221 protein-coding genes, 1 pseudogene and 1 riboswitch (2 of these 223 only partly in view) are annotated in these 226,471 nt (G+C 59.9%); of the genes and pseudogenes, 121 read left to right on the top strand and 101 right to left on the bottom strand.

The genetic code is table 11. The features are described from left to right. From ACJ8QI_RS11215 to umuC, 5 genes are all read left to right on the top strand, one after another. Positions 1-1,632 carry the 3' portion of a TonB-dependent hemoglobin/transferrin/lactoferrin family receptor gene (locus ACJ8QI_RS11215; RefSeq protein WP_442532489.1) on the top strand. 906 nt of this gene lie to the left of the window's left edge, so the window shows 1,632 of its 2,538 coding nt (coding positions 907-2,538); its start codon lies off the left edge, out of view; its stop codon occupies positions 1,630-1,632. A gap of 167 nt (positions 1,633-1,799) precedes the next feature. Further along, positions 1,800-2,312 (top strand): sigma-70 family RNA polymerase sigma factor, encoded by a 513-nt coding sequence (locus ACJ8QI_RS11210; protein ID WP_047571520.1) that lies wholly within the window; start codon positions 1,800-1,802, stop codon positions 2,310-2,312. A gap of 17 nt (positions 2,313-2,329) precedes the next feature. Beyond that, the gene (locus tag ACJ8QI_RS11205; protein WP_442532488.1) at positions 2,330-3,247 is read left to right on the top strand and encodes a FecR domain-containing protein; all 918 of its coding nucleotides are present in this window, start codon (positions 2,330-2,332) and stop codon (positions 3,245-3,247) included. Positions 3,248-3,497: 250 nt separating this feature from the next. Beyond that, complete coding sequence (locus tag ACJ8QI_RS11200) at positions 3,498-4,229, top strand: energy transducer TonB (RefSeq protein WP_442532487.1); 732 nt, start codon at positions 3,498-3,500, stop codon at positions 4,227-4,229. A gap of 180 nt (positions 4,230-4,409) precedes the next feature. Continuing rightward, entirely contained in the window at positions 4,410-5,696 is a 1,287-nt protein-coding gene (gene umuC, locus ACJ8QI_RS11195) for a translesion error-prone DNA polymerase V subunit UmuC (RefSeq protein WP_197657863.1), read from the top strand. 8 nt (positions 5,697-5,704) lie between these two features. Here umuC and ACJ8QI_RS11190 read toward each other — a convergent pair whose 3' ends face one another. From ACJ8QI_RS11190 to ACJ8QI_RS11175, 4 genes are all read right to left on the bottom strand, one after another. Beyond that, positions 5,705-6,121 carry an RbsD/FucU domain-containing protein gene (locus ACJ8QI_RS11190; RefSeq protein WP_060439695.1) on the bottom strand — a complete coding sequence of 139 codons (417 nt, stop codon included), beginning with the start codon at positions 6,119-6,121 and terminating at the stop codon, positions 5,705-5,707. A gap of 49 nt (positions 6,122-6,170) precedes the next feature. Further along, complete coding sequence (locus ACJ8QI_RS11185; protein WP_049201283.1) at positions 6,171-6,932, bottom strand: SDR family NAD(P)-dependent oxidoreductase; 762 nt, start codon at positions 6,930-6,932, stop codon at positions 6,171-6,173. A 21-nt stretch (positions 6,933-6,953) separates the two neighbouring features. Further along, on the bottom strand, positions 6,954-8,189 hold the full coding sequence (locus ACJ8QI_RS11180; protein WP_180547390.1) for an MFS transporter: 1,236 nt from the start codon (positions 8,187-8,189) through the stop codon (positions 6,954-6,956). A 270-nt stretch (positions 8,190-8,459) separates the two neighbouring features. Next, complete coding sequence (locus ACJ8QI_RS11175; RefSeq protein WP_060420687.1) at positions 8,460-9,497, bottom strand: LacI family DNA-binding transcriptional regulator; 1,038 nt, start codon at positions 9,495-9,497, stop codon at positions 8,460-8,462. Positions 9,498-9,792: 295 nt separating this feature from the next. Here ACJ8QI_RS11175 and kynA point away from each other — a divergent pair, with 295 nt between their 5' ends. Together kynA and sbmC are read left to right on the top strand one after the other, a co-directional pair. Next, complete coding sequence (gene kynA, locus ACJ8QI_RS11170) at positions 9,793-10,635, top strand: tryptophan 2,3-dioxygenase (RefSeq protein WP_197833631.1); 843 nt, start codon at positions 9,793-9,795, stop codon at positions 10,633-10,635. Between the two features lie 23 nt (positions 10,636-10,658). Then, on the top strand, positions 10,659-11,126 hold the full coding sequence (gene sbmC / locus ACJ8QI_RS11165) for a DNA gyrase inhibitor SbmC (protein ID WP_089196003.1): 468 nt from the start codon (positions 10,659-10,661) through the stop codon (positions 11,124-11,126). A 148-nt stretch (positions 11,127-11,274) separates the two neighbouring features. On the opposite strand, the gene ACJ8QI_RS11160 is transcribed toward sbmC, so the two are convergent. The 38 genes from ACJ8QI_RS11160 to ACJ8QI_RS10975 all read right to left on the bottom strand — a co-directional run bounded on the left by ACJ8QI_RS11160 (position 11,275) and on the right by ACJ8QI_RS10975 (position 56,124). After that, positions 11,275-11,676 carry a hypothetical protein gene (locus ACJ8QI_RS11160; RefSeq protein ID WP_442532486.1) on the bottom strand — a complete coding sequence of 134 codons (402 nt, stop codon included), beginning with the start codon at positions 11,674-11,676 and terminating at the stop codon, positions 11,275-11,277. Between the two features lie 175 nt (positions 11,677-11,851). After that, entirely contained in the window at positions 11,852-12,340 is a 489-nt protein-coding gene (locus tag ACJ8QI_RS11155; RefSeq protein WP_442532485.1) for a hypothetical protein, read from the bottom strand. A gap of 1 nt (position 12,341) precedes the next feature. Continuing rightward, complete coding sequence (locus ACJ8QI_RS11150; protein ID WP_442532484.1) at positions 12,342-16,601, bottom strand: RHS repeat-associated core domain-containing protein; 4,260 nt, start codon at positions 16,599-16,601, stop codon at positions 12,342-12,344. Between the two features lie 71 nt (positions 16,602-16,672). Next, complete coding sequence (locus tag ACJ8QI_RS11145) at positions 16,673-17,119, bottom strand: DcrB-related protein (protein ID WP_107226401.1); 447 nt, start codon at positions 17,117-17,119, stop codon at positions 16,673-16,675. A gap of 55 nt (positions 17,120-17,174) precedes the next feature. After that, a complete protein-coding gene (locus tag ACJ8QI_RS11140) occupies positions 17,175-19,103 on the bottom strand; it encodes a type VI secretion system Vgr family protein (RefSeq protein ID WP_442532483.1) in 1,929 nt (642 codons plus the stop codon). 143 nt (positions 19,104-19,246) lie between these two features. Then, the gene (locus ACJ8QI_RS11135; protein ID WP_442532482.1) at positions 19,247-20,692 is read right to left on the bottom strand and encodes a serine/threonine protein kinase; all 1,446 of its coding nucleotides are present in this window, start codon (positions 20,690-20,692) and stop codon (positions 19,247-19,249) included. A gap of 49 nt (positions 20,693-20,741) precedes the next feature. Continuing rightward, positions 20,742-23,396, bottom strand: a complete 2,655-nt coding sequence (gene tssH / locus ACJ8QI_RS11130) for a type VI secretion system ATPase TssH (protein WP_442532481.1) — start codon at positions 23,394-23,396, stop codon at positions 20,742-20,744. 56 nt (positions 23,397-23,452) lie between these two features. Then, positions 23,453-24,523 (bottom strand): type VI secretion system baseplate subunit TssG, encoded by a 1,071-nt coding sequence (gene tssG / locus ACJ8QI_RS11125; RefSeq protein ID WP_442532480.1) that lies wholly within the window; start codon positions 24,521-24,523, stop codon positions 23,453-23,455. Beyond that, on the bottom strand, positions 24,520-26,406 hold the full coding sequence (gene tssF / locus ACJ8QI_RS11120) for a type VI secretion system baseplate subunit TssF (RefSeq protein WP_442532479.1): 1,887 nt from the start codon (positions 26,404-26,406) through the stop codon (positions 24,520-24,522). Before tssF ends, tssG begins: the two co-directional genes overlap by 4 nt. A gap of 4 nt (positions 26,407-26,410) precedes the next feature. Continuing rightward, a complete protein-coding gene (locus tag ACJ8QI_RS11115; RefSeq protein ID WP_038876749.1) occupies positions 26,411-26,986 on the bottom strand; it encodes a type VI secretion system baseplate subunit TssE in 576 nt (191 codons plus the stop codon). A gap of 2 nt (positions 26,987-26,988) precedes the next feature. Then, on the bottom strand, positions 26,989-27,810 hold the full coding sequence (locus ACJ8QI_RS11110) for a type VI secretion system accessory protein TagJ (protein ID WP_442532478.1): 822 nt from the start codon (positions 27,808-27,810) through the stop codon (positions 26,989-26,991). 15 nt (positions 27,811-27,825) lie between these two features. Beyond that, complete coding sequence (locus ACJ8QI_RS11105) at positions 27,826-28,812, bottom strand: type VI secretion system-associated protein (RefSeq protein ID WP_141959555.1); 987 nt, start codon at positions 28,810-28,812, stop codon at positions 27,826-27,828. Positions 28,813-28,840: 28 nt separating this feature from the next. After that, positions 28,841-29,614: a PP2C family protein-serine/threonine phosphatase gene (locus ACJ8QI_RS11100; protein WP_015378289.1), complete on the bottom strand. Its 774-nt coding sequence runs from the start codon at positions 29,612-29,614 to the stop codon at positions 28,841-28,843. After that, positions 29,614-31,350, bottom strand: coding sequence for a type VI secretion system-associated FHA domain protein TagH (tagH, locus tag ACJ8QI_RS11095; protein ID WP_442532477.1), 1,737 nt, complete (start codon positions 31,348-31,350; stop codon positions 29,614-29,616). Before tagH ends, ACJ8QI_RS11100 begins: the two co-directional genes overlap by 1 nt. A 243-nt stretch (positions 31,351-31,593) precedes the next feature. Further along, positions 31,594-31,941: a T6SS amidase immunity protein Tai4 family protein gene (locus ACJ8QI_RS11090; RefSeq protein WP_207188331.1), complete on the bottom strand. Its 348-nt coding sequence runs from the start codon at positions 31,939-31,941 to the stop codon at positions 31,594-31,596. Positions 31,942-31,959: 18 nt separating this feature from the next. Further along, a complete protein-coding gene (locus ACJ8QI_RS11085; protein ID WP_442532476.1) occupies positions 31,960-32,418 on the bottom strand; it encodes a T6SS amidase immunity protein Tai4 family protein in 459 nt (152 codons plus the stop codon). 159 nt (positions 32,419-32,577) lie between these two features. Continuing rightward, on the bottom strand, positions 32,578-32,937 hold the full coding sequence (locus ACJ8QI_RS11080) for a T6SS amidase immunity protein Tai4 family protein (RefSeq protein WP_336842467.1): 360 nt from the start codon (positions 32,935-32,937) through the stop codon (positions 32,578-32,580). Then, positions 32,934-33,419 (bottom strand): type VI secretion system amidase effector protein Tae4, encoded by a 486-nt coding sequence (locus ACJ8QI_RS11075; protein WP_072265414.1) that lies wholly within the window; start codon positions 33,417-33,419, stop codon positions 32,934-32,936. Before ACJ8QI_RS11075 ends, ACJ8QI_RS11080 begins: the two co-directional genes overlap by 4 nt. Before the next feature lie 60 nt (positions 33,420-33,479). Continuing rightward, positions 33,480-33,962 (bottom strand): Hcp family type VI secretion system effector, encoded by a 483-nt coding sequence (locus ACJ8QI_RS11070; protein WP_038876771.1) that lies wholly within the window; start codon positions 33,960-33,962, stop codon positions 33,480-33,482. A 195-nt stretch (positions 33,963-34,157) separates the two neighbouring features. Further along, positions 34,158-34,598, bottom strand: a complete 441-nt coding sequence (locus ACJ8QI_RS11065) for a T6SS amidase immunity protein Tai4 family protein (RefSeq protein ID WP_442532475.1) — start codon at positions 34,596-34,598, stop codon at positions 34,158-34,160. Next, complete coding sequence (locus ACJ8QI_RS11060; RefSeq protein WP_072271003.1) at positions 34,595-35,101, bottom strand: type VI secretion system amidase effector protein Tae4; 507 nt, start codon at positions 35,099-35,101, stop codon at positions 34,595-34,597. Before ACJ8QI_RS11060 ends, ACJ8QI_RS11065 begins: the two co-directional genes overlap by 4 nt. Before the next feature lie 56 nt (positions 35,102-35,157). Beyond that, a complete protein-coding gene (gene tssC, locus ACJ8QI_RS11055) occupies positions 35,158-36,663 on the bottom strand; it encodes a type VI secretion system contractile sheath large subunit (RefSeq protein WP_019452990.1) in 1,506 nt (501 codons plus the stop codon). 3 nt (positions 36,664-36,666) lie between these two features. After that, positions 36,667-37,203, bottom strand: a complete 537-nt coding sequence (gene tssB, locus ACJ8QI_RS11050) for a type VI secretion system contractile sheath small subunit (protein ID WP_047730442.1) — start codon at positions 37,201-37,203, stop codon at positions 36,667-36,669. 121 nt (positions 37,204-37,324) lie between these two features. After that, entirely contained in the window at positions 37,325-38,356 is a 1,032-nt protein-coding gene (gene tssA / locus ACJ8QI_RS11045; RefSeq protein ID WP_442532474.1) for a type VI secretion system protein TssA, read from the bottom strand. A gap of 23 nt (positions 38,357-38,379) precedes the next feature. After that, positions 38,380-39,099, bottom strand: coding sequence for a type VI secretion system-associated protein TagF (gene tagF / locus ACJ8QI_RS11040; protein WP_038876781.1), 720 nt, complete (start codon positions 39,097-39,099; stop codon positions 38,380-38,382). An 18-nt stretch (positions 39,100-39,117) separates the two neighbouring features. Beyond that, complete coding sequence (gene tssM, locus ACJ8QI_RS11035) at positions 39,118-42,753, bottom strand: type VI secretion system membrane subunit TssM (RefSeq protein ID WP_442532473.1); 3,636 nt, start codon at positions 42,751-42,753, stop codon at positions 39,118-39,120. Next, positions 42,753-43,955 carry a DotU family type VI secretion system protein gene (locus ACJ8QI_RS11030; protein ID WP_080480317.1) on the bottom strand — a complete coding sequence of 401 codons (1,203 nt, stop codon included), beginning with the start codon at positions 43,953-43,955 and terminating at the stop codon, positions 42,753-42,755. Before ACJ8QI_RS11030 ends, tssM begins: the two co-directional genes overlap by 1 nt. 21 nt (positions 43,956-43,976) lie before the next feature. Beyond that, positions 43,977-45,323: a type VI secretion system baseplate subunit TssK gene (gene tssK / locus ACJ8QI_RS11025; RefSeq protein WP_442532472.1), complete on the bottom strand. Its 1,347-nt coding sequence runs from the start codon at positions 45,321-45,323 to the stop codon at positions 43,977-43,979. A 40-nt stretch (positions 45,324-45,363) separates the two neighbouring features. Then, positions 45,364-45,894 carry a type VI secretion system lipoprotein TssJ gene (gene tssJ / locus ACJ8QI_RS11020; protein WP_084827635.1) on the bottom strand — a complete coding sequence of 177 codons (531 nt, stop codon included), beginning with the start codon at positions 45,892-45,894 and terminating at the stop codon, positions 45,364-45,366. Between the two features lie 29 nt (positions 45,895-45,923). Continuing rightward, positions 45,924-46,424 (bottom strand): type VI secretion system accessory protein TagV, encoded by a 501-nt coding sequence (tagV, locus tag ACJ8QI_RS11015; RefSeq protein ID WP_019452982.1) that lies wholly within the window; start codon positions 46,422-46,424, stop codon positions 45,924-45,926. A gap of 47 nt (positions 46,425-46,471) precedes the next feature. Then, a complete protein-coding gene (locus tag ACJ8QI_RS11010) occupies positions 46,472-46,864 on the bottom strand; it encodes a DUF4150 domain-containing protein (protein WP_004934933.1) in 393 nt (130 codons plus the stop codon). Positions 46,865-46,880: 16 nt separating this feature from the next. After that, positions 46,881-47,516: a DUF3540 domain-containing protein gene (locus ACJ8QI_RS11005; RefSeq protein ID WP_060420752.1), complete on the bottom strand. Its 636-nt coding sequence runs from the start codon at positions 47,514-47,516 to the stop codon at positions 46,881-46,883. Positions 47,517-47,546: 30 nt separating this feature from the next. Beyond that, positions 47,547-48,614, bottom strand: coding sequence for a pentapeptide repeat-containing protein (locus ACJ8QI_RS11000; RefSeq protein WP_197785813.1), 1,068 nt, complete (start codon positions 48,612-48,614; stop codon positions 47,547-47,549). Next, positions 48,611-51,163, bottom strand: coding sequence for a DUF2169 family type VI secretion system accessory protein (locus ACJ8QI_RS10995; RefSeq protein WP_442532471.1), 2,553 nt, complete (start codon positions 51,161-51,163; stop codon positions 48,611-48,613). Before ACJ8QI_RS10995 ends, ACJ8QI_RS11000 begins: the two co-directional genes overlap by 4 nt. Positions 51,164-51,336: 173 nt before the next feature. Continuing rightward, positions 51,337-51,837 carry a hypothetical protein gene (locus tag ACJ8QI_RS10990; protein ID WP_141959535.1) on the bottom strand — a complete coding sequence of 167 codons (501 nt, stop codon included), beginning with the start codon at positions 51,835-51,837 and terminating at the stop codon, positions 51,337-51,339. 102 nt (positions 51,838-51,939) lie between these two features. After that, positions 51,940-52,329, bottom strand: coding sequence for a DUF3592 domain-containing protein (locus tag ACJ8QI_RS10985; RefSeq protein ID WP_442532470.1), 390 nt, complete (start codon positions 52,327-52,329; stop codon positions 51,940-51,942). A 10-nt stretch (positions 52,330-52,339) separates the two neighbouring features. Further along, positions 52,340-54,679, bottom strand: coding sequence for a type VI secretion system Vgr family protein (locus tag ACJ8QI_RS10980; RefSeq protein ID WP_442532469.1), 2,340 nt, complete (start codon positions 54,677-54,679; stop codon positions 52,340-52,342). 512 nt (positions 54,680-55,191) lie between these two features. Continuing rightward, the gene (locus ACJ8QI_RS10975) at positions 55,192-56,124 is read right to left on the bottom strand and encodes a LysR family transcriptional regulator (RefSeq protein ID WP_442532468.1); all 933 of its coding nucleotides are present in this window, start codon (positions 56,122-56,124) and stop codon (positions 55,192-55,194) included. A 97-nt stretch (positions 56,125-56,221) separates the two neighbouring features. Here ACJ8QI_RS10975 and pcp point away from each other — a divergent pair, with 97 nt between their 5' ends. Then, entirely contained in the window at positions 56,222-56,869 is a 648-nt protein-coding gene (gene pcp, locus ACJ8QI_RS10970; RefSeq protein WP_442532467.1) for a pyroglutamyl-peptidase I, read from the top strand. A gap of 34 nt (positions 56,870-56,903) precedes the next feature. On the opposite strand, the gene ACJ8QI_RS10965 is transcribed toward pcp, so the two are convergent. From ACJ8QI_RS10965 to ydgT, 3 genes are all read right to left on the bottom strand, one after another. Next, entirely contained in the window at positions 56,904-57,935 is a 1,032-nt protein-coding gene (locus ACJ8QI_RS10965) for an NADP-dependent oxidoreductase (protein ID WP_060420772.1), read from the bottom strand. A gap of 85 nt (positions 57,936-58,020) precedes the next feature. Continuing rightward, positions 58,021-58,440 (bottom strand): universal stress protein UspC, encoded by a 420-nt coding sequence (gene uspC, locus ACJ8QI_RS10960; RefSeq protein WP_060420775.1) that lies wholly within the window; start codon positions 58,438-58,440, stop codon positions 58,021-58,023. A 197-nt stretch (positions 58,441-58,637) separates the two neighbouring features. Continuing rightward, positions 58,638-58,853, bottom strand: a complete 216-nt coding sequence (gene ydgT / locus ACJ8QI_RS10955) for a transcription modulator YdgT (protein ID WP_038876804.1) — start codon at positions 58,851-58,853, stop codon at positions 58,638-58,640. Positions 58,854-60,201: 1,348 nt separating this feature from the next. On the opposite strand from ydgT, the gene flhD reads away from it, so the two are divergent. From flhD to ACJ8QI_RS10870, 17 genes are all read left to right on the top strand, one after another. After that, positions 60,202-60,552 (top strand): flagellar transcriptional regulator FlhD, encoded by a 351-nt coding sequence (gene flhD, locus ACJ8QI_RS10950; protein WP_033643537.1) that lies wholly within the window; start codon positions 60,202-60,204, stop codon positions 60,550-60,552. Continuing rightward, entirely contained in the window at positions 60,552-61,136 is a 585-nt protein-coding gene (gene flhC / locus ACJ8QI_RS10945; RefSeq protein WP_019452971.1) for a flagellar transcriptional regulator FlhC, read from the top strand. The genes flhD and flhC overlap by 1 nt, the downstream gene beginning before the upstream one ends. Before the next feature lie 145 nt (positions 61,137-61,281). Continuing rightward, entirely contained in the window at positions 61,282-62,172 is an 891-nt protein-coding gene (gene motA / locus ACJ8QI_RS10940) for a flagellar motor stator protein MotA (RefSeq protein WP_015378266.1), read from the top strand. Continuing rightward, on the top strand, positions 62,169-63,248 hold the full coding sequence (motB, locus tag ACJ8QI_RS10935; protein WP_201965500.1) for a flagellar motor protein MotB: 1,080 nt from the start codon (positions 62,169-62,171) through the stop codon (positions 63,246-63,248). The genes motA and motB overlap by 4 nt, the downstream gene beginning before the upstream one ends. Further along, complete coding sequence (gene cheA / locus ACJ8QI_RS10930; protein WP_187322522.1) at positions 63,245-65,266, top strand: chemotaxis protein CheA; 2,022 nt, start codon at positions 63,245-63,247, stop codon at positions 65,264-65,266. Before motB ends, cheA begins: the two co-directional genes overlap by 4 nt. A gap of 32 nt (positions 65,267-65,298) precedes the next feature. Next, positions 65,299-65,799 carry a chemotaxis protein CheW gene (cheW, locus tag ACJ8QI_RS10925; RefSeq protein ID WP_025303271.1) on the top strand — a complete coding sequence of 167 codons (501 nt, stop codon included), beginning with the start codon at positions 65,299-65,301 and terminating at the stop codon, positions 65,797-65,799. 195 nt (positions 65,800-65,994) lie between these two features. Further along, on the top strand, positions 65,995-67,665 hold the full coding sequence (gene tsr / locus ACJ8QI_RS10920) for a methyl-accepting chemotaxis protein (protein ID WP_342119669.1): 1,671 nt from the start codon (positions 65,995-65,997) through the stop codon (positions 67,663-67,665). Positions 67,666-67,741: 76 nt separating this feature from the next. Then, positions 67,742-69,358: a methyl-accepting chemotaxis protein gene (locus ACJ8QI_RS10915; RefSeq protein WP_047730456.1), complete on the top strand. Its 1,617-nt coding sequence runs from the start codon at positions 67,742-67,744 to the stop codon at positions 69,356-69,358. Between the two features lie 37 nt (positions 69,359-69,395). Further along, a complete protein-coding gene (cheR, locus tag ACJ8QI_RS10910; protein WP_025159837.1) occupies positions 69,396-70,268 on the top strand; it encodes a protein-glutamate O-methyltransferase CheR in 873 nt (290 codons plus the stop codon). Next, positions 70,268-71,317, top strand: a complete 1,050-nt coding sequence (locus ACJ8QI_RS10905) for a protein-glutamate methylesterase/protein-glutamine glutaminase (protein ID WP_015378262.1) — start codon at positions 70,268-70,270, stop codon at positions 71,315-71,317. The genes cheR and ACJ8QI_RS10905 overlap by 1 nt, the downstream gene beginning before the upstream one ends. A gap of 102 nt (positions 71,318-71,419) precedes the next feature. After that, positions 71,420-71,809: a chemotaxis response regulator CheY gene (gene cheY / locus ACJ8QI_RS10900; RefSeq protein WP_060420785.1), complete on the top strand. Its 390-nt coding sequence runs from the start codon at positions 71,420-71,422 to the stop codon at positions 71,807-71,809. Between the two features lie 10 nt (positions 71,810-71,819). Further along, complete coding sequence (gene cheZ / locus ACJ8QI_RS10895; protein ID WP_004934858.1) at positions 71,820-72,464, top strand: protein phosphatase CheZ; 645 nt, start codon at positions 71,820-71,822, stop codon at positions 72,462-72,464. Positions 72,465-72,589: 125 nt separating this feature from the next. Continuing rightward, positions 72,590-72,823: a type II toxin-antitoxin system VapB family antitoxin gene (vapB, locus tag ACJ8QI_RS10890; protein ID WP_041035628.1), complete on the top strand. Its 234-nt coding sequence runs from the start codon at positions 72,590-72,592 to the stop codon at positions 72,821-72,823. After that, positions 72,823-73,221 (top strand): type II toxin-antitoxin system tRNA(fMet)-specific endonuclease VapC, encoded by a 399-nt coding sequence (gene vapC, locus ACJ8QI_RS10885; protein ID WP_033640020.1) that lies wholly within the window; start codon positions 72,823-72,825, stop codon positions 73,219-73,221. The genes vapB and vapC overlap by 1 nt, the downstream gene beginning before the upstream one ends. A gap of 126 nt (positions 73,222-73,347) precedes the next feature. Further along, the gene (gene flhB, locus ACJ8QI_RS10880; RefSeq protein ID WP_047730459.1) at positions 73,348-74,499 is read left to right on the top strand and encodes a flagellar biosynthesis protein FlhB; all 1,152 of its coding nucleotides are present in this window, start codon (positions 73,348-73,350) and stop codon (positions 74,497-74,499) included. Beyond that, positions 74,492-76,570 carry a flagellar biosynthesis protein FlhA gene (gene flhA, locus ACJ8QI_RS10875; RefSeq protein WP_038876828.1) on the top strand — a complete coding sequence of 693 codons (2,079 nt, stop codon included), beginning with the start codon at positions 74,492-74,494 and terminating at the stop codon, positions 76,568-76,570. Before flhB ends, flhA begins: the two co-directional genes overlap by 8 nt. After that, positions 76,570-76,974: a flagellar protein FlhE gene (locus ACJ8QI_RS10870; protein ID WP_060420791.1), complete on the top strand. Its 405-nt coding sequence runs from the start codon at positions 76,570-76,572 to the stop codon at positions 76,972-76,974. Before flhA ends, ACJ8QI_RS10870 begins: the two co-directional genes overlap by 1 nt. A 2-nt stretch (positions 76,975-76,976) precedes the next feature. Here ACJ8QI_RS10870 and ACJ8QI_RS10865 read toward each other — a convergent pair whose 3' ends face one another. From ACJ8QI_RS10865 to flgA, 5 genes are all read right to left on the bottom strand, one after another. After that, on the bottom strand, positions 76,977-77,279 hold the full coding sequence (locus tag ACJ8QI_RS10865) for a helix-turn-helix domain-containing protein (RefSeq protein WP_038876832.1): 303 nt from the start codon (positions 77,277-77,279) through the stop codon (positions 76,977-76,979). Continuing rightward, positions 77,276-77,647, bottom strand: a complete 372-nt coding sequence (locus ACJ8QI_RS10860) for a type II toxin-antitoxin system RelE/ParE family toxin (RefSeq protein ID WP_442532466.1) — start codon at positions 77,645-77,647, stop codon at positions 77,276-77,278. The genes ACJ8QI_RS10865 and ACJ8QI_RS10860 overlap by 4 nt, the downstream gene beginning before the upstream one ends. A 229-nt stretch (positions 77,648-77,876) precedes the next feature. Continuing rightward, entirely contained in the window at positions 77,877-78,311 is a 435-nt protein-coding gene (locus ACJ8QI_RS10855; protein WP_033634998.1) for a flagella synthesis protein FlgN, read from the bottom strand. A gap of 40 nt (positions 78,312-78,351) precedes the next feature. Next, complete coding sequence (flgM, locus tag ACJ8QI_RS10850; protein ID WP_019452957.1) at positions 78,352-78,663, bottom strand: flagellar biosynthesis anti-sigma factor FlgM; 312 nt, start codon at positions 78,661-78,663, stop codon at positions 78,352-78,354. A 129-nt stretch (positions 78,664-78,792) separates the two neighbouring features. After that, on the bottom strand, positions 78,793-79,446 hold the full coding sequence (gene flgA / locus ACJ8QI_RS10845) for a flagellar basal body P-ring formation chaperone FlgA (RefSeq protein WP_060420907.1): 654 nt from the start codon (positions 79,444-79,446) through the stop codon (positions 78,793-78,795). A 160-nt stretch (positions 79,447-79,606) separates the two neighbouring features. On the opposite strand from flgA, the gene flgB reads away from it, so the two are divergent. The 9 genes from flgB to flgJ all read left to right on the top strand — a co-directional run bounded on the left by flgB (position 79,607) and on the right by flgJ (position 86,897). Then, positions 79,607-80,020 (top strand): flagellar basal body rod protein FlgB, encoded by a 414-nt coding sequence (gene flgB / locus ACJ8QI_RS10840; protein ID WP_033634995.1) that lies wholly within the window; start codon positions 79,607-79,609, stop codon positions 80,018-80,020. 5 nt (positions 80,021-80,025) lie between these two features. Further along, entirely contained in the window at positions 80,026-80,430 is a 405-nt protein-coding gene (flgC, locus tag ACJ8QI_RS10835; RefSeq protein ID WP_004934826.1) for a flagellar basal body rod protein FlgC, read from the top strand. A 12-nt stretch (positions 80,431-80,442) separates the two neighbouring features. Then, complete coding sequence (gene flgD / locus ACJ8QI_RS10830; RefSeq protein ID WP_016927297.1) at positions 80,443-81,120, top strand: flagellar hook assembly protein FlgD; 678 nt, start codon at positions 80,443-80,445, stop codon at positions 81,118-81,120. 54 nt (positions 81,121-81,174) lie between these two features. Continuing rightward, on the top strand, positions 81,175-82,398 hold the full coding sequence (gene flgE / locus ACJ8QI_RS10825; protein ID WP_004934822.1) for a flagellar hook protein FlgE: 1,224 nt from the start codon (positions 81,175-81,177) through the stop codon (positions 82,396-82,398). Between the two features lie 12 nt (positions 82,399-82,410). Next, positions 82,411-83,256 carry a flagellar basal body rod protein FlgF gene (locus ACJ8QI_RS10820; RefSeq protein WP_442532465.1) on the top strand — a complete coding sequence of 282 codons (846 nt, stop codon included), beginning with the start codon at positions 82,411-82,413 and terminating at the stop codon, positions 83,254-83,256. A gap of 18 nt (positions 83,257-83,274) precedes the next feature. After that, positions 83,275-84,057 (top strand): flagellar basal-body rod protein FlgG, encoded by a 783-nt coding sequence (gene flgG, locus ACJ8QI_RS10815; protein ID WP_060439715.1) that lies wholly within the window; start codon positions 83,275-83,277, stop codon positions 84,055-84,057. Between the two features lie 83 nt (positions 84,058-84,140). Then, a complete protein-coding gene (gene flgH / locus ACJ8QI_RS10810; RefSeq protein WP_004934817.1) occupies positions 84,141-84,842 on the top strand; it encodes a flagellar basal body L-ring protein FlgH in 702 nt (233 codons plus the stop codon). Positions 84,843-84,852: 10 nt separating this feature from the next. After that, on the top strand, positions 84,853-85,953 hold the full coding sequence (locus tag ACJ8QI_RS10805; protein WP_004934816.1) for a flagellar basal body P-ring protein FlgI: 1,101 nt from the start codon (positions 84,853-84,855) through the stop codon (positions 85,951-85,953). Further along, complete coding sequence (gene flgJ, locus ACJ8QI_RS10800) at positions 85,953-86,897, top strand: flagellar assembly peptidoglycan hydrolase FlgJ (protein ID WP_049200258.1); 945 nt, start codon at positions 85,953-85,955, stop codon at positions 86,895-86,897. Before ACJ8QI_RS10805 ends, flgJ begins: the two co-directional genes overlap by 1 nt. A 7-nt stretch (positions 86,898-86,904) precedes the next feature. On the opposite strand, the gene ACJ8QI_RS10795 is transcribed toward flgJ, so the two are convergent. After that, positions 86,905-87,189 (bottom strand): hypothetical protein, encoded by a 285-nt coding sequence (locus ACJ8QI_RS10795; protein WP_442532464.1) that lies wholly within the window; start codon positions 87,187-87,189, stop codon positions 86,905-86,907. Here ACJ8QI_RS10795 and flgK point away from each other — a divergent pair. Both flgK and flgL read left to right on the top strand, forming a co-directional pair. Beyond that, positions 87,182-88,831 carry a flagellar hook-associated protein FlgK gene (gene flgK / locus ACJ8QI_RS10790; protein ID WP_060425883.1) on the top strand — a complete coding sequence of 550 codons (1,650 nt, stop codon included), beginning with the start codon at positions 87,182-87,184 and terminating at the stop codon, positions 88,829-88,831. The two genes, ACJ8QI_RS10795 and flgK, sit on opposite strands and share 8 nt — an antisense overlap. A gap of 59 nt (positions 88,832-88,890) precedes the next feature. Beyond that, positions 88,891-89,850 carry a flagellar hook-associated protein FlgL gene (gene flgL / locus ACJ8QI_RS10785; RefSeq protein ID WP_060420803.1) on the top strand — a complete coding sequence of 320 codons (960 nt, stop codon included), beginning with the start codon at positions 88,891-88,893 and terminating at the stop codon, positions 89,848-89,850. Between the two features lie 272 nt (positions 89,851-90,122). Here the strand turns inward: flgL and sra are convergent, their stop codons facing one another. The 14 genes from sra to fliF all read right to left on the bottom strand — a co-directional run bounded on the left by sra (position 90,123) and on the right by fliF (position 101,374). Beyond that, positions 90,123-90,257 carry a stationary-phase-induced ribosome-associated protein gene (gene sra / locus ACJ8QI_RS10780; RefSeq protein ID WP_087763075.1) on the bottom strand — a complete coding sequence of 45 codons (135 nt, stop codon included), beginning with the start codon at positions 90,255-90,257 and terminating at the stop codon, positions 90,123-90,125. 358 nt (positions 90,258-90,615) lie between these two features. After that, a complete protein-coding gene (fliR, locus tag ACJ8QI_RS10775; protein WP_033632754.1) occupies positions 90,616-91,398 on the bottom strand; it encodes a flagellar biosynthetic protein FliR in 783 nt (260 codons plus the stop codon). 2 nt (positions 91,399-91,400) lie between these two features. Beyond that, on the bottom strand, positions 91,401-91,670 hold the full coding sequence (gene fliQ / locus ACJ8QI_RS10770; protein WP_004934803.1) for a flagellar biosynthesis protein FliQ: 270 nt from the start codon (positions 91,668-91,670) through the stop codon (positions 91,401-91,403). A gap of 21 nt (positions 91,671-91,691) precedes the next feature. Further along, entirely contained in the window at positions 91,692-92,453 is a 762-nt protein-coding gene (fliP, locus tag ACJ8QI_RS10765; RefSeq protein WP_060420806.1) for a flagellar type III secretion system pore protein FliP, read from the bottom strand. After that, positions 92,450-92,854, bottom strand: coding sequence for a flagellar biosynthetic protein FliO (gene fliO, locus ACJ8QI_RS10760; protein WP_442532463.1), 405 nt, complete (start codon positions 92,852-92,854; stop codon positions 92,450-92,452). The genes fliP and fliO overlap by 4 nt, the downstream gene beginning before the upstream one ends. Beyond that, a complete protein-coding gene (gene fliN, locus ACJ8QI_RS10755) occupies positions 92,854-93,270 on the bottom strand; it encodes a flagellar motor switch protein FliN (RefSeq protein WP_038876868.1) in 417 nt (138 codons plus the stop codon). Before fliN ends, fliO begins: the two co-directional genes overlap by 1 nt. Next, complete coding sequence (fliM, locus tag ACJ8QI_RS10750) at positions 93,263-94,267, bottom strand: flagellar motor switch protein FliM (protein WP_025303254.1); 1,005 nt, start codon at positions 94,265-94,267, stop codon at positions 93,263-93,265. The genes fliN and fliM overlap by 8 nt, the downstream gene beginning before the upstream one ends. Before the next feature lie 5 nt (positions 94,268-94,272). Continuing rightward, positions 94,273-94,758 (bottom strand): flagellar basal body-associated protein FliL, encoded by a 486-nt coding sequence (gene fliL, locus ACJ8QI_RS10745; RefSeq protein ID WP_004934797.1) that lies wholly within the window; start codon positions 94,756-94,758, stop codon positions 94,273-94,275. 165 nt (positions 94,759-94,923) lie between these two features. Then, positions 94,924-96,156, bottom strand: a complete 1,233-nt coding sequence (locus ACJ8QI_RS10740; protein ID WP_060420811.1) for a flagellar hook-length control protein FliK — start codon at positions 96,154-96,156, stop codon at positions 94,924-94,926. Continuing rightward, positions 96,153-96,599, bottom strand: a complete 447-nt coding sequence (fliJ, locus tag ACJ8QI_RS10735) for a flagellar export protein FliJ (RefSeq protein WP_033647768.1) — start codon at positions 96,597-96,599, stop codon at positions 96,153-96,155. The genes ACJ8QI_RS10740 and fliJ overlap by 4 nt, the downstream gene beginning before the upstream one ends. Positions 96,600-96,620: 21 nt before the next feature. Further along, positions 96,621-97,982 carry a flagellar protein export ATPase FliI gene (gene fliI / locus ACJ8QI_RS10730; RefSeq protein ID WP_004934781.1) on the bottom strand — a complete coding sequence of 454 codons (1,362 nt, stop codon included), beginning with the start codon at positions 97,980-97,982 and terminating at the stop codon, positions 96,621-96,623. Beyond that, a complete protein-coding gene (gene fliH, locus ACJ8QI_RS10725; protein ID WP_038876881.1) occupies positions 97,982-98,686 on the bottom strand; it encodes a flagellar assembly protein FliH in 705 nt (234 codons plus the stop codon). The genes fliI and fliH overlap by 1 nt, the downstream gene beginning before the upstream one ends. Further along, positions 98,679-99,671, bottom strand: coding sequence for a flagellar motor switch protein FliG (gene fliG / locus ACJ8QI_RS10720; RefSeq protein ID WP_060420814.1), 993 nt, complete (start codon positions 99,669-99,671; stop codon positions 98,679-98,681). Before fliG ends, fliH begins: the two co-directional genes overlap by 8 nt. Further along, complete coding sequence (gene fliF / locus ACJ8QI_RS10715; protein WP_149571144.1) at positions 99,668-101,374, bottom strand: flagellar basal-body MS-ring/collar protein FliF; 1,707 nt, start codon at positions 101,372-101,374, stop codon at positions 99,668-99,670. The genes fliG and fliF overlap by 4 nt, the downstream gene beginning before the upstream one ends. Positions 101,375-101,688: 314 nt before the next feature. On the opposite strand from fliF, the gene fliE reads away from it, so the two are divergent. Further along, complete coding sequence (gene fliE, locus ACJ8QI_RS10710) at positions 101,689-102,003, top strand: flagellar hook-basal body complex protein FliE (protein WP_025159836.1); 315 nt, start codon at positions 101,689-101,691, stop codon at positions 102,001-102,003. Between the two features lie 117 nt (positions 102,004-102,120). Here the strand turns inward: fliE and ACJ8QI_RS10705 are convergent, their stop codons facing one another. Further along, positions 102,121-102,720 (bottom strand): FMN-dependent NADH-azoreductase, encoded by a 600-nt coding sequence (locus ACJ8QI_RS10705; RefSeq protein WP_442532462.1) that lies wholly within the window; start codon positions 102,718-102,720, stop codon positions 102,121-102,123. Between the two features lie 129 nt (positions 102,721-102,849). On the opposite strand from ACJ8QI_RS10705, the gene ACJ8QI_RS10700 reads away from it, so the two are divergent. After that, positions 102,850-103,779 carry a LysR substrate-binding domain-containing protein gene (locus ACJ8QI_RS10700; protein ID WP_442532461.1) on the top strand — a complete coding sequence of 310 codons (930 nt, stop codon included), beginning with the start codon at positions 102,850-102,852 and terminating at the stop codon, positions 103,777-103,779. Between the two features lie 478 nt (positions 103,780-104,257). On the opposite strand, the gene ACJ8QI_RS10695 is transcribed toward ACJ8QI_RS10700, so the two are convergent. From ACJ8QI_RS10695 to fliD, 4 genes are all read right to left on the bottom strand, one after another. Beyond that, positions 104,258-105,118, bottom strand: coding sequence for a helix-turn-helix transcriptional regulator (locus tag ACJ8QI_RS10695; protein WP_442532460.1), 861 nt, complete (start codon positions 105,116-105,118; stop codon positions 104,258-104,260). Positions 105,119-105,426: 308 nt separating this feature from the next. Then, entirely contained in the window at positions 105,427-105,795 is a 369-nt protein-coding gene (gene fliT, locus ACJ8QI_RS10690; RefSeq protein WP_038876898.1) for a flagella biosynthesis regulatory protein FliT, read from the bottom strand. Next, positions 105,795-106,205 (bottom strand): flagellar export chaperone FliS, encoded by a 411-nt coding sequence (fliS, locus tag ACJ8QI_RS10685; protein ID WP_038876901.1) that lies wholly within the window; start codon positions 106,203-106,205, stop codon positions 105,795-105,797. The genes fliT and fliS overlap by 1 nt, the downstream gene beginning before the upstream one ends. A gap of 32 nt (positions 106,206-106,237) precedes the next feature. Next, positions 106,238-107,653, bottom strand: coding sequence for a flagellar filament capping protein FliD (fliD, locus tag ACJ8QI_RS10680; protein WP_442532459.1), 1,416 nt, complete (start codon positions 107,651-107,653; stop codon positions 106,238-106,240). Between fliD and ACJ8QI_RS10675 the strand changes: the two genes are divergently transcribed. The 8 genes from ACJ8QI_RS10675 (at position 107,647) to tcyN (ending at position 114,125) form a co-directional block, all read left to right on the top strand. Then, entirely contained in the window at positions 107,647-107,817 is a 171-nt protein-coding gene (locus tag ACJ8QI_RS10675) for a hypothetical protein (RefSeq protein ID WP_225528669.1), read from the top strand. The genes fliD and ACJ8QI_RS10675 overlap by 7 nt on opposite strands. Positions 107,818-107,934: 117 nt before the next feature. Further along, on the top strand, positions 107,935-109,203 hold the full coding sequence (locus tag ACJ8QI_RS10670) for a FliC/FljB family flagellin (RefSeq protein ID WP_343180763.1): 1,269 nt from the start codon (positions 107,935-107,937) through the stop codon (positions 109,201-109,203). 182 nt (positions 109,204-109,385) lie between these two features. Beyond that, the gene (locus ACJ8QI_RS10665; RefSeq protein WP_004934752.1) at positions 109,386-110,108 is read left to right on the top strand and encodes an RNA polymerase sigma factor FliA; all 723 of its coding nucleotides are present in this window, start codon (positions 109,386-109,388) and stop codon (positions 110,106-110,108) included. A 55-nt stretch (positions 110,109-110,163) separates the two neighbouring features. Continuing rightward, positions 110,164-110,673 carry a flagella biosynthesis regulatory protein FliZ gene (fliZ, locus tag ACJ8QI_RS10660; protein ID WP_025303240.1) on the top strand — a complete coding sequence of 170 codons (510 nt, stop codon included), beginning with the start codon at positions 110,164-110,166 and terminating at the stop codon, positions 110,671-110,673. Between the two features lie 125 nt (positions 110,674-110,798). Next, complete coding sequence (locus ACJ8QI_RS10655) at positions 110,799-111,791, top strand: D-cysteine desulfhydrase (RefSeq protein WP_025303239.1); 993 nt, start codon at positions 110,799-110,801, stop codon at positions 111,789-111,791. A 115-nt stretch (positions 111,792-111,906) separates the two neighbouring features. Continuing rightward, on the top strand, positions 111,907-112,707 hold the full coding sequence (tcyJ, locus tag ACJ8QI_RS10650; protein WP_049197982.1) for a cystine ABC transporter substrate-binding protein: 801 nt from the start codon (positions 111,907-111,909) through the stop codon (positions 112,705-112,707). Then, positions 112,707-113,369, top strand: coding sequence for a cystine ABC transporter permease (gene tcyL / locus ACJ8QI_RS10645; protein ID WP_025303237.1), 663 nt, complete (start codon positions 112,707-112,709; stop codon positions 113,367-113,369). The genes tcyJ and tcyL overlap by 1 nt, the downstream gene beginning before the upstream one ends. Before the next feature lie 3 nt (positions 113,370-113,372). Then, positions 113,373-114,125 (top strand): L-cystine ABC transporter ATP-binding protein TcyN, encoded by a 753-nt coding sequence (tcyN, locus tag ACJ8QI_RS10640; protein ID WP_060424097.1) that lies wholly within the window; start codon positions 113,373-113,375, stop codon positions 114,123-114,125. 29 nt (positions 114,126-114,154) lie between these two features. Here tcyN and ACJ8QI_RS10635 read toward each other — a convergent pair. Both ACJ8QI_RS10635 and putA read right to left on the bottom strand, forming a co-directional pair. After that, positions 114,155-114,250 (bottom strand): annotated as a pseudogene (locus ACJ8QI_RS10635) (type II toxin-antitoxin system HicB family antitoxin); the annotation flags it as partial. A gap of 211 nt (positions 114,251-114,461) precedes the next feature. Continuing rightward, positions 114,462-118,433: a trifunctional transcriptional regulator/proline dehydrogenase/L-glutamate gamma-semialdehyde dehydrogenase gene (gene putA, locus ACJ8QI_RS10630; RefSeq protein ID WP_055312424.1), complete on the bottom strand. Its 3,972-nt coding sequence runs from the start codon at positions 118,431-118,433 to the stop codon at positions 114,462-114,464. A gap of 577 nt (positions 118,434-119,010) precedes the next feature. Here putA and putP point away from each other — a divergent pair. From putP to lpxO, 6 genes are all read left to right on the top strand, one after another. Then, positions 119,011-120,495: a sodium/proline symporter PutP gene (putP, locus tag ACJ8QI_RS10625; RefSeq protein ID WP_442532458.1), complete on the top strand. Its 1,485-nt coding sequence runs from the start codon at positions 119,011-119,013 to the stop codon at positions 120,493-120,495. 244 nt (positions 120,496-120,739) lie between these two features. Next, a complete protein-coding gene (gene efeU / locus ACJ8QI_RS10620) occupies positions 120,740-121,585 on the top strand; it encodes an iron uptake transporter permease EfeU (protein WP_060423658.1) in 846 nt (281 codons plus the stop codon). Positions 121,586-121,605: 20 nt separating this feature from the next. Then, positions 121,606-122,742 carry an iron uptake system protein EfeO gene (gene efeO, locus ACJ8QI_RS10615; RefSeq protein WP_442532457.1) on the top strand — a complete coding sequence of 379 codons (1,137 nt, stop codon included), beginning with the start codon at positions 121,606-121,608 and terminating at the stop codon, positions 122,740-122,742. 11 nt (positions 122,743-122,753) lie between these two features. After that, on the top strand, positions 122,754-124,052 hold the full coding sequence (gene efeB / locus ACJ8QI_RS10610) for an iron uptake transporter deferrochelatase/peroxidase subunit (protein ID WP_047730480.1): 1,299 nt from the start codon (positions 122,754-122,756) through the stop codon (positions 124,050-124,052). 718 nt (positions 124,053-124,770) lie between these two features. Next, positions 124,771-125,559 carry a phosphate starvation-inducible protein PhoH gene (phoH, locus tag ACJ8QI_RS10605; protein ID WP_015378226.1) on the top strand — a complete coding sequence of 263 codons (789 nt, stop codon included), beginning with the start codon at positions 124,771-124,773 and terminating at the stop codon, positions 125,557-125,559. 234 nt (positions 125,560-125,793) lie between these two features. After that, positions 125,794-126,696 carry a lipid A hydroxylase LpxO gene (gene lpxO, locus ACJ8QI_RS10600; RefSeq protein ID WP_025303230.1) on the top strand — a complete coding sequence of 301 codons (903 nt, stop codon included), beginning with the start codon at positions 125,794-125,796 and terminating at the stop codon, positions 126,694-126,696. Positions 126,697-126,732: 36 nt separating this feature from the next. Here the strand turns inward: lpxO and chaA are convergent, their stop codons facing one another. Further along, positions 126,733-127,836, bottom strand: a complete 1,104-nt coding sequence (chaA, locus tag ACJ8QI_RS10595) for a sodium-potassium/proton antiporter ChaA (RefSeq protein WP_060424093.1) — start codon at positions 127,834-127,836, stop codon at positions 126,733-126,735. A 294-nt stretch (positions 127,837-128,130) separates the two neighbouring features. Next, a complete protein-coding gene (locus tag ACJ8QI_RS10590) occupies positions 128,131-128,949 on the bottom strand; it encodes a siderophore-interacting protein (protein ID WP_442532456.1) in 819 nt (272 codons plus the stop codon). 130 nt (positions 128,950-129,079) lie between these two features. On the opposite strand from ACJ8QI_RS10590, the gene chaB reads away from it, so the two are divergent. The 3 genes from chaB to cbl all read left to right on the top strand — a co-directional run bounded on the left by chaB (position 129,080) and on the right by cbl (position 131,508). Then, positions 129,080-129,307: a putative cation transport regulator ChaB gene (chaB, locus tag ACJ8QI_RS10585; RefSeq protein ID WP_049202016.1), complete on the top strand. Its 228-nt coding sequence runs from the start codon at positions 129,080-129,082 to the stop codon at positions 129,305-129,307. A gap of 249 nt (positions 129,308-129,556) precedes the next feature. Continuing rightward, a complete protein-coding gene (locus ACJ8QI_RS10580) occupies positions 129,557-130,252 on the top strand; it encodes a gamma-glutamylcyclotransferase (RefSeq protein WP_049202018.1) in 696 nt (231 codons plus the stop codon). 302 nt (positions 130,253-130,554) lie between these two features. Next, positions 130,555-131,508, top strand: a complete 954-nt coding sequence (gene cbl, locus ACJ8QI_RS10575; protein WP_033634950.1) for an HTH-type transcriptional regulator Cbl — start codon at positions 130,555-130,557, stop codon at positions 131,506-131,508. 42 nt (positions 131,509-131,550) lie between these two features. Here the strand turns inward: cbl and ACJ8QI_RS10570 are convergent, their stop codons facing one another. Together ACJ8QI_RS10570 and ACJ8QI_RS10565 are read right to left on the bottom strand one after the other, a co-directional pair. Further along, a complete protein-coding gene (locus tag ACJ8QI_RS10570) occupies positions 131,551-131,742 on the bottom strand; it encodes a hypothetical protein (protein WP_033634949.1) in 192 nt (63 codons plus the stop codon). After that, positions 131,732-132,379 carry a hypothetical protein gene (locus ACJ8QI_RS10565; RefSeq protein ID WP_142110070.1) on the bottom strand — a complete coding sequence of 216 codons (648 nt, stop codon included), beginning with the start codon at positions 132,377-132,379 and terminating at the stop codon, positions 131,732-131,734. The genes ACJ8QI_RS10570 and ACJ8QI_RS10565 overlap by 11 nt, the downstream gene beginning before the upstream one ends. Positions 132,380-132,658: 279 nt before the next feature. Here ACJ8QI_RS10565 and ACJ8QI_RS10560 point away from each other — a divergent pair, with 279 nt between their 5' ends. The 7 genes from ACJ8QI_RS10560 (at position 132,659) to ACJ8QI_RS10530 (ending at position 141,196) form a co-directional block, all read left to right on the top strand. Further along, the gene (locus ACJ8QI_RS10560; protein ID WP_049271726.1) at positions 132,659-134,227 is read left to right on the top strand and encodes an ABC transporter substrate-binding protein; all 1,569 of its coding nucleotides are present in this window, start codon (positions 132,659-132,661) and stop codon (positions 134,225-134,227) included. Further along, positions 134,227-135,282, top strand: a complete 1,056-nt coding sequence (locus ACJ8QI_RS10555; RefSeq protein WP_060439732.1) for an ABC transporter permease — start codon at positions 134,227-134,229, stop codon at positions 135,280-135,282. The genes ACJ8QI_RS10560 and ACJ8QI_RS10555 overlap by 1 nt, the downstream gene beginning before the upstream one ends. Further along, a complete protein-coding gene (locus tag ACJ8QI_RS10550) occupies positions 135,279-136,148 on the top strand; it encodes an ABC transporter permease (protein ID WP_070914673.1) in 870 nt (289 codons plus the stop codon). Before ACJ8QI_RS10555 ends, ACJ8QI_RS10550 begins: the two co-directional genes overlap by 4 nt. After that, positions 136,138-136,980 (top strand): ABC transporter ATP-binding protein, encoded by an 843-nt coding sequence (locus tag ACJ8QI_RS10545; RefSeq protein WP_442532455.1) that lies wholly within the window; start codon positions 136,138-136,140, stop codon positions 136,978-136,980. The genes ACJ8QI_RS10550 and ACJ8QI_RS10545 overlap by 11 nt, the downstream gene beginning before the upstream one ends. Continuing rightward, positions 136,977-137,648, top strand: a complete 672-nt coding sequence (locus ACJ8QI_RS10540) for an ABC transporter ATP-binding protein (protein WP_084827663.1) — start codon at positions 136,977-136,979, stop codon at positions 137,646-137,648. Before ACJ8QI_RS10545 ends, ACJ8QI_RS10540 begins: the two co-directional genes overlap by 4 nt. Positions 137,649-137,780: 132 nt before the next feature. Beyond that, complete coding sequence (locus tag ACJ8QI_RS10535; RefSeq protein ID WP_141959509.1) at positions 137,781-139,355, top strand: ABC transporter substrate-binding protein; 1,575 nt, start codon at positions 137,781-137,783, stop codon at positions 139,353-139,355. A gap of 230 nt (positions 139,356-139,585) precedes the next feature. Then, on the top strand, positions 139,586-141,196 hold the full coding sequence (locus tag ACJ8QI_RS10530) for a hypothetical protein (protein WP_442532454.1): 1,611 nt from the start codon (positions 139,586-139,588) through the stop codon (positions 141,194-141,196). On the opposite strand, the gene ACJ8QI_RS10525 is transcribed toward ACJ8QI_RS10530, so the two are convergent. Beyond that, a complete protein-coding gene (locus tag ACJ8QI_RS10525; RefSeq protein WP_442532453.1) occupies positions 141,193-141,861 on the bottom strand; it encodes a prepilin peptidase in 669 nt (222 codons plus the stop codon). The genes ACJ8QI_RS10530 and ACJ8QI_RS10525 overlap by 4 nt on opposite strands. Positions 141,862-142,286: 425 nt before the next feature. Between ACJ8QI_RS10525 and ACJ8QI_RS10520 the strand changes: the two genes are divergently transcribed. Beyond that, on the top strand, positions 142,287-143,798 hold the full coding sequence (locus ACJ8QI_RS10520; RefSeq protein WP_060424074.1) for a YchO/YchP family invasin: 1,512 nt from the start codon (positions 142,287-142,289) through the stop codon (positions 143,796-143,798). Here ACJ8QI_RS10520 and narL read toward each other — a convergent pair. Together narL and narX are read right to left on the bottom strand one after the other, a co-directional pair. After that, the gene (gene narL / locus ACJ8QI_RS10515) at positions 143,795-144,445 is read right to left on the bottom strand and encodes a two-component system response regulator NarL (RefSeq protein ID WP_004934684.1); all 651 of its coding nucleotides are present in this window, start codon (positions 144,443-144,445) and stop codon (positions 143,795-143,797) included. The two genes, ACJ8QI_RS10520 and narL, sit on opposite strands and share 4 nt — an antisense overlap. A gap of 10 nt (positions 144,446-144,455) precedes the next feature. Continuing rightward, complete coding sequence (gene narX, locus ACJ8QI_RS10510; protein ID WP_047730492.1) at positions 144,456-146,240, bottom strand: nitrate/nitrite two-component system sensor histidine kinase NarX; 1,785 nt, start codon at positions 146,238-146,240, stop codon at positions 144,456-144,458. Positions 146,241-146,591: 351 nt separating this feature from the next. Here narX and ACJ8QI_RS10505 point away from each other — a divergent pair, with 351 nt between their 5' ends. The 27 genes from ACJ8QI_RS10505 (at position 146,592) to ACJ8QI_RS10375 (ending at position 179,166) form a co-directional block, all read left to right on the top strand. Then, positions 146,592-147,986 (top strand): NarK family nitrate/nitrite MFS transporter, encoded by a 1,395-nt coding sequence (locus ACJ8QI_RS10505; RefSeq protein ID WP_060424071.1) that lies wholly within the window; start codon positions 146,592-146,594, stop codon positions 147,984-147,986. A gap of 773 nt (positions 147,987-148,759) precedes the next feature. After that, on the top strand, positions 148,760-149,659 hold the full coding sequence (locus ACJ8QI_RS10500; protein WP_442532452.1) for a transcriptional regulator: 900 nt from the start codon (positions 148,760-148,762) through the stop codon (positions 149,657-149,659). Positions 149,660-149,840: 181 nt separating this feature from the next. After that, entirely contained in the window at positions 149,841-150,803 is a 963-nt protein-coding gene (locus tag ACJ8QI_RS10495; protein WP_060424066.1) for an NAD-dependent epimerase/dehydratase family protein, read from the top strand. 174 nt (positions 150,804-150,977) lie between these two features. Next, positions 150,978-152,027 carry a UDP-N-acetylglucosamine--undecaprenyl-phosphate N-acetylglucosaminephosphotransferase gene (wecA, locus tag ACJ8QI_RS10490; RefSeq protein WP_060424063.1) on the top strand — a complete coding sequence of 350 codons (1,050 nt, stop codon included), beginning with the start codon at positions 150,978-150,980 and terminating at the stop codon, positions 152,025-152,027. A 45-nt stretch (positions 152,028-152,072) separates the two neighbouring features. Further along, positions 152,073-153,206 carry a polysaccharide export protein gene (locus ACJ8QI_RS10485; protein WP_060424060.1) on the top strand — a complete coding sequence of 378 codons (1,134 nt, stop codon included), beginning with the start codon at positions 152,073-152,075 and terminating at the stop codon, positions 153,204-153,206. Between the two features lie 27 nt (positions 153,207-153,233). Next, complete coding sequence (locus ACJ8QI_RS10480; protein ID WP_442532451.1) at positions 153,234-155,414, top strand: polysaccharide biosynthesis tyrosine autokinase; 2,181 nt, start codon at positions 153,234-153,236, stop codon at positions 155,412-155,414. 4 nt (positions 155,415-155,418) lie between these two features. Further along, the gene (locus ACJ8QI_RS10475; protein WP_038876976.1) at positions 155,419-156,717 is read left to right on the top strand and encodes a flippase; all 1,299 of its coding nucleotides are present in this window, start codon (positions 155,419-155,421) and stop codon (positions 156,715-156,717) included. Next, positions 156,698-157,546 carry an ATP-grasp fold amidoligase family protein gene (locus tag ACJ8QI_RS10470; RefSeq protein WP_060440674.1) on the top strand — a complete coding sequence of 283 codons (849 nt, stop codon included), beginning with the start codon at positions 156,698-156,700 and terminating at the stop codon, positions 157,544-157,546. Before ACJ8QI_RS10475 ends, ACJ8QI_RS10470 begins: the two co-directional genes overlap by 20 nt. A gap of 6 nt (positions 157,547-157,552) precedes the next feature. Next, positions 157,553-158,707 carry a hypothetical protein gene (locus tag ACJ8QI_RS10465; RefSeq protein WP_070914682.1) on the top strand — a complete coding sequence of 385 codons (1,155 nt, stop codon included), beginning with the start codon at positions 157,553-157,555 and terminating at the stop codon, positions 158,705-158,707. A 3-nt stretch (positions 158,708-158,710) separates the two neighbouring features. Continuing rightward, positions 158,711-159,616, top strand: a complete 906-nt coding sequence (locus tag ACJ8QI_RS10460) for a glycosyltransferase family 2 protein (RefSeq protein WP_038876980.1) — start codon at positions 158,711-158,713, stop codon at positions 159,614-159,616. Between the two features lies 1 nt (position 159,617). Further along, complete coding sequence (locus tag ACJ8QI_RS10455) at positions 159,618-160,673, top strand: glycosyltransferase family 4 protein (protein WP_070914683.1); 1,056 nt, start codon at positions 159,618-159,620, stop codon at positions 160,671-160,673. 7 nt (positions 160,674-160,680) lie between these two features. After that, positions 160,681-161,424 (top strand): glycosyltransferase family 2 protein, encoded by a 744-nt coding sequence (locus tag ACJ8QI_RS10450; RefSeq protein WP_060424048.1) that lies wholly within the window; start codon positions 160,681-160,683, stop codon positions 161,422-161,424. An 11-nt stretch (positions 161,425-161,435) separates the two neighbouring features. Further along, a complete protein-coding gene (locus ACJ8QI_RS10445; protein ID WP_442532695.1) occupies positions 161,436-163,295 on the top strand; it encodes a carbohydrate binding domain-containing protein in 1,860 nt (619 codons plus the stop codon). Between the two features lie 292 nt (positions 163,296-163,587). Then, positions 163,588-167,349 (top strand): nitrate reductase subunit alpha, encoded by a 3,762-nt coding sequence (locus ACJ8QI_RS10440; RefSeq protein ID WP_107226356.1) that lies wholly within the window; start codon positions 163,588-163,590, stop codon positions 167,347-167,349. Further along, positions 167,346-168,890, top strand: a complete 1,545-nt coding sequence (gene narH, locus ACJ8QI_RS10435) for a nitrate reductase subunit beta (protein WP_033634924.1) — start codon at positions 167,346-167,348, stop codon at positions 168,888-168,890. Before ACJ8QI_RS10440 ends, narH begins: the two co-directional genes overlap by 4 nt. After that, positions 168,887-169,609, top strand: a complete 723-nt coding sequence (gene narJ, locus ACJ8QI_RS10430; protein WP_442532450.1) for a nitrate reductase molybdenum cofactor assembly chaperone — start codon at positions 168,887-168,889, stop codon at positions 169,607-169,609. Before narH ends, narJ begins: the two co-directional genes overlap by 4 nt. Before the next feature lie 2 nt (positions 169,610-169,611). Next, positions 169,612-170,289 carry a respiratory nitrate reductase subunit gamma gene (narI, locus tag ACJ8QI_RS10425; protein ID WP_025303199.1) on the top strand — a complete coding sequence of 226 codons (678 nt, stop codon included), beginning with the start codon at positions 169,612-169,614 and terminating at the stop codon, positions 170,287-170,289. Between the two features lie 273 nt (positions 170,290-170,562). Beyond that, complete coding sequence (locus tag ACJ8QI_RS10420; RefSeq protein ID WP_074026772.1) at positions 170,563-171,570, top strand: 3-oxoacyl-[acyl-carrier-protein] synthase III C-terminal domain-containing protein; 1,008 nt, start codon at positions 170,563-170,565, stop codon at positions 171,568-171,570. Then, a complete protein-coding gene (locus ACJ8QI_RS10415) occupies positions 171,567-172,583 on the top strand; it encodes an NAD-dependent epimerase/dehydratase family protein (RefSeq protein ID WP_060439745.1) in 1,017 nt (338 codons plus the stop codon). Before ACJ8QI_RS10420 ends, ACJ8QI_RS10415 begins: the two co-directional genes overlap by 4 nt. Beyond that, positions 172,576-173,382, top strand: a complete 807-nt coding sequence (locus tag ACJ8QI_RS10410) for an MBL fold metallo-hydrolase (RefSeq protein WP_060439746.1) — start codon at positions 172,576-172,578, stop codon at positions 173,380-173,382. The genes ACJ8QI_RS10415 and ACJ8QI_RS10410 overlap by 8 nt, the downstream gene beginning before the upstream one ends. After that, on the top strand, positions 173,379-174,665 hold the full coding sequence (locus tag ACJ8QI_RS10405) for a F390 synthetase-related protein (RefSeq protein WP_442532449.1): 1,287 nt from the start codon (positions 173,379-173,381) through the stop codon (positions 174,663-174,665). Before ACJ8QI_RS10410 ends, ACJ8QI_RS10405 begins: the two co-directional genes overlap by 4 nt. Continuing rightward, positions 174,662-175,279, top strand: a complete 618-nt coding sequence (locus ACJ8QI_RS10400) for a phosphatase PAP2 family protein (RefSeq protein WP_084827675.1) — start codon at positions 174,662-174,664, stop codon at positions 175,277-175,279. Before ACJ8QI_RS10405 ends, ACJ8QI_RS10400 begins: the two co-directional genes overlap by 4 nt. Further along, a complete protein-coding gene (locus ACJ8QI_RS10395) occupies positions 175,276-176,415 on the top strand; it encodes a sterol desaturase family protein (protein WP_336850338.1) in 1,140 nt (379 codons plus the stop codon). The genes ACJ8QI_RS10400 and ACJ8QI_RS10395 overlap by 4 nt, the downstream gene beginning before the upstream one ends. Continuing rightward, positions 176,408-177,490 (top strand): fatty acid desaturase family protein, encoded by a 1,083-nt coding sequence (locus tag ACJ8QI_RS10390; protein WP_442532448.1) that lies wholly within the window; start codon positions 176,408-176,410, stop codon positions 177,488-177,490. Before ACJ8QI_RS10395 ends, ACJ8QI_RS10390 begins: the two co-directional genes overlap by 8 nt. Beyond that, positions 177,487-178,572 carry an acyl-CoA desaturase gene (locus ACJ8QI_RS10385; RefSeq protein ID WP_049234792.1) on the top strand — a complete coding sequence of 362 codons (1,086 nt, stop codon included), beginning with the start codon at positions 177,487-177,489 and terminating at the stop codon, positions 178,570-178,572. The genes ACJ8QI_RS10390 and ACJ8QI_RS10385 overlap by 4 nt, the downstream gene beginning before the upstream one ends. Before the next feature lie 106 nt (positions 178,573-178,678). Further along, positions 178,679-178,903, top strand: a complete 225-nt coding sequence (locus ACJ8QI_RS10380; protein WP_004934623.1) for a hypothetical protein — start codon at positions 178,679-178,681, stop codon at positions 178,901-178,903. After that, positions 178,900-179,166 (top strand): hypothetical protein, encoded by a 267-nt coding sequence (locus ACJ8QI_RS10375; RefSeq protein WP_442532447.1) that lies wholly within the window; start codon positions 178,900-178,902, stop codon positions 179,164-179,166. Before ACJ8QI_RS10380 ends, ACJ8QI_RS10375 begins: the two co-directional genes overlap by 4 nt. 9 nt (positions 179,167-179,175) lie before the next feature. On the opposite strand, the gene ACJ8QI_RS10370 is transcribed toward ACJ8QI_RS10375, so the two are convergent. Genes ACJ8QI_RS10370 through ACJ8QI_RS10360 form a run of 3 tightly spaced genes read right to left on the bottom strand, consistent with a single transcriptional unit; the run spans position 179,176 to position 181,753 of the window. Then, positions 179,176-179,328 carry a DUF2474 domain-containing protein gene (locus ACJ8QI_RS10370; protein ID WP_071605360.1) on the bottom strand — a complete coding sequence of 51 codons (153 nt, stop codon included), beginning with the start codon at positions 179,326-179,328 and terminating at the stop codon, positions 179,176-179,178. Between the two features lie 14 nt (positions 179,329-179,342). Beyond that, on the bottom strand, positions 179,343-180,350 hold the full coding sequence (gene cydB, locus ACJ8QI_RS10365; protein WP_442532446.1) for a cytochrome d ubiquinol oxidase subunit II: 1,008 nt from the start codon (positions 180,348-180,350) through the stop codon (positions 179,343-179,345). 2 nt (positions 180,351-180,352) lie between these two features. Beyond that, complete coding sequence (locus tag ACJ8QI_RS10360) at positions 180,353-181,753, bottom strand: cytochrome ubiquinol oxidase subunit I (protein ID WP_004934615.1); 1,401 nt, start codon at positions 181,751-181,753, stop codon at positions 180,353-180,355. Between the two features lie 144 nt (positions 181,754-181,897). On the opposite strand from ACJ8QI_RS10360, the gene ACJ8QI_RS10355 reads away from it, so the two are divergent. From ACJ8QI_RS10355 to ACJ8QI_RS10330, 6 genes are all read left to right on the top strand, one after another. Then, positions 181,898-183,316, top strand: coding sequence for an aminotransferase-like domain-containing protein (locus tag ACJ8QI_RS10355; protein ID WP_060424120.1), 1,419 nt, complete (start codon positions 181,898-181,900; stop codon positions 183,314-183,316). A gap of 187 nt (positions 183,317-183,503) precedes the next feature. Next, positions 183,504-185,159 carry an ABC transporter substrate-binding protein gene (locus ACJ8QI_RS10350; protein ID WP_442532694.1) on the top strand — a complete coding sequence of 552 codons (1,656 nt, stop codon included), beginning with the start codon at positions 183,504-183,506 and terminating at the stop codon, positions 185,157-185,159. Positions 185,160-185,207: 48 nt separating this feature from the next. Then, on the top strand, positions 185,208-186,164 hold the full coding sequence (locus ACJ8QI_RS10345) for an ABC transporter permease (RefSeq protein WP_048234726.1): 957 nt from the start codon (positions 185,208-185,210) through the stop codon (positions 186,162-186,164). A 4-nt stretch (positions 186,165-186,168) separates the two neighbouring features. Continuing rightward, complete coding sequence (opp4C, locus tag ACJ8QI_RS10340) at positions 186,169-187,119, top strand: oligopeptide ABC transporter permease (protein WP_060424016.1); 951 nt, start codon at positions 186,169-186,171, stop codon at positions 187,117-187,119. After that, positions 187,116-188,102 (top strand): ABC transporter ATP-binding protein, encoded by a 987-nt coding sequence (locus tag ACJ8QI_RS10335; protein ID WP_442532445.1) that lies wholly within the window; start codon positions 187,116-187,118, stop codon positions 188,100-188,102. The genes opp4C and ACJ8QI_RS10335 overlap by 4 nt, the downstream gene beginning before the upstream one ends. Beyond that, on the top strand, positions 188,092-189,060 hold the full coding sequence (locus tag ACJ8QI_RS10330) for an ABC transporter ATP-binding protein (RefSeq protein ID WP_060424011.1): 969 nt from the start codon (positions 188,092-188,094) through the stop codon (positions 189,058-189,060). Before ACJ8QI_RS10335 ends, ACJ8QI_RS10330 begins: the two co-directional genes overlap by 11 nt. Positions 189,061-189,062: 2 nt before the next feature. Here the strand turns inward: ACJ8QI_RS10330 and ACJ8QI_RS10325 are convergent, their stop codons facing one another. Next, the gene (locus ACJ8QI_RS10325) at positions 189,063-190,037 is read right to left on the bottom strand and encodes an alpha/beta hydrolase (protein ID WP_442532444.1); all 975 of its coding nucleotides are present in this window, start codon (positions 190,035-190,037) and stop codon (positions 189,063-189,065) included. Between the two features lie 665 nt (positions 190,038-190,702). Between ACJ8QI_RS10325 and ACJ8QI_RS10320 the strand changes: the two genes are divergently transcribed. From ACJ8QI_RS10320 to ompC, 6 genes are all read left to right on the top strand, one after another. Next, a complete protein-coding gene (locus ACJ8QI_RS10320; protein ID WP_070914693.1) occupies positions 190,703-191,917 on the top strand; it encodes an aspartate aminotransferase family protein in 1,215 nt (404 codons plus the stop codon). A gap of 52 nt (positions 191,918-191,969) precedes the next feature. Next, entirely contained in the window at positions 191,970-193,004 is a 1,035-nt protein-coding gene (astA, locus tag ACJ8QI_RS10315; protein WP_038877029.1) for an arginine N-succinyltransferase, read from the top strand. Then, positions 193,004-194,476 carry a succinylglutamate-semialdehyde dehydrogenase gene (gene astD, locus ACJ8QI_RS10310; RefSeq protein WP_442532693.1) on the top strand — a complete coding sequence of 491 codons (1,473 nt, stop codon included), beginning with the start codon at positions 193,004-193,006 and terminating at the stop codon, positions 194,474-194,476. The genes astA and astD overlap by 1 nt, the downstream gene beginning before the upstream one ends. A gap of 52 nt (positions 194,477-194,528) precedes the next feature. Next, entirely contained in the window at positions 194,529-195,869 is a 1,341-nt protein-coding gene (astB, locus tag ACJ8QI_RS10305) for an N-succinylarginine dihydrolase (protein WP_442532443.1), read from the top strand. Between the two features lie 10 nt (positions 195,870-195,879). Further along, on the top strand, positions 195,880-196,863 hold the full coding sequence (astE, locus tag ACJ8QI_RS10300; protein ID WP_060424002.1) for a succinylglutamate desuccinylase: 984 nt from the start codon (positions 195,880-195,882) through the stop codon (positions 196,861-196,863). A gap of 568 nt (positions 196,864-197,431) precedes the next feature. Continuing rightward, positions 197,432-198,514 (top strand): porin OmpC, encoded by a 1,083-nt coding sequence (ompC, locus tag ACJ8QI_RS10295; RefSeq protein WP_084827681.1) that lies wholly within the window; start codon positions 197,432-197,434, stop codon positions 198,512-198,514. Positions 198,515-198,593: 79 nt separating this feature from the next. On the opposite strand, the gene ACJ8QI_RS10290 is transcribed toward ompC, so the two are convergent. Together ACJ8QI_RS10290 and ACJ8QI_RS10285 are read right to left on the bottom strand one after the other, a co-directional pair. Beyond that, the gene (locus tag ACJ8QI_RS10290; RefSeq protein ID WP_060423997.1) at positions 198,594-198,818 is read right to left on the bottom strand and encodes a biofilm development regulator YmgB/AriR family protein; all 225 of its coding nucleotides are present in this window, start codon (positions 198,816-198,818) and stop codon (positions 198,594-198,596) included. A gap of 121 nt (positions 198,819-198,939) precedes the next feature. Beyond that, positions 198,940-199,131, bottom strand: coding sequence for a YebW family protein (locus tag ACJ8QI_RS10285; RefSeq protein WP_038877040.1), 192 nt, complete (start codon positions 199,129-199,131; stop codon positions 198,940-198,942). 228 nt (positions 199,132-199,359) lie between these two features. Here ACJ8QI_RS10285 and lysM point away from each other — a divergent pair, with 228 nt between their 5' ends. The 5 genes from lysM to ACJ8QI_RS10260 all read left to right on the top strand — a co-directional run bounded on the left by lysM (position 199,360) and on the right by ACJ8QI_RS10260 (position 202,243). After that, complete coding sequence (lysM, locus tag ACJ8QI_RS10280; protein ID WP_016927389.1) at positions 199,360-199,806, top strand: peptidoglycan-binding protein LysM; 447 nt, start codon at positions 199,360-199,362, stop codon at positions 199,804-199,806. A gap of 263 nt (positions 199,807-200,069) precedes the next feature. Then, a complete protein-coding gene (locus ACJ8QI_RS10275; protein WP_016927390.1) occupies positions 200,070-200,225 on the top strand; it encodes a hypothetical protein in 156 nt (51 codons plus the stop codon). A 23-nt stretch (positions 200,226-200,248) separates the two neighbouring features. Continuing rightward, on the top strand, positions 200,249-200,413 hold the full coding sequence (locus ACJ8QI_RS10270) for a hypothetical protein (protein WP_164491940.1): 165 nt from the start codon (positions 200,249-200,251) through the stop codon (positions 200,411-200,413). Between the two features lie 107 nt (positions 200,414-200,520). Further along, on the top strand, positions 200,521-201,462 hold the full coding sequence (locus ACJ8QI_RS10265) for a pirin family protein (protein ID WP_084827682.1): 942 nt from the start codon (positions 200,521-200,523) through the stop codon (positions 201,460-201,462). Between the two features lie 433 nt (positions 201,463-201,895). Continuing rightward, positions 201,896-202,243 carry a DUF1304 domain-containing protein gene (locus tag ACJ8QI_RS10260; RefSeq protein ID WP_204275720.1) on the top strand — a complete coding sequence of 116 codons (348 nt, stop codon included), beginning with the start codon at positions 201,896-201,898 and terminating at the stop codon, positions 202,241-202,243. 21 nt (positions 202,244-202,264) lie between these two features. On the opposite strand, the gene ACJ8QI_RS10255 is transcribed toward ACJ8QI_RS10260, so the two are convergent. After that, a complete protein-coding gene (locus ACJ8QI_RS10255; RefSeq protein ID WP_004927697.1) occupies positions 202,265-202,651 on the bottom strand; it encodes a helix-turn-helix domain-containing protein in 387 nt (128 codons plus the stop codon). Positions 202,652-203,097: 446 nt separating this feature from the next. Beyond that, the gene (locus ACJ8QI_RS10250; protein ID WP_004927694.1) at positions 203,098-203,310 is read right to left on the bottom strand and encodes a YccJ family protein; all 213 of its coding nucleotides are present in this window, start codon (positions 203,308-203,310) and stop codon (positions 203,098-203,100) included. A 183-nt stretch (positions 203,311-203,493) separates the two neighbouring features. Here ACJ8QI_RS10250 and ACJ8QI_RS10245 point away from each other — a divergent pair, with 183 nt between their 5' ends. After that, positions 203,494-203,733 (top strand): DUF2766 family protein, encoded by a 240-nt coding sequence (locus ACJ8QI_RS10245; protein WP_025303170.1) that lies wholly within the window; start codon positions 203,494-203,496, stop codon positions 203,731-203,733. Positions 203,734-203,773: 40 nt separating this feature from the next. Here the strand turns inward: ACJ8QI_RS10245 and ACJ8QI_RS10240 are convergent, their stop codons facing one another. Next, a complete protein-coding gene (locus ACJ8QI_RS10240; RefSeq protein ID WP_038877047.1) occupies positions 203,774-204,007 on the bottom strand; it encodes a YobH family protein in 234 nt (77 codons plus the stop codon). A gap of 161 nt (positions 204,008-204,168) precedes the next feature. Between ACJ8QI_RS10240 and ACJ8QI_RS10235 the strand changes: the two genes are divergently transcribed. Further along, a complete protein-coding gene (locus tag ACJ8QI_RS10235; RefSeq protein ID WP_004927688.1) occupies positions 204,169-204,327 on the top strand; it encodes a PhoP/PhoQ regulator MgrB in 159 nt (52 codons plus the stop codon). Positions 204,328-204,408: 81 nt separating this feature from the next. Further along, positions 204,409-204,687 (top strand): YebO family protein, encoded by a 279-nt coding sequence (locus ACJ8QI_RS10230; RefSeq protein WP_060423990.1) that lies wholly within the window; start codon positions 204,409-204,411, stop codon positions 204,685-204,687. A gap of 39 nt (positions 204,688-204,726) precedes the next feature. On the opposite strand, the gene fos is transcribed toward ACJ8QI_RS10230, so the two are convergent. After that, positions 204,727-205,134 (bottom strand): fosfomycin resistance glutathione transferase, encoded by a 408-nt coding sequence (gene fos, locus ACJ8QI_RS10225; RefSeq protein WP_038877053.1) that lies wholly within the window; start codon positions 205,132-205,134, stop codon positions 204,727-204,729. 170 nt (positions 205,135-205,304) lie between these two features. Here fos and ACJ8QI_RS10220 point away from each other — a divergent pair, with 170 nt between their 5' ends. The 3 genes from ACJ8QI_RS10220 (at position 205,305) to ACJ8QI_RS10210 (ending at position 207,455) form a co-directional block, all read left to right on the top strand. After that, on the top strand, positions 205,305-205,607 hold the full coding sequence (locus ACJ8QI_RS10220; protein WP_038877055.1) for a phage protein NinX family protein: 303 nt from the start codon (positions 205,305-205,307) through the stop codon (positions 205,605-205,607). A gap of 74 nt (positions 205,608-205,681) precedes the next feature. Continuing rightward, positions 205,682-205,918, top strand: coding sequence for a DUF4060 family protein (locus tag ACJ8QI_RS10215; protein ID WP_004927680.1), 237 nt, complete (start codon positions 205,682-205,684; stop codon positions 205,916-205,918). Between the two features lie 175 nt (positions 205,919-206,093). Continuing rightward, positions 206,094-207,455, top strand: coding sequence for an amino acid permease (locus ACJ8QI_RS10210; protein ID WP_038877059.1), 1,362 nt, complete (start codon positions 206,094-206,096; stop codon positions 207,453-207,455). A gap of 47 nt (positions 207,456-207,502) precedes the next feature. On the opposite strand, the gene ACJ8QI_RS10205 is transcribed toward ACJ8QI_RS10210, so the two are convergent. Further along, entirely contained in the window at positions 207,503-207,793 is a 291-nt protein-coding gene (locus ACJ8QI_RS10205; protein ID WP_044031054.1) for a hypothetical protein, read from the bottom strand. Positions 207,794-208,015: 222 nt separating this feature from the next. Between ACJ8QI_RS10205 and ACJ8QI_RS10200 the strand changes: the two genes are divergently transcribed. From ACJ8QI_RS10200 to cspE, 4 genes are all read left to right on the top strand, one after another. Beyond that, positions 208,016-209,050 carry an MBL fold metallo-hydrolase gene (locus tag ACJ8QI_RS10200; RefSeq protein ID WP_197795093.1) on the top strand — a complete coding sequence of 345 codons (1,035 nt, stop codon included), beginning with the start codon at positions 208,016-208,018 and terminating at the stop codon, positions 209,048-209,050. A 446-nt stretch (positions 209,051-209,496) separates the two neighbouring features. After that, positions 209,497-209,664, top strand: coding sequence for a hypothetical protein (locus ACJ8QI_RS10195; RefSeq protein ID WP_154618193.1), 168 nt, complete (start codon positions 209,497-209,499; stop codon positions 209,662-209,664). A 68-nt stretch (positions 209,665-209,732) separates the two neighbouring features. Then, positions 209,733-209,849 (top strand): DUF2627 domain-containing protein, encoded by a 117-nt coding sequence (locus tag ACJ8QI_RS10190; protein WP_002211058.1) that lies wholly within the window; start codon positions 209,733-209,735, stop codon positions 209,847-209,849. Positions 209,850-209,890: 41 nt separating this feature from the next. Continuing rightward, positions 209,891-210,100 carry a transcription antiterminator/RNA stability regulator CspE gene (gene cspE / locus ACJ8QI_RS10185; protein WP_002221949.1) on the top strand — a complete coding sequence of 70 codons (210 nt, stop codon included), beginning with the start codon at positions 209,891-209,893 and terminating at the stop codon, positions 210,098-210,100. A gap of 52 nt (positions 210,101-210,152) precedes the next feature. Here cspE and ACJ8QI_RS10180 read toward each other — a convergent pair whose 3' ends face one another. Continuing rightward, positions 210,153-210,869 carry a polyphenol oxidase family protein gene (locus ACJ8QI_RS10180; RefSeq protein ID WP_060439762.1) on the bottom strand — a complete coding sequence of 239 codons (717 nt, stop codon included), beginning with the start codon at positions 210,867-210,869 and terminating at the stop codon, positions 210,153-210,155. A gap of 162 nt (positions 210,870-211,031) precedes the next feature. Here ACJ8QI_RS10180 and rlmA point away from each other — a divergent pair, with 162 nt between their 5' ends. Then, positions 211,032-211,850: a 23S rRNA (guanine(745)-N(1))-methyltransferase gene (gene rlmA, locus ACJ8QI_RS10175; protein ID WP_084827685.1), complete on the top strand. Its 819-nt coding sequence runs from the start codon at positions 211,032-211,034 to the stop codon at positions 211,848-211,850. 64 nt (positions 211,851-211,914) lie between these two features. Here rlmA and mntP read toward each other — a convergent pair whose 3' ends face one another. The 5 genes from mntP to manX all read right to left on the bottom strand — a co-directional run bounded on the left by mntP (position 211,915) and on the right by manX (position 216,084). Beyond that, a complete protein-coding gene (gene mntP / locus ACJ8QI_RS10170; RefSeq protein ID WP_004927615.1) occupies positions 211,915-212,484 on the bottom strand; it encodes a manganese efflux pump MntP in 570 nt (189 codons plus the stop codon). 11 nt (positions 212,485-212,495) lie between these two features. Then, a riboswitch (yybP-ykoY riboswitch) is annotated at positions 212,496-212,679 on the bottom strand. Positions 212,680-212,897: 218 nt separating this feature from the next. Continuing rightward, positions 212,898-213,356: a DUF986 family protein gene (locus ACJ8QI_RS10165; RefSeq protein ID WP_100395669.1), complete on the bottom strand. Its 459-nt coding sequence runs from the start codon at positions 213,354-213,356 to the stop codon at positions 212,898-212,900. A gap of 54 nt (positions 213,357-213,410) precedes the next feature. Beyond that, complete coding sequence (locus tag ACJ8QI_RS10160; RefSeq protein ID WP_033634889.1) at positions 213,411-214,253, bottom strand: PTS mannose transporter subunit IID; 843 nt, start codon at positions 214,251-214,253, stop codon at positions 213,411-213,413. Positions 214,254-214,268: 15 nt separating this feature from the next. Further along, positions 214,269-215,069 (bottom strand): PTS mannose/fructose/sorbose transporter subunit IIC, encoded by an 801-nt coding sequence (locus ACJ8QI_RS10155; protein WP_033634888.1) that lies wholly within the window; start codon positions 215,067-215,069, stop codon positions 214,269-214,271. A 55-nt stretch (positions 215,070-215,124) separates the two neighbouring features. Further along, positions 215,125-216,084, bottom strand: coding sequence for a PTS mannose transporter subunit IIAB (gene manX / locus ACJ8QI_RS10150; protein WP_107226339.1), 960 nt, complete (start codon positions 216,082-216,084; stop codon positions 215,125-215,127). 562 nt (positions 216,085-216,646) lie between these two features. Between manX and ACJ8QI_RS10145 the strand changes: the two genes are divergently transcribed. Then, positions 216,647-218,191 carry a TerC family protein gene (locus ACJ8QI_RS10145; RefSeq protein ID WP_049195011.1) on the top strand — a complete coding sequence of 515 codons (1,545 nt, stop codon included), beginning with the start codon at positions 216,647-216,649 and terminating at the stop codon, positions 218,189-218,191. Positions 218,192-218,207: 16 nt separating this feature from the next. Here ACJ8QI_RS10145 and ACJ8QI_RS10140 read toward each other — a convergent pair whose 3' ends face one another. The 4 genes from ACJ8QI_RS10140 to pabB all read right to left on the bottom strand — a co-directional run bounded on the left by ACJ8QI_RS10140 (position 218,208) and on the right by pabB (position 223,822). Next, positions 218,208-219,794, bottom strand: a complete 1,587-nt coding sequence (locus ACJ8QI_RS10140; RefSeq protein ID WP_442532442.1) for an EAL domain-containing protein — start codon at positions 219,792-219,794, stop codon at positions 218,208-218,210. Between the two features lie 268 nt (positions 219,795-220,062). After that, positions 220,063-221,427 (bottom strand): L-serine ammonia-lyase, encoded by a 1,365-nt coding sequence (gene sdaA, locus ACJ8QI_RS10135; RefSeq protein WP_442532441.1) that lies wholly within the window; start codon positions 221,425-221,427, stop codon positions 220,063-220,065. A 446-nt stretch (positions 221,428-221,873) separates the two neighbouring features. Beyond that, entirely contained in the window at positions 221,874-222,452 is a 579-nt protein-coding gene (locus ACJ8QI_RS10130) for a CoA pyrophosphatase (protein WP_060439766.1), read from the bottom strand. Next, positions 222,449-223,822, bottom strand: a complete 1,374-nt coding sequence (gene pabB, locus ACJ8QI_RS10125) for an aminodeoxychorismate synthase component 1 (protein WP_442532440.1) — start codon at positions 223,820-223,822, stop codon at positions 222,449-222,451. Before pabB ends, ACJ8QI_RS10130 begins: the two co-directional genes overlap by 4 nt. Before the next feature lie 529 nt (positions 223,823-224,351). On the opposite strand from pabB, the gene ACJ8QI_RS10120 reads away from it, so the two are divergent. Next, entirely contained in the window at positions 224,352-225,353 is a 1,002-nt protein-coding gene (locus tag ACJ8QI_RS10120; protein WP_060439767.1) for a glycosyltransferase, read from the top strand. 70 nt (positions 225,354-225,423) lie between these two features. Continuing rightward, positions 225,424-225,669, top strand: a complete 246-nt coding sequence (locus ACJ8QI_RS10115; RefSeq protein ID WP_049202444.1) for a YoaH family protein — start codon at positions 225,424-225,426, stop codon at positions 225,667-225,669. Positions 225,670-225,703: 34 nt separating this feature from the next. On the opposite strand, the gene purT is transcribed toward ACJ8QI_RS10115, so the two are convergent. Next, positions 225,704-226,471, bottom strand: partial view of a formate-dependent phosphoribosylglycinamide formyltransferase gene (purT, locus tag ACJ8QI_RS10110; protein WP_442532439.1) — the 3' portion only. Its footprint extends 411 nt past the window's final position; only the last 768 of its 1,179 coding nucleotides appear in the window; its start codon lies beyond the right edge, outside the window; its stop codon occupies positions 225,704-225,706.

Below are 226,471 nucleotides of genomic sequence, written 5' to 3'. Positions count from 1 at the left end.
GGTTTGATCTACATGAGCAAGCGTGACGGCGGCAACCTGAAGCGGCCGGATGGCACGCGCTTTGCCTATTCCGCCAACGATCAGGCTTCCTACCTGTTAAAAACCAATATTTATCTGAGCGAGGCGCAAACGCTGACGCTGTCGGCGATGCGCTCCGATTCCGATGGCTGGCAGCCTTTCGCCGCCAAGCGGGATGATATCGCCGCGCCCAGCCAGGCGGATATCGATAAATATGGCCGGGAAGAAGCGTGGCGCCGCATTCTGGTGTATCGCGACCAGACAGACACCAATTACTCGGTGAAATGGAATCTGGCGCCGGAAGCGCAGCCGTTGCTGAATCTGACGCTGTCTTACGCCTATTCGAAGACAGAGCAGCATGACAAGCGGCCGGATTCCGCTTCAAAGTTCAGCTATCTCGGTACGTTGGGCAATGAAAGCTGGGTGAACTATACCGATCGGCAGTTTGACGTCAGCAATGAAAGCCGTTTCGCCAGCGGGCCGCTGGAACACAAGCTGTTGCTCGGCGCGCGTTGGCATAAACATCAGCGGGATACCCTGATGTATTACCCCTCGCAGGTGAAAAACGCCAGTTACAACTACGGCTATTTCCAGCCGTATTACATGCCGGCGGGCGAACAGGAAACCCGCAGCGTTTATCTGCAGGATGCGGTCAGCTTCGGCAGCCTGACCGTGACGCCGGGCGTGCGTTACGATCACGTGACCAACACCGGGCAACCGAACCGAGCTCCGCGCTATAACGACAGCGATCCGCTCGTGGGCCATGATTACAGCAGCGTGACCTATACCGGCTGGTCGCCGCATTTGGGCGTGATGTGGAAAGCGACGTCGAATCTGTCCCTGTTTGCCGACGTCAGCCGCACCTGGCGCGCTCCGGTGATCGACGAACAGTACGAAGTGCAATACGCCGCTTCCAGCGTGCCCGGCACCAGCCGCGGCCTGCAGGTGGAACGCATGACGGGCGTTCGTCTCGGCGCGGTGCTGGACTTCAACGATGTGTTGATGGCGCGGGACAGTCTGCAGATCCGCACTACGCTGTTCCGCAATCGCGGCAAGGACGAGATTTTCTATCGTCGCGGCGTAGTGTGCGACGCCGCACGGCACGGTGGCCAATGTGGGCAACCGTTGTCGAACTATCGCAACTTGCCGGGCTATACCATTGAGGGCGTGGAGCTCGAATCGTTTTATGACAGCGAAAGCCTGTTCGGCAGCCTGTCGTTCTCCTCGATTCGCGGCAAACGCGACGCTTCACCACGCGATCCGTGGGGCAGCGAAACCTGGATTGCCGAAATTCCACCCGTTACGGCACACGTGATGCTGGGCATGAAAGTGCCGCAGTGGGACATGGCCTTCGGCTGGACCGGCGATTTTGTGCGTAAACAGGATCGTTCACCGGCCGACGGCGATCCGATGGCCGTTGTCTGGGCGCTGCCGAAAACCTCGGGTTATGCATTGCACGGCCTGTTCGCCTCGTGGCAGCCCAGCGGTTTGCAGGGCTTCGAAGCTCGCGTCGCAGTGGACAACCTGTTCAACCGCGATTATTACCCTTACCTGGGCGAATCGGTGTCCGGCGTAGGGCGTAACATCAAGTTTAGCGTTAGTCAACGTTTCTGAATATCCTGCTGACAGGGGCCATTTCGGCCCCTTTTCACGTTTTCTCTCCCGTATTTCCCTACTTTTTCGCCGTTTATAAATCATCAGCAATCGCTTGACACAGAAGTTACATTTTTAAAATAATAATAATTATCATTTTCAATCTCATTATCAATTGGTGTCACCGAATGGCGAGGAAAGAGGCCGCGGCAGCCAACGGGTTTGCTCAACAGCTTTACCTTGAGCACCACAGTTGGCTATGCCATTGGCTGAGACAGAAGGTCGGGTGCGCGCATCACGCCGAAGACCTGGCGCAGGATACGTTCATCAGTATTTTACTGAGCCCGCAGTTGCTTGCCATTCGGCAACCACGCCCCTTCCTGGCGACCGTGGCGCGCCGGCTGGTGGCGAATTATTACCGGCGTAAAACAATCGAAGAGAGCTATCTGCAGGCCTTGAGCGAGCTGCCGGCGATCGAGGCACCCTCGCCGGAAGTCCGTCAACAAACCCTCGAAATGCTCGAACAGTTGGATCAGGCGTTGGACGGATTGCCGGCGCACGTCCGTGAGGCCTTCCTGTTGGCGCACCTGCAGGGCATGCGCTATTGCGACATCGCTGAACGTTTGCGGGTGTCGAGCAGCTCGGTGAAACAATATCTGCAGCGTGCCAATTTGCACTGTTTCTTTGCATTGGCGGCGTAACGGCAAGTGCGGAGCCCATGATGGAATCGGATATCGATCGGCAGAGCGCGCGTGAGGCCGCCGCCTGGTTAACCCAGCTGATGTCGGAAGAGGCAAGCGACGCGGATAGGGAAAACTGGCGGCGTTGGTATCAGGCGAAACCGGAAAATGAACGCGCCTGGCGGCATATCGCCGCGTTTTCATCCCGTTTTTCTCTGCTTAACGGGGCGGCGGCGCAGCGTAGTCTGTCGCAGTTGCCAAACCCACAGCGCCGTCGGTTGCTGAGAAGCCTGGCGGCCATCGGCGTGGTGGGGACGGTTGGCATCGGTTCTGGCGCGCTGCCATGGCGCCCCTGGCTGGCGGATTACCGCACGGCGGTGGGGGAGCAGCAAACCGTCGCGTTGGCGGATGGCGCACAGTTGATGCTGAACACGCAAACGGCGGTCAACGTCAGCCGTCAGCAGGCCGCATTGCTGGAAGGCGAAATGATGGTGAATCTGCCGCCGGAAAGCGGCGCGTTGACGGTGAGGCTGCCGCAGGGCGAGATCGTGGCGCAGGCTGCTCGCTTCAGCGTTCGCCTGTGGGAAACCTACAGTGATATCGCCGTTTATCTTGGCCGAGTCACGATCCTGTCGCCGGCGCATCGGAACGCGGTGCTCAACGCCGGTCAGGGCGGCAGATTCAGCCGGCAAGGCATTGGCGAACCGTATCGCGTGACGCAAGAGCCCGGTTGGCGGCAAGGCATGCTGTTGGCCGACAACATGCGGCTGGACGACTTCCTGATGGAGCTGGGGCGTTATCGTCAGGGTGTTATTCGCTGCCGGCCGGAGGTCGCCGGCCTGCGGCTCTCCGGCGCGTTTCCGCTGGCTGACCCCGAGCGAGTCATTGCGGCTCTGCCCGGTGCGCTGCCGGTTAGGGTAAATATGCTGTCAAAATACTTCATCACCGTATCCTAAAGTTTTTAACTCTGCTATTTGTATTTTTCCTTCTGGATTGGCCTGTTTTTTTCTCGTTTCCTGCCCGGTACCGCGTGCCTAAACGACTTTTCTGACATGCCCCGACCGTCGTGACCGTTGCGTACGTTGGTCGGTTTCACGCTTAACCTGAGTATCGTTTTCCATGTTGAATCACAACGTATTACCTGCCGATTTATCTTTACCGCCTACAGGCGGGCGATTGCGCTGGGCTACCGCCAATGTGTTGGCGTTGGGTCTGCATGGTGCGTTGTTGCTTGGCCTTGGTTATCACCTGGCGCCACCGTTGCTGCCCGCGGCGCAACCGATGGTGTTGATGATGGTTGCCGAGCAGGCGGAATCGACCCCCAACGCAGAGCCGATGCCGACCGGCGTGCGCCAGGTGCAGGCGGTGGCGCAACGGCAGGCCAATCGGGAACCGGAGGCGGCGATGCCTCCGCTGATTCATGCGCCGCGTGCGACGGAGCGGCAGAGCAAGGCTAAAGGACAACGGAACGATCCCATCAGACCGAAAACGGAACCGCCGCGCCCAAGGCAGGAGGAACAGGAAAAAATAGCGTCTGCAAGCTCAATAGCATCAAGCACCAGCGCGCCGCCGTCTCTGGATGGAAAGCGTGTTGCCGCGCCGCAAACCAGCGTGGCGTCGCAGCCGAGTCAGGATGCCTCGGTCTGGAGCGGCCTGCTGTTGGCGCATTTGAGCCGTTTCAAACGCTACCCGGCTCTGGCGGTACGCCAGCAGCGCCAGGGTATTGTTCAGGTTGCCGTGACGTTGGATCGACAGGGGAACGTGCTGGGTGTGAAGCTATTGCGATCGAGTGGAGTGGCTTCGCTCGACCGGGAGGCGCTTCAGTTGCCGCAGCGCGCTTCTCCACTGCCCGCACCTGGCAACGAGATCGCTGCGGGGCAGGCGGAATTCAGCGTGACCATTCCGATTCGTTTCGATCTGCGTGAAGTTCGTCGTTAATGAAAAACTCGGCTCCAGGTAAACGGAGGCTGAGTTAAAAGCCAAAGCGCATCAAACGGATAGCAGCGATGGGGTGGTTTCTACTTGATCGTCGCCAGAAAAATACAAATACTGTATATATGAACAGTTATTTGGTGCCATTATGAATAACACCCCACTGACGATGAAAGGTCGGCAACCATGTTCGCCCTGGTAGACGTCAACAGCTTCTATGCCTCCTGCGAGACCATCTTTCGGCCCGATCTGCGCGGGCGGCCGGTGATCGTGCTGTCCAACAACGACGGCTGCGTGATCGCCCGCAGCGCCGAGGCGAAGGCGCTGGGCGTGCCGATGGGCGCGCCTTATTTCAAAATCAAAGAGGAGATGCGCCGCCGCAACGTCGCGGTGTTCTCCTCCAACTACGCGCTGTACGCCGACATGTCCCGCCGGGTGATGGACACGCTGGAAGAGATGGCGCCGGCGGTGGAGATCTACTCGCTGGACGAAGCCTTTCTGCGGCTGGACGGCGTGGCGCATTGCGAAGCGCTGGAGCCGTTCGGCCAGCGGGTGCGCGATCGCATCCGGCGCGAGCTGCATTTGACGGTCGGGGTCGGCATTGCGCCGAGCAAAACGCTGGCCAAGCTGGCCAACTTCGCCGCCAAGAAATGGCGCGGTACTGGCGGCGTGGTGGATTTATCCGATCCGGCGCGCCAGCGCAGGCTGCTGGCGTTGATCCCGGTGGAAGAGGTGTGGGGCGTGGGGCGCCGCCTGACTCGCCAGCTGCAGGCGATGGGCATTCACACCGCGCTGCAGCTGGCGGACTGCGATACCCGGCTGGCGCGTAAAACCTTCAGCGTGGTGCTGGAGCGCACGATACGCGAGCTGCGCGGCGAATCGTGCCTGCAGTGGGAAGATGAGGCGGCCGCCAAAGAGCAGATCATCTGCTCCCGCTCGTTCGGCCAGCGGCTGACGCATTACCCGCACATGCGCGAGGCGATCTGCAGCTACGCCGAACGCGCCGCCGAAAAGCTGCGGCAGGAAAAGCGCTACTGTCGCAACGTGTCGGTGTTTATCAAAACCAGCCCGCATTCGGCGGGCGAGGGGTATTACAGCAATATGGGCACCGCCCGGCTGCAAACGCCGAGCAACGACAGCCGCGACATCATCGCCATGGCGGTGCGTGCGCTGGAAAGCATCTGGCAGGAAGGGCGACGTTACCTGAAGGGCGGCGTGGTGCTGGGGGACTTCAGCGCCGCCGCCATGGCGCAGATCGATCTGTTCGACGACTGCCCGCCGCGCCGCAACAGCGAGCGGCTGATGGCGACCCTCGATCGCCTGAATCAGGAGGGGCGTGGGCGCGTGTGGTTCGCCGGGCAGGGGATCGTCAAGCCGTGGCAAATGAAGCGCGACATGCTGTCGCCGGCCTACACCACTCGCTTGGCGGACATTCCGGTGGTGCGGTTGGGGACGTTTTCAGACGAAAAATAATTCGCGTGTCACACTACCGGCGCCACCGTCAGCAGCAGGTTGGCGAAGCGGCGCTGTTCGCCGGAGGCGATCACCAGCAGTGTCCGATCCGATTTGACTGCGGCGTAGAACGCCTCGCGCGGCAGGTGCTCTACCGGGCAATGCGCCGGCAGCAGCTGCCGGTATTCGGCTTCGATGGTATTGGTGAAGTCTGGCGGGCAGGCCATCAGCGTGGCGCTTTCCACGTTGATGCAGGCCAGCAGTTTTTCCAGGATTGGCGGGGCGGCGAGTGTGCCGGGCGCCAGGTTCAGATAGACCACGGTGGCGTCTTTCGGCGCGTGGGTCACGCAGGCGTAGTTGCCGTCGGCGATCAGCACCTGAGTTTTATGCCCGCATTGCGCCAGCGCGGCGAGCAGCGGCGGGTGGGTGATGGCGGATTTGATCATAAAGCGATTCCTGAATGAGAGGGCGGCAGCCGTGCCGCCCGCGGTTGAACTACATGCGGTAGATGCCGCCGTTGATGTCGAGGGTGGCGCCGGAGATGAAGCCGTCGTATTCCGCTGCCAGGAAGGCGATGGCACGCGCCACGTCGTCCGGCGTGCCTGCGCGGCCCAGCGGAATGGCGCGAACGGTTTCCTCCGCCGATGCTTGGGTGGTGTGGCGATTATGGAAACGGGTGCCGAGGATCAGGCCGGGCGCCACCGCGTTCACCCGGATGCCGTATTCACCCAGCTCCGCTGCCAGCGAGCGTGTCCAGGTGAGCACCGCACCCTTGGTGGCGGAATAGACCAGCGAGCCGGAGTGCCCGCCGGCGCGGCCGGCCTGCGAGGCCAGGTTGACGATGCTGGCGCCGTTTGCCGCCTTCAGGAACGGCAGTGCGCTCTGGGTCACGTTCAGCATGGTGGTCATGTTCACGTCGATCACGGTTTGCCAGAAGGCGCGGTCGATCTCGCCCAGCCATTTGCGCCCGACGATGCCGCCGACGTTATTGACCAGAATGTCGATGCCACCGAGAAACTCGGCGCCGGCCGAGACGCAGCGCAGCGTTTCGTCGGTATCGATGAGATCGGCGTAGCCGTAAGCGGCCTTTTGCCCCAATGAATGGGCCAGCGCCACCAGCGCTTTGGGGCCGCTTTCGTCGCTGTGATAGTGAAAATAGATGTCGCAACCGGCCTTGATCAGCCGCTCTGCGGTGGCGCGGCCGATGCCCTGTTCCGCCCCAGTGATAAAGACCTTTTTGCCCGCAAGATCGCCCATGATTGACTCCTTATTGGTTCGTTAAGCATTGATGACGCCTTCACGCTGTTTCGCGCAGTAGAAAATGCAGATCAACCCGGTGGCCAGCAGGCACGAGGCCAGGAAAAACAGCCCCGGCGCGCTACTGCCGGTCAGATCGTTCAATACGCCCACCGCATAGGGCGCGACGAAGCCGCCGATATTGCCGATGCAGCTGACCACCGCCAGCCCGGCGGCCGCGGCCGCGCCGGTGGAAATGTTGGCGGGCATGGATAAAAACGGTGGTACGGCGGTGTAGATGCCGATGGCGGCGATGCACAGGAACGACAGCGCGACGAGCGGATCGTATTTAAAAAATGTCACCGCCCCCATCAGGCCGATAGCGGCGACCACCATGCTGAGGCCGGCGAACACGCCAAGCTTTTTGGTTTTGCTGGCCCACAGGCTCCACGGGTACACCAGCAGCGCGGCCAGGCCGTAGGGAATGAGCGCCAGCAGGCTGACGCGGAAGATATCGCTGCCGGAAAGGGCGGTAATGATCGACGGCAGCCAGGTGCCGAAGCCATAAATGCCGCACACCATGCCGAAGTTGAGCAGCGCGTAGAGCAGGTATTTCTTGTTTTTAATCCCTTTCAGGAAGTCGCCCAGCGTGATTTTAGAGCCGGATTTGGAGCGGCCGGCGTTGCTCATCAGCCAGGCCTTTTCCTCCACGTTCAGATAGCCGACGTCCTTGGGCGAGTTCTTGATCAGGAACGGGATCAGCAGGCCGATGACGATCGGCGGCAGCCCTTCGAGGATAAACAGCAGCTGCCAGGGAGCGAACCCGAACCAATCATGCTGAATATTGAGAATAAAGCCGGAAATCGGCGAGCCGACGGCGTTGGACAGCGGCTGGACGATGATGAACATGCCGAGAATTTTGGTGCGGTATTTTTCCGGGAAGAACACCGTGAAGTAATACACCACCGAGGGAAAGAATCCGGCTTCGCACACGCCCAGCATAAAACGGCAGATATATAGCTCCAGCGGCGTGCGTACGAAGCCGAGCAGGGTCGCGAAGATACCCCAGGAAATTAATATTCTGGTGAACCAGATGCGCGGGCCGAATTTAATGGTGCCGGCGTTGCTGGGTATTTCAAACAGAAAATACCCGATAAAGAAAATCCCGGAGGCGAAGCCGAAGGCCGAGGCGGTCAGGCCCAGGTTATCTTCCAGCGCTTTGGCGGCGTAGGCCATGTTATTGCGATCGAGAAAGGCCAGGAAATACAATAAAATCATGAGGGGGACAATATGTAGCGTCAATTTCCTGATAGCGCTGCGTTCAATATCCTGCGGCTTGCTTATTTTCATTTTGATATTTCCAATGTGGCTAATCGGAATAATAGAGGCCCGGCCCATAACCCTGAGCTGAACGTTAAATAACGGCACGACGCTGATTCATTGAGGCGCGGGCATCCCTTAAGCGCGACGGCCTTTTCCTTTGTTTTTGGCTGACACCGATCCGGACGATGCCGCTACGCATCGCCTGGGAAGACGCTGTTATTTCAGTTAGCCGGCGGCTTTGACCGAGCGCCGGCTGATGACCGTCGGCGGGAAGAGAAACTCGCCGGGCGGTTGCGCATCATTGTTGATGCGGCCGATCAGGCGCTCGACCATCAGCTGCGCCATCTCCGCCAGCGGCGGCCTGACGGACGTCAGCCCCGGTTCGGCCAGGCCGGCCAGCGCGATATTATCGATGCCGATCACCGAGATGTCTGCGGGTACCTGGACGCCGGCGGCGCGCACCCCCACCATCAGCCCGATGCCCAGCGCATCGTTAATCGCCACGATACCGTCCGGGCGCGGCGTCAGCGCGAGCACGCGCGGCGCCAGCGTCAGCCCCAATTCAAACATTTCCGTGTCGCCGTAGGCGCTGTTGGCTTTGCCTTCGATCACCCGTTGGCGTTCGCTCAGGCTGTGCCCCAGCGCACTTAGAAAACCGTCGATTTTGTGGCTGCGCCCGACGGTGAGCGTCGCTTCGGTGGCGAACACGATGTGTCGGCAACCGCGTTCGAGCAGGTGCTGCGCGGCCAGGCGCCCGGCGGCGACATTGTCCATCGATACGCTGTCGAACAGCGGGGTATCGATGGCTGCCCGTTCGGGAAACGGATTGTCGTAGCTGACGATCTTCATGCCCCGCTCGGCGGCCCGGACAAAATGAGTCTGGCGAATGTCGCTCGCCGCCACGATGATGCCGCGCACGCCATGCAGGAACATATCGTCGATAAACGCGGCCTCTTCCTGTTCCTGGCGGTAGGCGTTGCCGAGCAAGACGCGGTAGCGGTGAGCCCGCGCCGCACCGTCGATCGCATGCGCCAGCGCCGAAAAGCTCGGGTTGACGATCGACGGCAGCAGCAGGCCGATGATCTTGGCCTGCGGTGCGGGCACCGCCGCCGCCCGGGCCGGGCGGTATCCCAGGGTCGCCATCGCTTGTTCGATGCGCTCACGGGTCTGCGCGCTCATCTGGTGGCTGCGGTTATTCAGCAGGTTCGACACGCTGCTGATGGACACGCCGGCCAACCGTGCGACATCACGAATATTTGCCATTTGCCGATACCTTGCTGCCTGCCGTTAGCCTGCAATCTATAAGGGAAGCCGGCCGCAGGCAAGCCACAACCGGGGCACCGCGCGCATGGGATCGCGCATTTGTGAGAATCGTCAGGCGGCAGCCGTGTTGTTTACTAAACAACAAGGGGGAGGGGGCAATGTGTTAACGCAGATGAGTGAGATCTGCGAAGCACCTCTCGTTTATCGCCCTTCGGGGCGGCGGGTTCTGTACTATTGTTTTCTCTTTGCGGCACGTTCCAGGCCGATGGGGCGCTGGGCGCAACGGAGAGAACAGATGAACAAACGGGAATTAGAAAGCGCGATTGTCACCGATTTTTCCAAACGCATGAGCTATGGCGACTACCTGTGCCTGGACTCGCTGCTGGACTGCCAGCACCCGCTCTCCAACCCGCCGCATCATGACGAAATGCTGTTCGTGATACAGCACCAAACCTCCGAACTGTGGATGAAGCTGATGCTGCACGAGCTGCAGGCAGCGCTGCGGCTGGTGCAGCAGGACAAACTCAGCCACTGTTTCAAAATCCTCGCGCGCGTCAAACAGATCCAGCGGCTGCTGTTCGAACAGTGGGCGGTGCTGGAAACGCTGACGCCGTCGGAGTACGTCGAGTTTCGCGACGTGCTGGGCAGCTCATCGGGCTTCCAGTCGCACCAATACCGGTCGATCGAGTTCCTGCTCGGCAACAAGAATGCGGCGATGCTGGCGGTGTTTAGCAGCGATGCGGAAAAGCACGCTGCGCTGAAGGCGATCCTCGAAGCGCCGAGCCTGTACGACGAATACTTGCTGTACCTGGCACGTCACGGCCTGCCGATCCCGCAGGAGTGCCTCGAGCGCGACTGGACGCAGCCCTACCAGCGTAACCCGGATCTGCTGCCGGCGTTTAAAGTGATCTACGACAACCCGCAAACCTACTGGGAAGCCTATGAAATGGCGGAGAAGCTGGTGGATATCGAGGAGAGTTTCCATCTGTGGCGTTTCCGCCATATGAAAACGGTGGAGCGGATCATTGGCTTTAAGTCAGGTACCGGCGGTTCCAGCGGCGTCAGCTTCCTGAAAAAGGCGTTGGATCTGACCTTTTTCCCCGAGCTGCTGGACGTGCGCACCGAAATCGGCGCCTGAGATAATGAGAGAGGATAAGGGCGATGAGCGTGAGGATTATCGATAAGGCGGCGGAGAAGGTGGTGGGAGTGAGAGTCGTGGGGCCGTATCCGCAGACCATCCCGCAGGGCTCGCAGCAACTGCTGGCATGGCGGAAACGCCACGGCGTGCCGTTTGGCAAATGGCTGGTGCTGTATTGGGACGATCCGGCGGAAGTGGCGCCGGAAAAGCTGCGTGCCGACGTAGTGATAAGCGTGGCGGACGATTTCGCGCTGCCGGCGGGCAGCGAGGGCGTGACCGTGCAGACGCTGCCCGCAGGGCAGTATGCGGTCTACCACGTGCGCATCAGCGATGGCGACTTCGAGCGGGTGTGGGGCGAGTTCTATCAGAAGCTGCTGCCGGCCAGCGGCTACCAGCCGGTTGAGGGGGTGAGCTACGAACACTATCTCAACGACTGCGAAGCCGACGGCTATTTCGACCTCGATATTTACCAGACGGTGAAGAAGTGGTGAGACGGCGCGGTAGCGTATCAAAAGGCTCTTTGGGAGCCTTTTGATGGGGTATTTAAAGACTCATTTAAAAGAGGGGAATTCATAAGAATAATTATTCCACGCCTATATCATAGAATGTATATTTAAGGTTTTTATAAACCTATTGTTTTCAGCAAGCGCCCCTAATAGAGCGCCAGTTAAAAATGAAACCCAGCAACTTTATCTTATATCTTGCTGGTTGTGATTCACCCGTCGCCGTGATTATTGTTATTCTGTTTTTGTGCATTTCCGACTCTATTTTCTGAATATAGATATCCAGATTTTCATTTTTATATGAAGGTATTGGGTCATATGGGTACTCTATGACTTTTATCCCGCTTATTTTTTCTGCGATCGCCTTCCTGATGTCTTCATCTATATCCCATATGGGGACCGCACAGCTGTTATCATAAAGTACTTTTTCGTTAGAGTTAGGGATGGATACTTCTTTTTTAAATAAACGAAACTGCTCTTCGTTACCATCAAACAGTTGCCTGTTTGATGGGGTAATGACAATTTTCTCTTTGTTCATAATATTTAAATAGATCTAATGAATAAATGATTCATGTCTTTATTGATTGTTAGTGTGTGAAGTGAAGATGTAATTATTTGCGATATTCGAGGGGGGGTGAAAAATCACACACACTCTGCATTATGGAATGAGTGTGTGAATTTTTATATAGTATTGTGGATGAGTTTCCTCTTTTTTAATAAATTATGTTATTCCTTTTGCAATATTTTCGCCATTCATCCTCAGTATGAAATGCACTGCGATAGTTGCACGCTATTGTTCCCGTTAAATTATGTGGGTCATAAGCGGCGTCAATATGCCCCCATGAACCACTAACTGGAAGTTGTATATGAGTTTTTTCATAAAACCATGTTCGAAGATTTTTGGTAATAGCACCTTCTACTTTTTTTTGTATTCCCATCATGAGTTTTTCAGGCGCAAAACGCCAACTGCAAAGCACTGCATCTGTAATGAAGGCCCCGGAGAAGTCGGCAATTATATATATATCGCCGGTTTTTTCTTTTTTTGTACTGATTATTGTTCTGTATGATGTAGTCCTACCATCTGATTTTTCTGGCCAACCCTCCCACAATCTGGAGCCTTTTATTAGCATTTCTCGGGTTGTCGCTGTACCTAGCGTTATTCCCGCAAGTTCTAGTGTTCCGTCATAAGTATCTAGTTGCATTTTACAATCCAATTTCAAAAGGCTTATCAATTGGCTCAAGAACAGTTTTATAGTTAGAAAGGAAAAATTGAGTTCCTCCGCCTTCGCCGAATCTCGTTGGGTCTTGAGATATCGCTTTACCTGTTCCTGCAATCGTTTCTCTTTTTACTCTATATGCTTGTATTTTAGATCTATAACCAAATTTTTCATGTGGAAGCACCTGCAAACTTTCCCATAGCTTGGCTCTACTGCCACCTGCAGCATCTAGCGTCGCCTTGTTGAAGTAAAAACCAGATTGCCCTGGAGCGCCGCCATAAACAATGTCACCTTCTTTCAACATGATATTTGACCAAGAGTCTCGTCCTTTGTAGATACCTCGACCTTGCCATTGTCGACCAAAAGCTGCCTGATTATGATCGTTGGCTTTGGTTGCTGCGCATCGTGGCTTCCATCCCCAAGGATCCACCCAACCCAGCGGATTCGGCGCGTATTGGTACAGGTTGATCCCGCCGGCCAAACCTATCGGATCGTGCTGGGTAAATCTGCCGATATCCGGATCGTAATAGCGGAACAAATTGTAGTGCAATCCCGTTTCCCGATCCAGGTATTGCCCCTGCAGGCGCAGGTTTTGGGAGTAATCCAGATCTTGCTGATTTTCCTCATACTTTATGCGGCCCCAGGCGCTGCTGTGGCTCTGCCAGCGCAGCGTTCCGTCGCTGTCGGTCAGGCTTTCCGGTTCGCCGTTCGGCGCCGTGTGGAAGTAAAATACCTGGGCCGGCGCGTGGCCGTCGATGCGCGCCAAAGGTTCATAGCTGCCCTGATCGGCATAGACATAGGTGAGGGGCATGCCGTCGCGAGTTTCCTGCAGCAGCCGGAAACCTTCCCACAAAAACGTGGTGGTTTGGCATTTGCCGGCCGGTTGGCGCAGATCCTGACTTTGCTGCCACACCCGCTTTTGCGTGCGCCGCCCGAGCGGATCATAGTGGAAATGCACATGCTGCTGGGCTTCGCTGCGATGCTGGCTGTAGCGCACCACCTCGCAGAGGCGATGATCGGCGTCGTAGAGATATTGCCAACGGTAGTGGCCTTTGCGTTTTTCCACCGTGCGGCCAAAGACATCGTACCGGTAATCAATTCCCTGATAATGCAGTACGCGGTTGTGCCGCTGGCGGAATTGCCCCTCATCCAGCAGGTTGGATGCCGGATCGTACCGGTAGCGCTCGGTATCCGGCAGCGTGCCGTCCCGGCTCAGCAATCGACCGGTGGCATCGTACTGATAACGCTGGTAGGAGAACGGGTTGGCGTTGTGTTCTTCGCGCGTCAGGTTGTTTTGATAGTCGTAAGACCACTGGCGCGAGCTGCTGGCCGGCGCCGGGCGCTGGCGGTTGTCATTGAAGATCTCCCGCCGGTCTTTGCGCCCCAGCCGATCATAATGCACTCGGCTGGTCAGGCGACCCTGCGTACGGCTCAGTTCGCGGTGCAGATTGTCGCGCTCGAACTCGCTGAGGGTGATATCGTCCAGCGCCAGCTGCAGCAGGTGGCCGCTGCCGTAGTACAGTGCGCGCAGCGTGCGTCCGTCGGGCAAGGTGGTTTGCGTGCGGTTACCCATCGGATCGTAATCATAGCGTAGCGTACCGTTGGCACCTTGCTCACGGGTCACCCGCCCCAGCAAGTCATAATCAAAACTGACCTCGTTCTGAGCCGCTGTCGGCTCGTCATGCCAAGCGTTGCCGCGGTAGCTGGCGGCATGCAGCAGTTGGCCGAGCGGACTGTAGCGGTAGCGGGTTTCTCCATCGGGCGTCTGTTTGCTCACCAGTTGGCCGGCGCCGTCATGGCTGAAATAGTGCGAGAAGGCGGCGGAGGTATTGGCGGCGAAGCGGCGCTCGACGACCCGGCGGCATTCGTCGTAACGATAGCGGGTGCTGACGCCGTCCAACCCGATTTCTTCCTGCAACAGGTTGCAGGCCGTCCAATGGAACAGGTAGCTTTCCGCATTCTCGTTGCACAGCGCCGTTAATCGGCCGCGGGCGTCGTAGTGGCGCACCACTTCGCCATCGAGCGGATTGCGCGTGGCCAGCAGGCGGCCGGCTGCGTCATAGCGATAATGCGTCAGGCGCCCATCGGCCCCCTGATAGCGATCCAGCTGGCCCTGCGCGTTCCAGCTCAGCGTCTCCTGCCAGCCCTCGGCGCGCTGCAGCTGTGTCAGGCGGCCGGCGGCATCGTAGCGGTAATGAACGCGTTCGCCGGCGGCGTCGGTCACCTCGCGGAGCCAGCCTTGAGCCGTATATTTGTAGAGGGTTTGTTTGCCGGAGCAATCGCGGGCGCGCAATAATTGCCCGTGCTCATCATAAGCGAAATGGCTGATGCCGCCGTTGGCGTCGACGGCTTGCACCACCTGACCATAGCCATCGCGCAGGTAGCGCTGGCTATGGCCGAGCGCACCGATCTCGGCAATCAAGGCACGGCGCTCGTCGTAGTAGAAATGCTGCGTGGCGCCGTTGGGCTCCTTGACGCTGATCGGCAGCGCGCGCTGTGGTAGCCAACCGGTGAGGCGGATATGGCCGAGCGGATCTTCTTCCTCGACCAGATTGCCGACTTCATCGTAGCGGAAATGCCAGCCGTGGCCGAGCGGATCGCGCGTGGCGATCAGCATGTCCTCGTCATTCCATTGGTAATGCCAGACCTCACCACGCTCGTCGGTATATTCGACGATCAGCCGTTGGGCGTTCCAGCGGTGCTGGTGCCGCAAGCCGTCGTACTCGGTGACCGTCGTTAACCCGGCGGCCAAATCGTAGTCGATTGTACAGCCGCCGCCGGCGTTGTCGCGGTGTTCCACCACGCGCCAGTCGTCGAACATCGCCCATCGATACTCGAAGCTGGGCCCACCGGCCTGTTGGTGGCGGGTCAACAGATGTTGGGCGTTATAGTGAAATTCACGCGTGACCAAGCCGCCGGCGTCGATCACCTGATGCAGATTGCCGCCGTCGTCATAACGGTAGCGCACGCGTGGTTCGTCGTTATGCCGCAAGGCGGTGACGCGATCGTCAAAGCGCGGATCGCCGTATTCCAGCCGCAATGTCATGGCGCCGGCGCTGTCGACGATGCGGCTCAGGCGCTGTCGTTCGTCGTAGTTCAGCAGCAGCGCGTTATCGTACTCATCGCTCAACGACACCAGCCGCAGGCGGGAAGGGTTCTGCGGCAGCGGCACGAACAGCCGCCAGACGCTGCCGTCGGTGTCGGCGATCAGCAGCTGTCCCTCTTCACCGCGGCGGAACATCAGCCCTTCACCGGCGCTGAAGCTCGGCTGGTTCACCTCAGGCAGCGGGAAGCGTAGCTCACGACCGGTTTCATCATGCAGGCAACACTCAACGCCGCCGTCCCGGTCGCCAAGATCGACCCAGGTTTCAAAAGGCGTGCGCCAGCCGTGGCCAAACAGTCCCTGATAGTCATTGCGGCTGTTGTAATTGCGCTGCCAGACCAGCGGAAAGCGTGCCGGCAGCAACAGGTCCAGATCTTCTTCGCCGTTCAACACCTTGGCGCCGGTGGCGGCATGCACCGGGTTAAAGGCGGCGTGGATCGCTTCACCGAGGGCGTTAACGCCCGCCGCCGCCAGCCCGCCGCCGATCATGCAAGGCAGGTTCTTAACCAGTTTGGCCGGATTACCGAGCAGCAGCGGCAGTACGGTCAACGCTAAACCGATACCCGGCAGCTTGCCGCTCTTGATGTCGCGTACCACCACCGCTCCGCCGCCGATCTGCACATTTTTGGAGGCGTCGGTCGAGACTTTCGCCTCGCAGGTTGAACGGTCATTACTGCGTACGGCCGGTTGGCCGTTGATAAATACTTTACTGGAGCCTTCCGCCAGGTATTGCGGAAGCGGATGTTTGTCACAGCTGATTTTATCTTCTTCCAGCGGTTGGCTGGGCTGGCTGGGGCCGGCGACGCTGGGCTGCCACAGCTGCGAGAGGATATTACCGCCGGTGGCCAGCAGCTCGGCGCCATAATCCCAGAAGCTTTGTGGCGGCTGTGGCGCCGGTAACGCTTTGATCTCTGCGGGCGTGAGTAAGCGACCGGCGGCGCGTGCCGCCGGTTTGGCGTTGGTGAAGACATTGGGGGAACCCGTGAGAATGACGCCGGAGACGGAAGGCGGGAAGAGCCAGTTGGCCACGGCGTCGCAGCCGTTGCTGATATGTTCCCCGACGCCGGTCAGGCTGGTGGCAAAACCGACGATCAGCCCGGCGCCAACGCAACCGGAGGCCGCCGTCGCCGCTGCGCCGAGCACCGCCACCCCTGCCAATGCCCGCCAACGCGCTGGTGTGGATCAGTTCGTCATCCTTTCTTGCTGCTCAGATCTCAGCCATGGCTATTGTTCACTGTGTTCAAGACCAGCGACGCTTTCACCTGCTGCCAGTGAGCGTCATCCTCGGGGGTGAAGGGGCGCATGGCGGCATAGGTGACGATCAGTAACGTCTGGCTCTCGTCCGGCTGCACCGCCAACTGATGCTGATGATGGTGGTGTCCGGCGCGGATAAAGAGACTGGTGACTTCAATCGCCTTGAGATGGCCCTGCGGCCCGGCGCTGATGCGCCGGCGCGGCGACTGTTGCAAATCGCTGATCTGTGGCAGCAGTGCTTGCCACTGCTTCTCGAATTCGTCCTCCAGCGTGGCACCTTGCGGAATGATGCCGCGGGTGATGACCAGCGAGGCGCCGGTTTGCGGGTTTTTGAGAATATTGACCGTGCAGTCCTGCCAGGCGATGGCGGGGAGGGTGAAATAGCCTTCCTGGAAAAGGTAATCCATGGATGTCCTTGCAAGTAATCAGGGGGAAAGGGCGCGGCGCAGGGCCGCGTCGGCATCAGGATTTCGGGAACAGCTGATCGACGGCGCTCTGGATCGCCGCCTGATGGCCGCCGCCCGGTGCGGCGGTGCGCGCGGCGCCGCCGGGCTGGTTGAGATCCAGCTGGCCGCCGGTATTGATCTCTCCGTCCTCTTTCACCGTGATATTGAAGCTGGTGCCGGTGATGTTGATTTGGCCGTTCGCCAGCAGCTCGATCACGCTTTCGCCGCATTCCAGCCGCAGCGATTCGCCGGAGCCGAGGGTAAAGGCGTTAACCACGGCGTCGCTGCGGGTTTTGCCGGTCAGCGCGGAGGCATCGCCTTTGACGCCGGTGGCCTGATTGAGCACCACCCGTTTGATCTGGTTGCCGCCCACCAGGTGGGTGTGGTCGTTATCGATGGTGTGGCTCTCATCGTTTTTGACCTGGGTGTCCATGTTGCGTTCCGCCTGGATCCACACCTGTTCGGCGCCGGCCTTGTCTTCGAAGCGCAGGGCGTTGGCGTTGTCGGCGGTGCCGTCCTTGGTGCGGCTCATAAAGCCCATCTGGGTGGCGGCGGCCGGCAGCGCCCACGGCGGCATGCTGGCTTCGTTATAAACGCGCCCGGTAACGATCGGCCGATCCGGATCGCCGTTGATAAAGTCCACCACCACTTCGTCGTTGACGCGCGGGATCTGCACGCCGCCGTAGCCCTGACCGGCCCAGGCGCTGGAGACGCGCACCCAGCAAGAGCTGCCGTCGTCCTTCGGCCCGAAGCGGTCCCAGTGGAATTTCACCTTGATGCGGCCGTATTTGTCGGTCCAAATCGATTCGCCGGCCGGGCCGACCACCCGGGCGGTCTGCGGCCCGTGGGTTTTCGGCCAGGTGGCCTGCTGCGGCGGGTGCCAGGGCACGTCCGCCGGCAGCACGACGAAGTCGATACGGTGTTCGCTGCTTTGATCGTCGCCGCTGGCATAGCGGTTCTCTTTCAGATGGTAGTTGGCCTGCAGCGTCAGGTACTCGCGGTTGTCGTCGGAGTGCGGGGCGTTATACAGCGTAAAGGTGCTGCCGGGAGCGATGCCCAGCGCGGTGGCGGTGCCCCGGATCTGCTGATGTTCGGCCTGCCAGGCTTCCTGGCGCACGCGGGCGTAGAACTCCCCCTGCTGATGCTCGGTGTAGCGGCCCGGCCAGTCGTAGACGTCAATCTGCCCCGGCGTCGGCGAGACCGGGTTTTGCCGCGCCTGGAACAGCCAGGCGTTCGGCTTGCGGAAATCGTAGTCGTCCAGGCTGTAGATGCCCGGCGTGACGCGATCGGACAACGTCCACTGGCTGATGCCTTCCTCGCTGGTGCTGCCACCGGACGGCGTCAGGTGATAGGGGATCATCTCGTAGCCGGGATAGGGCTGGTGGTGGTGGGGCGCATCCCCGAGCACCAGCGTGTGTTTGCCCATCTCGTGTTTGAAATAGTAATAGATGCCCTCCAGCTCCATCAGGCGGCTGATGAAGTTGAAGCTGCTTTCGTTGTACTGCACGCAGTAGCCCCACAGGCGATAGTCGCCGGTCAGCTGATCTTCCAGCTGCACGTTGTGCTCCGCCAACAGGGTCTTGACGATCTGCGGCACCGTCTGTTCCTGGAAGATGCGGAAGTTGCGGTCCTTGGTCATCGGCCACAGATCCGGCTGCACGTGCAGGCTATACACCGCGTAGCGGGTGCCGCCGATCTCTTCGCTGCTGACGGCGATGGCGGTGATCTTGCCGTTCAGGTAGCGCGGGGCGCTGAGAAAGCCCTGAGTCGGGATCTCCAGCGTCAGCGGTTGGCCGAGCAGCGCTTTGCGATCGAGCCGCGCGTCGGTGCTCAGCAATTCAATAGAGAAGTCGAAAGGGGTGGAAAGCGCTTCGATGCCGTCCAGTGAGCGGAACAGCAGCTGCTCCTGGCCCAGCGGCGTGTGCGCAATAATGCGATCCAACATGAGAACGTCCTCTGTGATTGACGTCGTGTTCTGCTTACCCCAGCGTTGCAGCGGCCTTGCCGCGCGGCCAATGAGGGTGGGCAGCGGTGCGTCAGTCTCATGAAATAGGGGAAACCCCGCCGCGGCGGGGCTTCAGAACGGAATTAACCGGCGGTGGCCGGATTGACCAGCCAGGTGCCGGCGGTGTCGATGCTGAGTTGCTGCCGGCGGAGCCGATCGTTGTGGCGGATCTCCAGCTGATAACGGCCCGGCGCCAGATTCAGGCTGGCGAAGCCGTTTTCACCCGGCGTTACCTGCTGCGGCCTGCCGTCGAGGCTGACCTGTTCGCCCGGCTGCAGTTTGAAGTACACCAGCGCCACCGGCTGCGGTGGCGGCGCCGCCTTTTCAGGTTCCACCGGCGCAGATGGCGCGGTTTGCGGCGCGCTCGGCTGCTCCGTCAGGGTTTTCTGCGCCGGTGACGCCTCGGTATTTTGCGCTACGGCCTGGGTATCGTCCTTGCCGCCGCTCAGCCAGGCGACGGTGCCGATCACCAGCAGTGCCGCGACGCCGGCGCCGGCCATCATCGGCCGCGAGAATTGGGTGCTGCGCGCGGTAACGGCGCCGGCGGCTGCGGCTGCAGCGGCCGGGTTGGCGGCCACCAGCAGGTTCTCCGGCGCGGCGGCCGGCGTGCTGATGATTTCGTTTTCATCGGCGATCGGCAGATGCAACAGCTCGGCCATTTCATCGATGGTCTGCGGGCGGTCTTCCGGCTTCAGCGCCAGCGCGCGGTCGACGGTGCGCAACAGCTCCGGCGAGTAACCGGCGGGGCGACGCTCGGCCAGCGGCTGATAGCTGTCTTCGATGCTGCGCACCACGCTGACCGGCGGCGGCGAACCGACGATCAGCGTGTGCAGCACGGCGCCCAGCGCGTAGATATCGGTCCAGGGTCCCTGTTCGCCGTCGCTGTTCTCGGTGTATTGCTCGATCGGTGCGAAGCCCGGCTTCAGCATGATCTCCGTTTCGTCCGACAGGTTGCCGATCTCTTTGCGCGCCGACCCGAAGTCCAGCAGCACCGGCAGCTGGCTCTCCTGAATTTGGATGTTATCCAGCGAGATGTCGCGGTGCAGGTAACCTTCCTGATGGATGGTGTTGATGGCGCTGAACAGCGGCGGCAGCAGCCGACGGATCCACGCCTCGTCGATTTTCTCCGGCTGCTGCGCCTGCAGGTTCTTCAGCGTGGTGCCGCTGTAGAACTGGGTGCCCATGTAGGCGGTGCCGTTCTCTTCCCAGAAGCGCAGCACGTGCAGCAGGCCGGGGTGCGAGAAGCGGGCCAGCAGGCGCGCCTCCTGAATAAAGCTGTTTAACCCGGCCTGGAAGGTTTTGCCGAAGCGCTCGCCGCGCAGCCCGATGCTGAGATCGTCGTTGCGTTTCGCCAGCGAGGTCGGCATGTACTCTTTGATGGCGATGGTGCGTTCCAGTTGGTGATCGTAGGCGCGGTAGACGATGCCGAAGCCGCCTTCGCCGATCGCTTCCTGGATCTCGAATTCGTTGAATCGATAGCCGCTCGGCAGGCTGTTCGAATTCGGTTTGGTTATCCCGGTTCCCGACATAGTGATGACTCTCTGTGTTCAAAGGGCCGCCGTCTCGGCGGCCGCGGCGTTATGCCTGAAATTGACAAATGAATTCGTGGTTCTGCAGCGCGATATGCAGCTGGCGATAGCGCTGGTCGTTGGCGCTGCCGGTCAGCAGGGTGTGGCTGATCTGCGGCAGCAGGGTGTTGGTCAGGATGGCGTCGACCATGCGGCCGCCGGACTCCACCTCGGTGCAGCGGCTGACGATCTGCTCGATGACCGCGTCGTCGAAGGTGCAGACGATGTCGTGATTCTCCGCCAGGCGACGCTGGATGCGCCCCAGCTGCAGGCGCACGATGTTGCCCAGCGTGGCGTCGGTCAGCGGGTAATACGGCACCACCAGCAGGCGGCCGAGCAAGGCGGCCGGGAACATCGACAGCAGCGGCTGGCGCAGCGCGCCGCTCAGCGCTTCCGGCTCCGGCAGCAGCTCCGGATCGCTGCACAGCCCGGCGATCAGCTCGGTGCCGACGTTGGAGGTCAGGATGATGATGGTGTTGCGGAAATCGATATGGCGGCCTTCGCCGTCCTCCATCCAGCCCTTGTCGAACACCTGGAAGAAGATTTCATGCACGTCCGGGTGCGCCTTCTCGATTTCGTCCAACAGCACCACGCTGTATGGGCGGCGGCGCACCGCCTCGGTCAGCACGCCGCCTTCGCCGTAGCCGACATAGCCGGGGGGCGCGCCTTTCAGCGTCGAAACGGTGTGCGACTCCTGGAATTCGCTCATGTTGATGGTGATGACGTTCTGCTCGCCGCCGTACAGGGTTTCCGCCAGCGCCAGCGCGGTTTCGGTCTTGCCGACGCCGGACGGCCCGGCCAGCAGGAACACCCCGACCGGCTTGTTCGGATCGTCCAGCCGCGCCCGCGAAGTGCGCACCCGGCGGGCGATCAGATCCAGCGCATGGCGTTGGCCGATCACGCGCTGGTTCAGGGTGTCGGAGAGTTGCAGCACCGCCTCAATCTCGTTTTTCACCATGCGGCCCAGCGGGATGCCGGTCCAGTCGGCCACTACTGCCGCCACGATGTTGGCGTCGACGGCGGCGAAGATCAGCGGCGCCTCGCCCTGCAGCGCGCTCAGCTGCTGCTGCAGTTCGCCCAGCTGGGCGCGCAGCGCGTCGGCGTCAGGGCGTGCCTGCGTCTCTTCTTCAGTAGACTCTTCTTCCTGCCGGTGCAGCTGGGCGCGCAGTGTGATGATCTCTTGGATCAGCGCCAGCTCCTGCTGCCAGCGGTCGGTCAACTGTTCCAACTCTTGGCGCAGCGCGGTCAGCTGGGTTTCAATCTCCTGCGGGCGCAGGGGATCGCCGATGCCCACCTTGGCCTCGCGACGGGCGATATCCAACTCTATCTGCAGCGCATCGATGCGGTGGCGGCAGTCTTCGACCTGGGCAGGCTCGGCATGTTGGCTGACCGCCACGCGCGCGCAGGCGGTATCCAGCAGCGCCACCGCTTTGTCCGGCAGCTGGCGGGCAGGAATATAGCGATGCGACAGCCGCACTGCAGCGTCCACCGCTTCATCCAGCAGCAGCACGCGGTGGTGTTGCTCCAGCGGGCTGACGGTGCTGCGCAGCATCAGCAGCGCTTTGTCTTCGCTCGGCTCCTGTACCTGGACCACCTGGAAACGTCGGGTGAGCGCCGGGTCTTTCTCGATGTATTTCTTGTATTCCGACCAGGTGGTGGCGCCGATAGTGCGCAGCTGGCCGCGTGCCAGCGCCGGTTTCAGCAGGTTGGCGGCGTCGCCGGTGCCCTGGGCGCCGCCGGCGCCGATCAGGGTATGAATTTCGTCGATAAACAGAATGATCGGCGTCGGGCTGGACTGCACTTCGTCGATCACCGCCTGCAGCCGTTTTTCAAACTCGCCTTTGACGCCGGCGCCGGCCTGCAGCATGCCGATGTCCAGCAGGCACAGCTTCACGTCGCGCAGCTGCGGCGGCACGTCGCCGGCCACGATGCGCAGCGCCAGGCCTTCCACCACCGCGGTTTTCCCGACGCCGGCCTCGCCGGTCAGCAGCGGGTTGTTCTGGCGGCGGCGCATCAGGATATCGATGATTTGCCGGATCTCTTCGTCGCGGCCGGCCACCGGATCGATCTCGCCGTTGCGCGCTTTGGCGGTCAGGTCCTGAGCATACTGCGCCAGCACGCTTTCACCGCTGCGCGGCGCGCCGGATACGTTCTCGGCGCTGCTTTCCGCCGGCGCATCCTGGGCGTTTTCCGCCGAGTGAGCGGTGATGGCGGCGAACTGTTCCATCAACAGATCGGCGTTGATGCGCTCGAACTGCGGGGAAATGGCCTTCAGCAGATGGCGCAGGCTGTAGGTTTTCAGGATGCCGAGCAGCAGGTGGCCGCCGCGAATGCGCGCCGCGCCGAATTTCAATGAGCCATAGACCCAGGCGCGTTCTACCGCGCTGTCGATGTGCTCGGACAGATCGGAGATGGCGCTGGCGCCGCGCGGCAGGCGGTCGAGCGCCTCGACGATGTCGCGCGCTAGCTGCGCCTCGTCCAGCGCGAAGTGGCGGACGATCTGCTGCAGATCGCCGTCCGGCGATTGCATCAGCTGATGCAGCCAGTGCGCCAGTTCGACGTAGGGGTTACCGCGCAGCTTGCAAAACGCCGTCGCACTTTCCAGAGAGGTGAATAACAGGCTATCCAGTTTGCCAAATAATACCGAGCGGCTGATTTCAGACATGGTTTTCCTCAGGTCTCAGAGTGGCCTGGCGCCGCAGGGCGCCGGCCGAAATAGGGTCAGAACGGATTTTCCAGCGGTTCAGGGCTGAAGATCAGATCGTCGAGATCGCGTTGCCGCCGATCGTCGGCCAGCCAGCTGCTCAGGCCCAATCGCTGCGCGCCGCCGAGCTGGAGGCCGTGTGCCTGTTCCTTCGCCAGGATCAGACGGACTTCCCAGACGAACTCGATGCCCAGGTATTGGCGCACCCAGTCGCGCAGCTGCCGGCACAGGTCGGCGCCGGGCAGGAAGCGGTCATAGTCCCACTGCGGCATCGGCCCCAGCTCGATGCGGAATTTGTGCTGAATATCGCGCACCGCGATGCCGAGAAAGGCCGACTCGCCGAGCCGCGGCGCACCGCGCCCGGCCTTGAGCCGCGCCTGTTCGCGCGGTTCCACCCGCAGCCAGTGCGGCACGTTTTCGACGATGCGCACCGGCACCTTGAAATACTGCTGCAATATTTTGCTCAGGCCCTCCGGATCGCGGCTGTGGCGAATCAGATGACCGGCCATAAAATGCTTGGCGTGGGCGTTGAGGCTGTCGCGTTCCTGTTGCGCCGGCTGGCCGATGCCGATCAGGCTCGACAGGTATTCGTCGAAGCGCCGGTTGTCCGGGCGATCCAGCGATACCGTCGGCTGCGCGTCGGCCCAGGCGCGGTAAAACAGCAGCGTCAGCCGGTGATGGAACAGGTTGGTGAACGCCAGCAGGGTGGTGTCCTGATGGTGGTACACCCGTTCGCGTACGTATTCGGTCAGGTGCAGCGGCAGCGGCCCGTTGGGGCCGAACAGGCCGAAGCTGAAGATCGAAACGTCGTGCAGCGGGCTGTTGGCGCGTGGCGCTACCTGCGCCAGCGTGGAGGGCGCGAACGACAGCGACGGCTCCTGGCCCAGGCGCAGCATCTCGTGGCGCGGCAGCGGCGCTCGCCCCAGCAGATAGGGTTGGCCGCCCTGGGCGTCGATGCGTCGCAGTAGTTGAAACAGATCGTGCTTGTAAGGCGCACTGCGCAGCCGCGGCCAGAAGTCGTCCGGCAGCCGATACAGCGCATTGATCTGCGGCGGCGCCAGTTCGGTGGCGATCATCTCCGCGCTCATATCAGCGTCCTTTTGCCCATGCGCGCCTGCCAGTGGGCGATTTCGCCGCGCTGCTGGCTGGAGAGCGTCATCTCGGTGAAGGTGTTCATCGCCACCAGGCGCGAGAACAGGCGCTCCAGCACGCTGCCGAGCAGGTAAGGGCTGTTGCCGGAGAACGCCTGCTCATCGACCGTCAGATCGATGGCGATACCGCGTGCGAACACGATCGGGCCCGGCTCCGGCACACGCCGATAGACCGGCCGCAGGTTGCAGTGGCGCACGCCCTGGATCTGTTTGGCGATCGCCGGTTCGCTCAGGTTACCGTACAGCCCCATCAGCTGGCGCAGGCTGGCGGCGCCCTGTTCCGGATCGCCGTCCATCATGCTGAGGTAGTTCAGCTGCAGCTGGCTGATCAGCCGCCAGGTGATCATGCCTTCGGCCAGCGCCGGGCGCGGCGGAGTGGGGCCTTTGCGCAGCGAGACCTGCTTGATCGGGATCGAGTCGGGCATCACGAAGTTGCCCTGATCCTGTTGCAGCAGCATCAACGGCAGGTCGCGGCTGGTGCACAGCACGTCGGCGGTGAGGTATTTCAGATCGCTGTGCCACGGCGATTGCCGCTCGTCCACCAGCGACACGAACACTTCCGAACCGGCATAGCCGGTGCGGGTGCCGTAGCGGCGGGCGTGCTCCGACAGCGTGCGCTGTTCGCGCCGCAGCGAGAAGTAGGCGCCATAGTTGCCGTCGTCCGCGCTCAGGGTGCTGTAAAACGGCCGAAACTCTTGCTCGTAGCGTTTTTCGCTGGCGCTGCCGCCGAGCCGCTGCACCGAGAATACTTCGTAATCCAGCGGCCGGATATTGTCGACCACCAGATGGTATTCGTGGTTTTTTTCGTTGATCGCGATGCGTTCGGCGACCTTCGGAAACAGGTTGATCACCGGCGTGCAGTGCAGCGCCAAATGGGCGGCATCGACCACCCGTTCCAGCGCGGCGTCGTGCCGATCCAGCAGCACCACGATCTCGAACTGACGCAGCGCCTTTTTCCCTTCGCGCACGCTTTGCAGCAGCGGGCGCAGGCCGTTGACGCTGAAGAACTGGAAGCGCGCCGGGAAGGCGAAGTACTCCTGCAGCAGCCGGTAGCCTTCGAAGTTGCGCAGGTCGTTGGGCAGCAGCGCCTGATCGGCGGCGAAGCCCTCCTGCCGCAGCCCGTCCAGCGCCAGCGCGCGCCGCTGCGGCTGCGCCTCCACCGTTTGGCAGACAAGCCCGACGCTGTGCTGCATCAGCAGTTCCAGCAGCTGCTGCGCCTGCATGTCCGGCCCGGCCAGGTAAAACATCAGCTGATCAAGCCGCAGGTTGTTGAGCGTCACGCTTTCGTAGCACTCGAGACGAATGCGCAGCGCGCTGACGCAGCCGCTGTGCTGCAGCCCCAGCGAGGCCAGCGGGATATCGGCCGGAATGCCGCCCAGCTCGATGCCGGCGATGCGCACCGGCTGCAGCGTGACGTCATGGGCGGTGGTGTAGCTGCAGGTGATGCCGCTTTTCTTCAGCGTCTGGCTGTCCATCATGGTGCCGCGCGGCACCACGAAGCCGTTGCTGATGTCGCCTTTGCTGCTGTCCGGCTGCAGCTCGGCGATCGCCATCGACGGCGTCGGCGACAGGTAATTGGGGTAGATGATCTCCAGCAAGCGCTGAGAAAAGCGCGGGAACTCGGCGTCCATTTTCAGCTGCACGCGCGAGGTGAGGAAGGCGAAGCCCTCCATCAGGCGCTCGATATAGGGATCCGCCACCTCGATGCCGCGCATGCCGAGACGGCCCGCGACCTTCGGGTACTGTTCGGCGAACTCGGCGCCCATCTCACGCAGATAGGCCAGCTCGCGGTTGTAATAGTCTAAAAGTTTACTGTCCATCGCCTTACCCTATGTCTTTCAGATCGAAGTGGCCGTTTTCCAGATCCACGTCGGTACGGAACAGAAACTCCAGCGGATAGGGCACGCACCACAGGCGGCCCTTGATTTCGATCGACAGCACGTTGTGCAGCTCCAGCGAGCCGGTGTCCGAGATGCAGCGCACCTGCAGCCCCTCGGGCAAAATGCGCGGTTCGAAATGGAGAATGGACTCGGTCAGCGCGCGCTGAATGTCGAGCCATTCGATATCCGACATGCGCTTGCCCGCCAGCGAGGCGATGCCGTAATTCAGGGTGGAGCGCCGCACCTGCGGAAAGTCGCCCAGATCCAGATTGGACTCGCTGTTGACGCAGTTGAACAGCCACTGCAGATCGCGCAGCACCCGGCGGCGCAGCTCGCTGTGCGACACCAGGTTGCGCACCTGGGCTTCCTGCTTTTTCTGCGGTTCGTCATCGGTCAGCATGTCGAGCAGCACCGGCTGCATTTTGTCGCGCGACGTCAGGCGCTCGCTGTCCTGACGATAGCGATAGCCCTGGCGGCGCAGATCGCCGCCGTCGTAGTGGGGGGGGCGCTTATCGTTCATGTTCAGGCGCTCGCGTCGAAGCTCAGCTGCCGCAGGCTGTGCAGCGGGAATTCGTCGCTTTCGCTGAGCCAGGTCTTCAGGCCCTGCCCCGCATAGTGGGTGCCGTCGCCCAGCGGTTGCCATTCGGTGCGTTTGCCGAGCAGCAGCGCGTCGTCGCTGCCTTCGGCCAGCGGATAACGGGTGGGCAGTTGGCACACCTGTTCGCGGCCGTCGGTGAGGCGCACCAGCGCATGGCTCCACACCAGATCGATGGCGCTCTGCGGCGCCTGGAACTGGATCGCGGCGATGTCGGCAAACGGCAGCCAGTAGTAAACGCCGTTCAGCGCCAGCTCGCACACCGGCCCGAGGCGGCCGTCACCGTCGGTCAGCCAGTCGAAACTCAGCTGCCGTTCTTGGTCGCCTTCGGCCAGCGTTAACCGCCCGGCGCCGGCCGGGGCGGCCTCCAGCGCTTCGTCACGCAGCGCCTGGGCCTGTTCGGCCGCGCCTTGCGCATCCTGATGCAGCGCCTGCACCATCAGTTTCAGCCAGGGCTGATCCCGCAGCAGCAGCGCCGGCGCGGCCGTGCCGGCGAACACCGCCTGGCGTTGCAGCTCGGCGTTGACCGACTGCATCAGCAGCAGCGTGGTCGGTTGGGCGATCGGTTTCAGCGCCTGCCAGGATTTCAGCTGCGCGTTGGCGCGCGTCCAGTTACCGCTCAGGCACAGCAGTTGCACCAGCGCGGCGCGCAGATCGGCATCCGCCGGTTTTCCCTTGATCTCGTTTTCGACGGCGGTGATGGCCGCGCCGATCGACTGGCCTTGCAGCATGCTTGCTAATGATTTCACAGGCTTTCCTTATAATCAGTGAGTGGCGCCGTTAACCGACAGGTAGCTGCCGCTGGCGGGATCGACCCGGTCTGCGGCCAGCTTTTCCACCAGCTTGAAGGTCAGCGGAGCGGGGGCGCTCAGCAGCGGTTGCCAGGCGGTTTGCGCCTGCTGCAGGCGCTGTTTGACCTTGTTCTCGTCGGCGGCATCGACGCGCGGCATTTCAACGATCGCTTCGCCGTTGAACGCCCAGGCGTGCAGCTTCGGTTCGAAGCTCAGCAGCAGGAAGCTGCCCGGCGCCTGCGGGTTACCGCCCAGAACCAGCCGTTGGGCGTTGGCGCTGACGACGGTCAGCGCGCGATCGCCGCCGTTGATCTGCGCCAGCGGATAGCCCTGCAGGAACCACAACGTCGGCGAGAGGGTTTGGCCGCCCTGTTGCAGCGTGACCGCGCCGCTGCCCTGCAGCCAGCCGTCCTCGCCGCAGCGTAGCGCGTCGCCGGCGGGAATGAACAGCGCGCCGCCGTTGGCGTCGTCATGCCAGAAGGTGCGGAAGTGGCAGCCCTGCGGCAGGTTGAAACGCTGAGGCGGCGCGGTGTCCGCCTGCGGAGAGGTCACGGCTACCGCCGCAGGGATCGCCGGCTGCGGCGGGGTTTCCGGCTGCTCGACGGCCTCCTGTTTGACCACCGGTTTCCAGCCGCGCGCTTTGGCGGCTTCGCCGCTGGCCAGCTTTTCACCGCGCTTGTCGGTCAGCGTCCAGGGCAGGTGGCCGGCTTTCGGGCACTGTTTTTCCAACAGATTGCCGACGCGCGGCAGAAAGTCGTTCAGCACCGCCGGATCTTGGCTTTGCGCCGAGACGATGCGCAGCGGGATGCTCTTGCCGCACCAGCTTTCGGGATTGCTGTTTTTGACGTCATCGATAAACACTTCCAGCTTCTGGCTGGGGGAGTAAACCAGGCGATAGTTCATCGCCTGCGCGGTCGGTACCGCCATCAGGGCGACGAGCCCCGGCATCCAATATTTCATAGTGAACCTTGCTGTGAATGTGCGCTGCTCAGTCGCGGCTCAGAAACCGTTCCGCATCCGCCAGCGAATGCAGCAGGGTGGTTTCCTGCGGTGAGCCAATCCAGACGGCGATAGCGCTGTAGTTATCGCTGTTATTGTTTTTCTTCCATGCCTGCTGCATCAGGGCGATCCACTCGCTGGGGGAGTTGACCATGTGCAGCGACTGTTCCAGTTCGGCCTGGCTGAAGCTGTGCCAGAAGCCGTCGGTGCACAGCAGGAAAACGTCGCCGTCTTCCAGCTGCAGCACGTCGCTGTAGGTGGCGTCGCGCTCTTCGTTCAGCCCCAGCGCGAAATACAGCAGGTTGCTGTTGATGCCGTTGGTCTGATAGCCGGCGTCCTGCATCTGCTGGATCAGGCTGTGGTCGGTGGTGACGGCATGCAGGTAGCCGCGGCGGAATAGGTACAGGCGACTGTCGCCGGCGTGCGCCCAGTAGGCCAGCTGGTAATCGCGATCGATAAACAGGCTGACCAGCGTGGTGCCCATCTTGCTGTATTCGTCCGACTGCCGCTGCTGCTGGTGGATGGCGGCGTTGGCGCGCGTAATGTGCTGGCGAATACTTTGGGCGTTCAGGTGCTTTTCGCCGTCGAAATTTTGCAAAATAGTGTCGCGCGCCAGTTTGGCGGCGATATCGCCGCCCGGAAAGCCGGCGATGCCGTCGCACACCACGAAGCAGGCGGCGCGGTTGCCGAGCACCTCGCCGGTCTGATCCTGGTTGGAGGCGCGGCCGCCCTGGTTGGAGGTAGAGGCTATGGTGATATTCATTACGCGTCCGGTTTGGTCTGTGAGTCTTTGTATTGATTCACTTCAACGTCATAGGCGTGCAGGAAGGCTTCGCCGAACAGGGTGTGGAAATCGTCCTCGATTTCGCCGGAGGTTTGCTGATAGTTCTTCACGAAGTAGTCCCACAGCGCAGCCTTGCGGTTAGCGGGCAGCGACAGACGCGGCGCCACGCCTTCCTTGCGCGCTTCCTCTTCGAGGCGCTCCGGGTTGAACGACTGCAGCATGGCGGCGATGATGGCGCGGATGCCGGCGATCATCCCCAACTGGTGCGCCTGCAGGTCGATCAGCGCGTCGCGCACCGCCTGCTCCGGCGGCATAAAGCCCGGCATCTGGCTGCCGAACATCTGCATCAGCACCGTTTTGCCCGAAGGCAGTAGCTTGAACGGGTTGTTGGCCTCGTCGAGGATCATGGTCATCTCGGCCTTCACGCCGCGCTTGAGGATCGAGCGGGATGAAAGCAGGGCGACGGTGCCCTGCGAGAACAGGCTCAGCAGGCGGCCGGCCTGGCGGATCTGCCGTTCGTCGAAGTGCGGCTGCGGCTGCAGATCGTCGAGGCCGATGCCTTGCAACAGCGCCGTCAGCAGCGGCCCCTCTAAGGTGTCGCCATTCGGCGCGGCGGCGTGCTGCCGTTGAGCGGACTGGTAGGCGACCGGATCGATGCCCAGGCGGTTGCCCTGGCGCGGGCGCGGCGGCTGCGCAGGCGGTTCCTGCTGGTTGAACTGCGGCACGGGTTGGGGCTGTGGCTCAGGCGTCTGCACGGGTGGTGGCGTCGGCTCTGGGCGTGGCGCTTGCGGTTGTGCGGCGATCGGAGGCGGAGACGGCGGCGCGGGCGGCTGTACCGGCTCATCCGGCTGAGCCAGCGGCACGGCGCCGCCCATCAGCAGCCCCAGCGGATCGTTGCTGTTTAGCGTCTCGGACGACGCGGGAGCGGATGAACCGCCGAACAGCGCCAGCGGATCCAGCTCTTGCTCCGGTTGCTGCGCATTCTGAGCCGGGGTTGCCGGCCGCGCTGGCGCAGCCTGTTCCGCCAGCAGCGCGCTGGGGGTGGTATCGGCCAGGATGTGTTCGCGCTCAAAGGTGGTGTCGGTGTTGAACAGCGCCGCCGGATCGGTTTGCTGCTGCTGCAGCTGGCGCAGATCGACATCGCCCGCCAGCTGTGCCAGCGGATCGGCCGGGTTCAGCTCGCGAGCGGGGGTATCCAGCAGCGGGTGGTTGCCAGGATTGGCGACCGGCGGCGGCGTGACGGCGGCCGGCACATTCGGGGTAAATTCTTCCACCAGGCTGTCCCAGATTTCGTTGGGGATTGGCGCGGCGGATTTTTCTTTGGCGGCGGCTGTTGGGGCCGCAGCAGCGGCAACGGCGGCGGCCTTGGCCACCGGTTGAGCCTGTGGCGCGGCGTGCTGTTGCAGCGCGCTGACTTCAATCTGGTAATCGTCGATGCCGAGCATGTCGCCGTCCTGCAGTTCAACCTGGCGGCCACGTTCCAGCGGAATGTCGTTCAGCAGCACGCGGGTAACGTTGCCGCGGTTGGTGATGCGGCATTCGCCGTCAGCGGAAATATGCACGATCGCCTGCAGGCGGGAAATGGCGCGCTCTTCGTCCGGCAGCACCAGGTTGTTGTCCACGCTGCGGCCGATGGTGCCGCCCGGCGGCAGAAAATCGCAACTGCTCTGCGGCGGAACCTGGCCGCTTTTATTTTTTACAATGGAAAATCGCATAAGGCATTCCTGCTGATTAGGAGGTAGTGCAATAATTAATGATTCGATCTTTGGCTTGCCAAAATTGGCGGATATTTTGGCAAGCCGTTAAGTTGTTTCTTAACTCGTTCACTAAGGCTTGTTGTAGTCTTAATTTTACGAAATGCTTTTGTTATTAATTGAAAGAATTATGGAATAAGAAGGTGAAATGAAATTCCGTTGAACATCTCAAGGGTAACGGCTCTCTCATAACTAATTCTGATATCAGTTGTCGTCTTTCCCTTGGTACTTCTTGATGATGGCTTGCAACGCTTGGCTATGTACAAGATCGATGCACTTTGCCATCGTCATCGGCTCCCCAGACATGCTGTCATAGTGCTTTGCCAGAAATTCTTTTGCCAGCGCCCTGACAGCGGTATGCGCTTCCAGAGAATAATCGCCGAACTCCATGTAACCCCTGGCGGTGGCGGCGGCATCGTTTTTGACTTCTTTTGCTGAGTACCCCTCGGCGATACAAACGCTAAGCGCGTAGTTTTTGAGGTATTCGGCAGGGGAGTAGTCAATTTTTGTTGCTGCATTAGCGTTCAACGTTACGGCTATGGCCACAGCCAGTAAGATTCTTTTCACTGGTTATTTCCGAGACGGTTTTTCATTCACTCTAACCGGATTGTCTTTCACCCAATTATCATTAGGGCTCTGTACATAGTCTTTCGCGAGTTTGTCAAGATCTTCACTATGGTACATATCCATGCACTTCATTAAGTCTAAGCGGCTTTTTCCGTCCTTAGCATTGTAATTCTTTTGCAAGTACTGCTTTGTCAGTGCAATTATAGGGGATTCTTCATCACGAATTGCATAGTATGACCAAGCATCGACTCCCTTCGATGAGGCAATTGCATCTTTGCTGGCTTCTGGTGATGTCTTATAAGCGACGGAAATGCAGTAGGTTAGAGCAATATCCTTGTAGTTTTGCAAATAGCTTCTGTATGCCGCTTGCGGCGGCCACTTTTCAATCGACTCTTCTTGATTTTTCTGCGCTATAGCGCAAGTGGCATATAGACAAAAAAAGGAGATAAGGATTCTTTTCATCTCAACACTCCAAAATCCGTATGGTTTGTGCAGAGTAATAGATAACCAGCGCATGAGTATCTCAATGCTTGATGGCTAATACCCAGTGAAAATAATTAATAAAACTCTAATTTGCTTAAGTTGATGATTTTATAAAATTGCAACCTACAATATTAATTATTAATTAGAGTAACGTTTGAAGATGGCTTTAGCCTCACTGGAACTCTGAAGCGAAAGGCAATCTAAAGTGTGATAACTTCCTTTAACTGAGCCTTGACTATTTTTATTTGCGTACTGTTCAGCCAGTTTTTCGCCTTGTTCGAATGCATCCATGGGGAGTTTACTGAATTCTAAATAGGCGGAAGCGGAACGGAAAGCATCTTGCTTGGTTTTTTCTGAGTCAGTAGACTTCCCAATACAGCGGCTAACCAGCCAATTTTCATAAATTTCGCTTTGAGGTAAGTTTTCTATTTTTATATCTTCCGCCAGCAGCATAGGAGAAACGAGAAGAAGAGCAAGGGCTATGTGGATAGTCTTCATTTTAATATCCAAAGTGATGCGACTTCAGGAACAAAAGATCCATTCTCAGGATCCCCCATGAAATGACAAGAGTCAGAGCAAATGTCACCGTTCCATAATGTGACATGTCCTCTGGCATTTCGCCAGCCATTTCCTTGTATAACCATTATCCCTTTTTTACCTGAAAATTTAACTGGTGTAGGGGATTTCACAGTGATATCAGGCTTGCCGAAGTTCTTTTCTAAAAAAAGAATCATATCGTTAACACGATAAAGATACCATTTTTTATCTTTACCAGACACAGTCGCATAACCGGAGTTAGAGGGAATTGGTATGCCTGTATAGTTGAGTACATAACTCATTCGAATAGGACAAGCATTTTCAAAAATACCGTTCTCAATATTGCTTTCTACTTTTCCACCAATCAATGCACCCACTTTTTTTACATTGATATTGACTTCAGAAAAACGAATCCATGCGGGCCCAAATAGAGGTTTTTTCATCCTGACTCTCCATTGTATCCATGTTATGAACCCCCGGCCGTAACCGGGGGGGCATGCAGATTAAGCTTCGCGGTTTTCTTTGATGTTCCAACCTGCGCTGCTTTCGGCGCCTTTGCCGCCTTTGTCGCTCTGCTCCCAGTATTGCTGTTTCACTTTCGCCGCCTGGAAGGAGTAGGTGACGCCCACGGTATCTTCGCCGCCTGCACCGGTGTACTGTACGGCGGTGACCAGCACGTCTTCCAGGGTGATTTTTGCGTATTCAACCTGGCTACCACCCGCCTTACAAACCGACAGCTCAATCTTGGTCAGGTGTTTGCCGCTTGAGCAGTGTTTCAGCAAGGCCGGGGTTGACTTGTCGATCAGCGCGTTGACGTGCAGATCGTTGAAGCATACTTTGCCGGCGCCACCGCCGCCGCCAACGCCCATATTGCCCGGTTGAGAAGCGCCCCAGGAGAAAGAAGTAATGTCGGTCCAGCCTTTGTGATTCGAATCTTTGGATTCGCCGCTGGCACCTTCAACTTTCAGGAACATATCAATAGCCATAGTTTCTTCACTCTTTATTAAGGGTTAACAGTAGTATTAACGTTACGTTGAAAAACTCAGGTAATAGCAGCAGGAATTGCAAGTGTGGTAATGCATTACCAATTTATATCCTTGTGCCATGCACCTTCTTAAATACCGAAAACTATCGGTACGGGTTACCGAGCCACTATTAAGTGCTAATGGCTCAATGCTTAATTATTTCGCGTTATCTTGATTCCACGTGCGATCTGGATTGCCTGCAATGAGCTGTCGGGAAAGCTTGTCCAATTCAGAACTATGGTACAACCGCAGACAGTTCAAGGTGACGCCTTGACTCTTGTCTTTAGTTTCACTGTGAAACTCATTGATTCTGGATTTATATTTTCCGATGAGAACATTGATTTTCTCATCACCTGATTCGATATCGAATGGCATCCATTCTCTCATCGCATTCGCCGTTCTGGCTGCATCAAGAGAGAATGCCTTATCCGAATCGGAGACCTGTGCCAGGCAGCGTGACAATGCCAGTTCTTTTACGACCTGGTGATAAGGCATCTGTTTGATAAATTCCACCGGATCTTGAATGTCCTTGGCGAGCGATGACTGTGAGAGTCCCAACAAGGTAGTTGCCAATCCGATTGTGATTAACTTGTTCATGGCAACTCCCAAAAATTGGCTCGCGGAGTAGAGTAATTGGTTCCGGGTTCATTGAAATAGCAATGATCTGAACAACTGGTTCCGTTCCAGAAAGTGGCGTGTCCGCCCGCATTTCCCCAACCTGATACTTCAAAAAGTATTAATCCTTTTTTGTTGGCCAGTTGTGTAACCGGTAATTGAGGGTAATTAACAATCAAGTCGGGTTTTCCCCACGTTTTAGTCAGGTAGGGAATCAAATCCCGCACGCGGAAAAAGTACCATTTTTTATCTGCGCCTGAGACGGTTAACTGACCTATTCTGGGAACCGGATGGCCTGTGTAATTGAGTACGTAACTCATTCTTACGGCACAGCTGTTTTCCCAGCCACCTGATTCGGCGGGTATTTCAAAGTTTCGTTTTACAGCACCGCCAATCGTATTTTTAACTTTTCCCAGAGGATCGTTTGGGTCGTAAATATTCTTAGCCGCAGTCCAGGCAGCCAGAAAACGGGGCCTTGTTCCCATTATTTACCTCCATGCTTATTTATCAGGCCGCACTCTCGCGGCCTGACTTCAGTCCATCAGGACGCGTCGTTTTGCTTCAGCGAAGGCAGCTTCGACACCAGGCGCAGGGAGACGGTCAGGCCTTCCAGCTGGTAGTGCGGGCGCAGGAAGAACTTGGCGCTGTAATAGCCCGGGTTGTCTTCGATCTCTTCCACCTGCACTTCCGCCGCGGCCAGCGGTTTGCGCGACTTGGTTTCCTGCGAGGAGTTGGCCGGATCGCCGTCCACGTAGTTCATGATCCAGTCGTTCAGCCAGCGTTCCATGTCGTCGCGCTCGCGGAAGGAGCCAATTTTGTCGCGCACGATGCACTTCAGGTAGTGCGCGAAGCGGCAGCAGGCGAACAGGTACGGCAGGCGCGCGGAAAGCTGGGCGTTGGCGGAGGCGTCGGCATCGTAGTATTCCGCCGGCTTCTGCAGCGACTGCGCGCCGATAAAGGCGGCGAAGTCGGAGTTTTTGCGGTGCACCAGCGGCATAAAGCCGTTTTTGGCCAGCTCGGCTTCGCGGCGATCGCTGATGGCGATCTCGGTCGGGCACTTCATGTCCACGCCGCCGTCGTCGCTCGGGAAGGTGTGGCACGGCAGGTTTTCCACCGCGCCGCCGGATTCCACCCCGCGAATGGCGGTGCACCAGCCGAACTCTTTGAACGAACGGTTGATGTTGGCGGCCATGGCGTAGGCGGCGTTGGTCCAGGTGTAATTGCCGTGGGTCGCGCCGTCGGTTTCTTCTTCAAAGTCAAACTCGTCCACCGGGTTGGTGCGGATGCCGTAGGGCAGGCGCGCCAGGAAACGCGGCATCACCAGGCCCAGGTAGCGCGCGTCTTCCGACTCGCGCAGGCTGCGCCAGGCGGCGTACTCGGTGTTCTGGAAAATCTTGGTCAGATCGCGCGGGTTGGACAGCTCCTGCCAGGACTCCATCTGCATCACGCTCGGCGCGGTGCCGGCGATGAACGGGCAATGCGAGGCGGCGCCGATCTTGGCCATTTCGCCCAGCAGCTCCACGTCCTGCGGGCTGTGATCGAAGTAGTAGTCGCCCACCAGGCAGCCGAACGGCTCGCCGCCGAACTGGCCATACTCTTCTTCGTAGACTTTCTTGAAGATCGGGCTCTGGTCCCAACCCACGCCTTTATAGCGCTTCAGCGTGCGGCCCAGCTCCTGTTTGGAAATGCTCATAAAGCGGATCTTCAGCATCTCGTCGGTTTCGGAGTTGTTGACCAGATAATGCAGGCCGTGCCAGGCGCCTTCCAGCTTCTGGAAGTCGTCGTGGTGAATGATCTGATTGATCTGCTGCGACAGCTTTTCGTCGATTTCCGCGATCAGCGCCTGGATGGTGCGGTAGGCGTCGGAAGAAACGGTGACGGTGTTTTCCAGCGCCTGTTGCGCCAGGGTTTTCACCGCGTTCTCGACCGCTTCTTTGGCCTGATCGGTCTTCGGCCGGAACTCTTTGTTAAGCAGCGCGCTGAATTCATCGCTGGAAAAAGTCTCGGTGGTCTGCAACGCATTTTGTTGCTGAGGCGAGTTGCTCATCGATTAATCCTCACGCTCGTTGTTGTCGTCGTTAACCGCCGGCTTCGGCGCGTCGGTCAGGGATTGCAGCAGCGCCGGGTTTTGCAGGATCTTGGAGATCAGCTCTTCGGCGCCGTTCTTACCGTCCATATAAGACAGCAGGTTGGAAAGCTGGGTGCGGGCGTCCAGCAGATTGCCCAGCGAGTCGACCTTGCGGGCGATAGCGGCAGGGGAGAAGTCTTCCATGCTTTCGAAGGTCAGATCGATGTTCAGCTTGCCTTCGCCGGTCAGGGTGTTATCGACCTGATAAGCGACGCGCGGCTTCAGCGATTTCATGCGCTCGTCGAAGTTGTCGACGTCGATCTCCATGAACTTGCGTTCTTCCACACTGGCTTGCGGATCGACCGCTTTCCCCACCAGATCAGCCATCACGCCCATCACGAACGGCAGCTGGATTTTGCGCTCTGCGCCATAAATTTCGACATCGTATTCAATCTGTACGCGCGGCGCGCGGTTGCGGGCGATGAATTTCTGCCCGCTGCGGGATTTCGAGTTTGACATGATTTACTCCATCTAATGGCGATTGGGAACGCGCCTCGTCCGGCTGGGAGAGTCAGGTTCTGATTCGGGTCTGCGCCGGGGCAGACGGTATCGGATGCGTCAAGAGAACAAAAGTCGGCGGCTAGCTGTTCTCCTCGTGGTCGGGGCGACCGAGAATGGTCTCCAGTTGGTTAAGCCCATCGGGCGCCAAATCGCGGACGATTTGCATAAAGTCCAACGTAATCAGCCGCTGGACCCGATCGATCATCAGCGGCGCCGGGTGGCTCGGCTCATGAAGACGAAAATAGTTTTTCACCTTGTCCAGCATCAGCTGGGCGTCGTCGCGCGACTGGATCTGCGCGCTGCGCCAGTTGAGCGGTGCCGTGGCGTTTTGCATCGCAGCCGGTTGTTGCTGGGCGGCGGTTTCCGGCGGGGCGTCGGGTTCGGCGGCGGCCGGGGCATCACTCTGGCCGGCGAGCGCCACCAGAGAAAATACCTTGGTCAGCGCGCCCATTTCCGGCAGGGCGCTTTCCCCCAGATGGCGGGTCACTTCACTGCGAATGGCGCCCAGGGTGTGGGCGATGTGCGTCACCAGTGCGCCTTCGGGGCGGCCCTGCTGCGCCAGCTCATCCTGCAACCGTGCGCGGCCGCCGGGAAAGTTGGGGCACTCTTGCTTGCTGCCGTCGAGCAGGGCGCCGGCATCGCGCAACGAGATTTCACCGGCGGCGCTTTTCAGCAGCGGTGCGGTGCGCACGCTGGCGGCCAGCGCGGCTTTGTCGCCGAGGTCGGCCAACGCATTGATGCGAAACAGCGGGTCGGCTTCGCCGTCGAACGCCAATGCCGGTTGCAGAGCATCCCAGTAACGGAGTATCGACTGGTGGATCAGCGTCAGCCCGTCGGCGTAGCCCGGCAACCCGCGCAGTTGGGTCCAGGCGCGGGTGAGATACAGCATGACGCGCAGGTCTTTGGTGCGAGCCAGCAGCGAGGTCGCGAGGCGTTCGACCTGCACCCAATCCGGCGCTTCTTCCGGAATGATGGTGCTGCCGAACTGCTGTTCGGCCTTGCCGGTGGCGGCGCGCGCCATTGCCAGAAAGTCGGCGTCGTATTCCAGGTTGTCGCCGCAGGGATTGTCCGCGTCAACCGGGGCCAGCAGGGTATCGGTGTCGATAGCCATAGAATTTCCTTCAACGAACGATGTTAATCAAACATTTGCGGGTACTGGCCGCCGCGGCCGGGGCGTGCCCAGCCGTTGGGCTCGAACAGCAGTGAAAACAGCTGCACGGTGAGGTTGCCGCTGTGCACGTGGGTGTAGAGCGGGTGTCCGTCGGCCTGATTGGTCCACCAGAAGCTGGTGTACTGCGCCGGGTCGAAACAGTCGGCGGCCTGTTGCCAGCCGAGACCCGGCACGTCCGGATGCTGAAAACCGATAATCGACAATATCTCGGAATCCGCTTCCGCCGGCGGGCTGGGCAGCGCCGGGATTGCCTGCAGCGTGCGGTCGATCTGTTCGGCGGAGAAGCCGTTGCGCACGCCGTTCAGCAGGGTATGGCCGAGCTGCTGGTACCAGCTCGCCGCCATGTTCAGCTGTTGCGGGCGCCATTCTTGCAGGCTGAACAGGCGCAGCGCGCAGATCGGGTAGCGCCGCCCGACGCGATCGCGCGCCGGCAACAGGCAGCCCATCTGCACGTACGGGCTGCCGAGCGTGGCGGGGATCACGAAGTTCCACACCGGTGCGTTGCTGAATGGGTGGCCGTTTGGCCCCTGCGCATCGCGCTGCAAATTCACCAGCCCGTTATGGAACCAGTGGGCCCAGTTGTTGACCACCGGATCGGGCAGGCGGCGCTGCAGAAAATCGCCGGCGGAAGGAAGTTTGCCGTACCAGCCGAGGCTCGTCGGGGCGCTTGAATCAGTGCTCATGGTCATGTCCTTTCGGGGCTACGGGCACGAGAAGGCCGGCAGTTGGAACGGATTGCGGATGCTGTTGGGCGTGAACTCCAGCGTGACGCGATGGCCGTCGAGATTGAACGTCGCCTGGCGGCCGAGGCCCCCGGTGCCCGAGGATTGCGCCATGTCCACCAGGCGGTTCAGCGCCCATGGCCCGCTGGTCACCAGGCTGGCGGTGGTGCCGTTGGCCAGCGCCAGCTGCAAATGCACCTGGTTGGTATTGCGGGTGCCCGGCCAGCTGACCACCAGCGGTACCTGAGGGCCATGGCTATATTTGAACAGCTGGCCGTCGATATCCAGCGTCAGGTTGAGGATGTCGTTATCCATCCGCACCGGCCGCACGGTCACGCGGTACGAGGGCGTCGCGGTACCGTTGGCGAAGAAGGCGTCGCGGATGCGCTGCGCCTGCTGGAACGAACGCAGGATGCCTTCGCCGCCGGGCAGCGTCTTGCCGTCCACGCCGGGAGTAAAGCGCCAGTTGGCGCGGGTGGTGTCGACCTTGCCCTGCAGATTGTCGCGGAAGAAACTGTCCATCAGCCCGCTGTTCGGCGCGAACATGCGCGCCAGATCGTCCGGCGTCACGTCCTGGCGCGCCCGGGCCACCAGCGGATAACGGCCGGCGATCGCCTGGCGGCAGAAGCTGCCGACCTCGAAGCTGATGCGCTTTTTCACGTTCTCCATCTCTTTACGCTGGGTGTCGCTGCTGGCGCCGATCGCCAGCGACAGCAGCATCTGTTTGAACGGCACCGGCAAGCGGCCGGATTCGGCCTGCAGACGCGGGATGATGTCGCTCGGCGGCGCCGACATGCCGCTGTTGGCCGCGCCCTGTACCGCCGTCAGATAGCTGTATAGCTCATCGACCTGCTTCAGCACGCTGTCGAAAGGGATCGCCTTATTGCCTTCGCCCTGGCTTTGCGCCAGCTCCAGCAGCGGCGCGAAGTGCGCCATCACCAGCTGTTCCGGCTGGGCCGACACATCGCCGTCGGCGTTGGCCGGCCGGTTGGTGAACAGCGCTTCCAGCGTGCGGTTGGCGTTTTGATTCAGCCTGTCTTCGGTTTTGGCCAGCAGCGAACGGGAATCGGCGTCGCTTTTCTCGTCGCGCAGGGTGACGTTTTTGCTGACGTTGACCAGCAGGTTACGCATCGGCGACGGGTTGCCGGAGAGTAGCCGCGCGCTGCTGATGCGCTGGGTCAGGTTGCCGATGTTGGCCAGCTGGATATCTCCCAGCAGCGCATCCCAGGCGCTGATGAAGTCCTGCATGTACAGCTGGCGGATGGTCTTGGTCAAATCGGCGCTCTTCTGCTCCGGCGCCTGGCTATTCAACACCCAGACGTCTTCCTTGCGCAGCGTGTCGGTCACCGGGTCGATGTTGTCGCTGAACGCTTTCCAGTACCCTTGTGAGGTGAACAGGCCCGGTACGCCGTCGGTCACCGGTTTGCCGCTTTTGCGGCTGAACGCCAGCTCGGTTTGCGGGCCGGCCAAATCGACCAGGCTGACCGGCTTGATGTCGGTCTGTTTCAGCAGCAGACGTTTGAGGCGGCCATAGACGCGCTGCGACAGCGGCGCCCGATTGATGGCGGCCTGCGCCTGCGCCACCAGCGGTTCGTCTTTGGCGTAAGGCGAGGCCTGGATCTGCGTATCCAGCAGCTGGCTCAGGTGCCATTCGATCTGCTGCAGCTGTTTCTGCGTGCTGCCCTGCGGCAGGTTGCGCTGCAGGTTGAGCATCACCCAGGCGCGCAGGAATTTGCCGTCGTACTGCTTTGGCAGATACAGCATCTGATAGGCCTTCAGCGCTTCGTAGCTGAAGTCCGCATCGCCGTGGTTGTCGTTGCGCAGCGTGGTGGCGATCTGTTGCGCCACCTGCGGCAGCAGCAGTTCTTTCAGCGCTTTTTGGTACAGCGCATTGCCGGCGTCGCCCACCTGATCGCCGCGGAACAGCCCCATGCGGTAGGTGAACGGCGGATCGTCCAGCGAAAAGTTCTGGCTGTCCGGCAGGTGCAGCAGGCTATTGAGGAACGGCAGCAGCGAGAACATGTCGCCGTTACCCAACTGCGTCAGGTTTTGCCCCTGGCGTTCGACGCCGGGCACCTTGGCGGCCACTTCCGCCAGATAGGCCTTGTTGTTGCCGTAGCTGGTGAACCAGAGCATCGCCAGCACCGCCAGGATCACCGCCAGCGCGATGTAACCCGCCCAGTGCAGGGCGCGATTGCGGTATTCCCACCAGCGGTTGCTGCCCGCCAGCCCGGATTCCTGGAAGACCACCGATTCCAGCGTCTCTTTCAGGAAGAAGCTTTGGCCTTTGGCCGCCGGGATCGGCGCTTCCTGGCCCACGCAGTCCCAGGCCGCGTTGGCCTGCGCCCCTGAGTTTGCCGTCGGCAGCTGCAGGTAGCGGTTCAGCTCGCCCATCACCCGGTCGAACGGCAGGCCTTCCTGCGTGCCGCTGGTGAAATAGATGCCGCGCGGGGTAAAGCGGGTTTCAAAACTGGAGGTGGCGAACACCTGTTCCAGGTATTGACTGAGCAGCGGGCGCAGGGCAGCGAACTCCTGCGGGAACAGGTAGCTTTCGGCGCGCTGGCGCGCGTCGTGCTCCATCAGCAGCGTATCCGGCAGCGCCGCGTCCAGCCGCTGTTGCAGCAGGGCGTATTGCTGTTCGAAAGCGGCGTTCAGATTGAAGTCCGGCTGCCGCGAGCGCTCGTAAGGGAAGGTGAACCCCCAGATCTGGTCGCGCTGTGCTTTGTCGAAGCTGCCGAAGTAGGCCATAAAGCCGTTGAGCAGGTCGGTTTTGGTCACCAGCACATAGACCGGGAAGTGAATGCCCAACTGCTCGTGCAGTTCGATCAGGCGTTTGCGCAGCGCGCTGGCCTGGGCGGCACGCGCTTCGGCGCTGTCGCTCAGCAGATCGGCCACGCTGATGGTCACCATCACGCCGTTGATCGGCTGGCGGGTGCGGTATTTTTTCAGCAGCGCGACGAAGCTTTGCCACTCGCCGGCATCTTCTTCGCGCTGGCTTTCCTGCGTGGTGTAGCGGCCGGCGGTGTCGAGCAGCACGGCGTCGTTGGTAAACCACCAGTCGCAGTTGCGGGTGCCGCCCACGCCGCGCAGCGCGGCTTTGCCGAAGCGATCCGCCAGCGGGAAGTGCAGGCCGGAGTTGACCAGCGCGGTGGTTTTACCGGCGCCGGGCGCGCCGATGATCACATACCACGGCAACTGGTACAGATATTGGCGGCTGAAGCGGGTCATCCAGCGATGTTTGCCGTCGCCTTGGCCCGGTGCGAAGCGCGCCTTTTTCAGCAGCTGCGCCGCTTCGTCGAAGCGCTGAGCCAGCTGATCGTCTTGTTTGATCTCGGGCTTACCGTCTTCCGCCGGCACCGCTTCGGCGGCGCGCAGATTGCTCAGCAGGCGACTGTTGAACCAGGCGCTGTAGAGGCGCGGGATCAGGCGGCACAGGAACCAGATCAGGTAGATAACGCCGATGGCGATCTGGCGGTTGAGTTCCGGCTCCAGCGGGCGATAGTCGCCGATGGCCACCAGCGGGCCGATCATCCAGATGATGAACGCCAGCGCGGTGATGCCGACAAAGCCCCACAGCAGGCGGCTGGTGATGATGGAGAATAACGTACTGAGCATTACTTTCCGGTTCCTTGCGGCAAGCCGTTGATTTCCGCCTGGGTATTTTCCGGGGCGACCAACAGCGTAATTTCTACCCGGCGGTTCAACGCGCGGTTCACTTTGTTATCGTTCGGCGCGACGGGGTTGCTTTCGCCGCGGCCCTCGGCCTTGACCCGCTGCGGGTTGGCGAGGTGCTTTTGCAAGCGGGCGCTGACCGCTTCGGCGCGCGCCAGCGACAGCTCCCAGTTGGAGGCGAAACGGGCGCTGCGGATCGGCACGTTGTCGCTGTAGCCGGTGACCAGGATCTTGCCGCTGACGCCGTTCATGGCGGCGGCGATGCGGTCGATGACCGGAATATAGTTGGCGCGCACCGTGGTGGCGGCGGAGTCGAACAGCCCGTCGCCTTTGAGGATCACCACGCTTTGCTGCGCTTCGTCGCGCACTACCACCAGCCCTTCGGCGATCTCTTTGCGCAGGAAACTTTTCAGGCTCAGCGTCGGCGGCGCGGCCGGCGCCGGGTTACCGATCGCCACCTGCGGCAGATTGGTTTGGTAAATCGCCGCCAGCACCGGGCTGGTGTTGTCGCCCAGCCGCCAGTTGAGGGCGATGAACAGCAGCGAAGCCAGGAAGCCGGTCAACGCCACGCAGGCCCACAGCGGCACCAGCGGGCGCCACAGCTTCTGTTGCACCGGCAGATCCAGCGCATGAGGCGACAGCGGCGGGGCATAACCGCCGCGCACCGACCGGATCAGCTGCAGCAGGCGCTGCTTCATGGTTTCCAGCTGCGAGCGGCCGTTTTCCATCACCCGGTAGCGGCCTTCAAAGCCCAGCAACAGGCAATAATTGATCAGCTCCAGCAGGTTGATGTGCTCGCGCGGGCTTTGCGACAGCTTGGCCAGCAGCTGGAAAAACTTCTCGCCGCCCCAGGTTTCGTTATGGAAGGTCACCAGCAGCCCGCTGCCGGACCACACGCTGTTGCTGCCCCACGGGGTCAGCGCCGCCGCTTCATCCAGCGCGGTGCACAGGCAATAACGCGCGCCGATGATCACTTCGTACGGCAGGTTGGCGCGTTGGCCGCGGATCTCGAAGCGGCGCATTTCATCGATCAGCTGTTGGCGCAGCTGCGCCGGGTTGGCGTGCGTGGCCGACTGGCGGATCTGCGAAATGGCGTTCAGCAGTGGGTTGGCGGCGTCCACCAGCGGATTGGCCGCCGGCGACATGCTATTTTCCTGAGTCATAGGTTACCGGTCCGTATGGCTGCGAATCGCCCAAAATTCCATGTCCAGCCCCGGGAATTCGCCGGCCAGGTGCAGGGCGAAGGCGCTGGATTTTTCCATCTGTTTCCACAGGTCGCCGCCTTTTTCCAGCTCGAAGTAGGTGTAGCCGGCGTGATAGGGGATCTGGCGCGGCGCGGCGGGCATGGTGCGCAAACCGATGCCCGGCAGCTGCAGCTGCACCAAATCGCGGATGCGCGTGACCGGTGCGATCTTCATCTGCGCCGGGAAATGGGTCAGCAACACCTCGGCGGCCACGTCGGCGCGCACCGCCAGCACGAAGCCGAAATCGCGCATCATTTTGGCGTCCTGCACGGTGGCGACGTTCAGCCCGTGGGAGCGTTCGACCAGCGTCAGCTGAATGGCGTTGTCTTCCAGCACCACCGACAGCCCCTGACGCAGCAACAGCATCAGCTTGCCGAAGCACAGCGCCAGGTTGTCGTGGTCATACACCGGCAGGCGCCCTTCCGGGGTGCGCTGCGCCGAGAAGCTGGCGAGCTCGGTGGCGAACTGCAGCCAATCGGCGAACAGACGCTCCGGGTGCAGATGGTCGAGGTGGTAGGCGTGGCTCACCTGGCCAAGATGGCGGTTGATCAGCTGCAGCAGCATGAAATCGACCATTTCGGAACTGCCGCCGCGGCCCGGCTGCAGCAGGCGCTGGCTCATCTGCTGGCTGCGCTGTTGCAGCAGGCCCTGCAGATCGTTGATGAAGGTTTTCAGTACCGGGTTGCCCTGGCAGTTCAGCATCGGCGGGATCTGCGCGGTATCGAGGCGCAGGCTGTTGTCGCCGCGTTTTTCCAGCACGCGGGTCACGCCGAGCGCGGTCCATTCGGCGTTGAGTTCGCTCTCCAGCATCAGGCGCAGGCGCAGGCGGCCGAACTGCAGCGCCGCGCTGCCCACCGAGACGGCGTTGAGATCGTCGACTTCGTTCTCGTAAGCCAGATAGCGCGCCAGCGCCTCCGGACTTTCCTGAAAGATCACGTCTTCACGCCCCGCGCGATAGGTCGGCAGGGCCAGCACCACGTTTTCACCGGTCTTGTTTTCGGCGATGGCCAGCGGCGCGGGTGCCTGCTGGGCGCCGGCGAAGCGAAACGGCGTGCCGTCCGGCATGATGCCGCTGGCGGCGTTGAGCGCAATCTTGCCCTGGCGCAGCAGCGTTTGGTCCAGATCCAGGGTCAGGAACCCCCAGAAACAGCCGCTGTGGGCCTGGCCCCAGTTGCGCATATAGCCTTCGAGATAGTTTTCCGCCTGCTGGAAATGGTGAGGGCGCAAAAACATTCCCTCAGTCCAGACAACCTTATGAGCATCTTTCATCATCACACCTATAGTTACTTCGCTTCAGCACAGCGGTAGGTCAGTCGACCTTTTTTACGGGGCGCAGGCCATTCACGCCCGCGACGATATGCGCTTCCAGCTCATCCGGCGAGAATTGCCATACCTTGTAGAAATTGGTTTCGGTGGGTTCCGGCAGCGGCAGTGAAATGCGCCAGGTCTTGCCGTCCAGATTTTGATACTCGGCGATTACGCCGATGTAGCGCGCATCCAACGCGCTTTGCCCGCCGAGCTGCTTGCCGGTCTGGCCCGGCGTCAGGAAGAACTGATCGCTGTCCAGCAGGCTGTTGCCGAGCACGCTTTTGGCGTCGTTTTGCAGACTGAAGAAGTCGGCATCCATAAATTCCGCATCCGAACGCAGCAGCAGCACGCGAATTTTGATCGGCGCCGGTTGCGCGCCGGCGGCGGCGTTGACCTGGCGATCGGCATCGAACACCAGGCTGTAACGCGACGGCACGCTTTTGGCGGAAGACATGCAGCCGCCGAGCGCCAACGCGCCCAGCAGCAGAAACAGCATCCCGCACCAGCGGGAAGCGATAGGGGTCGTCATCATGGGAATCTCGTCGCCCGCAGGCGTGCTGACTACTGGAGGATCCAGGTAGCTGAACCGGCGTTTTTACACGCCTTGCTGTCGCCGCCGACTTTGACGCAGTCCTGTTTGGCGGCGCGTGCGCGGCGCGGCAGATCTTTGCGCAGCGTCGATTTGTAGCGCGCTTCCGGTACGCCGGCGTTGGCCTGGATATACCCCACCAGATCGCCACCGCGGATGGCGGAGATCGCCAGCCAGTTGTTTTCCACTTCGCCCAGCGCGTAGAACGCGGCGGCGTTGTCCAGGCTGCCGACGGCGGTGCCGGTATAATTCGGGCTGCTCATGATGCTGGCGGCGTACAGGCTGCGGTACTCCTCACCGATCGGTTTGAACTGCTTCGGCGCGCTCACCGCGGCGCGGTGCTGCAGCGTGACGCCGTTGACTTCACTGCTGACGATAGCGTCGTTATTGAGCGCCGGCGGCGGTGGCGGCGGGGTGGAACAACCGGCAAGCGTCAGGGCGGTCAACAGCGTCAGGGTAATCCGTGTTTTCACAATGTCCTCTTTTCTTGATTGAATGGCTGTGTAATAAGGCGCCGTCATCAGGGCGCAAGCAGCAACACTTTTAATTGGCTCGGCACGATGCGCATGCCGAGCGCGTTGGTGGAATTCTGCAGGCTGAGGCTGGTCAGCCGGGTGGCCGGGGTGCCTTTGAGCAATACGGTAAAGGCGCCGGTCAGGTGGCGGGAGGGCCCCATCACCGTCCCGGAAGCGACGCCGGTGGCCACGCCGGGGTTGTCGCCGTTGGTCAGCGGCGTCACCGTCGCCATGTTGTGCGCCGGGGTGCCGACGAACAGAATGTTGAACGCATTCGGGATGGCGGTCGGCGCCAGGGCGATATCCGGGTAGGGCACGGGCACCGGCGCCGGGCTTGGCGTCAGACAGACGTCGGGAAACGCCAGGTCCACGCCGATCATTTGGCTGTTGGCAAACATAAAAGGCCTCCGCAGGTTATCCGACGTGGATTTGTTCCGAATCCAGCTTGGTGATGTCTTTTGAGGTAATGAGCGTGTTGCGGGCATGAATGCGGGCGTAGTCTTCCGCCTGATAATCCAGCTGCCCGGCGCGCACGTGCTCGGTTTGGCGCACTTTACGGAACAGCGAATGGCTGATCTGGCTGACCGAATGCCACAGCGACTCGCAGCGCTTGCCGACCAGGCGGCTGATACTGACGAAGGCCGACAGTTCCTCGCCGCTGTATTTCATCTTGTCGACGTGGCAGTCGCCGCTGTTGGCCTGCAGCGTCATGGCGTCGCCGCTCAGCTTTAGCGCCTGCGCGCTGTGCAGCGACAGTGAACCGCTCGGCGTTTCAATTTGCAGATCGCCTGTGACGCAGAGCCGCGCTGCGCTTTGCGGCTCCGCACGTTCGAGAACGGCGATCGCCCACAGCTGGTGGCCGCAGCCGGCGACCAGCACGTTATCGCCGAGGGCCGGCGTCAGCAGGCAGCTCGCCGCCCGGCGGCAATGCCAGCCGCGGCCTTCGCACTCCACCACCAGGCTGCCGTCCGGCAACAGGTTGACGACCTGGCCGGCGGCCTGCTGGGGCGGTGCGATGTTGACGGCGCGAGTTGTGTTGGCAACGCTCATGGTGATCCCCTCGTGAAGTGGTCAATGCATTCAGATTCGGCTCTGGCGCTGTGCGCTCCAGGTTTCGGCGGCGTACAGTTCTTCGTCGCGCTCGAGAATTCCGCTGCGATCGCCCCAGCGCGTTTGCTGCTGGTGGGCGCGGTGCATGCGGGTGCGCATAAAGCGCGCGCGCCGGAAATCGGCGGCGCCGATGTCGGCATAACAGAAATCGGCGTAGGTCAGGTCGCTGTCGCTGAAATCACAGCGTGCCGCACGGCTGCGCTGGAACACGCATTGATACAGGCGCGCCTGGCTGAAGTTGGCGGCATCCAGCGTCGCTTCGCTGAAGATCGCCTGATCGAACTGCCCGCTGCGGCACTGCGCCTGAGTCAAATTGGCCTCCAGCCACAGCGACTGCTGCGCTTGTACGCCCGTCAGGTTGGCACGCCGCAGCGAAGCGCCCTTGAAATTGCTCTGGCGCAGCGTCGCCTGGCTGAAATCGACGTCGTCCAGTTGGTTATCGGTAAACTGGCAGGCGATGAGGCGCTGCCCGGCGTAACTTTTGCCGCGATGGTCACATTCGAAAAACGTGACACGGTCGAAATCCGCACATTCAAACCGTGTTTCACACAGGTTTAATCGAAAGAACGTGACAAGTGAGAGTCGCGTATGGCTCAAATCAGCGGCGTCGAGCGGGCTTTCGTAAAAGGTGGTGCGATCGTGCTGAGTGGCGGAAAAATTCGCGCCGGCTAATTGGCATGACATCCAGTGGCTTTGGTTGAGCGAGAGCCGGCTGAAGTCGCACTGTTCAAGCCGGCAGTCGTTGAACATCGTCAGTTCGATATGGCTCTCGCTGAAGCGGCTGGCCGACATGGCGCACTGATTGAAGGCCGTTTGCTTCAGGTTCGCCCGTACAAATTGTGCGTGTTCGAGCCGGCAATCGCTGAAGACGCTGTCGCGCAGATCGCAATCGGAGAAGTTCACGCCGTTCAGGTTCAACTCGTTGAACATGCCGCCGGCCAAATCCATACCGGCGAATGACAGACCGTGCAAATCCTCACCGGCAATCAGCTCGCCGCGTTTCACGCGCTGGCGTATCTGCTCAGGTTTTGAGGTCATACTTCCTTCCCGTTGTGGCGAGGCAATGTTTTCACCCTGGCGGTATAGGCACCGTCGAGCCGGGTCGCCTGATCCACTTGCGACTGCGACAAGTCGGCCCGGAACAGATTGGTGCCCTGCAGGTCGGCGCCTGACAGCACGCATTTTTGCAGGATCGCCGCGATGAAATTGGCGTCGCGAAGGTTGGCCAGGGATAGATCGCTGCGAATGAACAAGCTGCCGCTGCCGTTGGCCTGGCGAAAATCGGCCTCGTTCAGCCGGGTTTCTGACAGGTCGCAGTTGTCGAGGCGCGCACGGCTGAAATTCGCCCGCTGCAGCGGCATCTGGCGCAAATTGCACTGCTTTAGCGTCGCGTCGCTGAAATCCGCCTGCGGCAACAGCGTCTTTGCCGCAAAGGCGCAGGCGGTGAGGCGTGCGGCGCGGAAGCTGAGGTTTTGCGTCTCGGTATCAACCCAGGCGCAACTTTCCAGCCGCGCCTGACTGAAGTTCACCGCCAGCAGCCGGCATTTGACGAAGCTGACTTTGTCGAGCCGGGCGTGGCTGAATGTCAGCTGCTCCAGCTGCAGTTCCATCAACGTAATGTTGGCCAGCGTGGCGCGGTTGAAGTCACACTGCCCGAGCAAGGTTTCGTATCCCAGCAAATCGCGTAATGACGCCATCGTGAAATCGCAGCGTTGAAACAACGTTTGCTGAATGTTGGTTTCGTGCAGCTGCGCGCCGCCGAAATCCGTCGCTTCGCATTTCGCCAGGGCCAAAGAGGCGTGACTCAGATTGGCCTGTTGCAAGACGGCGCCGCTGAGATCGGCGCGTGCCAACATCGCCTCGCGAAGATCGCTGCCCACCAGTTGGGTTTGGCGCAGATTGGCGTTTTCCAGCAAAGCGCCGCGCAGGTTAGCCTGGCAGAGATCCATGCCGGACAGATCGGCGCCCGTGAGATCAAGGCCGCTGAGATCTTTATCGCGCAGCATGGCGGCGGTGACGCGTTGGCGAATGATCTGCGCCAGATCGCCGCTTAAACGCAACGCCGGGCTTTGCGCCTGTGCCGACATTAAATACATTTTGTGCAGCGCTCGCTCGCTTTCCCCCAGCTGCTTGTCGCTAAACGCGTCGGGATGCTGGCGCGCCTCCTGGAATAGCAGATCACGCTGCTGCTGGTAGCTTTCTGCACCGGAGGACGGCACGTGATCCCCTCCGGGGTTAAGCGGGTCGATACCCTCGGCTTGTGCCAGCTTGAGCATGTCCTGATACTGCGTCTCGGCCTGGCTTTCCAAACGCTCGACGAATTCGGCGAGTTGGTCCAGTTTCGGCGGCGCGTCTTGCGACGGCAGCGGGAACAGTTCATCGATATCCTGACCTTCACGCCGCAGGCGCTGGCGGTGCGCTTCGCGTTGCTGGTGCTCGTAGGCGGCGATATTTTCCGCCATCGGGCTTTGCAGCGTCGGCGTTTCCGTATCCAGCCAGGCACCGATGCAGGTTTCCGGCAACAACTCCTGTTCACGAAAAGCGTGCAGGGCACCCCGCTCTTTATCCAGCCGCTGGGCCAACACCTGCCGATAATGCGCGGTGGAGCGGGGCTCGCCTTCGATTTCCAGGGCCGGCATCAGCTGCATCACGTCGGCGGCATCGTCTTCATTGATGCGCGCGCTGCCCTGATAAATCAGCAGCATCTGTTCCCGATGAGGGAAGAACCAGACGGTGGTGTGGCGCATGGCGATCTCTTCGAAATGCGCTTCGCCGCCGCGCAGCCGGTTGATGAAGCAGCGTGTGCGCCACGGCGGTAAATGCCCTTGCTGCATTGGCTCCGACGGGTGCATGTTCCATATCCGGTAGGCGGCCTGGGGCGGCAGGCTGTCGCGTTGGGGAAACTGCTGATCGTCGTCCGCCATGTTGAACAGGCGCCAGTCGATGTCGTTGGCGAAGCCGGGAAAGCCGTTTTTCAACCAGTCGGCGTCGTAGTTTTTACCGATGCGGGAGAAGCGGCGCGGCCAGGTGATATCCAACGCGTCAAAGCTTGCCGGTTGCGCGCTTTGCCGAGGGGACGTAAGGCGCCCCTGCAGCGGTTCGACATTGGGTAGGCGATGGATACGGCCTTGCGGAAATGTTTCTGGAGTGGCGCCGATGCCGTGCGGATTATCGGCGAACTGGGTGCCGCCGTAAGCCCGGCGCCAGTCCAGACGCATTTCTGCAAAAGGAAGGGGAGTGGAGGGACGATCGTTGATCCAATGGCGATCGCCGAAAACCACCAGCGTTTTCTCCAGCGAATCCAGCTGGATCTTCACGGCGCAGGCGGTTTTGTCTTGTTGATGGTGGGTGTAGGCGTTGCCGGTGGCGAGAAACTCCGCACAGGCTTTCGGGATAGCCAGATCGAGCACGCCGCCGCTCAACGTGAGTTCTTCGGCAGCCAGCTGCCACAGCTCCGGTTCGGGGCGCAGGCGCGGGGAAGCCCCCATATCGGCCAAGGCCAAAACGGAAACACCCAGATGATTTTGCCCTTGCCAAGAGAAGGGGCGATGAAGCGCGCTGAGGCGCAGAGGTTTTACGACTTTCATTGTGTGTGTAAAGCTTCCTGTGGATATCAGCCGGCAGCCAGGCTGCTTGCTCAAAAACAATCCGTTTTTCGGTTTAATAGATATCAGGCTATGTCACAACAGATGAAGAAAACGATGCGGCGCTCAGCGCCGATCGTTAATGCGAGGGGAGTGCCCCGCTTCGAAATGGATGGTCAAGAGGACAGCGCGCTGTCCTTCCCGTTGATTCCGCGAACCAGCAGCACGGCGGCCACGGACAACGCGGCGGCGATCGTCTTGGCGATAAATTGGCCGGCGCTCTCCAGGTGGTAGGGCGCAAAAAAGCCGATGCCGGCGGTGCCCAGAATCAACAGCACGGCGAGCGCTGCAAAACAGCCAAGCTCTATCGCCAGCGCCAGTCTGCCGGGTGCCGCCGCACCCAGGTAACCCATCAAAAAACCGGGCAGGATCAGGAATCCGATCAGTTCTGCGGGGGCATTCACCGCAGACATCACTTGTTGGTTGTATTTCAGGATCGCCAGCATCAGCGCGACAAAAATCAGCAGCCGCACCGGTAACGCCGCTGCCCGACTGGCCGACAAAAAGATTTTGCCGATCGCGGCGAGCAAGACGCAGCCAACCAGGATGCCAAAGAAGGTAAACAGGATTTGTCCCCCGAGGCTGTCCTGCGTCGAAAAGGCAATAAACGCGCCCATCGTGACACTTCCTTATGCAAGGTGATTTAGCGAACTGATGGACGATAAGTCGCTTTCAGCACGTAGAAACCGGATCGCGCGGATTGAAAGGTTTATTTTTGCTCAAAGCCGAGAAAGCTCTTCGATCACCGCTTTTTTGGGGTTCTTCGGGTCGTACTTTATCGCGGTGAAATGACCCGGCTGATATCGCGGCAGATCCACGATGCTGATCGGACCTTTCGCCACCGCCGTATGGTTTTTTCCGTCTTGGGCGATGTACTTGATTTCGACTTCGCAGACCGGTCGGTTACCGTCCCACAGATTGGTCTGGCGAATGCTGACGATTTGTCCGGAGGCGGAAATGCCGTTTTCCATCACGCTGAGAGAAGAACCGATATGTTTGAAATAGCCCCAGATATCGACCGTGATGAATTTGAAAAATCCCACCAGGCTGAGAATAGGAGCCAATAAAATCAACCCGATAACGGTGAAAACATTTTTGGCCTTCGACATGGGAGTCCCTTTATAAAAAGATCGCCAGCGCCTTGGTGCTCAGTCGTAAGGCGCCGTTGGTGACCAGCGCGCCAAGCTGAGTGAACGTCATGGGATCATTACTGAGCTTGAAATTGGTTTTGCTGATCGACATCGGGTTATGCGAGATATCCAGCATCGTGTGTTTAAGGCTGGTCGCCGTCAACGAAAGATTGGAGCCGTAGAAGGCAAAATTGGCCCCGGTCGCCACCCATTTCCAGCCGTGGCAGTTATCTTTCCAGCTCGGCGTTTGCACCGAGACGCCGTCCGCGCTGGTGATATCGATGGTTTTCGCCTTGATGGTCAGCGTGCCGGTTATCGTCGTGTTCTGGTTGTTATTGTAGGTTTCGGTGACATCCCCGGTCACGGTAGCGGTCTGGCCGCCCGCTTCAATCGTCAGGACTTGCCCGCCGGCAGTAATGGTGGTGTGCTGGCCGCCGGCGGTGATGTTGACGGTCTGCCCCTGCTTGATGGTGCTGGTCTGTTGCCCTTCGGTAATGTCGAGGGTCTGGTTGCCTTTCACCGTCACATGTTGAGTCTGCGTGATTTCCTGCGTCTGCGCGCCGTCAAGCTTGAAGGACTGATTGCCGGTGATGTCGATTTTATCGCCGCCGTCAATGATCGTCAGGTCGCGCCCACCTTTGATGTTCACCGTCTGATGCGCGTTCAGGTTGGCGGTTTCGAGCCCATTGACGGTGGTGGTGCGTTTCGCTTTGTACAGGAACGTGGCGTCGCCGGTGACGGTGTCTTCCTGCTGGCGGCCGATGGTGGTGGTGCGGCTGCCGTCAATATTGACGTTCTTGTCGTTTTCCACCGTCATGTTCATGTTGCGTTCGGCGTGCATGTCGAAAGATTCGTTGCCGGGCGCGTCTTCCAGGAACAGGAAGCTGGCGTTGTCGGTGCCGCCGCCTTTGCTGCGGCTCATAAAGCCCATTTTGGTGGCGTCGCCGGGCAGATCCCACGGTGGCATGCTGTCTTCGTTGTAAACGCGGCCGGTGATGATCGGGCGATCCGGATCGCCGTTGATAAAGTCGACCACCACTTCCTCACCCACACGCGGGATCTGGATCCCGCCGTATTTCCAGCCGGCCCAGGCGCTGGAGACGCGCACCCAGCAGGAGCTGGTTTCATTGCCGTTGCCGTGGCGATCCCAACGGAACTTGAGTTTCACCCGGCCATATTTATCGGTCCAGATGCTTTCGCCTTCCGGGCCAACCACTTCGGCGGTTTGCGGGCCATGGGTTTTCGGCCAGGGCGTGGTGCGCGCGGGGCGCCAGTTGATGCCCGCCGGGACGACCTGAAATTCGGTACGTTGCTCGCCGGCGTCGTTATCATTGCTGGCGTAGCTGTTTTCCTGCATGAAGTAATGCGCGCTGACGACCAGGTAGGCCTGGTTGTCTTCCGTGCGCGGCGCCTGGGTCAGTTGGAAACGGTAGCCGGGGGCAATGCCCTGCGAACTGCCTTCGCCGCTCATCTGTTCATGCTGCGCTTCGAACTCCTGCTGGCGAACCTTGACGTAAAACTGGCCGTGGGCGTGATCGGTATAACGCCCGGGCCAGTCGAACACTTCGGCTTTGTCCTGCGCGAACGAGGCGGGATTCTGCCGGGCCTCCAGCAACCGCGCGCGCGGTTTGCGAAAATCGTAGTCGTCCAGGCTATACAGGCTGGGCGTAATGGCGTCCGAGACGCTCCAGCTGTTGATGCTGTCTTTATTTTCCACCAGGCCGCCTTCCGCGAGCTGATAGGGAATGCTGGCGTAGCCGGCGAGTTCCTGATGTGCCGACGGCGCATCAGCCAGCACCAGCGTATGGCCGTCTTGCTGGTGCGTGAAATAGTAATAGATGCCTTCGTGTTCCATCAGGCGGCTGATGAAGTCGAAATCGCTCTCCTGGTACTGCACGCAGTATCCCCAGATGCGGTAGTCGTAGCTCAGGCGATTATCGATTTTCACCTGATACTGCCCCAGCACCTGAGTCAGGATGTCGGGAACGGTCTTTTCCTGGTAGATGCGAAAGTCGCGGTTTTGCGTCAGATACCACAGCGTGGGGCGCAGCACGGCGCGGTAGATATAGTAACGGTTGCCGCCGGCTTCTCTTCCGGAGAGCGTCATGCGCGTGATATTGCCGTTGAGATAACGCGGCGCCAACGGATTGCCCCGCAGCTCCAGCGTGATTTTTTGTCCCAGCAGTGCTTTCAGATCGAGCCGATTGTCGGGGCTGAGCAGCTCGACGTCGAATTCGAACAGCCCGGCCAGTTTTTCCTCACCGGAAAGGCTTCGGAACAACAGCTGATGGGCGGGCAAAGGCGTGTGCGCAATGATAAGGCGATCCATACTATTCCCCGGTTTAGGCATAGCTACCGCACGAGAGTTGACGCGCGATCCCGATGGCGTATCTGTCACGAATTGAGACAGGAACTGACGAAAGATTTAACAAAGTTTACACAAAGGCACGATTTGTGCAGTCTACAATAGAGCTCTGCATTTGCAAAATAGCCTTGTGGATCAATGCTCAATTCGTTAACTTGCTCACGATCTTGATTTTTATTATCTAAAACATATAGATGCGAGCAGATCATTTTTTATCTCAAATTATTGGGAAATTGGTAATACCAAAAAGTAAATCTGTAATACTTAAACCAACGTGTTTATAAAACAACTCTTTTTTTTCGTAAAAAAAGTCACTGACTGTTTTTTATCCTTACCATTTGCCAGTTAAAGATGATCAAATATATAAATTTGTCGAATGTGAATTCGGATGATTCCTATTTGGTGGGCGAAAAAAGGCCCAGCGACGGGGCCTGAGGTGCGGGTTTGAACGGTTGAAAATGCAGCGAGTGCCGGCGTTAAGCCGGGCAGAAATCGAAGGGAATTTGGCCGATCAGTTCGCAGAGCCAGATTAAGGCCGGGTCGCGTTGCGCCTGCCGGCCGGCGATCAGTTCAATGGGAAAGGGGGCGATGGCCAACTCGTCGGGCAGCGGGAGAAAACGTACGCGTTGCGGATCGGAAAAGCGCAGAGCCACGCTGGCGGCCAGGGTGGCGATCAGATCGCTGCCGGCGACCACGGCCGGCAGAGCGACAATATGCGAAAAGGTTACGGCGACGCGCCGCTGGCCGCCGATTTCCGCCAGGCGACGGTCGACTAATCCTCTGGCAGAGCCGTCGTCGGCCGGTGCGTACAGCCCGTGCGGCAGGCTGAGATAGCGCGCCAGATCCCAGCGGCCATCCGCCAGCTGTGGGTGCGAACGGCTGGCGATGCACAGCAGATGCTCTTCAAACAACGTGCGCACATAGTGGCTTTCCGTACCGGAAAGATGCCCTCCCAGCGCGATGTCCACCTCGCCACGATCCAGCTGCCGGTAAATATTGTGACGATCCAAGCGCGAAACGCGAATATCAATGCCGGGCGCTGTCTGACGCAACCGACTGATGATGGCGGGCAACAGCAAGATATCGGCATAGTCGCCGGCCGCCAGCGTAAAGCGCCGTTGCCCGGCGGTGGCCGGATCGAAACGGGCAGGGGGTGCCAACGCCAGGTGGATCTGTTCAAGCACCTGCCGTATCTGCGGCATAAGCTGATGGGCGCGCGGCGTGGGCGCCATGCCGCCGCCGCTGCGAACAAACAGCGGATCGTTCAGCAGCGTGCGCAGCCGCGCCAAGGCATTGCTGACGGAGGGCTGGGCGCGGTTGAGGCGCCGGCCTGCGGCGGTCACGTTGCGCGTCTGATACAACGCCTCGAACACCACCAGCAAGTTGAGATCGACGTTGGCTAAATTCATTTTATGAATACTCTATATACAGATAATCCATTTCCAGAATCATACTGCGTTCTCTAGGCTGGTAGCACACGAATTTGGCCTTCAGTCAGGAGAAATGATGAACAAAGTCTTGGTTACCGGCATTGAGCCGTTCGATGGTGACGCGGTGAACCCTTCCTGGCAGGTCGCGCAGGCATTGGCCGGTGAGCAGATCGCCGGCGCGGAGATCGCGGTGCTCGAGCTGCCCTGCGTATTGGGCCAGGCCAACCTGCAGTTGATCGCTGCGATCGAGGCATTGCAGCCGCTGGCGGTGATTTGTCTGGGGCTGGCCGGGGGCCGCGCCGAGATATCGCTGGAACGGGTGGCCATCAATCTGATCGATGCCCGCATTCCCGACAATGCCGGTAAGCAGCCGATCGACGTACCGGTAGTCGTCGGCGGGCCGGTGGGCTATTTCAGTACGCTGCCCGTCAAGGCCGCGGTGCAGCAGCTGCGCCGGCAGGGGATCCCGGCGGGGGTGTCTTATACGGCAGGCAGTTATAACTGCAACCATATCTTTTACGGTCTGCGGCACTATCTGGAGACGCAGCGCGCGAAGGTCAGGGGGGGATTCGTGCATATTCCGTACAGCCACACGCTGGCGGCGGCGCATCCGGGCAAGCCGAGTATGGCGCTGGCGACGATGGTGGAAGCGGTGCGCACTATCGTGCAGGTGACGCTGACGGTAGAGGAGGATGCGCGATTCGGCGACGGTGCCGTGCATTAAAAGCAGGGCGTGGTGTACCACGCCCTGTTACCGGTTACTCGTCGGCGACGCGGATCACCAGTTTGCCGAAGTTCTTGCCCTGCAGCAGACCGATAAACGCCTGCGGCGCCTGTTCCAGCCCGTCGACGATGTCCTCGCGGAACTTGATTTTCCCCTGCTCGACCCAACTGCTCATCTGTTGCAGGAACTCATCAAAGCGAGAGCCGTAGTCGTCGAAGATGATAAAGCCTTGCATACGAATGCGTTTACGCAGGATCAGCCCCTCCAGCAGCGGCAAACGGTCCGGCCCGGCGGGTAATCCGGTGGCATTGTAATGGGCAATGATGCCGCAGACCGGAATGCGGGCTTTGGCGTTCAACAGCGGCAACACGGCGTCGAACACCGCACCGCCGACGTTTTCATAATAGATGTCGATGCCCTGCGGGCAGGCAGCGGCCAATTGCTCGGCAAAGTCGGGCGCGCGGTGATCGATGCAGGCGTCGAAACCCAATTCTTCCACCACATAGCGGCACTTTTCCGCTCCGCCGGCAACGCCGACAACGCGGCAGCCTTTCAGCTTCCCGATTTGGCCGACCACCGAACCGACTGCCCCGCTGGCGGCGGCCACCACCAGCGTTTCACCCGCCTGCGGTTGGCCGATATCGAGTAACCCCATGTAAGCGGTAAACCCTGGCATGCCCAGCACGCCCAGCAGGCGGGAAGGGTGCGGCAGGTGCGGGCCGAGGTTGCGCAGGCCGCTGCCGTCGGACAGGGCATAATCCTGCCAGCCGTCATAACCCAGCACCCAATCGCCGACGTTGAAGTCGGGATGCTGTGAGACCGCCACGCGCGAGACCGTGCCACCCACCATCACCTGACCGATCTCGACCGGCGGCGCATAAGAAGGGGCATCGCTCATGCGCCCGCGCATATAAGGATCCAGCGACAGATAAACGGTACGCAACAACAGCTGTCCCGCGCCGGGCTGCGGCACGGGGACGGTGTCGAGACGAAAGTTCGCCGCCGTCGGTTCGCCGTGGGGGCGCGAGGCCAGCAGGAAGCGGCGGTTCTGTTGAGAAGGGGACATCGAGAGCTCCTTTGCATTGCGACAAACAAGGTTCGTTAAGCCTAGTTCAGGGGCGGCAAGGCAACGTTACCGAATGTGCTTAGCCTTAGAGCGGGACGATCAGTACGTCAATATGGCTGATATTGATGAAGCGGGCGGCGGAACAGGAGACTTTGTTCATCATGCCGTCGCGGTGATTGCCGCACAGCAGCAGGTCGAACGGCCTGCTGCGGCTGGCGTATTCCAGGCTGTCACCCAGTTCGCCGTGCACGATCAGCATATCAGCAATCGGGTAACCGGCGCGTTGACGCAGCTCTTCCATAAACAGCCGGGTTTCCTCCTCCATCAGCGTGCGCAAATCGCCCAGCATCGGCCCGGCGAAATTGTTGTACATTTCCGGGTTGGCGAGGGTGCTTAACAGGGTGATGTTGCCGGCGTAGGGGCGGACGATAGAGACGGCCTTTTCCACCAGGCGGTGGCTGTCAGGCGCGACGGCGACGGTGACCAGAACGTTTTGATACCCCATATCCCACTCCTTGTTGTTTCCGCCGTGTTTCAGGCTGCCGCGTCGGTGGCCTTAGAGAACATGCTGCGCTCGGATAAAGGGTAGAACCTGATGGGCGTAATAAATGTGTTTCGCATCACGCGCGGCAATAAAAGCGGCGTTTGCCCGGTTATATAGCAATAAAAGATAAAACCGTTGCCGCACGTAATTTCGCTGAATTAAAGCACCTGCGCCCACAGCGTTTTCGGCACCTTGCCCAGATCGAACAATTTACCGGCAACCAGCTCGGCGCGACGGTGGTCGGCGGCGCGGTACATGTTGCTAATTTCTGTATCATTTTCAATGGAATAGTTCAGTTTGTCGTACACCTTTTCCAGGCTGTCCAAAGAGGAGCATTTACGGAATGTCAGCAAATATTCGAGCGTATCGGTCATGATTAAAATATAGCCTGTTAATAGTTAAAGCCGGGTGAATAACACATCAGCGGCTCACGGCGACGCCGCCGAGGCAGTGATGTACGACCTGACAAAAATCATTTCAAGTAGATAAATTGCACTGGGTAATAATGAGGCGTCGCCTGCGGCGGCGCTTCGATAAATCATAATATGCAAGTGCGTCATCAGCAATCTCATCCTGCTGATAAATGAAGAAATAGGGAAAGTCTCAGGGCGAGGCTGCGCGGATGACGGCAGAAGCGCCGCTGTTCCTGCTGCGCGCCAGTTCGCGCTGTCGCTTTTGCGGCGTTTTTTTCACCCGCCCTAAGAGGCGCAACGGCATTACGCGGTGTTTGTCATTGCCGCTTGCGTTGAGGTTTCACCTCCCTGACGCTGAAGATTGGGGGGAGTAAAACAAAACTGCGTTTTATTTTATCGCAATGAAAGGATGGAAACGGGGGCGGGTTAATAATCTATTCACCTGCGGAATAATTATAACGGCGACAGAAAAGAAATAAAAAAGCATTAAAGTTTTAGGGTGTGCTGCCGATATGCCGTTTTAGGGGTGATTTAACGTAAAAAGACCATTCTTTCGCCGTGCTGATACGGAAACATATCGTTACGTCTGTTTGCTTGTTCACTACGCCAGCGAATCATTGATAAGCCTTAATCACCTGATGTTGAAAATTAGAACAGCCTCAAGCGGGGGGCTTAAGTCAAATCTGATAGCTAATAACCTTATAGTTTACAGCGGTTATTTTTCAGCTTGGATATTTTTTAGCGGCTTAACTGGTTATTTATGCTGAGTTTGTCGGCTACATGCAGATTTTTGTTCTGTTATTTTGGTTTGGTGATGCTTTTGTTCGAATTGATCTAAAAAAGATAATTTTTTGGCTGATAAACATTGTTTTTAAGACGTTTTTTTACCTGTGTCTGTTTTGTGAGCAAAATGGTGGTCAATAAGTGTGCGTATTTGGGGGTATTTGGCTTAAATATTTTTTATTTTTGTGATTTATGTCACATTGTATTTAAAATTGCCTCTCACTTACATTGTGTGTGCTAATGGTTCGGGGGTAGAGTTGCGCTGCTTTAGGAATAATCTTATTAAATTTGTAAAAATAGTTTCATGGTGACTAAACACTATCGAAGCAGAATGCTGTACATCCATACACGTTGGTTTACGCTCGTAGCAAATACTGAACAGTGGTCGAATTTAGCGATTGGCGAAAATTATAGCAGTCGTTTTTGAGAGATTAATTTGCCAACTTTGGGAAACAACCCAGGTCACGGGCGATAAAATTTATCACCCAGCGTATGTTTTTAAACATAGTCTGTCGGGATGGGGAATATGGGTACGTCTGAATTACTTAAGCATATTTATGACATCAATTTGTCATATTTACTTTTAGCACAGCGTTTGATCAACGATGAAAAAGCGTCCGCGATGTTCCGCCTTGGTATCGATGAAACCATGGCCGACGCGTTGGCGCAGCTGACTTTACCGCAAATGGTCAAACTGGCCGAGACCAACCAGCTGGTTTGCCACTTCCGCTTTAACGATCACCAGACCATCGAACGCCTGACCAAAGAGTCGCGCGTCGACGATCTGCAACAAATCCATACCGGCATTTTGCTATCAAGCCATTTACTGCAAGAGCTATCGAGTAAAGACGCTAGCCCGACGAAGAAAAGAGCCTGATGATGGTTGAGAAAAGTATTGTTCAAGAAGCCAAGGACATTCAGCTCGCCATGGAGCTGATTTCACTGGGAGCCCGTTTGCAGATGCTGGAGAGCGAAACCCAGCTCAGCCGCGGGCGCTTGATTAAACTTTATAAGGAGTTGCGCGGTAGCCCGCCGCCAAAAGGGATGTTGCCGTTCTCAACCGACTGGTTTATGACCTGGGAACAGAATATTCACTCGTCGATGTTTTACAACGCCTACCTGTTTCTGATGAAAAGCGGGCAGTGCAGCGGGGTCGAAGCGGTGATTAAAGCCTATCGCCTCTATCTGGAGCAGTGCCCCCAGCAGGCCGGCGATGCGCCGCTGCTGGCGCTGACCCGTGCCTGGACGCTGGTGCGTTTCGTCGACAGCGGCATGCTGCAGCTTTCCGCCTGCAGCTGCTGTGGCGGCGCATTTATCACCCACGCGCACCAGCCGCTGAACGGTTTCATCTGCAGTTTATGCCAACCCCCATCCCGCGCCGTAAAAAGACGTAAACTTTCGCCGCAACTGGCCGATATTATTCCTCAACTGCTGGACGAGCAGGTCAAACGCGCCATTTGAGCCGCCACATTGCCGGCTCTCGGCAATGAATACCGACGTGTGATACGCAGGGGCGGCATGCCGCCCCCAGACACGCAGCCTGGTCTGTCGCGCCAGGGCGCGTTTGCCCCACCTTCCATCCACATTGTTAATTTAAGGAATGCGTGTGCTAGTTATTTTGGGTTATCTCGTGGTATTGGGTGCGGTGTTTGGCGGCTACCTGATCGTGGGCGGTCATCTCGGTGCGTTATATCAACCGGCGGAGTTTCTGATTATCGGCGGGGCGGGGGTCGGCGCTTTCATCGTCGGCAACAACGGCAAGGCGATCAAGGCTACGCTGCGCGCGCTGCCGCGGCTGATGCGCCGTTCCAAATACAACAAAGATCTGTACATGGATCTGATGGCGCTGTTGTTCCGCCTGCTGGCCAAATCGCGTCAGCAAGGCATGCTGTCGCTCGAGTTCGACATCGATAATCCACAAGAAAGTGAAATTTTCTCTAATTATCCGCGCATCCTTGCCGATAACACCCTGGTGGAGTTCATTACCGACTATTTACGGCTGATGGTGAGCGGCAATATGAATGCGTTCGAGATCGAAGCGCTGATGGACGAAGAGATCGAAACCTACGAACAGGAAAGTGAAGTGCCCGCCGGCAGCCTGGCGATGGTGGGCGACTCCTTGCCGGCGTTCGGTATCGTCGCGGCGGTGATGGGGGTGGTGCACGCCCTGGCTTCGGCCGATCGGCCGGCAGCGGAACTGGGCGCGCTGATCGCTAACGCCATGGTCGGTACTTTCCTCGGCATTTTGCTGGCCTACGGCTTTATCTCGCCGCTGGCCACGTTGCTGCGCCAGAAGAGCGCCGAAAACGTCAAGATGATGCAGTGCATCAAGGTCACGCTGCTGTCAAGCCTGAACGGTTACGCGCCGCAGATCGCCGTCGAGTTTGGCCGTAAAACGCTGTACACCACCGAACGTCCTTCTTTCGTTGAGCTGGAAGAACACGTGCGCCGCGTGAAAGCGCCGGCGCAGCAGGCGACGGAAGAAGAAGAAGCATGAAACAGAATCATCCGGTCGTTCTGGTCAGAAAGCGCAAGTCGCATCATGCCGCCCATCACGGCGGCTCCTGGAAGATCGCTTATGCCGACTTTATGACGGCGATGATGGCGTTCTTCCTGGTGATGTGGCTGCTGGCGATCGCCAGCCCGCAGGAGCTGACGCAGATCGCCGAATATTTCCGCACGCCGCTCAAGGTCGCCCTGACCAGCGGCGACAAGAGCAGTTCCGAAAGCAGCCCGATCCCGGGCGGCGGCGACGATCCTACCCAGCAGCACGGCCTGGTGAGAAAGCAGGTCGACTCGCCGGACTCGCGCGCCGAAGAGCTGCGCCTGAACAAGCTGCGCGAAAAGCTGGACGAATTGATTGAGTCCGACCCGCGCCTGAAGGCGCTGCGACCGCATCTGTTGATCAACATGATGGACGAAGGGCTGCGCATCCAGATTATCGATAGTCAGAACCGGCCGATGTTCAAAACCGGCAGCGCGCAGGTCGAGAGCTACATGCGCGATATTCTGCGGGCGATAGCGCCGATCCTTAACGACCTGCCGAACAAGATCAGCCTGTCCGGCCACACTGATGATATCCCTTACGCCACCGGCGAGCGCGGCTACAGCAACTGGGAACTGTCGGCCGATCGCGCCAACGCCTCCCGGCGCGAGCTGATCGCCGGCGGCCTGGCGGAAGGCAAGGTGCTGCGGGTGGTGGGCATGGCGGCCACCATGAGCTTGAAACAGCACGGTGCCGATGACGCGATTAACCGTCGCATCACCGTGCTGGTGCTGAATAAGCAAACGCAAGAAGGCATCGAACACGAAAATGCCGAAAGCAACGCGATGGATATCGCCCAGCCGGATAGCCTGAAGCAGCTGGCGCCATCGGCGACTGCGCCGGCCAGCCAAACGCCGGAACCCCAGGCGGTAACGCCGACCGATCAAGCGACGCCGCCGCCGGCGGCAGACCCTGTCGCTCAATCGCAGACATCCCCGGCGATAGCCCCGGCCGGCCAAGCGCCGGAACAACCGGCGGCCGCACCCGCACCGACTAACCGCGACTCACAGCCAGAGGTGACCCCGTGAGCATGGACATTAGCGATTTTTATCAGACCTTCTTTGATGAGGCGGACGAGTTGCTGGCCGACATGGAGCAACACCTGCTGGAGCTGGATCCGCTGGCCCCCGATATCGAGCCGTTGAACGCCATTTTCCGCGCGGCGCACTCGATCAAGGGCGGTGCGGCGACCTTTGGCTTTTCGGTGCTGCAGGAAACGACCCACCTGCTGGAGAACCTGCTGGACGGTGCAAGACGCCAGGAAATGAGCCTGAGCACCGAGATTATCAACCTGTTTCTGGAAACCAAAGACATTATGCAGGAGCAACTGGACGCCTATAAAACCTCGCAACAGCCTGATGCCGAAAGCTTTGAATACATTTGCCAGGCGCTGCGCCAGCTGGCGTTGGAGGCGCAACAGCAGCAGGAGGCGCCTGCGGCTCAACCGGCCGTTCAGCAGCCTGTCGTGAAGCCGGTGGCTGCGCCGGCGGCGATCGAAGGCGGCATGCGCATCAGCCTGAACGGGCTGAAAGCCAGTGAAATCCCCTTGATGTTGGAAGAGCTGGGCAACCTCGGCGAGGTTAAAGACCCTCATCAGACGGAACACAGTCTGGACGTGACGTTGCTCACCTCCGCCAGCGAAGACGACATCAGCGCCGTGCTGTGCTTCGTGCTGGAGCCGGAACAAATCAGCTTCTCGACGCCGACGCAGAGCGAACCGGCCGTTGCAGAAGCGAGCTTACCGGCAGCGGTCGCCGCGCCGGAACCTGCACCTGCGCCGGTCGCGAACGCCGCGCCGCCTGCCGCCAAACCGGCCGCCGCTCCGGCGGAAGCGCCGAAAGCGCGCGCCAAGGCGAGCGAGTCCACCAGCATTCGCGTGGCGGTGGAAAAGGTGGATCAGCTGATCAACCTGGTGGGCGAGCTGGTGATCACCCAGTCGATGCTGGCGCAGCGCTCCGGCACGCTCGATCCGGTGAACCACGGCGACCTGCTGAACAGCATGAGTCAGCTGGAGCGTAACGCGCGCGATCTGCAGGAGTCGGTGATGTCGATCCGCATGATGCCGATGGAATATGTCTTCAGCCGCTATCCGCGCCTGGTGCGCGATCTGGCCGGCAAGCTGAACAAGCAGGTAGAGCTGACGCTGCAGGGCAGTTCCACCGAACTGGACAAGAGCCTGATCGAACGCATTATCGATCCGTTGACGCACCTGGTGCGCAACAGCCTCGATCACGGTATCGAAGAGCCGGCCACCCGCATCGCCGCCGGCAAGTCGGCGGTGGGCAATCTGGTGCTGTCGGCCGAACACCAGGGCGGCAACATCTGCATTGAGGTTATCGATGACGGCGCGGGCCTGAACCGCGAAAAAATTCTCGCCAAGGCCGCGTCGCAAGGGCTGGCGGTGAGCGACAGCATGAGCGATGAAGAGGTCGGCATGCTGATCTTCGCACCGGGCTTCTCCACCGCCGAGCAGGTGACCGACGTTTCCGGCCGCGGCGTCGGCATGGACGTGGTGAAACGGAATATTCAGGAGATGGGCGGCCACGTCGAGATCCGTTCGCAGGCCGGTAAAGGCACCACCATCCGCATCCTGCTGCCGCTGACGCTGGCGATCCTCGACGGCATGTCGGTCAAGGTGAACGACGAAGTCTTTATCCTGCCGCTGAATGCGGTAATGGAATCGCTGCAGCCGCAGGCGGAAGATCTGCATCCGCTGGCCGGGGGCGAACGCGTGCTGCAGGTGCGCGGCGAATATCTGCCGCTGGTGGAGCTGTATCGGGTATTTGAAGTGGAAGGCGCCAAAACCGACGCCACGCAGGGCATCGTCGTTATCCTGCAAAGCGCCGGCCGCCGCTATGCGTTGCTGGTGGATCAGCTGATTGGCCAACATCAGGTGGTGGTGAAGAATCTGGAAAGCAACTACCGCAAAGTGCCGGGCATCTCCGCCGCGACCATTTTGGGCGACGGCAGCGTGGCCTTGATCGTCGATGTCTCGGCGTTGCAAACCTTGAACCGTGAAAAGCGTCTGACGGACGCCGCCGCATAATAATGAGTTTATTGATTTAAAAGGTGAATGATATGGCAGGATTGGCAGCCGTCAGCAAATTGGCTGGCGAAACGGTAGGGCAAGAGTTTCTGATTTTTACCCTGGGCAACGAGGAGTACGGCATCGATATCCTCAAGGTGCAGGAAATTCGCGGCTACGATCAGGTGACCCGTATCGCCAACACGCCGGCGTTCATCAAGGGCGTCACTAACCTGCGCGGCGTGATTGTCCCGATCATCGATCTGCGGGTGAAATTCTCGCAGCAAAGCGTGTCTTACGATGAAAACACCGTGGTGATCGTGCTGAACTTTGGCCAGCGCGTGGTGGGCATCGTGGTCGACGGCGTTTCCGACGTGCTGTCGCTGACCGCCGAGCAGATCCGCCCGGCGCCGGAGTTCGCGGTGACGCTGGCGACCGAATACCTCACCGGTCTCGGTTCGCTGGGCGAGCGCATGCTGATCCTGGTGGATATCGAAAAGCTACTGAGCAGCGAAGAGATGTCGCTGGTCGACAGCGTGGCGAAAAGCGTCTGATTCATGACCCGAGGGGGCAGGGCGCTGCCCCCTTCATCCATCACTCTTCCTGACCTGTCGCGACGCCGCCGACCGAGCCCGGAACCCCCACTAAAAATAGTTACTTTCCCGCATAAAGTTTTGCCGCACGGCGCCGATAACTCTCACATTCAACGTCATCAGAGCCTGTCTGCGCGGGCTTCAACAAGGGAAATCATGTTAAATCGTATGAAGGTGGTCACCAGCCTGTTGCTGGTGTTGGTGCTGTTTGGCGCCTTGCAGTTGATTTCGGGCGGACTCTTTTTCTCCTCGCTCAAGAATGATAAAGAGAACTTTGCCGTACTGCAGACGATTCGTCAGCAGCAGTCTGAACTGAACGAAAGCTGGGTCAACCTGCTACAGACTCGTAATACCCTGAACCGAGCGGGTATTCGTTACATGATGGATACCAACAAAATCGGCAGCGGTGCCAGTGTCACCGATCTGTTGACTTCGGCGAAGAGCATGCTGTCGGTCGCGGAACAGCATTACGCCGCCTATGAAAAAATTCCTCTCGATCCGCGTCAGGACGCGCAGTCTGCGGAAAAACTCAAGCAACAGTATGACATCTTGCACGGTGCTTTGACCGAACTGATTCAGCTGTTGGGCGAAGGCAAAATCAATGCTTTCTTCGATCAACCGACACAAAGCTATCAGGACGGCTTCGAGCAGATCTACAACACCTACCTGGCACAAAACGACAAGCTGTACCAAGGCGCGGTAGAAGACAGCAACAAGTCGTTCTCCTCGGCCATTTGGACGCTGGTGATCGTGTTGCTGGTCGTGTTGGCCGTGATCGTGCTCGTTTGGACCGGCATCCATCACATCCTGGTGCGCCCGCTGAACCGCATGATCGACCACATCAAACAGATCGCCGCCGGCGACCTGACTCAGCAGATCGTCGTCAACAGCCGCAACGAAATGGGCGTGCTGGCGGCCAGCCTGAAACACATGCAAGGCGAACTGATTGAAACCGTCAGCGGCGTACGTCAGGGCGCGGACGCCATCTACAGCGGCGCGTCAGAAATCGCCGCGGGCAACAACGATCTCTCCTCCCGTACCGAGCAACAGGCCGCTTCGCTGGAAGAGACCGCCGCCAGTATGGAACAGCTGACCGCGACGGTGAAACAGAACGCCGAAAACGCCCGTCAGGCTTCACAGCTGGCGTTGAGCGCCTCCGAAACCGCGCAGAAAGGCGGCAAGGTCGTAGCCAACGTGGTGCAGACCATGCATGACATCGCCGGCAGCTCGCAGAAAATTGCCGATATCACCGGCGTGATCGACGGTATCGCCTTCCAGACCAACATCCTGGCGTTGAACGCCGCGGTGGAAGCGGCGCGTGCCGGCGAGCAGGGCCGCGGCTTCGCGGTGGTGGCCGGTGAAGTGCGTAACCTGGCGCAGCGCAGCGCGCAGGCGGCGAAAGAGATCAAAGGCCTGATCGAAGATTCGGTCAGCCGCGTCGATATGGGCTCCGTGTTGGTCGAAAGCGCCGGTGAAACCATGGGCGACATCGTCAACGCCGTTACCCGCGTGACCGACATCATGGGCGAAATCGCCTCGGCGTCGGACGAGCAGAGCCGCGGTATCGATCAGGTTGGCCAGGCGGTAGCGGAAATGGACCGCGTGACCCAGCAGAACGCCTCGTTGGTGGAAGAATCCGCCTCGGCGGCGGCGGCGCTGGAAGAACAGGCCAGCATGCTGACCCAGTCGGTGGCGGTATTCCGCCTGAGGTCGGAAGGCCAGGAAGAGTTTAAAGCGCCTGTCACCAGCAAGGCGACGGTAACACCGGTAATCAATCATAAGAAAATGAACGCCAGCGATCTGCAGGATAACTGGGAAACGTTCTGACCGGTATCGGGCCTCTCTCGCAGAGGCCCTTTTCCCTACGTAGGCCGGTCGCCGGCCGGCTGCAAGGAGGTTCACAGTGTTTAACCGAATCCGTATCTCTACCAGCTTGTTCCTGTTGTTGATGACCTTTTGCGTTCTGCAGTTGGCCAGCAGCGGCCTGTCGTATTCCGCGTTTCGCTCCGATAACCACAATCTCGACATCATCACCCTTGGCAGCCAGCAGCGCGATTCGCTCAGCCTGAGCTGGGTGTCGCTGTTGCAGGCGCGCAATACGCTGAACCGCGCCGGCACCCGCGCGGCGCTGAAACTGCCGCAGGAGCAGGTGAACGAATTGATGAGCAGCGCCCGCAGTTCGCTGCAGAAGGCCGATCTCTATTTCAATCAGTTCATGGCGGTTGAGCGCAGCAGTGAGCAACAGAGTCAGCAGACGGCAACGACCAAGGCCAGCTACGAGCGGCTGCGCGGCGCGCTGCGCGAGCTGATCGGCTTCCTGGAGAAGGGGGAGCTGCAGGCATTTATGGATCAGCCGACGCAGAAAACCCAAGACCTGTTCGAGGCCGACTTCGTGCAGTACCTGCAGCTGGTCAACGGCGACATCAGCGAAGCCAGAGACGCCAACCAGTTCTCCTTCACGCTGGCGGGCCTGATGCTGGCGGGGGCGGTCTTGATGCTGATCGTGGTGACCGGCAGCGCCATGTGGTGGTTGCGTACCATGCTGGTGCAGCCGCTGAACCAAATCCGCAGCCACTTTGAACGCATCGCCGCCGGCGATTTGGCGACGCCGATTCAGGTGTATGGCCGCAATGAAATCAGCATGCTGTTCGCCAGCCTGCAACGCACGCAGCAGTCGCTGATCGGCACCGTCGGCGCCGTGCGCGACGGGGCGGAGTCGATTCTGATCGGCCTGCAGGAGATATCCGAAGGCAATAACGATCTCTCTTCCCGCACCGAGCAGCAGGCCGCTTCGCTGGAAGAAACCGCCGCCAGCATGGAACAGCTGACCGCCACGGTGAAACAGAACGCCGACAATGCGCGGCAGGCCTCTCAGCTGGCGCGCGACGCCTCGGCCACCGCGGCCAAGGGCGGCGAACTGGCCGGCGACGTGGTGACCACCATGCACGATATCGCCAACAGTTCGCAGAAAATCGGCGCCATCACCAGCGTGATTGACGGCATCGCTTTCCAGACCAACATTCTGGCGCTCAATGCGGCGGTGGAAGCGGCGCGCGCCGGTGAACAGGGGCGCGGTTTCGCCGTGGTCGCCGGCGAAGTGCGCAACCTGGCGAGCCGCAGCGCGCAGGCGGCGAAAGAGATCAAGGTGCTGATCGACGAATCGGTCAGCCGCGTCAAACACGGCTCGGTGCTGGTGGAAAACTCCGGCGCCACCATGCAGGACATCGTGCGTTCGGTGACCCGCGTGACCGACATCATGGGCGAGATCGCGTCGGCTTCGGATGAACAGAGCCGCGGCATCGAGCAGGTGACGCAGGCGGTGACCCAGATGGATCAGGTCACCCAGCAGAACGCCGCGCTGGTGGAAGAGTCCGCTTCGGCCGCCACCGCGCTGGAAGAGCAGGCCATTACCCTGGCCGACGCGGTCGCGGTATTCCGTCTGGCGGACGATAACTTCGTCGCGCCAGGTAACAGCAACAACGCAGTTTCACCCGTGGTAAAGGAAGCCCAAGATTGTTAAACCGCATAAGCAGCACGTTTTTCCCCGGTGAGGTGGCATGAAACAGGCGCCGTCAACTTCTAACCGGGATACTGCGTCGATGTTGACGCAAATGGTGCAGCGCCTGCCGCTGTCGGACGTGCATTTTCGCCGTATCAGCCAGTTGATTTATCAACGCGCCGGCATTGTGCTGGCGGAGCATAAGCGCGAGATGGTTTACAACCGCCTGGTGCGCCGTTTGCGGCTGTTGGGATTGCACGATTTCGGCGACTACCTGGCGCTGCTGGAAAGCGACCCGAACAGCGCGGAGTGGCAGGCGTTTATCAACGCGCTGACCACCAACCTGACGGCCTTTTTCCGCGAGGCGCATCACTTCCCGATCCTGGCGGAGCACGCGCGCTCGCGGCCGAACGGCTACAGCGTCTGGAGCACCGCGGCCTCGACCGGCGAAGAACCGTATTCGATCGCCATCACGCTGAGCGATGCATTGGGCCAACGGGCCGGCAGTTGCCAGGTTTGGGCCAGCGATATCGATACGCAGGTGCTGGAAAAAGCGGAGGCGGGCGTTTACCGCCAGGAAGATCTGCGCACCCTGACGCCGACCCAAATGCAGCGCTATTTTCTGCGCGGCACCGGGCCGCATCAGGGGCTGGTGCGCGTGCGGCCGGAGCTGGCGGCGCGGGTGAACTTCCAGCCGCTGAACCTGCTGGCGCCGGAGTGGGCGCTGCCGGGGCAATTCGACGCCATTTTTTGCCGCAACGTCATGATCTATTTCGATAAGGCGACGCAGGAGCGCATCCTGCGCCGCTTCGTTCCCTTGCTTAAGCCGGGGGGGCTGATGTTCGCCGGCCACTCCGAGAATTTCAGCCAGATCAGCCGGGATTTCTACTTGCGTGGGCAGACCGTGTATGGGCTGACCAAGGAGAGGTAATGAGTAAAATCAGAGTGTTATGCGTAGACGATTCGGCACTGATGCGCCAGCTGATGACGGAAATCGTGAACGGCCACGCCGACATGGAGATGGTGGCGACCGCGCCGGATCCGTTGGTGGCGCGCGATCTGATCAAAAAATTTAATCCCCAGGTGCTGACGCTGGACGTCGAGATGCCGCGCATGGACGGGCTGGATTTCCTCGAGAAGCTGATGCGCCTGCGGCCGATGCCGGTGGTGATGGTTTCTTCGCTGACCGGCAAAGGCTCGGAAATCACGCTGCGCGCGCTGGAACTGGGCGCGGTGGACTTCGTGACCAAACCGCAGCTCGGCATTCGCGAGGGCATGTTGGCCTACAGCGAGCTGATTGCCGAGAAGATCCGCACCGCCGCCAGAGCACGCCTGCCGCAGCGTTCCAGCAGCCCGGCGCCGGCGATCCTCAGCCATGCGCCGCTGCTGAGCAGTGAAAAACTGATCGCCATCGGCGCTTCCACCGGCGGCACCGAAGCGATCCGCCAGGTGCTGCAGCCGTTGCCGGCAACCAGCCCGGCGCTGCTGATCACCCAGCACATGCCGCCGGGTTTCACCCGTTCGTTCGCCGAGCGGCTGAACAAGCTGTGCCAGATCACGGTGAAAGAAGCGGAGGACGGCGAGCGCGTACTGCCGGGCCACGCCTACATCGCACCGGGGGATCGTCACCTGGAGCTGACGCGCAGCGGCGCCAACTATCAGGTGAAGCTGCATGACGGCCCGGCGGTCAACCGCCATCGCCCCTCGGTCGACGTGCTGTTCCGCTCGGTGGCGCAATATGCTGGCCGCAATGCGGTGGGCGTGATCCTCACCGGGATGGGCAACGACGGAGCGGCGGGGATGCTGGAGATGCACCGCGCCGGGGCCTATACCCTGGCGCAGAACGAGGCGAGCTGCGTGGTGTTCGGCATGCCGCGCGAGGCGATCGCCAGCGGCGGCGTCAGCGAAGTGGTCGAGCTGGACAGGATGAGCCAGCGCATGCTGGCGCAGATCGCCGGCGGCCAGGCATTGCGCATTTGATTTTAGTCCGCAGGGTCTTCCCGGCGGCGATATGACCCAGGTTCGCCGCGCGGCGGCCTGCGGTTTTGCATCATTAAACGGTTAACTATTTCAGGAGTAACAATGGCAGACAAGAACCTCAGATTTCTGGTTGTGGACGATTTTTCCACCATGCGCCGCATCGTCAGAAATTTGCTCAAAGAGCTGGGCTTCAACAACGTCGAAGAAGCTGAAGACGGCGCGGATGCGCTGAACAAGCTGCGCGCCGGCGGTTTCGACTTTGTGGTGTCCGACTGGAACATGCCGAACATGGACGGGCTGGAGCTGCTGCAAACCATCCGCGCCGATAGCGTGCTGGCCGCGATGCCGGTACTGATGGTGACGGCGGAAGCCAAGAAAGAAAATATCATCGCGGCGGCGCAGGCCGGCGCCAGCGGTTATGTAGTGAAACCTTTTACGGCGGCGACGCTGGAAGAAAAGCTCAACAAGATTTTTGAAAAATTGGGCATGTAAGGAGAGGGCGATGAGAGACATTCCAATGCCTGCCAGCGATGCAGCGACCGCGGGAGAGATCATCTCCCGCATCGGCCAACTGACCCGAATGCTGCGCGACAGCATGCGCGAACTGGGGCTCGATCAGGCGATCGCCCAGGCGGCAGAGGCGATCCCGGATGCGCGCGACCGTCTTGACTATGTCGTAACCATGACGGCGCAGGCGGCGGAACGGGCGTTGAACTGCGTGGAGGCGGCGCAACCGCGCCAGGCGGAGCTGGAATCCGGCGCGAACGCGTTGAAAGGGCGCTGGGACGAGTGGTTCGCCAACCCCATCGAACTGGACGACGCGCGTTCTCTGGTTAACGACACGCGCCAGTATCTGGATCAGGTGCCGGGCCATACGGCCTTCACCAATGCCCAACTGCTGGAAATCATGATGGCGCAGGACTTCCAGGATCTGACCGGCCAGGTGATCAAGCGCATGATGGACGTGGTGCAGGAGATCGAAAAGCAGCTGCTGATGGTGCTGATGGAAAACATGCCGGAGCAGCCGGTGAAGGAAAAACGGCCGAACGACAGCCTGCTGAACGGCCCGCAGCTCGACCAGAACGGCGTCGGCGTGATCGCCAACCAGGCGCAGGTCGACGATCTGCTCGACAGCCTCGGTTTCTGAGGCTTTTCGGGGCGCGCGACGGCGCGCCCCGAAAGTTGCGCGGTGTCCCGCAAAGATTAATGTATATAGCATTGCTATATACATCATGGCGGTTATAATTTGTACTCCAGTTAAAGGAGGTCGCCATGACGTTAGGTTCTGTCTTTACCAATAATCGGACACAGGCTGTACGCTTGCCTGCAGAGGTGCGTTTCCCTGATACCGTTTCTAAAGTGACCGTCCGCGTAGTGGGCAAAGAGCGCATTCTTGCCCCCCTGGAGAATACCTGGGATAGCTTCTTCTGTGCGGAAAATGAGGTGAGCGATGATTTCCTCAATGAACGTGCCGGGCAGCACCAGCGCGAGCGGGAAGATTTTTGATGTTCAGTCATATGCTGGACACCAACATTGTTATCTATGTCATTAAGCGCCGCCCGCTGGAAGTGCTGGAGGCATTCAATCGCTATGCAGGTAAAATGGTCATTTCGTCGATCACCTATGGCGAATTGGTTCACGGGGTGGAGAAAAGCGCTCGCCCAGCGGTGAACGCCAGAGTCGTTGAGGATTTTGTCTCCCGATTGGACATTCTCGATTACAGCGCCAAAGCAGCATCGCACTACGGCAACATCCGGGCTGCGCTGGAACGCCAGGGAACGCCTATTGGCGTAAACGATCTACATATCGCCGGACATGCGCGCAGCGAAGGATTGATCCTGGTGACCAATAATCGACGCGAATTTGAGCGCGTTGAGGGTTTGCGGCTGGAAAATTGGTTGTAACCTCTCCCTGATGGTCTCATCCCCTAAATAACCCGCCTTTTCCCCCGTTGTTCCGTCAATGACATCGCCAATTTTTTGGCATGCTGACCGCCATTCTTTACCCTCTCGACACAGGAACGGCGTTTCGTGGCTGAAGACAGCGATCTGGAAAAAAGCGAGGCCCCCACGCCCCACAGGCTGGAGAAGGCGCGTGAAGACGGCCAGATCCCGCGTTCCCGCGAACTGACCTCGGTACTGATGCTGCTCTCGGGCCTCGCGATCATCCTGATGTCCGGCAGCAACATGGCGCAACAGCTGGCGGCGATGCTCACGCAGGGGTTGAACTTCGACCATGGCATGGTCAGCAACGATAAACAGATGCTGCGCCAGCTGGGCATGTTGCTGCGCCAGGCCGTACTGGCGCTGTTGCCAATCATGGCGGGGCTGGTGCTGGTGGCGCTCGCCGCGCCGATGCTGTTGGGGGGCATTCTGTTCAGCGGCAAGTCGATCAAATTCGATTTGAAACGGCTGAACCCGTTGTCCGGGTTGAAGCGCATCTTTTCCAGCCAGGTGCTGGCCGAGCTGCTGAAAGGGATCCTGAAAGCGACGCTGGTCGGCTGGGTGACAGGCCTCTATCTCTGGCATAACTGGGCGGCAATGCTGCATCTGATGACCCAGCAGCCGCTCGACGCGTTGGGCAATGCGCTGCAGATGATTCTGTTCTGCGGTTTTCTGGTGGTGCTGGGATTGACGCCGATGGTGGCGTTCGACGTGTTCTACCAGCTGTGGAGCCACTTCAAAAAGCTGAAGATGACCAAGCAGGATATTCGCGACGAATTCAAAGACCAGGAAGGGGACCCGCACGTTAAGGGACGTATTCGCCAGCAGCAGCGGGCGATCGCCCGGCGCCGCATGATGGCCGATGTGCCCAAGGCGGACGTGATCGTCACCAACCCGACGCACTACGCCGTCGCGTTGCAGTACAACGACAAAAAAATGAGTGCGCCGAAAGTGCTGGCCAAGGGGGCGGGCGAAATCGCCTTGCGCATTCGCGAACTCGGTGCGGAGCACCGCATCCCGATGCTGGAAGCGCCGCCGCTGGCGCGTGCGCTGTATCGACACAGCGAGATTGGACAACATATTCCGGCCACCCTGTATGCCGCGGTCGCCGAAGTGCTGGCCTGGGTGTACCAACTGCGCCGCTGGCGGCGCGAGGGCGGCCTGATCCCGAAAAAACCTGAACGTTTACCGGTGCCGGAAGCACTGGATTTTGCAAGAGAGAGTGACTCTGATGGCTAATTTGGCCTCCCTGCTTCGTTTGCCGGGCAATTTTAAAGATACGCAGTGGCAGGTGTTGGCCGGCCCGGTGTTGATCCTGCTGATCCTGTCGATGATGGTGCTGCCGTTGCCGGCGTTTATCCTCGACCTGCTGTTTACCTTCAACATCGCGCTGTCGATCATGGTGCTGCTGGTGGCGATGTTCACCCAGCGCACGCTCGAATTCGCCGCCTTCCCGACCATTCTGCTGTTCTCCACGCTGCTGCGTTTGTCGCTCAACGTCGCGTCCACGCGCATTATCTTGCTGGAGGGGCACACCGGTTCCGCCGCCGCCGGCCGCGTGGTGGAGGCCTTCGGCCACTTCCTGGTGGGCGGCAACTTCGCCATCGGTATCGTGGTGTTCATCATCCTGGTGTTGATCAACTTCATGGTCATCACCAAGGGGGCCGGGCGTATCGCCGAAGTGGGCGCGCGTTTCGTCCTGGACGGCATGCCGGGTAAACAGATGGCGATCGACGCCGATCTGAACGCCGGGTTGATCGGCGAGGACGAAGCGAAGAAACGCCGCGCCGAAGTCACCCAGGAGGCCGATTTCTACGGCTCGATGGACGGTGCCAGTAAATTCGTGCGCGGCGACGCCATCGCCGGCCTGATGATCATGGTGCTGAACGTGGTCGGCGGCCTGTTGGTCGGCGTGGTGCAACACGGCATGGAGCTGGGGGCGGCGGCGGAAAGCTATACGCTGCTGACCATCGGCGACGGCCTGGTGGCGCAGATCCCGGCGTTGGTGATCTCCACCGCCGCCGGTGTTATCGTCACTCGCGTCGCGACCGATCAGGACGTCGGCGAGCAGATGGTGGGCCAGCTGTTCAACAATCCGCGCGTGATGCTGCTGAGCGCCGGGGTACTGGGGCTGTTGGGCCTGGTGCCGGGCATGCCGAACCTGGTGTTCCTGCTGTTTACCGCCGCTTTGCTGGGCCTGGCCTGGTGGCTGCGCGGCCGTGAACAACAGGCACCGAAAGCGGTGGAGGCGCCGGTGATGCCGGACAACCCGCAGGCCGCCGAAGCCAGCTGGGCCGACGTGCAGTTGGAGGATCCGCTGGGGATGGAGGTGGGTTACCGGTTGATTCCGATGGTCGATTTTCAACAAAACGGTGAGCTGCTGGGGCGTATCCGCGGTATTCGCAAGAAATTCGCGCAGGACATGGGGTATCTGCCGCCGGTGGTACACATTCGCGACAACCTGGAGCTGCCGCCTGCCAGCTACCGCATCCTGATGAAAGGCGTCGAGATCGGCAGCGGTGAAGCGCAGCCGGGCCGCTGGCTGGCGATCAACCCCGGCAATGCCGTGGGTGAGCTGGCGGGAGACAAAACCGTCGATCCGGCCTTTGGGCTCGAGGCGGTGTGGATCGACAGCGCCTTGCGCGAGCAGGCGCAGATCCAGGGCTTTACCGTGGTGGAAGCCAGCACCGTTGTGGCGACGCACCTCAATCACCTGATCGGCCAGTTCGCCAGCGAGCTGTTTGGCCGCCAGGAAACCCAACAGTTGCTGGATCGCGTGTCGCAGGAGATGCCGAAACTGACCGAAGACTTCGTGCCGGGCGTGGTATCACTGACCACGCTGCACAAGGTGCTGCAAAACCTGCTGGCCGAGCGTGTTTCTATCCGCGATATGCGCACCATCGTCGAAACGCTGGCGGAGCATGCTCCGGCGCAAAGCGATCCTTATGAGCTGACCACCGTGGTGCGGGTAGCGCTGGGCAGGGCGATCACGCAGCAGTGGTTCCCGGGCAACGGCGAGATTCAGGTCATCGGTTTGGATACCCAACTGGAGCGCCTGTTGTTGCAGGCGTTGCAGGGCGGTGGCGGCCTGGAGCCGGGGCTGGCCGATCGCCTGCTGGATCAGGCGCGCCAGGCGCTGCAGCGGCAAGAGATGCTCAGCGCGCCGCCGGTGCTGCTGGTCAACCATGCGCTGCGGGCCTTGCTGGCGCGCTTCCTGCGCCGCAGCCTGCCGCAGATCGTGGTGTTGTCCAACCTCGAAATCAACGACGATCGCCAGATTCGCATGACGTCGACCATTGGAGCCGCCTGATGAAACGCTGTCTGTTCGTGTTGTGTTTGCTGGCGCCGTTAACCGCCGGTGCGGTGTCCGGTTCCTGGGTGGCCGAAGGGGGGGGCGTGACGTTGGAACAGGGCGGCATGCGCGATGAGTCCGCCGGTTTGCGGCCGCCGAACGCGTTGCCGGATGCCAATGCGCGCATCACCAGCGTCAGCTGGCGCTACCGTTTACTGGGGCCGGAGCCGGTCGGGCTGCAGGCCCAGCTGTGTACGGTGAACCGCTGCATTCCGCTCGGCGGCGGCAGCGGCAGCAGCAACGGTTTGCAGGGCGAACCGGCCAATGCGGAATTGCGCTTTGTCTATTACGTGCAGTCGCAAGGCGGGCTGAACCCGCCGCTGCGCGTGATTGGCAATCAGGTCATCGTCAATTATCAGTAGGGTCAGGCCAGAATTTGCAGGCCGTTGCGTTCCACCAGTGACAGCAGCTTCATTGCGGCGGAGTTCGGTTGCGCTTCGCCGCGCTCCCATTTCTGTACCGCCTTTTTACTGACGTTGAGATACAGCGCAAACACCGGCTGACTGACGTTTTCCCGTTCGCGCAGCGCGCGGATCTCGGCCGGCCCGAACTGTTTCACCGGCCGCAGACACAGCATGTCGAAGGTGCGCATGGTCACGTCGTCGACGAAACCGGCGCGGTGCAGGCCCTGAACTTCCTGGTGGATCGATTTCAGCATCTTGCTCATAGTTGTAACCTTATTAATTCCCCGCAGTTGACCAACTGATACAGTCTGAATGGTGAATAATCCAGATACAGCGCCGCCAAATGCCGCCAGGAAATTAACTCATCCTGATTGATGTTGTCTCTTTCGCTTTTGGCAAAGCCATACATGAAAAAGATCCTGCCTTCATCTGCCGTTGCGATTAATACCCGATACCCGCGCCGTTTTCCACTCCCCATCCGGGCGATGCGTTTTTTGTAAACGCATCCACCGAGATTGGCGTCGTACAACTGATTTTGCATCTCTCGCGCCGCTTTCACTATCGTGGCGTCACTGATGCGTTCGTCGCCGGCAAATGTCTGGAAGGCTTTTGTGAGATAAATGTCGGTCATTCACTCTCCGTGTGAAAATATACCCTTAGTGGGTATAGATCAAGATGTTTAACGACCGAGCTAAGATGACGAAATAGGGAGTGATGGGGAACTGGCAAATATCCGTTCTGCGCAGCCTGGCGCATAACGTTAACGGAATTCAGAAAGCGATAAGAAGAAAATGCGAGAGGGCGCGCATAGCCGGGTAAACCCGCGCCCGGTGGTGCGCACACCGGGCGAAATCAGGGGGTTAGACGCCGATTTTTCTGCCGAGCAGGCTGCCGGCGTGCGACTGGCCGTCCGGGCCATACAGCGATTTGTTGTTCTTGCTGAGGATCGCCAGCGCCTGAGCGTTATGGTCGATCTGCTGATTGAGCAACAGGCCATTGTGCTGATTCTTCTCGCGCAGCGTTTGGCTCAGCAGTTGAACGCGTTGCCAGCGATCGGCCAAGGGCGCATGGCTGGCGTAGGGCGCGCGTTGCCCGCAGGCTTTTTCCTGCCCCAGGCGCTGTTGCTCGAGGTAGGCGACCGTCGCCAGCAGTTGGCTTTTGGCATCGGTTACGCGCTGCAGCGCCACGCCGGGCAACTGGCCGGAACACAGCAAGTCGTGCTCTTCCTCCAGCACGCCATTGAGCGCCTGCAGCGTTTCCAACAGTTTATCCAGCAGTTGTGCCAGGTTTTCCATAGTGATGACTTATCCTTTACCGCTACTCGCCGCCGCGCCGTCAGTCGCGCCCGGCGATCCATTGAATGTCGCTCTGCGCGTCTTGCAGCAGCGCGTCGGCGATTTTGCCGGCGTCCATCTTCAGTTCGCCGTTGCGGATCGCCTGCTTGATGGCCTCGACCCGGCCCATATCGATATCCTGGGTGCCCGGCTGCATCAGGCGCGCCTGCGCCTCGCTCAGTTTGACCTGCGTGCCGCTGACGGCCGTTTCGGCCACGGCGGCCTTACGCGGTTGGAGCGGGTTGTCGGCCGGGGTTTCACGCGGTTGCACAGTGGAAACCGGCTGTAACCGCTGGGTGCGATCGATACTCATGGTCCATCTCCGTTTACGCCGTGACCGCTCGGGGGCGACGACGCTGCAATGAAAGTTTTGCGGCCCTGGTGGCCAATAAAATGCTGCTTGATTTGTCTTATCGGCAAGGTTTGCGGAACCTTTACTTTTTTATAACGTAATGCGAATCGCGCCGTCGTCCCCGACCACGCCGCTGACGATCTGCCCGGACGCCATGCGCACGCGCACGCTGTCTTCGGCGGCGGCGTTGTTCATCGCCTTGCCCGCACCGCTGATGTTGAACCCTTCGCCCTGCGCGGTGACCTGTACCGGTTGCCCGGCTTTGATAATCCAGGCGCGGCGCAGCATGGCGAGGGTCAGCGGTTGGCCGGGGCTGATATTGCGCAGGCTGACGGCGCCTAACGCTTTGCCCGCTTCGGTCAGCGCGCGCGGCGGCAGGGTATCGAGCCGGCCTTCCTTCAACGCCAGATCCGCCGCGGTCAACCGGCTGCCGGCGCTGATGCCGCGCGCCGAAACCAGATAGCGGCCGAACACCTGCACCTGCGTCTGGATAAAACGCCGCTCCTGGCCACAGCGCGCCGAAATGCTGACGTTGCCGCCGATCCGCGCGTTGGGCGGCAGCGACAGCTGGGGCAGTTCGCAGGCGGGCCATTGGGCCGGCGGCGTGCGCACCCGCACTTTCACCTGTACCGGCTCGCCGGTGAACTTGCCTTTGATGAAGCTTTCGATTTGCGTCGCCAGATCGTCGGCGCGCGCGTTCAGACTGCACAGCAGGCCGATAAGCAGCAGCATTTTACCTTTCATCGTCATCTTCTCAAGCTTCATCGGGATACGCGTAAGTGTACCTGCAGCGCGCGCAGGCTAAGCAGATAAATAGCGCCCCATTTTGCGTCTATTCCCGCGATAGGGTGGCGCTGGGGGCGTTTATCCTGTCGACTCCAAATTCTAACCTCGCGGAGGGAGCATGCTCGACAAACTGGACGCGGCTCTGCGCTTTGGCCAAGAGGCGCTGAACTTGCGCGCCCAGCGGCAGGAAATTCTGGCCGCCAACATCGCCAACGCAGACACACCGGGTTATCAGGCGCGGGATATCGATTTCGCCAGCCAATTGAACAAAGTGCTGGAACAAGGGCGCGTCAACGGCAACGGCATGTCGCTGAACCTGACGGCGGCGCGCCACATCCCGGCGCAAACCCTGCAGCCGCCGCAGCTCGATCTGTTGTACCGGGTACCGGACCAGCCGTCGATGGACGGCAACACGGTGGACATGGATCGCGAACGCACCAACTTTGCCGATAACAGCCTGAAATATCAGACCGACTTGACGCTGCTCAACGGGCAGATCAAAGGGATGATGTCCGTGCTGCAACAAGGATAAGGCGCATGTCTTTACTGAACATTTTTGATATCTCCGGCTCGGCGTTATCGGCGCAATCCCAGCGCATGAACGTCAGCGCCAGCAACATGGCCAACGCCGACAGCGTGACCGGCCCGGACGGCGAGCCTTACCGCGCCAAGCAGGTGGTGTTCCAGGTCGCGGCGGCGCCCGGGCAGCCGACCGGCGGCGTGCGTGTCGCCCAGGTGGTGGACGATCCGGCGCCCGAGCGTCTGGTGTACCAGCCGGGCAACCCGCTGGCGGACGCCAAGGGCTACGTGCGCATGCCGAACGTCGACGTCGTGGGGGAAATGGTCAACACCATCTCCGCTTCCCGCAGCTACCAGGCCAACGTCGAGGTGCTCAACACCACCAAGTCGATGATGATGAAAACCCTGACGCTGGGTCAGTAACCGGAGGTTCCCATGGCTATTGCCGCAACCACTAACGAGTCGTTGGACAACACCGTCATCGGTAACAACAGCAAAAATACCAACAGCCAGGATCTGCACAACAGCTTCCTGACGCTGCTGGTGGCGCAGTTGAAAAACCAGGATCCGACCAATCCGATGCAGAACAACGAGCTGACCTCGCAGCTGGCGCAGATCAACACCGTTCAGGGCATCGAAAAACTCAACACCACGCTGGGCTCGATCTCCGGCCAGATCAACAGCAACCAGTCGCTGCAGGCGACGGCGCTGATCGGTCATGGCGTGATGGTGCCGGGCAACAACATTCTGGTCGGCAGCAAGGATGGCAAGGTCAGCACCACGCCGTTCGGCGTGGAACTGGAGCGCGCCGCCGATCAGGTGACCGCCACCATCACCAACGCCAGCGGGCAGGTGGTGCGCACCATCGAAATCGGCGGCCTGACCGCCGGCGTACACGCCTTCACCTGGGACGGTTCGCTGGATGACGGCTCTACCGCGCCAGACGGCGCCTACAAAGTGGCGATTAACGCCAAAGGCAACGGTGAACAGTTGGTGGCGCGTAGCCTGCACTTCGGGCTGGTGAACGGCGTGATCCGCGACGGCAACGGCGCCAAGCTGGATCTCGGCCTGGCGGGCAACGCCACCCTGGAAGACGTGCGACAGATCTTATAACCCTAAGCATCAGGCTCAATCGGACGATAGCCTGACCACTATTCGGAGAATAACATGGCCTTTTCTCAGGCAGTCAGCGGCTTGAACGCGGCAGCAACCAACCTGGACGTGATCGGTAACAACATCGCCAACTCCGCGACCGCGGGCTTCAAATCCGGCAGCGTGTCCTTCGCCGACATGTTCGCCGGTTCGCAGGTTGGGCTGGGCGTTAAAGTGTCCGGCATCACCCAGAACTTCAAGGGCGGCACCACCACCGGCACCAGCCGTGCGCTGGATGTGGCCATCAACGGCAACGGCTTCTTCCGCATGCAGGATAAAGACGGCGGTATCTTCTATACCCGCAACGGCCAGTTCAAGCTGGACGAGAACCGCAATCTGACCAACATGCAGGGCCTGCAGCTGACCGGTTACCCGGCGGCCGGTTCCCCGCCGACCATCCAGCAGGGTGCCAACCCGGTGCCGCTGAGCATTCCTGAAGGCATGATGAACGCCAAGGCGTCTACCTCCGGTGAGATGGTAACCAACCTGAAGTCCACCCATAAAGTTCCGGAGAACAAGACGTTCGATCCGACCAAACAGGACAGCTACAACTACGTCAACACCATCACCGCCTACGACTCGCTGGGTAACGCGCACAACATCAACGCCTACTTCGTGAAGACGGAAGACAACAAGTGGCAGGTCTATACCCAGGACGGCAGCGCAGCGCCAGTGAACGCCGGCACCATGGAGTTCAGCACCAGCGGCAACCTGGTGAAAACCACCAGCACCAACGGCGCGCCGGGCGAGTTCAGCATGGTGATCCCGATGACCGCCAAAGACGGCGCACCGGCGCAAAACTTCACCCTGAGCTTCGCCGGCAGCATGCAGCAGAACGTGGGCAGCGACTCGGTGAGCAAAGTGGCGCAGGACGGCTATGCCGCCGGTGAATACACCAACTTCCAAATCAACAACGACGGCACCGTCGTGGGCATCTACTCCAACCAGCAGACCCAGGTGTTGGGCCAGATCGTCATGGCCAACTTCTCCAACCCGGAAGGGCTGGCGTCGCAGGGCGATAACGTGTGGCAGGAAACCGGTGCATCCGGCCAGCCGCGCGTCGGTCTGTCGGGCGGCGGCGGCTTCGGTAAGCTGACCAGCGGCGCGCTGGAGTCTTCCAACGTCGATCTGAGCCAGGAGCTGGTGAACATGATCGTCGCACAGCGTAACTACCAGTCCAACGCCCAGACCATCAAGACGCAGGACTCCATCCTGCAGACGCTGGTTAGCCTGCGCTAATAGGGCCGAGTCATGGATCACGCGATTTATACCGCGATGGGCGCGGCGCGCCAAACGCTGGAACAGCAGTCCATCACCGCCAACAACCTGGCCAATGCGTCGACGCCGGGCTTTCGCGCCCAGCTCGCCGCGTTGCGCGCGGTACCGGTCGACGGGCCGAGTATGGCGACGCGCACCTTGGTGACCGCGTCGACGCCGGGCTTTCGCGCCCAGCTCGCCGCGTTGCGCGCGGTACCGGTCGACGGGCCGAGTATGGCGACGCGCACCTTGGTGACCGCGTCGACGCCGGGCGCCGACATGAGCCAGGGGGCGCTGAACTACACGTCGCGTCCGCTGGACGTGGCGCTGCAGCAGGACGGTTTCCTGGCGGTGAGCCTGCCGGGTGGCGGTGAAGCCTATACCCGCAACGGCAACATTCAGATCTCCTCCACCGGGCAGTTGACGGTGCAGGGGCTGCCGGTGATGGGCGACGGCGGCCCGATCGAGGTGCCGCCGTCGGCGGAGATCACCATCGCGGCCGACGGCACCATTTCGGCGCTGAACGCCGGCGATCCGCCGAACACCATCGCGCAGATCGGCCGCCTGAAGCTGGTGAAAGCCGATGCGCGCGAAGTGATGCGCGGTGACGACGGGCTGTTCCGCCTGACGCCGGAAACCCAACAGCAGCGCGGCAATCAGTTGCAAAACGATCCGCAGGTGCGGGTGATGCCGGGCGTGCTGGAAGGTAGCAACGTCAAGCCGGTGGAAACCATGGTCGACATGATCGCCAACGCCCGCCGCTTTGAAATGCAAATGAAGGTCATCCACAGCGTGGATGAAAACGAACAGCGTGCCAACTCACTGCTCTCAATGAGTTAAGCAGCAAGGAAATAACCGATGATTCCATCCTTATGGATTGCCAAAACCGGTCTGGACGCGCAGCAGACCAACATGGACGTGATCGCCAACAACCTGGCGAACGTCAGCACCAACGGCTTCAAACGCCAGCGGGCGGTATTTGAAGACCTGCTGTATCAGACCATGCGTCAGCCGGGGGCGCAGTCCTCCGAGCAGACCACGCTACCCTCCGGGCTGCAGATCGGGACCGGCGTGCGTCCGGTGGCGACCGAGCGTCTGCACAGCCAGGGCAACCTGTCGCAGACCAACAACAGTAAAGATGTCGCCATCAAGGGGCAGGGATTCTTCCAGGTGATGCTGCCGGACGGCACTCAGGCCTATACCCGTGACGGGTCGTTCCAGATCGATCAGAACGGCCAGCTGGTGACCTCCAGCGGTTTCCAGGTGCAGCCGGCGATCACCATTCCGGCGAACGCGCTGTCCATCACCGTCGGCCGCGACGGCATCGTCAGCGTCACCCAGCAGGGGCAAACCGCCGCCCAGCAGGTGGGCCAACTGACGCTGACGACCTTTGTCAACGACAGCGGTCTGGAGAGCGTGGGAGAGAACCTGTATCAGGAAACCGAAAGCTCGGGCCCGCCGAACGAGAGCACGCCGGGGCTGAACGGCGCCGGTCTGCTGTATCAGGGTTACGTGGAAACTTCCAACGTCAACGTGGCGGAAGAGCTGGTCAACATGATCCAGACTCAGCGCGCGTACGAGATCAACAGCAAAGCGGTATCGACTTCCGATCAGATGCTGCAAAAGCTGACGCAACTGTAATCTGTCATTGACGGGCCCGGCCTGCCGCGCCCGTCATTCTCTTTCGTGAAACAAAGGCGATACCCGTGGTAACCACATATTCGATGGCAATCCTGCCGCGGCAGGGACAACGCTGGCTGGCGGGAATGGTGATGCTGACGCTGAGCGGCTGCGCCTATATCCCGCACAAACCGCTGGTGGACGGCGCGACCACGGCGCAGCCCGCGCCGGCCAGCGCGCCGATGCCGAACGGCTCGATCTTCCAGACGGTGCAGCCGATGAACTACGGCTACCAGCCGCTGTTCGAAGACCGCCGTCCGCGCAACGTCGGCGACACCCTGACCATCGTGCTGCAGGAAAACGTCAGCGCCAGCAAGAGCTCCTCCGCCAACGCCAGCCGCAACGGCGCCAGCAAGTTCGGCGTCGCCACCTCGCCGCGTTACCTCGACGGCCTGTTGGGCAATGCGCGCGCCGATATGGACATTTCCGGCGACAGCACCTTCGGCGGCAAGGGCGGCGCCAACGCCAACAACACCTTCAACGGCACCATTACGGTGACGGTCAACCAGGTGCTGGCCAACGGCAACCTGCACGTGGTAGGGGAAAAGCAGATCGCCATCAACCAGGGCACGGAATTCATCCGCTTCTCCGGCGTCGTCAATCCGCGCACCATCAGCGGCAACAACTCGGTGACCTCGACGCAGGTGGCGGACGCACGTATCGAATACGTCGGCAATGGCTATATCAACGAAGCGCAGACCATGGGCTGGCTGCAGCGCTTCTTCTTAAATGTTTCACCGTTCTAAGGATTGACTGATGCTGAAAAAATGGTTTATCGCGCTGTGCGTCGGGCTGGTGTGCTTGCCGGCGGCGGCGGAGCGCATCCGCGATCTGGTGACGGTGCAGGGCGTGCGAGACAACGCCCTGATCGGCTACGGCCTAGTGGTGGGGCTGGACGGCTCCGGCGACCAGACCATGCAGACGCCGTTTACCACCCAAAGCCTGAGCAACATGCTGTCGCAGCTGGGCATCACCGTGCCGCCGGGCACCAACATGCAGCTGAAAAACGTGGCGGCGGTGATGGTAACGGCCAAACTGCCGCCGTTCTCGCGCGCCGGGCAGAACATCGACGTGGTAGTTTCTTCGATGGGCAACGCCAAGAGCCTGCGTGGCGGCACCCTGCTGATGACGCCGCTCAAAGGCGTGGATAACCAGGTTTATGCGCTGGCGCAGGGCAACGTGCTGGTCGGCGGCGCGGGCGCGGCGGCCGGCGGCAGCAGCGTGCAGGTCAACCAGCTGGCGGGCGGGCGCATCAGCAACGGCGCCACCATCGAGCGCGAGCTGCCGACCACCTTCGGCAGCGGCGGCGTTCTCAACCTGCAGCTGAACGACGAAGATTTCACGCTGGCGCAGCAGATCAGCGACGCCATCAACCGCCAACGCGGCGGCGGCACCGCGACGCCGCTCGACGCCCGCACGATCCAGGTATTGGTGCCGCAGGGCAACAGCTCTCAGGTGCGCTTCCTGGCGGAGATTCAAAACATCACCGTCAACGTCGGGGCGATGGATGCCAAAGTGATCATCAATTCGCGCACCGGTTCGGTGGTGATGAACCGCGATGTGATCCTCGACTCTTGCGCCGTCGCCCAGGGCAACCTGTCGGTGGTGGTCGATCGGCAGAACACCGTCAGCCAACCGACGACGCCGTTCGGCGGCGGCCAGACGGTGGTGACGCCAAACACCCAGATCTCGGTGCAACAGCAGGGCGGATCGCTGCAGAAGGTGAACGCCAGCGCCAACCTGAACAACGTGATCCGCGCGCTGAACGCGCTGGGCGCCACGCCGATCGATCTGATGTCGATCCTGCAGGCGATGCAGAGCGCCGGCTGCCTGCGCGCCAAGCTGGAAATCATCTGATGGCCGGCGATCTGATGGCGATGTCGGGCGCGGCCTATGACGCCCAGGCGCTGAATGGCCTCAAGCGCGATGCGGCGGCGGACCCGCAGGGCAACCTCAAGCAGGTGGCCCAGCAGGTGGAAGGCATGTTCGTGCAGATGATGCTGAAAAGCATGCGCTCTGCCTTGCCGCAGGACGGGGTATTGAGCAGCGATCAAACGCGGCTCTATACCTCGATGTACGACCAGCAAATCGCCCAGCAGATGTCGCAAAAAGGGCTGGGGCTGGCCGACATGATGGTCAAGCAGATGAGCAACGCCAACACGGTGCCGAGTGAAACGGCAGGCCTGTCGCCGATGGCGCTGGACAACGAGGTGCTGCAAACGCTGCCGAACCAGGCGCTGGAGCAGATGGTGCGTCGCGCGATGCCGAAAGCCCCGCCGGCCGCCGCGCCGCTGTCGCTCAACAACGGCAACTTCGTCGCTCGCCTGTCGATACCGGCGAAGGTCGCCAGCCAGCAGAGCGGCATTCCGCATCAGCTGATCGTCGCGCAGGCGGCGCTGGAGTCCGGTTGGGGGCAGCGCGAGATCCCGACCTCGGACGGCACGCCGAGCTACAACCTGTTCGGCATCAAGGCCGGCGGCAGCTGGAACGGGCCGGTGACGGAGATCACCACCACCGAGTTCGAACAGGGCGCGGCGAAGAAGGTGAAGGCGAAGTTCCGCGTCTACGGCTCGTACGTCGAGGCGATCGCCGATTACGTCAAGCTGCTGACCAACAACCCGCGCTATGCCGACGTGGCCGCCGCGCGCAGCCCGGAGCAGGCGGCGCATGCGTTGCAACGCGCCGGCTACGCCACCGACCCGCAGTACGCCAGCAAACTGGTCAGCGTGATTCAGCAGATGAAGAACGCAGGGGAACAGGCGGTCAAAGCTTATACCCACGATTTGAAAGATTTGTTCTAAATCCCCGTCAGGCTTGACGCCGCAGCGGCGTTGACTGCACAAGTTCGCCCCGGTCACTTGGCTTAACCAGGCTCCCGGGGACGCCCTTGCTTGTCGCCTTGCTGCGACGCCAATTATTGAGGGGATAGGCGATAATGAAGGCTGGCTGGATGCTGACCGCATTGCCGCTTTTTTTCCTCAAGTTCTTCTCATTTTTGCCGATAACCGAGACAGGCTGAGCGAACAGGCTCAGCAGCTCAATTAGAACCCTGTGGGCCACCGGCGCCGCAGCATAAGGAATTCCGATGTCCAATAGCTTAATCAATACCGCGATGAGCGGGCTGAATGCGGCTCAGGTGGCGCTCAGTACCGTCAGCAACAACATCTCCAACTACAACGTGGCGGGCTATAACCGCCAGACCGCGATCCTGGCGCAGAACGGCGGCATGGCCACCATGAGCGGCTTTATCGGCAACGGTGTGACCGTCACCAGCGTCAACCGCGAGTACAACCAGTTCATCACCAACCAGTTGCGCGGTGCGCAAAGCGCCTTCGGGGCGCAAAACGCCTATTACGAGAAGATTTCGCAGATAGACAACCTGCTGGCGAGCAAAACCAACCCGCTGTCGACCAACATGCAGGATTTCTTCACCAACCTGCAGAACCTGGTGAGCAACGCCGGTGACGACGCCGCGCGCCAGACGGTGTTGGGCAAGGCCAACGGCCTGGTGAACCAGTTCAACAACACCGACAAATTCCTGCGCGACATGGACAACGGCGTCAATCAGCAGATCAGCGATACGGCGCAGCAGATCAACAGCTACGGCCAACAGATCGCCAAGCTGAACGACGAGATCACCCGTTTGCGCGGCAGCGCCGGCGGCGAGCCGAATGCGTTGCTGGATCAGCGCGATCAGCTGGTTACCGAGTTGAATCAGCTGGTGGGCGTGCAGGTCACGCAGCAGGATGGCGACGCTTATACCGTCTCCTTCGCCAACGGTTTGACCCTGGTGCAGGGCAGCAACACTTATCAGGTGGAGGCGATGCCTTCCAGCAGCGATCCTTCCCGCCTGACCATCGGTTATAACCGCGGCAATGGCGCCAGCGAAGTGCCGGAAGGCCAGATCACCAGCGGCAGCCTGAGCGGCGTGCTGAAATTCCGCAGCGAGACGCTGGACGGCGTGCGCAATCAGCTGGGCCAGTTGGCGTTGGCGATGGCGGACAGCTTCAACCAGCAGCATCGCGCCGGTTTCGACCTGAACGGCGACGCAGGCGGCGACTTCTTCAGCTTCAGCGGCGGCCGGGTGGTGGATAACACCCGCAACACCGGCGACGCGTCGCTGTCGGTCGCTTACACCGACACCGGCAAGGTGAAGGCCAACGATTATCGCGTCGAGTTCGACGGCAGCAACTGGCAGGTCAGCCGCCTGCCGGACAACGTGAAAGTCAACGCCACGCCGGGCACCAGCGCCGATGGCAAACCGACGCTGAACTTCGATGGGCTGGAAGTGAGCATCGACGGCAATGCGCAGGCTAAAGACAGCTTCACCGTGAAGCCGGTCAGCGACGTGGCGGGCAATCTGAAAGTGGCCATCACCGATTCGTCCAAGATCGCCGCCGCGGGTAAAGACGACAGCGGCCGAGGCGATAACGAAAACGCCAAGAAGCTGCTGGATCTGCAGACCAAAAACCTGGTGGACGGCAAGGCGACCTTGAGCGGCGCTTACGCCGGCATCGTCAGCGGCGTCGGTAACCAGACCGCTGCCGCCAAGGCCATCGCCACTTCGCAGGCCAAGATCGTGACGCAGCTGGGCGCGCAACAGCAGTCGATGTCCGGCGTTAACCTTGACGAAGAGTACGGCGAGCTGCTGCGTTTCCAGCAGTACTACATGGCCAACGCGCAGGTGATCCAGACCGCCAGCTCGCTGTTCGACGCGCTGCTGAATATTCGTTGATTTCATTGTTAACCGGCGCTGATAACGGCGCCGGTCGCTCAGAGTAAGGAACCCACAGCATGCGCATGAGCACCAGCATGATGTACCAACAGAACATGAACGGCATCACGGGCAACCAGTCGCTGTTCATGAAGGCCGCCGAGCAGCTTTCCTCGGGCAAGCGGGTGATCAACCCGTCCGACGATCCGCTGGCGGCGTCGCGCGCGGTGATGTTATCGCAGTCGCAGGCGGAAAACAGCCAATACACGCTGGCGCGGACTTTCGCTCGCCAAAGCGTGTCGATGGAAGAAACGGTCTTGGCCGGCGCGACGTCCACCATCGCGGACATGAAGGCGCTGATCGTCAGCGCCGGCGGCACGGAAAGCGATAACGACCGCCAGTCGTTGGCCACCCAGCTGCAGGGGCTGAAAGATCAGCTGCTGAACCAGGCCAACAGCACCGACGGCAACGGCCGCTATATGTTCGGCGGATACGTGAACGACAAGGCGCCGTTCGTCGACAACGGTGGCACCGTCAGCTATCAGGGCGGTGACAAGACGGTTCAGCAGAAAGTGGACGCCAACCGCACCATGACCATCGGCCATACCGGCAACGCGGTGTTCATGTCGTTGACCAGCAACCCGAAGCCTGAGCCGGACGGCAGCGCGCCGGTCAGCAACGTATTCGAGAGTATCGATATCGCGCTGAACGCGCTGAAAACCCCGCTGCAGGGCGCCGATGAGGCTACCAAGCAGCAGGTGAACGATGCGCTGGCGAAAGCCAACCGCGGCCTGGACAACTCATACAACAACGTGCTGAGCGTGCGCGCCGAGCTGGGCAGCCAGCTGCAGGAGATGGATCAGCTGGACAGCATCGGCAAAGAGCGCGACATGACCAACCAGGTCCAGATGAGCGCGTTGACGGATGCCGATCTGGCCGAGTCTATCTCGTCTTATTTCATGCAGCAGGCGGCACTGCAGGCGTCGTATAAAACCTTCAGCGATATGCAGGGCATGTCGCTGTTCCAGATGAATCGTTAAGAGCAAGACCCCGTTGCCTGACCGCGACGGGTTTCCCTTTAGTGCGCTTAGAAAACGTCCTCTCCGCCCCGCGGGGAGGAAGGCTTCTTGAAACCGGGCGCACTCGTTTGGCGCGTCACTCGTTCTCCCACTACTGACTGAGTGACGCGCCTTTTTTTAATCAGGGAAGAAATAATACGATTGTCACCCCTGTTTAATGCGCAACGGCATTATTGAAATCAGTGGCGGAAAAATCGCGATGGATATTATTTCCCTGACGATAAATAGCGGTGCTATTTCTTTTTCTTCTCTACTTTCCATTTTCCGCCGTCGGCCGTCTCGGTAAAAGAAACTCTAAACTTGTTGCTTTTCCAGTGGGTCAAACCGAATAACCGGCGTGCTTTGCGGTTGCTTTTCGCTTTAATCATGATCTCGCTCCTGTGGTTAGCAAAGGTCGATGCTGCGCCCTGCAGCCGGCAGGCTGCCGGACGCATTTATTCTGGGTGTAAGTTATCTGCCGCGTATTTAACAATGCGTGACTGCGTTATTCTTATTTTTTACTCGAGATAAACGTACTTTATCGCTGCGAAAAATAAGGAGGTGCAAGGCGATATTTTTTTTGTTACCGGGTCTATTCTAGGTCGGGGTTTTATTTATTCAAGCCACCGGAGACATTTGAACCTTAATCCGGATAAAAGGCGTTTCTCAGGCTTTTGTCCCAAGAAAGCGTTTTTATTGCCATTTTGTCTCAGGCGAAAACGGGGGAAGGAAGGGGGGCGCAGGGGGTTAGAAGGTCATGCCGCCGATCACCGCCGCCAGCCGATCGAAGATTTCACCGAACAGATGCTCGCAGAACGGGGCTAACATCGGCATCATCATGCCCAGCGTCATGATGCCGAAGGTCATGGTGACCGGGAAGCCGATCACGAAGACCGACAGCTGCGGCGTCATGCGGTTGAGCAAGCCGAGCGCCATGTTCAGCGTCAACAGCAGGCAGATCAGCGGCAGCGCCAGCATCATGCCGTTGATGAAGATCAGCGAGCCGACCTGGGTCAGCACCAGGAAGCCGTTGCCGTTCAGCGGCTGCGTCTGGATAGGCAGGGTGTGGAAGCTGTCCGCCAGCAGCGAAATCAGCCACAGATGGCCGTCGAAGCTGAGGAACAGCAGCATCGCCAGCAGGTTGAGCAGGCGCGCCAGCACCGGCATGTTCGGGCCGCCGCTGGGATCGAAGAAGGTGGCGAATGACAGGCCCATCTGCATGCCGATCACTTCGCCCGCCAGGCGCACCGCCGCGAAGGCGAACTGCATGGTCAATCCCAGCGCCACGCCGATCAGAATCTGTTGAATCGCCAGCCACAGGCCGGCGGCGGAGAAGATCGGGATATTGCTGGCGGGCAGCGTCGGCGCGATCAGGATGACGATCAGCCCGCCAAGGCCGATTTTGACCTTTTTGCTGATTTGCTTTTCGCTGAATATCGGCGCGGTGCTTATCAGCGCCAGAATGCGCAGCAGCGGCCAAAAATAGTGGCTGAGCCAGACGGTGAGCTGGGCGCTGTCGAAGGTGAGCACGGTTAGCCGATCAGGGTGGGCAGGTTGCTGAACAGGGTGCGCATGTAGTCCAGCAGCAGGTTCAACATCCAGGGGCCGGCGATGATGATGGTGGCCACCACCGCCAGAATTTTGGGGATGAACGACAGCGTCATTTCGTTGATCTGGGTGGCGGCCTGCAGCAGGCTGACCACCAGGCCGCTGATCAGCGCCGCCAGCAGCAGCGGCGCGGCCAGCGCCAGCGCCACTTTCATCGCCTCGGTGCCGAGCGCCATAACCGATTCAGGTGTCATCTCGCGTTCTCCGATCGGGGGTTACGAATAGAAGCTCTGCGCCAGCGAGCCGAGCAGCAGCTGCCAGCCATCGACCAGCACGAACAGCATCAGCTTGAACGGCAGCGAGATGGTGGCCGGCGGCACCATCATCATCCCCAGCGCCATCAGCACGCTGGCGACCACCAGGTCGATAATCAGGAACGGAATGAACACCGTAAAGCCGATCTGGAAGGCCGTTTTCAGTTCGCTGGTGACGTAGGCGGGCAGCAGGATGCGCATCGGCACCGCCTCCGGGCCGGCCAGCGGCGGCTGATTGGCCAGCCTGGCGTACAGCGCGAGATCGGTTTCGCGCGTTTGGCGCAGCATGAATTCGCGCAGCGGCTGCGCGCCTTTATCCAGCGCGACCTCCAGCCCGATCTTGTCCTGGCTGAACGGCAGGTAGGCGTCCTGATAGACCTTGTCGAACACCGGCGACATGATGAAGAAGGTCAGGAACAATGCCAGCCCCAGCATCACCTGATTCGGCGGCGCCGACGGGGTGCCCAGCGCGTTGCGCAGCAGCCCGAGTACGATGATGATGCGGGTAAAGCTGGTCATCATCAGCAGCATGGCGGGCAGGAAGGTCAGCGAGGTTAACAGCACCAGCGTCTGCACCGGCAGCGACCAGCTTTGGCCGCCGTTGGCCAGCGGCTGACTGATCAGCCCCGGCAGTTGCGCCACAGCCGCCGGGCTGATGAACAGCAGGGCGGCAGGGAGCCAAACCGCCGGACGGCGGACGAGGGTATGAAGAGTCGAGGTCATGCCGATTTTTCCGGGCGTTTCAGAACTTTTTGCATCAGTTGGCGGAAGTCCGCCGGCGTCGCCGCATCGGCCGCACCCTCGTCTTTCGACGGGGCGGGCAGGGTGTGCAGCGGGGTGATCTGCTGGGCGGTGACGCCCAGTACCAGCAAGGTATCGTCGACTTCCACCACCACCACGCGCTCGCGCTGCCCGACCTGGCAACTGGCGCGCAGGTTGAGCAGCTTGTTGTTGCGCGCCTGCGGGGCGAAGCCCAGCCGGCGGAACAGCCAACCGGCCAGCAGGATCAGCAGCAGAATGCCGCCGAGCGCGCTGCTGACCTGCATCAACACCGAACCGGCCGGCAAGGCCGGCGCGGCGGGTTGTTGGGTACTTTGGACGGTAACGGGCGCTGCGACGGTCATCAGCGGCTCAGTCGACGCATGCGTTCGGACGGGGTGATGATGTCGGTGATGCGCACGCCGAACTTGTCGGCCACCACCACCACTTCACCTTGTGCGATCAGGTAACCGTTGATCAGGATGTCCAGCGGCTCGCCGGCCAGGCCGTCCAGCGCCACCACCGAGCCTTGCGACAGGCGCAGCAGCTCTTTGATGGTCATCTTGGTGCGCCCCAGTTCCACGGTCAGCTTGACCGGAATATCCAGGATCAGGTCGATATCCTGCAGGCTGCCGAGCGCATCCTGAGCTTCCAGCGACTTGAACACCCCTTCGGTGCTCGCGCCGGATTTCTCTGTCGACTGCTGCTCGTTAAACGCATCAGCCCACAGATCGTCTACGGATTCCTTTCCTTCGCCAGACGGTTGCTTAGGATCACTCATTGGGCTGTTCCTCACTCAGAGCATTCAAAATAGGGTTAATCAAATGTTCAACACGCAGGGCATATTGCCCGTTCAACGTGCCGTATTGGCTGGTCAGAACCGGTACGCCGTCCACATGGGCGATCAGGCGTTCCGGCTTGTCTATCGGTAATACATCGCCCGGCTGCAGCTTCAGGACTTTCGACAGCCGCATCGGGATATCGACGAAGTTGGCGATCAGCTCCAGTTCGGAGTGCTGCACCTGCTTCACCAGGGTTTCGCGCCAGTGGCTGTCTTCCTGCCGCGAATTTTCCAGCGGCGGGTTGGTCAACAGCTCGCGCAGCGGTTCGATCATTGCGAACGGAATGCAGATGTTGAACTCGCCGGTCAGCGCGCCGATCTCCACCTGGAACGGCGTGGTGACCACGATGTCGTTCGGCGAGGTGGTGATGTTGGTGAACTTCACCTGCATTTCGGCGCGCACGTACTCCACGTCGATCTTGTAGATGGCGCTCCAGGCGTCGCCGTAGGCGTCCAGCGCCAGGCGCAGCATGCGCTTGATCACCCGCTGTTCGGTCGGGGTGAACTCGCGGCCTTCGACCTTGGTCGGGAAGCGGCCGTCGCCGCCGAACAGGTTATCGACGGCGATGAACACCAGGCTCGGCGCGAACACGAACAGGGCGGTGCCGCGCAGCGGGTTCAGATGCACCAGGTTCAGGTTGGTCGGCACCGGCAGGTTGCGGGCGAACTCGTGATACGGCTGGATTTTGATCGGGCCGACGGTAATGTCCGGGCTGCGGCGCAGCAGGTTGAACAACCCCATGCGGAACTGCCGGGCAAAACGTTCGTTGATGATTTCCAGCGCGTGCAGACGCTCGCGCACCACGCGGCGCTGGGTGTTCGGATCGTAAGGCTTGACCTCGCTCTCTTTGCCGACTATCGCTTCGGGTTCATCACCCGCGCTGTCGCCGTTGAGCAAGGCGTCGATCTCTGCCTGTGAAAGAATGCTATCGCCCATAGTGATTACCGCAGTATGAAGGCGGTGAACAGCACGTCGCTGACCACCTGCTTCGGTTGTCCCTTAACCAGCGGCGGGCTGAGCACGTCCTTAATCTGCGCCACCAACTGTTGCTTCCCTTGTTCATTGGCCAGCTGGCTCGCTTCCTGACGGGAGAGCAGCATCAGCAGACGGCTGCGCACTTCCGGCAGAAAATCGTTCAGCTGGCGGCGGGTACTTTCGTCCGGCAGACGCAGCGTGAGGCCGATGTACAGCACGCGATCCGGGTTGTTGTCCGGCGTCACCAGGTTGACGGTAAAGGTGTCGAGCGGCATGAACACCGGCGCGGCCGGCGGTTGCTGTTTGGCAGCGGCCGGTTCGGCACCGTTTTTATGCTGTTGCAGCAGCCACCAGCTGTAGCCCGCGGCGCCACAGGCGACGACGCTGATCAAGACCAGCAGGATGACCAGAAGGGGGCGTTTCGGTGCTGCCGGAAGGGAGTTCTGAGACATAGCGAAATCTAATTCCTGTTGTTCCACCCGCGGCCGGCGAGGCGGCGGGCATAGCGCGCGGCAAGGCCGCACGCATGACATGTAAAGGTATTATCGCGTCTATTGTGGCGTGCAATAGCCTGAATAGACGCGCAAATGGGTGCCAGCTTGGGCGTTTGCGGCGGCTTAGGCGAAAATATCGACGCCGTTGACCGCGCTGGCCATACGCTGCAGCGCCGCCGGTGCGCTGACGCCCTCGGCGGCTGCGCCGTCACCGCCATGATGTTCAGCATAGCTGGAACGCCCCTGGCCGTTGGAAGCCTGCTGTTGCGCCTGCTGCTGCCATTGCGGGGTGGACTCGCCGCCCACGCTGCTTTGCCCCAGGTTGATCCCACTCTCCGCCAGCGCGTGCCGCAGCTGCGGCATCGCCGCTTCCACCGCCGCACGCACCTGACCGTGAGCGGAGGCGATGTGCAGCTGCGCCTGCTGATCGTCCAGTTTCAGCGTGATCTGCAGGGCGCCCAGTTCCTGCGGGTGCAGGCGCAGCTCGGCGCTCTGCTGGCCGTTGCGGTGGAACATCAGCACCTGCTGGTTCAACGCCTGCTGCCACTCCGGGCTGCCCAGCTGCGCGTTGAGCTGCGGCGCAGGCGGTGCGGTCACCAGTGCGCTGGCAGGAGCGGCCGTTTGCGTTGGGCTGGCGGCGGCCAGGGCGACGGCGTGGTTGAGCGTCGGTGGCTGCTGCGCATCGCTCGCCGGCAGCGGCTGTGCGGTGCTTGCTCGTTCGCCGTTGGTCGGTTGCGGGAGCGCCGCCTTGGCATTATCGCCGTCGGTAGCCGACGTTTTCGCCTCCGTCAGCGACGGAGCGGGGGATGCCGATGAACGCGCGGCGGTTTTATCACCGGCCGCCGCGATGTTCAGCAGGCCATTGCCGGGCTGCAGCGCAGTCGCCTCGTCAGCGCTATCCACCGGCAGCGAGCGTTGGCCTTCGGCCGGTTGCGCCTGGGCGACGATCGCGGCCGGCAGCATGGCGTACAGCGCCTGCAGCGTTGCGGCATCCAGCTCTTTGGCGGCGGCGATCGGCGGCTGCGCCGGTTTGTCGCCGGCGGCGGGCGCTTCGTCCTCGGCGCCCTCAGGTGAAAGCGCGTCGGCTGAGGCCGTCTGGCCCGGCAGCAGGCCGCCGCGCTCGCCGAAGGTGGCCAGCAGTTGATTGAGCTGGTTGCGGCTCAGGGCCGGGGCGCGTTCTTCGTCCGCGCTCAGCGCGACCGGCGGCTGTTTGCCGTCGGCGGCGGGCGCGAAACGGGCGCCGAGCAGCTGGGCGAAAGCGGACGACAGCTGGCTCTCATCCAGCGCCGACGTCAGTTCGGCCAGGCCGCCGGCGTCGCCGGGTAAGGCCAGGCCGGGCAGGGCGTTCAGATTCATGGGTTGATATTCCTTTGTGCACTGCGTTGAGCGAACTCATCCATCAGTTTTTGATCCCGTTTGTTCTCCTGCTGCTGCTCCGCCGTCAGAGCGCGGGTATGCAGGGTCTCGAAAGCGTTCAGCCGCTGTTGTTTGTCTTGCCATTGCTTCACCGCATGATCCACTTTCTGCCCCCACTGCAGCAGCTGCTGGCGGTGTTGGTCGATGGCCTGTTCCAGCGTGCCGATAAACTGCTGGTAGTTTTGCCAGCGTGAGCTGTCCATGCCGTCGCAGAGCGTATGATTCAGCTTCTGGCGGTATTCGTCCTGATAGTTGAGCAGCATCGACAGCTGCTGCTCTGCCGCCTGCTGCGCCTGCCGTACCTGGCCCAGCTGTTGCGCGGCCTGTTCCACCGCATCCTGCGCCAGATCTCGCAGGGTAATCAGGGGGGATTGTGATTTCATCGCTGTGCGCCTCTGGTGACGTTAAACAATCAACTGCTGCAGCTGTTGACAGGCTTCATCATAGCCGCTGCGTTCAAAGATGCCCTGTTGCAGGTAAGCTTCCATCTGCGGATACAGCGTCATCGCTTTGTCCAGCAACGGATCGCTGCCCGCCGCGTAGGCGCCGACGCTGATCAGATCGCGGTTGCGCTGATAGCTGGCCAGCATCTGTTTGAAGGTGCGCACCCGGCGGTAATGCTCTTCGTCGATCAGCGACGTCATGGCGCGGCTGATTGACGCTTCGATGTCGATCGCCGGGTAGTGGCCGGCTTCCGCCAGGCGCCGGGACAGCACCACGTGGCCATCGAGAATTGCGCGCGCCGAGTCGGCGATCGGGTCTTGCTGATCGTCCCCTTCGGTCAACACGGTGTAGAAGGCGGTGATGGAACCGCCGCCGCTGATGCCGTTGCCCGCGCGTTCCACCAGCGCAGGCAGCTTGGCGAAGACCGAAGGCGGATAGCCTTTGGTCGCCGGCGGCTCGCCGATGGCCAGGGCGATCTCACGCTGCGCCATGGCGTAGCGGGTGAGGGAATCCATGATCAACAACACATGCTGCCCGCGATCGCGGAAATCTTCGGCGATGCGGGTGGCGTAGGCCGCCCCCTGCATGCGCAGCAGCGGCGACACGTCCGCCGGCGCGGCGATCACCACCGAGCGCGCCCGGCCTTCGGCGCCGAGAATGTTCTCGATAAAGTCTTTGACCTCGCGGCCACGCTCGCCGATCAGGCCAACGACGATCACATCCGCCTGGGTATAACGGGCCATCATGCCGAGCAGCACGCTCTTGCCGACGCCGGAGCCGGCGAACAGGCCCATACGCTGGCCGCGGCCGACGGTCAGCAGGCCGTTGATGGTGCGCACCCCCACGTCCAGCACCTGCTCGATCGGCGTGCGCTGCAAGGGGTTGAACGGCGCGGTGATCAGCGGCGCGCGGTAACCGGTTTCCGGTGAAGGCAGGCCGTCGAGCGGTTTGGCGCTGCCGTCCAGCACCCGTCCCAACAGGGCCGGGCCGAGCGGCAGCTGTTTGCCGGCGCTTTGGCCTTCCGGCGCGATGCGGGCGTAAACCCGCGCGCCCGGCACGATGCCTTCCACTTCTTCCAGCGGCATCAGGAACAGCCGCTGGCCGTTGAAGCCGACCACTTCGCTTTCCACTTCCTGCACCTCACCGGCGTCGTGCCGTTCGATGAGGCAGGTCGCGCCGAGCGGCAGCTGCAGGCCGGTAGCCTCCAGCACCAGCCCGGTCGCACGGGTCAGGCGACCATAGCGGCGCACCGTCGGCGCGCGCGCGATGCGTTTTTCCAGCGTATCCAGAGAGCTCAGCCAGCGGCCGAGACGCGCGGTCATCAGACTTCTCCCGGTGCCGCCAGGCGGCACAGTTCATGCCAGCGCGTCGCCAGGCTGGCGTCGAGATCGCCTTCCTCGGCGCTGACCTTGCAGCCGCCCGGGTGCAGCTCGCCGTCCGCCAGCAGGCGCCAGCCGTGCAGGCTGAGGGTGACCCCCAGCTGCTGCTCGACGCGCGGGTAGTCGTCCGGGTGCACCCGCAGCTGCGGCTTGCCGTTGAACATCGGTTCCTGTTGGATCAGCTGTTGGATCTGCGCCAGCAGGGCGGTGCCGTCGCATACCGGCGGCTGGCCCAGCACCTGTTTGGCGGCGGTCAGTGCCAGCTGCATCAGCCGCGAAGCGATCACGCTGTCGAGCGCGTCCAGCGTGTGCTGAAATTCGGTGACCAGCTGCTGCCAGTGGGCAGTCAGCGGCTGCTGCTGCTGTTGCGCTTCCAGCAGCCCTTGCTGGCGGCCTTCCTCCAGTCCGGACTGAAAACCGGCCTCATAGCCTTTTTGCTGGCCGTCGGCATAGCCCAACTGCTGGCCCTGTTGCTCCGCCTGCAGGCGCAGCGTCGCCAACTGCTGCTGCAATTCGGCCTGTGCGTCCGGCGACGGATCGTCAAGTTCGAGATCCGGCAACTGCGGCAGTTCGACAGCCGGTTTCTGTTCGCCCAAATCGTTGAGCGACCAGGGCTGCCAGGGCAGGGTGTTAATGCGATCAGACATAGGTGTCCTCGCCGCCGCCGATGATCATTTCGCCGCTTTCCGCCAGGCGTCTTACCACCAGCAGAATGGCTTTCTGCTCGTTCTCCACCTGCGACATGCGCACCGGCCCACGGTTGGCCAGATCGTCGCGCAGGATGTCGGCGGCGCGTTGCGACATGTTCTTGAGGAACTTCTCGCGCAGCGGCTGCTCGGCGCCTTTCAACGCAATCAGCAGCGACTCGCCTTCCACTTCCTGCAGCAGGCGTTGGATACTGCGATCGTCGACCTCCACCAGGTTTTCGAACAGGAACATCTCGTCGATGATCTTCTGCGCCAGCTCGCCGTCGTATTCGCGCATCGCGTCGATGACCGCTTCTTCCTGCTGGGTTTTCATCAGGTTGATGATCTCGGCGGCGGTGCGCACCCCGCCCATTTTGCTGCGCTTGAGGTTCTGGCCGTCGAGCAGATTGTTCAGCACTTCGGTCAACTCCGCCAACGCCGCCGGCTGTACGCCGCCGAAGGTGGCGATACGCAGCATCACGTCGTTGCGCAGGCGTTCGTCGAACAGGGCCAGGATATCTGCCGCCTGGCCGCGTTTGAGGTGCACCAGAATGGTGGCGATGATCTGCGGGTGTTCGTCGCGGATCAGATCGGCAGCGCTCTGCGGCTCCATAAAGTTGAGCGTTTCCATGCCGGTGGTGGTCTCGCGCGATTCGAGAATGTCTTCCAGCAGGCTGGCGGCGCGCTCTTCGCCCAGCGCTTTGACCAGCACCGAACGCAGGTAGTCGCTGGCGTTGACGCTCAGCGCCGCGTATTGCTCGGCGTCGTCTTCAAACTCGGTCAGTACTTCGCCGAGCTGTTTGTGCGAAACCTGGCTCATGCCGGCCATGGTGCCGCTCAGCAGCTGTACTTCGCGCGAGGAGAGGTGTTTGAACACCTCCGCCGCGCGATCTTCACCCAGCGTCATCAGCAGGATGGCGCTTTTGTCGGTTCCGGTCAGGCTCATATCTCGTTACTCATCCATTGGCGGATTACCAGAGCGACCACGCGTGGGTCTTTGTCAGCCAGATCGCGGATCCGCTGGCTCTGGACTTCTGCGCTGACGCGCTGCTGCGATTTACGACGCTGCGCCAGCTCCTCGTTGCTCGGTTTGCTGCTGTCGACCGGTTTGGCGGCAGGGGCGTTGGCGGCGGCGACGGCGGCCTGTTGCGCCGCCTGGCGCTGTTGCAGCTGCGGCCGCACCAGTTTGCGCCACAGCAGCCAGGCCACCAGCAGCACCAGCAGATAGCGGCCCGCGTCGATCAGACGATCGATAAACGACTGGCTTTGCCAGAACGGCAGTTCGCCACCGGTCACCTGACTGTCGGTAAACGGCGTGTTGACCACGTTCAGGGTATCGCCACGGCTGCTGGAGTAGCCCATCGCTTCACGCACCAGCGCTTCGATCTGCGCCAGCTGCTCTTTGCTCATCGGCTGCGGTTTGCCGTCTTTATCGGTGCCCAGATAGTTGACGACCACGGCGACCGACAAACGCTGCACGGTGCCGGCTTTTTGCTGGGTATGGCGAATGGTGCGGTCGAGCTCGTAGTTGGTGGTCGCGTCGCGACGGGTATTTTGCGGTACGCCGCTGGCCGCCGCGCTGCGGGTGGTCGCGGCGTTTTGCGCGGTGGCGTTGGCGTTGGCATTGTTGCCTGCGGCGGTGGCCGGCTTGGCGGTCTCAATCGGTGCCGTGGCCGGCGCGCTTGGCTGATTGGACAGTGCGCCCGGCACGCCGCCTACCTGTGGCCCGCCGATCTGCTCGCTCAGGCTGGTTTGCTGAGAGCGGATAGCGGCTTTGTCAGGCTGTTGGTTAGGTTGGTACTGTTCATCGGTTTGTTCGCGAGTGGCGAAGTCGATTTGCGCCGTGACCTGCGCGCGCACGTTGGCGCTGCCGACCACCGGGGCGAGGATCGCTTCGATGCGGCGCTGGAAGCCGTTTTCCACTTCGTTGGCGTATTTCAGCTGCGAGGCGTTGAGATCGCGCCCGGTGCCGTCGGACTGCGTCAGCAGACGGCCAGCCTGATCGACCACGGTCACATTGCCCGGCGGCAGGCCGGCGACGCTGCTCGACACCATATAAACGATGGCGTTGATCTGGCCATCGTCCAGCGCACGGCCGGGTTGCAGGGTCAGCGTTACCGACGCGGAAGGGGATTTTTGTTCGCGCACGAACAGCGAAGGTTTAGGCAGCGCCAGGTGAACGCGGGCGTTTTGCACCGGCCCCAGCGATTCGATAGTGCGCGACAGCTCGCCCTCGAGGGCACGCTGATAGTTGATCTGCTCGCTGAACTGGCTGATGCCGAATTTTTCCTGATCCAGCAGTTCGAAGCCGACGGCGCCGCCTTTCGGCAGCCCTTGCTGCGCCAGGCGCAGGCGGGTTTCATGCACCTTTTCCGCCGGGATCAGCAGCGCTGCGCCATTCTCGGCAAAGCGGTAAGGGATATTCATCTGCGTCAGCTGGGTGACGATGGCGCCACCGTCGCGGTCGTTCAGATTGCTGTACAGCACGCGGTAGTCGGGACTTTTCACCCACAACAGCAGCGCGACGACGATCGCGATCGCGGCGGAAGCGGCGACCAGCAACGGAATTTTCGGGTTGGCGCGCAGACGATTCCAGATGGCCTGCAGGCCGTTGTCGCGGCTTTCGCCGGCGGTTATCGAAGCACTCATTTTAGGTCTCGTCCTTCAATGGCGCTCACGATCCCGTACGGGCCGCTGAGCAGCTCCCTGCCAGGCTGATGAACGGTATGGTTAGCGTTGTGTGACAAAACAGACTCCCTGATACACATATCTTCTAAATAGCGGCGCTCCCATTTCTGGGCAGGCCATTATTCGCCTTATCAGACGATTCTGATTGCCCGATAAGCCGGGTTTTTTGCAGTTAATTAGCCGCTTTAGCTCTGAAAACGCTGTGCTAGGGTGTGCATCATTGGAGAAGTGCAGGGTGAAACGTCACCCGGCGAGACGAGATGATTGAGGACCAGATGGCGATTCAGGGCATTGAAGGGGTACTGCAGCAGATGCAGACCATGGCGGTTCAGGCCGGCAAAATGGGGCAGAATGCGGCGCCACAGGGCGTCAGCTTCGCCAGCGAACTGACCGCGGCGCTCGGCAAGATCAGCGAGACCCAGCAAACGGCGCGCAAGCAGGCGCAGGATTTTGAACTGGGCGTGCCGGGCATCAGCCTGAACGATGTGATGGTCGATCTGCAGAAATCGTCGGTCTCTTTGCAACTGGGCGTGCAGGTGCGCAACAAGCTGGTGGCGGCCTACCAAGATATTATGAATATGCCGGTGTGACGTTCGGTCTGTGCCACCTGTCAGAGCCGGGTCCGTCGCCAAAAGCGACGGATCTCGACGGCTAACAGGAGGGCAAAAGGGCCGATGACAAACAGAGTCAGCAACATCGAAAAGGCCTCAGTCCGCCAATTCCACAATCCGTTCGTGGGCGTTCGCCAGTCCCTGCGCGAGGCCGTGCGGTTTCATATCCAGCCCTTCGGCATAGATAAATTGCACGTCGCCGATCCCCATCAGCCCCAGCACCGACCGCAGGTAGGGCGTCACGGCGTCGGTCGGCTGGCCGGCGTGTACGCCGCCGCGTGAGCTGAATACCAGTGCATTGACGCCCTCGACCAACCCGACCGGGTAGGTGGCGGTATAGTTGAACGTTACCCGGGCGCGGGCCACCAGATCGAACCAGTTTTTCAGCTGGGTCGGTACGTTGAGGTTGTACATTGGCGCCCCGATCAGCAGCAGATCGCTCCCTTTCAGTTCGGCAATCAGCCGATCGGACAGCGCCACCGCCGCTTGGGCGCGTGGGCGGGTGTTTTCCGCGCCGCGCAGTGCACTGAACAGCTCGCCGTCCAATACCGGCAGATCCAACGCCGTCAGATCGTGCTCGACGACCTTATCTTCGTGCCCTTTGGCCCGACGTTCCGCCAGATAGCGGTCAATCAGGTTATTGGTCTGCGAGTCGTTTCCCATAATGCTGGATTTGAGCACCAGTATTTTTTTCATGTGGTTGTCCTCTGACGGTCATCTGTGGTTTTCACCGGGAATTCCGGAATGACTGCAGGTTATCATTGCTTGATGTTCACCAGTGGTGATAGGTTTTCACTTAATTGATTCCAATTTGGAAACGGTAAAGTGAAAAGCGATCTCAGCGCGCTGCCGGCTTTTGTCGCCGTGGCGGAAGGCGGCAGTTTTGCCGCCGCTGCAGAAAAACTGCATCTGACGCGCTCTGCGGTCAGCAAAATCGTGTCGCGGCTGGAGGCGCGGCTCGGCGTGATGTTGTTTATGCGCACTACGCGCAGCCTGAGCCTGACGGATGAAGGGGCGCTGTACTACGAGCACTGTCGGCAGGCGTTGGCGAACATACAGGCGGCGGAAAATCAGCTGGACAGCGGCAAGATGCAGGTCAGTGGCCGGCTCAGGGTCTCGGTACCGGTGTTGTTCGGCCACCTGTGCATCGCCCCCTTGCTGACGGCGCTGGCGAATGAGCATCCGTTGCTGGCACTGGAAATCTCGTTCAGCGACCGCAGGATCGATCTGGTCGACGAGGGGGTCGATCTGGCGGTGCGCATCGGCGAGCTGGCGGACAGCGGTAGTCTGGTTGCCCGGCGTCTGGGCGAACACGGCATGCTCCTGTGTGCCTCGCCCGATTATCTGCAGCGCTGCGGTGAACCGAGTACGGTAGAGGCGTTAAGCCGACATCAGGCGGTGGGGTATCTGCACGCGGGCGCGGTGTTGCCCTGGCAACTTCGCGGCGAAAACGGCGAGCTGCAGCCGTTCAGGCCACCGGCCAAGATGATGATGGATGATATGCAGGGGATCGTCGATGCCGTTTCCGCCGGTGCCGGTATTGCCTGGCTGCCGGAGTGGCTGGTACGCGATCGGCTGGCGGCGGGGGCGTTGGTGGAGATCATGCGCGGTGAGTCCAGCCTCAGTTTTCCGGTGAATGTGGTATGGCCCTATATGCCTTACCAGCCGCTCAAGGTGCGGCTGGCGGTGGACAAACTGGTGGCGGAGCTGCCGGGGAAATTGGCGCTTGCTGCGCCGGTGGTATCGCACCGGTAATGGCCGGCACCATCATCGACAGGAAACGGGCGCTAATGTACCGAATAGAGGGACGAAAACGGCGCTGTCAGGCTCATTGAATGCGCAGGGGACCGTTTATTATGGCCTGATTAGTAGGGTTATTATTCGAGGCAGGTCAATGAGCACGAAAAGCGAATCCAGATGGCGTCTGATCAGTATTTTAATGCTGATAGTACTCGCCGTATTAATTGGCATTCTGGTTAAACTGGACTGAAGTCTGACCAGGCGATAAAAGCCTGGCCATTTTATTGTGCGGCAATTAAGCGCATCATGTCTTCTTCATACAGCAATGCTAAAAGCCACAGCCCCAACAACATTATTGCCAGAGAAAATAATCGCTTTTCATTACGCATCGTTTAATTTGCTCTTCGGCGGTTCGACGTTGCTTAGCCTATCTCAGCGTTGTGACAACTGTTAGGAACCTGTGCCAAATAAAGCCATTTTGTTGCGCGTCTATTTATGTTTCTCCGGCGGCTATCGCTTCGGCCCCCAGGGAGCCAGGTTCCATAATCCTTTGGTGGCCGCGAATGGCGGTAGGCGCAAAGCCGAAGCGCTTGCGAAAACGTTCGGCGAAACGCGACGCGCTTTCATAGCCGACATCTTGTGCGATGGCGGATATCGGCCAGTCGGTGGATTGCAGCAGGGCCAGCGCACTGCTCATGCGCACGTCGATCATCAGGTTGCGCAACGCGGTATTTTCCATCGACAGTTTGCGGCGCAGCATCACTTCACTCATCGACAGGCTCTCCGCGACTTTGGCCGCGGTCCAAATGCTGTGTGGATCGGTTGCCAGGCAGCGGCGCACGCGCTGCGTCAGGTCTTTGGCTTCGTTGTGGATGAAGCGAATGCCGAACTGGGCCAGCCACAGCAGAATTTCCAGCATTTTGTGCCGCACGATGATGGTGGGAAAACGCTGCCGGAGCGCCAGCGCCAGGCTGGTGGTCTCAAAGCTGTGCTTCAGGGCGCAGGGCAGATTGCGCAGCGCCAGGACGGCATCGAACGGCATCGGCGCCGGCGTTTCCTCGGCCGGAGGCTGAAGAGTGAGCAGCAGAGGGTCGCAGGTCAACAACTGACAGCTGAACACGCCCTCTTCGGAGGGGCCGTTAATAATATCCACCGTTTGTCCCCCGTCGATAATCAACAGCTCGCCGGGATGAGCCACCACTTCGTGTTGTTGCCAGCGTACGCGCTTATGGCCTTGTTGTATCAGATACAGATGTGGTTGCTCAAAATAGACTGAAGGGAATAATAATTCAGTATGCTGAACGATGTGCGCTGAGGCACCAATTCCTGGACAGAGATTAATTGTACGTTCCATCGATATTCATTTCGCAGCCATTATCTGGGAATATCTTTACGCTTTGATCCGCGTTGGAGCAACATTTTTCCATGGGCTGTGAAACACAGCGGCGTGTTTTATCTATCAAAAATCAATTTCCTGCTGAACAGAAAACGTCCGTGTCGGGATGATGCTTATCCATTAAAGTGAGAGCCAGGCTCGAAGCGCGCATTTTACCAATTACCCATAAACTGAATAATTCAAATGCCATAGATTAATATCCTAACGTAACCCGAGAGTAATAGCGCATGGTGCTATTTAATCCATTTTCGTCAGTATTGTCGATCTTATCGGACCTGTGGTTCCCCCAGCAACAGCGCGCGGTCATGAAACTGGCCGTAGGTATTGTTGACCACGTTCTGGCGCGTGGACTGCTCGATCAGCGTTTTCAGCTCATCCATGCGCTGCTGCAGCAGACGCTTGAGCTCGGTTTCGTTGTCGAGGATCTGTTGCAGCTTATTGCGCAGCATCTCCTGCAGTGCCATAGACGGGCCGGCTTGCCCGGTAAAGGCGGCGGTTTTTTCCACCGCCGTCACGTAGGCGAATTCGAGTTCGACGAGCTCTTCCCAGCGCCCGGTTTGCGCCAGTGCGATCATCTGGCTGCTCAGGCTGTAAATTTGTTGATAAGCGGCTAACAGCTGCTGTTGACGTTCCATTACACGGCGTCCTGCGAAGGTTGGTAGTTGGGGCCGATCTGGCGCCAGGCGTCGGCGATGTTCTCCAGCAGCTTGACCACTTCGGCGATCGCCGCCTCGTCGTTATGCAGATTGGCCTGCATTAACCGACGCTTCATGTAGTCGTACAACGCCGCCAGGTTTTCGGCGATCTCGCCGCCCTGCTGAGGGTCCAGACCGCCTTTCAGGCCGTTGTCGATGATGTTGATGGCTTTGGACAGCGCCAGGCCTTTGCCGGCGATATCGCCCTGGTTCATCAGGATGCGTGCGCGAAGCAGGGCGCTGAGCGCCCCGTCGAACAACATCACGATTAACTGGTGCGGGCTGGCGCTCATGGCGCCGCTTTCCAGACTGACCTGTGCATAGGCCTGAGTGCCGCTTCTGTTATACATGTTGTTTCTTTACCTGTTACCTGGTTAAGGGATCACTTTGCCGAGAATTGCTGTTTTAAATAGTCACCCGTGCCGCTCAATTTAGACATCATGGTATCTAACTGAACGAACTGCTGCTTATAGCGGTCGATGGTGTTCTGAATGCTGGCCGTGACCGTGGTGATCTGGATGTTCAGGCGATCGAGGTTGGTATTGATGCTCTTGGTCGAGTTCTCGATGATGCCGCCGGCCTTGATGTAATTTTGGATATCGTTGTGGATCTGGGTGGCCATACCGGTGTCTTTGCCGTTACCGGCGAAGAAGTTGGCGACCTGCTCCGGTTTTTCGTCGATGGCTTTGTTCAGCTTGGTGCTGTCGATTTCCAGCTTGCCGGTTTTGACGTTGGTGGTGATGCCGAGGTTGCCCAGGCCTTTCAACTCCGGGTTGTCCTGCGCCGAGCTGAGGGCGCTTTTGATCGAGGACTGAATACCGCGCAGGGTGTTGTCGCCCAGCAGCGCGCCATTTTTAGCGTTCTGCGCTTCACCGGGTTTGACCGGGGTGTATTTGGTCAGCGAGTTGAAAGTGTCCAGCAGTGTGTTGTAGTTATCCACCCACTCTTTAATCTTGTCGGCGCTGCCGCTCTTGTCGATGCCGATCACCAGGTTTTGCGGTTCGCCGGACTTGGTGGTGCTCTTCAGATCGAGCGTGACACCCTGTAAGGCATCGGCGATCGAGTTGGTGCTGCGCTTGATTTTCGTGCCGTTGACGACGATTTCCGCATCCTGCCCGGGCACGGTTTGTTTCATCGCGGTGCTGCCATCTTTCGGCGGATTTTTAGGATCGTAGTTGAGGATGGCGCCGAGCTTGTCGTCGTTATTGACCTGTACCGCAATGGTGTTTTTTTCGCCGGGTGTGGTGGAGCTCAATGCCAGTTGATAGTCATTGTCGCCGACGCGCATGATGCTGGCGGTAACGCCGGATTTCGACTTATTGATGGCGTCGCGCATTTCGACCAGTGAAGTCTGATCGTCACCGAGCGGGATCTTGGTCTCTTTCGGCGGGTCACCGGCGGTGATGCTGATAGAGCGATCGTTGCTGCCCGGCGTGCCCAGCTTGGCCTGCTGGTCGGCGATCGGCGTTTGAGTGGTCAGCGTTTGCGGCTGCGCCAGTTTCAGCACCTCGATCGAGTAGTTGCCCGGCACCGACTTGTCGGTGGTGCTCACGGTAAACTGATCGTGCTTGGTGGCGGTGGTGTTGTTGAAGAACTCTGGCTTGGCCAGGTCTTTGCTCAGATTGTCAAACTTCTCCAGTGCGCCTTTCAGCGTGCCGTAAGCGGTTAGCTGGGCGTTGTAGCTGGTCTGCTGGGTGGTGTACGGCGTCAGACGCTGCTGTTCCGCTTTGGTCAGCTTGTCGAGCAAACCGTTAAGGTCGAGTCCTGAGCCGATGCCTAATGAACTGATCGATGCCATTCGTGCTTCTCCTTGATAATGACTTTATTCGCTTTACGCGTTATCGGCCCAGTGATGAAAAAGTTTACCGAAAAAAACAAAAAAACGATGGCGCAATAGAGGAGGGAAAAACCGCGTTATTTCCGCCATTGCCCCTGGCGCAAAAAATTTTAAAAAATTGCTAAAGGTTGTTAGGGGAGGGCCGATACCTGAGGGGACGGTGGTTGACGCCGTGGGCAAACAAGCCCGAACCTTTTAACTGTGTTGCGAAGAACGCAACTGACTCGTAAGGAAAGCAAACAATGGCACAAGTAATTAACACTAACAGCCTGTCGCTGATGGCGCAGAACAACCTGAACAAATCTCAGTCTTCTCTGGGTACTGCGATTGAGCGTCTGTCTTCCGGTCTGCGTATCAACAGCGCGAAAGACGATGCTGCGGGTCAGGCTATCTCCAACCGTTTCACCGCGAACATCAAGGGCCTGACTCAGGCTTCTCGCAACGCCAACGACGGTATCTCCCTGGCGCAGACCACTGAAGGCGCACTGAACGAAGTTAACGACAACCTGCAGAACATCCGTCGTCTGACCGTACAGTCTCAGAACGGTTCCAACTCTTCCAGCGACCTGCAGTCCATCCAGGACGAGATCTCTCAGCGTCTGTCTGAAATCAACCGCATCTCCGAGCAGACTGATTTCAACGGCGTGAAAGTACTGAGCGCAGATCAGAAACTGACCATCCAGGTTGGCGCGAACGACGGCGAAACCATCGATATCGAACTGAAAGACATCAACGCTAAAACTCTGGGTCTGGATAAGTTCAGCGTGGCCGATCCTATCGATACCACTAAAATTGGCACCACGAAACTGACCGCCGTTGATAAAATGGGCGCGCCGACTATCTCTGCGGACAGCAACGGTACGCCAAAAACCAGCGACGGCAAACTGTACTCTGCTGACGACGGCACCGGCAAAATCAACTACTTCGTTAAATCTACCGATGGCGGCATCTATGATGCAACCGTAGCGGCTGACGGCAAAGTTGCCTGGAACTCTACTGCAGCAGCAACCAAACCAACTGCTGGCCTGAAAGAAGAGACTCAGGTTAAAGTTGGCACCACCAACATCAGCGGCCTGAGCGGTAGCGATGAACTGCGCACTTACACCGACCCAGCCGGCAAATCTGGCTATGTGGTTAAAGGCAAAGACGATAACGGCAACGACGCTTACTTCAAAGCGACCGTAGACGCTTCCGGTAAAGTGACCAAAGGCGCGCAACAGTCCACCGATCCAAAAACTGCCGACCCGCTGGCAACCCTGGACAAAGCGCTGTCTCAGGTTGACTCCCTGCGTTCTTCCCTGGGTGCGGTACAGAACCGTTTCGATTCTGTTATCAACAACCTGAACAGCACCGTTAACAACCTGTCCGCTTCTCAGTCCCGTATCCAGGATGCTGACTACGCGACCGAAGTGTCCAACATGAGCCGTGCCAACATCCTGCAACAGGCTGGCACCTCTGTTCTGGCACAGGCTAACCAGTCTACTCAGAACGTGCTGTCCCTGCTGCGTTAATCGTCTCTCCCGATTAACTGTCGCAAAGAAACCCCGCTTCGGCGGGGTTTTTTTATGCTCGCGCACCGCGCGGTTATTACATGGCGCAAATAAAGCCCGTTTTGTGCGACTGTTCAGCCGATTGGCATTCCGCCCCCTACGCATAATAGCGCTGACTCTCTTATCCGCAGGTTTAAGACATAGTGAGCGATCTGTATACCGCCGAAGGCGTGATGGACAAAAATTCTCTCTGGCTGCGCTACGTCCCGTTAGTGCGCCACGAGGCGTTGCGCCTGCAGGTCAGGCTGCCCGCCAGCGTGGAGCTTGACGACTTGCTGCAGGCCGGGGGAATCGGGCTATTGAACGCCGTTGAGCGTTATGACGCCCTACAAGGAACCGCCTTTACCACCTATGCGGTGCAACGCATTCGCGGCGCGATGCTCGACGAGCTGCGCAGCCGCGACTGGGTGCCGCGCAGCGTGCGGCGCCATGCGCGCGAAGTCGCGCAGGTGATGCGGCAACTGGAACAGCGTTACGGCCGTCCGGCGAGCGAGACGGAAGTGGCGCAGACGCTGAATATCTCGCTGGATGAGTACCGTCAAATTCTGTTGGACACCAATAACAGCCAGCTTTTCTCCTACGACGAATGGCGCGAGGAGCATGGCGAGAACGCGGAACCGATGCTGGAAGGGCATGAAGAGGCCAACCCGCTGCATCACCTGTTGGAAGGCAGCCTGCGCCAGCGGGTGATCGACGCCATCGAGGCGTTGCCGGAGCGCGAAAAAATGGTGCTGACGCTGTATTACCAGGAAGAGTTGAATCTCAAAGAGATCGGCGCCGTGCTGGACGTCGGGGAATCCCGCGTCAGCCAACTGCACAGTCAGGCGATCAAACGGCTGCGCGCGCGGCTGGCGAACGATACCTGACGGCGACCCGCCGCCCCTCAACTCGATGACTCATGCGACAATCGGACTGCCCTTTATGCCAGGAATACTGTTGAAGAAACGGCCGCTTAGCCGTTACCTGAAAGACTACAAGCACAGCCAGACCCATTGCTCCCAGTGCGGCAAACTGTTGGACCGCATGGCGCTGGTGTTTCGCGGCAAGATTATCAATAAAGAAGCCATCGCGCGCATGGATCAGCCGATCGACGATGCGGTCTGGCAAAACGTGCAGCACGAGCTGACCGCGCTGTGCCGCTTTTGCAGCGAGATCTCCTGCAACAGCCACCCGAGCTATTTCGACATCATGGCGTTCAAGCAGTATCTGTTCGAACAGACCGAGATGAGCCACAGCACCATCCGCGAGTATGTGGTGCGGCTGCGCCGGCTGGACGAAATGCTGGTGGCGCGCAACTATCCGGCGGATAAATTCGCCAGCAGCGCCAGCCATCAGCGCATCATCGACGATCTGCCTACCGCGGCGCACAACAACTACCGCATTGCGCTGCGCAAATACGATCAGTATCTCGCCTGGCAGCGCAGCTACTGAGACTTTTCCCCGGCCGTTGGGCCGGGGCCTGCTGTTTCCCCCGTGATAAAGGATGATTATTCAGTTCACATCTGCTAAATCTATCGGTTATCAGATGTTGATATTCGATTCCCTGGGGGGAAGTAGTGAACCTGCAACAACAACTGGCGCAATTTCCGCGTCTGGATCTGGTTGGCACCGCCACACCGCTCGAAAAGCTGTCCCGTCTCTCCGATTACCTCGGCCGCGAAATCTACCTCAAACGTGACGATGTCACTCCTATGGCCATGGGCGGCAACAAGCTGAGAAAGCTCGAGTTTCTGGCCGCCGACGCGCTGCGACAAGGCGCCGATACGCTGGTCACCGCCGGCGCCATTCAATCCAACCACGTGCGCCAGACGGCGGCGGTGGCGGCGAAACTCGGCCTGCACTGCGTCGCGCTACTGGAAAACCCTATCGATACCCGCGCGGAAAACTACCTGACCAACGGCAACCGCCTGTTGCTCGGCCTGTTCAACGCCGAGGTGGTGATGTGCGAAGCGCTGCACGATCCGCAGCAGCAGCTGGCGGAGCTGGCGACGCGCCTTGAGGCGCAGGGCTTCCGGCCTTACGTGGTGCCGGTGGGCGGTTCCAATGCCCTGGGCGCGCTGGGATACGTACAGTGTGCATTGGAAATCGCCGAGCAGAGCCAACGCAGCAACGTGGCGTTCAGTTCGGTGGTGGTGGCGTCCGGCAGCGCCGGCACCCACGCCGGGCTGGCGGTGGGGCTGCAGCAGCTGCTGCCGGAAACCGAACTGATCGGCGTGACCGTCTCGCGTACCGTGATCGATCAGCTGCCGAAGGTGGAGCAGATCCAGAAAGCTCTGGCCTGTTCGCTGAATATCGACGAACTGGCGCCGATCGCGCTGTGGGACGATTACTTCGCGCCGCAATACGGCATGCCGAACGAAGAGGGCATGGCGGCGGTGCAGCTGCTGGCGCAGCAAGAAGGCGTATTGCTGGATCCGGTGTACACCGGCAAAGCGATGGCCGGTTTGATCGACGGCATCGCCCAGCGGCGCTTCCGCGATGAAGGCCCTATTCTGTTCGTTCACACCGGCGGCGCGCCGGCGCTGTTCGCCTACCATCCACAGGTGTAAACACCGCTTGTTATTCCATTTTGAACTATATTTATAAAGTTATATTCCTTTATGCGGGCAGTCGCACTGTTAAAGTGCTGATATCAAAAAAGATAAATAACACACAGGGGTGTTTATGATGTTTGCAAAAGTTCGTCGTCAATGGCTGTTGGGCGTGGTGGGCGTCGCGTTGGCCGCCGGTTTAGCGACCCAAACCTACGCTGCCGACAATCTGCTGCAGCAGGTGAAGCAGCGCGGCACGCTGATCGTCGGCCTGGAAGGCACCTATCCGCCGTTCAGCTTCCAGGGGGAAGACGGCAAGCTGACCGGTTTCGAAGTGGATTTCGCCAACGCGCTGGCGGAACACCTGGGCGTGAAGGCCAAGCTGAACCCGACCAAGTGGGACGGCATGCTGGCTTCGCTGGATTCGAAACGCATCGACGTGGTCATCAACCAGGTGACGCTCTCCGATGAGCGCAAGAAGAAATATGACTTCTCCACCCCTTACACCGTTTCCGGTATTCAGGCGCTGGTGAAAAAAGGCAACGAAGGCACCATCACCAAGCCGGAAGACCTGAAGGGCAAGAAGGTCGGCGTGGGCCTGGGCACCAACTATGAGCAATGGCTGCGCGCGAACGTGCAGGGCGTGGACGTGCGTACCTACGACGACGACCCGACCAAGTATCAGGATCTGCGCGTTGGCCGCATCAACGCCATTCTGGTGGATCGCCTGGCGGCGCTGGATCTGGTGAAGAAAACCGGCGATACCTTGGCGGTAGCCGGCCCGGCGTTCTCTCGCCAGGAATCCGGCGTGGCGCTGCGCAAGAACAACCCAGAGCTGCTGGCAGCGATTGACCAGGCGATCGCCGAGATGCAAAAAGACGGCACGATGGCGAAGATCTCCGAGAAATGGTTTGGCGCGGACGTAACTAAATAATGCACGAAAGTATTCAACTGGCGCTGGATTCAGCGCCATTTTTATTGAAGGGCGCAATACTGACGCTTCAGCTCAGCCTGGGCGGTATGGCGTTGGGGTTGCTGCTCGGTTTTCTGCTGGCGCTGATGCGCCTTTCACCGCTTTGGCCGCTGTCGTGGCTGTCGCGTATCTACGTGTCGCTGTTCCGCGGTACGCCGTTGATCGCCCAACTGTTTATGATCTATTACGGTCTGCCGCAGTTCGGCATCGAGTTCGATCCCTTCCCGGCGGCGCTGATTGGCCTGTCGCTCAATACCGCCGCTTACACCTCGGAAACGCTGCGTGCGGCGATTTCGTCGATCGACAAAGGGCAGTGGGAAGCCGCCGCCAGCATCGGCATGACCCGTTGGCAAACACTGCGTCGGGTGATCTTGCCGCAGGCGGCGCGCACCGCCTTGCCGCCGCTGGGCAACAGCTTTATCGGCTTGGTGAAAGACACCTCGCTGGCCGCCACCATACAGGTGCCGGAACTGTTCCGCCAGGCGCAGTTGATCACCTCGCGCACGCTGGAAGTGTTCACCATGTACCTGGCGGCATCGCTGATTTATTGGGTGATGGCAACCCTGCTTTCCGCGCTGCAAAACCGTCTGGAAGCCCACGTTAATCGCCAGGATCAGGAGTAGCGCATGAGTGCCATTGAAGTTAAGCAATTGACCAAGCAGTTCAAGGGTCAGACGGTGCTGCATGGGATCGATCTGGCGGTGGACGCCGGCGAAGTGGTGGCGATCATCGGGCCGAGCGGCTCGGGGAAAACCACCTTATTGCGCTGCATTAACCTGCTGGAGGAGCCGGATTCCGGCACCATTCGCGTCGGCGATATCCTGATCGACGGCAGCAAGCCGCTGAGCAAACAGAAAAATCAGGTGCGGGCTCTGCGCCAGCAGGTCGGTTTCGTGTTCCAGAACTTCAACCTGTTCCCGCACCGTTCGGTGTTGGAAAACATCATCGAAGGGCCGGTGGTCGTCAAGGGCGAGGCGAAAGCCAGCGCGGAACAGCGCGCCCGCGCGTTGCTGGCCAAGGTGGGGCTAAGCGGCAAAGAGCAGGCGTATCCGCGGCGGCTGTCCGGCGGTCAACAGCAGCGGGTGGCTATTGCGCGCGCGCTGGCGATGCAGCCGGAGGTGATTCTGTTCGATGAGCCGACGTCGGCGCTCGATCCCGAGCTGGTGGGGGAAGTGCTCAATACCATGCGCTCATTGGCGGAAGAGAAACGGACCATGGTGATCGTCACCCATGAGATGAGCTTTGCCCGCGACGTGGCGGACCGGGTTATCTTTATGGACCACGGCCGCATCGTTGAACAGGGCCCGGCCAAAGCGCTGTTCGCCAACCCGCAGCACCAGCGCACTCAGCAATTCCTCGACAAATTCTTGAATCAATAAGACGGCGGGGGAGCTTCCCCCGTTCGCATTCACTCCTTTTTCAACAATGCGTTTCGCGCGGCGGCGGCGAGAAATCCGCTGCGGCTACCGTATCCCGGATGTTACTGAACCCGAGAGTCAATGCGACGAGTAGCGTTCTGCCACGGTTTGCAAGCAGACTAATTCGTTCTGAGTTCACCCTGTTGTTATCGCCCATGAGGCGCCGCATCCTCATGCCAGGATAGCAAGACGCTAACGGCTGACCGGGCTGCGGGCAATAAAAAACCCTGCACACGTGCAGGGTTTGCGTAGCGGTGAGCCAATCAGGCGGCCATGCATGGCCGCCTTGACGATGCGTTAACCGATGGTCATCAGGCTGGCGTTACCGCCGGCGGCGGCGGTGTTGACGCTCAGCGAACGCTCGATCAGCAGGCGTTCCAACAGGATGTTGGTTTCACCGTGAGCGAAGCCCTGCACCGAGACGATGGCGCCGCCGCGCTGCGCGATCTGCTCGCACAGGGTGCGCAGCTGGTCGGCATCGCCGTGGTAGATGGCGGCGTCGAACTCGACCTTGTCCTGCTGCCAGTCTTTGCTGAAGGCGATGCGCGCCTGCACATCGTTCGGCAAGCGGCGGAACAGATTGCGCTGCAGTTCCGCTTCCGGCCACAGCGCGCTGCTGCCGACCGCCAGCACGGCGGCCAACTGGATCAGCGCGTCGGCTTCGTTATCCGCCAGGCACAGCACGCGTTCACGCGGCAGCAGGGCATAGGTATTGCGCTCGCCGGTCGGGCCCGGCAGCGGACGTACGGTGCCGCCCTGGCCCAGCTCCGCATAGCGCTGCGCCAATGCCGCCAGTTCGCCGTGTTGGCTGGTGACCGCCCATTTCTCCAGCGATTGCAGCGCGCCCAACAGCTGCGGCCGCGCGGTGGCTTCCATCGGGCGCTCGTCGTCCTGACGGTGCAGCGTACGCTGCAGCGCGTCGTCCGGACGGTTAGCCAGCAGACGGTACAGGTACAGCGGGCCGCCGGCTTTCGGGCCGGTGCCCGACAGGCCTTCGCCGCCGAACGGCTGCACGCCGACCACCGCGCCAACCATGTTACGGTTGACGTACAGGTTGCCGACCTTGGCGCGTTCGGTCACCCGGGCGATGGTTTCATCGATACGGGTGTGAATGCCCAGCGTCAGGCCATAACCGGCGGCGTTGATCTGATCGACCAGCGCGTCCAGATTGTTGCGCTGGAAGCGCACCACGTGCAGCACCGGGCCAAAGATCTCTTTTTGCAGCTCGTCGAAGCTGTCGAGTTCGATCAGCGTCGGTTTGATGAAGGTGCCGCGCGCCCACTCTTTCTCATCCTGCGCGCTGCCTTTGGCGGCCTGGTACACCTTGCGGCCTTTGGCGCGCATCGCCTGGATATGGCGTTCGATACCGGTTTTGGCTTCGGCGTCGATCACCGGGCCCACGTCGGTAGACAGGCGCTCCGGGTTGCCCATGCGGCATTCGGCCATCGCGCCGCGCAGCATTTGCAGCGTGTGCTCGGCCACGTCTTCCTGAATGCACAGGATACGCAGCGCGGAGCAGCGCTGGCCGGCGCTGTCGAAGGCGGAGGCCACCACGTCGGTGACGACTTGTTCGGTCAGGGCCGAAGAGTCGACGATCATGGCGTTCAGGCCGCCGGTTTCGGCGATCAGCGGCGTCGGACGGCCTTGCGGATCCAGGCGACCGGCGATGCTGCGCTGCAGAATGCCGGCGACGTCGGTGGAGCCGGTGAACATCACGCCGCGGACGCGGGCATCGTTGACCAGCGTTGAGCCGACGGTTTCACCCTGGCCCGGCAGCAGCTGCAGCACGCCTTGCGGAATGCCGGCTTCCAGCAGGATACGCACCGCCTGCGCGGCGACCAATGGCGTTTGCTCGGCCGGTTTGGCCAGCACGCTGTTGCCCGCCGCCAGCGCCGCGGCGATTTGGCCGGTGAAGATCGCCAGCGGGAAGTTCCACGGGCTGATGCAGACCACTGGGCCCAGCGGACGGTGGCTGTCGTTGGCGAAATCGTCGCGCACCTGGCCGGCGTAGTAGTGCAGGAAGTCCACCGCTTCGCGCACTTCGGCGATGGCGTTGTTGAAGGTTTTACCCGCTTCACGCACCAGAATGCCCAGCAGGCTTTGCAGCTGACTCTCCATCAACTCGGCGGCGCGTTCGAGGATCGCGGCGCGCTCCGTCGGCGGCGTAGCGAACCAGATTGGGCCGGCGGCCGCGGCGGCGTCGAGCGCACGGCTGACTTCGCCTTCGGTGGCTTCACGCACGTAGCCGACCACATCGCCCGGCTCGGCCGGGTTGATCACCGGTTGCTCCACGCCCTGATCCAATTCGGCGTCGATGATAGGTTCCGCGCGCCACGGATGGCTGGCGCTGGTGAGCAGGGCGCTGGAGAGCGAGGCCAGACGCTGTTCGTTGGACAGATCGAGACCGCTGGAGTTAGTGCGTTTCTCGCCGTACAGCTCGCGCGGCAGCGGAATGCGCGGATGCGGCAGGCCAATCTGGCCTTCGCTGGCTGCCAGCGCTTCCACGGCGCTGACCGGATCGGCCACCAGCTCGTCGAGCGGCAGGGTGGCATCGGCGATGCGGTTGACGAACGAGGTATTGGCGCCGTTTTCCAGCAGGCGGCGCACCAGGTATGCCAGCAGCGTTTCATGGGTGCCGACCGGCGCATAGATGCGGCAAGGGCGGTTCAGTTTGCCGTCGGCCACTTTACCCACCACCTGCTCGTACAGCGGCTCACCCATGCCGTGCAGGCACTGGAACTCATACTGGCCAGGGTAGTAGTTGTTGCCGGCCAGATGATAGATGGCGCTCAGGGTGTGGGCGTTGTGGGTCGCGAACTGCGGATAAATCAGGTTCGGCACCGACAGCAGCTTGCGGGCGCAGGCCAGGTAGGAAACGTCGGTGTAGACCTTGCGGGTGTAGACCGGGTAGCCTTCCAGGCCGTCCATCTGGGCGCGTTTGATTTCGCTGTCCCAGTAGGCGCCCTTCACCAGACGGATCATCAGGCGACGGCGGCTGCGTTGCGCCATGTCGATCACCGCGTCGATGGCGAACGGACAACGTTTTTGGTAGGCCTGGATCACGAAGCCGATGCCGTTCCAGCCGGCCAGCTGCGGTTCGAAGCACAGCTTCTCCAGCAGATCGAGCGAGATCTCCAGGCGGTCGGCCTCTTCGGCGTCGATGTTGATGCCGATATCGTACTGGCGTGCCTGCAGGGTCAGCGACAGCAGGCGCGGGTAGAGCTCTTCCATGACGCGTTCGTACTGCGCGCGGCTGTAGCGCGGGTGCAGGGCGGACAGCTTGATGGAGATGCCGGGGCCTTCATAAATACCACGGCCGTTGGAGGCTTTGCCGATGGCGTGGATCGCCTGCTGGTAGGAAACCAGGTAGGCCTGCGCGTCGGCTTCGGTCAGGGCAGCTTCGCCCAGCATGTCGTAGGAGTAGCGGAAGCCTTTTTCTTCGAGCTTGCGCGCGTTGGCCAGCGCTTCGGCGATGGTTTCGCCGGTCACGAACTGTTCGCCCATCAGGCGCATCGCCATGTCCACGCCTTTGCGGATCAGCGGTTCGCCGCTCTTGCCGATAATGCGGTTCAGCGAACGGGACAGATTGGCTTCGTTATGCGTGGACACCAGCTTGCCGGTGAACAGCAGGCCCCAGGTCGCGGCGTTGACGAACAGCGACGGGCTGCGCCCGAGGTGCGAGTGCCAGTTGCCGTTGCTGATCTTGTCGCGGATCAGGGCATCGCGGGTCGGTTTGTCCGGAATGCGCAGCAGCGCTTCCGCCAGGCACATCAGCGCCACGCCTTCCTGCGAAGAGAGGGAGAACTCTTGCAGCAGGCCTTGCACCATGCCGGCGCGGCCGTTTGCACTTTTTTGGTTACGCAACTTCTCGGCGATACCATAGGCCATTTTGTGAGTGGCCTGTGCAAGATCGGCGGGTAATCGCGCCTGTTCGAGCAACATCGGCACCGCTTCGGTCTCCGGGCGACGATAGGCGGCGGTGATGGCGGCGCGGGTAACCGACTGCGGCAGAATTTGTTCGGCAAAATCGAGGAATGGCTGGTGTGACTCTTCCTGCGCTTGCGGCATAATGTCGTCCGCTTCAGGCTGGCCCGCAGCGGCCAGCGCTGGAATTTCAGGAATATCGGAACCGCTCTCGAGACGCTCGAGGTAATTAAAGATGGCCTGCTTGATGAGCCAGTGCGGCGTGCGATCGATGCGCTGCGCGGCGCTCTTGATCCGGTCGCGTGTTGCCTCGTCGAGTTTCACGCCCATTGTGGTAGTGCCCATGCCAATCCAACTCCTGTGTTTAGGTTTAGAACCTATCCCATCAGGCTAGACAAACAGCAGGCCGGAAAGCCTGTTGGGATAGGTTCGTGAGATGTGTGGTGTCAAGAATGCAGACAATATCCTGCATGTTGCAACTTTGTGCAACCTTGTTAAATCAGGCTGATGAGCGAAGTGTGAGTTTCATCGATTTTTTAACATGGCCAGTTGGCACGAATGTTGCGTTATTGAGCGAATGCGGCGGGGTTTATGCTGCCGCAGACGCTTTACCTTGCGGTATATAAGGGTAATAACCAGGTGCAACTCATTTTGCTTGTCGTGAGTGCAACCTTTGGGCCCGGTAAATGTGACGCAGGGTAAACTTTGTGTAACTTTGTTGTTAAATATCTTGTTGGTTGATGAAAGGCTCATCTAGGATAACCGACGGTCAACAATTACGGGCAGAAACTATTTTACCTGCACTTGCTCGCAGGCTGCGCCACGTTCCGGTGCGGCGGCCAGTGAAATGCATTGCGCGTGGGTTTACCGGCGCCGGCTTGGCCGGAGCGAAACGCGAATAATAATGAAAGTGGAGAATTAAATGACAATGAGCACACCTATGCTGGTGACCTTCCTGGTGTACATTTTCGGGATGGTGCTGATCGGCCTGCTTGCCTACCGGGCAACCAACAACTTTGATGACTATATTCTCGGCGGCCGCAGTTTGGGCAGCGTGGTGACCGCGCTGTCCGCCGGCGCTTCCGACATGAGCGGCTGGTTGCTGATGGGCCTGCCGGGCGCCATCTTCCTCTCCGGCATCTCCGAAAGCTGGATCGCCATCGGCCTGACCATCGGCGCTTACCTGAACTGGAAGCTGGTGGCAGGAAGGCTGCGCGTACATACCGAAGCCAACAACAACGCCCTGACGCTGCCGGATTATTTCACCAGCCGCTTTGAAGACAACAGCAAGCTGCTGCGCGTGATCTCGGCCATCGTCATCCTGGTGTTCTTCACCATTTACTGCGCCTCCGGCATCGTAGCCGGCGCGCGCCTGTTCGAAAGCACCTTCGGCATGAGCTACGAAACCGCCCTGTGGGCCGGCGCCGCGGCGACCATCCTCTATACCTTTATCGGCGGTTTCCTGGCGGTAAGCTGGACCGACACCGTGCAGGCCAGCCTGATGATTTTCGCGCTGATCCTGACGCCGGTGATCGTGATCTTCGCCGTCGGCGGCATCGATACCTCGATGCTGGTGATCCAGGCGCAGAACCCGGCCAACCTCGACATGCTGAAAGGGCTGAACTTCGTCGCCATCCTGTCGCTGCTGGGGTGGGGCCTGGGCTACTTCGGCCAGCCGCACATCCTGGCGCGTTTCATGGCGGCGGATTCTCACCGCACCATCCGCAGCGCGCGTCGCATCAGCATGACCTGGATGATCCTGTGCCTGGCCGGCACCATCGCCGTCGGTTTCTTCGGTATTGCTTACTTCGCCAACAACCCGGATCAAGCCGGTAACGTGTCGCAGAACGGGGAACGCGTGTTCATCGAACTGGCGATGCTGCTGTTCAACCCATGGGTAGCAGGCGTGCTGCTGTCGGCGATTCTGGCGGCGGTCATGAGTACCCTGAGCTGCCAGCTGCTGGTGTGCTCCAGCGCGATCACCGAAGACCTGTACAAGGCGTTCCTGCGTAAAGGCGCCAGCCAGCGCGAGCTGGTGTGGGTCGGCCGCGTGATGGTGCTGGTGGTGGCCTTGATCGCCATCGCGTTGGCGGCCAACCCGGAGAACCGCGTGCTGGGCCTGGTGAGCTACGCCTGGGCCGGTTTCGGCGCCGCCTTCGGTCCGGTGGTGCTGATTTCGGTGATGTGGTCGCGCATGACCCGCAACGGCGCGCTGGCCGGTATGCTGGTCGGTGCGGTGACGGTGATCGTCTGGAAACAGTACGAATGGCTGGGGCTGTATGAAATCATCCCTGGCTTCATCCTGGGTTGCCTCGCCATCGTGGTGGTGAGCCTGATGGGCCACCAGCCTTCCGCCACCATGACCGAGCGTTTCGATCAGGCGGAAGCCGAGTACAAAACGGTGTAACGCCGTTCGATGTCAGTCGGTAAGGGGCGCGCAGAGCGCCCCTTTTTTTGTCTGCCGATCGCCGTCATCCAGCTGTAACACCTGGCGACATTTGATTAGAAAAAATCACCGTCATGCCTCTTGTATTTATTCTTGGCAGAATGATAATCACTCTCGTTGGTTTTTACGTTTCTTTACATAGTCGCCGCGGCTCATTTCGCAACCACCGTCTCTGCCGCCGCGGTCTTTTCAGGGGTGATTATTTATGTTCGTTCCCTTTCTTATCATGTTCCGTGAGGGGCTGGAGGCCGCGCTGATCGTCAGCCTGATCGCCAGCTACCTGAAGCGCACGCAGCGCAGCCAATGGCTGGGCGCGGTGTGGATCGGCGTGATTGTCGCTGCGGCGCTGTGTCTGGCGCTCGGCATCTTCATCAATGAAACCACCGGCGAGTTCCCGCAGAAACAGCAGGAGCTGTTCGAGGGCATCGTGGCGGTGGTGGCGGTGGTGATCCTCACCTATATGGTGTTCTGGATGCGTAAGGTGTCCAAGTCGGTCAAGGTGCATCTGGAAGGGGCGATCGATCAGGCGCTCAGCGCCGGTAAAGGGCAGGGTTGGGCGCTGGTGGCGATGGTGTTTTTCGCCGTGGCGCGCGAAGGGCTGGAGTCGGTGTTCTTCCTGCTGGCGGCGTTCCAGCAAGACGTGGGCGCCGCGGCGCCGATCGGCGCGGTGCTCGGCCTGGTGGCCGCCATCGTGCTGGGCATGATGATTTATTGGGGCGGGGTGAAGCTGCACCTGGCCAAGTTTTTCAAATGGACCAGCCTGTTCATTCTGTTCGTCGCCGCCGGCCTGGCCGCCGGGGCGATCCGTGCCTTCCACGAAGCCGGCCTGTGGAACCACTTCCAGGACATCGCCTTCGATTTCAGCAGCACCCTGTCGACCCATTCGCTGTTCGGCACCCTGCTGGAAGGTATTCTCGGTTATCAGGAAGCGCCGACGGTCAGCGAAGTGGCCGTCTATTTCCTGTATCTGATCCCGGCGCTGATTTTCTTTTTCCTGCCGCAGCGCGCGGAGCCGGCAGCGGCCCCGGCGCAACGTAAAATCAATCATTAATGTTTAATAGGGAATCTCGTATGTCTACTCCGTTATTTCGCCGCAAGGCGTTGCACGCAGCATTACTGGCTATCCCGGCGTTTGCGCTGAGCATCGACGCGTTGGCGGCGGACGTGCCGCAGGTCAAGGTCACGGTCAACGACAAGCAGTGCGAACCGATGCAGCTGACGGTGCCGGCCGGCAAGACGCAGTTTGTGGTGCATAACACCAGCCAGAAAAACGTCGAATGGGAAATCCTGAAAGGGGTGATGGTGGTGGAAGAGCGCGAAAACATCGCGCCGGGCTTCACCCAGAAAATGACCGCCACGCTGGAAGCGGGCGAATACGACATGACCTGCGGGCTGCTGAGCAACCCGAAAGGCAAACTGACCGTCACTGCAGCCACCAACGGTGCCACCGACGGCAAACCAAACGCGCTGGATCTGGTTGGCCCGATCGCCGAATACAAAGTCTACGTTATCAAAGAAGTCGACGGGCTGGTGAAACAGACCAAGCTGTTCACCGACGCGGTGAAGGCCGGCAACGTGGAGCAAGCGCGCAAGCTGTACGCGCCGACCCGCCAGCACTATGAGCGCATCGAGCCGATCGCCGAGCTGTTCTCCGATCTGGACGGCAGCATCGACGCCCGTGAAGACGACTACGAGAAGAAATCGGCGGATCCGAACTTTACCGGCTTCCACCGTCTGGAGAAGGCGCTGTTTGCCGACAACTCGACCAAAGACATGGGCAAATATGCCGATCGCCTGTACCACGACACCGTAGAGCTGCAAAAGCGCGTGAGTGAACTGACCTTCCCGCCGAGCAAGGTGGTGGGCGGCGCAGCCGGGCTGATCGAAGAAGTGGCGGCCAGCAAGATCAGCGGTGAAGAAGACCGTTACAGCCGCACCGACCTGTGGGATTTCCAGGCCAACGTCGACGGCGCGCAGAAGATCGTCAACCTGCTGCGCCCGCTGTTGGTCAAAGCCAACAAGCCGCTGCTGGACAAAATCGACGCCAACTTCAAAACCGTCGACACCATTTTGGCGAAGTACCAAACCAAAGAGGGGTATGAGTCCTATGAGAAGCTGACCGATGCCGACCGCAATGCGTTGAAAGGGCCGATCACCACGCTGGCGGAAGACCTTTCCCAACTGCGCGGCGTATTGGGTCTGGACTGAGGCATACGGTTATGAGCAACAAGGCAGGCCCGAATAACGGGCCTCACCCGCACTCTCAGGAGGCGGCATCCCCTTCACGCCGCCGTTTGCTGCAGGGGCTGGGGCTGAGCGCGCTGGCGCTGGGCGGCAGCCGCCTGGTGCAGGCGGCGGACAAAGCGGCGGAGCCGTTGGCGGCGCCGCAGGATGAGCGCTGGCAGAAACAGCCGTTTTATGGCCGCCATCAGGCCGGGGTGCTGACCCCGCAACAGGCGGCGATGATGCTGGTGGCGTTCGACGTGCTGGCGACCAGCAAAGCGGATCTGGAGCGCCTGTTCCGGCTGCTGACTGACCGCATCGCGTTCCTGACCCACGGCGGCAAGGCGCCGGAGGTGGACGCCAAATTGCCGCCGCTCGATTCGGGGATCATGGGGCCGGAGATTTATCCGGACAACCTGACCATCACCGTCTCGGTCGGCGCATCGCTGTTCGACGAACGCTTTGGCCTGCAGGCGCAAAAGCCGCTGCGGTTGCAGAAAATGACCCGCTTCCCCAACGATGCGCTGGACGCCGGGCTTTGCCACGGCGATCTGCTGCTGCAGATCTGCGCCAACACCAATGAAACGGTGATCCACGCACTGCGCGACATCATCAAGCATTCGCCGGATCTGCTCAGCGTGCGCTGGAAGCGCGAAGGGTTTATCTCCGCGCATGCGGCGCGCAGCAAAGGTAAAGAGACGCCGATCAACCTGCTGGGCTTCAAAGACGGCACCGCCAACCCGAAAACCGACGACAAACCGCTGATGGATAAGGTGGTGTGGGTCGGCGACAACGTCGGCGAGCCGGCGTGGACGGCGGGCGGCAGCTACCAGGCAGCGCGTATTATTCGCTTCCGCGTGGAGTTTTGGGATCGTACGCCGCTGCAGGAGCAGGAAACCATTTTCGGCCGCGAAAAGCACAGCGGCGCGCCGCTCGGCATGAAGCATGAACATGACGAGCCGAACTACGCGAACGATCCCGACGGCAAGGTGATCCCGATGGACGCGCACATCCGGTTGGCTAACCCCCGCACGCCGGAAAGCCAAAGCAATTTGATGTTGCGGCGTGGCTACAGCTATTCCCTTGGCGTTTCCAATGCCGGGCAGCTGGAAATGGGGCTGTTGTTCGTCTGCTATCAGGCCGATCTGGAAAAAGGATTCCTGACGGTGCAAAAAAGGCTCAACGGCGAAGCGCTGGAAGAATACATCAAGCCGATCGGCGGCGGATACTTCTTCGTATTGCCGGGTGTGAAAGAGGGCGGCGACTATTTGGCCAGCGGCCTGCTCAAGGCCTGAGCACGCAATGACGAGGCGGGATCTTCCGCCTCGTTTTACGTTGGCTTGCCTATTGTGCTGGACATTAAGCGACGGAGTTCAATTCAATCCGTCGCCTGCGGATTAAAAAATCTGAAGGGCCCGCCGACTTTGGGGTGTGCAAATTTTAATCGAGAAACTAAAGTGTCATTCGCGGCTTTTAATTGTAATTCATTGATATTAATAGGATAAAAATTTTTCTGGAATGACGCGCCGAGCGTGATATAGTGTTTTTGCGCTAACTGAAAACAAAAGATATAAAATTTTTTTACATTTTAGTAACGCGACAGGATTGAATGTCATTATACTGTAATCATCTGGCGGTAGTTTTCACACGGTGCACAGCTTGAAGCTGTAAATATCACTGCGGGGATCGCTAATGGTAAAGTCCTTGGTTGGGCTGGAAAGAAAAAATAACACATCTCCCCTGATTTCTCGTTGTAACGAGGGTTCTCTCTCCGACTCTCTTTTACCGGCAACTCCGTACTCTTATCGCTACCGAATCTCATCGCTTTTTACTCCACGTTTATTGATGCAGTCCGCGTTGTCCCGTGAAGACACGGCGCTTAAGCGTTGCCGTCGATTCACTTTGTCCCTTGGCTCTTATTGGCTCGGAGGAGGCCAAAACCTAATACGTGTGTGAAACATAATCGCGCGGCCTGGCCGTTGCGGTAGGTGAAACAAACTGTAAGGTGCCACTATGGGTAGACAGAAAGCAGTGATCAAAGCACGTCGTGAAGCGAAACGCGTTATTCGTCGTGACGCTCGTAGTCATCGCCAGCTGGAAGAAGAGTCTGTGACCTCGCTGGTGCAAATGGGGGGAGTCGAGTCTATCGGCATGGCGCGAGACAAGCGCGATAGCTCACCCATCGAGGCTAGAACCGAAGCTCAGGGTCATTACTTATCAGCCATAGAGAATAAGCAGCTGATCTTCGCCACCGGCGAAGCCGGCTGCGGCAAAACATTTATCAGCGCCGCCAAGGCGGCGGAGGCGCTGATCCATAAAGAGGTGGATCGGATTATCGTTACCCGTCCTGTTTTGCAGGCGGATGAAGACCTCGGTTTCTTGCCGGGGGATATCTCCGAGAAGTTCGCGCCTTATTTCCGCCCGGTGTATGACATTCTGGTGCGCCGTTTAGGATCTTCCTTTATGCAGTACTGCCTGCGCCCGGAAATCGGCAAGGTAGAGATTGCGCCGTTCGCTTATATGCGCGGGCGCACCTTCGAAAATGCGGTCGTTATCCTGGATGAAGCCCAGAACGTGACCGCCAGCCAGATGAAAATGTTCCTGACCCGCCTGGGCGAAAACGTGACGGTTATCGTTAACGGTGACGTGACCCAGTGCGACTTGCCGCGCGGCGTGAAATCCGGCCTCAGCGACGCGCTGGAGCGCTTCGAAGAGGACGAGATGATCGGCGTTATCCGCTTTGAGAAACAGGACTGCGTGCGCTCTGCTTTGTGCCAGCGCACGCTCAACGCTTACAGTTAACCTATCCGCTAATGGAAAGGCCGCTTCGGCGGCCTTTTTTATCTCCGCAATTTCCCCTTTCGTTTAACCTTTGTGTAAATTATTGTGGTTTTTTGTATAGATTTTCGTTGAGTTAGCGTTAATGATTAATGGGTTCCAGATTGGCGCGCAACTTGCGTGCGCCGCCAAAAGGACACTATCTGGGGTGTGCGCCGCGCGGCGCATTGAGCGTGAGTTCCTTGATGCGATTCAAACATGAAATATATCATTCTGATTTTGCTTATTTTATGCGTCGTCTATGTGCATTACCGCGGGCGGGTTCGCTACAACGTGTGGCGACAGCTGTCTGACCATTCCACCTTTACCGCACCGCTGAACGTCTTTATGTACCTGTTTTCCCGCGTGCCGACCACGCCGTACCTGAAGCCGGAGCAGTTCCCTGAGCTGGCGGTACTGCGGGAGAATTGGGAAACCATCCGCGACGAAGGACAGAAGCTGATGGAGATCCAGCAGATCAAAGCGTCCGATCAGTTCAACGACGCCGGGTTCAACTCGTTCTTCAAGACCGGCTGGAAACGCTTTTATCTGAAATGGTATGAGGATAGCCATCCTTCCGCCATGACCCTGTGCCCGCAGACCACGGAACTGCTGCGCAGCCTGCCTTCGGTCAAGGCGGCGATGTTCGCCGAACTGCCGGACGGCAGCCGTTTGCCGCGTCACCGCGATCCTTACGCCGGTTCGCTGCGTTATCACCTGGGGCTGATTACCCCCAACGATGACCGCTGCTTTATTGAGGTGGACGGCGAGCGCTACAGCTGGCGCGACGGTGAAGGCGTGATGTTCGATGAAACTTACCTGCACTACGCGGAAAATCAGAGCGGGCAGAATCGTCTGATCCTGTTCTGCGACATCGAACGGCCGATGCGCTACCGCTGGGCGCAGGCGGTGAACCACTGGCTGGGGCGCAATCTGATGAGCGCCGCCACCGCGCCGAACGAAGAGGGCGATCGCACCGGCGGCGTCAACAAGATGTTCAAATACATCTATGCGATACGCCGGGTGGGGAAACGCCTGAAGGCCTGGAACCGCACCGGTTATTACATCATCAAGTGGATTTTGTTCGGGGGGATCGCCGCGGCGATATTCTTCTCGGTATAACGAAGACAGGGGCGCACGGTGTGCGCCCCTTTTTGATCAGGCGAAGATAGTCATCATGTAGGCGGCGAACAGCGCCAGGTGGGCGGTGCCGTTCAGCACGTTGGTGCGGCCGGTCGAGAACGACAGCTGGCACAGCAGCAACACCGTCAGCATCACCACGATATGCGGCGTTTGCAGCCCGAAGATCAGCGTCTGCCCGGTTAGGGTGGCGATGATGGTGACCGCCGGTACCGTCAGGGAGATGGTCGCCAACACCGAACCGAAGAACAGGTTCATGGCGCGTTGCACCTGATTGTTCAACACGGCGCGCAGCGCGCCCAGCCCTTCAGGCGACAGGATCAGCAGCGCCACCAGGAAACCGGTAAACTGCGCCGGCGCATTCATCTTGGTCAGCAGGCCTTCCAGCGGATTGGCGTTGAACTTGGTGACGGCGATAACCGCGATCAGGTGCACGACGAGCCAAGCGGCATGCCAGGCGCTGCTGTGCGAAGAGGGCTTGCCGTGATGCGGGTCGCCATCGTCGTCTTCATGCTCATACACGAACAGGCTCTGGTGGGTTTTGGTCTGGATCACCAGGAACACGCCATACATGGCGGCGGAGATCAGCGCCACCAACAGCGCCTGCCCGGTGCTGAAGTTACCGCCCGGCAGCGCGCTCGGGAACACCAGCACGATCACCGCCAGCGGGAAAATTGCCATCAGATACTGTTTAATGCCGCCCAGGTTGACGTACTGGGTGGCGAACTTGCGCCCGCCGAGCAGCAGCGCGAAACCGACCAGGCCGGCGGAAACGATCATGATGATGGAATACAGCGTGTCGCGCATCAGCGCCGGCGCGGCGTCGCCGGTGGCCATCAGCGCCGAGATCAGGCTGACCTCGAGGATCACCACCGACAGGCTGAGGATCAGCGAGCCGTAGGGTTCCCCCAAACGGTGGGCGAGCACGTCGGCATGGCGCACCACGCTGAAGGCGCTGCTGAGGATCCCCACCAGCGCGAGAATATTGATGCCGACGATCAGCGGAAAGTAAGTGGTGCTGCTCCACAGATTCAACACCACCAGCGCGGCGATGGGGAAGATCAGCGAGTATTCGGTGTGGCGAGATTTGGTGGATCGGCCAGGATCGTGTTGCGACTTCATGAGGGTGGCACTCCTTCTCAAACAGCGTAGCCCGTCAGCGCCGGTTGCCGTGATGCGGCAACTCTGCGTTTCCAGTAGGTATTTTATATTAGGATACACCCACGGCGCCGGTGTGATGTTGTTTTTATCTGAGAAAGCAATTGCTTGCTTTATGTGATCAGGGTAACAAAAAAACCGCACGGGGTGCGGTTTTATTTACTTACTTTTACGCAATAACGCCAATTTTTAACGTTAGATATGAGAAAAGTCGTGTTTACTTATTTAGCATACGGTTAATCAAGGAAAATACAGCCGTTAGTCGTCAATATTATCCATGATTTCATGCCGTTTATTGTGGTAACCCTCTTCATTTAGTCCCTCACGCCAGTAAGGTACGGCATAAAGACGATTACGATCGCATTGGCGTTCGCGACGCAGGTAACGGCGCAGCTTTACCACCAGGCGATCTTCACCGGCGAGCCAGAAGTGCGTTTCGCCCTGCGGCAGGGATTGCGCGCGGAAGCGGGCGATCAGGTCGTCGGTGTTCTCCGTGCCGCCAACGATCCAATTCATCTCAACGCCGGCCGGTTTTCTCAGATCAATCACGTCGGCGGTGCTGTCGACGCGGACGAAAGCGCGCCCGGCGCTGTGCGGCGGCAGATTCTCCAGCAGCGCGGCCAGTGCAGGCAGTGAGGAGGGATCGCCCGCCAGGCAGTAGAAATCGGCCGCCGGCAACATCGGTTTGGGGCCGCCCGGGTTGCTGATGCCGATTTTATCGCCGGCTTTCGCCTGGCGCGCAAAGTCGACCGCCGGGCCCTGGTGATCGTGGATCGCGAACTCGATGTCCACCTCCGCCTGTTCCGGGCGCACGGCGCGAATGGAATAGGTACGCACGATCGGGCGCACGGCGTCCGCCGCCCAGCGGGGGCCGTTTTCGGTCAGCGTCGGCAGATCCGGCTGGGTTTGGCCGGCGAGCGGCAAAAAGACCTTGATGTGCGCAGCGGCGGCGTTGGCCGGGTAGTAGCGCAGATCGGGTGCGGTAAAGGTGATGCGGCGCAGGTGCGGCGTAATGTCCTGTACGGCGCTGACGGCGATCAGGTAGGGGGCGCGTGAGCGAGGGGCTTCGGTAGTCACGGGGATCTCCTTATAGTTCGTTTGGCGGTGAGTATATCATGCCGTTTGATAATGAGAATTGTTTGCTCATTGAGGCGCAACGGCGTGTGAGCTAGGCTTAAGCTTCACGGAATATGCACGGGAGGACGTGATGCCCTATCAAGACACGAACGACTTGCCGGACAATGTGAAGCATGTACTGCCGGCCCATGCTCAGGCGATCTATAAAGAAGCGTTCAACAGCGCCTGGCAACAATACCGGGATCCTGAAGACCGACGCGGTGACGACAGCCGGGAGGAGACGGCGCACAAAGTGGCCTGGGCGGCGGTCAAGCAAAGCTATCGCAAGGGCGACGATGAGCGTTGGCACAAAAAGTAACGCTTTATGGCCTGATAAAATCGCTCAGACGTTATGCTGACCCGGCAATTAATATTATTGCTGCTCAGTACAAATACTTTTCCACGTTAACACCGCTTTGCAACTTGATTGCGCGGCGGGAAAAGAATATGTTCATTATTAATCGGCGCGGTTATTGAATTAATAAAATTCCGCACCTAAAAATAAAATTGCAAAGGTTCAGTAGTGGCGAGGGAGGACGAGAAATCGTATTCCCGGGAGGTTGTAACAGTGTTAACGCGAGATTTTCTGCAAAAAGCGGATTGCAAAACCGCATTCGGCGCTATTGAGGAGTCGCTGTTGCTGACGCCTGAACAGCGCGCAGCCTCGTTGGATTGCACGTTATCGCGCCGGCCGGATCACAGCCCGGTTTGGGTATTCGGTTACGGTTCGCTGATGTGGAACCCGGTTTTTGAATCGGAAGAAGTGCGGCCTGCCATGCTGCAGGGCTGGCACCGGGCGTTTTGCATGCGCTTGACCGCCGGGCGCGGCACGCTGCATCAGCCGGGGCGCATGCTGGCGCTGAAAGAGGGCGGCCAGACCACCGGATTGGCCTTCCGTCTGCCGGAAAGCAAGCTGCGCGAAGAGCTGGAGCTGCTGTGGAAGCGCGAAATGATCACCGATTGCTACGTGCCGACCTGGTGTGAGCTGCAGCTTGAAGGCGGTGAGGTTGTCACTGCGCTGGTGTTCGTGATGAACGCGCAGCACCCGCTGTTTGAAGCAGACACCAGCCACCAGGTGATCGCGCCATTGATCGCCAGCGCCAGCGGCCCGCTGGGCACCAACGCGCAATACCTGTTTGCGCTGGATAACGAGCTGAAGCACCACGGCATGCAAGATGATTGCATCGGCGATCTGGTGCGCTATGTACAGCAATGGTTGCAGCAGAACCGGCCCGGCGCTTTCGGGGCGGAGGCCACGGCCTGAGGCGTTGGCAGGGTGGCAAACAGTGAAGGGCTCAGCACGCTGAGCCCTTTTTCATATATCTAATACCTCTATTTAATAACTTTATTCTGCATGATTATCTAAGGCGCTTTCTTTGTGTGGTTATTTATCTCGTTATTTTTAAAGCCATTCATCATTTTCCCCCGTCGTCATCCCCCAAGAGTAACGATAAATAATTCACTTAGTATTAAATTGCATAACTAAAGGCTATTTTTTATTTGTTCAGCCCCGCAGGACTCCGTATCAATATGGAAAACGCTACCGCAAGAAACAGGGAGACGGGGATGAACTTTCAACAATTAAAAATTATTCGCGAATCGGCGCGCTGCAACTACAACCTGACCGAGGTCGCCAATACCTTATTTACTTCGCAGTCCGGCGTCAGCCGGCATATTCGCGAGCTGGAAGAAGAGCTGGGCATTGAAATATTCATTCGTCGCGGCAAGCGGCTGCTGGGCATGACCGAACCCGGCAAAGAGCTGCTGGTGGTAGCGGAACGCATTCTCAACGACGCCAATAACATCCGTCGCCTGGCGGACGTCTTCAGCAGCAACGATTCGGGGCAGCTGCATATCGCGACGACGCATACCCAGGCGCGCTACAGCCTGCCGGGGGTCATCAAAGAGTTTCGCGCGCTTTACCCGCGGGTGCGGGTGGTGCTCAATCAGGGCAGCCCGGAGGAGATCGTCTCTATGCTGGCCGCCGGCGAAGCCGATATCGGCATCGCCAGCGAACGGCTGATGAGCGACGAATCGCTGGCGGCGTTCCCTTACTATCGCTGGCATCACACCATTCTGGTGCCGGAAGGGCACGAGTTGACGCGTCAGCCGCAGGTGACGCTGGAGATGCTCAGTACCTTGCCGCTGATCACTTACCGTCAGGGGATTACCGGGCGCGCGAAGCTGGATGCGGCGTTCAAAGCGGCGGGTCTGACGCCGGACATCGCGCTCAGTGCGCAGGATTCCGACGTGATTAAAACTTACGTCGAGCTGGGGTTGGGCGTGGGTGTGCTGGCGGACATGTCATATGAAAAAGAGCGCGATCGCGGGTTGGTGAGCCTCAACGCCGAGCACCTGTTTGAACCCAATACGGTATGGCTGGGCCTGAAACGCAGCCAGCTGCAGCGCAACTATGCCTGGCGTTTTATCCAGCTGTGCAACCCGACGCTGTCGCTGACCGAAATCAAGGACAAGGTCTTCTCGTCACAGCTGGATGCGGTGATTGACTACCAGATTTAGTCGGACAGCTGGGCCCCGCCGGATTGCCACGGGGAAGGGGGATTAGTCGTCGGTACGTTCGATCAGGTGACGTTTACTTTTTCTGAACGGGCCGATGGCTTCCCATTCCGGGAGTTCTTCAGGCGGACGCGGGTTGGCCATCTCCCAGCGATGGTGTTGGCGCAAAATCTCGATGGCGATGCGTTTTTGCTCTTGAATGGAGAGCGTAGGGTCGGTCAGATCCTTATTTTCCATTTTGGCTTCCTTTCTGCTCGTTATTTATACGCACCTTATCACATTTGGCCCCGTACTTTTCCAGCGATGGTATGTACTTTTTCAGTGCGTTGAAGCTGGTTTTACATGTCATGGTACCGGGTATTACTTCAAAGGCGGCCTGACGAGTATACAGCGCCAACACGCGGTGATTGATTGCGTGGCTGATAAGTATGTCCGGCGGAGGCACCGGCGTCAGCCTCTGCTCTTGCAGGTTCAGGCCATACAGATACAGCACCTGCAAGCAGTTGCGCAGCATATTGCCTTTCAGGGGATGTTGCGCTTCACGCAGGGAGAAATTCTCCAACGCGACAAGTTCGATAACGTTCTCTGCCTGGAGATAACGGCACAGGCAAAAGCCGGCGCGGCTCAGCGGGCTGGCCATTTGCCGATAGACGAAAGCGAAACTCATCGGCGTTTGGGCATGATATTTAAAAAGAGAGCGCCAATTTAACGTATGCCCGTTTTTTCTGCCTTTTTGCCAGCGCCGGTCTTGTACCGTCAGACGAGTCATAAACAGATCCGACTCAAGCAGGACGCTGTTCATGTCTGTCAGTGTTTGCTCTATCGCTCTCTCATGCCGGTGTGAGACGCCATTTTCTGGTGGATGGTTTTCCATTTTCCCGTCCCTTGGGTGACCGAGCTCACGTTAATCACCCAATGAAACAGACTCAAACCCCGCGCTTCACCGCTGCGAACTGCGCCGCAAAGACAGTTATCCATTGCGGCCAGGTGCCGTGAGAGTGCGATCTGGCGTGCAATACTCTCTCTAATAATCAAAACCCCATCTATATACATAAAAAGAATATCTATAGTGATTTAAGTACCTTCAGCTGCCGATCGTGCTCGCATACACTCGCGAAATTATTATAAATTCCATCCGCTTGGAGAGTTTCAGATGAAAGCGCTCGTTCCTTCTTTGCTGTTTTTAGCCGTGGCGGCCAGCGTTAACGCGCAGGCGGCGACGCCGGCCAACACGCTGGTGATCGCGCAGTCTATCGATGACGTGGTCAGCTTTGACCCGGCCCAGGGATTTGAGTTGACCACGGTGCAGTCGTTCAACAGCCTGTATCAGCGTTTGATCCAGTCCGATCCGCACAACCCTATCGATCTGAAACCGACATTGGCCAGCAGCTGGCAGGCCGGCGCCGACAATCGCAGCCTGACTTTCAGCCTGCGCCCGGACGCCAGGTTCGCCAGTGGCAATCCGCTGCGGCCGGAAGACGTGATCTTCTCGCTTTCGCGGGTGGTGAAACTGAATCTGGAGCCGTCGTTTATCCTCACGCAGCTGGGCTGGAACGCGAAGAACGTGGAGCAACACCTGAGCAAGGTGGATGACCACCAGGTAAAAATCAGCTGGAGTGAAAACGTCAGCCCGGCCTTCGTGCTCAGCCTGCTGTCGGCGCCGGTATCGTCGATCGTCGACGCCAAAGAGGCGCTGGCGCACCAGCAGGGCGACGATCTGGGGCACCAATGGTTGAACAGCCACTCCGCCGGCAGCGGCCCTTATAAAATCCGCACCTATGTGCCGCACGAAGTGGTGGTGCTGGACGCCAACCCAGGCTCGCCGGAAGGGGCGCCGACGCTGAAAACCATCCTGATCAAAAACGTGCCCGATCCGGCCGCGCGCCGCTTGCTGATCGAGCAGGGCGATGCCGATATCGCGCGCAACCTGGGGGCAGACCAGATGGCGGCCTTAAAGGGCAAGCCGGGCGTCAAACCCCTGGCGATTCCTTACGCTTCGCTTTATTTCCTGCAGTTCAACGCCAAGGCGTCACCGGCGCTCGGCAATCCGGCGTTCTGGGAGGCGGCGCGCTGGCTGTTCGATTACAAAGGCATCGCCGACGATCTGCTGAAAGGGCAGTTCCAGAGCCATCAGGCATTCCTGCCGGACGGTTATCTGGGGGCGCTCAAGGATCAGCCGTACAGCTTCAATCCGCAAAAAGCCAAAGAGATACTGGCCAAAGCGGGGCTCAGCAACGTCAGTTTCCGTCTGGACGTCAACAACCAGCCGCCGTACCTGGATATCGCCCAGGCGCTGCAGGCCAGCTTTGCCCAGGGCGGCGTGAAGGTGGAACTGGTGCCGGGCATCAGTTCGCAGGTCTCTACCAAGGTGAAAGCGCTTAACTACGATGCGACGCTGACCTCCTGGGGGCCGGATTATTTCGACCCTAACACCAATGCCGCAGCCTTCGCCTACAACCCGGAAGACGGCAGCAAGACGCTGGCCTGGCGCGCCAACTGGCAGATCCCGGCGCTGAGCAAGCTGACGCTGGCCGCCACCGCGGAAAACGACACCGCCAAACGGGTGGCCGACTACCAGCAACTGCAAAAACAGGTGCAGCAAAGCTCGCCGTTCGTCATCGGCCTGCAGGCGCGCAGCCTGATCGCGGTGCGTGACAACCTCAAGGGTTATGTGCAGGGCATCAACCCTGACATGGTGTTCTACAGCAAGGTCAGCAAGTAATGGCCGCTGAACTGTCCGCCAGCGCCGGGGCGGCCCGGCGGTATTGGCGCTGGGGCGGGCGGCTGCTCGGCGGCGCGCTGTCGCTGGCGCTGACGTTGCTTGGCCTGCTGCTGTTCACCTTCATGCTGTCGCACCTGGCGCCGATCGATCCGGCGCTGCAGGTGGCGGGCGATCACGCCAGTGAAGCCACCTATGCGCAGGTGCGGCACGAGCTGGGATTGGATCAGCCGTTACCGATGCAGTTTTGGCGTTATCTGGTGCACCTGGCGCACGGCGATTTGGGCATTTCGCGCATCACCGCCCAGCCGGTGTTGAGCGATCTGCTGCGTACCTTCCCGGCGACGGTGGAGCTGGCCACCTGCGCCATTATCCTCGGCGCCCTCGGCGGCATTACGCTGGCGTTTCTGGCGGTGCTCAGGCCGGGCAGCTGGCTGGATAACGCGGCGCGTCTGCTGTCGCTGATCGGTTATTCGGTGCCGATTTTCTGGCTGAGCCTGCTCGGGCTGCTGCTGTTCTATGCCACGCTGCACTGGTCGGCGGGGCCGGGGCGGCTCGACGACATCTACTTGTACAGCATGGAGCCGCGCAGCGGTTTCGTGTTGATCGACAGCTGGCTGTCCGGCGATCGCGAAATGTTCTACAACGCCATCGGCCACCTGTGGCTGCCGGTCGTGGCGTTGGCGCTGCTGTCGATGGCGGGCATTACCCGATTGCTGCGCGCGGCGATGCTGGAAGAGTGCAACAAGGAATACGTGACGCTGGCGCGTTCCAAGGGGGCCGGGCGCCTGCGCATTCTGCTGCGCCATGTGTTTCCCAACGTACTGGGCACGCTGATCACCGTACTGTCTCTCTCCTATGCCAGCCTGCTGGAAGGGGCGGTATTGACCGAAACGGTGTTCGCCTGGCCCGGCGTCGGGCGTTATCTGACCTCGGCGCTGTTTGCTGCTGACACGCCGGCGATCCTCGGCGCCACGTTGCTGATCGGCACCTGTTTCGTGCTGTTGAATGCGCTGGCCGACGCCTTGACCTATTTAGTGGATCCGCGAACCCGATGAGCCAATATCTCTCTGAACACGAACCGCAAAGCGAGCCGGTCGTCGGTTACCGCCGCGGTCGGCGCCTGACCACGCTGACGCTGGGCGCGGCACTGGTGGCGATTTTGATCGTCACCGCGCTGCTGGCCCCGTGGCTGGCGCCTTTCGATCCCAATCTGCAGCATATCGAGCTGCGGCTATTGCCGCCTTCCGCCGCACATTGGCTGGGCACCGACGGCTTCGGCCGCGATTTGCTCTCCCGCGTGATTTACGGCGCGCGGCCGACGCTGATTCTGGTGTCGCTGATTCTGGTGTTGACCATACCCATCGGCCTGCTGGTCGGCATTGGCGCCGGTTATCTTGGCGGCTGGGTAGAGCGCATTTTGATGCGCCTGACCGACATTTTCTTGTCGCTGCCGAGCCTGGTGATCGCGCTGGCGTTTGTGGCGGTCATGGGGCCGGGGCTGATGAACGGCGCGCTGGCGCTGGCATTGACCAGCTGGCCGGCCTTTGCCCGCCAGGCGCGGGCCGAAACCCTGGCGCTGCGCCGCAGCGACTACCTGGCGGCGGCGCGCATGCAGGGCATCAACGGGCTGCGGCTGATGGTCGGCCATATTTTACCGCTGTGCCTGCCGAGTGCGGTGGTGCGCGCGGCGCTGAGTCTGGGGGGCATCATCCTGTCCGCTGCCGGTCTGGGGTTCCTCGGCATGGGCGTCGCGCCGCCGACCGCCGAATGGGGCTCGATGGTGGCCGAAGGCAGTAAAGTGATTTTCGACCAATGGTGGGTCGCCGCCGCGCCGGGCGGGGCGATCCTGTTCGCCAGCCTGGCGTTTAACCTGCTGGGCGATGGCCTGCGCGACAAAATGGATCCTCGTCATGGGCACTGATAAAACCTTATTGACCGTCGAACGCCTGGCGATCGGCGTGCCGGGGCCACAGCCGGTGGCGCTGGTGAAGAATATTTCGTTCAGCATGGGGCGGGAGCGGCTGGCGCTGGTCGGTGAGTCCGGCTCCGGCAAGTCGTTGACCGCGCGTGCGCTGATGGGGCTATTGCCGCCGCCGTTACAGCTGCAGGCGCAGCGCCTGACGTTGGGCGATGAAGACTTAACGCACCTGAGCGAGCGCCAGTGGAGCCGGCTGCGCGGCGACCGGGTGGCGATGGTGATGCAAGATCCCAAGCATGCGCTGAATCCCAATCAGCCGATCGGCCGTCAGGTGGAGGAGCCGCTGGTGCTGCATGCAAAGCTGAGTCGCGCCGAGCGGCGTGAAAAAGTGCTGGAGATGCTGGCGGCGGTGGGCTTGCCCGATCCGGCGGCGCTGTGCCGCCGCTATCCGCATCAGCTCTCCGGCGGCATGGGGCAGCGGGTGATGCTGGCCATTGCGCTGATCAACGATCCGCAGCTGTTGATTGCCGACGAACCGACTTCGGCGCTGGATCACCAGATGCGCGATCAGGTGCTGCAGCTGATAGACAATCTGGTGGCGCAACGCAATATGGGGCTGATCCTGATCAGCCACGATTTGCAGCAGGTGGCGCACCACTGCGAGCGGGTACTGGTGATGTACAAAGGTGAGCTGTTGGATCAGCTGCCGGCGGCAGCGCTGGCGCAGGCCACGCACCCTTATACCCGCACGCTGTGGGCGTGTCGGCCGAGCCGCGAGACGCGCGGCAAACCGCTGCCGGTGCTGGATCGCGCGCTGTTGGAGACGTTGAAATGAGCGTGATTGCACTGGAGAACCTGAGCGTCAGTCACCGCCAGGGCTACGAACTGCGCACCGTGGTGCATGAGGTTAACCTGCGCATCGAACCGGGCGAGTGTTTCGGGCTGGTGGGGCCTTCCGGCTGCGGCAAGTCCTCTTTGCTGTGGGTGCTGGCTGGGCTGAACGGCAGCTGGCAGGGCAACTTTGAGTTGCTGGGGCGGCGGCTGCAGCCGGGGCAGGCGTTTACCGGCGAACTGCGGCGCGAGGTGCAAATGGTGTTTCAAGATCCCTATGCTTCGCTACACCCCAAACACCGGCTTTTGCGTACGCTGTCGGAGCCGCTCAAACTGCTGAAGGAAAGCGACATCGAACGTAAAATCAGCGCAGGCTTTCGCCAGGTGGGGTTGGATCCGCGCCTGCTGGATCGCTACCCGCATCAGCTGTCGGGCGGCCAGCGGCAGCGCGTGGCGATCGTACGCGCATTGTTGCTGCGGCCGAAGCTGCTGTTGCTGGACGAACCGACTTCGGCGTTGGACATGTCGGTGCAGGCGGAGATCCTCAACCTGCTCAACGAGCTGAAACAGGCGGGCGATCTGACTATGGTGCTGGTCAGCCACGATGCGGACGTGATTGACCATATGTGCGATCGTTCGGTGGCGATGGCGCACGGCCGCATCATCGTTTGAACCTATGCCCGCCAACGCGGCGGGCATATCCATCGTGGTAATAAATAAAGCAATTTATCGTCGTTCTTCCGTTAATTCTTACCCCCTACACTCGACAAACAGCGCAACCGCGTGATTGTGGAGAGTGTATCGATGAAACGGTTAATCCCAACTTTATTGTATGGCGCGCTGGCGGCCGCTTTCGGTGCGCAGGCCGCCACCCCGCAGGATACTTTGGTGGTGGTCAGTTCGCTGGAGGGCATTATCAGCCTCGATCCGGCGGAGAGTTTTGAAACCGTCAGCTCGGCCAATCTGGTCAACCTTTATCAGCGCCTGGTGGCGCCGGATCGCGCCGCGCCGCAAAAGCTGGCGCCGGACGCCGCGGGCAGTTGGCAAGCGGGCGCCGATGGCCGCAGCCTGACCTTTACCCTGAAACCGCAGCAACGCTTCGCTTCCGGCAATCCGCTGCGGCCCGAAGACGTCATTTTCTCGCTGGTCCGCGCGGTGAAGCTGAACAAGGCGCCGTCGTTTATTCTCGGCGAGTTTGGCTGGACGCCGGATAACGTTGAGCAGCAGCTGAAAAAGGTGGGAGATAACCAGGTGCAGCTTCGTTGGCCCGCCAACATCGGCAGCGAGCTGGCGTTGCGGCTGCTGACGGCGAACGTGGCCTCGATCGTAGATGAGAAGCTGCTGAACGAGCACGCGCAGCAGGGTGACTACGGCAATGCCTGGTTGCGCAGCCATTCCGCCGGCGGCGGTCCATATCGGGTAAACAACTATGTGCCGCACGAGGCGCTGCTGTTCGGCCGCAACGACTATGCGCCGTCGCCGGCCAGACTGAAAACGGTGTTGTTCAAGAACGTCAGCGACGCCGGCACCCGCCGTTTGTTGCTGCTGAAAGGGGATGCCGACGTGGCCTACGATCTGGGGGCCGATCAGTTCGACTCGCTGCGCAATGTGCCAGGCGTACGCATCGAGCAGGCCGATGCGCCCCGGGTCTATTACCTCGGTTTCAACACCGGTAGCAAAGACAACCCGGCGCTGGGCAATCCGGCAGTGTGGCAGGCGGCGCGCTGGCTGGTGGATTATCAGAGCATCGCCGAGCAGCTGTTGAAAGGGCAATATCGGGTGCATCAGGCCTTCTTGCCGCAGGGATTGGACGGGGCGCTCGACGATCGGCCGTTTAGGCTCGACGTGGACAAAGCCAGACAGATCCTGCGCGAGGCCGGCATCGCCGAAGGGACGCGCATCAGTCTGATCGTCATCAACCAGCCGCCGTATACCGACATCGCGCAGGCGTTGCAGGCCAGCTTTGCGCAGGCCGGGCTGCGGCTGGATATCCAGCCGGTGGTGGAGAGCGATCTGTGGGGCAAGATGCGCGGCCGCGATTTTCAGGCAATCTTCACCTACTGGGGCGCCGACTACCTGGATCCGAACACCAACGCCAGCGCCTTTGCCTACAACGTACCCGGTGGGCCGAAAACCCTGGCCTGGCGCACCCAGTGGGGCATTCCCGCCATCAGCGCGGAAACGCGTGCCGCGGCCGCGGAGGGCAACAGCGCCGCGCGCAGCGCACGTTACGTCACGTTGCAACGTGAACTGCAGGTCAGTTCACCTTATGTGGTGGCTCTGCAGGGGCAAACGCTGGTGGCATTGCGGGACAACGTTGAAGATGCCCGGGTGGATATCGCCAACAGCATGCTGTATCTGGACCGGGTGAGTAAGTAGCGACCGCGCCGCGCGCCTGGCCGGGCTTCTGGCGCGCCAAAGGCCGACAGCGTGTGAAATCGCCTGCTGTTGCAACCGCGAAGCGCGAGAGGTTGTATCAAGGTGAAATAAAATGAAATTTCATAACGTGCTCATGTGGCGGTGATAGATTGGCGCTGAAAGGCGGCGTTGTTTACGCCTTTTAGCGCGGTCGTTCGCAATGATGCGAACACATCACGTCAGGAGAGATTATGGACAATAACGGAAACGCTTCAGTGGAGCGCGTAGCAACCTTGCTCGCCACCGGCGAGGTTGTGACGCCGGAACAGTTTTATCAGGACAGCGACGGAAGCAACTGGGGACCGGCGATCAACAAAGCGGCGGCGGCGGCGCTGCAAGCCGGCGGTACGTTATCCCTGGGCAAACGGGTGTATACGGTCGCCGGGCACGTACTCATTCAGACGACAACGGACATCTACGGCGGCATCGGTTTGCGGGTGGTCGGATTGGGGCGGGCGACCAAAATCGTCAAGACCGCAGACAGCAGCTATACCAATGAACAAGGCGAAACCAAGAAAGCGGTGATCGTGGTGAAAGGCTTCGCCAATCTGACGCTGCACGGCTTGACGTTGCGGGATGATACCGGCGCAGACGATACCCACGGCGTATGGTTCAGCGATCTCAATATGACGAAGTTTGATATCCGTGACATCTACACCCAGGTTGGCGGTTATTCGCTGTTTGTGTCGGGCGACATGTTCATTAACTGGCTGGTGAACGTGCAGATGGAAGCTAACGCCAATCGCCCGGGCGATGGGGTGCTGTGGATGAACAAGTCCGGCACCACCAATTTTATCGACGGGCTCTACGCCGCTCGCGCCAAAGGCACCGCGTTCAGAATTTCAGGGTTTTACTCTACGGTCGGCTCGTTGGCTGCGGATGACTGCATCGGCGATATCTACTATTTCAAAGATTTTAACGGCACGATCAATTCCTTGGGCTGCGAGAACCGCAATACGCAGCGCGCCGCCAGTGTCAGCGTGCTGTCCACCAACTTTGCCCAGGGCACGATAGGCAATATCAATATCCAGGACGCGCAGAACGTGGAAAGCGGGGGCGTGTTGTGCCGGTTCATCAACGAATCCCGTTGGGATATCGGTCAGTTGAATCTTTACAGCGGTTCGAAAACGCCTTTCCCGGTGGCGATCGCCGCCTGCAACAACAATACCGAGGTAACCTTCAGTAACGTCTATAACGGCGGCGTCCCGGTGGCCGGCAAAAGCACCGTCGACGTTACGTCGTTTTTAAGCGGGGTCGAAGCGATGTACAGTCTGGGTGAGCGGGCTATTGCCCCTTCCTCCACCAGCAATCATTTGCCGCGCAATATCTCGAAACAGCCATCGTGGACTTTGTTAGGCACCCTGACCGCGCCGGATCGGCAACCCACAACGCACATTACGCTTCAGCAGGGCGTAAGCACCAAGGTGCTGGCGTGCGATTTATATATCACGTTCGACCTGTCTTCGCAGGCGACCGCCTTTGTCGTCAATAGAGGCAGCTATAGCGCGAAAAGTGCCTTTATGTTGCGGCGCACCGGGCCGTTGAGCTGCGAAATATATTATCGCGTCGAGAAGGATTTCGGCTTTGGCAGTTATCAGGTGCAGACTACGCGCGGCAGTTACTGGCGGCCGGACGGCGTTTCGTTGAGCGCGCCCCCCTCCGATGCGTTGGAAATCCGTAGCGACGAGATGTTATCCACGACCAGGCTCACGGCGGTCCAGCCACTGGCCAATCCGACAACGGCCAGCACGGCAGAAGTGGCCGGATTACTCAATCGGCTGATCGAGGCGCTGAAGACCTAACCGAACAACGTCAGCGCGCTTTGGTCGGCGCCCATCAAGAGCTGCAGCCAACCGGCCGCCGCCAGGGCGATACCGAAAGGTTGCGGCGTTCGCCAGCCGCGGCGCGGGTGCCGGCCGTGCGCTACCGCCAGGCCTAACCCGAACGCCGCCGCCAGGCAGACCAACAGCGGCAACGTCGTCCAACCGAGCCAGGCGCCCAGCGCCGCCAACAGTTTGAAATCGCCCTGACCGATGCCGTTACGCCGCCGCACCTGCCGATAAAGCGCGTTGAGCAGCCACAGCGCCCCGTAGCCGGCTGCCGCACCGATAACCGCATCATCCAGCGGTGCCCAGCGGGCGTCAAGGTTGCACAGCAGCCCGCCCCACAGCAGCGGCTGGGTTAGCCGGTCCGGCAGCCATCGGTGGCGCCCGTCGAGCCAGGCCAGGGCGATCAGCAGCGCCGCAGCCGGTGGCAACCACAGCCGGTGCGCTGCCGAAAGGTCGAAAGGCAGCGTCGCCAACGCCAATCCCAGGGCCGTCAACAGCAGGCTGCGGCGGCGCAATCTCGGTAGGTTGGCGCGTACGGCTACCGTTCGCTCCAGCCCGGTGATGAGTGAGAAGGCGAGCAGGCCGGCCGACAACAGCGCGGTGAAAAACAGCACGTGCCACAGTGAGGAAAGAAACATCAGGGTTCCGTCAGTCGTGAAAAAGATGTTTAAAATAACGGCAAAATGCGTATTTCACCGGGGTGAAATGCGGCGGCCTGCGGGATATGCGCGGTTGCGCGCAGCACGGCCTTACGTATTGCATGGCAAAACAAGCCGCTACGTGTCGGCTCGCAGCGTTACTGCACGTTTTATCGGCAAAATCGGCGCTAAAAGAGTGTGAATTCACCTGCGCTCGGAGGGGGGCAAGTCAATGGTGTGATGTGACGGCGTCACTCTGGCCGATTGGGGTTTATCCTATTGTTTCTGTTCGCCAAGCCGTTAGGCTTTAAGGGAGAGGCGTCCCCGCCAGGCCGGGACGTAAGGTTTTTCAGATCTGTCGCGGGAAAGGCGATAGCCAAGCAGTGGGTTGGCGCGATCCAGGAGGGAGAGAAGCCAACGGTGTCATGACAGACGTGATTCAGACAGGATTTATCAAGACCCAAAAACGATTTTGGCGCCGTCGCCAGGCGGCCTGGCTGGCTGGGCCGCTGATGTGGCTGGCCGGCATGGTGCCCGTGTGCGCCGAATCCCCACCGGCGCCGGACGCCGTTATTTCTTCCGAACAGCAAGCTGCGGATCCGGCCGAGAACTTGCCGGATCTGGGCGGTGCGCCCGACGACGCCGCGCGTGAAAAACAGTGGGCCGAGATGGCCAAACAGCTCGGCGAGAAAGATCTGAACAACGTTTCACGTCAGCAGATGCGCAGCCGCGCCGAGGATTATTTGCTGGGCCAGGCGGCCGACACGCTGCAGCAACAGGCGCAGGAACTGTTGTCGCCGCTGGGCACCGCGCGGCTATCGTTGAAAATGACCGGGGAGGGGGACTTTACCGGCAGCAACGGGCAGTTATTCAGCCCGCTGTACGACGTCGACGGATTGCTGACCTACAGCCAGATCGGCTGGCTGCAGCAAAGCGCTGGGGCGCTGGGCAATTTTGCGCTGGGGCAGCGCTGGATCGTCGGCGACTGGCTGCTGGGCTACAATACGGCGCTAGACAGCGATTTCGCCCGGCAGCGCAATCGTGGCAGCGTCGGTGCGGAAGCCTGGGGAGACTACCTGCGTTTCTCCACCAACTATTACTACCCGCTGTCGGCGCTGTCGCAGCAGCCCGGCGATGGGGTGTTTTTCAGCCGCCCGGCACGCGGTTACGACATCACGACGCAAGGCTACCTGCCGTTTTACCGCCAGATCGGCGGTTCGCTCAGCTATGAGCAGTATCTGGGCGACAATGTCGATCTGTTCGGCAGCGGCAAAAAGCAAAGCGATCCGCGCGCCATGCAGCTGGGGCTCAATTACACCCCGGTACCGCTGGTGACGATGAAGGCGTTGCACAAGATTGGCGCGGGCGGGCAGAGCCAGGAGCAGGTTGAATTGGCGTTGAGCTATCGGCTCGGGGTGCCGCTGGTGAAGCAGATTTCGCCGGAGTATGTGGCGCAGGCCAAGTCGCTGCGCGGCAGCCGTTACGATCCTATCGAACGCAAGAACGTGCCGGTGCTGGAGTTCCGCCAGCGCAAGACGCTGCAGGTGTTCCTGGCCACGCCGCCGTGGAGCCTGCAGGCGGGAGAAACCGTGCCGCTGGTGCTGGAAATCAAGGCGTTGAACGGGATTTCTCATGTCAGTTGGCAGGGGGATACGCAGGCACTGAGCCTGACGCCGCCGCACAACGCCAACGATCCGCAGGGCTGGACGGCGATCGTGCCGCCGTGGGACGACGCGCCGGACGCCGTCAACAGCTACCGGCTGGCGGTCACGCTGGAGGACGATAAACAGCAGCGCGTGACCTCGAACTGGATAGCGCTGAAAGTGGCGCCGCCGCTGACCGCGACCTCCGGGGAAGACGCGGGCCTGCCGCCGATCAAAACCCTGACGCCGCCGCCCATTCCGGCGCAAACCGGGCCGCTGTACGGCGGCGATTAACCGTTTTTACCCTGCAGCACCCACACGGCCGCCTCGACGCGGGATTTTAGCTTCATCTTCTTCAGCAGGTGTTTGACGTGTACCTTGACGGTGCTTTCGGTGATGGTCAGGCGGCGGGCGATCAGCTTGTTCGGCAGCCCCTGAGCGATCAGCTTCAGGATATCCCGCTCGCGCGGCGTCAATTGCTGAATATCGCGATCGGCGCTGGGGCGGTTTTCCCGCAGGCTGGCGGCGAGGATCGGCGTCAGCGTCTCGCTGAGCACCATCTGCCCGGCCGCGGCCTGATGCAGCGCCTTCAGCAAATCCTCCGGCTCCATGTCTTTCAACAAGTAACCGTCGGCGCCGCGCTTGAGCGCGCTGACGACGTCGTCTTCATGGTTGGACACGCTGAACACCACGACGCGCCCTGACAGGTCGGTCTGGCGCAGGCGATCCAGCGTTTCCAGCCCGTTGATGCCGGGCATGTTCAGATCGAGCAGGATCAGATCCGGATCGTGCTGTTCCGCCAGCGCGACCCCTTGCTCACCGTTGCTGGCTTCGGCGATGACCTGCAGGCGAGCGTCCATGCCAATCAGCTGTTTTACGCCGTTGCGCAGCATCGGGTGGTCGTCGATCAGTAAGATTGTGGCGGCGGTTTCTGTCGTCATGGTGTCTCCGTTAGTCGATGGCGTGGTTATCCGGCGTGAAGCTGACTCGCACCTCGGTGCCGCCGCCGCTGCGCGGTAAAATGTCACAGCGGCCGTGCAGGCTCTTGGCGCGATCGCGCATGATGATCAAGCCGTAATGGTCGGGGCGAGACGTCTCGGCCGGCAGGCCGCGTCCGTTGTCGCATACGCTCAGGGTTACTTCGCCCCGTTTGTTGATGACCTGAATGCTCACCTGGCTGGCGGCGGCATGCTTAAGGATATTGCTGAGCGCCTCGCGGGCGATCTGCAGCAGGTGAATGGCCTGGTAGGCGGGCACCGTACGCGGCCCCAGTTGGTAATCGAGATGGATGGTCAGGCCCAGTTTGGGATTGAACTCCGCGACCGTCGATTGCAACGCCGCCAGCAGGCCCGGCTCGGTCAGCTGCAGGCGGAAGGTGGTCAGCAGCTCGCGCAGCTGGCGATAGGCGCCGTTCAGCTCTTCGCGCATCTGCTGCACCAGCGCCTGACTGGCGGACGAGAGCGTTTCGCCCTGCATCTGCAGGCAGGCGATCTGCATTTTCAGGCAGGAGAGCGATTGGGCGATAGAGTCGTGCAGCTCGCGGGCGATCGCCGCCCGTTCTTCCATCAGCATCAGCTGCTGCTGGTGGTCGACCTGACGCTCGATGGCCAGCACGCTGGTCAACTGCTCCACCAGGGTGTTGATCAACTGGCGGTGCTCATCGTTCAGCGGCTGTTGCGGCGCATGTTGCGCCACGATCACGCCGTAGTCGCCGAGCTTGTCGCTCAGGCTCCAGCTCAGCGACGGGTTGTCGGGATGCTGGCGGTCGCTGTCGTTCAGGCAGGCGCTGCACACCGGATTATGGCAATGCTCCGGCCGCAGCGGCTGGTTGCCGCTCAGCTGCAGCAGCGGCTCCCGGCTGTCGTTTTCATACAGCCGTACCTGAATGGCGCGCAGCGGCGTCAGGGTTTGCAGTTGATTGAGCAGCGGCGTCAGGCGACTGCACAGCGGTTCGCTGGCGTGCAGCAGGCGGCTGGCGCGATAGAGGAAGCTCAGCACCTGATTTTTCTGCTGCAGGTCGGCGGTCTTCTCGGCCACGCGCTGCTCCAGCCCGCTGTAGGTGGCCGACAGCTCGTCGGACATGGTGTTCAACGCGCCGCCGAGCGACGCCATTTCATCCTGGTGGCCGCGCTGCGCGAAGCGGCGGCTAAAGTCGCCGCGGCCCACCGCCAACGCCATCTCCACCAGCTGTCGCCACGGATGCAGCAACCGGCGGCGCAGGTAGCAGGTGGTGCCGATCAGCAGCAGCAGGGTCAGTGCGATGAAGCCGGCCTGCACCAGCGTCACCATCAGCAGGCGGCGCTCGGTTTGCCTGTCGATATCCGAGACCAGCTTATCCAGCAGCTGCACGAAGTGCGCCACCTGCGGCGCGGCATCGGCCGGGCGCTGCGCGCTGCGCAGGCGAGGTTGCAGGGTCTGCTGCCAATAGTCGCGCAGGGCGTCGAAAGGTTGCGTCAGCCCTTCCTGTTCCACCGAACGCTGCAGGTCAGGGCTGTTTTCGTCGCGCTCCAGTTCGCGGATCAACGTTTCATGCCGCTCATCGAGCGGCACCTGCGCCAGCAGCCGGTAGCTTTGCATACGCAGCGATCCGGCCTTGTTGATGGCGTGCGCATTGCCCTGAATGCTCTGCGACATCCAGGCGGAAATCCCCATGCCGGCCACGCCCAGAATGCCCGACAGCAACATCAGCAGGGCGACCTGATTCACGATCGAAAGCGGGGCCAACAGGCGTTTCATAAGCGCGGATTCCTGGCGTTTGGCGCCGCTGAGGCTCAGGGGCGAAGGCGGCGACGGGGGTAAACAAGTAACGATTCAGCCGTATTTTTGATTATCCCTGAGCATAACCCCATACCTCGAATGAAGTACCCATTAGTTTCCGGCGGGGGGGCAGGACGATGAAAGCGATGCAGGTTTTATTCTCAATGCATTGATTTTAATTGATTTAATTTTTAATTGTGGCGTACCCCTAAGGGGATGAGGGTGCTATTTGCGGCGCCAACTACTTGCATTCGGGTTGATATACATCAACTTTGCCGCCGGGGCTGCCCCCTAGGGTGTGCGGAATGATCCCCCGTGTCTGAGGTTTTTATGTCGCAACTTGCAACGCCTTCATCAAAGAAAACCGGTGCGCTGATTCAGGACTGGCGTCCTGAAGACAGCGCCTTTTGGCAGCAGCGTGGCCATCGTATCGCCACCCGCAACCTGTGGATTTCCATTCCCTGTCTGCTGCTGGCCTTCTGCGTCTGGATGCTGTTCAGCGCCGTCGCGGTCAACCTGAACAAGGTGGGCTTCAATTTCACCACCGACCAGCTGTTCCTCCTGACGGCGCTGCCGTCGGTTTCGGGCGCCATTTTACGCGTGCCGTATTCATTCGTGATCCCGCTGTTTGGCGGCCGCCGCTGGACCGCCATCAGCACCTGTTTCCTGCTGGTGCCGTGCCTGTGGTTGGGATTCGCGGTACAGGACAGCAGCACGCCGTACAGCGTGTTCGTCATCATTTCCCTGCTGTGTGGCTTCGCCGGCGCCAACTTTGCCTCCAGCATGGCCAACATCAGCTTCTTCTTCCCGAAAGCGCGTCAGGGCGGTGCGTTGGGACTTAATGGCGGGTTGGGAAATCTGGGCGTCAGCGTTATGCAGCTGGTCGCGCCGCTGGCGATCTCTTTCAGCCTGTTCGGCCTGTTTGGCGGCACGGCGCAAAATCAGGCCGAGGGAGGCCAGCTGTGGCTGGAAAACGCCGCCTGGATCTGGGTGCCGTTCCTGCTGGTGGCCACGCTGGCGGCCTGGTTCGGCATGAACGATCTGGCGGCGGCCAAGGCATCGTTACGTCAGCAACTGCCGGTGCTCAAGCGCGGGCATTTGTGGATGCTGAGTTTGCTGTACCTCGCGACCTTCGGATCTTTCATCGGTTTCTCCGCCGGCTTCGCCATGCTGTCGAAGACGCAGTTCCCGGACGTGGTGATCCTGCATTACGCGTTCTTCGGGCCGTTCCTTGGGGCGCTGGCGCGACCGGTTGGCGGTGCGCTGTCTGACCGCTTCGGCGGCGTGCGGGTGACGTTGATCAACTTTGTGGTTATGGCCGTTTTCGCCGCGCTGTTGTTCCTGACCTTGCCGAGTGCGGGGGAGGGCGGTTCGTTCATCGCCTTCTACGGCATCTTTATGGTGCTGTTCCTCACCGCGGGGCTGGGCAGCGGCTCGACTTTCCAAATGATTGCCGTCATTTTCCGTAAAATCACTGTCGATCGCGTCAAAGCGGCCGGCGGCAGCGATGAAAGCGCGCAGCGTGAAGCGGTGACGGATTCTGCCGCCGCATTGGGCTTTATCTCGGCGATTGGCGCGGCCGGCGGTTTCTTCATTCCCCAGGCGTTCGGCACTTCGCTGGCGATGACCGGTTCGCCGGCGGGGGCGATGAAAGTGTTCCTGGTGTTTTATATCCTGTGCGTGGTGATCACCTGGGCGGTGTATGGCCGCAAGAAAAAGGCCTGAGTATCAAACGGCTTTCTCTATCCCTTCCCGACAGGGGAGGGATATTTCGTTCATTCCGAGTCATCTCTTCTCTCCTCCTCAGTGAAATTTTCTGTCTTTAGGTAAAATTCTCATCCCCGATTACCGTTTTTTTCTTTTTTTATAGCACTATCTCTCAATGTCAGAATGCTTTCGCGTAAACGGATTATATTATTTGCACGGTTTTTTCTTTTTATTGAGAGTATTCCTGCATTAAATCATTAATGCCTTTCCCGCAGGTTAAATGAAATTTCCGGGAGGGTGAGGCATAATTAGTGCGATTGTTATAAGATCATCTATAGGGTTTTGTCTTAGATGCTGCGCCCATCCACTGGAATGAACCCTGGGGTTAAATCAGACAACTCTCATTCTGTTTTTTCCGGCTTTTTGTAGTCTATCTGGCAATCAGATTAGGTGGAAAAACAGGATGAATTCACGTGGCGGAATGAAATTTCACAATTTTATTCGATTAACAATCAAACAACACTGCTGGCTTTTTCTTTTAAAATCAATGAGGTGCTAGTTTGAATTTTACGGTAATCATGAAAGAAATCCATGTTGCCAACAGGGAAAAAGAGTCGTTTGGATAAACATAACATCCTTAATCAGGCCTAATGTAAAAAATGAAATCAGAAAATTTTTATAAAAGCCAATATCCAATGGATGCAACCTGTTGAGTTTACATTTAATTTCTTGAACATTTTTTGATATTTCTATACAAAGTGTGCAGGACAGGCACGCTAAGGAAATTAAAAGTGAATCTTGATAAAAGAATAAAGATTAGGAATCTCGATGTTCTGACTCCTGCCGGGGAGAAATTCCGTCTGCGTTGGAAGGAGTATCAAATTCTTTCGCTGCTTGTCGCCAGATCACCAGAACTGGTTACCCGAACGGAAATTATAGAAAATATCTGGAAAGGAACGTATTGTTCAGATTCAACGATAAATCAAACAATTAAATCTATTCGTCAGAAAATTAGCGACGCGGAACATACGCTTATCAGAACCATTCCTCGTTTGGGTTACAAGGTGGAAAATCAAGCCGTTTTTCACTTTATATCCGAAGATGAGGACTACGCTGACGACGATATATTAAATGACGGCAATGATATTGGCGCTGATATTCAAGCGGAACTTTCCGAAAATGAAAGTGAATCGCCTGAAATCAACGAAGAGAAAATAGATAAGCCGCGTAAATCGCCCCTTGTTGCTGCGCCTGTCGCAACGATGGAATCAGCCAAAGCACCGGTGCAGGAAAAGAAGCCGGCGGCAGTGCGTCGCTTTTTCAGCATGCCTGCCAGCCGCGTAGTGAAATACCTGACGGTATTCGCTTCGTTGCTGGTTATTTCACATTTTTCATATGTGCTCGGTAACCAAACTCGCCCGCCGGTGATCAATGATATTCAGAACAACACGCGCGTTGTGTTGACGCTGACGCTGAATAATCCCCATACCAACAGCCCGCAAACCCTGTTCTGCCTGTACCAGGGCGAGAGCATGGATCAGGCGACCATCGAATGCGTCGACCCTAAGCAAGGGCAGCTTAAATTGCCGGTAAAATATGAGACTTCTTCTACGCCGGGTAAAGGTCAGATTAATCTCATATTGCCGAATAAAACCTTGCAATATCAAGTTGCTTACGATGTTAAAAATTAACGCTGAATGAGGTTTTATCTTTAGCGATAATTTTACATTTGATGAAATCTTTTATTTCATTATTTGTTATTTGAAAGCCAGGTTCGATTTGTCCAGTCTGGAACTCATTACCTAACGCATATTAGCGCCCTGTTTCCATTGCGGTGACAGGAATAATGAGAAACCTGCTGAGTGACAAATTATGGATAAGCGTAAAGTAGCTATTATCGGGGGTTCCGGTTTTATCGGAACACGCCTGGCGAAACGTCTCAGTGAGCGCGACGACCTGACGTTGGTCATCGTTGACAAGCAACCCAGCGCACATTTTCCGGCGCTCTATCAGTATGGCGATGTGACGCAGCCCCAGACCTTGCAAGAACCGCTGGCGGGCTGTGATGCCATCATTAATCTGGCGGCGGAACATCAGGACAATGTCGATCCTATTTCGCTCTATTATCAGGTCAATGTCGAAGGCGCACGCCATGTCTGCATGACCGCCTCCGCATTGAATATTCGCCAAATCATTTTCACCTCCTCGGTTGCCGTTTACGGGTTCGTTGAACAGGAAACCGATGAAGGGGGGCGTTTCGAGCCCTTCAACCATTACGGCAAATCCAAGCTCGAAGCGGAATATGTTTATGAAGCCTGGCGCAAGGCGGATAGCGCAAACAAATTGACCATCATCCGCCCGACGGTGGTTTTCGGGGAAGGCAACCGCGGCAACGTGTATAACCTGTTCCGCCAGATCGCCAGCGGCCGATTCGTGATGATTGGCAGCGGTAATAATATGAAGTCGATGGCCTACGTTGAAAATATTGCCGCGCGGCTGGAACATGCGCTGGATCAACAGTCAACGTATCAGGTCAGCAACTACGTCGATAAACCGGACTTTACGATGAATCAGTTGGTCGACGTTATTTCCTCTTCGCTGGGCAGAGAAAATAAGACGATTCGCATTCCCTATGCCGTAGGCATATGCGGCGCAACCGCCTTGGATGTTGTCAGTAAAATAAGTCGCAAAAAATTCCCAATCAGCCGCGTAAGAGTGCAGAAATTCTGCGCCAGAACGCAATTTAAAAGTAGTGTGCGGAATAATTTCGTGGCGCCGGTAGAACTTGATTCGGCAATCGAAAGAACCATTAAGCATGAGTTTTCTGAGAGATAACTTAACCGCACGCTGGCGTTATTTACCTATTTCCGCCGACAAGCGGATAAATCTGCATTTTTCAGGATTAATTCATGCTGACTTATATCCTGGCAGGATCAATTTTGTTTTTGTTAATAGCGCATTGGGAGCTGTAACTCAAGGGCGGTAGCGTGCTTATTCGCTGGAGGAACGATGTTATATCAACTGAGCGTGATATTTGTGCTGGCGGTCGCCTGGGTGCTTATTGCCCGCCGGGCCGCTTTGGTGGTGGGGTTGGTGGATAAGCCCAATGCGCGCAAGCAACATCTGGGGCATATTCCGCTGGTCGGCGGCATCGCCGTGTACCTGACGCTGACGCTGATGACGCTGTGGCAACCCGCCTGGCTGCCCGACAGCGCCGTCTATCTGTTGTGCGTCACGGCGCTGGTGGTGTTGGGCGTACTGGATGACCGCTTTGATCTGCCCGTGGCGCCGCGCGTCATGGTGCAGGGAGGGATCGCGCTGGCGATGATGCTGGCGGCAGGGATGCAGCTTTCCTCGCTGGGCTATGTCTGGGGCCATCAGGAAGTGATGCTCGGTTATGGCGCGCTGCTGCTTACGCCGCTGGCGGTCTGGGGGGCGATCAACGCCTACAACATGGTCGATGGCATCGATGGGCAGCTGGGCGCCTTGTCCTGCGTCACCTTCGTGGCGTTGGCCATCCTGTTCGGATTGGGCGGCCGGGAAGACCTGGCGCTGTGGTGTCTGGGTCTGATCGTCGCGCTGGCGGCTTATCTGCTGTTTAACCTGAGCCTGTTCGGTGCGCGCAACAAGATCTTTATGGGAGACGCCGGCAGCATGGTGATCGGCTTCAGCGTGCTGTGGCTGGTGTTGCTGGCGACGCAGGGGCCGCAGTCGGTGATGCGCCCGGTCACCGCGCTGTGGTTGATCGCCATTCCCCTGATGGACATGGTGACCGTGATGGTGCGCCGCCTGTTGCGCCGCCAAAGCCCCTTCAAAGCGGGCCGCGATCACTTACACCATATTTTGATGCGCCGCGGGCTCAATGCGCGCCAGGCGCTGGCAATGAGCACCATGCTGGCGGTGACGCTGGCCTGCGTCGGCATTTGCAGCGAAGTGTTGAAGCTGCAGGAAAGCCTGATGCTGGTGGCGTTTCTGCTCTGTTTCTGCGGTTATTTCGCCATGCTGCGTGAACCGCGCCAGGCAACGGTACTCCGCGACAACCCCAGCGTTGGCCGATAATCCTCTCACGGGCTGCGGCAGCAGCCCGTCTATCACGGTACCTCCATGAATCTTCATTTGGCCCTTTTGATGCCGTTGGTCTGCACCTCCGCGCTGTTGAGCGGTTGTACGGTGGTCCCCGGCTCGCATTTACCGACCAGTGGAAAAGCCATCGTCGTGCAGCAGGACGACGATTTCGATTTGAATAACCAGGTACAGGTCTATCGCATGTCGCCGATGCTGCTGCAGAAAATGCGGCGCGTAGAACCGGTCGCCCGGCCGAACCCGGCGCTGGATCAGCGGTTGCAGAGTTATCAATACCGCATCGGCGTCGGCGACGTGTTGAACGTCACGGTTTGGGATCACCCCGAGTTGACCACGCCGGCCGGGCAGTACCGCAGCGCCAGCGACACCGGCAACTGGGTGCATGCGGATGGCACGATCTTTTATCCCTATATCGGGCGCGTGGCGGTGGTGGGCAAGACCGTCACCGAAGTGCGCAGCCTGATTGCCGGCCGTCTGGCGCAGTATGTGGAAAGCCCGCAGGTGGACGTCAGCATCGCCGCTTTCCGCTCGCAGAAGGCTTACGTGACCGGCGAAGTGAAAACCTCCGGCCAACAGGCGATCACCAACGTGCCGTTGACCATCCTGGACGCGATCAACGCCGCCGGCGGCCTGACGGACAACGCCGACTGGCGCAACGTGGTGCTGACCCATCAGGGCAAGGAGCGGGCTATCTCGCTGCAGGCGCTGATGCAGCGCGGCGACATCAGCCAGAACGCGCTGCTGCAGCCGGGCGACATCCTCTACATCCCGCGCAATGACGAACTGAAAGTGTTCGTGATGGGCGAGGTGGGTAAGCAAGCGACGCTGAAGATGGATCGCAGCGGCATGACCCTGACTGAAGCCCTCGGATCTTCCGAAGGGATCAGCCAGACGGTGGCGGATGCGACCGGGGTATTCGTGATCCGGCCGAGCGGCGGTAAAACGCCGCAGCGGCTGGCGACGCTGTATCAGTTCGATCTCTCCGATGCCAGCGCGCTGGCGATGGGCGCTGAATTTCAGCTGGAACCTTACGACGTCGTGTACGTCACTGCGGCGCCGGTCGCGCGCTGGAACCGTTTGATCAGCCAGCTGGTGCCGACCATCAGCAGCTTTAACGATCTCAGCGAGGCTACCTTGCGCGTGCGCAACTGGTAACTCCGCAGGGTGAATAAGGAACAGAAGATGAAAAACAATGCGCTGTCCGTGATGGTGGCCGAACAAGATGAAAAGCTGGAGTGGGAGCGCCTGATCGGGCCGCTGTGGGATAACCGTTGGCGGATCGCCGCCGTGACCGGTTTGGCCGGCGTGCTGGGTGTTGCCTACGCCCTGCTGGCCACCCCGGTATACCAGGCCACGGCGGTGGTGCAGGTGGAGAAGCAGCTGTCCGGCGATTCGCTGCTGCGTGAAACGCTGGACAGCTCGATGGGGCAAAGTTCGGCGACGGAGGATGAGGTGACGCTGGTCAAGTCACGCTACGTGCTGGGCAAAACGGTGGACGCCCTCGGTCTGACGGTGCGCGTCAGCCCGGACTATTTCCCGGTGTTCGGCAAAGGCTTTGCCCGGCTGAGCGGCGAAAAGCCGCCGGTCCTGGACATTACCACGCTGACGACGCCGGAGGACATGCTGGACGAAACGCTGACGCTGACGGTGCGCGACGGACAGCATTACGAATTGAGCCATGACGGCGACAAACTGTTCAGCGGCGTGGTCGGGCAGCCGGTGGCGCAGGGCGGTTGGAACATGACCGTCTCGGCGCTGGACGCGGCGCCGGGCGCCAGCTTTACCGTGGTCAAAGTCGCGCGTCAAAAAGCGGTGGACGATCTGCGTAAATACCTGGACGTGGTGCCGGGTGGCAAGGACAGCGGCATCATGACCTTTACGCTGCCGAGCGAAGATCCGCAGAATGCCGAGGCGATGCTGAAGAACATCACCGACAACTATCTGCAGCAGAACGTGGATCGCAAAACGGAAGAGACGCAGCGTATGCTGGCGTTCCTGCAAGAGCAGCTGCCGCAAACGCAAACCTCATTGAACAACGCCGAAACTCAGCTCAATCAATTCCGCCAGCAAAACGACTCGGTGGATTTGTCGCTGGAAGCCAAATCGGTGCTGGATACTCAGGTGCAGCTCGAGGCCCAGCTCAACGAGCTGACCTTCAAGGAAGCGGAGATCTCCAAGCTCTATACCCGTGTGCACCCGGCTTACCGGGCGCTGCTGGAAAAGCGCGCCACGCTGGAGGCGGAAAAGGCGCGGCTGGGTAAACAGGTGCAGACGCTGCCGAAAATGCAGCAGGAGATCCTGCGCCTCACCCGCGACGTGCAGGTGGATCAGCAGGTTTACATGCAGCTGATGAACAAGCAGCAGGAGCTGAGCATCAGCAAGGCCGGCACGGTGGGCAACGTTCGCATCATCGACGAGGCGGAAACCGCTATCCGGCCGATCAAGCCGCAAAAGGCGTTGATCGTGCTGTTGGCGCTGCTGCTGGGCGCGGCGGGCGCCGCCTCGGTCGTGCTGTTGCGCGCGGCTTTCCATCGCGGCATCAATGACATCGATACCCTGGAGAGACGGGGCATCAACGTCTACGCCACCGTGCCGCTGTCGCCGTGGCAGGTGAAGCGCAACCGCGAACAGCGTCATTTGCTGCCTAAATCCGGCGGCCGGCGCTTGCCGATCCTGGCGGTGGCCGAACCGACGGATCTGTCGGTGGAAGCGATCCGCAGCCTGCGCACCAGCCTGCATTTCGCCATGATGGAGGCCAAGAACAACATTCTGATGGTCTCCGGTGCCAGCCCGGAAAGCGGCAAGAGCTTTACCAGTACCAACCTGGCGGTGGTGGTGGCGCAGGCCGGGCAGCGGGTGCTGTTGATCGACGCCGATATGCGCAAAGGCTTCCTGCACCGCTGGCTGGCGGATGACGGGCATCAGGGCCTGTCCGATCTGCTGGTGGGCAACGTGATGGCGGAACAGGCGGTGCGGAAAACCGCCATCGCCAATCTGGACTTCGTGCCGCGCGGCCAGGTGCCGCCGAACCCGTCCGAACTGTTGATGCATCGCCGTTTCGCCGATTTTCTGCGCTGGGCCGGGCAAAACTACGATCTGGTGCTGATCGATACGCCGCCGATTCTGGCGGTGACGGATGCGGCGATCGTCGGCAATCACGCCGGCACCTCGCTGCTGGTGGTGCGTTTTGAGGTCAACACCGTCAAGCAGATCGAAACCAGCATGCGCCGTTTCGAACAGAATGGGGTGGGGATCAAGGGCGTGATCCTCAACGGCATGGTGAAGAAGGCGTCAACCGACATGAGCTACTACAACTTCGCCTACCCAAGCCATCGGGAAGATCGCCCGCAGGCAGGGGAATAAGCGGGTGAAGGCCATTATCACCAATGCCCTGTGGCTGATGCTCGAACGCGTTTCGCTCAGCCTGTCCGGCATCTTCGTCTCCATTTACGTTGCGCGCTATCTGGGGCCCGCGCAGTTTGGCGCGCTCAACTATCTGTTGGCGACGATTGCCATCGTGGTGCCACTGGTACAGTTGGGCGCCGACAGCATCATTTTCAACCGCGTCGCCCGCCGACAACCAAGCGGCATTCGCCTGATGCTGGCGTCAATACGCCTGCGCCGTTGGCTGTTCCTGGCGGTGACGCTGCCGATACTGACATGGAGCTATTTCAGCCAATCGCCCGCCAGCCAACTGATGACGCTGTTGCTGCTTGTCAGCGCCTATTTCTCGATTCAGGACGTGTACAAGATTTATTACGATGCCCGCCTGCAGTCGAAACGCAATACGCTGATCAACAACCTAGCGCTGCTGCTGTCGATCGGACTGCGGCTGGCGCTGGTGAGCGCCGCGCTGCCGCTGGTGTGGTTCGCGGTGCCCTACATCCTCAGCAGCGCCGTCCCTTACCTGGCGCGCCTCTGGTTATTCCGTGGCGAAGCTGCGGCCTCGCCGCGGGTTACGCCGCGCCAGGCCGGGCGCTATGGCCGTTATTTGCTCAAGGTGGGCCTGCCGCTGGCCATCTCCAGCCTGTCGATAGTGATCTATACCCGCATCGATCAAATCATGCTGGGCAATCTGGTCGGCGAGCAGGCGGTAGGCTGGTTCAGTGCCGCCACCACCCTCAGCCAAGGCTGGGTGTTCGTGCCGATGGCGCTGATCACCTCGTTGATGCCGGGCATTGCCAGCTGTCGCGATCCGTTGGAGCAAGAATACCGTATACGGGTGCTGTATTTGGTGGTCTTGGGCCTGTCGTTGCCGGTGTTGCTGGGCCTGTGGTGGTTCGCCCACCCGGCCATTGCGCTGCTGTACGGTGCCGCTTTCCAACCGGCCGCCAGCATCCTGGCTATTTGTACGCTGACCTCGTTGTTCTCGGTAATGGGGACAGTTTCTTACCGCAGCATCGTGCTGTTCGCCGGTTATCGCTTTATCGCCATCAAGATGCCGTTGGTGGCCGTGGCGAACGTGGTGATGAATCTGCTGCTGATCCCGCGCTACGGCCTGATCGGCGCGGCGGTGTCTACGCTGCTGGCGGAATTCATTTCGTTCTTCGTGCTGAACAGTTTATTCCGTGGCGGAAAAATTACCCGACTGCAGCTGACCTGTTTTTACTGCTTGCCGCGTCTTGTCAGCAAATTAAGGAGAGAACATGTTAAACATCCTGGTTAAAAACATTTCCAAGCGCCTGCCCGATGCCTGGCACCATCAGGTTAAATACGCGCTCTATTTCAAGAAGCTGCCACACCTGTCAAAACCGACCGGCTTCAGCGAAAAGATCATGCGACGCAAAATTTACCCGCGCAGCATCTACACCACCTTGTCGGACAAGTTCAAGGTACGTGAATTTATCGCCGGTCTGTGGGGCGAGGAGTATCTGGTAGAGCTGTATGCGCATGGCACCGAGCTCAGCTACGACATGTTCAGGCAATTGCCCAACGCCTTTGTACTGAAAGCCAACCACGGCAGCGGTTATAACCGGTTGGTGTTCGACAAACAGCAGGTGAGCTACGCGGAGTTGTACGATCTCAGCAACGCGTGGATGCGCAGCAACTTTTACGAGCAGAGTCGCGAAAAGCATTATCTGGATATCGAACCCTGCATCATGGTGGAGCGCCTGTTGCTGGATGGCGAGCAGGTGCCGAACGATATCAAGTTTCATTGTTTTAACGACAATCATGAAATTCGCATGTTCATCCAGGTGGACTATCAGCGTTTCGGCACTCATCGGCGCGATATTTTCGATATCGACTGGAACCGCACCGAAATCCGTATCAGCTTGCCGAATGCCGACGAACCGATGCCGCGCCCTACGCGGCTGGACGAAATGACGCGTTTGGCTCGCCAGACAGCGCAGCAGTTCTCTTATGTCCGCGTGGATTTCTACCAGGTCGGCGAGAAGGTGTATTTCGGTGAGTTGACGTTTACGCCTGGCGCGGGGTTAAGCAAGCTGATGCCGAAAAACATTGAGCAGGAATGGGGCAGTTATTTTACTGAGTAAACACTTATGCAAAGAGTCGCCTCCAATTTTCAAATGCATGCCAACGCCGGTTATAATCAGTCGCGGGATTTAGTCAATCAATCCATCGTATTGACCTTTCTGCTGATGTTTTTCGTGAAAACCTTCCTGACCTCGGGATCGTTCAACAGCGAGCTGATTAATAAAACCGTGATGGGGCTTAATGGCCTGATGTTGCTCTATGTCGGTTATGCATTTTTTATCGCTACGCTGGCGGAAAAAGCGGTTGCGGGTTTTTTGGCTCTGTTGTTTCTGGTTAATATTGCCACCGGGCATGGGGATTATCTGTTTGGCGCGGTATTCAGCACGGCGGTGATCATTTTATTTCGCCGCATAGACATGGGACGTGGCGCTGAAATGTTTGCCATCGCCTTTGTGGTGGCAGGGTTGCTGATGGTCATTCCCTATAGCTTTTACACCAATGGGTTTGTTTATCTTGATGAACGTTACGGCAACAGATTAACGCTGGGTTTCGATAACCCGAATACCCTGGCGTATTATTCTTTTGCCTTGTTCGCCACGCTGCTGTGCCTGATCGACCATGCGAAACTAATGCGTGGAATGAAAAATATCGCGTCGTTGGCGGTGTCGGCGTTAATTCTCCCGGTGCTGATGTATTCCTATTCTCGTACCTGTTTTATGCTGGCGTTGTTGATGTTATTGCTGTTTTGGCTGGCGCCGCTGCTGCGTGTCGCCCCCAATAGAAAAGTCTGCATCGTGCTGACGTTGGTTATTGTCGGCTTTCAATTCGCCAGCGTTATGCTCTGGGGCAGCAATCCGGCATTGGACGTCCTCTTGAACCAGGCGTTGACCGGGCGAGTCTGGTTCTCCTGGCAGATGTTTCAGGCGGTGGGGCTACCCAACCCGCTGTTCGGCATGAATATAGAACCTTATAAACCCGTCGATTTCTTCTTCATTGCCATGTTTTATTCGGCTGGTGGCATCGCCTCTGTCGTCATGCTTTTCTGTTATTTTCACCTGTTGGGTAACATGCGCAAGCTGAGTCGGTTCATGCGCTGGGTGGTGGTGGTTTTCCTGTTAACAACGTTGACGGAAACCTATTTTTTGGTCCCGGTATTTAACGTGTCGTTATTGTTGCTTTGCCGTGGAAAAGAAATGATAAATTCTAAATTAGAGGGTTAAGAAATGGATTTCTCGATCGTGATCCCTATTTACAATAGTGCACGCTATCTGCCTAAAACTCTGAAGCGGGTTTTCAACGCTTGCCAGGGGTTCGACTATCAGGTGATTTTGGTTGATGATTGCTCTGACGAGGATGATATTAAATATATTCGCCAGATAGCAGCAACCAATAGCAATGTGATGCTGCACGAGAAAAAAAAGAAGAGCAATGCGGCGGTATCGCGTAACTTAGGCATCAAGTTGGCGCAATCGGAGATCGTGTTTTTTCTCGATTCCGATGATTACTTCACAACCAACTATATTATCCGCCGCATGAATAAACATGAAGATCGCCATATTGATATTATCTTCGGTAACTATGCGGAGGTGAGCGGCGATTCGGTACGTGACTTCAACTTCCACTACAAATCCGGTTCTTCCGGCGAAGATTTTCTTTTTCTGGAAATGGGCGATATTCGTTCATCCACCATCAGCATACGTAAAAAAAGCGATCGCCGCTTTTTATTTCCCGAGTTCCTCAATAAGCATCAGGATTGGGGCTTTTTGGTCAATGCCACCAATTTGGGCGCGCATGTGGCGCACGACGCCGGCGGAGGGGTGTTTCTCGACGTAGGGCGCTACGGGCGCATGACGGCGAAGCTTAATCTGGAGGCCAGCGATCGCTTTATCAATACCTTCCTCAGCCCCAGCGATCGCCATATCAGCGGATTCGCCTGCAAGCACCTGCTGGCCTCGCTGTATTCGGAGAACGCCCAGGCGTTCAATTATTACTCGTCGCGCATCGTGCGGCGCAGCCTGAGCGGCAAGTTCAAGATGATCAAATGGTATGGCGATTGTCTGGCGCGGTTGGGGTTGTTCTCGGTGGGCGGCCGGCTGCTGCGCAATGTACGCCAGGGATTCAGGAGATGATATGCAACCACGCAAGGTAATCATCGTTATCGAAAATATAGCGGGCAAGGGCGGAACTGAACGGGTCGCCAGCGGTTTGGCCAATGCGCTGGCGCGTCTGCCGGGTTACGAGGTGGCGCTGTTTTCGCTGTTTGGCGAGCGGAGCTTCTTTCCGCTGGCGAACGACGTCCGGCTGCGCTGCGGCGGCGGCGATTCGCTGTTCTGGCCATGGCGGCTGGCGATGGCCCTGCGGCGTGAACGCGCGGACGTGATCATTACCGTTTCCATGGGGAAGCTGTCGGTGGTAATGACGCCTTTTCTGCGTTTGTTCTGTGCCCGCAGCCGGCTGCTGCTGAGTGAACACGTCAGCTTTCACCAGTATCCGCGCGTATTTAAGTGGTTGAAGTTGCTGGTTTACCGGCTGTGTGACCGCGTAATTTTTCTGACGCGGCAAGATAGCGACGCCATCGCCCGCTGGGTGGGGGCGGGGAAATGTCGGGTGATCGAGAACGTTTCACCGTTCGGCACGCAGGCGCCGACGCCGACGCTGCAGAAAAAGGTGGCGCTGGCGGTGGGGCGATTGAGCAATCAGAAAGGCTTCGATCGTCTGATCGCGTTGTGGCGAGGAGTGGCGGCGCAGGCGCCGGATTGGCGGCTGCTGATTATTGGCGACGGTCCGGAGCGCGACGCATTGCGGCGGCAGATTGAAGACGCCGGGTTGGAGCGGCAGGTGAGTCTGCTGCCGGCCACCGCCGACGTGGCGGCCTATTATCGCCAAGCCAGCCTGTATCTGATGACTTCTCGCTATGAAGGGTTGCCGATGGTGCTGATCGAAGCCATGAGTTTCGGCCTGCCGCTGGTGGCCTACGACTGCAAGACCGGCCCGGCCGAGTTGATAGACGATGGCGTCAACGGCTATCTGGTGCCCGATGACGACGCCGCCGCCTTCAGCGAAGGGGTGATCAAACTGATGCTCGATCCGGGTTTGCGCGAGCACTTTTCTCTCGCCGCGTTAGAGAAGTCCCGTCGTTTTTCTCCCGAACGTATTTATCCCGAGTGGCAACAGCTCACCGAGTGAGGACAGAATGGAAAAGATATCCGTGATAATGCCGGCCTACAATGCGGCGCACTCTATTAAAGAGTCGATTCTAGGCGTGCTGAATCAGCGATTTACCGATTATCACCTGTATGTGATCGATGATGCGTCCACCGACGATACTGCCGAGGTGGTGCGGCCGTTTATCCACGATCGCCTCACCTACATACGCAATGAGCATAACCAGGGCGTGGCGGAAACGCGCAACATCGGCATTGAGGCGGCGAAGGGCGACTATATCGCCTTCTGCGACAGCGATGACGTATGGCTCCCCAACAAGCTGTCGCGCCAGGCGAGCATTTTGCAAACCCGCCGCTACGACGTGGTGTGTTCCCATTATTACACCTTCGAAGACGACCTAAAGTTGATCAAAAACACCCGGGGTGCGGATGAGCTTATTGGCTATCAGGACATGTTGAAAAGCAACTGGATCGGCAATCTCACCGGCATCTACAACCAGAAGCGCATCGGTAAGGTGTATCAGCAAAAAGTGGGGCATGAGGACTATTTGATGTGGCTGGCGGTGCTGCAGAAGGCGCGTAACGGCCTGGCCTACTGCATTCCCGAACCGCTGGCCTGTTACCGATTGTCTACCCATTCGCTGTCGGGCAACAAAATCCGCGCCGCGGACTGGCAATGGCGGATTTACCGTCAGCATTTGGGGCTGTCTTACCAGAAATCCTGCTATCTGTTCGCCACTTACCTGTTCAACGCCGTGGTGAAAAGGAAATGACCATGAAGGGGATGTATCAGATGGCGGCTCTGGGCTGTTGCGCCTGGTGGAGCGCTTCGGCGCTGGCGCAGAGCTGCCAACCCAATCTGTTGGCCAACCCCGGCTTTGAGCAGGGGCTCAGCGGCTGGCGTGCGCAGGGCGCACAGGCCGACGGCGATGCGCACAGCGGCCGTGGTAGTCTGCGTTATGACAATGCAGATGCCGCGCAGTACCGCACCTTCAGTCAGATGCTGCGGGTTGCGCCCGGGCAGACGATCGATTTCGGCGTCTGGCTGAAGACCCATGGCGTACGCGGGCAAAGCCGCGACGGCGGCGCCGGGGTTTATCTGCAGAGCTTCGATGCGCAGGGGCGCTTTCTGGAAGGCAGCTATCCGGCAGGGGTGACCGGCGACAGCGGCTGGCGGCAGGTGAGCGCCAGCTATACCGTGCCGCCGCAGGCGGCGCGAGTCACTTTTGGCGTCTATCTGCGCAAGGGGAGCACCGGTACCGCCTGGTTTGACGACGCCTATGCGTGTGCTCGAGCGTCTACGCCGGCGTTGTATCAGCTCGGCGCGTCGGCGCAGGGGAAGGTTGACACGCTGTTGGTCACTCCGCAGCCGCAGCGTTTGCAGGTCGACAGCGAATTGCTCAATGCCGAGGGGCTGGTTGTTCACCGTAGCCGCGACCGTTATCAGGTTGAAGGGCAGCGCCGGATCGAATACCCACTGCCGACCGGCCTGGCCCAGGGGGAATACCGTTTGCGTCAGCAGATCACCGGGCAGCAACCCCAGCCGGCACAGGGCAGCGAGCTGTCTTTTCGCGTCGGGCAGCCTGCGGCCAAAGTGGCGATCGACAGCGAAGGCTTTACCGTGCGCGATGGTCAACGGCTTTTCCCGTTGGGTATTTACGCCAACGTGGCTACCGATGAGCATTTGGCGCGCATCGCAGCGGCGGGATTCAACACGGTGCTGAATTATGATTATGGGGAGAAGAAAGATCCTTACGCTTTTTTCCGCAACGCACGCCAGCGCGGGCTGCTGGTGATTTACTCCGTCAAAGATCAGTACCGCGGCAGCCGCTTCGCGCCGCCCGCGCGCGGTGGTGACTACGCGGCGCTGACGGCCTGGTACGTGCAGCGCTTGCGCTCTCAGCCCAACCTGCTCGCCTGGTACATCAACGATGAGCTGGGGCCGGAATATCTCGATAAGATCGAGGAAAAAAACCTGCAAATAAAGCAGCTTGACGGCGATCATCCCACCTTCCAGGTGTTGAACAAAACCGGGGAGTTGGACGCTCACTTCAACAGCAGCGACATTTTGGCGACCGACCCTTACCCGGTGGGGAACGATAGCGATCTGACGCGCACCACGCGTTATACCGAACTCACGGTGCAGGCCGCCCGCCAGGCGCGCGGGGCCTGGGTGGTGATGCAAATCATGGATCACGCCGCTTATGACGCCCGCCGTAAGCCACATCCGCCGTCAGAGGCGGAAATCCGCAACCAGGCCTGGCAGGCGCTGATCGGCGGCGCCAAGGGGCTGTTGTTTTATTCCTATACCGATCTGTTTTACAAGCGTAAAACCGGCCGCTTCGACCAACGGGAGTTTGACGCCACCTGGCGCGGTGTGGCTGCCGTGTCGCAGCAAATCGCCGCTTTCACCCCTTATCTGCTGACGGGAAAATCGACGCCGCTGGCGGGAAGCGATCCGCAAATGCCGGCGCGGATGTTTATTCTGGGCGATCGCGCCTTGCTGCTGGTAGCCAATCCTTACTATCGAGAGGGAAGCACCCGGTTGCGCCTTCCGGCGGGCTGGCGGCAGCAGGATGGGGGGGCGGAGATCGCGCTGGCGTTGCCCGCCGTGGGCACCGCGACGCTGTGGCTCCAGCGCTGAATGCGTCGAGTTAACGTCACGCGGGAGGTCTCTCCCGCGTCCTACCCCCAAATACCCCGCCTTGCCTCCCTTCCGCCAGTCTTTGTCATGACAGTCTCTTTTATTCATTTAAATTCAATCGATTAACTCCCTCTCCCGCACCTATACTTTGGTGGTATTTCTCACCCGATACGCGCGTCGCCTCCCGCTTTCTCTTGATCGCAATCAATTTGCCGCCGGTTGGCCGTCAGTAGGCTGGCGGCAGATTGAGCATGTCTTCTTATAACGACAAGAGCCTTCAGGAGCATTCCGGATGAGCAAATTTTTAGACCGTTTCCGCTATTTCAAGCAGTTGGCGGAGCCTTTTTCTGGCGAGCACGGCCAGACCTTGAACACCAACCGCGACTGGGAAGACGGCTACCGCAGCCGTTGGCAGCACGACAAAGTGGTGCGTTCCACCCACGGCGTGAACTGCACCGGTTCCTGCAGTTGGAAGATCTACGTGAAGAATGGCCTGGTGACCTGGGAAACCCAGCAAACCGACTACCCGCGCACCCGGCCCGATCTGCCCAACCATGAACCGCGCGGCTGCCCGCGCGGCGCCAGCTACTCCTGGTACCTGTACAGCGCCAACCGGCTGAAATACCCGCTGATGCGCAAGCGTCTGCTCAAGCTGTGGCGCGAGGCGAAAGCGCAGCACAGCGATCCCGTCGCGGCCTGGGGCTCTATCGTCGGCGATGCGGAAAAAGCCAAAAGCTACAAGGTGGCGCGCGGCCGCGGCGGCTTCGTCCGCTCCAGCTGGCAGGAGGTCAATGAACTGATCGCCGCCGCCAACGTCTATACCGCCAAAACCTTCGGTCCGGACCGTATCATCGGCTTCTCGCCGATCCCGGCGATGTCGATGGTGTCCTACGCCGCCGGCGCCCGCTACCTGTCGCTGATCGGCGGCGCTTGCCTGAGCTTCTACGACTGGTATTGCGATCTGCCGCCGGCCTCGCCGATGACCTGGGGCGAGCAGACCGACGTGCCGGAATCCGCCGACTGGTACAACTCCTCCTACATTATCGCCTGGGGCTCCAACGTGCCGCAGACGCGCACCCCGGACGCCCACTTCTTTACCGAAGTGCGTTACAAGGGCACCAAAACCGTGGCGGTGACGCCGGACTACGCCGAAGTCGCGAAACTGTGCGACCACTGGCTGAATCCGAAGCAGGGCACCGACAGCGCGATGGCGCTGGCGATGGGCCACGTGATGCTGAAAGAGTTCCATCTCGATCGCGAAGTTGGCTACTTCCGCGACTACGTGCGCCGCTATACCGACATGCCGATGCTGGTGCTGCTGGAAGCGCGTGAAGGCGGCCATTACGCCGCCGGCCGCCTGCTGCGCGCCGCCGATCTGGTGGACGGGCTGGGCCAGGAAAACAACCCCGAGTGGAAAACCGTCGCTATCGACAGCCGCAGCGGCGATCTGGTGGCGCCGCAGGGCTCCATCGGCTTCCGCTGGGGCGAGAAGGGCAAGTGGAACCTGGAACAGCGCGAGGGCAAGTCGCAACAGGAAGTCGAGCTGCAGCTCAGCCTGTTGGGCATGCATGACGACGTGGCCGAGGTGGGCTTCCCGTACTTCGGCGGCGCGGACAGCGAGCATTTCAACAGCGTGGCGCTGGACGAGATCCTGCTGCACAAGCTGCCGGTGAAACGCCTGCAGCTGGCGGACGGCAGCGAAGCGCTGGTGACCAGCGTGTATGACCTGACGCTGGCCAATTACGGTCTGGAACGCGGGCTGGGCGACGCCAACTGCGCCGCCGACTATGACGAGGTCAAGGCCTACAGCCCGGCCTGGGCCGAGCAGATCACCGGCGTGTCGCGTCACAACATCATCCGCATTGCCCGCGAGTTCGCGGAAAACGCCGAGAAAACCCACGGCCGTTCGATGATCATCGTCGGCGCCGGCGTCAACCACTGGTATCACATGGACATGACCTACCGCGGCCTGATCAACATGCTGATCTTCTGCGGCTGCGTCGGCCAGAGCGGCGGCGGCTGGGCGCACTACGTCGGCCAGGAAAAACTGCGGCCGCAAACCGGCTGGCTGCCGCTGGCGTTCGGCCTCGACTGGCAGCGCCCGCCGCGCCACATGAACAGCACCTCGTTCTTCTACAACCATTCCAGCCAATGGCGCTATGAAACCGTCGGCACCGACGAGCTGCTGTCGCCGCTGGCGGACAAGTCGCGCTTCGGCGGCAGCCTGATCGACTTCAACGTGCGCGCCGAGCGCATGGGCTGGCTGCCGTCGGCGCCGCAGCTGGGCACCAACCCGCTGCGCCTGGCGGAGCAGGCCCGTGCGGCCGGTCAGTCGCCGGTCGAGTTCACCGTCGATAGCCTGAAAAACGGCACGCTGGGCTTCGCCGCCGAGCAGCCGGACAATCCGCAGAATTTCCCGCGCAACCTGTTTGTCTGGCGCTCCAACCTGCTGGGCTCCTCCGGCAAGGGCCATGAGTACATGCTCAAATACCTGTTGGGCACCGAAAACGGCATTCAGGGGAAAGATCTCGGCCAGCAGGGCGGCGTGAAGCCGCAGGAAGTGGAATGGCGCGAGCAGGGCGGCGAAGGCAAGCTGGATCTGGTGGTGACGCTCGATTTCCGCATGTCGAGCACCTGCCTGTACTCCGACGTGGTGCTGCCGACCGCCACCTGGTACGAAAAAGACGACATGAACACCTCCGACATGCACCCGTTCATCCATCCGCTGTCGGCGGCGGTCGATCCGGCCTGGGATTCGAAGAGCGACTGGGAGATCTACAAGGGCATCGCCAAGGCCTTCTCCGAGGTGTGCGTCGGCCATCTGGGTCAGGAAACCGACGTGGTGACCCTGCCTATCCAGCACGATTCCGCCGCCGAACTGGCGCAGCCTTACGGCGTGCAGGACTGGAAGAAAGGCGAGTGCGATCTGATCCCGGGCAAAACTGCGCCCCACATCATCGCGGTGGAACGCGATTACCCGGCCACCTACGAGCGCTTCACCTCGCTGGGGCCGCTGCTGGACAAACTGGGCAACGGCGGCAAGGGCATCAGCTGGAACACCCAAACCGAGGTCGACTTCCTCAAACAGCTTAACTACGTCAAGGCCGACGGCCCGGCGGCGGGGCGGCCGAAGATTGAGAGCGCAATAGACGCGGCGGAAGTGATCCTGTCGCTGGCGCCGGAAACCAACGGCCAGGTGGCGGTAAAAGCCTGGGAGGCCCTGAGCAACGTCACCGGCCGCGATCACCGGCATCTGGCGCTGAACAAGGAAGACGAGAAAATTCGCTTCCGCGACATTCAGGCGCAGCCGCGCAAAATCATCTCCAGCCCGACCTGGTCCGGTCTGGAAGACGAACACGTTTCCTACAACGCCTGTTACACCAACGTGCACGAGCTGATCCCGTGGCGCACCCTCAGCGGCCGTCAACAGCTGTATCAGGACCACGAGTGGATGCGCGCCTTCGGTGAAAGCCTGCTGGTATACCGGCCGCCGATCGACACCCGTGCCGCCCAGCCGCTGCTCAACAGCAAGCCGAACGGCAACAAGGAGAAGGCGCTGAACTTCCTGACGCCGCACCAGAAGTGGGGCATTCACTCCACCTACAGCGACAACCTGTTGATGCTGACGCTGTCGCGCGGCGGCCCGATCGTCTGGCTGAGCGAAGACGACGCCAAAGATCTGGGCATCGCGGACAACGACTGGATCGAGGCCTTCAACGCCAACGGTGCGCTGACGGCGCGCGCGGTGGTCAGCCAGCGTATCCCGGCCGGCATGACCATGATGTACCACGCGCAGGAGCGCATCGTGAACCTGCCGGGCTCGGAGATCACCAGCCAGCGTGGCGGCATCCATAACTCGGTGACCCGCGCCTGTCCGAAGCCGACCCACATGATCGGCGGCTATGCGCAGCTGGCCTACGGCTTCAACTACTACGGTACCGTCGGCTCCAACCGCGACGAGTTCGTGGTGGTGCGCAAGATGAACCGCATTGATTGGTTGGACGACGAAGGCAACGACTACGCGCAGGGCAGTCAGCAGGAGAACAGCAAATGAAAATTCGTTCGCAAGTCGGCATGGTGCTGAATCTGGACAAGTGCATCGGTTGCCACACCTGTTCGGTCACCTGCAAAAACGTCTGGACCAGCCGTGAAGGTATGGAATACGCCTGGTTCAATAACGTGGAAAGCAAGCCCGGCGTCGGGTATCCGCACGCCTGGGAAGATCAGGAAAAATGGAAGGGCGGCTGGATACGTAAAATCAACGGCAAGCTGGAACCGCGCATGGGCAACCGCGTCGGCGTGCTGGCGAAAATCTTCGCCAACCCGGACGTGCCGGCGCTGGACGACTACTACGAGCCGTTCGATTACGACTACCAGCATCTGCATACCGCCAAACAGGGCAAGCACCAGCCGGTGGCTCGCCCGCGCTCGCTGATCACCGGCCAGCGCATGAACAAGATCGAAAGCGGCCCGAACTGGGAGGAGATCCTCGGCGGGGAGTTCGAAAAGCGCTCGCAGGACAAGAATTTCGACAACCTGCAGAAGGCGATGTACGGACAGTTCGAAAACACCTTCATGATGTACCTGCCGCGCCTGTGCGAACACTGCCTCAACCCGGCCTGCGTCGCCACCTGCCCGAGCGGGGCGATCTACAAGCGCGGCGAAGACGGCATTGTGCTGATCGACCAGGACAAGTGCCGCGGCTGGCGCATGTGCCTGACCGGCTGTCCGTACAAGAAAATCTACTTCAACTGGAAGAGCGGCAAGTCCGAGAAGTGCATCTTCTGCTACCCGCGCATCGAAGCCGGGCAGCCGACGGTCTGTTCGGAGACCTGCGTCGGCCGCATTCGCTACCTCGGTGTGCTGCTGTACGATGCCGACCGCATCGAGCAGGCGGCGGCGGTGGAGAACGACAAGGATCTGTACCAGAGCCAGCTCGATATCTTCCTCGATCCGCATGATCCGAAGGTGATTGCTCAGGCGCTGGCGGACGGCGTGCCGCAGGGCGTCATTGAAGCCGCCCAGCAGTCACCGGTGTACAAAATGGCGATGGACTGGAAGCTGGCGCTGCCGCTGCACCCGGAATACCGCACGCTGCCGATGGTGTGGTACGTGCCACCGTTGTCGCCGATTCAGTCCGCCGCCGACGCCGGCGAGCTGGCGCACAGCGGCGTGTTGCCGGACGTCGAGAGCCTGCGCATTCCGGTGCAGTATCTGGCGAACCTGCTGACCGCCGGCGATACCGAACCGGTGCTGCTGGCGCTGAAGCGCATGCTGGCGATGCGCCACTACAAGCGGGCGGAAACCGTCGACGGCGTGGTGGACACCAGCGCGCTGGAGCAGGTCGGGTTGAGCGAAGCGCAGGCGCAGGAGATGTACCGCTACCTGGCGATCGCCAACTATGAAGATCGCTTCGTGGTGCCGTCGAGCCACCGCGAGCTGGCGCGCGAAGCCTTCCCGGAAAGCAAAGGCTGCGGTTTCAGCTTCGGCGACGGCTGCCACGGCAGCGACGGCAAGTTCAACCTGTTCAACAGCCGCCGTATCGACGCCATCGACGTGACCGCGAAAACCGCGCGGCCGGAGGATGCCTCATGATCAGCCTGAAAGTGATCGCCCGCCTGCTGGATTACCCGGAGCAGGTCCTGTTTGACCATCAGCAGGCGCTCATCGAAGCGCTGGAGCCGGCCAGCGAGCTGGATCTGCACCACAGTGCGCAGCTGATTCTGTTTATCCGCCGCCTGTGCGCCCGCCCGCTGCTGGACGTGCAGGCCGACTATTGCGAGCTGTTCGATCGCGGCCGCGCCACCTCGCTGCTGCTGTTTGAGCACGTGCACGGCGAGTCGCGCGATCGCGGCCAGGCGATGGTTGACCTGATGGCGCAGTACCGCGCCGCCGGGCTGGAGATCGACAGCCGCGAGCTGCCGGATTTCCTGCCGCTGTATCTGGAGTATCTGGCCAGCCGCAGCGCGGCGCAGGCGCGTGAAGGGCTGCAGGACATCGCGCCGATCCTGGCGCTGCTGGGCGCGCGCCTGCAACAGCGTGAAAGCCCGTATGCGGTGCTGTTCGATCTGCTGCTGGCGCTGTCCGGCAGCGAGGTGCAGGCCCAGACGCTGGAGCCCCAGGTGGCGCAAGAGGCACGTGACGATACGCCGCAGGCGCTGGATGCGGTGTGGGAAGAGGAGCAGGTCAAGTTTCTCGGCGAACAGGGCTGCGCCTCCGCCCAGCAGACGGCGCACCAGCGGCGCTTCGCCGTCGCGGTGGCACCACAGTATCTGGACCTGACGGATGCGTTAACCGGAACCAAAGGACGCTAATCATGCAATTTTTGAATCAGTTCTTCTTCGATATCTACCCTTATCTGGCCGGCGCGGTATTCCTGATCGGCAGCTGGTTGCGTTACGACTACGGGCAGTACAGCTGGCGCGCCGGCTCCAGCCAGATGCTGGATAAAAAGGGCATGCGGCTGGCGTCCAACCTGTTTCACATCGGCATTATCGGCATCTTCGCGGGCCACTTCCTCGGCATGCTGACGCCGCACTGGATGTATGAGGCCTTCCTGCCGATCGACGTGAAGCAGAAGCTGGCGATGATCGCCGGCGGCGCCTGCGGCCTGATGACGCTGATCGGCGGCGCGCTGTTGCTGAAGCGCCGGTTGACCAACCCGCGGGTGCGCGCCACCAGCAGCTTCGCCGACATCATGATCCTGACGTTGCTGGTGGTGCAGGTGTGCCTCGGCCTGCTGACCATTCCGTTCTCCGCCCAGCATATGGACGGCAGCGAAATGATGAAGCTGGTGGCCTGGGCGCAGGCGGTGGTGACCTTCCACGCCGGCGCCTCTGCGCACCTGGAAGGCGTGGCGATTATCTTCAAACTGCACATGGTGCTGGGCATGACGCTGTTCGTGTTGTTCCCGTTCTGCCGCCTGGTGCATATCTGGAGTGCGCCGGTAGAGTATCTGACCCGCCGTTACCAGCTGGTGCGCAACCGCCGCTGAGCCTGACCCCGCCGCCGCCGATCGCCAGCGGCGGCGCTATTCCGATAATTCTCCCGCCGTCTGCCCATTCTCGCCGCCTTGCCGTAAACTGAATATCTCAGTAATGTTACGCTTATGCTTCCGCCGACGGACGTCGGCCCGCGCCAGCTGATAACAAGAGATACCGCCTTGATGAAAGGCCTTTTGGGACATAAAAACCGGGGATGATCCGCATAGCCTTTGCGCCGTGCGGGAGAATCGCTTTATGGATAGTCAGGTTAATCAATAACAATAATGACCACACAATGTCGCTCACCCGAGCTGTTGCCTCTGAAAATCATTGCCACCGGGGCCGCGTTGCCGCCCAACCGCGTGGCCTCCTCTACGCTCGATGCCCGCCTGGGGAAACCGGCCGGCTACGTTGAAAAACGCTCGGGCATCGTTTACCGCTATCACGCCGCCGACGACGCCAGCCAGGCCGATCTCGCCGCCGCCGCGCTGCAAGACGCGCTGGCCCGCAGCGCCATTCCGGCAGCCTCCATTGACCTTTTGATCTCCGCCTCGGCGATAGCGGTGCAGGCGCTGCCGTGCACCGCCGCGCATATTCTCAAGGTTGCCGGGCTGGCACCGGGTACGCCGGGCTTCGACATCAACAGCAGCTGCGTCAGCTTCATCTCTGCGCTGCAGGTGGCGGCGGGGCTGTTGAACGCCGGGACGTATCGGCGTATCGCCATCGTCTCGGCGGATCTCGCTTCGCGCGGCATCGACTGGCAGCACGAAGAGTCGTCGCTGATCTTCGGCGACGGCGCCGCCTGCGCCATCGTGGAGCGCGGCGACGGCGCCAGCGGCATCCTCGCCAGCCTGGTGGAAACCTATCCCGCCGGCAGCGAACTGTGCGAGATCCGCGCCGGCGGCACGCGCCGCAACCCGCGCGCCGGCATGTGCGAGCAAGACTTCCTGTTTCATATGCAGGGCAAGCCGCTGTTCCGTCAGGCGTCGGCGCTGATTGAGGACTACCTCGACCGGCTGCTGAGCGCCAGCGGCTTGACCCTGGGGCAGATCGCCACCGTGGTGCCGCACCAGGCCAGCCATTTGTCGCTCGAACATATGCGCAAACGGCTGCACGTCTCCAGCGAGGCGCTGGTGGACATCTACCGCCATCACGGCAACCAGGTAGCGGCGTCTATCCCGACCGCGCTGCATGCCGCCGTGACCACCGGGCGCTTCAATCCCGGCCAGCCGGTGATGCTGATCGGCACCGCCGCCGGGCTGGCGTTGGCCGGCATGGTGTTGCTGCCATGAGGGTGCTGGTGACCGGGGCGACCAGCGGGCTGGGGCGCAACGCGGCGGAGTGGTTGCTGGAAGCCGGGCATCAGGTGCGCGCCACCGGCCGCGATGAGCGGGCCGGCGAAGCGTTGCGCCAGCTGGGCGCCGAATTTTACTCGCTCGATCTGGCGCAGGCCACGCCGCAGCAGTGCCGGGAGCTGGTAACCGACTGCGAGTGGGTGTGGCACTGTGCGGCCAAGTCTTCGCCCTGGGGCAGCAAAGCGGAATTTCACCGCATCAACGCCGCAGCGACGGACAAGCTGGCGGAGGCGGCCGGGCGCTGCGGCGTGCGGCGCTTCGTGCATATCTCCACGCCGGCAATCTACTTCGATTTTCAGCCGCATTACGATCTTGATGAGGGTTATCGCGCCCGGCGCTTCGCCAACCACTATGCCGCCAGCAAGCACGCCGCCGAGCAGCGGCTGTTGGCGCAGGCGAAGATCTACCCGCAAACCACCTATATTATTCTGCGGCCGCGCGGCCTGTTTGGCCCGCACGATCGGGTGATCGTGCCGCGGCTGTTGCAACAGCTCGAACGCGATCGCGGCGTGCTGCGGCTGCCCGGCGGCGGGCAGGCGTTGCTGGATCTGACCTTTGCTCCCAACGTGGTGCACGCCATGGAGCTGGCCAGCCGGCAACGCGGATTGCCGTCCGGCGCCGTGTACAACATCACCAACCACCAACCGCAGCGGCTGGCGGAGATGCTGGATGCGCTGCTGCGCCAGGAGCTGGGGCTGCGTTACCGGCTGCAGGCCGTGCCGTATCCGCTGCTGCAGGCGCTGGCCGGCGGCATGGAGCTGTGGGCAAGCCTGAGCGGCAAGGAACCGCTGCTGACGCGCTATAGCGTGGCGGCGGTGCATTTTGACATGACCCTGAGCCAGACCCTCGCGATCGAAGAGCTGGGCTATCGGCCGCGTTACTCGATGGAGGAGGGGATCCGCCTGACCGGCGAGTGGCTGCGGCAGCAAGGAGGCATACCGCATGGCTAAGGTCACCGTATTTGAAGTGGGCTATTGCACGCATATCGGCTGTATGGCGCTGCGCGGCGCCGGGTTCCGGGTGTGTAAATTCCCGGCGCGCGCCTATCTGCTGGAGGTGGGGCAGCGCCGCTGGCTGTGGGATACCGGCTACGCGCATTATTTTCAGCAGCACACGCAGTCGGGGGTATTCAGCCTTTACCGCCGCATGACGCCGGTCTATTTCGATCCCGCCGAGTCGTTGGCGCATCAGCTGCGCGAAGCCGGTTACGCCGAAGGCGACATCCAGGCGCTGATCGTCTCGCACTTTCACGCGGATCACATCGCCGGGCTGCAGGATTTCAGCCACCTCGACTTTATTTGCTCCGGCGAAGGCTGGCAGCAAACCCGTGGGCTGCGCGGGTTCGCGGCGCTCAAGCGCGCCTTTATTCCCGGCCTGATCCCGGCGGATTTCGAGAGTCGTCTGCAGTTTATGGAGGCTTTTCCCTCGGTGGCGTTGCCCGCGCTGCTGGCGCCGTTCGATCGCGGTTACGCGCTGCCGGGCAGCGAGGGGCAGATCGTGCTGGTGCCGCTGCCGGGGCATGCGGCCGGCCATATCGGCGCCTTTATTCTCACCGACGCCGGCTGGACGCTATTGGCCAGCGACGCCGCCTGGTCGCCGCAGAGCTACCAGACGCTGCGCGGGCCTTCGCGCCTGGCCAATCTGGTGATGGACGATGCGGCGGCGTACACCCGCACGCTGGAACGGCTTAACCAACTGTGGGCGGGCGGCCAGGTCAACATTTTGCTGTGCCACGAGGGGGACCTGTGATCCCCTTCATGACCCTGTGGCACTATTTCCGCGCCCGGCGCCTGCGCTTTGGCGATCGTGCGGCGCTGGAGGCGCATCAGGCCCGGCAGCTCGCGGGCTTTGCCCGCCGGGTGCTGAGCAAGAGCCCCTATTTTCAGCGCTTCAGCCGCCGGCCGTTCGCCGAATGGCCGCAAATGGACAAGGCGCTGATGATGGCGCAGTTTGACCTGATGAATACCGCCGGGCTGAGCCGGGAAGCGGTGCTGGCCTGCGCGCAGCACAGCGAGGCGGATCGCGATTTCACGCCGAAGATCGGGCGCTACAGCGTCGGGTTGTCGTCCGGCACCTCCGGGCAGCGCGGCGTGTTTGTCGTCAGTCCGCGCGAACAGCAGGTGTGGGCCGGTGGCATGCTGGCGAAGATGCTGCCGGACGGGCTGTTGGCCGGCGAGCGCGTCGCCCTGTTTCTGCGGGCGGACAATAATCTCTATCACAGCGTAAACAACCGTTGGCTGAGCCTGGCGTTTTACGATCTGCTCGCGCCGTTCAGCGAGCATCTGCCCGCACTGGAACGGCAGGCGCCCAGCATCATCGTGGCCCCTGCGCAGGTGCTGCGTGCCCTGGCGCTGGCGGTGCTGGCCGGGCAGGTGAAGCTGCCGGTCAAAAAAGCGATCTCGGTCGCCGAGGTGTTGGAAGAGCAGGATCGCCGCCTGCTGATGCAGGTGTTTCCGGCGGTCGGCGAAGTGTATCAGGCCACCGAGGGGTTTCTTGCCGCCACCTGCGCGCACGGCACGCTGCATCTGAACGAAGAGTTTTTGCATATCGAACCGCAGTGGATCGACGAGCAGCGTTTTACGCCGCTGATCACTGATTTCACCCGCAGCACGCAGCCGATCGTGCGTTATCGGCTGGACGATGTGCTGGTGCTGCGCAAGGAACCCTGCCCGTGCGGGCAACCGACGCGGGCGATTGCGCGTATCGAAGGGCGGCGCGACGATCAGCTGATGTTACCCGATGCGCAGCGACAGCCGCAGGCGGTGTTCGCCGATGCCTGCAGCCGGACGATCGCCAATGCGTTACCGCTGACCAGCGATTACCGCCTGATCCAGCGCGGCGAGCACCGGCTGGAGCTGATCGCCGATTGCAGCCCGGCGGCGTTGGCGCACTGCCAGGCGCAGCTGATCGCGCTGTTCGCTCGCCAGGGCATCGCCACCGATCGGCTCGAATGGCGGTTGACGGCGCAGGCGGTGTTACCGCAGTTCGATCGCAAGCGGCGGCGCATCGTGCGCCAGGCGGAGGAAGCATGAAAAAGATGCTGTTCAGGCTAGGGCACATGTTGCTCGGCTGGGGGACGGTCGGGGTGGTGTATAGCCTGACCGATCGCCTGCAGGGGGCGGGAACCCTGCTGCCGCCATCGGCGCTTGACCGGGCGATCCCGTTTAATCCGGCGGCCATTTGGCTCTATCTGTCGTTCTTCCTCATCGTCCCGGCGGGCTATTTGCTGGCGCCGCTGCAGCGAATCAAATGGCTGACGCTGGCGATGCAGCTGACGGCGCTGGGCGCCGGGGCAGTTTACCTGCTGTGGCCGACCACCATGGCCTATCCGCAGAACGAGGGCGTTGGGCTCAGCGCGCAGCTGCTGGCGGCGTTAACGCAGGTGGATTCGCCGCAAAACTGCCTGCCGTCGTTGCACATGGCGCTGACGGTGCTGGCGGTGTGGGCGCTGAGCGACGGCGAGCGCAAAGTGCGGACGGCGCTGTGGATGCTGTGGGGCGTGGCGATCGCGTTCTCCATCCTGCAGCTGCGCCGCCATTTGTTTGTCGATCTGGCCGGCGGTGCGCTGCTGGCGCTGTTCGCCGGCTGGCTGGCCCTGCGCATAGAGGCCCTACGCCGGCGCGTGGTTAAAGGAGAAGTAGGATGAGCGATCTGGCGTTGCCGATAGTGTTCATGCTGTTCATCGTGGTGGCCGAGGCGGTGGCGCTGCAGTGGGGGCGCCGTGAGCCGGTCAACTGGCACGATCTGGTGTTCAACCTGAACTCCGGCCATATCATGCTGTGGCTGTTCCGCGGGCTGGAGATCACCTGCTACGGCTACGTGGCCGCGCATTTCAGCCTGGGGCTGCTGGACGCCTGGCCGCCGCTGCTGATGTGGCTGTTCGCCCTGCTGGCGTGGGACTTCGGTTTCTACTGGCTGCATCGCCTGCACCACCGCTTCCGCGTGCTGTGGGCGGTACACGTGGTGCACCACCAGGGGGAGCACTTCAACCTGTCGCTGGGGGTGCGCAACTCCTGGTATTCGTCGTTGACGTCGATCCCGTTCTTTTTGCTGCTGGCGCTGGCGGGCGTGCCGCTGTCGGTGTTCGTCACGGTGTCGATTTTTCACTACAGCATTCAGCTGTTTAACCACAATGCGCTGACGCCGAAGCTGGGCGTACTGGAAAAAATCCTGGTCACGCCGGCGCACCACCGGGTGCACCACGTCAAGGACATGGCGTATTCCAATAAGAACTTCGGCGGCAGCTTTATCTTTTGGGACAAGCTGTTCGGCACGTTCTGCCCGGCGCTACCGACCACGCCGTTCAGCTACGGCGTCAGCGGCGATCGGCCGTCCGCCAATCCATTTTGGGCGAGCAATCTGCCGTTCCTGCGCTATTTCCGTCTGGCCTGGCGCCCGGCGCCGGGCCGGCCGCGCGACCGCCGTTCGGCGCTCAGCGTCTTCAGCGGCGCCATGCTGTTGTTCTCGCTGGTGGTCGGTTACGTCTACCAATACGGTTACGGTTACGGTTACGGCGACATCAGCTGGCCGCAAATGGCGCTGCTGGTGCTGCTGGCGTTGGGCTCGGTGGCGCTGGGCGGCATGACGGAAGGGCGGCCGTGGGCGAGCGCCGTTTGGCTGCTGATCGCGCTGGGCATGCCGCTGCTGTTTATCGGCTATCTTGGCTGGCCGCAGCGCTATTGGCATATCGCCATGGCCGCCGTGGCGCTGCATGCCCTGTGCGTGGCGCTGGGCTGGGGGCGAGTGGCCGCACCGGCCGCCGTGGAGGAACCGCATGGCTGACTTATTACCGCCGCTGCGTTTCCCCACCGATGGCGAGCAGGCGTTTCACCGCGATCTCAAGCGCGCGGCGCACGCCTGCCTGGCGGGCGATCATCGCTATGCCGATACCGCGCGGCTGGCCAAGGCCGCGCTGTTGCTGGCGCTGTGCGTCGGGTTTTATGCCCTGAGCCTGATGCAGCATCAGCCCTGGGCGTTTTTCCTCTGCTATTTCCTGTTCGTGGCCATGGGCATGCTGCTCAACGTCAACGTCAATCACGATGCTTCGCATAACGCCTTCTTGCGCGCGCCCTGGGCCAATCGCCTGGTGGGGCGGTTGGTGACGCTGCCGCTGGGCGTCGATCCGGACTATTGGCGCACGCGGCACGTGGATTACCACCACGTTTACGCCAACGTCGAACACTACGATCTGGACACCGAAGAGAACGGCTTTTTCCGCCAGACGCCGTTCCAGCGCTGGCGGCCGCATATGCGCTATCAGCATCTGTACTGGCCGCTGATCGCCGCGCTCTCGCTACCCTACATCGCGTGGATTTTCGATTGGTCCGATCGGCTCGATAAAACGCCGCTGCGGGAAAAACGCGTGCTGGCGGGGCGGGGCGGTTGGGCGCTGTTCGCGCTGTGCAAATTGCTCCATGTGGCGCTGGTGCTGGTGGTGCCGCTGATCCTGTGCCATCTGCACGGCATCGGTTGGGGCTGGGTGCTGTTGGCTTACGCGCTCAGCCAGATGTTTGCCTCGCTGCTGGTGGTGTTCCTGCTGCTGGGCACCCACTGGGCGCAGGCCGAGTTTTACCCGGCGCCGGCTGGCGACAGCATGCCGCACGGTTGGTACCGGCACAATTTCGCCACCGCCTGCGATTGGCAGCCTGAGCCGCGCTGGCTGGAACACCTGACCGGCGGGCTGAACTATCACCTCACCCACCACCTGTTTCCCGGCTGGAATCACCGCCACTATCCGGCACTGGCCGCCGCGGTGGCGGAAGTGGCTCAGCGGCACGGCATGGCATATCGCTGCATCGGCTATCGCGAACTGCTGGCGCAGCAACAGCGCTTCTTGCGCCTTATGGGGCAGCCATGAAACCGCTGCGCCCGTTAGCCTATCGGCGCGACGACGGCGGGCTACATCGCGCGCTGATGCAGGCCGCCCAGCATTATCTGGCGGCCAACGGCGATCACCGCTTCGCCGACGGCGGCATGCTGGCGAAGGTGGCGCTGCTGTTGACGCTGTGCGGCCTGTGTTACGGGTTGAGCCTGCAGCAGCAAAACGGCTGGGCGTTTTTCGCCTGTTATTTCGGCTTTATCTTTATTGGCATGTTCCTGACGGTGAACGTGGTGCACGACGCCTCGCATAACGCGTTTTTCCGTCGGCCCTGGGCCAACCGCTGGCTGAACGCCCTGGTGAGCGTCCCGCTGGGGCTGGATCCCGACTGCTGGCGCGTGCGCCACGTGTTGTTTCACCATGCCCATAACAATATCGAACATTACGACCCTGACATCGACGCCAATGGCGTGCTGCGGCAAACGCCGTTCCAGCGCTGGCGGCCCTTTATGCGCGCCCAGCGTTACTATTGGCCGCTGGTGGCGGCGCTGACGTTCCCGTACTACATCTGGCTGTTCGACTGGCTGGACCGGGCGGGCCGCACCCGCGTGGCGGCGCGCATGGCGCAGCAGGGCGTGCGCGGCTGGTGCGGATTTCTGGCGGGCAAGGCGGCGCACCTGCTGCTGGCGCTGGCGATCCCGTGCTGGCTGCTGCCGCCGGCCATCGGCATCGGGCAAATTCTGCTGGTCTATTTGCTGAGCCAGATGCTTTCTTCATTGCTGTTCGTGATGTTGATCATCGGCACCCACTGGGCCAAAGCCAATTTTTATCAGGCGCCGGCGCAGGGTGCGATGCCGCACGGCTGGTATCACCATGTGTTCGCCACGACCTTCGACTGGCTGACCCGGCCGCGCTGGCTGGGATACTGGCTCGGCGGGGCGAACCTGCATTTGACGCATCATCTGTTCCCGCACTGGAGCCACCGCCATTACCCGGCGCTGAGCCGCATCATCGGCGAGGTGGCGCCGCGTTTCGGCATCGATTACCGCCTGCTGGAGCTGGAGGAGCTGTTGCGCCTGCAGCAGCGCTTCCTCAGCGCGATGGGGCGCAAACCGCATTAGCGTTGCATGTGGATTGTGCGAGGCGTTACGCAGTTCACTAATTGAACGACATGTGCCCTTCCAGTAGACTTTCCCCCGGTGAATCAACGGCCACAGGAGGTGGAGTATGCGGAGTTTACCGATTCGGTTATCCAATGAAATCGACGACAGTTTGAACGATATTGCCCGGCGTCACGGGATGGCCAAAACCGACGTCATACGCCTGGCGTTTGCTTTAATGACGATTGCCGACCGTGAGTGGATGAAACAGGATGGTTCCCGCCTCGGTATCGTGCGTGAAAGCGACGAGGGGCTGGAGGCAGTCGCCGTGGTGGTGGGGATTTTTCCATGAAGCCGCAACATGTGCGCCCGCAGCTCGATGCTGAAAGGTTGTATTTGGATCCTTCGCTGGTCTTCGACGAAATGGAGCGGCTGCGCCTGGCGCGCCAGGTACTGTGCGGGATATTTGCGGTCAGCGTGGGCGTATTCGCCGCCCACGCGTATTGGGACAAAAACGAAGCGCTCGGTCAAGTGTTCGAGCTGGTGAAGATCGGCGCCTTGCCTCTGGTCACGCTGGTGGTATCCTTCTACTTTCCCAACAGCGCGGCCAGATAAGGCGCCGCGTCAATGCGACTTCATGCCCGCCGCGGTCATCAGCAGGCGGAACAGCGAGGCGACCACGAACAGCCCCAGCACGCTGGCGCTCCAGATGATCACCAGCCAACCGATGCGTTTCCACCAGGGCGCCGGCGCGGCGGTTGCCGTTTTATCTTGCATAGCGTCCTCCCTTCTCAGTGATAGCCGTGTTCATGGCTGATCTTGCCGCGGAACACGTAGTAGCTCCAGAAGGTGTAGACCAGAATGATCGGGATGATGAACAGCGCGCCTACCAGCATAAAGCCGAGGCTCTGCGGCGGGGCGGCGGCGTCCCACAGGCTGATGGCCGGCGGGATCAGGTGCGGCCAGATGCTGATGCCAAGCCCGCTCAGGCCGAGAAATACCAGCAGCAGCGTCAGCATGAACGGCGAGTAGTGCGCGCCGCGTTTCACCCCGCGTTGAATCCCCCAGGCGCTGAGCAGCACCAGCACCGGCACCGGCAGCAGCCAGAACAGGTTCGGCAGCGTAAACCAGCGGGCGGCGATTTCCGGATGCGCGATCGGCGTCCAGATACTGACTGCGGCCAGCACCAGCAACAGGATCGCCAGCAGCGGCGTCGCCAGGTAATACATGCGCGCCTGCAGGTCACCGGCGGTTTTCATCACCAACCAGGTGCAACCGAGCAGGGCGTAGGTTACCACCAGCCCCAGCCCGCAGAACAGCGCAAACGGCGTCAGCCAGTCCAGCGCGCCGCCGGCGTAGGTGCGGCCTTCGACCGGGAAGCCGTTGATCACGGCGCCTACCACCACACCCTGGCTGAAGGTGGCGAAGATTGAGCCCCAGATGAACGCCTTGTCCCAGATATGGCGTTTCTCCGGCTTCGCCTTGAAGCGAAACTCGAAGGCCACGCCGCGGAAAATCAGCCCGATCAGCATCAGCGTCAGCGGGATCGCCAGCGCGTCGAGGATCACCGAGTAGGCCAGCGGGAAGGCGCCGAACAGCGCCGCACCGCCCAGCACCAGCCAGGTTTCATTGCCGTCCCATACCGGGGCGACGGTGTTCATCATCAGATCGCGGTCGCCGCTCTCTTTCACCCACGGAAACAGGATGCCGATGCCCAAGTCAAAACCGTCCATCACCACGTACATCATGGTGCTGAACACGATGATCACAAACCAAATCAGCGGAAGATCGATGCCCATGTTCAGCTCCTGTCGTCCAGAGTGTCGTTGACCGCGGACAGCGGACGTGCCGGGCGGCCCTCGGTATTGTCTTCTTGGTGTTCATGCGGCTGCGGCCCTTTGCGGATCAGGCGCATCATGTAGGAATACCCCACGCCGAACACCGAGCAGTAGACGATGATGAACGCCAGCAGGCTGATGCTCATGTGCAGGTCGCCGTGCGCGGAGACCGCGTCCTTGGTGCGCAGCAGGCCGTACACCACCCACGGCTGGCGGCCGATCTCGGTGGTGAACCAGCCCGCCAGCAGCGCCAGCAATCCGGAAGGGCCCATCCACAGAATGAAGTACAGGAACGGACGCGACTGATACAGCCCGCCGCGCCAGCGCAGCCACAGGCTCCACACCCCGGCCAGAATCATCAGCATGCCCAGCCCGACCATGATGCGGAACGACCAGAACACCACGGTGGAGTTGGGGCGATCTTCCGGCGGGAAGGATTTGAGCGCCGGCACCTGTTCGGTCAGGCTGTGGGTCAGGATCAGGCTGCCGAGGTACGGCACCTCCAGCTTGAAGCGGGTCTCTTCGCGCTGCATGTCCGGCCAACCGACCAAGATCAGCGGCGTGGCTTCGCCCGGCGGGTTTTCCCAGTGGCCTTCGATGGCGGCGATCTTCGCCGGCTGGTGTTTCAGCGTATTCAGGCCGTGCGCATCACCGATCAGCGCCTGCACCGGCGCGACGATCAGCGCCATCCACATCGCCATCGACAGCATCTTGCGCATCGCCGGGGTATCGCGGCCGCGCAGCAGGTGCCAGGCGGCGGAGGCGCCGACGAAGAACGCCGAGGAGAGGAAGGCGGCGGTGGACATGTGCAACAGGCGGTACGGGAAGGACGGGTTGAAGATCACCTTCAGCCAGTCGACCGGCACCACCTGGCCGTTGATGATTTCATGCCCCTGCGGCGTCTGCATCCAGCTGTTGGAGGCCAGGATCCAGAAGGTGGAGATCAGCGTGCCGAGCGCCACCATGCAGGTGGCGAAGAAGTGCAGGCCGGGGCCGACGCGGTTCCAGCCGAACAGCATCACGCCGAGGAAACCGGCTTCGAGGAAGAAGGCGGTCAGCACTTCATAGGTCAGCAGCGGCCCGGTAATGCTGCCGGCGAACTCGGAGAAGAAGCTCCAGTTGGTGCCGAACTGATAGGCCATCACCAGCCCGGACACCACGCCCATGCCGAAGTTAACGGCGAAAATCTTTGACCAGAAATGGTAAAGCTCGCGGTAGGCTTCATTGTGCGTTTTCAACCATAACCCTTCCAGCACCGCCAGATAGCTGGCTAAACCGATGGTGATGGCGGGGAAGATGATATGGAAAGACACGGTGAAGGCGAACTGTATTCTGGCGAGTTCCAGTGCATCAAGACCCAGCATGGCGCCTCCTAGGGTTGAACATAAATTAACCTCTTGAGTATAGCTGTCATTTTTATGTGAAATACTTGGCGTTAAGTTAAGCACGGAGTACAGTGACTATAATAGTGACAGTTATTTTACTTTTTCATATAACAGTTAATGGTTATGACCCGATACGAGCAACTTGCGCAACAGATTAGAGAACAGATCCAGAACCGGGTGTGGCGGGCGGGCGACAAGCTGCCTTCGCTGCGCGAGAGCGGCAAGCGCGCCGGGTTGAGCCTGATGACGGTGGTGCAGTCTTACCAACTGCTGGAGAGCCAGGGGTGGATCGTCGCCCGGCCGCAGTCGGGCTACTACGTGGCGGCGCGTCCGCAGCCGCTGCCTCAGCCTTCGCGCGGCGAGAAGCTGTTGCTGAGCGAGCAGGTGGACATCAACGCCTTTATTTTCGACGTGCTGCAGGCCTGCAAGGATCCGGATATCGTGCCTTTCGGTTCGGCCTTTCCCGACGCCACGCTGTTCGCCCAGCCGAAGCTGGCGCGGGCGCTGAGCAGCGTAGCGCGCAAGTTCACGCCGCACAGTTCGCTGGCCAACCTGCCGCCGGGCAACGACGCGCTGCGGCGGCATATCGCCCAACGCTATGCGCTGAGCGGCATGCAGGTCGCGCCGGACGAAATCGTCATCACCGCCGGGGCGATGGAGTCGCTCAGCCTCAGCCTGCAGGCGGTGACCCAGCCGGGCGACTATGTGGCGATCGAGTCGCCGGCGTTTTACGGCGCGCTGCAGGCGCTGGAACGGCTGCGGTTAAAGGCGGTGGCGATCGCCACCCATCCGCAGGACGGCATCGATCTGGACGCGCTGCAGCAGGCGGTGGAACAGTATCCGATCAAAGCCTGCTGGCTGATGACCCACTTCCAGAACCCGCAGGGCGCCACCCTGCCGGAGGCCAACAAGCAGCGTCTGGTGGCGCTGTTGCGCGACCGACAGATTTCGCTGATTGAAGATGACGTTTACGGTGAGCTGTACTTCAGCGCGGAACGGCCGCTGCCGGCCAAGGCGCTCGACAGCGGCGGCCAGATCCTGCATTGCTCGTCGTTTTCCAAATGCCTGGCGCCGGGCTTTCGCGTCGGCTGGGTGGCGGCGGGGCGTTATGCGCAGCAGATCCAGCGTTTGCAGCTGATGAGCACCGTTTCCACCAGCGTGCCGACCCAAATGGCGCTGGCGGATTATCTGCTGCACGGCGGCTACGATACCCATCTGCGGCGGCTGCGGCGGCTGCTGGCCCAGCGCCAAAGCGCGATGCGTCAGGCGATCGCCCACCATTTCCCGCCGACAGTGAAGGTCAGCCAGCCCGACGGCGGATACTTCCTGTGGCTGGAGCTGGATCCGGCGCTGTCGTCGATGGAACTGTACCGGCAGGCCCTTTCCCGGGGGATCAGCATCGCGCCAGGGCGCATGTTTACGACCGGCGACCATTTCAACCACTGCTTCCGCCTCAACGCCTCTTTTGAATGGAACGATCGGTTTGAAGAGGCGATCAAAACCTTAGCCAAACTTATTCGGGGGCTGGCGGCGGCAGGCTGAATCGCATTTTGCACGGCGCTTCGCCCCAGAAAAATTCATAATGCTTTTTTCGGCAATGGAATGCCGGTTTCGTTGTTAGACAGCCCTCCAGCCGCCCATTACTCTGCGATAAATTTTGTCACATTTTTATCAACGGGAAGACGAGGGGCAGTGGGTGAGTGGAATAAAAAATAGGCTAAACAAACTGTTGCGCTATCGGCTGACGCCGCTGGCGCTGGTCTGCGCGCTGGGGCTGAGCGCCGGCGTGCAGGCGGAAACGCTGGCCGAAGGCATCACGCCGGCCAGCGACGCTGCTCGGGTACCGGCCGCCGCCAAGCTGCGTAAAGACACCGTGGTGGCGGGCATCTCGGAGCCGCAGGGGATTTTCAACCCGTATCTGTTCACCAACGGCTGGGACGAGAACGTGACCGACGTGATCTTCAGCCGCCTGATCGGCCTGGACAGCCAGGGCAAGCCGGAAGGGCGATTGGCGGAGTCCTGGCAGGTCAGCCCCGATAACCTGACCTACACCATCAAGCTGCGGCCGAATCTGGTCTACAGCGACGGCTCGCCGCTGAAAGCCGACGATATCGCCTTTACCCTGACGCTGCTGCACGATCCGGCCTATGACGGTGACACCGACATCACGCCGGCGCACATCCAGGGCGGCGCCGAGTATAAAAACGGCACCGCCGCCGGCATCAGCGGCCTGAAGGTGATCGACGATCGCACCATTCAGATCGTCACCACCCAACCGGGCGCGACTACGCTGCAACTGATTGGCGGGCCGGTGCTGTCGCGGGCTTACTACGGCAAAGACTATCAGCGCGGCAAGCTCGACGGCGTGCGCGCCTTCAACGGCAAGCCGCTCGGCAACGGCCCCTATATTTACGACAAGTACGTGCCGGGGCAGGAGATCCGCTTCCACGCCAACCCGAACTTCTATCTCGGTGCGCCGCCGATGGCGCGCTTTATCTACCGCGTCACCAACCCGGCCACCAACTTCCAGCTGTTCCAGACCGGTGAGACCGACTACGACGCCTTTACCGCCAAGCCGGACGATATCGAACAGCTCAAGCTGCTCGGCTTCGCCAATATCAACCTCTACAGCTCAAGCGATTACAGCCGCATCGACTTCAATCTCAAGCGCCCGGCGCTGCAGGACAAACGGGTGCGTCAGGCGCTGATCTACGGCCTGGATCGGCAAAGGCTGATCGCCGTGGTGTACCAGGGGTATGGCAAGGTCGCCAACCAGCCGATCTCGCCGATCTCCTGGGCCTATGACGCGAACGGCATCAATCCCTACGCTTACGATCTCGACAAGGCCGGGAAGCTGTTGGACGAGGCCGGTTGGCGAGTGGGCGCGGACGGCATTCGGCAAAAAGACGGTAAAAAGCTGGAGCTGACGCTGCTGGTGACCAAAAAGCTGATCAATGACGCGCTGGTGCCGATCGCCAAGGACAACTACCGCCGGCTCGGGGTGGTGCTCAAACCGCAGGTATTGGACTTCAACGCGCTGCTGGCGCAGCGCAAGGCGGGCAACTATGACCTGGCGTCCCTCAGCACCAGTACGCTGAACGATCCGCATGACGGCGTGCGCGATTTCATCAGCCGCGAGAGCGAGACCGGTTATCACAACCCGCAGGTAGACGCGCTGATCGCCAGGGCCAACGCCACGCTGGAGATCGCCCAGCGTAAGCCGCTATACCACCAGCTGTATCAGGCGCTGGCGGACGATCCGCCGGTGATCCTGCTCGGCAATCGCGAGATTTTGAGCGCCAGCAGCGCGCGCGTCACCGGCTTTAAACCGGATATCTACAACGGCTTGGTCGGCAGCCTGCCGAACGTCAAACCGGCGCCGTAACGCCCTGACGCCGCCGCGCCACTCCGGGCGGCGGCGATGGAATTCGCGATGAGAAATTTTATCCTGCGCCGTCTGTTGCAGACGATCCCGATGCTGCTGTTGGCTTCCTTGCTGATTTTTTGCATCTTCGCCCTGGCGCCCGGTGACTTTATCGACGGCAACATCAACCTGACCGCGCAACGCGCCGCCGAGCTGCGGGCGCTGTACGGGTTGGATCAGCCGTTGTTCAGCCGTTACCTGCACTGGCTCGGCCGGCTGCTGCAGGGCGATCTCGGTTTTTCGCTGCAGTATCAGATCCCGGTCAGCACGCTGCTGAACCAATACATCTGGAACTCGTTCCTGCTGGCGGCGGTGGCGATGGTGCTGTATTGGGGCATCGCGCTGGCGGTGGGGGTGATCTCGGCGATGAAACCCTATTCGCTGTTCGATCATCTGATCACCGTGGCGGTGTTCGCCGCCATGTCGTTTCCGACGTTCTTCCTGTGTCTGCTGCTGATCAAATGGTTCGCCGTCGATCTGCACTGGCTACCGGCGGGCGGCATGCTGCGCACCGGCAGCGAAGCGAGCGGGCTGGCGTGGGCGCTGGAGGTGGCGGCGCACCTGCTGCTGCCGGTGCTGGCGCTGGTGATGCTGCAGGCCGGCAGCCTGACGCGCTATTTCCGCGCCAGCATGCTGGACGTGATCCGCATGGACTATATCCGCACCGCGCGCGCCAAGGGGCTCAGGGAGAAAACGGTGATCCTCAAACACGCGCTGCGCAATGCGCTGTTGCCGATCGTCACCCTGCTGGGGTTCGAGCTGCCGGGATTGTTCTCCGGCGCGCTGATCACCGAAAAAATCTTCAACTGGCCGGGCGCCGGGCATATCCATATCGATTCGCTGGCGGCGCGTGATTACCCGGTATTGATGGGGTTCACGCTGTTTCTGGCAGCCTTGACCATTCTCGGCAATCTGCTGGCGGACATTCTGTACGCCTATGCCGATCCGCGCATTCGTTTGAGGTAACGCTATGTTGGCTACGTTGTTTTTCGGCCGCCGCCGCCGCTGGCGTCAGGCCCAACTGCCGGCGCTGGCGCAACTGTCGCCGCCGCCCGCCGCGCAGGCCTGGCGACGACTGCGTCGCCACCGGCCGGCGATGATCTCGCTGGCGTTGCTGGTGCTGTTGGCGTTGCTGTGCCTGATTGGGCCGTCGCTGTCGCCGTGGCGCGACGACGCCGGCGATGTGCTGAATATCAATCAGGCGCCGAGCGGCGCGCACTGGTTGGGCACCGACTTTCTCGGCCGCGATATCTGCACCCGGCTGCTGCTGGCGGGGCGGATATCGCTGACCATCGGCCTGGTGTCGATGCTGCTGTCGGTGACGCTGGGCTATGTGCTGGGGGCGCTCGCCGGTTATCTGGGCGGCGTGGCGGACAGGCTGATCATGCGCTTCGCCGATCTGCTGATGACCATTCCCGGCCTGCCGCTGCTGATCATCATGGGGGCGATGCTGACCGAGCTCGACGTCTCGCCGGACTACCGCATCTACATGGTGATGATCATGCTGAGCCTGCTGGGCTGGCCGTCGCTGGCGCGGCTGGTGCGCGGCCAGATCCTGTCGCTGCGCGAGCGGGATTTCATGCTGGCCACCGAGGTGCTGGGGCTCTCCACCCGGCGGCGTCTGTTCGGCCATCTGCTGCCCAACACCGTGCCGATTTTGGTGGTGGTGGCCACCATGGCGGTGGCTAACGCCATTCTCAGCGAATCGGCGTTGAGCTACCTCGGGCTGGGCGTGGTGCCGCCGACGCCATCGTGGGGCAACATGATGGATGCCGCCAACAGCCTGATCGACTTTCAGCGCCGCCCCTGGCTGTGGATGCCGCCGGGGCTGGCGATCTTCGTCACCGTGGTGGCGATCAATATCTTGGGCGACGGTCTGCGGGACGCGCTCGATCCGAAAATGAACGGAGTAACACGATGAGTCAACCGCTGGTGGCGTTCGACCGACTGTCGGTGTCGTTTCAGGGCGAGCAGGGGCCGGTGCGGGCGGTGCAGCAGGTCAGCCTGGAACTGCAGGCCGGGCAAACGCTGGGGATCGTCGGCGAATCGGGCTGCGGCAAAAGCGTGACCGCCATGGCGCTGATGGGGCTGCTGCCGCAGCCGTTGGCGCAGGTAGACGGCGGTGAAATTCGCTTTGAAGGGCAGAACCTGCTGTCGCTACGGGCATCAAAGATGGCCGATCTGCGCGGCAACCGGCTGGCGATGATCTTTCAGGAGCCGATGAGCGCGCTCAATCCGGTGTTGACCCTCGGCGAACAGCTGCTGGAGCCGCTGATTCGTCATCTGGCCCTGTCGCCGAAAGCGGCCTGGCGTCAGGCGGTGCAACTGCTGGAGGAAGTGGGATTGGCGCGCGCGGAGGCGCTGATGCGCTGCTACCCGCACCAGCTTTCCGGCGGCATGCTGCAGCGCGTGATGATCGCCATGGCGATAGGGTGCCGGCCGGCGCTGCTGATCGCCGATGAACCGACCACGGCGCTCGACGTCACGGTACAGGCGCAAATCCTGGCGTTGCTGCGCGAGCAGAGCCGGCGACACAACATGGCGATGATCTTGATCACCCACGATCTCGGGGTGATCGCCCAGATGACGGACCGGCTGGCGGTGATGTACGCCGGGCGCGTCGTCGAGCAGGGCACGACCCGGGAAGTGTTGGCCGAGCCGCGGCATCCTTATACTCAGGGGCTGATCGCCTCGCGGCCGGTGCCGGGCCAGCGGCTCCGCCGTCTGTATTCCATTCCCGGCCAGGTGCCGGATCTGGCGCGCTTGCCTGAACACTGTGCGTTTGCCGAGCGCTGTGCGCAGGCCTCCGCTCGCTGCCGCGATGGCATTCCGCCGCTGTACGGCACACCGCAGCGCCAGTCCGCCTGTTTCCTCAACGCGGGAGGGCGCCCGCATGTCGATTGAACCTCTGGTGGAAGTGAAAGGATTAAAGAAATATTTCCCGCTGCGCGACGGGCTGTTCGGGCGAACCACCGGCCAGCTGAAGGCGGTGGACGACGTCAGCTTCAGCATTCGCAAGGGCCGCATTTTCGGGCTGGTGGGCGAGTCCGGCAGCGGCAAAACCACCGTTGGCCGCACGCTGCTCGGCCTGCACGACAAAACCGCCGGCGAGGTGATGTTCAAAGGGCAGGCGTTGGATAGCCTGAGCAAAGAGGCGTTGCGCGCCCTGCGGCCGAAAATGCAGCTGGTGTTTCAGGATCCGTACAGCTCGCTGAATCCGCGCCTGCGCGTGGGCGACGCCATCGGCGAAGCGCTGTTGCAGCACGGCCTGGCGAGCAAGGCGGAACTGCGCGAGCGAGTGCTCGATACCCTGTCGATCTGCGGGCTGTCTCCACAGCATTACGGGCGGTTTCCGCATGAGTTTTCCGGCGGCCAGCGCCAGCGCATCGGCATCGCGCGCGCGCTGATCCTGCAGCCGGAGTTTATCGTCGCCGACGAACCGATATCGGCGCTCGACGTGTCGATTCAGGCGCAGATCATCAATCTGTTTTCCGATTTGCAGGAACGGCAGGGGGTGACGCTGCTGTTTATTTCGCACGATCTCGGCGTGGTAGAGCACCTGTGTCAGGACGTGGCGGTGATGTACCTGGGGCAGATCGTCGAGAGTGCCGACCGCGATGCGTTATTTCGCCGGCCGCTGCATCCCTACACGCAGGCCTTGCTGGCGGCGGTGCCGACGCTGGATGTGCATCGCTCGCTGCCGCGGGCAGCAAGCGGCGAGCCGCCCAATCCCGCCAACCCGCCGCACGGCTGCCGTTTTCATCCGCGCTGCCCGCAGGCCACGGCGCAGTGCCGTGAACAGGCGCCGCGCCTGCGCAGCGTGGCGCCCGGTCATCAGGTGGCGTGCCATGTGGTCGGCTAGCGTCAGGACAGGTAGTGCTTCAACGCGCGCCCGGCCTGGTGGATCGCCGAATGCACCGCCGGGACGTGGGCGAGCGGATTCAACAGGCCGTAGTCGTGGATCAGCCCGTTATAGCGGGTGGAGGTGACCTCGACGCCGGCGGCATCGAGCAGACGCGCGTAGGCTTCGCCCTCATCGCGCAGCACGTCCAGCTCGGCGGTTTGCACCAGCGCCGGCGGCAAACCCCGCAGCTGTTCCGGCGTAGCGTTGAGCGGCGAGGCGTAGATGTCTTTGCGCTGCGCCTTATCGGGCGCGTAACTGTCCCAAAACCACTTCATCATGTTGCGAGTCAGGAAATGGCCTTCGGCGAACTGATGATAGGAGTCGGTATCAAACTGGGCGCGGGTGACGGGCCACAGCAGGATCTGGCAACGCAGCGCCGGTATGCCTTTCTCTTTGGCCATCAGGCTGACCACCGTCGCCATATTGCCGCCGGCGCTGTTGCCGACCACCGCCAGCCGCGAACCGTCGACGTTGATCTTCTCGCCGTACTCGGCCACCCATTCGGTGGCGGCGTAAGCCAGGTTGATCGCCTCAGGGTAGCGCACCTCCGGTGAACGGGGATAGTTGACGAACACCGCCGCCGCGCCTGAGCTGTGCACCAGATCGCGCACCAGCCGTTCATGGGTGGGGAAATCGCCCAGCACCCAGCCACCGCCGTGAAAGAACATGAATACCGGCAACGCCTCTTTGACCCTGGCCGGCCGCACCAGCTGCAACAGAATATCCTGACCTTCTACGTGAATGGTTTTCTCGCTGATCTCGACCTCGCGCAGCGGCACCTCGACGCTGCGCTGCGCGTCCTCCAAGACCCTGCGCGCCTCTTTGGGCTTCATCTGTTCCATGGGTTTACCGCCGCCGGCATTCAGCGCGTCGAGAAACGCGCGGATGTCGTGCTGGGCGTGCGGCTGGCTGAGAACGACGGTTTTCTTGGGCATGGTGACTCCTTGTGCGCAGAAGAGAAGGGGCGGTCAGGATCACAGTGTAGACGCTGGCGCACAAAGCAGGAGCCACGGTCAGCGCGGCCCTGTTTCGGGAGCATGGCGGGGGAGATCTCTGCGTCGCTGCCGCGTTGCACAATTTTGGCGCACCGCTGCACCCGATGGGGGCAAAAAGCGTGATAGCGAGCAAAGGGGGGGAAATTATTTTTGCGAGCCCGATCAGAAATCCTGAAGTTTTTCGTAATTGAATAGGATTTCGCGCGCAATGATGATTTTAGGCCTTATTTTTTAATTTATGCATTACCAATGCATAGAAAATGAATAAATATTCATTATAAGCCGTTGTTTTAACGTAAAAAATAGCAAAATACGGCAAAAATCCCGTTTTGGCACGATAGCTGCTCTACACTCTTTATCAAACGACATGTATTTTAACTGCTCGTTAACATTTACTCCCCGCTCAGGGACCGGATATACGCCATAAATAGTGAAAAATCGATTTTATGTAACAGATTTGTTTCTAAATCAGCGGTAAGGGACAGCATTTTCTCCGCCGGGAAAGTCGGTTTTGAACAACGGTTTTTTTGCATTGTGGCGGCCTAGCCGGGCTTGAGCGGTCCTTACAGTCAAAATTCAGCCTTTGCTGAGATTATGAGGTCACTATGGAACAGCCAATCGCAGTTACCCGCCAGTCTTTCGATGACTGGATGGTCCCGGTTTATGCCCCTGCCGATTTTATTCTGGTGCGGGGAGAAGGATCGCAGGTGTGGGATCAGCAGGGTAAGTCTTACATCGATTTCGCCGGCGGCATTGCGGTTAACGCGTTGGGGCATGCGCACCCGGCGGTCAAGGCGGCGCTGGTGGAGCAGGCGGGCAAACTGTGGCATCTGGGCAATGGCTATACCAACGAACCGGTGCTGCGCCTGGCCAAAAAGCTGATCGACGCCACCTTCGCCGACAAGGTGTTCTTCTGTAACTCGGGCGCTGAAGCCAACGAAGCGGCGCTGAAACTGGCGCGCAAGCATGCGCACGACCAGCACGGCGCCGGTAAAGATCAGATTGTGGCGTTCAACAACGCGTTCCACGGCCGTACGCTGTTTACGGTGTCCGCCGGTGGCCAGCCAAAATATTCGCAGGACTTTGCACCGCTGCCAGGCGGCATCACCCATACGCCGTATAACGATCTGGCCGCGGCGGCCGAGCTTATCAACGATCGCACCTGTGCGGTGATCGTCGAGCCTATCCAGGGCGAAGGCGGCGTGCTGCCGGCGGAAGCCAGTTTCCTGCAGGGGCTGCGTGAACTGTGCGATCGCCATAATGCGCTGCTGATCTTCGACGAAGTGCAGACCGGCGTCGGCCGCACCGGCCACCTGTATGCCTACATGCAGTACGGCGTGGTGCCTGATGTGCTGACCACGGCCAAAGCGCTGGGCGGCGGCTTCCCGATCGGCGCCATGCTGACCACCGATGCGCTGGCGAAAACGCTGGGCGTCGGCACCCACGGCACGACCTACGGCGGCAACCCGCTGGCGACGGCGGTGGCGGGGGCGGTGTTCTCCATCATCAACACCCCGGAAGTGCTGGAAGGCGTCAAACAGCGTCACCAGTGGTTTATCGACGGGTTGAACGACATCAACCGCCAGTATCCGATTTTCGCCGAGATTCGCGGCGGCGGTTTGCTGATCGGCTGCCAATTGACGAAAGACTATGCCGGCAAAGCGAAGCAGATCACCCAGCTGGCCAATGAAGAAGGCGTTATCGCGCTGATCGCCGGCCCGGACGTGGTGCGTTTCACGCCGTCGCTGATCATCCCTGAGCAGGATGTGAAAGAGGGGCTGGCGCGATTCGCGCGCGCCGTGGCGCGCATTTGCAGCTAATCAGCGGGCTGCGCCTTCACCGGCGCAGCCTGATTCAGAAGAGGTTCGCATTATGATGATTATTCGCCCTATAGAGCGTCGCGATCTGGCGGATTTACTGACGCTTGCCGGTAAATCCGGCATTGGTCTCACTTCACTGCCGCAAAATGAAGATACCCTGTCGGCACGCATTGAGCGGGCGTTAAAAACCTGGCAAGGCGAACTTCCGCAAAGTGACCAGTGTTATTTGTTCGTGTTGGAGGACAGCGAGCGCCGGCAGGCGGTGGGTGTCTGTGCGATCGAAGTGGCCGTCGGCCTGGCGGAACCCTGGTACAGCTTCCGCGTCGGCACGCAGGTGCACGCTTCCAAACAGCTGAACGTCTATAAATCGGTGCCGACGCTGTTCCTCAGCAACGACCATACCGGCCATTCGGAGCTGTGCACGCTGTTCCTCGATCCGGATTATCGTCACGGCGAGAACGGCAAGCTGCTGTCGAAGGTGCGTTTCCTGTTTATTGCCGCGTTCCGCGAGCGTTTCTCACGGCGCCTGATCGCCGAGATGCGCGGTTTCTCCGATGAAAACGGCCGTTCGCCGTTCTGGGAGAGCGTCGGCCACCATTTCTTCTCCATCGAGTTCGCCAAGGCGGACTACCTGAGCGGCACCGGGCAGAAGGCGTTTATCGCCGAGCTGATGCCGAAACATCCGCTGTATGTCGATTTCCTGGCCGAAGACGCGCAGAAGGTGATCGGCGAGGTGCACCCGCAAACCCTGCCGGCGCGCCGCTTGCTGGAGGCGGAAGGCCTGAGCTATCAGGGCTACGTCGATATCTTCGACGGTGGCCCGACGCTGGAAGCCGAGATCGATCACATCCGCGCGGTGAAGCAGAGCCGCCTGGTGAAAGTGGTGCTGGATGACACGCCGATGCGCGCCGATGCGCCGGTGCATCTGGTGGCCAACGACAACTATCAGAACTACCGCGCACTGTTGGTCAATGCCGATCTGTATGACGACCGCCTGCATATCAACGCCGCCACCGCCGCGGCGCTGGGCGTCGAGCAGGGCAGCCCGGTGCGGGTGCTCCCCCTTATTGCACAGGAGAAAGCATGATGTCCCATCCAGCACTGTTGATTAACGGCGTCTGGCGGCAGGGCCGCGGCGACGAGTTCGGCAAAGCCGATCCGGTCGGCAACCAGCCGCTGTGGCGAGCCAACGCCGCCGACGGCGATGACGTTGCCGCCGCCTGCGAAGCCGCGCGTGCCGCGTTCCCGGCTTGGGCACGTACGCCGTTCGAGCAGCGCGAACAGCTGGTAAAACGCTTCGCCGCCTTGCTGGAAGAACACAAGCAGTCGCTGGCGGAAACCATCAGCCGCGAGACCGGCAAACCGCGCTGGGAAACGCTGACCGAAATTCAGGCGATGATCGGTAAGGTGGGCATTTCGCTGCAGGCCTATCAGACGCGCACCGGCTTTAGCCAGACGGCGATGGCCGACGGCGCTTCGGTGCTGCGCCATCGTCCGCACGGCGTGCTGGCGGTGTTCGGGCCTTACAACTTCCCCGGCCATCTGCCGAACGGCCATATCGTGCCGGCGCTGTTGGCCGGTAACTGCGTGGTATTCAAACCGAGCGAGCTGACGCCGCTGACCGCCGAGGAGACCCTCAAGCTGTGGCTGCAGGCCGGTCTACCGGACGGGGTGATCAACCTGGTGCAAGGCGGCCGCGAGACCGGCGAAGCGCTGGCGGCCAGCGCGGATATCGACGGCCTGCTGTTCACCGGCAGCGCCGGCACCGGCTATCACCTGCATCGCCAACTGGCGGGGCAGCCGGAGAAGATCCTGGCGCTGGAGATGGGCGGCAACAACGCGCTGATCGTCGACGGTTTCGACGATCGCGATGCGGCGGTCAACCTGGCTATCCAATCGGCATTTATCTCCGCCGGTCAACGCTGCACCTGTTCACGCCGTATTCTGGTGAAGCAGGGTGCCGAAGGCGATGCCTTTATCGCGCGTCTGGTCCAGGTGGCGGGCGAACTGCGGGTCGGCCGCTGGGATGCCGAACCGCAGCCGTTCATGGGCGGGGTGGTGTCGGCAGCCGCGGCGGAAAACATGCTGAAAGCGCAGCAGCACTTGCTGGCGCTGGGCGGCAAATCGCTGCTGGCCCTGCGCCTGCTGGAGCCGGGCAGCTCGCTGCTCAGCCCGGGTATCGTCGATCTGACCGGCGTGGCCGGCGTACCGGACGAAGAGTATTTCGGGCCGTTGACCACCATCGTGCGTTACCGCGATTTCGACGAGGCGCTGCAGCTGGCCAACCGGACGCGCTACGGCCTGTCGGTGGGGCTGGTATCGCCGCAGCGCGAGCTGTTCGAGCGATTGCTGCTGGAAGCGCGCGCCGGCATCGTCAACTGGAACAAGCCGCTGACCGGGGCGTCCAGCGCGGCGCCGTTCGGTGGCGTGGGGGCCTCCGGCAACCATCGCCCAAGCGCCTTCTATGCGGCGGACTATTGCGCCTGGCCGATGGCTTCGCTGGAAAGTGAAAGCCTGTCGCTGCCGGCGACGCTCTCGCCGGGCTTGGCGTTCCGTTAATCGTCTGCGGCGGCGCGCCGGCGTCGCCGCACGCTATCCCCAGGGGATGAACATGTCAGGATATGAAGTCAATTTCGACGGTTTGGTGGGGCCGACGCACCACTATGCCGGGTTGTCGTTCGGCAACGAGGCGTCGACGCAGCATCAAAACAGCGTATCGAACCCGAAGCTGGCGGCGAAACAAGGCTTGCTGAAAATGAAGGCGTTGGCCGATCTCGGTTTCCAGCAAGGGGTATTGCCGCCGCAGGAACGCCCGCATTTGCCGATGCTGCGTCGCCTGGGCTTCAGCGGCAGCGATGAGGCGGTGCTGGCGCAGGCGATGCGTCAGTCGCCGCGCCTGCTGTCGGCGCTCAGTTCGGCGTCGTGCATGTGGACCGCCAATGCGGCCACCGTGTCGCCCTCGGCGGACAGCGCCGACGGCAAGGTGCATTTCACCGCTGCCAACCTGAATAACAAATTCCACCGCGCCATCGAAGCGGAAACCACCACCGCCGTATTGCGGGCGATGTTCAGCGACGATCAGCATTTCGCCCACCATGAGGCGCTGCCGCAGGTGGCGTTGTTCGGTGACGAAGGGGCGGCCAACCACAACCGTTTGGGCGGCGACTACGCCAAACGCAGCGTGCAGGTGTTCGTCTACGGTCGGCAGGAGTTCGGCGGCGAAACGGCGCCGGCGCGTTATCCGGCGCGCCAGACGCGCGAAGCCGGCGAGGCGATCGCTCGCCTGCACCAGCTGGACGAGCAGCATACGGTCTTCGTGCAGCAAAACCCGGCGGTGATCGATCAGGGCGTGTTCCATAACGACGTGATTGCGGTCAGCAACCAGAACGTGCTGTTCCACCACCAGCAGGCGTTTTACCGCCAGCAGCAGGCGCTGGATGAAGTGCGCCGCAAGATGGCGACGCTGGACAGCGAGCTGGTGGCGATCGAAGTGCCGACGGAGCGTGTCTCGGTGGCGGACGCGGTGGCGACCTACCTGTTCAACAGCCAAATTCTTACCAAGCCGAACGGCAAGATGATGATCGTCGTGCCGGAGGAGTCGCGTCAGCACGCCGGCGTGTGGCGTTATCTCAACGACATGGTCGGCAGCGGCGGCCCGATCGAGGAAATTCGCGTGTTCGACCTGCGTGAAAGCATGCGCAACGGCGGCGGCCCGGCCTGCCTGCGGCTGCGGGTAGCGCTTAACGAGCAGGAGCTGCGGGCGGTTAACCCGCGCGTGATGATGAACGAGCGGCTGTTCGCGACGCTGAACGAATGGGTCGACCGCCATTATCGCGATCGCCTGACGCAGGATGATCTGGCCGATCCGCTGCTGCTGCGCGAAGGGCGCGAGGCGCTGGATTCGCTGACGTCGATCCTCGGTCTCGGCTCCATCTATCCATTCCAACGCTAAGGGAGGCGGCATGATCGATCTACTGCCCCTGACGCTGGAAGGGAACGAACCCGTCGAATGGCAAGGTGAAACCCCGCAGCTGCGCTGGCGCTGGCAGGGGGAAGGGGTGCTGGAGCTCACGCCGCGGCAACCCTACCGCCAGGCGATGGTGATGTCGGCGGGGGTGCACGGCAACGAAACTGCGCCGATCGAACTGCTCAATCAGCTGGTCGGCGACCTGCTGGCCGGCCGGTTGCCGCTGAGGGTGCGGCTGTTGGTGGTGTTGGGTAACCCGGCGGCGATGCGGGCCGGCAAGCGTTATCTGCACAGCGATATGAACCGCATGTTCGGCGGCCGCTACCGCAACTTCGCCGCCAGCGGCGAAACCGTGCGTGCGCAGCAGCTGGAGCGTGCGCTCGCCGCCTTTTTCGATGGGGAACAGGCGGCGCGTTTCCATTACGATTTGCACACCGCCATCCGTGAATCGCGTTTGCCGCGCTTTGGCATTCTGCCTTTCCAGAAACGCCCGTACAGCGAGCCGATGTTGAAGCTGCTGGATGCGGCCGATCTGGATGCGCTGGTGGTACACAGCGCGCCGGGCGGCACTTTTAGCCATTATTCCAGCGAACATCTCAATGCGGCGAGCTGTACGCTCGAGTTGGGCAAGGCGCGGCCGTTCGGCAGCAACGATCTGCAGCAGTTCGCCGCCATCGATCTCGCTCTGCGGGCGGCGGTCAGTGAAGGGCCCCTGCCGGTGCGTGCGGCCGATGAGATTCGGGTTTTCCGCGTGATGCACTCGTTGATCAAGCACAGCGAAGATTTCAAGCTGCACCTGGGCGATGACACGGCCAACTTCACCGAACTGAAACCGGGCATGTTGCTGTGCGAGCAGCCGCAGGAGGACTATCGCGTGGGCCAGGAGGGGGCTTGGATACTGTTCCCTAACCCCAATGTGGCGTTGGGCCTGCGCGCCGGTATGTTGTTGAACGAAGTGCCCCGCTCTACGCTGTATTGATTTATCCACGGCGATGCCGTCAGCGCGCCGCCGTTATTCCCTTCATTATTTTATTCTGCTATTTCCCGCTATTTTAATTGGCGTAAGGCGAATTTTATTCGTTCCGAAGAGATTCCCTTATGTGAATGAATAAAAGGCGGTGTCAGATGATTAGCTGAAAGTCTTAATTGCCTGGTGAATTTGTTAAGATAAAAATGTGAAATAAGTAACGTTTTTAATAACCATGCTAATTTTGTTGTTACTTTGGGATCGTGCAGAAAGCACACAAAACGAAACCAAAATGCACTATATTGGTGCATTGCACCATTTTGGTTATAACTTATGTGATAAAATATTCTTATATTCAATGAGTTGTGAAATATCTTTGTTGTAATATTTAGTTACAAATAAACGTGCTTTCTCCTCGTTGTTTCATGAACTTTTTGATTTTAAGTTTTGATTCATGATGCTAATGTCACATCACCCCCGCATTAGGGGAGCTCATAAAATACCAAAAGATAAAATCACAGCCCAAAATATAAATTGGGCGTGACGGGCAGGGTTCTAATTATAATATCTAGGAAAATAAATGATGAAACGCAGTGTATTAGCCTTAGCTGTCGCCCTCGGGGCGGTCACCTCCTTCGCCAACGCGGCTGAAATCTATAATAAGGATGGCAATAAACTCGACCTGTACGGCCGCGTTGCTGCCAAACACGTTTTCAGTAAAGACAAGGGTGAAGACGGCGACAAAACTTACGTTCGTCTGGGCTTTAAAGGCGAAACCCAAATCAACGATCAGTTGACCGGTTACGGCCAGTGGGAATACCAGGTTGCTTCCAACCACGACGAAGCGCAGGGCACCACCGGCACCAAAACGCGTCTGGGCTTCGCCGGCCTGAAGTTCGCCAACTATGGCTCGTTCGACTACGGCCGTAACTACGGCGTGGTGTACGATGCCGAAGCCTACACCGACATGCTGCCGGAATTTGGCGGCGACTCCTACAGCTACACCGACAACTACATGACCGCGCGCTCCAACGGCCTGGCAACCTACCGCAACCGTGACTTCTTCGGTTTGGTGGAAGGCCTGAACCTGGCGTTGCAGTACCAGGGTAAAAACGACGGTGACGGCCGCAGCGTCAGCAAGCAAAACGGCGACGGCTACGGCATGTCTCTGGACTATCAGGACATCGGCGGCAGCGGCATCGGCGTAGCGGCGGCGTTCTCCGACTCCAACCGCACCAGCGCTCAGAAAGCGCTGCAGTACGGTAAAGGCGACAAGGCCACCGCCTGGACCACCGCGGTCAAATACGACGCCAACCAGGTGTACCTGGCGGCCATGTATGCCGATACGCGCAACATGACGCCGATCAGCGGCAACGGCGTTTCAGGCTTTGCCAATAAAACGCAAAACTTCGAAGTTGTGGCTCAGTACCAGTTCGAAAACGGCCTGCGTCCGTCCGTGGCTTACGTACAGTCCAAAGGCAAGGACATTGAAGGGATTGGCGATGTCGATCTGGTGAAATACGTGGAAGTGGGCGCGACTTACTACTTCAACAAAAACATGTACACCTACGTCGACTACAAGATCAACCAGTTGAACGACGACAACAAACTGAAGCTGAGCACCGACGACATTGTTGCTGTCAACCTGACCTACCGCTTCTAAGTTTCCATCATTACCTTCATCCTGTGTCGGGATCGGTAATCAGGCAGGGCGCAAGCCCTGCCTTCGTTTTTTCAGTTGCTCAGCCTTTTGGCGCCAATCCCACCAGTTCGATGGCAGAACGCAGCGCGGCGAAACGTTGCTGATCCTGCTCGCGTTCTATCTCCGTGACCAACTGTGAAAGAATATTGCTGCCGGAGACCTTTTTATGGTTTTTGATTAACTGCAACACCGCATCGCCCAACGCCAGGCTGACGTTGCGCAGCAGAATTTCATAATGCTCGTTGGAATGAGCTGATGCTGACATGACCTTTCTCTGTCTCTCTTCTTCGGGAGCCGCAATTTAGCAAAACAGCGGCCTAAAGCCTCGGAGGCAGACGAAGTTTCCGATGAAATCAGAAATTCCTCAGCACCGGACGGGGAAGGCGTTAAAAATCCGAATATTCGCTGGCCGGTAACCAAAAGCCGTCGATAAACTCTTCCATGGGATAACAACCGGCGTGGCGCAGGTTCTGTTCCTTCATCGCGATCAGGCATTGCGGTTCGTCGCGCAATATATCGACCACCATTTCACTGCAGCCGCCATCCAGATAACAGACAAACATCACCAATGCGTACATCGTTGCATGCCTCCTTCGTCGAACCGCCCTGTAGGCAACAGTGTAGGTAAAAAAGCGCGATTTTTCAGCATCATTGCGTGATAAATCGCCATCAAGACGCCGCTGACGGCACTTTCGGAATTCTCTAACCATTTCTGACGCCGGGAGCGGATGGCATATCCTTTTGACGATGCTAAGCTTAACAAGCCTTACTTCAATGCATCAGTGCAACCATCAAAAGGAGTGAATATGGGCTTGTTTAACTTCGTCAAAGAAGCGGGCGAAAAACTGTGGGACACCGTCACCGGCAATGCCTCCGCCGAAGATCAAAGCGCCAAACTCAAGGAGCATCTCGATAAGAGCGGCCTGCCAGGCACCGACAAAGTCGATGTGCAGGTGGTCGATGGTAAAGCCGTAGTGACCGGCGATGCCGTCAGCCAGGAGCTGAAAGAGAAGATTCTGGTGGCGATCGGCAACGTGGCCGGCATCAGCGGCGTGGAAGACAAGGTGGCGGTGGCGCAATCCGACGCCGAGAGCCGTTTCTACACCGTGAAGAAGGGCGATACGCTGAGCGCGATCTCCAAAGAGATGTACGGCAACGCCAATCTGTACAACAAGATTTTCGAAGCCAACAAGCCGATGCTGTCGAGCCCGGACAAGATCTATCCGGGGCAGGTATTGCGTATCCCGCAATAATCTGTCGCTCTGCCAGAGCCCGGTTGCGTACCGGGCTTTTTTTGTCCTCTGTAATCGCCGTCTCTTATTCCCCTGCTAGATCAATGTCGGTTACATCTACCCTGTGTACCCGCTCGCTCGCCGGCAGGTGCGGTGTTGACCCTGATGGGGAAAGTTGATAGCGTCATGCCCCGGTTGAGGCCGGAACGCCCAAGGCGGCAACGTTAACGCCTTATACTGAGGGGCCTTTTGCCCCGCCAAACAGCAATGCAGCAGTTGAACGAGTGAAAACCGATTTAGTGAAACAACAGCGTAACGCCTCAACGGATAAAAACTATCGAGAAACCTTGGGTGATGCGCAATTTGCTATCGTCGTGTTGGCGGTGGCGTCCTGCTCACTGATTATCTTTACGCTGGCGGTCACGCTGTGGGTGACCTGACGCGATTAACTAGGGGAGATAAAATGGAGCCTAACCTCCATGATGAAACCAAACTGCTGGCGATTATCGGCCTGTTGGTTTCCGTGCTGCTGGTGGTATCAATTCTCTTTGGCGTGACCTATTTCTCCGATCTCAGGCACGCGCACGACGATGTTGACATCAAAAGCTGCTATATCAAAGCGTCCTAATCCGCGCGAATGCGCCTGAGCGCCGCCGATCTGTGAGGTGAGCTGTCCTGTGTTAAGCTGGGACGGTTATCCCTTGGCGAATCGGCGCCATTCAGGAGGTTTTTGCGATGAGTCAGTCCCGTCCTACGCTCTCTTCACCTTCACGCGAGTGCCCCGTCGTTGACGGCGTGCGCCAGATCCAGCGTATTGCCGTGCGTAACGCCGAAGTGGGGGGCATTCCGATCAACCGCGCGCTGCCAACCCGGGAAAGGCGTACCGTCGGTGCCTGGTGCTTTCTCGATCACGCCGGGCCGACGGTATTCAACGGTACCTCGCCCGGCATGGATGTGGGGCCGCATCCGCACATCGGTCTGCAAACGTTCACCTGGATGATCGAAGGCGAAGTGCTGCACCGCGACAGCCTCGGCAGCGAGCAGGTGATCCGTCCGGGCCAGGTCAATCTGATGACCGCTGGGCACGGGATCGCACATACTGAACAGTCGGTGGGCGAACCGAGGCGATTGCATGCCGCACAATTATGGATAGCGTTGCCGGCCGAACATGCCGACATGGCACCGCGTTTCGATCATTATCCCGACTTGCCGCAGTGGCAGAATAACGGCGTGAATCACCGTTTGCTGGTCGGGGAATTTGACGCTTATCGTTCGCCGGTATTTACCCTTTCGCCATTAATCGCCATAGATATGGAATGGCAGGAAGCGGCGACGGTGCAATTGCCGCTGCGCGATGACTATGAAATCGGCTTCTTGCCCCTGATGGGAGAATTCGAACTTAATGGTGAAACCTTTTCACCTGACGAGTTTGCCTATTTGGGCATGAAGAATAACTCTATCGAGTTAAATGCACAGAAAGGCAGCCGGGGATTATTAATTGGCGGCGCGCCGTTAAACGAAGAGATTCTTATCTGGTGGAATTTCGTTGGCCATACCAAGGCTGAAATTACTCGGGCCCAGCATGATTGGGAACAAGGGGCGCCGCGTTTTCCGCCGGTGAGCGGTTATTCCGGCGAGCGGATGACCGCGCCGCGCCTGCCCTGGGGCGATGTTTGATAGCGTTAGGATATAATCGCCGCGATTATTCGGCTTATTTCGCTCTAATAAGGCGAAATTACTGTGATCGCGGCTCCAGCTTTACCACAGAATAAGGTTTATCGGCAGAACAGTGATCTGGCGCATATAATGACAATGAGAAGAAGTTTAGGATAATCCTCAGGAAGTCAGGTTGTCTCCCGTTAGTCAGATGTCAGTGAGGTCATTATGAGCCAGGTACTCTATCGTGCAAGACTGTCCCATGTCGTGATTGCCACGGCGCTGTTTTGGGTCTCTGTCGCGGCATTGTTGGTCGCCGTATTAAACTAACCTCAAAAAATGACTCCTGCATAAACCCGCTTCGGCGGGTTTTTTTATCGCCGTTGTCTGGCGATAGAGGCTACGCGATTATACTTAATGACATATTCAATAAGCGATAGGGACACTCATGAAGCTGTTTGCCGATATTTTGCTGTTGCTCATCGCGGTGCTCCATCTTTATATCCTGGTGCTGGAAATGTTCCTGTGGCGTGCGCCGCTCGGCAGACGCGCCTTCGGTACAACGGCGGAGTTTGCCGCGGCCACGCGGGTGTTGGCCGCCAATCAGGGGCTGTACAACGGTTTTCTGGCGCTGGGGCTGGTATGGGGCTACTGGCGTGAGGACATGGCGCTGCAGCTGTTCTTTCTCGGGTGCGTGTTGGCGGCCGGGGTGTTCGGCGGGCTGACCGCCAGCCGCAAGATCCTGTGGGTGCAGGCGCTGCCGGCCTTGATCGCGATGCTGGCGGTATGGGGGGCGCGTTAACCCGCCGGTTTACGGCGGGCGTCAGGCGGATTTTTGGTGAATGACGTGCAACGGCGGGTCGATGTGCAGATCGACGCTCAAATCCTGGCGGAAATCATAAGGCGTGATATTAAAACGCTTTCTGAACATGTAGGTGAAGTGGGACTGTGAGCCGAAGCCAAAGTCCAGGGCGATATCGAAGATCGACGCTTCACTGCTGCGCAGTTGGTAAACCGCGCCGGCCAGACGGCGTTCGCGAATGTATTTGCCCAGCGAAATCCCTGTCGCTTCTTTGAACAGCTTCTGCATGTGCCACAGCGAGTAGCCGGAGTACTCGGCCAGCTCTTCGAGATGGATCACTCGTCCAAGGTGAGTTTCGACCCATTTGCTGAGGGCGCAGACCAATGAGAGATGGTGTTCTTGTATCATCAGTGCGTCAGTGTGAGATCTACATAGCGGTGAAGTATACACAACTTGCCGCCGCGGACAAAAACGCCGCCGGTGACGGGGGCAATTATTCGGAAAAACCGTTCAACCACAGCTTGTCAGTAGAAAGGAAAAACGGCTAATCTGAGACTGTCGCCGCCGCGGTGGGTGACGCGGAATAGGCCACAGCAAGTAACCGCCAAAACAGAGTCAGCCGTAACAACTCAACGTTGATGGGGTGATCGCATGTTAATGACAGTGATTATTACTCTGGTTGTAATCGTGGGCGTCGGCGCTTTTATGGCGATGCCGGTGATGAGCATGAAAAATGCGGAAGGTGTGGGAGGTGAAGAACCGTGAGAGCAAGAGACATTGCACGCCGCTGAGCGGGGCGATCGCCAATCGGGAAAGCCTGGGTCAGAAACCCGGGCTTTTTGTTGCGTAGCCGCTCAAACGTTTTTCCGCTCGACGGTTTCCTCTCCCCAATAAAGCTGATCGGCGGTGGTTTTGGCAAAGGCCTTCTCCAACGCTTCGTCGCTGCCTTCTTCCCAGATCTTCTGTGCCAACACTTCGTCGTTCCCTGCCAGTTCAAAAATAGCTTCGGCGATTTCCACCGAAGTTTCACGCACTGTCGCCCAGGATTTCACATTGTGATTCGCCATAACTTTCTCCTGTTGGTTGTGGCTTACGGGTGGTTTTTGCCACCGTCATGCTGCAAGTATAGGCTAATCCGCCGCGGGCTTTTGCCCGGCGGTGCGCAGAAGGGGGAAAAAGGCGGGGAGAGCGGGCAATGGTGCAGGCGGCGTGCTATTCTGTGCGGCGTTTGAATCAAGAGGAAAATTATTATGTCTGACATGCTGAGCAACGAGCAGGAACTGGCTTCCGATCTGGTCGCTTGCCAACTGGTCATCAAACAGATTCTGGACGTTATCGACGTGATTGCGCCTACCGAAGTGCGCGACAAGATGGCGGGTCAGCTTAAAAGCATCGATTTCTCCACGCATCCTGCAGGCGCCGATCCGGTGACTCGCCGCGCGATTGACAAGGCGATTGCGCTGATCGAGATGAAGTTCACCCGCAGCTGAGGCGGGGCCGCCGCAGGGCGGCGGCGTCGGGCGGTGGCGGTTAATCCACCACCGTTTCGATTTTCTTGAACAGCGGGCAGTCGGCTACGCCGATGAAACCGTTGTCGCCATTGACGTACTGGGCGATCGCCACGTTGCGCGCCGTCAGGTATTTGCACTGCAATCCCAACCCGCCAACGTTTTTGTTGCTGCCTATCAGCACGCCGTAACCCGAGATCAAAAAGCCGCCGTAAATGACCGCCAACACCAGTACCCACTTAATCAATCTGCTCATTGTGCTTCCTCATTGTCCCTGAGGGCCCATCTAGCCACGGCAACGGCATGACGGCAAGGGTAACAGTCTGAAAACCGGGCGATAGCCAGAAATCTAAACGACAAGTTAAACTTCGTTTAACTTCGCTGTGATAACATGCGCGATAGATTACCCAGATAACAATGAGGCTGCTAAATTTGTTGCGAAAAAAAATCCTCGTGATAATGACGGCCGTCGCTGCCTGCCTGTTTTTCTACCTGTTGGCGCTGGACAGTTATTGCGACGATGGCGGAAACTTTGCGCTGGGCATCTGCTCGGTAACGCGCTTCGTGCCCTGGTAAGCAATTTTTGGCAGGGATGTTCGCACGGCCGCCGCGAGTGTTAAGATGGCGGCCTGAATGTCGCAGTAGATAGGGTTGTCCATGTACGATTTAGGTTTTGGCCAGAACGGCCTGTTGTCGCTGGCCCTCGCCGCCGTGGCGTTGCTGGTTGGGCTGTGGGTTTGGTTTCTGGTGAACCGCGCCAGCGTGCGCGCCAACGAGCAGATTCGTCTGCTGCAGGAGATTGCTGAGCAACAACGCCAACAAACGGCGCTGTTGAAACGCTTGGCGCACCGTGCACGCGCTGATGGCGGCGATGCTGCTGACGACGACGATCTCAGCCCAGCGCTGGATTTCAAAGGTTTTATCCCCGAACGTTAAGCATGATGCTCCGGCCGGCGGCAGCGCCGCCGGGGCGCCTCAGTAAAACACCATGCCCTGATACGGTTTTTCCCGGCATGCCGCCAGGCGGCTGGCCAGATCGCCGGCATGGATCTCCAACTGGTGCCCGTCAGGATCGAGAAAATAGAGCGATTCGCCTTCGCTGCGATTGCTCTTCCACTCTTTGACGCCGTTCTGGCGCAGCCGCTCGCTGACCTGCTCAATGTGTTCCGGCGCTACGCTGAAGGCGTAATGGGTGTAATCGCGCGCGCTTTGTTGCGCCCGGGCCTCATCCCGCGACAGACACAGCCACAACGCCCCCAACGAGAGATAAGCGCCGCCCTGCCAGCGGGCGTGCGGGGTAAACCCCAACAGATGACGATAAAATTCGAAGCTGCGATCGAGATCGCTGACGGCGAGCGTCAGGTGATTGAGGCCGGTCAACATGCATGCATTTCCTGGGCGCTGAACAGAGGGAAAAGTGTACGCAGGCGCTAAGGAAAGATAAAGGGGGCAAAGCATTAGTAGAGATAATGTGAAAACCGGCGGCGCTGTCATAAAACTGTCGTACAGACATCGTAATGTAGCGCGAACCTTACGAAAGATGGATAAAGCCGATGATTAAATGGTACGAAGAAAGCGATGCCGAAGTGAACCGCAGCATCGCGCTGCTGACCGGGGAGAACCCGGACAAGTGGTATCCCTACGGTGGTGTGAAAGGTAAAGATTACTGCAAGAATCCCTCCGATGCCTGGCCGATCATTTGCGCCAACAAAATCAGTCTGAACCCCGATAACCAAAGCGACAGCCCGCAATGGCAGGCGCGCATGAGCACCCAGGGCGGTGAATGGCAGGCGGACAGCGTCAGCCCGCTGCGCGCGGCGATGATCTGCTTCCTGATGAGCCGGCAGGCTAACTGATTCGAACAATACCGGTGATTGGTAAGAGTTTCTCCTTTTTCTAATAACAGAGCTGTCGTTGGCGGAGGCTGTTTATGAAGCGCATTATCAAAGGTGATAAAAACTTGTCTCATCTGGTGATTGCCCATGCGGCGATCGATCGTCATGCCGAAAGCTTCGGCCAGCGCCGTCAGGGCTGGCCCTCGACCTACCTGATAAAATATCAAAACGATCGCGTGGCGGTGGAAGTGGTCACGCGTAGCCAATCTTATGTCGCCACGCTGATGATCGGCGCGCGCAACCTGACCAAACTGTGCGGAATGCCCGGCTAAACGCCGCCCTTATCCGCTTTCTCACGGTAAAAAAATCGCGCTCCGGCCCGCCGTCTCGGGGCGCTTCTCCTTGATGCTCACGGGGTTAAGTGTTAAAAAGCCGCCCGCAGATACATTTATTGATTGGTGAAATCTTGGCCGATAACGGCAAGGGTGTACGCCATATGAGGATAAGATGGGCGGTCAGCATCAGGACACTCCGCTAAAACGCGGTTTAAAAAACAGACACATACAGCTTATTGCCCTCGGGGGCGCCATCGGTACCGGTTTATTTCTCGGCATTGCGCAAACCATTAAAATGGCCGGCCCCGCCGTGCTGTTGGGCTACGCCATCGGCGGTTTTATCGCGTTTTTAATCATGCGCCAGCTGGGCGAAATGGTGGTGGAGGAGCCGGTCGCCGGATCTTTCAGCCACTTTGCCTATAAATATTGGGGCGACTTCGCCGGTTTCCTTTCCGGCTGGAACTACTGGGCAATGTTCATTCTGGTCGGCATGGCGGAATTGACCGCCGTCGGCATCTACATTCAGTACTGGTGGCCGGAAATCCCCACCTGGGCCTCCGCCGCGCTGTTTTTCGTGCTGATCAACCTGATTAATCTGGTGAACGTGCGTCTGTACGGCGAAACCGAGTTCTGGTTCGCCATCATCAAAGTGGTGGCGATTGTCGGCATGATCGTGTTCGGCGCCTGGCTGTTGGTCAGCGGGAACGGCGGCCCGCAGGCCAGCATCACCAACCTGTGGCAGCAGGGCGGCTTTATGCCGCATGGCTTCTCCGGGCTGGTGATGGCGATGGCGGTCATCATGTTCTCGTTCGGCGGGCTGGAAATGGTCGGCATCACCGCGGCGGAAGCCGCCGATCCGCGCCGCAGCATTCCCAAAGCCACCAATCAGGTGGTGTACCGCATTCTGATCTTCTATATCGGCTCGCTGACCGTGCTGCTGTCGCTCTATCCGTGGGGGCAAGTGGTGGAGGGCGGCAGCCCGTTCGTACTGATCTTCCATGCGCTGAACAGCAATCTGGTGGCGACCGTGCTCAACGTGGTGGTGTTGACCGCCGCGCTGTCGGTCTACAACAGCGGCGTTTACGCCAACAGCCGCATGCTGTTCGGGCTGGCCAGCCAGGGCAATGCGCCGCAGGCGCTGACGCGTGTGAATAAACGCGGCGTGCCGGTATTGTCCATCGCGCTGTCGGCGTTGATTACCTCGATTGGCGTGCTGATCAACTACCTGATGCCCGGCAAGGCGTTTGAGCTGCTGATGGCGCTGGTGGTGTCAACGTTGGTGATCAACTGGGTGATGATTTGCCTGGCGCACCTGAAATTCCGCGCCGCCAAGAATCGCCAGGGCGTCATCCCCAGCTTTAAGGCGCTGTGGTATCCGTTCGGCAACTACCTGTGCCTGGCGTTTCTCGGCCTGATTCTGGTGATTATGTATTTCAGCGAAGGGATCCGCATTTCGGTGTTGCTGATGCCGGTGTGGATTGCGGTGCTGTGGTGCGGGTTTATGCTGACGCGCCGTAAAGGCGCCAAGCGCTAATCGGTATGCGGCGGAGGCGTAGTCTGCGCCTCCGCTTCTTTTCTACGTCAGCCGCGCGGCATAAAGGCGCGCCCCTCACCGTGACCCCGCCCCAGCAGTTTCCGGCACAGCAGCAGCAGGGTGCTGATCACGTCGATGGCGACCACGCTGAGCATCAGCAGGGTCAGCATGAAAAACCCGAGCAGCGAACCGCCCAGCAGAACCAGTGGCGCCGGTACGCGCAGACGGCGCAGCTTCATGGCGAAATACATTTTCCAGTATTGCTTCTGCGCCAGCAGCGCGCTGCGAATACGGCGCCCCAGGCCGATGCCTGATTTGCGGGATGTAGAACGACTCATAACTTCTCCTTTTCTGTATGCCCTACAAGTCAATCACAAAGATCTTAAGAGAGTCTTAACGGGCTCTTGGCGGCCCTGGCTGTCTCACCGGAGTGAGACAACAGCATACGGCAAAAGGTCCCGCAATGCAGCGCACGGCTGACGAAGTGCGAGTCTCGTCGGGTTTGTTACACTGAAAGTCACGCCCATGCAGGGGGCGCAGCGGTCAGGAGAAGGGGCTGGATGAAGAGAATCAATCGTTACTACGATGCGGCCAAGGCGCATCACACGCCGGAGGGATTTCGCAACCCGGAACCCTCTCAGCGCCAAGAGGGCGACCTGCAGCGTTGGCAGGATGAGCGCAAGCGGCAGGGGCTGCCCAGGCCGCCGCAGCAGGGCTACGCGCAATTTACCGAACGCTGGTGGCAACCCGCCGATCTCAGCGGCAGCGATGACAGCATCTGGTGGCTGGGGCATGCATCCATGCTATTGCGGCTGGGTGGCCGCTATATCCTGATCGACCCGGTGTTGTCCGAACGCGCCTCGCCGCTGAGCTTCTACGGGCCGAAGCGCAGAACGCCGGCGCCGCTGACGGTGGAGCAATTGCCGGCGGTGGATGCCGTGCTGATCTCCCATAATCATTATGACCATCTCGACAGGCGCACGGTGCGGCAGCTGGCGCGGCGCTTCCCACAGGCCGAGTTTATCGTGCCGCTCGGCTTGAAGCGTTGGTTCCGCCGTTATCGGCTGAAGGTGCATGAGCTGGACTGGTGGCAGAGCCTGTCGTTAGGTGAGCTGACGGTTTACGCCACGCCGGCGCGGCACTGGAGCATGCGCACGTTGTGGGATCGCAATCGCTCGCTGTGGTGCGGTTGGGTGATCCATCATCCGGCGCTGCGGTTCTATTTTTCCGGCGACAGCGGCTATTCGGCGCGGTTGGCGGAAATCGGTCAACGGCTGGGCCCGTTCGACGTGGCGGCACTGCCCATTGGCGCCTATGCGCCGCGCTGGTTCATGCAGGAGCAGCATATGGATCCGCAGCAGTCGGTGGCGCTGTATCGCGAGCTGAATCAGCCGCGAGCCATTCCCATCCATTGGGGGGTATTCGAACTGGCGGATGAATCGCTGGACGAACCGCCGCAGCAACTGAACCTGGCGCTGAGCGAGGCGGGGCTGGAACAGCATCAATTCCATCCGCTGAAGATTGGCGAGCGCATCGCGTTGCAGGACTCGCAGCAGGCGTTGTCTATCCACCCGGTGGTACAGAGGAAAGAATAAGATCAACGGTTTGAAAGCGTGGCAGTAATTAGCAAAATTGATAAGTGCGGGGTGGGATCCAAATAACCACCCGATTTTCCGGATTTAATTCAATGCCGCACTTTCGCTATTCATAAGGTTATTCCGGTTATTCAGATTTAGGGTTTTCGGATTATTTAGGATGAAGCCACCGGCCAGCGGGGGAGGCGTCAGGACGTTGCATGCTTATGCAGCCGTTGGTCGGCGTGTCAGCGCGATTACCGGCTCTCGTCACGCTCTGGTGCATGCCGTGCGGTGACAGGGATGAAGGCCGATGGTGAATGCGCTTTCCGACGGTAAAGGGGCGGAGGAGCATTGAATAAATTGGCCCCCGTTCATCGATATTCAAATGTTGCATATGACATTCCATAAAGATTCAAATTTTTTAACGCTATAAGCGACGAAAAAGCGAAAACGTCGAGAAGGAGATGCGTCAAAACGATGAAAGTTTTGTTAAAACGCTATCAGAATGCGGGGTCTGGCGCAGCCAGTTTGGCAAGCAGAAAATAGCCGATGCTTCAACATCTTTTGGCCTATTTAAGCAAATGTGGCTCTCGACCGTTTCAAATATGTGCGACATGTCGTTCAGTGATTAAAAATGGCTTGCCATCGCATACAGAGTATGTGATAACGCATCTGGGTAAAACGAGGTACAGTTCTGTATATGTGTGGCATTTTCAGTAAAGAAGTTCTGAGTAAAGACGTTAGCGTTGAATACCGCTTCTCTGCCGATCCTTATCTTAGTGCCTCAAGCAGTAACGACTCTAGTTTGTCTATGTAACGCCCTCGGGCGGTTTAAACAATCCAAAGGAAATACTCAAGATGGCAAAGATCAAAGGTCAAGTTAAGTGGTTCAACGAGTCTAAAGGTTTCGGTTTCATCACCCCGGCTGACGGCAGCAAAGACGTGTTCGTACACTTCTCTGCAATCCAGGGTAACGGCTTCAAAACCCTGGCTGAAGGCCAGAACGTTGAGTTCGAAATCCAAGATGGCCAGAAAGGCCCATCTGCAGTAAACGTTACTGCTATCTAATCAGCGTCAGCTGTACAAAAAGCCCGCCTTCGAGCGGGCTTTTTCGTTTCCGTCATCCGGCGGCGATGATGATGCCGGCGTACTGGTTGCGGCCTTTGATCCCCGGATGCGTCGGATCCTGCGCGCGCCGGTGGCTGTTGCGGCGATAGCTGGTGTATTTGAAGCGCTGTGGCCGCTGTGGGTCGACGTCCGGCGTGCAGATGGTGCAGCTGCCTGCGCGGTCAACGGCGGCGAAGCCGAGCGCCGCCAGCTTGTATTCGGCAATCGCGGCCAGATCCAGATGCCGGTAATGTGGGCTGATCAGCGTGGCGGGCAGCGGCAGGCGCTGTTTAAAATTTTCCACCAGCGCTTCATCGACTTCGTAGCAGCACGGGCCGGCGGCAGGGCCGATAGAGGCCACCCAATCGGCGGTGTCGCCGTCCTGGCGAATGCGCGCTGCCATCTGTTCCAGAATGCCGTCCAGTAGCCCGCGCCAGCCGGCATGAACCGCGGCGATGGCGCCCCCGTCGCGGCGGCTGAACAGCACCGGCAGACAGTCCGCCGTCAGTACGCTGAGCAGAATGCCGGGCTGGCGGGTATAGAAACCATCGGCCTCGCCGCACGCCTGCGCCGGTTGCAGCACGTCGACGATACGGATGCCGTGCACCTGCTTCTTTTCCGGTAGCGTGGCGCTGTAGGGCAGCAGATGCCCGGGCAGCAGCGCGAGTTTGCTGCCGAAGCCGTGCTGAATGTGGGGCACCGCATCGAGCAGCGCGGAACGATCGCTCATAAGTTATTTTCACCTGCGTGAGAAAACAGACTCTCAGTGTAGCCAGCTTTTTCCCCGCTTGACCAGGCGTTGTTGGCGGCGAAAGCGAGCGGGGATGCGCCTTGCATCGAGCCGACGCCTTCTTTAGACTAGCCGCGCCCTGTCTTTCTGGAAGCCCATTTCATGTCTTATCAATGCCCTCTGTGTCATCAACCGCTGCATTTTTCATCGCAACACTGGCGTTGCGACGGCAATCATCAGTTCGATCAAGCCAAAGAAGGCTACGTCAATCTGCTGCCGGTGCAGCACAAACGATCGAAGCAGCCGGGAGACAGCGCGGAAATGATGCAGGCACGGCGCGCGTTTCTCGACGGCGGTTATTATCAACCGCTGCAGCAGCAGGTGGCCGAGTGGCTGGATTTGGCGCTGGCGGCCGATGCAGGCGCGTTGTTGGACATAGGCTGTGGGGAAGGGTATTACACCGCCGCCGTGGCCGCACGGCTGGCGCAGGCGCGCAATATGGCGGTCTATGGGCTGGACGTCGCCAAGGTAGCGATCCGCTACGCCGCCAAACGTTATCCTGCGGTCTCGTTCTGCGTCGCCTCCAGCCACCGTCTGCCGTTCGCCGACGCGGCGCTGGATGCGGTCTTGCGCATTTATGCGCCTTGCAAGGCAGAGGAGCTGGCGCGGGTGGTGAAGCCGGGCGGTGTGGTGGTGACGGTTTCGCCGGGCCCGCGTCATCTGTACCAGCTGAAAGAGCAGGTCTACCAGCAGGTGCAGCTGCATGCCGAGCAGGACGAACAGTTCGATGGTTTCGAGTGCGAGCGTAAAGAGGCGTTGGCCTATACGATGACCCTGCCGGGCGCGCAGGCCGCCAACCTGCTGCAGATGACACCGTTCGCCTGGCGTGCTACGCCGGAGGTGCAGCAGCGACTGGCGCATGGCGGCGAGTTCGTGTGCGAAACGGATTTCGCGCTGGCGCTGTACCGACGCCGCGCTTAACAGGCGCACTGAGCCCAGAAACAAAAAAACCTGCCGCGGCAGGTTTTTTTGCAGAGTGAGCGCCTCAGGCCAGGTAGCCGAGGTGCTCCAGCAGAATGTTGACGCCGATACCGATCAGCACCACGCCGCCGAGGATCTCGGCGCGTTTGCCCAGCAGCGGGCCGATAAAGCGGCCAATCATCATGCCCAGCGTCGCCATGATCATGGTGGCGCAGCCGATGGCCATGGCGGTATGCACGATATTCACCTGCAGGAAGGCCAGGCCGACGCCGATAGCCATCGCGTCGAGGCTGGTGGCGATAGCGGTGGCCACCAAGATCCAGAAGCCGTGGCGTTTGACCTTCTCTTCCTCATCGGGCCTGTTGCGCACCCCTTCGACGATCATGCGCATGCCGAGAATGAACAGCAGAGAGAAGGCGACCCAGTGGTCCCATTCCATGATGTATTGGCTGGCGAACAGACCGATGGCCCAACCGATGAGCGGGGTGATCGCTTCGACCACGCCGAAGATCAGGCCGGTGCGGATCGCTTCGCGGAAACGGGGTTGATGCAGGCTGGCACCTTTGCCGATCGACGCGGCGAAAGCATCCATGGACATGCCAAAAGCGAGAATGAGTGTTGCTGAAAGGTTCATGTGAAATAGCCTCGGCCGGGTGGCTCCATATACACGTAACCCACCCCCAACCAAACGACGGAGTTACGTGTCTATGGTCTCGCCAACCTTACCTGGCTGCCCGCACCACGTTTCATACGGCGAAACGAGTATGTTGATACGGGCGTTTCTGGCGTTTTATTCTCCAGAAACCGGCTACTCCCCAATGACGGCGCAACCATACCATATTATTTCCGCCATCGACAACTTTATTCTAGAGTCATGTTCGCTCTTAATTGAGACTCGTTTTCATTAATCTAAGTTCACGCGGGAATATAATGTAGACGTGGGTAACAATGTTGCGGAAATAATAGTCAGAGTGAAAATGGCGCTGCCGATTAATTACCCACAAGCAGCGCAAGGTTTGAGCTAAAGTAAAATGAGTTTTTCTTTATCTATTGATTATCAATGAAAAAGTGGTAAATCTTCTCCAGGTCATCCAGGTGCGTCACCTGAACCAACAGCCGGCGCTGTTCCAGGTCGACGGCCAGAATGCCATCCTCCGATAAATTCATGGCTTTAATGCGGTTATATTCGACAAACACGTTCGCGAAGAAAAAACCCTGTGCTTTAAACACCATCTTGGGGGCGCGAATATAAGAGATATAGATCGCGAGCAGCGCCAAAGAAATAAGCAAATAGGTGGTTAATACCGCACCGTTGGTGGTGACGTTGCGGTAAATCAGAATGGCGATCAGGCCGACGAAAATCAGGCTATCGAGGCGATGACGGCGTTTGAGCGCCACTTTAAGCCGTGTTTTACCTTTCAGCAGGTCCATGCCGAATTCGTCATACAGCGAGTACAGCAACAGCAGGGCGATAAACAGCATCAGTACGGCGTCGGTCAGTGACATCTCTTGCTCCACACATAAAAAAGCCGGGGGTTGCCCCCCGGCCGATTCGAACGATTACAGGCCCAGCAGGCCAATCCAATAGCCAAAGATACCGATGACGAAGAAGCCGATGATGATCCACAGCGCATTGACTTTTTTGCGCAGCAGCCACATACAGGCGAAGGTCAGCAGCAGCGGTACCAGGCCCGGCATCAGCTGGTCGAGGATGGTCTGCACCGTGGTGACGTTGGTATGCCCGGTCTGGTCGGTGATCTTGGACACCACCAGCGGGATATTCACGTGCGTCCACTTGTTGACCAAGGCGCCCATAACAAACAGGCCGAGAATGGACGCCCCTTCCGTCAGTTTTTGCAGGAAGCCGCCGCCCATGTCGTTGACGATATCCACCCCTTTACGGTAACCGTAGGCCACGCCGTAGTAGCGGGTCAGCAGGCGCACCAGGTTGAACAGCACGAAGAACAGGATCGGCCCGAGCAGGCTGCCACTCATGGCGATACCGGCGCCGAGCGCGGCGAACACCGGCCGCACGGTGCCCCAGAAAATCGGGTCACCGACGCCCGCCAATGGCCCCATCAGACCGACCTTGATGCCGTTGATCGCACCGTCGTCGATCGGCGCGCCGTTGGCGCGTTGCTCTTCCATCGCCATGGTCACACCGAGCACCGGCGCCGCCACGTAAGGGTGGGTGTTGAAGAACTCGAGGTGGCGCTTGATCGCCTGTTTGCGATCGTCATTGTTTTCCGGATACAGGCGACGGATCACCGGTACCATCGAGAAGCAAAAACCCAGCGCCTGCATGCGCTCGAAGTTCCACGACCCCTGGAACAGGTTGGAGCGCAGGAATACGCCGCGAATATCGGCCGGCGTGAGTTTCTTTTGAGCAGTTGTATCAACCATTTCTCTCACCTATTCCTAGTCGAGTTCGTTATCGAGATCGTTCGCATTAGCCGGGCCGGCCTGGACAACCTGGGACTTGTTGTATTTCGGGCTGAGCTGGATATACAGCACGGCCATCACCACGCCGATGACGCCGAGCGCCACCAGGTTGAAGTTGGTGAAGGCGGCGGTCACGAAACCAAGGTAGAAGAACGGCATCAGGTAGCCGGCGCGCATCATGTTAATCACCATCGCGTAACCGACCACCACGATCATGCCGCCGGCGATGTTCAGGCCGCTGGTGACCACTTCCGGGATCGAGTTGAGCAGGGCGTGTACCCCGGCGGTGCCAACCGAGATGGCGACGATGACTGCCGGAATGGCGATACGCATCGCCTGCAGCAGCAGGGCGCCGATGTGGATCCAGGTGATGGCCCGCAGGCTGCCGCGCTCCGCCGCGCTGTCCGCCGCGTGCTGGAAGGCCACGGTGAGGGTACGTACGATGATGGTCAACACCTGGCCGGCCGCCGCCAGCGGAATGGCCAGGGCGATACCGGCGCCGACGCTTTGCCCGCCGGCGATGACCAGAATGGTCGAGATGATGGACGCCAGGGCGGCATCCGGCGCGACTGCCGCACCGATGTTCATCCAGCCCAGGGCAATCATTTCCAGCGTACCGCCGATAATGATGCCGGTTTTCATATCGCCGAGAATGAAGCCGATCAGGGTACAGGCGACCAGCGGACGGTGGAACTGAAACTCGTCGAGGACGGAACCCATCCCGGCGATACAGGCAACGATAAATATCAGCACAATCTGAAGAGTGGTGATCTCCATTGCACTTCTCCTATGACCAAAAAGCTCTGAGTAAAATAATCAGCGGCTGGCGCCACTAATTGAGTTTGTTAATCAGGTCCATCATTTTTAGCCGGCTGTCGGACGAGACCTTACGCACCTCCAGCTCGATACCGCGATCGTTCAGTTTCTTAAACGCTTCGATATCTTTTTCATCGACGGAAACGGCGTTGTTCACCTGGGTTTTCCCCTGGCGGAACGCCATGCCGCCGATATTGACGGATTGAATATCCACGCCGCCCTCCACCAGACGCAAGACGTCGGTCGGGTTGGTAAACAGCAGCATTACGCGGTCGTTGGCGTACTTCGGGTTGTTCCAAACGCGGATCGCCTTCGCCACGTCCACCACGTGAGCGGTGACGCCCGGCGGGGCGACCTGGGTCAGCAGGGTTTTGCGCACATGGTCGGCGGCGACTTCATCGCTGACGACGATAATGCGGCTGACGTTGGTTTCTTTGGTCCAGCGGGTGGCGACCTGGCCGTGAATCAAACGGTCATCGATACGCGCCAGGCCGATTTTCATGTGGTCGTTCGGCCCCAGCGGCGCCTGAGGGGCAGCGGCTTTGGCGATGGGTGCTGCGGGTTTTGCGGGTTCTTCCTGCGGTTTTTTCAGCGCTTTCACGCCTTCGCGGCCGGTTTCCAACGCCAGCGCCACCAGTTCATCGAAGGCGGGGTTGTCGTCCCGCGCCATGAAGGTTTCCACCAGCATCGGAATGTTGACCCCGGTGACGACCTCATAGTTTTCTTTGTCGACCGCAATGCGGCTGGCGGCGTTGAACGGGCTGCCGCCCCAGGTATCCACCAGGAACAGCACGCCGCCGCTGGTATCCAACCCACTGATTTTTTCGTTGTACTTGACGATTAACGTTTCGGCATTCTCACCGGGAACGAAGTCTATAAAGGCGACGTTGTCCTGCTCGCCCAATAGCATCTCCGCCGTTTTCAGCAGTTGTTCCGCTGCAGCCCCGTGTGTGCCGATGATAATAGCTATTGCCACTCGCTACCTCCTCGTTGAACTCCAGGCGCGGTTTGTGTCGTTTCTCCGCGCCGTCTTGGCAGTCACTTCCGCGGTTCAGATACATTATGGTAGAAAAAAAGAAACGCACGCCTAACATTTCTCACGCAGTTTCAAATGCCTGTGCGTGATGCTTCACGAACGCGACATTTATTTTAGTGAGTGAAAAAATATTTTTTGTGACGCTGCTCCGTTATTGAATGCTCGGAGAAATCTTAGCTGTCGCAGATGATACGGCGCGGCGCCATGCTAAACCGCCGTTGAAAAAGCCGCTTTGTCCCCCAGAAAAATCCTGATACAGTAATTTCCTCTTTCATCACTAAGGAGTGAAGGGCCTCAGCCCTCCCTATGGACTGTCACCGAAGTTACTGTTTTACCAGGTTTCACCCGCCACCTGCTGGCGTTGCATATGCTGTTCGGCCCTTCGGCCATCTCCCGGTAACCCCATCCCGTCACTTTGCTATTGTCGACTGCGCCCATGCAGCGGCGGCATCGTCACGTCTGAGCGGCGTGCGCGCATTCCCACTTTTCTCTGGAGTCTGATATGGAATTTTTAATGGACCCCTCTATTTGGGCGGGGTTGCTTACGCTGGTGGTGCTGGAAATCGTGCTGGGCATCGACAACCTGGTGTTCATCGCCATTTTGGCCGACAAGCTGCCGCCGAAGCAGCGCGATAAGGCGCGCATCATTGGCCTGTCGCTGGCGTTGCTGATGCGTTTGGGCCTGCTGTCGGTGATCTCCTGGATGGTAACCCTGACTACGCCGCTGTTCAGCGTCGGCGATTTCAGCTTCTCCGGCCGCGATTTGATCCTGCTGTTCGGCGGGGTGTTCCTGCTGTTCAAGGCGACCATGGAGCTGCACGAACGGCTGGAAGGGCAGACGCACCAGGACGGCGCCAACCGCGGTTACGCCAAGTTCTGGGCGGTGGTGGTGCAGATCGTGATCCTTGACGCAGTGTTTTCGCTCGATGCGGTGATTACCGCCGTGGGTATGGTGAACGATCTGCCGGTGATGATGGCGGCGGTGGTGATCGCGATGGCGGTGATGCTGCTGGCGTCGAAGCCGTTGACCAACTTCGTCAACGCGCACCCGACCATCGTGGTGCTGTGCCTGAGTTTCCTGTTGATGATTGGCCTTAGCCTGATCGCCGAAGGCTTCGGTTTGCACATTCCTAAAGGCTATCTGTATGCCGCTATCGGCTTCTCGATCCTGATTGAATTGTTCAACCAGATCGCGCGCCGCAACTTCATCAAGCATCAAGCGCGTCGCCCGATGCGCGAGCGCACCGCGGAAGCGATCATGCGCCTGATGGGGCAGCAGCGTACACAGCAGACGGACGATGCGGTCGCCTTGCCGAGGGATGAAACCTTTGCGGCGGAAGAGCGCTATATGATCAGCGGCGTGTTGACGCTGGCCTCGCGTTCATTGCGCAGCGTGATGACGCCGCGTACCGACATTTCCTGGGTCGACTGCGAGCGTTCCCGCGAGGAGGTACGCGCACAGCTGCTGGATACGCCGCACAGCCTGTTCCCGGTGTGTCGTGATTCGGTGGATGAGATTGTCGGCGTGGTACGCGCCAAGGATCTGCTGGTGGCGCTGGAGCAGGGTGAAGACATCGCCGAGTTCGCCGCCCGCACGCCGCCGATCGTGGTGCCGGAAACCATGGACGTCATCAAGCTGCTGGCGGTGCTGCGTCGCGCCAAAGGGCGTCTGGTGGTGGTCACCAATGAGTTCGGCGTCGTGCAGGGGCTGGTGACGCCGCTGGACGTGCTGGAAGCGATTGCCGGTGAATTCCCGGACGAGGACGAAACGCCGGACATCGTGGCGGAAGGCGACGGCTGGCTGGTGAAGGGCGGAACCGATCTGCACTCGCTGGAACAGGCGCTGGCCTGCGATGACCTGGTCAGCCCCACCGCCGACTACGCCACCCTGGCGGGGCTGCTGTTGGCCCACTACGGGCAGATGCCGGTGGCGGGAGATACCATCGAGCTGAACCACCTGCGTTTCGATATCGTTGAGGTGTCCGAATACCGTATCGAACTGGTGCGCGTTACCCGCGTCGCCCTGGACGACCCGGCGCACGCGTAACCCTCCCGCCGGGGGTTCAGGCCTCCGGCGGTTCCTCTTCCGCTTTCTTGACGCGCGATTCGTACTGCTGCAGCCACAGCGGGAAAACATGAATCGGCATCGGCTTGGCGAAATAATACCCCTGCAGGGCATTGACCTCGCGTGAGCGCAGATAGTCGGCCTGTTCCTCCGTTTCCACCCCCTCTGCCACCAGTTTCAGCTTCAGGCGCTGCGCCAGCGTAATGATGGTGTCGGTCACCGTGGCGTTGACCGCGTCGGTGCCGATGGCGGCGGTAAACCCGCGATCGATCTTCAAGACGTCCGGGCTGAGGTTTTTCAGGTAGCTCAGCGAGCTGTGGCCGGTGCCGAAATCGTCGATGGCCAGCATGATCCCCATGTCTTTCAGCGTGCGGATCTGGTCATACTGGATCGCCGACAGTGCGGTGCGTTCGGTCAGCTCCAGCATCAATGAGGGCATCGGGTGCGCCGGCAGCCAGATCTGGCGGATATCGTCGATGATGTTGAGCGTTTTAAAGTGCTCGGCAGCGACGTTGATGCTGATGTAGAAGGACGGTCGTGGCGGGAACAGCTGCAGATTTTCCGTCACGGTGTTCATCAGATAGCGAGTGAGCGGAATGATGAGCTCATGCTGCTCGGCCAGCGGAATAAACACGTCAGGCGAGATCCATCCTTGTCGCTTCTTTTTCCAACGCAGCAGCATCTCGACGCCGGCGCAGCGCCCGGTGTCGCTGTGGATGATAGGCTGACAGTAGACGCGGAACTCCCGATGAGTGATGGCATGGCCGATGTGGTAAGACAGGCTCATGCGGTTGGCGGTGAGCAGATAGACCACATAGGCCGCCAGCAGGCTGATCAACAGCGCCAGCGGGATATGACGCGGCAATGCGGACAGCGCCAGCATGCCGATCTGTGGGCCGAACAGTGAAATTGAGAACGGGTACAGCGCGGAGCCGGCGGTGTAGCGCAGGTCGTTGGTCAGGGTGTCGCGGCTCAGGATTTCGCGGCGGCCATATTCCAGGCTGCTGTCGTCCACGTTCAGGACCACTCGCTGAACGTAAGGCTCTTGCGGTTCGAGTAAAAAGTTGGACAGCAGCTCGATATTGAATACGTGCAGCACGCCGCTGGTTTTATCACGGGGGGATGGCGTCCACATCACCAGCGTGGGCAGGCCTTTGCTGACCGCCAGAGAGGGGCGCAGCGCCAGCCTGGCGTTGCTGTCGACGAAGGTGGGCATCACCGCGGCCAGCTGATAATGACGGGCGCCAAACAGGCTGGAGCAGTAAATAACACCGTTTTTCACCAGCAACATCGCGCGTAGCGCCTGATTTTGCGCGGCGCGAAAGCGCAGGGTCGATGAAACGTTTTCGCAGGGTTGGTCCAGCATGTCCATACTGCGTTCCGCTTGCATCTGTGCTGGCGTCAGCAATTGGTTGATCTTGCCGACGGTGCGGTTAGCCAACGTCTGCTGGCTCTGCTCGATGCTTTTGACCTCTTGATAGTAACGGGTATACAGCGATACCAACAGAATAGCCACGCCCACCGCTCCGGCCAGCAGCCAACGGTAGTAACGATATCGGGACGCGGCGAGGTGGGTCATCAACATCCGGTAAATCCTTGTTCGGTAATCCAGCTCCGAGTCACAGTCAGGCCATAGATCCTTAAGTTGCGCTCGGCTAATTCTAGCCTGAGGTTATACAAGATTGATGGTAACTCAGTAAATTATTTCAGTATGGTAAAACAGAAGGCCAATTTGCAGGCTAACCGCCCGATCGATGAGAAAAATGCAGGATATTTTCTGGTGACATTGTCACTAAAAGCGGTCAATGAATTGATTACCCATAAAAAACCCCGCCGGGCGGCGGGGTTGTCTGTCAGTCGCATTGCACCTTGATCGCCAGGCCGCCGCGTGACGTTTCGCGGTACTTGGCGTTCATGTCTTTGCCGGTTTCGTACATGGTCTCGATCACCTTATCCAGCGAAACGCGTGGCTCGCTGGTGCGGCGCAGGGCCATGCGGGCGGCGTTGATCGCCTTGACCGAAGCGATGGCGTTGCGCTCGATGCACGGCACCTGTACCTGGCCGGCGACCGGGTCGCAGGTCAGACCCAGGTTGTGTTCCATGCCGATCTCCGCCGCCACGCACACCTGTTCAGGGCTGCCGCCCAGCAGCTCGGCCAGACCGGCCGCCGCCATGGAGCAGGCCACGCCGACTTCACCCTGGCAGCCAACTTCGGCGCCGGAAATGGAAGCGTTCATCTTGTACAGCGCGCCGATGGCGCCTGCCGCCATAAAGTAGCGGATATAGATATCCGGGCTGACGGATTCGATGAAGTGATCGTAGTAAGCCAGCACCGCAGGCACGATGCCGCAGGCGCCGTTGGTCGGCGCGGTGACCACGCGGCCGCCGGCGGCGTTTTCTTCGTTCACCGCCAGCGCGAACATGTTGACCCAGTCGATTACGTTCATCGGATCGTTGGACAGTTTGTCCGACGCCACCAGCATGCGGCGCAGCGCGGAGGCACGGCGCGGCACGCGCAGCGGCCCCGGCAGCACGCCTTCGGTGTTCAGACCGCGATCGATACAGGCACGCATGGTTTGCCAGACGTTACCGAAGTAGGTGTCGATCTCTTGCTTGCTGTGCAGCGCCAGCTCGTTCTGCATCACCATGCCGGACAGCGACAGGCCGGTCTCGCGGCAGTGGTCGAGCATTTCGCGCGCGGAGTTGAACGGATAAGGCATTTTCAGCTCTTGCTCGCCGGCCTTGCCGAAGTTCTCCTCGTCGACGATGAAGCCGCCGCCGATGGAGTAGTAGGTCTTGCTGTACACTTCTTTCTCGCCGGCGAAGGCGTGGATCTGCATGCCGTTCTCATGCAGCGGCAGGTTGTCGCTGCGGAAGACCATGCCGCCGTCGCGCGGGAAATCGACTTCATGCAGGCCGTTGGCCAGCATCAGGCGTTGACGTTGTTCTACATCGCGAATAAAACCCGGAATGCTATCGATATCGACGGTGTCCGGCATATTGCCGGCCAGGCCGAGAATGATGGCGATATCGGTATGGTGACCTTTACCGGTCAATGAGAGTGAGCCGTAAACGTCTACGACAACACGCGTGATAGAAGGCATCAGGCCTTTATTTACCAGATCGTCGACAAACTGTTTGCCGGCTTTCATCGGTCCAACCGTATGAGAGCTGGACGGGCCGATGCCGATCTTAAACATGTCGAAAACGCTAATCACGCTAAAACTCCTTAAAGAGACGTATTGTTATGGCTGCGGCGGTTAAAAACCGCGCAGGGAACAGCGATATTGTAAAAGGGCCGTGCGGGTTCGGCTGCCTTTTTCGCATGAAATTAAATAATCCGTGGTGTCGCTTTTTTTGCTGATTACCCGGGGCGAACCCTTAAGCGGGGTATCCGCTTTCGCCTAAGCTCCATTAGCGGTAATCGCGCCAGCTTTCCGTGCTGAACGCCGCCGGCTTAATCCCTGTTTCTACAGTGGTTTATCTCGGACGGTGGTATTTTACAGGTATTTCGTAAGGTTTAAGAGAGGGTTTGCAGTTTTTTTAAAACCATTCAATCGGAACGGTAGTTGAAAAAGCGATCAAATGAAGTGATTTCGATCGCTTTACCTGCAGCGGACGTCGACGGCCATGCCAGATTGCGAGTCAGATCACGCAATGCGGGTCAAATACTGACCTGCTGCGCCAGGCGGCGAATAATGGCGGCGGTCAGCCCCCAGATAAACTGGCTGTGATACCAGGAGAGGTAAATGCGGTGCGTGTGGCCGGCGCGATGGATATCCAGCGGGTAGTAACGCGACAGGGTCAGCGCTTCCCGCAGGGGCATCTCGAACACGTCCGCCACTTCGCCCTCGTTGGCGTGGAACTGCACGTCCGGCGGGATGAGGCCGACGATGGGCGTGACCTGAAATCCGGTGCTGCTGTCGAGCGGCGCCATTTGGCCGAGGACGGTTACCGCGTGCGGCGGTATCGCCACTTCTTCCTGCGCTTCCCGCAGCGCCGTGACGATCGCCGACCCGTCTTCGGCATCGGTTTTCCCGCCGGGGAAGGCCACCTGGCCGGCATGTTTACGCAGCGAATCGGCACGGCGGGTCAACAGCAAGGTGGGCTCGGCGCGGCAAACGATCGGGATCAGCACCGCCGCCGGGCGCACATTGTGCGAGATCTGCGCCGCCTGCGGCAACTGCAGTTGAAAACGGCTGATAAAGGCGTGCAGTGAGGCCGGTGAATTCGATGGGATCACGACAGGGAGTACTCCCCAAGCTGCGGCAGAATACGACCAACCTTGTCGAAGGTTTCCTGGTATTCCGCCTGTTCCTGGCTGTCTGCCACGATGCCGCCGCCGGCGGAGCAGTGGATGCGGCCGTTTTCGGTGACGAGCGTGCGGATGGTGATGTTGGTGTCCATGGTGCCGCAGGCGCTCAGGTAACCGATGCTGCCGCAATAGGCGTTGCGACGCTGCGGCTCCAGCTCTTCGATGATTTCCATCGCTCGCACCTTGGGCGCGCCGGTGATCGAACCGCCGGGGAAGCAGGCGCGCAGCAGCTCGGTGGCCGAGGTCTGCTCCGGCAGGGTGGCGGTAATGGTGCTCACCAGGTGATGTACCGCCGGGAACGGCTCCACGACGAACAGTTCCGGCACCCGTACGCTGCCGGGCTGGGCGACGCGGCCGATATCGTTGCGCAGCAGATCGACGATCATCAGATTTTCAGCGCGGTCCTTGGGCGAATCGGCCAAACGGCGAGCCTGTGCGGCGTCTTGTTCTGCGTCCGCCAGCCGCGGCAGCGTGCCCTTGATCGGGCGGGTTTGGATACGCTGCTGCTCCAGCCAGAGGAAGCGCTCGGGAGAGACGCTCAGCACGCTGTTGTGCGGCAGCCGCAGGAAGGCTGAGAACGGCGCCCGGTTGCAGGCGCTCAGTCGGCAAAACGCCTGCCATTCGTCCCCCTGGTAGTCGGCGGAGAATCGCTGTGCCAGGTTAATCTGGTAACAGTCGCCGCTGCGCAGGTAGTGCTGAACACGTTGGAACTTCTCGCCGTATTGCCGCCGCGTCATATTGGCATGCCAGCCGCTACGCAGCGTGAAAGGGCGCTCCGCCGGCGCGGTTTGGCGAGTGAGCCAGCGCCAGCGCTGCTCCACATCGCCATAGCTGAGCAGCGTCAGGGTTTGCAGCCGGTGATCGGCGATCAATGCCCAGTCATAAATGCCCACCGCCATGTCCGGCAAAGTAAGGTCAGTTTCGGCCAACTGCGGCAGGGTTTCTACCCGGCGCCCGAGATCGTAGCCGAACAGCCCCAAGGCTCCGCCCTGAAACGGCAGATCCGGGTTAAAGGCCGGCTGCCAACCTTGCTCTGCCAACTGCTGCTGCAGCAGGGAGAACGGATCTTCCTTCGAGTGAGTAGTGACGCCGTCACTTTCGATTTTCGTGCTGGCACCCTGGGTGGTGAGCGTAACGCGCGGCTGTGCGACCAGAATATCGAAGCGGTTATGCGAGTGATCGGCAAAGCCCGAATGCAGCAACATCGCCCAGGGCTGTGCTGAAAGCGGGGCGAAAAGCGTCATCAGGGCACTGCGGCTATAGGGCAAAGACTTTATGTTTGGGGCGGTTACGCTCATGAACGTCAAAAAACCTGGCTGTGAAGACGGCAATGTCTGGGCGTTAGTGTGCCATAGACGGCTACGGCATGCATGTTTTGCCATGCGAGACATGCAGCACAGTTCACATAAACGGCAGTTCAATAAACCTGAAATAAGGCATTTTTTGCGCCATTCATTATACTTCGGTATGTTAAAAATTTAACGTCAAATAAACTGGAAGCCTGCTTTATCGAGGGCGCAAGACCCGAGAAATATAAAAACGATTCGTTAATTTCATTAATTTATTATTACCCATGGTTATTAACTGGGTGATGCGGGAAAGTTTTGCCTGTGTTTTGTCGCGCGGGCCACTCTGTGAAATGGATGCCTGATTCGACACTGTTTTTCTTGCTGAAAGCATGAAAAGACAAAACAAGATAAATCTTATTTAGCCTGTTGCGGAAATCTGAGCGCCTTAGGCCTATTTATCCCCTCTGGCGCTGAATGGATTGATATTTTTAAAAAAATAAAATTATTATTTTGTTACATTATCATTGAAGAGCCGCCTATGTCGTTAATGCTGAGCGTCATCGTCCCGATGCACAATGCGGGAGAATTATTAGAGCCTTTCCTGGCTTCGTTGCTGGCCCAACGCGAACAACGCCTGGAGGTGATCATCGTCAACGATGGTTCTACCGACGGTTCAGGAGAGACCGCGCACCGTTACGCGGCGGCGCATCCGCATATTCGAGTCATCGATCAGGCCAACGCCGGCGTTTCTAACGCGCGTAATGCCGGGCTCGCCGTGGCCCGGGGAAAATACGTGGCGTTTCCCGATGCCGACGATCTGCTGGCGCCGAACATGTATTCCACGCTGCTGGAGCAGGCGGAGCTCCACCAATTAGACGTGATGCAATGCAATGGCGAGCGCTATTTCGCCAGTGAAGACGAATTACAGCCTATTTTTCCCGAGGCACGTTTACAGACCACCGACGTTATCACCGGCGTACAGTGGTTCGAACGTGCATTGAAATCGAGAAAATTTATTCACGTTGTATGGTTGGCAATATATCGCCTCGATTTTATCCGCCGGCATCGGCTTTATTTTGAACCGGGATTACATCATCAGGATATTCCCTGGACGACCGAGGTCATGTTTAATGCCCAACGGGTCAAATATTTAAGTACGCCGCTGTACCGTCAACGGGTACACGACAAGTCGATCAGCAATCGTCGCCGCACCGGCAAAGCAAACGTGGATTATCAACGCCACTATATGAAAATCGTCGAAATGCTGGAGCGGCTCAATCTGCGCTATGCAAGCAGCATTGCCATTCGTCCGGCTTTTCATTGGCAAATCACCCGTGAAGCGTTGGGCATTTGCCACAGCATTCGCCGTGAGCCGGATCCGGTCGCCCAGAATCAGATTACCGAAGAGTTTTATCAGCGCGGCATCGACAGAGCAATGTTCGCCAACGCGCGCGGCGTGAAGCAGGGGTGGCATGTCATGCTGTGGCGGCATCGCCTGAAGCAGTGGCGCAGCGATAACGGCTGCTCGCAAGTGGCCTGAGGCACAAGACGTTGGGATCCGTCGCGTTAGCGCGTATACTCCTTCTCCCTTTTGCCGGAGAGAACGACACATGCATGCAGGTATGCCATTACTGAGTCACGCGGAGCAGCAGGAAGCGGCGGATCGCATCCATCAACTGATGGAGCAGGGCATGAGCAGCGGTGAAGCCATTGCTCGCGTTGCGCAGGAAATTCGTGAGAAGCATCAGGGCGCTCAGGTTGCGGTACTGTTCGATGACGATGATGAAGACGAGCAGCATGATGCCGCACCGGAGGCGTCGCGGGATGACGATGCTGAAGAAGACGAAGACTATTGATGTTATCGGGGCCGCGCAAGCGGCCCCGTCAGTTTCAGCCGTTGACCGCCACGGCGGCGGCGGCTTGTTTCGCCAGCTCCACCGCCTGTTCCGTCGTGCTCGCCGTTGCCAGCGCTACGCCCAGACGACGTTGCCCGGCGATCTCCGGTTTGCCGAACAGGCGCAGCTGGTTGTGCCCGCGCAGCGCATTTTCCAATCCGCTGAAACGCACATCGCTGCTGGTGAGCTGCGGCAGGATCACTGCCGAAGCGGAAGGGCCGAACTGGCGGATGGCGCCGATCGGCAACCCGAGAAAAGCGCGAACGTGCAGGGCGAACTCGGACAGATCCTGTGAAATCAACGTGACCATGCCGGTATCGTGCGGGCGCGGTGACACCTCGCTGAAGATCACTTCGTCGCCACAGACGAACAGCTCCACGCCGAACAGCCCGAAACCGCCCAAGGCTTTCACCACTTTCTCCGCGATAGCCTGGGCCCGGCTCAGCGCCGTCGCCGGCATCAGTTGCGGCTGCCAGGATTCGCGATAGTCCCCATCCTCCTGACGATGGCCGATCGGCTCGCAGAAGTGCACGCCGTCCACGGCGCTGATGGTCAGCAACGTAATTTCAAAATCGAATCTTACCAGCCCTTCGACGATCACCCGGCCGCCGCCGGCGCGGCCGCCCTGTTGGGCGTAATCCCAGGCGCTTTGCAGTTGTTCAGGCGTGCGGATCAGGCTTTGCCCCTTGCCGGAAGAGCTCATCACCGGTTTGACGATGCACGGATAGCCGATGTGTTCGACCGCCTGCCGGAAAGTCGCCTC

The sequence above is a fragment of the Serratia sp. CY84636 genome, assembly GCF_052166245.1.
In the GTDB taxonomy this organism is placed as follows: Bacteria; Pseudomonadota; Gammaproteobacteria; order Enterobacterales; family Enterobacteriaceae; genus Serratia; species Serratia nevei.
The sequence above is the reverse complement of the archived record's forward strand: the minus strand, read 5'-3'. Positions and strand labels throughout refer to the sequence as shown.

Excerpts from the sequence above, each read along its gene's own strand:
- flgH (WP_004934817.1), top strand. The coding sequence starts at position 84,141 with ATGGCAATCCTGCCGCGGCAGGGACAACGCTGGCTGGCGGGAATGGTG.
- narX (WP_047730492.1), bottom strand. The coding sequence starts at position 146,240 with ATGAAACGCCTGTTGGCCCCGCTTTCGATCGTGAATCAGGTCGCCCTG.
- ACJ8QI_RS10290 (WP_060423997.1), bottom strand. The coding sequence starts at position 198,818 with ATGTCAGCATCAGCTCATTCCAACGAGCATTATGAAATTCTGCTGCGC.
- ACJ8QI_RS10190 (WP_002211058.1), top strand. The coding sequence starts at position 209,733 with ATGTGTGGCATTTTCAGTAAAGAAGTTCTGAGTAAAGACGTTAGCGTT.
- fliT (WP_038876898.1), bottom strand. The coding sequence starts at position 105,795 with ATGGAACGTCAACAGCAGCTGTTAGCCGCTTATCAACAAATTTACAGC.
- ACJ8QI_RS10345 (WP_048234726.1), top strand. The coding sequence starts at position 185,208 with ATGAGAAATTTTATCCTGCGCCGTCTGTTGCAGACGATCCCGATGCTG.
- tcyN (WP_060424097.1), top strand. The coding sequence starts at position 113,373 with ATGAGTGCCATTGAAGTTAAGCAATTGACCAAGCAGTTCAAGGGTCAG.
- ACJ8QI_RS10410 (WP_060439746.1), top strand. The coding sequence starts at position 172,576 with ATGGCTAAGGTCACCGTATTTGAAGTGGGCTATTGCACGCATATCGGC.
- ACJ8QI_RS10215 (WP_004927680.1), top strand. The coding sequence starts at position 205,682 with ATGAAGCGCATTATCAAAGGTGATAAAAACTTGTCTCATCTGGTGATT.
- pabB (WP_442532440.1), bottom strand. The coding sequence starts at position 223,822 with ATGAGCGTAACCGCCCCAAACATAAAGTCTTTGCCCTATAGCCGCAGT.
- ACJ8QI_RS10440 (WP_107226356.1), top strand. The coding sequence starts at position 163,588 with ATGAGCAAATTTTTAGACCGTTTCCGCTATTTCAAGCAGTTGGCGGAG.
- fliS (WP_038876901.1), bottom strand. The coding sequence starts at position 106,205 with ATGTATAACAGAAGCGGCACTCAGGCCTATGCACAGGTCAGTCTGGAA.
- ACJ8QI_RS11060 (WP_072271003.1), bottom strand. The coding sequence starts at position 35,101 with ATGGGAACAAGGCCCCGTTTTCTGGCTGCCTGGACTGCGGCTAAGAAT.
- ACJ8QI_RS10675 (WP_225528669.1), top strand. The coding sequence starts at position 107,647 with ATGCCATTCGTGCTTCTCCTTGATAATGACTTTATTCGCTTTACGCGT.
- astA (WP_038877029.1), top strand. The coding sequence starts at position 191,970 with ATGATGATTATTCGCCCTATAGAGCGTCGCGATCTGGCGGATTTACTG.
- ACJ8QI_RS11140 (WP_442532483.1), bottom strand. The coding sequence starts at position 19,103 with ATGTTGGATCGCATTATTGCGCACACGCCGCTGGGCCAGGAGCAGCTG.
- ACJ8QI_RS11070 (WP_038876771.1), bottom strand. The coding sequence starts at position 33,962 with ATGGCTATTGATATGTTCCTGAAAGTTGAAGGTGCCAGCGGCGAATCC.
- fos (WP_038877053.1), bottom strand. The coding sequence starts at position 205,134 with ATGTTGACCGGCCTCAATCACCTGACGCTCGCCGTCAGCGATCTCGAT.
- flgM (WP_019452957.1), bottom strand. The coding sequence starts at position 78,663 with ATGAGTATCGATCGCACCCAGCGGTTACAGCCGGTTTCCACTGTGCAA.
- fliE (WP_025159836.1), top strand. The coding sequence starts at position 101,689 with ATGGCGATTCAGGGCATTGAAGGGGTACTGCAGCAGATGCAGACCATG.
- ACJ8QI_RS10555 (WP_060439732.1), top strand. The coding sequence starts at position 134,227 with ATGGCCGCTGAACTGTCCGCCAGCGCCGGGGCGGCCCGGCGGTATTGG.
- uspC (WP_060420775.1), bottom strand. The coding sequence starts at position 58,440 with ATGGGGTATCAAAACGTTCTGGTCACCGTCGCCGTCGCGCCTGACAGC.
- ACJ8QI_RS10450 (WP_060424048.1), top strand. The coding sequence starts at position 160,681 with ATGGAAAAGATATCCGTGATAATGCCGGCCTACAATGCGGCGCACTCT.
- narL (WP_004934684.1), bottom strand. The coding sequence starts at position 144,445 with ATGACGACAGAAACCGCCGCCACAATCTTACTGATCGACGACCACCCG.
- ACJ8QI_RS10445 (WP_442532695.1), top strand. The coding sequence starts at position 161,436 with ATGTATCAGATGGCGGCTCTGGGCTGTTGCGCCTGGTGGAGCGCTTCG.
- ACJ8QI_RS10705 (WP_442532462.1), bottom strand. The coding sequence starts at position 102,720 with ATGAAAAAAATACTGGTGCTCAAATCCAGCATTATGGGAAACGACTCG.
- tagF (WP_038876781.1), bottom strand. The coding sequence starts at position 39,099 with ATGAGCACTGATTCAAGCGCCCCGACGAGCCTCGGCTGGTACGGCAAA.
- narJ (WP_442532450.1), top strand. The coding sequence starts at position 168,887 with ATGATCAGCCTGAAAGTGATCGCCCGCCTGCTGGATTACCCGGAGCAG.
- ACJ8QI_RS10465 (WP_070914682.1), top strand. The coding sequence starts at position 157,553 with ATGCAAAGAGTCGCCTCCAATTTTCAAATGCATGCCAACGCCGGTTAT.
- ACJ8QI_RS10385 (WP_049234792.1), top strand. The coding sequence starts at position 177,487 with ATGAAACCGCTGCGCCCGTTAGCCTATCGGCGCGACGACGGCGGGCTA.
- ACJ8QI_RS10865 (WP_038876832.1), bottom strand. The coding sequence starts at position 77,279 with ATGAGCAAGATGCTGAAATCGATCCACCAGGAAGTTCAGGGCCTGCAC.
- umuC (WP_197657863.1), top strand. The coding sequence starts at position 4,410 with ATGTTCGCCCTGGTAGACGTCAACAGCTTCTATGCCTCCTGCGAGACC.
- ACJ8QI_RS11085 (WP_442532476.1), bottom strand. The coding sequence starts at position 32,418 with ATGAAAAGAATCCTTATCTCCTTTTTTTGTCTATATGCCACTTGCGCT.
- fliD (WP_442532459.1), bottom strand. The coding sequence starts at position 107,653 with ATGGCATCGATCAGTTCATTAGGCATCGGCTCAGGACTCGACCTTAAC.
- ACJ8QI_RS10390 (WP_442532448.1), top strand. The coding sequence starts at position 176,408 with ATGGCTGACTTATTACCGCCGCTGCGTTTCCCCACCGATGGCGAGCAG.
- cheZ (WP_004934858.1), top strand. The coding sequence starts at position 71,820 with ATGAGAGACATTCCAATGCCTGCCAGCGATGCAGCGACCGCGGGAGAG.
- efeB (WP_047730480.1), top strand. The coding sequence starts at position 122,754 with ATGAGCAACAAGGCAGGCCCGAATAACGGGCCTCACCCGCACTCTCAG.
- kynA (WP_197833631.1), top strand. The coding sequence starts at position 9,793 with ATGAACAAACGGGAATTAGAAAGCGCGATTGTCACCGATTTTTCCAAA.
- flgG (WP_060439715.1), top strand. The coding sequence starts at position 83,275 with ATGATTCCATCCTTATGGATTGCCAAAACCGGTCTGGACGCGCAGCAG.
- motB (WP_201965500.1), top strand. The coding sequence starts at position 62,169 with ATGAAACAGAATCATCCGGTCGTTCTGGTCAGAAAGCGCAAGTCGCAT.
- ACJ8QI_RS10550 (WP_070914673.1), top strand. The coding sequence starts at position 135,279 with ATGAGCCAATATCTCTCTGAACACGAACCGCAAAGCGAGCCGGTCGTC.
- phoH (WP_015378226.1), top strand. The coding sequence starts at position 124,771 with ATGGGTAGACAGAAAGCAGTGATCAAAGCACGTCGTGAAGCGAAACGC.
- ACJ8QI_RS11105 (WP_141959555.1), bottom strand. The coding sequence starts at position 28,812 with ATGAAATATTGGATGCCGGGGCTCGTCGCCCTGATGGCGGTACCGACC.
- ACJ8QI_RS10265 (WP_084827682.1), top strand. The coding sequence starts at position 200,521 with ATGAGTCAGTCCCGTCCTACGCTCTCTTCACCTTCACGCGAGTGCCCC.
- tssK (WP_442532472.1), bottom strand. The coding sequence starts at position 45,323 with ATGAAAGATGCTCATAAGGTTGTCTGGACTGAGGGAATGTTTTTGCGC.
- ACJ8QI_RS10220 (WP_038877055.1), top strand. The coding sequence starts at position 205,305 with ATGATTAAATGGTACGAAGAAAGCGATGCCGAAGTGAACCGCAGCATC.
- tssC (WP_019452990.1), bottom strand. The coding sequence starts at position 36,663 with ATGAGCAACTCGCCTCAGCAACAAAATGCGTTGCAGACCACCGAGACT.
- ACJ8QI_RS10245 (WP_025303170.1), top strand. The coding sequence starts at position 203,494 with ATGTCTGACATGCTGAGCAACGAGCAGGAACTGGCTTCCGATCTGGTC.
- efeO (WP_442532457.1), top strand. The coding sequence starts at position 121,606 with ATGTCTACTCCGTTATTTCGCCGCAAGGCGTTGCACGCAGCATTACTG.
- ACJ8QI_RS10870 (WP_060420791.1), top strand. The coding sequence starts at position 76,570 with ATGAAACGCTGTCTGTTCGTGTTGTGTTTGCTGGCGCCGTTAACCGCC.
- ydgT (WP_038876804.1), bottom strand. The coding sequence starts at position 58,853 with ATGACCGATACGCTCGAATATTTGCTGACATTCCGTAAATGCTCCTCT.
- tssJ (WP_084827635.1), bottom strand. The coding sequence starts at position 45,894 with ATGATGACGACCCCTATCGCTTCCCGCTGGTGCGGGATGCTGTTTCTG.
- ACJ8QI_RS10115 (WP_049202444.1), top strand. The coding sequence starts at position 225,424 with ATGCATGCAGGTATGCCATTACTGAGTCACGCGGAGCAGCAGGAAGCG.
- narI (WP_025303199.1), top strand. The coding sequence starts at position 169,612 with ATGCAATTTTTGAATCAGTTCTTCTTCGATATCTACCCTTATCTGGCC.
- ACJ8QI_RS10420 (WP_074026772.1), top strand. The coding sequence starts at position 170,563 with ATGACCACACAATGTCGCTCACCCGAGCTGTTGCCTCTGAAAATCATT.
- flgC (WP_004934826.1), top strand. The coding sequence starts at position 80,026 with ATGTCTTTACTGAACATTTTTGATATCTCCGGCTCGGCGTTATCGGCG.
- fliG (WP_060420814.1), bottom strand. The coding sequence starts at position 99,671 with ATGAGCCTGACCGGAACCGACAAAAGCGCCATCCTGCTGATGACGCTG.
- ACJ8QI_RS10395 (WP_336850338.1), top strand. The coding sequence starts at position 175,276 with ATGAGCGATCTGGCGTTGCCGATAGTGTTCATGCTGTTCATCGTGGTG.
- ACJ8QI_RS11160 (WP_442532486.1), bottom strand. The coding sequence starts at position 11,676 with ATGAACAAAGAGAAAATTGTCATTACCCCATCAAACAGGCAACTGTTT.
- ACJ8QI_RS10235 (WP_004927688.1), top strand. The coding sequence starts at position 204,169 with ATGAGGCTGCTAAATTTGTTGCGAAAAAAAATCCTCGTGATAATGACG.
- flgJ (WP_049200258.1), top strand. The coding sequence starts at position 85,953 with ATGGCCGGCGATCTGATGGCGATGTCGGGCGCGGCCTATGACGCCCAG.
- flgK (WP_060425883.1), top strand. The coding sequence starts at position 87,182 with ATGTCCAATAGCTTAATCAATACCGCGATGAGCGGGCTGAATGCGGCT.
- ACJ8QI_RS10855 (WP_033634998.1), bottom strand. The coding sequence starts at position 78,311 with ATGGAAAACCTGGCACAACTGCTGGATAAACTGTTGGAAACGCTGCAG.
- pcp (WP_442532467.1), top strand. The coding sequence starts at position 56,222 with ATGAACAAAGTCTTGGTTACCGGCATTGAGCCGTTCGATGGTGACGCG.
- ACJ8QI_RS10250 (WP_004927694.1), bottom strand. The coding sequence starts at position 203,310 with ATGGCGAATCACAATGTGAAATCCTGGGCGACAGTGCGTGAAACTTCG.
- tssB (WP_047730442.1), bottom strand. The coding sequence starts at position 37,203 with ATGTCAAACTCGAAATCCCGCAGCGGGCAGAAATTCATCGCCCGCAAC.
- ACJ8QI_RS10990 (WP_141959535.1), bottom strand. The coding sequence starts at position 51,837 with ATGGGCGCGTTTATTGCCTTTTCGACGCAGGACAGCCTCGGGGGACAA.
- ACJ8QI_RS10975 (WP_442532468.1), bottom strand. The coding sequence starts at position 56,124 with ATGAATTTAGCCAACGTCGATCTCAACTTGCTGGTGGTGTTCGAGGCG.
- ACJ8QI_RS10545 (WP_442532455.1), top strand. The coding sequence starts at position 136,138 with ATGGGCACTGATAAAACCTTATTGACCGTCGAACGCCTGGCGATCGGC.
- ACJ8QI_RS10740 (WP_060420811.1), bottom strand. The coding sequence starts at position 96,156 with ATGAATCTGAACGCCCTGCCCGGCCTGGCCTTACCCGGCGACGCCGGC.
- ACJ8QI_RS10905 (WP_015378262.1), top strand. The coding sequence starts at position 70,268 with ATGAGTAAAATCAGAGTGTTATGCGTAGACGATTCGGCACTGATGCGC.
- lpxO (WP_025303230.1), top strand. The coding sequence starts at position 125,794 with ATGAAATATATCATTCTGATTTTGCTTATTTTATGCGTCGTCTATGTG.
- tssH (WP_442532481.1), bottom strand. The coding sequence starts at position 23,396 with ATGTCTGAAATCAGCCGCTCGGTATTATTTGGCAAACTGGATAGCCTG.
- flgD (WP_016927297.1), top strand. The coding sequence starts at position 80,443 with ATGGCTATTGCCGCAACCACTAACGAGTCGTTGGACAACACCGTCATC.
- tssA (WP_442532474.1), bottom strand. The coding sequence starts at position 38,356 with ATGGCTATCGACACCGATACCCTGCTGGCCCCGGTTGACGCGGACAAT.
- fliO (WP_442532463.1), bottom strand. The coding sequence starts at position 92,854 with ATGACCGTCGCAGCGCCCGTTACCGTCCAAAGTACCCAACAACCCGCC.
- ACJ8QI_RS10980 (WP_442532469.1), bottom strand. The coding sequence starts at position 54,679 with ATGGATCGCCTTATCATTGCGCACACGCCTTTGCCCGCCCATCAGCTG.
- ACJ8QI_RS10155 (WP_033634888.1), bottom strand. The coding sequence starts at position 215,069 with ATGGAGATCACCACTCTTCAGATTGTGCTGATATTTATCGTTGCCTGT.
- ACJ8QI_RS10375 (WP_442532447.1), top strand. The coding sequence starts at position 178,900 with ATGAAGCCGCAACATGTGCGCCCGCAGCTCGATGCTGAAAGGTTGTAT.
- mntP (WP_004927615.1), bottom strand. The coding sequence starts at position 212,484 with ATGAACCTTTCAGCAACACTCATTCTCGCTTTTGGCATGTCCATGGAT.
- ACJ8QI_RS10255 (WP_004927697.1), bottom strand. The coding sequence starts at position 202,651 with ATGATACAAGAACACCATCTCTCATTGGTCTGCGCCCTCAGCAAATGG.
- ACJ8QI_RS10480 (WP_442532451.1), top strand. The coding sequence starts at position 153,234 with ATGAAAAACAATGCGCTGTCCGTGATGGTGGCCGAACAAGATGAAAAG.
- fliH (WP_038876881.1), bottom strand. The coding sequence starts at position 98,686 with ATGTCTGATCGCATTAACACCCTGCCCTGGCAGCCCTGGTCGCTCAAC.
- ACJ8QI_RS11075 (WP_072265414.1), bottom strand. The coding sequence starts at position 33,419 with ATGAAAAAACCTCTATTTGGGCCCGCATGGATTCGTTTTTCTGAAGTC.
- ACJ8QI_RS10455 (WP_070914683.1), top strand. The coding sequence starts at position 159,618 with ATGCAACCACGCAAGGTAATCATCGTTATCGAAAATATAGCGGGCAAG.
- rlmA (WP_084827685.1), top strand. The coding sequence starts at position 211,032 with ATGTCTTATCAATGCCCTCTGTGTCATCAACCGCTGCATTTTTCATCG.
- chaA (WP_060424093.1), bottom strand. The coding sequence starts at position 127,836 with ATGAAGTCGCAACACGATCCTGGCCGATCCACCAAATCTCGCCACACC.
- flhD (WP_033643537.1), top strand. The coding sequence starts at position 60,202 with ATGGGTACGTCTGAATTACTTAAGCATATTTATGACATCAATTTGTCA.
- vapC (WP_033640020.1), top strand. The coding sequence starts at position 72,823 with ATGTTCAGTCATATGCTGGACACCAACATTGTTATCTATGTCATTAAG.
- ACJ8QI_RS10330 (WP_060424011.1), top strand. The coding sequence starts at position 188,092 with ATGTCGATTGAACCTCTGGTGGAAGTGAAAGGATTAAAGAAATATTTC.
- tssF (WP_442532479.1), bottom strand. The coding sequence starts at position 26,406 with ATGGACAGTAAACTTTTAGACTATTACAACCGCGAGCTGGCCTATCTG.
- cbl (WP_033634950.1), top strand. The coding sequence starts at position 130,555 with ATGAACTTTCAACAATTAAAAATTATTCGCGAATCGGCGCGCTGCAAC.
- ACJ8QI_RS10805 (WP_004934816.1), top strand. The coding sequence starts at position 84,853 with ATGCTGAAAAAATGGTTTATCGCGCTGTGCGTCGGGCTGGTGTGCTTG.
- ACJ8QI_RS10415 (WP_060439745.1), top strand. The coding sequence starts at position 171,567 with ATGAGGGTGCTGGTGACCGGGGCGACCAGCGGGCTGGGGCGCAACGCG.
- ACJ8QI_RS10140 (WP_442532442.1), bottom strand. The coding sequence starts at position 219,794 with ATGTTGATGACCCACCTCGCCGCGTCCCGATATCGTTACTACCGTTGG.
- ACJ8QI_RS10285 (WP_038877040.1), bottom strand. The coding sequence starts at position 199,131 with ATGTACGCATTGGTGATGTTTGTCTGTTATCTGGATGGCGGCTGCAGT.
- ACJ8QI_RS10355 (WP_060424120.1), top strand. The coding sequence starts at position 181,898 with ATGACCCGATACGAGCAACTTGCGCAACAGATTAGAGAACAGATCCAG.
- fliM (WP_025303254.1), bottom strand. The coding sequence starts at position 94,267 with ATGGGCGATAGCATTCTTTCACAGGCAGAGATCGACGCCTTGCTCAAC.
- ACJ8QI_RS10325 (WP_442532444.1), bottom strand. The coding sequence starts at position 190,037 with ATGCCCAAGAAAACCGTCGTTCTCAGCCAGCCGCACGCCCAGCACGAC.
- ACJ8QI_RS10470 (WP_060440674.1), top strand. The coding sequence starts at position 156,698 with ATGTTAAACATCCTGGTTAAAAACATTTCCAAGCGCCTGCCCGATGCC.
- sra (WP_087763075.1), bottom strand. The coding sequence starts at position 90,257 with ATGATTAAAGCGAAAAGCAACCGCAAAGCACGCCGGTTATTCGGTTTG.
- ACJ8QI_RS11030 (WP_080480317.1), bottom strand. The coding sequence starts at position 43,955 with ATGTCGCCGGCGGCCAATCCGCTGGTGGACGCCGCCAACCCACTGCTG.
- ACJ8QI_RS10570 (WP_033634949.1), bottom strand. The coding sequence starts at position 131,742 with ATGGAAAATAAGGATCTGACCGACCCTACGCTCTCCATTCAAGAGCAA.
- chaB (WP_049202016.1), top strand. The coding sequence starts at position 129,080 with ATGCCCTATCAAGACACGAACGACTTGCCGGACAATGTGAAGCATGTA.
- ACJ8QI_RS10530 (WP_442532454.1), top strand. The coding sequence starts at position 139,586 with ATGGACAATAACGGAAACGCTTCAGTGGAGCGCGTAGCAACCTTGCTC.
- flhA (WP_038876828.1), top strand. The coding sequence starts at position 74,492 with ATGGCTAATTTGGCCTCCCTGCTTCGTTTGCCGGGCAATTTTAAAGAT.
- ACJ8QI_RS10165 (WP_100395669.1), bottom strand. The coding sequence starts at position 213,356 with ATGTCACTGACCGACGCCGTACTGATGCTGTTTATCGCCCTGCTGTTG.
- tsr (WP_342119669.1), top strand. The coding sequence starts at position 65,995 with ATGTTAAATCGTATGAAGGTGGTCACCAGCCTGTTGCTGGTGTTGGTG.
- ACJ8QI_RS11155 (WP_442532485.1), bottom strand. The coding sequence starts at position 12,340 with ATGCAACTAGATACTTATGACGGAACACTAGAACTTGCGGGAATAACG.
- ACJ8QI_RS11190 (WP_060439695.1), bottom strand. The coding sequence starts at position 6,121 with ATGATCAAATCCGCCATCACCCACCCGCCGCTGCTCGCCGCGCTGGCG.
- ACJ8QI_RS10525 (WP_442532453.1), bottom strand. The coding sequence starts at position 141,861 with ATGTTTCTTTCCTCACTGTGGCACGTGCTGTTTTTCACCGCGCTGTTG.
- fliI (WP_004934781.1), bottom strand. The coding sequence starts at position 97,982 with ATGACCGCGCGTCTCGGCCGCTGGCTGAGCTCTCTGGATACGCTGGAA.
- sbmC (WP_089196003.1), top strand. The coding sequence starts at position 10,659 with ATGAGCGTGAGGATTATCGATAAGGCGGCGGAGAAGGTGGTGGGAGTG.
- astD (WP_442532693.1), top strand. The coding sequence starts at position 193,004 with ATGTCCCATCCAGCACTGTTGATTAACGGCGTCTGGCGGCAGGGCCGC.
- ACJ8QI_RS10965 (WP_060420772.1), bottom strand. The coding sequence starts at position 57,935 with ATGTCCCCTTCTCAACAGAACCGCCGCTTCCTGCTGGCCTCGCGCCCC.
- ACJ8QI_RS10485 (WP_060424060.1), top strand. The coding sequence starts at position 152,073 with ATGAATCTTCATTTGGCCCTTTTGATGCCGTTGGTCTGCACCTCCGCG.
- ACJ8QI_RS10360 (WP_004934615.1), bottom strand. The coding sequence starts at position 181,753 with ATGCTGGGTCTTGATGCACTGGAACTCGCCAGAATACAGTTCGCCTTC.
- ACJ8QI_RS10240 (WP_038877047.1), bottom strand. The coding sequence starts at position 204,007 with ATGAGCAGATTGATTAAGTGGGTACTGGTGTTGGCGGTCATTTACGGC.
- ACJ8QI_RS10205 (WP_044031054.1), bottom strand. The coding sequence starts at position 207,793 with ATGAGTCGTTCTACATCCCGCAAATCAGGCATCGGCCTGGGGCGCCGT.
- ACJ8QI_RS10695 (WP_442532460.1), bottom strand. The coding sequence starts at position 105,118 with ATGGAACGTACAATTAATCTCTGTCCAGGAATTGGTGCCTCAGCGCAC.
- ACJ8QI_RS10535 (WP_141959509.1), top strand. The coding sequence starts at position 137,781 with ATGAAACGGTTAATCCCAACTTTATTGTATGGCGCGCTGGCGGCCGCT.
- tssG (WP_442532480.1), bottom strand. The coding sequence starts at position 24,523 with ATGAGCGCGGAGATGATCGCCACCGAACTGGCGCCGCCGCAGATCAAT.
- fliZ (WP_025303240.1), top strand. The coding sequence starts at position 110,164 with ATGCCAGGAATACTGTTGAAGAAACGGCCGCTTAGCCGTTACCTGAAA.
- ACJ8QI_RS10565 (WP_142110070.1), bottom strand. The coding sequence starts at position 132,379 with ATGGAAAACCATCCACCAGAAAATGGCGTCTCACACCGGCATGAGAGA.
- ACJ8QI_RS10380 (WP_004934623.1), top strand. The coding sequence starts at position 178,679 with ATGCGGAGTTTACCGATTCGGTTATCCAATGAAATCGACGACAGTTTG.
- cydB (WP_442532446.1), bottom strand. The coding sequence starts at position 180,350 with ATGGGCATCGATCTTCCGCTGATTTGGTTTGTGATCATCGTGTTCAGC.
- ACJ8QI_RS11205 (WP_442532488.1), top strand. The coding sequence starts at position 2,330 with ATGATGGAATCGGATATCGATCGGCAGAGCGCGCGTGAGGCCGCCGCC.
- vapB (WP_041035628.1), top strand. The coding sequence starts at position 72,590 with ATGACGTTAGGTTCTGTCTTTACCAATAATCGGACACAGGCTGTACGC.
- ACJ8QI_RS10145 (WP_049195011.1), top strand. The coding sequence starts at position 216,647 with ATGGAATTTTTAATGGACCCCTCTATTTGGGCGGGGTTGCTTACGCTG.
- ACJ8QI_RS10985 (WP_442532470.1), bottom strand. The coding sequence starts at position 52,329 with ATGTCGAAGGCCAAAAATGTTTTCACCGTTATCGGGTTGATTTTATTG.
- ACJ8QI_RS10160 (WP_033634889.1), bottom strand. The coding sequence starts at position 214,253 with ATGGTTGATACAACTGCTCAAAAGAAACTCACGCCGGCCGATATTCGC.
- wecA (WP_060424063.1), top strand. The coding sequence starts at position 150,978 with ATGTTATATCAACTGAGCGTGATATTTGTGCTGGCGGTCGCCTGGGTG.
- fliF (WP_149571144.1), bottom strand. The coding sequence starts at position 101,374 with ATGAGTGCTTCGATAACCGCCGGCGAAAGCCGCGACAACGGCCTGCAG.
- astE (WP_060424002.1), top strand. The coding sequence starts at position 195,880 with ATGATCGATCTACTGCCCCTGACGCTGGAAGGGAACGAACCCGTCGAA.
- tssM (WP_442532473.1), bottom strand. The coding sequence starts at position 42,753 with ATGCTCAGTACGTTATTCTCCATCATCACCAGCCGCCTGCTGTGGGGC.
- ACJ8QI_RS10540 (WP_084827663.1), top strand. The coding sequence starts at position 136,977 with ATGAGCGTGATTGCACTGGAGAACCTGAGCGTCAGTCACCGCCAGGGC.
- ACJ8QI_RS11135 (WP_442532482.1), bottom strand. The coding sequence starts at position 20,692 with ATGTCGGGAACCGGGATAACCAAACCGAATTCGAACAGCCTGCCGAGC.
- cheY (WP_060420785.1), top strand. The coding sequence starts at position 71,420 with ATGGCAGACAAGAACCTCAGATTTCTGGTTGTGGACGATTTTTCCACC.
- ACJ8QI_RS11185 (WP_049201283.1), bottom strand. The coding sequence starts at position 6,932 with ATGGGCGATCTTGCGGGCAAAAAGGTCTTTATCACTGGGGCGGAACAG.
- flhC (WP_019452971.1), top strand. The coding sequence starts at position 60,552 with ATGATGGTTGAGAAAAGTATTGTTCAAGAAGCCAAGGACATTCAGCTC.
- ACJ8QI_RS10520 (WP_060424074.1), top strand. The coding sequence starts at position 142,287 with ATGACAGACGTGATTCAGACAGGATTTATCAAGACCCAAAAACGATTT.
- lysM (WP_016927389.1), top strand. The coding sequence starts at position 199,360 with ATGGGCTTGTTTAACTTCGTCAAAGAAGCGGGCGAAAAACTGTGGGAC.
- fliQ (WP_004934803.1), bottom strand. The coding sequence starts at position 91,670 with ATGACACCTGAATCGGTTATGGCGCTCGGCACCGAGGCGATGAAAGTG.
- fliP (WP_060420806.1), bottom strand. The coding sequence starts at position 92,453 with ATGACCTCGACTCTTCATACCCTCGTCCGCCGTCCGGCGGTTTGGCTC.
- ACJ8QI_RS10200 (WP_197795093.1), top strand. The coding sequence starts at position 208,016 with ATGAAGAGAATCAATCGTTACTACGATGCGGCCAAGGCGCATCACACG.
- fliJ (WP_033647768.1), bottom strand. The coding sequence starts at position 96,599 with ATGAAATCACAATCCCCCCTGATTACCCTGCGAGATCTGGCGCAGGAT.
- ACJ8QI_RS10670 (WP_343180763.1), top strand. The coding sequence starts at position 107,935 with ATGGCACAAGTAATTAACACTAACAGCCTGTCGCTGATGGCGCAGAAC.
- ACJ8QI_RS10370 (WP_071605360.1), bottom strand. The coding sequence starts at position 179,328 with ATGCAAGATAAAACGGCAACCGCCGCGCCGGCGCCCTGGTGGAAACGC.
- ACJ8QI_RS10400 (WP_084827675.1), top strand. The coding sequence starts at position 174,662 with ATGAAAAAGATGCTGTTCAGGCTAGGGCACATGTTGCTCGGCTGGGGG.
- ACJ8QI_RS11000 (WP_197785813.1), bottom strand. The coding sequence starts at position 48,614 with ATGACCTCAAAACCTGAGCAGATACGCCAGCGCGTGAAACGCGGCGAG.
- opp4C (WP_060424016.1), top strand. The coding sequence starts at position 186,169 with ATGTTGGCTACGTTGTTTTTCGGCCGCCGCCGCCGCTGGCGTCAGGCC.
- fliL (WP_004934797.1), bottom strand. The coding sequence starts at position 94,758 with ATGTCTCAGAACTCCCTTCCGGCAGCACCGAAACGCCCCCTTCTGGTC.
- ACJ8QI_RS11065 (WP_442532475.1), bottom strand. The coding sequence starts at position 34,598 with ATGAACAAGTTAATCACAATCGGATTGGCAACTACCTTGTTGGGACTC.
- ompC (WP_084827681.1), top strand. The coding sequence starts at position 197,432 with ATGATGAAACGCAGTGTATTAGCCTTAGCTGTCGCCCTCGGGGCGGTC.
- flgE (WP_004934822.1), top strand. The coding sequence starts at position 81,175 with ATGGCCTTTTCTCAGGCAGTCAGCGGCTTGAACGCGGCAGCAACCAAC.
- ACJ8QI_RS10320 (WP_070914693.1), top strand. The coding sequence starts at position 190,703 with ATGGAACAGCCAATCGCAGTTACCCGCCAGTCTTTCGATGACTGGATG.
- narH (WP_033634924.1), top strand. The coding sequence starts at position 167,346 with ATGAAAATTCGTTCGCAAGTCGGCATGGTGCTGAATCTGGACAAGTGC.
- ACJ8QI_RS10505 (WP_060424071.1), top strand. The coding sequence starts at position 146,592 with ATGTCGCAACTTGCAACGCCTTCATCAAAGAAAACCGGTGCGCTGATT.
- cheR (WP_025159837.1), top strand. The coding sequence starts at position 69,396 with ATGAAACAGGCGCCGTCAACTTCTAACCGGGATACTGCGTCGATGTTG.
- tagH (WP_442532477.1), bottom strand. The coding sequence starts at position 31,350 with ATGCGATTTTCCATTGTAAAAAATAAAAGCGGCCAGGTTCCGCCGCAG.
- ACJ8QI_RS11115 (WP_038876749.1), bottom strand. The coding sequence starts at position 26,986 with ATGAACGATAAGCGCCCCCCCCACTACGACGGCGGCGATCTGCGCCGC.
- ACJ8QI_RS10860 (WP_442532466.1), bottom strand. The coding sequence starts at position 77,647 with ATGACCGACATTTATCTCACAAAAGCCTTCCAGACATTTGCCGGCGAC.
- ACJ8QI_RS10335 (WP_442532445.1), top strand. The coding sequence starts at position 187,116 with ATGAGTCAACCGCTGGTGGCGTTCGACCGACTGTCGGTGTCGTTTCAG.
- ACJ8QI_RS11080 (WP_336842467.1), bottom strand. The coding sequence starts at position 32,937 with ATGAAGACTATCCACATAGCCCTTGCTCTTCTTCTCGTTTCTCCTATG.
- ACJ8QI_RS10195 (WP_154618193.1), top strand. The coding sequence starts at position 209,497 with ATGCGTCAAAACGATGAAAGTTTTGTTAAAACGCTATCAGAATGCGGG.
- ACJ8QI_RS10270 (WP_164491940.1), top strand. The coding sequence starts at position 200,249 with ATGGAGCCTAACCTCCATGATGAAACCAAACTGCTGGCGATTATCGGC.
- ACJ8QI_RS10180 (WP_060439762.1), bottom strand. The coding sequence starts at position 210,869 with ATGAGCGATCGTTCCGCGCTGCTCGATGCGGTGCCCCACATTCAGCAC.
- efeU (WP_060423658.1), top strand. The coding sequence starts at position 120,740 with ATGTTCGTTCCCTTTCTTATCATGTTCCGTGAGGGGCTGGAGGCCGCG.
- putA (WP_055312424.1), bottom strand. The coding sequence starts at position 118,433 with ATGGGCACTACCACAATGGGCGTGAAACTCGACGAGGCAACACGCGAC.
- ACJ8QI_RS11010 (WP_004934933.1), bottom strand. The coding sequence starts at position 46,864 with ATGTTTGCCAACAGCCAAATGATCGGCGTGGACCTGGCGTTTCCCGAC.
- ACJ8QI_RS10495 (WP_060424066.1), top strand. The coding sequence starts at position 149,841 with ATGGATAAGCGTAAAGTAGCTATTATCGGGGGTTCCGGTTTTATCGGA.
- cspE (WP_002221949.1), top strand. The coding sequence starts at position 209,891 with ATGGCAAAGATCAAAGGTCAAGTTAAGTGGTTCAACGAGTCTAAAGGT.
- ACJ8QI_RS11005 (WP_060420752.1), bottom strand. The coding sequence starts at position 47,516 with ATGAGCGTTGCCAACACAACTCGCGCCGTCAACATCGCACCGCCCCAG.
- ACJ8QI_RS10995 (WP_442532471.1), bottom strand. The coding sequence starts at position 51,163 with ATGAAAGTCGTAAAACCTCTGCGCCTCAGCGCGCTTCATCGCCCCTTC.
- astB (WP_442532443.1), top strand. The coding sequence starts at position 194,529 with ATGTCAGGATATGAAGTCAATTTCGACGGTTTGGTGGGGCCGACGCAC.
- tcyJ (WP_049197982.1), top strand. The coding sequence starts at position 111,907 with ATGATGTTTGCAAAAGTTCGTCGTCAATGGCTGTTGGGCGTGGTGGGC.
- fliN (WP_038876868.1), bottom strand. The coding sequence starts at position 93,270 with ATGAGTGATCCTAAGCAACCGTCTGGCGAAGGAAAGGAATCCGTAGAC.
- ACJ8QI_RS10210 (WP_038877059.1), top strand. The coding sequence starts at position 206,094 with ATGGGCGGTCAGCATCAGGACACTCCGCTAAAACGCGGTTTAAAAAAC.
- ACJ8QI_RS10560 (WP_049271726.1), top strand. The coding sequence starts at position 132,659 with ATGAAAGCGCTCGTTCCTTCTTTGCTGTTTTTAGCCGTGGCGGCCAGC.
- flgL (WP_060420803.1), top strand. The coding sequence starts at position 88,891 with ATGCGCATGAGCACCAGCATGATGTACCAACAGAACATGAACGGCATC.
- cheW (WP_025303271.1), top strand. The coding sequence starts at position 65,299 with ATGGCAGGATTGGCAGCCGTCAGCAAATTGGCTGGCGAAACGGTAGGG.
- ACJ8QI_RS10820 (WP_442532465.1), top strand. The coding sequence starts at position 82,411 with ATGGATCACGCGATTTATACCGCGATGGGCGCGGCGCGCCAAACGCTG.
- ACJ8QI_RS11175 (WP_060420687.1), bottom strand. The coding sequence starts at position 9,497 with ATGGCAAATATTCGTGATGTCGCACGGTTGGCCGGCGTGTCCATCAGC.
- ACJ8QI_RS11210 (WP_047571520.1), top strand. The coding sequence starts at position 1,800 with ATGGCGAGGAAAGAGGCCGCGGCAGCCAACGGGTTTGCTCAACAGCTT.
- ACJ8QI_RS10230 (WP_060423990.1), top strand. The coding sequence starts at position 204,409 with ATGTACGATTTAGGTTTTGGCCAGAACGGCCTGTTGTCGCTGGCCCTC.
- ACJ8QI_RS10460 (WP_038876980.1), top strand. The coding sequence starts at position 158,711 with ATGGATTTCTCGATCGTGATCCCTATTTACAATAGTGCACGCTATCTG.
- putP (WP_442532458.1), top strand. The coding sequence starts at position 119,011 with ATGACAATGAGCACACCTATGCTGGTGACCTTCCTGGTGTACATTTTC.
- ACJ8QI_RS11100 (WP_015378289.1), bottom strand. The coding sequence starts at position 29,614 with ATGAATATCACCATAGCCTCTACCTCCAACCAGGGCGGCCGCGCCTCC.
- ACJ8QI_RS11145 (WP_107226401.1), bottom strand. The coding sequence starts at position 17,119 with ATGGATTACCTTTTCCAGGAAGGCTATTTCACCCTCCCCGCCATCGCC.
- flgB (WP_033634995.1), top strand. The coding sequence starts at position 79,607 with ATGCTCGACAAACTGGACGCGGCTCTGCGCTTTGGCCAAGAGGCGCTG.
- tcyL (WP_025303237.1), top strand. The coding sequence starts at position 112,707 with ATGCACGAAAGTATTCAACTGGCGCTGGATTCAGCGCCATTTTTATTG.
- flgA (WP_060420907.1), bottom strand. The coding sequence starts at position 79,446 with ATGAAAGGTAAAATGCTGCTGCTTATCGGCCTGCTGTGCAGTCTGAAC.
- ACJ8QI_RS11180 (WP_180547390.1), bottom strand. The coding sequence starts at position 8,189 with ATGATTTTATTGTATTTCCTGGCCTTTCTCGATCGCAATAACATGGCC.
- ACJ8QI_RS10120 (WP_060439767.1), top strand. The coding sequence starts at position 224,352 with ATGTCGTTAATGCTGAGCGTCATCGTCCCGATGCACAATGCGGGAGAA.